A 208,869-nucleotide genomic window follows, 5' to 3' on the forward strand; every position below is an offset into this window, starting at 1 on the left:
CGCTTTCGCTGATCCGTCCCTGTCCGAGGCGCCCCGCCCTCGGCCCGGATCGCTCGGTTCGAGGCCGATTTCGCCGACCGCTGCCGCCGCGCGCCTGGCTGATTGAGACGGGGCTGTTTGTGATCGTCTTCTATGTCACGGCCCTGCTTGGCGACTCCTTCAAGGTCACCCAAGTCACGATGCCGGACGGCGCGCGCGAATGCCGTTGGAGCATCTCGGCCGGCATTCCGCGCCTGACCGAATATGTCGAAAAGACGGTCCCCTTGACTCGGTGGGAGAGCTTCTTCGCCGATATCGCGGGCGTGGTTCTGGCGCTTCGACAAATGGATGCGCCTGCGGCTGAAGACGATCCTCATCGCCTTCATGGCGACGGTGCAGGGCGTGGTCGGCGGGTTCCTTCTGTCCTTCGCGTCGTCGCGGAGCCGCGTCGCGTTCAGCCTGCCCATCTTTCGCTTCGTCGGGGGCGTTGCCTTGCTGATCCTGTGAGGCGCCCTCGCGGGGCGCTTTGCCGGAGCGAAGCCCCGTGTCATCGCACTCGAACAAATCTCGGGCAAGGCGCACCCGAGCATCTTCGGTGAGCCGCGATGAAGACGACCAGCGCTCGACAGGAACCGACCCAAGGGCGGAGCGGCCCGAGCCCTCCCAGAACGCGGATCGGACCGTCCCGACAGCAGGTCGCGCATGACCCGCACGTTCCAAGGCGCGACCGTCTGCCTGCCGGACCAGATCGCCGAGATCGGCGGACCGGCGCAGGGGTCCGCGCAGGGGGAAATCGTCGACGCGAGCGGCCGCATCCTGGCCCCGGCCGTCATCGATCTCCATGGCGATGCGTTCGAGCGGCAGGTCATGCCGCGGCCGGGCACCTATTTCCCGCACGACGTCGCGGCGCTCGACACGGACCGGCAACTTGCGGCCAACGCCATCGCCACCGCATATCTCGCGATTACGCTCGGCTAGGAGGCGGGCCTGCGCGCGGCGTCGCGCGGGCGCGCCCTGATCGAAGCGATGCGGGCGCTGGCGCCGCGCTTCCTGGTGGAGAACCGCGTTCAGCGCCGCTGGGAAAGCATCGCCTATCCGGAAGCGGCGGAGACGATGGCCTGGGCGCTACAAGACCCGCTAACGCCGTGGATCGCCTTCAATGACCACACATCGCTGACGATGCGGGCCTTCGAACGCGGCCCAGACTTCACCGCCGCCGCGCTCGATTACGACCGGCTGCGGCAGCGCAGGGCGGGCCATGCCAAACGCTCCGGCCAGACCGAGGACGAATATCTCGCGCGCCTCCGAACCGTCTGGGACAGGCGCGCCGAGGTGCCGGAGCTCGTCGCGCGGGTCGCCGCCATGGGCAGGGCCCATGGGGCGCCGATGCTGAGCCATGACGACACGAGGGCCGAGACGCGCGCCTGATTCCGCGCCATCGGCGCCCAGACCGCCGAGTTCCCGATGGCCCTTGGAAGCCGACCAGGCCGCGCAGGAAGGGGGGCGACACGATCGTCTTAGGCGCGCCAAACGCGGCGCGCGGGGGCAGCCATATCGGCTCGCTCGCGGCGAGGGGCATGGTCGAGGCGGGGCTCTGCGATGCGTTGGCTTCGGATTACTTCTACCCCGCGATGCTGGCCGCCGTGGCGCGGCTGGATGCGGAGAAGCGGGCGGATCGGCTGGCCCTCTGGTCGCTGATTTCCTCTGGCATGTGCGCGGATTTGGTGCTGCTCGACTGGCCAAGGGGGCAGGGCCGGCGATCCTCTGCGCCTCGCTCCAGGGCCGCACGGCATTCTTGGGCCGACCGCCTGGATGATCGCCATCCCCGATTGGGCCTCCAGGCACACCGAACGATCCCGAGCCCAAGCGACAGACAGAGGCGCGCCGTGACGCTCGGTGCCCGACTGCCGTGTGATCGCCGCGCATCGTGCCTGGCCGATCTTGGCTGACGGCTGCGGCGGGCCGGATGGGCCTGCACGGCCCCCTTACCTCTGGCTCCGGAAAGAGGTGTTCCGTGTTCCGGACGATCCGTCGCGGTGGCTGGACCGCATTCAGATGCCCGCGCGTGTGGGGGAGGCGGAGAGTTGGAGGGTTATCGAGAATGGTCGGCACCTGCGCCGCCAGGGCCCTCGCGAGAGGATCGAGAGCAACCGATCGGGGTCGAGCGCCCGCGGCGTCGCTCCGCATCTAGGGCAGGAGCCCCGGGTGACTGGTGACAGCCCGAAGGGCTCCGGGCCGCCCGCGACGCCGGGCGTGGCAGGCTGAGACCCCGGCGATGTCGCTCCCTAGAAGCCCAGTATGCCGCCAGGCAAGCGGCAAGGGGGACGCTAAAGGCTTCTCCAAAGGGACGATGCGGCGACCCCGCTGTGCGGTCACGACCGAGGCAACGCCTCGCCAATCGCGAGCGAGGCGGGGCCGGGCCTCTCCGGGTCCGGATCAGACGGCCCCCGAGGGCCCCCCACCGTCAGTTGATCTTCGCCGCGGATAGGGCGATGGCCTGTTGATACACCGTCGCCGCGTTCCACTCGTTGAGCACGCGGAAATTGGGCGTCCCCTCCTGGAAGGGCTGTCCCGGCTGCCAGCCCTTTTGCCGCAGGAAGTTGGCGGTGGAGGCCATGGCATCGGCCATGTTGTAGAAATCGACCCGCCCGTCGCCATTCCCGTCGGCCCCATAGCGCATCGCGTTGCCCGGCAGGAACTGCGTATGCCCGAGCTCTCCGTGGGCGGCGCCCGACTGACTGGGTGACAGCATCCCCCGGTCCACCATCCGCAGCGCGGCCAGCGCGTGGGGCGTGAAGAACTCCGAGCGGCGGCAATCATAGGCCACCGTCAGGATCGACGAGACGACGTTCTCCGACCCCATGTTGCGGCCGAAGCCGGTCTCCATCCCGTGGATCGCCAGCAAGATGCCCGCGGGCACCCCATAGCGTTGCTCCAACGAATTGAAGAACGCCCGGTTCTGGTCCAGCCGCCGCGTCGCCTGCGCCGCGAACCCGTCGATGGACCCCAGGCGGATGCGGATGAAGTCGTCCAGCGCATAGCGGACGCCTTTCTGGTTGCGATCGGCGGCGATGGTGCGCCTAGCGTAGCTGGCGCCCGCCAGCGCCTGCAAGCCCGGCTGGCCGATCCCCGCCGCCGCGGCCTCTTGGGCGAATTGCTGCTTCCAGCGCTCCCATCCGCTGGCGTCGTTGCCGCATTGCGCGGCAAGCGCCGGCGTGGCCGCGAGGCCGAGGGCAAAGGCCAAGGATCTGAAAAGGGTCGGTCGCATGGCTGCGGTCTCCGGTCTGTATGACGGTCTGGTCTGTTGGCGATAGGGTAACAGACGGAGATGGCGCGGCAATCGTTATGCGATGACATCGCCCGCGAGGGCGTGGATGCGGTCGCAGTCGAGCGCTCGCGCCAGATGATCCGCCAAATCGTCCAGCGCCGCCTCGACCCCCGCGCCATAGCTCACCTCCCCTGGCGCCGCGCCCAGCCGCGCGAGCGCGGCGGCGCGGAAGGCATCTCCGGCAAAGAGCCCGTGCACGTAGCAGCCGCGCACCCGCCCGTCGGCGCTTTCGGCACCCACACGCACGCCGTTCCGCTCCAGCCAGCCGCGCGCGGTGTCGGGGCCGGTGGTCTCGCCCAGATGGATCTCATAGCCGGACACCTCGGCGCCCGACCCCAGATCCCGCGCCGTGACCCGCGCCAGATGCTTGCGCGGCCGCATCACCGTGTCGACCGCCAGATGCCCCAGCCCCGGCACGGTCCGGGCGGGCCCCTCCAATCCCTCCGGGTCCGCGATACTCCGTCCCAGCATCTGATAGCCGCCGCAGATCCCCAGCACATGCCCGCCCCGCCGGACATGGGCGGCGAGGTCGATATCCCATCCCTCCGCCCGGAACGCGTCCAGATCGGCGATGGTGGTCTTGGAGCCCGGGATCAGCACCAGGTCGCAGACGGGCAGGGGGCGGCCCGGCGCGACGATGTCGAGCGACACGCCCGGCTCCGCCGCAAGCGGGTCGAGATCGTCGAAATTGGCGATCCGGCCCAGCCGGGGCACGGCGATGCGGAAGCCCTCGGCTCTTGGCGTCGAGCGGATGTCGAGAATGTCTTCGGCCGGCAGGCGATGCGCGCCGTCGAACCAGGACACGATACCCAGGGGGGGCCAGCCCGTCCGGTCCGCGATCTGCCGCATGCCCTCGTCGAAAAGGGTCACGTCGCCTCGGAACTTGTTGACCAGGAACCCCACGATCCGCGCCGCGTCGCCAGGGTCCAGGACCGCCTGCGTGCCGACCAGCTGCGCGATGACGCCCCCGCGGTCGATATCCCCCGCGAGGATCACCGGCAGACCGGCCGCCTCGGCGAAGCCCATATTGGCGATGTCGCCGGCGCGCAGATTGATCTCGGCCGGGCTGCCGGCGCCCTCGACGATCACGAGGTCGGCATCCCGCGCCAGGCGCCGGAAACTCTCCAGACAGTCGCCCAGCAGCCGCGGCTTCAACGCCGCGTAGTCCCGCGCCCGCACGGTCGCCACCCGCTGTCCGCGCACCACCACCTGCGATCCCGTTTCCGACTCAGGCTTCAACAGAACCGGGTTCATGTCCACGCGCGGCGCCACCCCGCAGGCCATCGCCTGCAACGCCTGCGCCCGCCCGATCTCGCCCCCGTCTTCGGTGACGGCGGCGTTGTTCGACATGTTCTGCGGCTTGAAGGGCCGCACCCGCAGCCCCGCGCGCGCGAAGTGACGGCAGAGCCCCGCCACCAGCAGCGACTTGCCGACATTGGACCCCGCGCCCTGCATCATGATCGCTCGCGCCATCGCCGCACCTCCTGCGCCGTCTCTCCGGGGCGCGGCGACGCGCGTCAACCACCCCCGTCTTCTGGCCGGAAATACTCCGGGGGAGCGAAGCGGGGGCAGAGCCCCCTCCGCGCTCTCGACCGGATCCGGACTGGTGGACCAGGGCGCCGCGCGCCAGCGCCGCTCGGAGGGGGGCTCGATGCCCCCGTCCGAGCGTGCTCCCGGCCAGGCGCCGCGATGCCTAGCTGACCCGGGCGCCGCTGGGCACGAACACGCTCCGCCGATCGACTTTTCGATCTCGCCGCCTTCGGCCCGCCGCACCGGGAGGCGGACTTGCCCGGACCCTGGCCTCGGGCCAAGCGCCGCTGCGATGGTCCGTGGAGCCGCGCGGCTGCCGATCGCCGCGCGGCTCCCCTCGAAAATCGCCCGGGCCTATTTCTTGCGCGCCGCCGCCCGGGCGGCCTCGACCACCGGATCGCCGTGGAGATGGGGCATCGGCGGCACCGGAAACCCCGCCTCTTCCATCAGCCGGTTGGATCCGCCCTCGATCCGTTGCTCCAACACCGCCATGAAGGTCGCCCGGTCGAGACCGGGTGGGATCGGCTCCAGGAATTCCAGCACGCCCAGGCCGCGGCGGCGGGTCACCCCGCGCTTGGGCCAGAACAGGCCGACATTGGTGGCCACCGGATAGCAGGGCTGTCCGAGCTGTTCGTACATCGCAAAGGTGCCGATCTTGTAGGGCGCGCTCGTTCCGGGCGGGACGCGGGTGCCCTGAGGATAGATCAGCAACTGCCCGTCGGCGCGTTTGCCGGAGCGGATCTCGGCCAGCATCTTCCTGATCGCCTCGCCCCGTTTGCCGCGCTCCACCGGGATGCACCCGGCCCGCAACGCGTATTGGCCCAGCATCGGCGCGAAGCGCAGGATCGACTTCATGACGAAGAACGGCCGGGGCACCGCCGCCCAGAGCACCAGCACGTCGAGGAAGGACTGGTGCTTGGACGCCACGAGCGCACCGCTCTCGGGCGGCGTGCCCCGCACCTCGGTACGCAGGCCCGTCATCACCGCCAGCATCTTTACGGTCGAGCGGGCGTAGAAGCTCATCACCCGCCGGGTCGCGTCGGCGGAGACGGCGAGCGCCGGCAGCCCGGCGAGGCCGACGATGCCCATCCAGACATACATCAGCGCATTGAAGATCAGGGATCGGAGCATTTGCATCGTGGGACGATCCTATTCGAAACGTGCCAGCGCGCGAAGAGCCGCCCGGCGCGTGGCGAGGAAGGCCGCGAGGCCGGCGAAGAGGGGCACGAGGATCGGGGCAAGCCAGCCCGCCCCCGAAAACCCGAGATAGGTGAGAAAGCCGCCCGTCGCGGGCTCGGACGGCAGCAGGGTCACGGCGATCATCCCCAGCACCGTGCCGCCCGCCGCGCCGGCCAGCGCGCGCAGCGTGACGCGGCGCGTGAAGGCGCGGGCGACATAGAAATCCCGCGCGCCGATCAGGCGTAGGACGCGGATGACCTCGGCATTGGCCGCGAGCGCCGCTTGCGCGGCCAGGGACACGACCGCCCCCATCACCCCCGCGATCAGCACCAGCGCCAGCCAGCCCAGCATCCGCAGCCGGTCCGCCGCCGCGACCAGCGGCGCGCGCCAGTCGGTGTGGTCGTCCAGGACGGCGCCGGGCACCTCTCCGGCGAGCCTCAGGCGCAGGCCCTCCACGTCCAGATCCTCGCCGCCCACCAGGTCGATGAGCCGGGGCAGGGGCAGGCGGTCCAGCGGAAGGTCCGGGCCCAGCCAGGGCTCCAGCAGGGCGGCCTGTTCGGCGGGCGTTAGGGCGCGGGCCGAAGCCACGCCAGGCGTCTCGGCCAGGATGGCGAGCACCGCCGCCTGTTGCGCGTCGGCCTCGGCGGCGGGCGCGGCGAGTCGGATCGTCATGGACTGCGCCAGATCCTCGGCCCAGGCATCGGCCAACCGCCCCGTGGCCTGGGTCAGGGCCAGCGCGAAGACCGCGAGGAAGGCCATCGCCGCCGCGCTCAGCACCGTCAGCCAGACGGTATGCCCGGTGGGCGGCACGACCCGGTCCGAGGCGCGGTCGCCCAGGGCGAGTTCGGCCAGATCGGCGAGGCGCTGGCGCAGCGCGTCGAGGAGCGGGCGCAGTCGGGTCACAGCTCGGTTCCCGCCGCTTGCACCCGGCCATCCGCCAGCCGCAGCACCCGCGCCTGCACGAGCGGTTTCGCCGCCCGGATCAGGGCCAGGTCATGGGTGGCCAGCAGGACCGTCTTGCCCAGCCGGTTCAACTCGCCCAGCAGGGTCAGCAGGCGCTGGGACATCTCCCAGTCGACATTGCCGGTGGGCTCGTCCGCGATGATCACGTCCGGGTCCATGATGACGGCGCGGGCCAGGGCGGCACGCTGCCGCTCCCCGCCCGAAAGCGCCGGCGGATAGGCGGTCGCGCGGTGGCTCAGCCCGACCCAGCTCATCAGTTGCGACAGGCTCTCGGTTTCGCGGGCCGGGTCGCGCCCCGCGACCAGCAGGGGCAGGGCGAGGTTCTCTGCGAGGGTCAGGTGGTCCAGAAAGCGGCAATCCTGATGCACGACGCCGATCCGCTGGCGCACCAGGGCCAGCCCGTCGCGGCTGAGCATCCGGCTGTCCTTGCCGAAGAGAGCGACTTGGCCCTCGCTGGGCTTCAACTCCCCGTAGCAGAGCTTCAGCAGCGTCGTCTTGCCCGCGCCGGAGGGGCCGGTGAGGAAGTGGAACGACCCTGCAGGCAGCGACAGGTCGATGCCCGACAGCGCGCCGGCGCTGCCGCCATAGGAATACCCCGCTGCCCTCAGATCGATCACGATCGCCATTCCTTTCGCCGCACCGCCGCGTTCTGCCCGAAGCGGGAATCCGGTGCAATCCATGCATCCGGGTCCGGGCGGCCAGGCTCTTGGGCCGCGCGGGGTTGACAGCAGGTGGACGATCAGGCGCGGTATCCGCTACTCTTTCCTGGATAAAGCCCGAGATTCGCGTCGCCCTTATGCGCCTGACCTGCCCCAATTGCAGCGCCCAATACGACATCCCCGAGGAGATGATCCCTCCGGAGGGGCGCGAGGTGCAGTGCTCCGATTGCGCGACGGTCTGGATGCAGATGCGGCCCGGATCGGAAGCGCCGGCGCAGCCGGAGCCGGGACCGGCGGCGCCCTCGGCCCCACCCGCGCGCCGCGCCTTGGCCGATGAAGCAACCTTGGACATTCTCCGTCAGGAACGGGCGCATGAGGCGCGGGTGCGCGCGGCGGAACGTCGACGCTCCCGCCATGCGTCTTATCTGCGGCCCACGAGTCCGGCCGAAGCGGCTGTAATGACCGCGGAAGACGCCCCGCGAAGCGCCGCCGCGACCGAACGGGCGCGGGTGGCGGCGGCGGCGTCGGTTGCCCGGGCCCGCACCGTGACCGAAGAGGCGCCCGCCGAAGCCCCCGAGGACGATGACGATCGCGCGCCGGTGCCGGTCGTGGAAGACGACGTCAGCGCGGCCATCGCCCGCACCCTGCGGGAGATGGCGAGCGCGCCATCCGAGGCGGGGCAGGCGGACCAGCCAGCGACGCCGAAGCGTCAGAGCGAAGGGGAGCGGCGTCAGGCCCGCCGCGATCTTCTGCCTGATATCGAGGAGATCAATTCCTCCTTGCGGCCCGACGCGCGGGCGCTGGAGACGGCCGAACCCGACGACTCCGAGCCTGTGGGAGAGATCCCCGCGACCCGCCCCGGCGAAGGCAAGTCCGGCTTCAGCCTCGGCTTCACGGCGATCATGATCCTCGTGGGCATCGCGGTGGCGATCTATCTCTTCGCGACTCCATTGGGCGAGGCGGTGCCTCAACTCGACGCGCCTCTGTCGAGCTATGTTGCGACGGTCGATTCCGGCCGTATCGCCCTCGAACAGCGGGTCGACGCTCTGGCGGCGCGCATTCTCCCGGAACAATAGCCCGGGCCGGACCGGTCAGAACCGGTCCAGCAGGCGCCGCAGGTAGTCCAGCTCGATTTCGGGGCGTTCGCGCTCGCCGGAGCGGCGGCGGATCTCGTCGAGCAGCTCGCGCGCACGGCGGGCGGCTTCGGCGCCGCCGAGCATCTGTTCCTCCGTGCCCAGCTGCCCGCCCTCGCCGGAGCGGCGGCCCAGCGGGTCGCGGCGGAAGCCCTGGCCCTCTTCCTGACCGGCCTGGCCCTGCTGCATCTGCTGGCCGTCGGGCCGCGCATCGGCCAGGGCACGCCCCAGCTCCTGCATGCCGTCGCGCAGGGCGTCCATGGCCTGGGCCTGATCGTCGAGCGCGCCGCCCAGATTGCCGTCCGCGAGATCGCGCTCCGCCTCGCGCATAGCGCGCTCGGCCCGTCCCAGCGCATCGCGGGCCGCATCCCCGGCCTCGGTGCCTTGACCCGGCAGGTTGTTCCGCAGGTTCTCGACGCCACGGCGGAGCTGTTCCTGCCGTTCGGCCAGGCTGCGTGCCGCACCCCGGTCGCCGTCGCCCAAGCCCTCCTGCGCATCTCCGCCCTGGCCATCCGCCTGTTCCTGGCCTTGCTGGCTCTGGCCTTGCTGCTGGCCGTTCTGCTGTCCCTGGCCCTGGTTCTGGCCCTGCTGCTGACCCTGCTGACCCTGCTGGCCTTGCTGACCTGGGTTGAATTGCTCCTGGAGGTCGCGGAACGCCTCGTCGGACAGCTCCTGCTGCTCGCGGAGCTGTTCGCGCAGCTCTTCCATAGCCTGCTCACCCTGGCCCGGCTGCCCCTGGCCGCCCTGGCCCGGTTGGCCCTGGGTGACCTGCATGTTCTCCATCATCTCTTGCAGCTGGCGCAGAAGCTCCTGCGCTTCGGCGATGCGGCCTTGCGCCATCAATTCCTCGATGCGCTGCATCATCTGGTCCAGCATGTCCGGCGTGATTTCCTGGGACTGGCCATTGCCGGCCTGTTGCTGCTGTTGGCCCTGCTGCCCTTGCTCGGCCAGCTGCCGGGTGTAGTCGTCCATCGCGCGGCGCATTTCCTCGGTCAGGCGCGCGATCTCGTCGGGGGAGGCGCCCTGGCGGATCGCCTCGGACAGGCGGTCCTGGGCTTGGCGCAGCCGCTCCAGCGCGCTGTCGAGGGAGTTCTCTTCCAGCCGGATCGCCGCCTGCCAGAGCAGTTCCGCCACCTCGTCGCGCGCCTCAGGGGTCAGCGGGCCTTCGTCCAGCCGGCGGATCGCCATGCGGACCAGCAGATAGGCGGACGGATTGTCGAAGATGTCGTCGGCCTTGTAGGTGACGGCCCGCAGGATGCGGGCGACGCGGCTGCGGTTCTCGCGCGACCAGAACAGGTCGCGCCGCTGCTCCACCAGGGCGGCGGCGACGGTGTCGTAGAAGGCGCGGCCGGGCAGGATGAAGGTCTCGACCGTCCGGCCCGTCTGTGCGGCGGCGTCGGTCGCCTCCAGCGTGGCCGTGACCGGCATGCCGGCCAGCGGATGTTCGGTGATGTCGGCGCGGAAGAAATCGGCGATCTGCCCCCGGTTTCCCGAGATGGGCAGCGCCATGTCGAGGGTCAGCGGTTCCATCGGCTCGGGCTCGATCGCGAGGCCATGTCGGCGCTCGGCTCCGTCGGGGTTCAGCGCGAAGGTCACCTGCGCCGCGACGATCCCGTAATCGTCGGTCGCGGCCCAAGGCATCACGACCATGTCGGGATGCTCGAAATCCGGCTCGCCGTTCAGAGCGATACTGGGCGCGGTGTCGGGCGTGGCGGTCAGCGTCCAGAGCGGCGAGACCTGCGCGCCGCCTTCGGAGATCGACAGCGTGCCGGATTGCGTGACGGTGAAATCCTGGATCGGCGCGGATGGGTCGGTCACCTCGCGGCCGGACACGGTCTCGGTCACGGCGAGGGCGCCGACTTCGCCATAGAGCCGCAGGGTCACACGGGTGCCTTCGGGCACCTCCACGGCACCGGGCTCGATCTCGGCAAGGCTGAGCGTGGGCAGGCCGGTATGGCGCGGCGGCTCCAGCCAGCCTTCCCAGATCGGGCCGGAAGCGAGGGCCGGGCCGCCCGGGCCGGGCAGCAACGGCGCCTCGGGCGCGCGCAAAACGGTGCCGAAAAGCACCCCGATCGCGGCCAGCATCAAGGCCATGTAGCGCAGGGCATAGGGGTCGCGGCGGGACACGCGCAGGTCGGGGGCCACGGGTCGCGCCCCGGCGAGCCGGGCGGCCATGCGGCGGCGATGCGCCTGCCAGACCGCTTCGGAGGCGGCGTCGCCCGCGCCGACGGCCTGATGGTCATCCAGCGTCGCCAGAGGGCGGCCGGGCATGGTCGCGTCCAGGCGGTCGCGGGCGTCTTGCGCGGTGGGAGCGCGAAAGGACCGGACCCCGATCCCCAGCGTCACCAGCAGCACCGCGCCCATCGCGATCAGCAAACTGCCCGACCAGAGCGGCGGCACCACCTCCAGCGACCAGATGGCCAGCAGGACGAACGCCACCGTCCAGGCCGGCCAGAAGGCCCGGGTGATCCGCTCGGCCCAGAGACCGGCGCGAGTGAGCGTCAGTTTGCGCCGCAGCGCGGGGTCGGTCTGGTGATCGGTCACGCCTGTCTCCCTGCCGTCACCCCTTTTAGCTAGGGCGTGTTCAACCATTCGGGAATGGTATCGCGGGAAATCATCTCTTCAAAGCTGGGCCGGGCGCGGATCACGGCCATGTCATCGCCGCTCACCAGCACTTCCGGGACGAGGGGCCGGGAGTTGTATTCGCTGGCCATGACGGCGCCGTAAGCCCCGGCGGAGCGGAACGCGATCAGGTCGCCCGCCCCCAGCGGCACCATGTCGCGCCCCTTGGCGAAGGTGTCGCCGCTCTCGCAGACGGGGCCGACGATGTCATAGGGCCGCCGCACGCTGCCGGGCGCGGGCTCCCGCACCGGCTCGATATCGTGATGGGCGCCATACATCGCGGGGCGGATCAGGTCGTTCATCGCCGCGTCCACGATCAGGAAGTCGCGGCCCTCGCCCTCTTTGACGAAGATGGTGCGCGTGAGCAGGATGCCGGCGTTGCCCGCGATCAGCCGGCCCGGCTCGATCTCGATCTCGCAGCCCAGATGGCCGACCTCGTCGCGGATGACCTGCCCGTAATCCATCGGCACCGGCGGGGCGAGGTTGGAGCGGGCATAGGGAATGCCGAGACCTCCGCCCAGGTCCAGCCGCTCGATGGCGTGGCCATCGGCGCGGAGCGCCTCGGTCAGGTCGGCGACCTTGCGGTAGGCGAGGCGGAACGGCTCCAGATCGACCAGTTGCGAGCCGATATGCACGTCGATTCCGACGACGCGCAGGCCGGGCAAGGCGGCGATCTCGCGATAGACCTCGCGGGCCTTGGCGATGGGAATGCCGAACTTGTTCTCGGATTTGCCGGTGGAGATCTTCTCGTGGGTCTTGGCGTCCACGTCCGGATTCACGCGCACGGTGACCGGCACCTCGACGCCCATCTCGGCGGCGATGCGGGAGAGTTGGCGCATCTCCGGCTCGCTCTCCAGGTTGATCTGGCGCACGCCGTCCGCAAGCACGTGGCGCATCTCGGCTTCGGTCTTGCCCACGCCGGAGAACACGATCCGCTCGCCTGGGACGCCCGCCGCCCGGGCGCGGCGATACTCGCCCTCGCTGACCACGTCCATGCCCGCGCCCGCATCGCCCAGCAGCTTGAGGATGGCCACATTGGAGGCGGCCTTGACCGCGTAGCAGACCAGATGCGGCCCCCAGGCCAGCGCCTCGTCGAACAGCCGGTAATGGCGCAGCAGCGTCGCCGCCGAATAGACATAGACCGGCGTGCCGACCTGCGCGGCGATCTCGGTCAGGGGGACGTCCTCGGCGTGGAGTATGCCGTCGCGATACAGGAAATGGTCCATCAGGCGCGCCTCAGCAGAAGATAGAGCGGCAGGCCCAGCGACACGCCGATCATGTAGGTTGCGGGGATGGCCAGCAGGCCGAGCCAGTTGCGGGTGCGCACCGTCTCCCAGACGATCCAGATCGTCAGCGTGACCGCCGCGACCGTCAGATCCCAGACGAGGCCCGACGCCGCGTCGTTGACATGCCAAGCGTCGAGCATGGCGCCCAGATCCCAGTCATTCGCCGAGAGCCAGGGCAGGAAGTAGCGGAACGGCAGGACCACGCCCAAGACGCAGAGCACGATCATCACGATGCGGAACGGGGTCATTCTGGCGCCTCTCGACTGGTCCGGCCCCGCTTATCTGAGCCCGCGCCCCGGGGGAACCCGGGGACGGGACCGCGCGCGGCCTCGGGGGCGGCGTTTCCCGTGTAACTGCGTCGCTTCCGGCGTTGCGGCCCAGGCATGGTCGCGTAACGTCGCGGGGGACGGATGGGAGAATGGAATGAGAGAGATACGGGCAGCAGTCTGCCGCAGCTTCGGCGCGCCCCTGGAAATCGAGACCCTGCGCCTGGCCGATCCCGGCCCAGGAGAAGTGCAGGTCGATATCGAGGCCGTGGCGATCTGTCACTCCGACATCACCTATGCCGATGGCGGCTTTGGCGGCGATCTGCCGGCGGTCTACGGCCATGAGGCGGTGGGCCGGGTGGCGGCGCTGGGCGAGGGCGTGACCGGGCTGGGGGTCGGCTCGCGCGTGCTGGTGACGCTGATCCGCGCCTGCGGCGACTGTCCCGCCTGCGCGGGCGGGCGCGCGACCCAATGCGCCACGCCCGGGGCCACGGCGCCGCTGACCACGCGCGAGGGCGACACCGTGCTGGCGGCGATGAATTGCGGCGCCTTCGCCGAGGCGGTGACGGTCGATGCCAGCCAGCTGGCGCCGCTTGGCGACGAGATCGCGCCAGAGGCGGCCTGCATCCTCTCCTGCGGCGTGGTGACGGGGCTGGGCGCGGCGGTGAACACGGCCAAGGTGCGCCCCGGCGACTGGTGCGTCGTGATCGGCGCAGGCGGCGTGGGGCTGAACACCATCCAGGGCGCACGGCTGGCGGGGGCGGCGCGGATCGTCGCGGTCGATGTCAGCGAAGAAAAGCTCGACTCGGCGCGCGCGTTCGGCGCGACGGACGGGGTTCTCGCTGGCGAGGATGGACATAGCGCGATGATGCGGATCGGGCGGCTCGCCGACCACGTCTTCGTCACCGTCGGCGCCAAGCCGGTGATCGACCGGGCGCTCGACTGGTGCGCGCCGCACGGCACGGCCTATCTGGTCGGCATGCCCCATGTCGGCACGGTCGGGCATTTCGATCCGGTGAACGCTGCCTATTATGGCCAGGGCCTGCGCGGCACGCGGATGGGAGACGTCGTGCTGCGCCGCGACGTGCCATGGCTTCTGGACCTGCACGCGCAGGGGCGGCTGAAGTTGGAAGAGCTGGTCTCGGGCACCTATCCCCTGGAGGCGATCAACGAGGCGATGGCGGCGACCCGCGCGGGGCAGGGACGGCGCAACGTCGTGGTGATGGCGTGAGGCTGGCCGATCTGGAGATCTTCGTCGTCGCGCCGCCCGCGCCGGGCTGGGGCGGGCGCTATTGGATCCTGCCCAAGCTGACGACGGCTTGCGGGATCGTCGGCTATGGCGAGTGCTACGCCTCGGCCGTTGGTCCCGAGGCGATGCGCGCCGTCATCGCCGATGTTTTCGCCCGCCACATGGAGGGCGAAAACCCGGAGAATATCGAGCTGATGGCCCGCCGGGTCTGGGGCTCGGGCTTCACCGGGCGGCCCGATCCGACCGTCTGGGGCGCCTTCGCGGGGCTGGAAATCGCCTGCTGGGACATCCTCGGCAAAGCGCGGGACCGGCCTGTCTGGGCGCTTTTGGGCGGGCGGGTGAACGACCGGCTGCGCGCCTATACCTATCTCTATCCGGAGGGGGGCGCAGGCGATGAATTCTGGACATCCCCCGAGATGCAGGCCCAGATCGCCGCCCGGCGCGCGGCCGAGGGGTGGACGGCGCTGAAATTCGACCCGGCCGGTCCGTATACCATCTTCGGCGGCCACCAGCCGGGGCGGCGGGACATCGCGCTCTCCGTCGCCATGTGCGCCGCGATCCGCGAGGCGGTGGGCGACCGGGCCGATCTCCTTTTCGGCACCCATGGGCAATTCACCCCCTCCGGCGCGATCCGGCTGGGCCGCGCGCTGGAGCCCTTCGACCCGCTTTGGTTCGAGGAGCCGGTGCCGCCCGACGACCCCCATGCCATCGCGGAGGTGGCGCGCGCCGTCCGCATCCCCGTGGCGACAGGCGAACGCCTCTGCGGCGTCTCCGAGTTCGCGCAGCTTCTGAGGCTCGGCGGCGCGTCGATCTGCCAGCCCGCGCTCGGGCGGCTGGGCGGCCTCTGGGAGGGGCGCAAGCTGGCCGCGCTGGCACAGACCTTCGGCGCGCAGATGGCGCCTCATCTCTATTGCGGGCCGGTCGAGTTCGCGGCCTCGGTCGCACTGGGCGCGGCGATCCCGAACCTGCTGCTGGTCGAGGCGATCGAGTCGCCCTTCCACCACGCGCTGGCCTCGGGGCCGCGGGTCGAGGGCGGCTTCGTCACGCCGTCCGACGCGCCGGGGCTGGGGATCTCCTTCGACGAGGATCTGGCGCGGGCGCATGCCTATACGGGTGATCGGCTGCATCTGGAGATGTCGCAGGCGCCCTGCGACTACGCACGGGGCAACGCCTTCACGGGCGGGGCGTCCGACTGAGCGAGATGGGTGGCGCGGAAGCCCTGCGGGTACTTCAACCCGTAGCCGGCCGTTCGGTCGATGCCGATATGCGTGCCCCAGATGTAGGCGAGGGCGAGGGCCAGGTCGATCTGCGACCAGAGCCCGATCGCCGCGAGGAGGACCGGGCCGAGATAAGTATGCGCGGCGTTGTAGAGGCGGGCGCCGGGGCCCGGACCACCTAGATAGCCGATCATGGCGACGTCCGGCAGCAGCAGGCAGGCAGCGAAGAGCCACCAGGGCGCGTCGGAGGTCGCATAGATCGCGACGGAGAGGGCGGCGACCGCCGCGCCCTCCAGCCGGAGGAGACGCGCGGGGGTGCCGGTGACGGCGGGACTGCTGTGCATGGGGAAGCTCCTGCGAGGTGGGTCGCCCCCGATATCTCCGCCAGCGCGCCTGGAAGGAATTGTTCATCTTGCGCTATCCGCCTATCAAGAAGTGATGAGCGGTACGCTGCCTTCCTTGGACGCCATCGTCGCGTTCCTAGCCGTGCTGGAGGAGGGTAGCCTTTCGGCTGCGGCGCGTCGACTGGGGCGCGCCCAGCCGACGGTGCGGCGACAGATCGAGGGACTGGAGGCGGAGATGGGAGTCGCGCTCTTCACCCGCGCCGCCAACGGGTTGGCCCCGACCGAGACGGCACGGGCACTGCTGCCGCGGGCGCGTGCCCTGCGCGCCCAGGGCCACGCGTTCCACCGCGCCGGGACCGAGGATCGCGACGCGCTGTCGGGCCCTGTCCGCATCACCGCGAGTCGGATCGTCGCCACCTATCTTCTGCCCGGAATCCTTGCGCCGCTTTTGGCAGAGGCGCCCGGAATCGGCCTGGAGCTGGCCGCGACCGACCGGGTCGAGAGCGTGTTGCGGCGGGAGGCGGACATCGCGGTCCGGCTCCTTTCCCCGCCCCGCCAGGCGGCGGTGGTGCTGCGCAAGGTGGCGCCGCTGCGCCTGCGGCTGCATGCCGCTCCGAGCCTCGCGGGGAGTCTCGATCCCGAGGCCCCGCTGGCGCACCTGCTGGCCACCGCACCCTTCGTCTGGGAAGATCGGAATGACGGGATGGCTCGGGCGCTCTCAGCCCGCGGCTTGGCGCCGCCCCGGCGGATCGTGCTGCGCACCGACGATCCCGTCGCGCAGCTCGCTCATGTCGCTGCCGGGTTCGGGATCGGCGTCTGTCAGGAGCGGATCGCCCCGGCGCTCGGTCTCCGCCCGCTGGCACCGGACTGGGCGGAGGACATGCCCGCCTGGATCGCGATGCACGAGGACCAGCGTCAAGTCCGACGGGTCCGGGTCGTATTCGACGCGCTGGTGGCGGCCTTGGGTTGAAGCGGTCAGGCCGTTTCGGCCATCCGCTCCTCGAAGGACATCTCGATGAAGCTGGGCACGTGGTCGCCCAGGCCGACGACCCGGGGGCCGCGGTCGTCACGGTCGCGGCCTCGGCCTCCGCGGCGGGGGCGGCGGTCGGCTTCGCGGCTCGGGGCCTGCTCCTCGGCCTGGGGCGGCGCCTCGACCGGGGTCTCCTCGGCGGGCTTCGCCTTGGAGCGGCTGCGGCTGCGGGATTTGCGGGGCTTGTCCTCGGCCTCGGCTTCGGGCGCGGCCTCGTCGGCCTTGCCGCCCGGGGCCTGCCATGGGTTCTCGCCGCGGGGGATCGGCTTTTCGATCAGGCGCTCGATCGCGTCGAGATATTTCTCGTCCGACGGCGTGTAGAGCGTATAGGCCGTGCCCAGCTTGCCCGCGCGGCCCGTGCGGCCAATGCGGTGGACATAGTCCTCGGCATGGGAGGGCACGTCGAAGTTGAACACGTGGCTCACATTCGGAATGTCGAGCCCGCGCGCCGCCACATCGGAGGCGACCAGGAACCGCAAGGAGCCGTCGCGGAACGCGTCCAGCGTGCGCGTGCGCTGCGACTGGTCCAGATCGCCATGGATCGGTTCGGCGTTCAGGCCGTGCTTTTTCATCGACTTCGCGACCACATCGACCTCGGTCTTGCGGTTGCAGAAGATGATCGCGTTGCGGCAGGCCTCGCCGTCCCGCTCGATGATCGAGCGCAGGATCGCGCGCTTGTCCTTGGCGGCGTAGTGCTTGTTCTTCGGCGTATGCTCGATCAGGATCTGGGTGATCGTGTCAGAGGTCGTGTTCTGCCGCGCCACCTCGATCTTCACGGGGTTCGACAGGAAGGTGTTGGTGATCCGCTCGATCTCCGGCGCCATCGTGGCCGAGAAGAACAGGGTCTGGCGGGTGAAGGGTGTCATCTCGAAGATACGCTCGATATCCGGGATGAAGCCCATGTCGAGCATCCGGTCGGCCTCGTCCACGACCATGATCTCGACACCGGTCAGCAAAAGCTTGCCGCGCTCGAAATGGTCGATCAGGCGGCCCGGCGTGGCGATCAACACGTCGACGCCCCGGTCGATCAGCTGGTCCTGCTCCTTGAAGGAGACGCCGCCGATCAGCAGGGCCTTCTTGAGGCGCGAGCCCTTGGCGTATTGGTCGAAATTCTCGGCAACCTGGGCGGCCAGTTCGCGCGTCGGCGCGAGCACCAGCGAACGCGGCATCCGCGCCCGGGCGCGGCCCTTGCCGAGCCGCGTGATCATCGGCAGCGTGAATGCCGCCGTCTTGCCGGTGCCGGTCTGGGCGATGCCCAGCACGTCGCGGCCCTCCAACGCCGGGCGGATCGCGCCCTCCTGGATCGGGGTGGGGGTGGTGTAGCCGGTGGCCTCGATGGCCTTCAGAACCTTCGGATCGAGGTTCAGATCGGAAAAGCTGGTCATGTGCGTCCTGTCTGGAGAGCGGGGCCGCATTGCCCCGACGCTCGGGTGGCGGAACGCGTTAGAACCCAGCGCTCCTCGGAATCCTCTGCCTGCACGATCATTGCGCGCGGGCTTCGCGTATCAAACACCTCGCGCCCGGTCAATCGCAGGGACCTGCGCGGGCATTATCTGGCGCTTATCGGGTTATGTCGTGTCTCCAAGGTCAGTCTTCAAGAGGGGTGACGATATGCCGAAAAGAAACGGACGCGCCCTTTGGGAAGACGGGTTGAAGGAGTGCACGGGGACTGTCTCGATGGGATCCGGCATGCTGGACGCACAGCCCTGCGGCTTCAACACCCGGTTCGAGGAGACGCCAGGCACCAATCCCGAGGAGTTGGTCGCGGCCGCCCCTGCCGCCTGCTTTTCGATGGCGGCTTCGCGGTGACCGTCTCGCATCTGACCGTGTCGGTCTCGGTGCCCGGGGCGGAGGTGGATGCGGTGCGTGCGACCTGTGAGACGGCCAAGACGAATTGCCCGATTTCCAAGCTGTTGACGACCGAAATCACGATGGATGTGACGGTGGCCTGACTGCCTTCGGGTGGGTCGCTGGCCCATAGCCCGCCGCAAGCACGGCGCGCGTCACCGGGTTCGTCAGAATCGTGACGTCATCGGGCGGCAGGCTTTCCGGCGGCCCGTACCCCTCCGGCGCGTAGGGCAGGGCGCCCTGGTGCGTCACCAGATAGGGACGGCCGTCCGAGGCGAAAAAGCTGCCCTCGGGGAGGTCCTTCGCCGCGCCGGTCTCGTGCCGCAATCGGCGCGCGCCGGGCAAAGCCCGCGCCGCGTGTAGTCGGTCGTCCATGACCTGCGCCCCCTCCCGCGCGCCGAACGCCGTGGCCCACGCGGCACACCATGCGTCATAGTCCGCGCGCCTGCATTCGGCGCAGGGACGGTGTCCCGCGGCCAGCGCCACGGCCTCGTCCAGAAAGAACAGTTCGGTGTAGCGGCCCGGCGCGAGGATCGCGCGGCGCCTGCCTTTGAAGGAGAGCACGCAGCACACCCAGTTCTTGCCCACCCACCGCCGATTACCGATCGTGCCGCCGGCGTCGTGCAGCATGCCGCGATTTCCCATCATGGTCCCGCGCGCCTTCGTGGCCAGGAACGTCCCGTCGGGCTGGACGCGGTTCGGATGAGGCATCAGCCGCCGGTGTCGAGCCGGGCCGCGAGGGCGGGATCGTCCTCCGCTGCCGCCTCGATGCGGGCGGCCCAACCCGGACGCGCGCCAAGCTCAGACAGCGGGTCGGCGAGGCGCCCGCCCTCATCCAGCGGCAGCCCGGCGCGGAGCGCGGCGAAGGCGAGTTCCGGATCCTCCGCGATCAGCGCGTCCATGACGGCGCCGGTCCAGGCATCGGGCGTCTCGGTCTGCGGTTCCTCGGTCGCGAGATACGCGACATAGCGCGCGGCGAAGCGGTCCAGCGGCAGGTCGCCGGGGGGCAGGGCGTCGGTGTCCTCGGGCAGGCCAATAGCGCGGGCGACGGTGGCGCGGGGGATCATGGGCGGGGTCTGTCGGTCAAGGGGCAGGGTCAGTCGAGGGTGAACCGATAGGCGTATCTTCGCAAGGCCAGCGCGGGCACCGCGCGGGCGGCCGCTTCCACCGGGGGGTGAGGATCCGCTCCGATCGGATAGCTGCGCACAGCGATCCCTTCCTCTTCCGGCAGGTCGGCCATGTATCCCAGGATCCGAGCCACCGCCTCCGGCCGGGTCGTGCCCGCCTTCAACTCCACCACGACAAGGGGGCCGCCCGCCGTGCGCCCTCCGGGCGGATGAAAGCCGAGAGGGTGGAGGGACTTGGTTAATTTCCGGTTTACGCCAAGGCCCGCGCCCTAGACCATCATCTCCTTGGTCGCGCTGAGGACCACCTTCGGATGGTCGCGCTCGATCCGGTCGATGTCCCATTGCAGCCGGGTCAGGAAGACCGGGGCGCCATCATTGTCATAGGCGATGTGCTGGCTGTTCTTGGCGATGACCGCCTCGACCGCGTCCTTGGGTCCGCTGATCCAGCGGGCCGACTTGAACTGCGACGGGTCGAAGCGGACCGGCAGGCCGTATTCCTGCTCGATGCGGCTGGCCAGCACCTCGAATTGCAGCGCGCCGACCACGCCCACGATGAAGCCCGAGCCGATGGCGGGCTTGAAGACCTTGGCCGCGCCTTCCTCCGCGAATTGCATCAGTGCCTTTTCGAGATGCTTCGCCTTCATCGGGTCGCCCGCCCGCACGCCCTGGAGCAGTTCGGGCGCAAAGCTCGGAATGCCGGTAAAGCGCAGCGCCTCGCCCTCGGTCAGCGCATCGCCGATGCGGAGCTGCCCGTGGTTCGGGATGCCGATGATATCGCCGGCCCAAGCCTCCTCGGCCAGTTCCCGGTCGGCGGCGAGGAACAGCACCGGGTTGGAAATCGTCATCGCCTTCTTCGAGCGCACATGGGTCAGCTTCATCCCGCGCTCGAAATGGCCCGAGGCGAGGCGGACAAAGGCCACCCGGTCCCGGTGCTTGGGGTCCATGTTCGCCTGCACCTTGAAGACGAAGCCGGTGACTTTGGACTCGTCGGCCGAGACCTGCCGGGGCTCGGCGCGTTGCGGCTGCGGCGGCGGGCCGAACTCGGCGATGCCGGCCATCAGCTCCTGCACCCCGAAGCTGTTGATCGCGCTCCCGAACCAGATCGGCGTCAATGTCCCTTCGAGGAACGCCTTACGATCGAAGGCGGGCAGCAACTCCCGCGCCATCTCGATCTCCTCGCGCAGCTGCGCGAGCATGTCGGCAGGCACGTGCTCGGCCAGCTTCGGGTCGTCCAACCCGGTGATCTTGACCGTCTCGGCGACACGGTTGCGGTCGGCCCGGTCCATCAGCTCCAGCCGGTCGTGCAGCAGGTCGTAGCAGCCCAGGAAGTCGCGCCCCATCCCGATCGGCCAGGAGGCGGGGGTCACGTCGATCGCCAGATTCTCCTGGATCTCGTCGATGATCTCGAAGGTGTCCCGGCTCTCCCGGTCCATCTTGTTGCAGAAGGTCAGGATCGGCAGGTCGCGCAGGCGGCAGACCTCAAACAGCTTCTGTGTCTGGCTCTCGACCCCCTTCGCCCCGTCGATCACCATCACGGCCGCGTCCACGGCGGTGATCGTGCGATAGGTGTCCTCGGAGAAATCCGAGTGGCCCGGCGTATCGACCAGGTTGAACCGATAGCTCTGGCCGCCCCGCTCGAAATCGAAGGACATGGCCGAGGCGGAGACGGAGATCCCGCGATCCTGCTCCATCTTCATGAAGTCCGACCGCGTGCGCCGCGCCTCGCCCTTGGCGCGCACCTGCCCCGCCATCTGGATCGCGCCCCCGTAAAGCAGGAACTTCTCGGTCAGCGTCGTCTTGCCCGCATCCGGGTGCGAGATGATCGCGAAGGTTCGGCGGCGGCCGATCTCGGGCGGGAGAATGGGGGCGTTGTCGAGCATGGCGCCCCTATAGGCGCGCGGAGCGGGGCTCGCAATCGGCCGCAGGCGTTAACCAAACGGACAGGCGCGGGCGGTAGCCTCGCCGTCAGGAGGAGCGCCGATGCGTCATTTCCGACATCAGGGCCGCGCGCTCGACTGGGCCGTGCACGCGGCCGTCCGTGTCGTCTCGCGCGGCTACCACATGCTGCGCGCCGCGTGTGCCGGCCATGCTGCGTCATAGGCGGCCCCGTCGAATTCCGCGCGCTGCTCCTGCAAGAGATCGCCGACGCTCGGCAGATCCGGCGCCGGCGTCTCACCCCAGAGCCCCGCGCGCAGAATCGCCCGCGCGCATTGGCTGTAGACTTCACCGATGGTGATGGCCGCGATCAGGGTTGGACGGCGGCCGCGTTCTTCGAACCGGGCGATGAGCTCCGGGTCCGTCGTGAGCCTGGCCGTCCCATTGACGCGGATCACGTTGGCGGATCCGGGAACCATGAACATCAGCGACACGCGCGGGTCGCGCACGATGTTGCGCAAGCTGTCGAGCCGCTGGTTGCCGCGCCAGTCGGGCAGCAGCAGGGTGCGCGCGTCCAGCGCCTGCACGACCGGTCCGTCATCGCCGCGCGGACTGGCATCGGTGCCCTCTGGCCCGACCGTCGAGAGGATGCAGAACCGCGAGGCCAGGATCCAGCGCCGATAGAGCGGCGTCAGCCGATCCGCCACCTTGTCCAAGGCCGCCGCGCCGGGCGTACCATAGAGCGCGTGCAGCGCTTCGAGATCGGTGATGTCGTGACTCACGGCGTCTCTCCTTTGCACCGCTTGGGTCGGGGCACTCCCCACCTCATCACGGGTTCACAAATACTCAATCCAACCATCGACCACTCCGCACCGCCCTCTCGGCCGGCGCGCGGCGCGACAGCGCCCGGACGGGCGGGGGCTCGATGCCCCCGTCCGGCCGCGCCGCCGCTCAATGGGTGGGCTCGACCACCGGGTCGATCAGCGTCCGGCCGCCATCCACGGTCAGGATCTGACCGATCATGAAGCCCGACGCGTCCGAGACCAAGTATTGCACTGTCTCCGCCAGCTCCTGCGGCGCCGCGATGCGGCCCATGGGCGTGGCGTCGATGATGGCCTGGCGCAGGTCGCCCTCTTCGGCGATGCGCTGCATCAGGTTGGCCGACATCACCGACCCCACGGCCAGCCCGTTCACCCGGATCCGGTGGGAGGCGAGCGAGACCGCGAGCGACCGGGTCGCCTGGTCAAGCGCCGCCGCCGAGATCGAATAGGCCAGCAATTCGGGTTGCGTTCGCCGCCCCGCGATGCTGCCGACATTGACGATGGAGCCGATGATCCCGCTGTCCTGCTTGTCCTCCTCGGCTTGGTGGATCATGCGCTTGGCCACGGCCTGGCTCAGGCGCAGCGCGGTCAGCAGGTTCTGCTCCAGCAGGGTCGAGACGCTCTCGTCCTCGGGATCGAGCGGATCGGTGATCATGATCTGGCGCGAGGCGTTCACCAGGATGTCGACCCGGTCGAAGGCGTCGATGGTCGCCGAGAGAAGGTTGGCGATGGTCAGCCGCTCCCGCAGGTCGCCGGCGAAATAGCGCAGGTTTCCGGCTTCCATGGACTGGGCGTCGCCGATCTCGTCCTCCAGCCGGTCCTCGTCACGGTCGGCGAACATGACGTTGGCGCCCTGTTCGACGAAGTGCCGGGCGATGGCGAGGCCGACGCCGTTGGCGGCGCCGGTGACGATGGCGGTCTTACCTTCGATGCTGAGGCTCATGCCTGTCTCCGGATTGGGCGGCGGGCCGCGATCACCTTGTAGCCCTGAGCGTCGTCCAGGACGGTGACCTCTCCGAAGGCCGCGTTCAAGGCTGCCTCGTAGGGCAGATGGCGGTTTGCGACCAGCAAGACGCGGCCGCGCGGGCTTATCAGTCGAGCGGCGGCGGCGATGAAGGCGCGGCCCAGATCCGGGTCCGCCTTGCGCGAGCTGTGGAAGGGCGGGTTTGTGACGATGACGTCGAACGGCCCCCCCTCCCAGCGCGTGGCATCGGCCCAGTGAAACCGCGCGCGCGGATCGGTGATGTTGGCGCGGGCGCAGGCCAACGCGGCGTGCTCGGCCTCGACGAGGTGACATTCCGTCACCTTGGGCTCTGCCAGCACGCGCGCCGAGAGATAGCCCCACCCCGCGCCGAGGTCGCAGACCCGGCCCGCCAGATCGCCTAGATGCTCCGCCAGGAGCGCCGAGCCCGGGTCGATCCCATCGGCGGAAAACACCCCCGGCGCCGTGAGGAACCCGTCGACCGACGCGGGCGGCGCCGCCCAGTCCTCGGGGGTCTCGGCGGGCGCCTCGAAGGCGAAGCATTTGCCATGGGCCTTGGAATAGACCTCGCCCACGGGGGCGGCGGCGCGCACGCGCTTCAGCACCGAGTCGATGCCGTCCGCCTTGGCGCCATCGACGATCACCGGGCCGCCCGGGCCGACCCGCGCGCAGGCCCGGGCCAGCATGTCGAAGGTCAGCGCCTTGGCGCGGGCGGCGAAGACGATGGCGCCTGAGAAGCTGCCCTCCGCCTCGGGCGTCACCGTGACGCCGCGCGCCTCCAACGCCTCGAAGTCGGGGCGGAACCCTTGCTCCGCCACAATCCGGTCGAGCGGTAGCGCCTCGGTCGAGAGCCCCCCCGGCGGCCGCATCAGCAGCACGCGCCCCGTCTCGGGCAGCGCAACGATCCCGCCTGAGAGCGCCAGCGATAGTCGGTCAGTCATGGAGGAGGACTACTCCTCTTTCTCCATTGTGCATTGCAGCGGGTGCTGATGACGCCGGGCGAAATCCATCACCTGCGCCACCTTGGTCTCGGCGATTTCGTGAGAGAAGACGCCGACCACCGCGACCCCCTTCTTGTGGACCGTCAGCATGATCTCGACCGCGTGCGAATGGCCGATGCCGAAGAAGCGCTCCAACACGAGCACCACGAATTCCATCGGGGTATAGTCATCGTTGAGCAGCAGCACCTTGTAGAGCGGCGGCTTGGCCGTCTTGGGCTTGGTTTTGGTGACGACGGAGACGTCGCCATCGCCATCGTCGTCTTTTTCGGCCATGGCCTGGAAGATGTCGTCGCGCATGGGCGCAGCCTCTGGCGTTTGAGTCTGGAACCGATCGGTCCCACGATATAGGCGGCAGAGGCCTAGAGGAAAGAGGCGCGGATGACCAGCCTTACGACGATCGGCTTCGATGCGGATGATACGCTCTGGCATAACGAGACGGTCTTCCGTCTGACGCAGGACCGTTTCGCGGACCTTCTGCGGGACCATGCCGATCCCGATCACCTGATGGAGCGGCTCTTGGCGGCGGAGCGGCGCAATCTGGGGCATTACGGCTTCGGCGTGAAGGGCTTCGTGCTGTCGATGATCGAGACGGCCATCGAGGTGACGGAGGCGCGCGTCCCCGCCTCGACCATCGCGACCCTGCTGGAGGCGGGGCGGGAAATGCTGCGTCACCCGGTCGACCTCTTGCCCGGCGTGGAGCAGACGGTGCGGGCCCTGGCCGCCGACTATACGCTCGTGATGATCACCAAGGGCGACCTGCTCGACCAGGAGCGCAAGCTCGCCGAGAGCGGGCTGGGGGAGCTGTTCGACGGGATCGAAATCGTCAGCGAAAAGACGCGGGAGACCTATCTGCGCGCGTTCTCGCAGCATGGGGAAGGCCCGGAGCGGGCGCTGATGGTGGGGAACTCCATGCGCTCCGACGTGCTGCCCGCGATCGAGGCCGGGGCCTGGGGTGTCTACTGCCCGTCGGAGCTGGAATGGGCGCTGGAGGCGGCCGAGCCGCCCGAGGGCGCCGCGCGCTATCGCCGGATCGAAACCCTGGCCGATCTGCCCGCGCTGGTCGCCGGGCTGCGCTGAGCGGGGCGCGACAAAGCGCTGCGTTACGATTGACGCCCCGTCCCGCGCTCCCCATACCGTCTCCCGACGTAATTCCAGGGAAATCGACATGTCCGAGACCATCGAACGCGAAAGCATGGAATACGATGTCGTGATCGTCGGCGCGGGCCCCGCGGGGCTGTCGGCGGCGATCCGGCTCAAGCAGCTCGACCCCGAGCGCTCCGTGGTCGTGCTCGAAAAGGGCTCTGAGGTGGGCGCGCATATCTTGTCGGGCGCGGTGCTCGACCCGGTGGGCCTCGACGCGCTGATCCCCGACTGGAAGGAGAAGGGCGCGCCGCTGAATGTCCCCGTGACCTCGGACGCGTTCTATGTGCTGGGCGAAGAGGGTAAGATCCGCGTCCCCAACGCGGTCATGCCGCCGCTGATGTCGAACCACGGCAACTACGTGGTCTCGATGGGCAATGTCTGCCGCTGGATGGCCGAACAGGCCGAGGAATTGGGCGTCGAGATCTTCCCGGGCATGTCCTGCTCCGAGTTGGTCTATGACGCCAAAGGCAACGTGAAGGGCGTCGTCGCGGGCGAGTTCGGGATCGAGCCGGATGGCACCAAGGGCGCCGGATACGAGCCGGGGATGGAGCTCCACGGCAAATACGTCTTCCTGGGCGAGGGCGTGCGCGGATCGCTCTCGAAGCAGGTCATCGCGAAATATGGCCTCGATGCCGACGCGGACGTCCAGAAATACGGCCTGGGCATGAAGGAGATCTGGGAGATCGATCCGGCGAAGCACCAGCCCGGCAAGGTCGTCCACACGATGGGCTGGCCGCTGGGCTCCAATGCGGGTGGCGGCTCCTTCATCTATCACCTTGACAACAATCAGGTCTATGTCGGCTTTGTCGTCCACCTGAACTACAAGAACCCCTATCTCTTTCCCTACATGGAATTCCAGCGGTTCAAGCATCACCCCATGGTCGCCGAACTGTTGGAAGGCGGGAAGCGCGTGGCCTATGGCGCCCGCGCGATCACCGAGGGCGGTTGGCAGTCGCTGCCCAAAACGGCCTTCCCGGGCGGCGCGCTGCTGGGCTGTGCCGCAGGCATGGTCAACGTCCCGCGCATCAAGGGCAACCACAACGCCATGCTCTCGGGCAAGGCGGCGGCCGAGGCGGCCCATGCGGCCATCGAGGCCGGGCGCGCCTCCGACACGCTGGAGGCGTATGACGCCGAGGTGCGCACGGGGGCGATCGGCAAGGATCTCAAGAAGGTCCGCAACGTCAAGCCGCTCTGGTCGAATTACGGCCTCGCCGCCTCGCTGACCGTGGGCGGCGCCTCGATGTGGATGAACAACCTGCTGGGCTGGTCGCCCTTTACCGCCAAGCACGGCAAGTCCGACGCGGAGTCCACCGAAGCCCATTTCGGCTATGAGCCGATCAATTACCCCAAGGCCGATGGCGTCCTGTCCTTCGACCGGCTGACCAACGTGGCCTATTCCTTCACCAATCACGAGGAAAGCCAGCCGGCCCATCTCAAGCTGAAGGACCCGAAAGTGCCGGTCGATATCGGTCTGGCCCGCTATGCCGGGCCGTCGCAGCGCTACTGCCCTGCCGGCGTCTACGAGTTCATCGGGGAAGGGCCCTCGGCCAAGTTCCAGATCAACTTCCAGAACTGCGTCCACTGCAAGACCTGCGACATCAAGGATCCGGCGCAGAACATCACCTGGACGGTTCCGCAGGGCGGGGACGGGCCGAATTATCCGAACATGTGAGCTGACGCTTTCGTGATACGGGAGGCGCCGGGCGTCCGGCGCCCCCGCTTGAACCCCCGTGCGGCGCCTCGTAGCGTTGCGCCATCCATCGCACGAGGAATGCGTATGACCTTTCGCCCGCTCCTGCTCGCCGCAGCCCTCGCGGTCTCGTCGCTGACGGGTCAGGCCCCTGTGCAAGCGCAGGGGCTGTCGGGCCCCTATCTCGCCGCGCGGATCGCCGGGTATGGCAACGATTACGACGCCGCGGCGGAGTATTACGTGCGCCTCCTCGATCGCGGCGCGCGGGAGCCGCGGATCCTGGAGAACGCCGTCGTCATCCATTCGGCCCTGGGCCAGGTCGAGGAGGCCGCCGAGGCCGCCCGCCTTTTGGATCAGGAAGGCGCGCAGAGCCAGTTCGCCGATGGCGCGCTGCTGCTGGAGGCGCTGGTCAACGAGGAGTACGAAACGGCCCGCGCCATGATCCTCGACCGGGGCGTTGCGGGGGCGCTGCTGGACGGGCTGCTGCTGGGCTGGATGGCGGTCGCCGAGGGCGATCAGGAGGCGGCCATGACCGCGTTCCAGGATCTGGCCGAGACCGAAGGTTTCGCCCCCATTGCGCATCTGCACCGCGCCTTCGCCCTGGCCATGACCGGCGACTATGCTGCGGCCGACGACATTCTCTCCGGCCGGTCCGATGGGCCGATCGGGGTCTCCGCGCGCGGGGTGGAGGCGCATGCCCAGATCCTGCTCGCCCTTGATCGCCCGGACGACGCGCTGGAATTGCTCACCCAGGCCAATGCCCAAACGAACCGCCCCGCCTTGCAGGACCTCGCCCAGCGGGTCGAGGCCGGGGAGGAAATCGGCTGGAGCTTCGTCACGGAGCCGGCCCATGGCATGGCGGAGGCCTACTTCACGCTGGCGGCGATCTTCGCCGGCGAGACCTCTTCGACCTTCACGCTGCTGGCCGCCCGAGCGGCCAACGCGCTGCGTGCCGATCATGTCGATGCGCTCGTGTTGACCGCGGAGCTTTTGGACGAGCAGCAGCAATACGACCTCGCCGTCGAGGTGCTCAACCGGGTGCCCGGCGACGACCCCGCCTATTTCGGTGCCGAGATCACCCGCGCCGAGGCGCTGCTGGCCGCAGAAAAGGAGGACGCCGCGGTCGAGGTGCTCTCGGCCCTCACCAAGTCGCATCCTGACCGGCAGACCGTCTGGGCCGCCTATGGCGATACGCTCCGCCGCCTGGAACGCTTCCAGGAGAGCGCCGCCGCCTATGACCGCGCGCTGGAGCTGGCGCCTGGCGGTCAGGCCCGCAACTGGTATCTGCACTATGTCCGCGGCATCGCGCTGGAGCGGACGGACCAGTGGGATGCCGCCGAGGCCGATTTCCGCGCCGCGCTGGAGCTGAACCCCGACCAGCCCCAGGTGCTGAACTATCTGGGCTATGGGCTCGTCGAAAAGCGCGTCAAGCTGGCCGAGGCGCTCGACATGATCGAGCGGGCGGTCGCCGCGCGCCCCGAGGACGGCTATATCACCGACTCGCTGGCCTGGGTGCTCTACCGGCTCGGCCGCTTCGAGGAGGCGGTGGAGCCGATGGAGCGCGCTGTCGATCTGGAGCCGCTCGACCCGATCATCAACGACCATCTGGGTGACGTGCTCTGGAAAGTCGGTCGCAAGCGCGAGGCGGAGTTCCAGTGGGAGCGCGCGCTCTCCCTCGACCCCGAGGAGGAGGACGCTGAGCGCATCCGCCGCAAGCTGGAAGTCGGGCTGGACGTCGTGCTGGAGGAAGAGGGCGGCGTCGGCGCGCTGGAGGCCGCCGAAGAGTGACGCCCGATCCGGGTTTCGCCCCCGCCAAGATCAACCTGACGCTGCATGTCACCGGGCGCCGGGCGGATGGCTACCATCTGCTCGACAGCGTCGTGGCCTTCGCGGATCTCGGGGACAGGCTGACGGCCGGTCCGGGGGACGGGCTGACGGTTACGGGCCCCTTCGCCCAGGGCGTGCCGACCGATGACACCAATCTGATTCGCCGCGCTTTGGACATGGCGGGCGCTCCCCGCGCCGTCGTCTTGGAAAAGAACCTGCCCCATCCGGGCGGGATCGGGGGCGGATCGTCGGATGCGGCGGCGGCGTTGCGGCTGGTGGGCGCGGTTTTGCCGACCGAGGCGCTGCTGCGCCTCGGCGCCGATCTGCCGGTCTGCGTGGCCGCCCGCGCCGCCCGGATGCGCGGCATCGGAGAGCGGGTCGACCCGCTCACCTTGCCGCCACTGCCCGCGGTCCTGCTGCATCCGGGGCTGGACTGTCCGACCGGCGCCGTCTTCAGCGCGCTGGCCAGCCCTGACAATCCCGGCCAGGCCGCCGTGCCGGAGCGCAGCGACGCGCCGACATTTCTCCGCTGGCTCGCCGCGCAGCGCAACGACCTGGAGCCGCCCGCCATGTCGGCCGCTCCCGGCATCGCTGCCGCGCTCGATGCGCTCCGCGGCACGGGCGCGGCGCTGGCCCGTATGTCCGGCTCCGGCGCGACCTGTTTCGGCATCTATGACAGCCCGGAGGCCGCCCGCGCCGCCGCCGCGCGGCTCGACCGCCCCGGCTGGTGGGTCCGCGCCACGACCCTCACCTGACCGCGTTCACCCCTCGTTAAGGTTAACGCGCCGCCCCCCCTCATCACGGGTTCAAAAATACTCAAATCCCGACCGCGCCCCGGGGCCCCGACGCCGGAGTTGACGCGCCTATTCCGCCCGCGCGACCACGTAGTCGGCGAGGTCCGAAAGCATGTCGCGCAGGTCCCCCGCCGGCAGCCGGGACAGCGCAGCGACCGCCCGGTCGCGCCAGGCCAGGGCCTCCTGCCGGGCCTCTTCCAGCGTGCCGTGCCGCTCCACGATTGCCCGCGCGCGGTCGAAATCGTCGGATCGGCCCCGCTCCAGTGCCTCGCGCCAGAAGGCGCGCTCCGCCTCGTCGCCGCGCGCCAGGGCACGGATGACCGGCAGGGTCAGCTTCCCCTCGCGGAAATCGTCGCCCAGGTTCTTCCCGATCCCGTCGCCCGCGCCGCCATAATCCAGCCAGTCGTCCACGATCTGGAAGCTCACGCCCAGCGCGTCGCCGAACTCCGACAGTGCGCGTACCTCGTCCTCGGAGGCAGCCGCCACGACGCCGCCCACCTTGGCCGCCGCCTCGAACAGCGCCGCGGTCTTGCCGCGGACGATCTGGAGATAGGTCGCTTCGGTCGTGGCCAGGTTGCGCGCCGCCGTCAGTTGCAGCACCTCGCCCTCGGCGATGGTCGCCGCGGCGCCCGACAGGATGTCGAGCACCCGCAGCGAGCCGGTCTCGACCATCAGCTGGAAGGAACGGGCGAAGAGGTAATCGCCGACCAGCACGCTCGACTGGTTGTCCCAGAGCAGGTTGGCGGTGGGTCGCCCGCGCCGCTGTTCGCTCTCGTCGACGACGTCGTCATGAAGCAGCGTGGCGGTATGGATGAACTCGACCGTCGCCGCCAGTTTGACGTGATCCTCGCCGGAATAGCCGAAGAGCTTGGCGCAGGCGACCGTCAGCAGGGGACGCACCCGCTTGCCGCCCGCCTCGACCAGATGGGCGGTCACCTCCGGGATGCGGGGGGCGTGCTCGCTGGCCATCCGGGTGCGGATCAGCGCGTTCACCGCGTTCATCTCGTCTGCGCAAGCCTCGGCCAGCCGCTCATGCGGCTTTCGCAACTGCGTGATCGTCATGGAATCCCCGTCTCGACAAGGGCCACGCGGCCCCCTAGCTCTTTGCCCATGCGAGAACTCCTGCGGACGAACGACCCCACGATCATCGCCTTCGCCTCGGCCTTGCTGGACGGGGAGGGTATAGACTGCTTCGTCCTGGACGCCAACACATCGATCCTCGAAGGCTCCATCGGCATTTTGCCGCGCCGCCTGATGGTGGCCGATCGGGACCTGTTCCTGGCGCGGGCGGCGCTGGTCGATAACGGGCTCTCCGTGTCGGAATGAGCCGGGACGCCTTTCTGGGTGGGCGTCTGCATCTCGAACAGCTGGACGGGGGATTCCGCGCGGGCTCGGATGCGGTGCTTCTGGCGGCGGCGGTGCCTGCCGTTCCGGGCGACCGCGTGCTCGACCTCGGCTGCGGTGTGGGCGCGGCGATGTATTGCCTGGGCGCCCGGGTGCCCGGGCTCGACCTGACGGGGGTGGAGTGGGACGCGGCCGCGGCGGCTTTGGCCCGGCGAAACGGCGGTGCCGAGGTCGCGGAGGCCGATGTGACCGATCTACCGCCACCGCTGCGCCGCCAATGGACCCATGTGATCGCGAACCCTCCTTATTTCGCCGCGGGCGCCGGATCGCCCGCGCGCGACCCCGCGCGCGAGGCGGCGCTGCGCGAGGCGGGGACGGGGGCGCTGGCCGACTGGGTCCGGGTCGCCTGCCGTCGCGTGGCGCCCAAGGGCACTGTCACGATCATCGCCCGCGCGGACCGTCTGGGCGAGATCTTGCCGGCCATGACATCGCTTGGCGACCTCGCCGTTCGGCCCATCGCGCCGCTGGCCGATGCGCCGGCCGGGCGGGTCGTGGTGCAGGGGCGATTGGGCGCGAAAGGCCCGCTTGAACTGCTTCCACCGCTCGTCCTGCATCGCCAACGCGGCGATGGCGCATATGCCGCCGAGGCGGAGAAGATTCTGCGGGGAATGGAGATGCTGACAATGCGACGAAAGCCGTGCCGCGGCGCAGCTTCGAAAATGCGTGACAGCGGGGCGGGCGGCGTGATCTGATCGGGAGGCTACCAACCAAATAGGAGACTGCCATGTCGCTTGCCTCGCACCTTCAGGAACTGCGAAAGAAGCACGAGACACTCTCCCGACAGGTGGAGGAGGAACAGCGGAGCCCGAGCGTGGACTCGGTGGCGCTGACCGAGATGAAGAAGCGCAAGCTCTCGCTCAAGCAAGAGATCGAACGGCTCAGTTCGGCCCCCGCGCACTGACGCGACCTCCGTCACAGACGGGAAAGGCCCGGTCCGGCGGGCCTTTTTTTGTGGCCCGGCGTCAGGCCTCGAGCGCGCCCGCGTCGATCATCCTCCGCCCGGCGCGGTGGTCGTCCATCCGGCGCACCTCGACCGCGAGCCAATCCAGAAACGCCCGCGTGCCCGGCCGCGTCTGCGCCCCCTCGGGGCAGAGCACGCGGAACCCCGCCCGCGGGACCAGCGCTACGTCATAGGGGGCGACCAGTTGCCCGTGGCGCAGCGCGCTCTCGGCCAGGGAGACGCGGCCCAGCACGACGCCCGCTCCCGACTGCGCTGCGTCGATGGCATGGTCCGCCTGGCTGAAGCGCGGTCCGTGCAGGTCGTCGGCCGCAACCCCGCAGGCGCGAAACCAGTCCTCCCAGCCGACCGAGTTGCGCAGGAAGGCGTGGGAATCGTCGAAGATGATCGGGGCTTCGGTCAGGGAGGCCGGGGTCGGGTAGTGGGCCGCGAGGTCGGGATGCATCATCGGCGTGACCCATTCCTCGATGGTCAGCGCCAGGTGCAGGCCCGCATCCCGCCCCTCATCGCCAGGGCCGAAGCGGATGGCGATGTCGATGTCATCGGTGGCGAAGTCGAGCATCTTCAGCGTCGCGGCAAAGCGCAGTTCGATCTCGGGGTGGCGCTGGGCGAAGTCGAAGAGACGCGGGGCGAGCCATTTGGCGGTGAAGGCCGGCCCCGCCGTGATCGTCAGGAGGCCGCTGTCGAGCGTGCGCTTGGCCGCGCGCCAGCCGGCGGCCAGGGTCTGGAACCCCTCGGATGCGGGGGCGGTCAGCGCCTGTCCCGCTTCGGTCAGCTCCACCCGACGATTGAGGCGGTGAAAGAGCGGTGCGCCGAGATGGGTCTCCAGAGACTTGATCTGAAACGAAAGCGCGGCGGGCGTGACCGAAAGCTCGGCCGCCGCGTCCTGGAATGACAGATGACGGGCAGCGGCCTCGAAGGCGCGCAGGGCGGTGAGGGGCGGAAGTCGGTCGCTCATATCGGACAAGTATATCTTAATCGATGCCTTGGAAAGTCTCGTTTGTTCAGCCCCTCCTCGAGGGCCATATTGGTGTCAGGTAAGAAATCCATGAAATAGAGGAAACCCCGCCATGTTCGAGGTGCATAGCTCCACCACCTATGAAGAAGCTTTTGCCCGCGCCCGGGCGGAGCGGGCCCGCGTCTTCCGCAGCCTGTTCAGCTTCCGTCGCCCCGGTTGGGCGCTGATGTCGGGCGCCCGCACCGCCTGATCCGGCCGGGCCGAACGCATCGCGCTGCGGTCCGACCGAAAAGGCCCGGTCCCCTCGCGGGGCCGGGCCTTCTCTCATGTGCTCATCGAGCCTTTCGGCTCTCTTCGCTTTAGCTCATGTATTGGCCGCCATTGGCCGAGATGGTCGAGCCGGTGATGAAGCCGGCATCGTCCGAGGTCAGGAACGCCACGCAGCGCGCGATCTCTTCGGCCTCGCCGAGACGGCCGACCGGGATGCCGCCGACGATAGCGTCCATCACCTTCTCGGGGATCGTGCTCATCATGTCGGTGTTGATGTAGCCTGGCGCCACCACGTTGACGGTGATGTTGGCACGCGCGCCTTCCTGGGCGAGGGCCTTGCTGAAGCCGATATCGCCGGCCTTGGTCGCGGCATAGTTAGCCTGGGCGAACTGCCCCTTCTGGCCGTTGATCGACGAGATCGTGACGATGCGGCCGAACTTGCGCTCCCGCATGCCGCCCCAGACATTGTGCGTCATGTTGAAGACGCCGGTCAGGTTGGTGTCGATGACCTGGTGCCACTGCTCGGGCGTCATCTTGTGGAAGGGCGCGTCGCGGGTGATGCCGGCGTTGTTGACCAGGATGTCGATGGGGCCGAGATCGGCTTCGATCTGAGCGACGCCGGCCTTGCAGGCGTCGTAATCGGCGACGTCCCACTTGTAGGTCTTGATGCCGGTTTCCTCGGTGAACTGCTTGGCGCGTTCGTCATTGCCGGCATAGGTCGCGGCAACGGTTGCGCCTTGGTCCTGCAGGGCTTTGGAAATGGCGGCGCCGATGCCGCGGCTGCCGCCGGTGACGAGTGCGATGCGGGACATGATAGGTTTCCTCCGGTCTTGGGATGCTCTTCGGCTCTTTCGAGCCTCATGGCCTGGGGGTGGGGCGGGCCCTCTCGAAGAGGCTCGATCGAGCCGATGAGAGGGCCTGCCGGGGGCGATTGCTCAGGGACGCTCGACGCAGAGGGCGACGCCCATGCCGCCGCCGATGCACAGCGTGGCGAGGCCCTTTTTCGCATCGCGGCGCTTCATCTCGAAAAGCAGCGTGTTGAGCACGCGGCAGCCCGAGGCGCCGATCGGGTGGCCGATGGCGATGGCGCCGCCGTTCACGTTCACGATCGACGGATCCCAGCCCATGTCCTTGTTGACTGCGCAGGCCTGGGCCGCGAAGGCCTCATTGGCCTCGACGAGATCCAGGTCGTCCACGGTCCAGCCCGCCTTCTCCAGCGCCTTGCGCGAGGCGTAGATCGGGCCGACACCCATGATCGTCGGGTCGAGGCCGGCGGTGGCGTAGGACGCGATACGGGCCAGGGGCTCGATCCCGCGCTTCTCGGCGTCGTCGGCGCTCATCAGCAGCGTTGCCGCCGCGCCGTCGTTCAAACCGGACGCGTTGGCCGCGGTCACGGTGCCATCCTTGGTGAAGGCCGGGCGCAGGCCCGACATCTTGTCGATGGTGGCGCCGTGGCGGATGTATTCGTCCTTGTCGACGACCGTGTCGCCCTTGCGGCCCTTGACGGTGTAGGCGACGATCTCGTCGTCGAACTTCCCGGCTTTCTGCGCGGCCTCGGCCTTGTTCTGCGAGGCGACCGCGAACTCGTCCTGCTGCTCGCGGGTGATCTGCCACTTCTCGGCGACGTTCTCGGCGGTCTGGCCCATGTGGTAGTTGTTGAAGGCGTCCCAGAGGCCGTCCTTGATCATGGTGTCGACCAGTTTCATGTCGCCCATCTTTTGCCCGGCGCGCATGGCCTGGGCATGGGGGGACATGGACATGCTCTCCTGGCCGCCGGCGACGACAACCGAGGCATCGCCCAGCATGATGTGCTGCGCGCCGAGCGCGACGGCGCGCAAACCGCTCCCGCAGACCTGGTTGATGCCCCAGGCGGCCGATTCCTGTGGCAGGCCGGCGTTGATATGCGCCTGGCGCGCAGGGTTTTGACCTTGGGCGGCGGTCAGAACTTGGCCGAGGATCGTCTCAGAGACCTCGGACTTGTCGACCCCGGCACGGGCGACGACCTCTTCGATGACGGCGCGTCCAAGCTCATGTGCGGGGGTGTTTGCGAAAGAGCCGAGGAAGGAGCCGACCGGCGTCCGGGCGGCGGAGGCAATCACGACATTGGTCATTCGGTGCGTCCTTTCGTGGCGCCCGGAGGGCAGGGCGACGGCCCCGCCTGCGCTCTGCTCCGCGCGCGTCTGTGCGCGGTCCCTAGCGTCTGCGGGCGAAAGGCGCAAATGATCTACGTCAACTGCGGGCCCGCCCTGCGTCCCGTCGCCAATCCGCTTGGCTCAGCCCCTGGGGCCGCGCCGTTGCCGCCGCGGGGCTTGAGGGCGCTCCTCCAACCAGGACGGGCGCAGTTGCGGGGCGCCGAAATGGAAGCCCTGGAGGCAGTCGAACCCCGCTTCGGCGAGAAAGCGCGCCTCCGCCGCGTTCTCGACCCCGACGGCGACGGTGAACATGTCGAACTGCCGCCCGATCGTGACCAGCGCGCCCAGGATACACTGATTGTCCGGGTCGGTGGCGCAGCCCGAGACGAAGCCCGGATCGACCTTGACGATATCGAAGTAGAAGTCGCGCAGCTGGCGGAAGCAGGTCTGCCCCGCGCCGAATTCGTCCAGGGCGAAGGTCAGGCCCTTGTCCTGGTGTTCGGCCATGAAGGCGCGGACGAGGTCGGGCAGCAGCATCGCCGAGGCCTCGGAAATCTCCAGGATCAGCCGCTCTCCCACGGTCTCGTCGCGGGCGAGTCCCCGGCGAAGGGTCCGCGCCCAGCGGGCATAGCCGATGGAGCGGGCGGACATGTTGATCGACAGGCGCAGGGCCGGCCTGGCCGCGAGCGTGTCGAGCCCTTGGCGCAGGGCGGCCACGTCCAACTCCCGACCCAGCCCCATCGTCTCGACGAAGGGAAATACCTGCGCTGCAGGGAGGATGCGGCCGGTCTCGTCCAGCACGCGGACCAGACCTTCGTGGAAGGCCGGGCGCCCATCCGCCGCGCCCACGACCGGCTGGAAGGCTAGCCGCACATCGCCACGCTTCAGCGACCTCTCGACGGTGGAGAGGATGTCGCGATCCCGCTCGGCGATCGCATGGGCCAGCGGGTCGCTGGCCCCATAGTCGTCGTCACGTGCCATCGGCGCTCCCGGACAGCGGGTCCGGGGGCACCCATCGCATGCGGTCCGTAAAGACCCGGTTAAGCGGCCTGGGCAGCGGCGTCCCCTTGCACCGCGGCGACAATGGCCGCGACGAACGCCTCCAGATCGCCAGGATTGCGGCTGGTGATCAGCCCGCCATCGCTGACCGAGGCGCGGTCGACCACGCGGGCGCCGGCATTGCGCAGGTCGGTGTGGATGGACGGATAGGCCGTCACCTCCCGGCCCGAGACGAGCCCCGCCTCGATCAGCAGCCAGGGCGCGTGGCAGATCGCTGCGACCGGCTTGCCGCCGGCGTGGAACGCGGCGACCCGCGCGACCGCGTCGTCATCGACCCGTAGCAGGTCCGGGTTGATTTGCCCGCCCGGCAGCACCAGCGCGTCATAGGCGGCGGGGTCCACGTCGGAGAGCTTCAGGTCGGCCTCGGCCGCGCGGCCCCAGCCGTCGCCGTCCCATCCCTTGATCGCCGCGCCGTCGGGCGTGGCGACATGGACGGTGGCGCCTGTCGCGCGCAGGCTGTCGAGAGGCACTTCCAGTTCGGACTGCTCGAAGCCATGGGTGGCGAGGATCAGGATCTTGGCGTCGGTGATGGCAGGCATGTCGGGCCTCCTGTTCATTTGCGATTTGCACGCCCAACGGGCAGGTTGGCGGCGGAGTTCCGGGGGAGGCGGGGATGCAGCGCTGCGGCTGGGTGAGCGAGGATCCGCTCTATATCGGATATCACGACACGGAATGGGGCGTTCCCCAGCGGGATGGCCGCGCGATGTGGGAGGCGCTGCAGCTGGAGGGATTCCAGGCGGGCCTCTCCTGGATCACCATCCTGCGCAAGCGCGAGGGGTTCCGCGCGGCCTTCGCCGATTTCGCGCCCGAGGTGATCGCCGCCTGGGGCGAGGCGGAGGTCGCGCGCCTGGTGGCCGATCCGGGCATCGTGCGCCACCGGGGCAAGATCGAGGCGGTGATCGGCAATGCCCGCGCCTATCTCGAAATGGAGGATTTCGGCGCCTGGGCCTGGGCGTTCGTCGATGGCGTCCCGCTTCAGCCCGTCCGGGCGGATCTCTCGGAGGTCCCGGGGCAGACGGATCTCTCCCGCCGCATCTCCAAGGAGCTGAAGCGGCGGGGCTTCCGGTTCTGCGGACCGACCACGGTCTATGCCTGGATGCAGGCGACTGGGATGGTGAACGACCATGTCGTCACCTGTCCCCGGCACGCTCCGCTTGCCTGAGCAGAGCCAGGGGAGCGAGGGTCAGGGGCATAAAGGGCTGTCCAGTCTCCGCCCCCGGGCATAGCCATGACCTGCGTAGCAGCAGGGAGGCCCGCCATGACGGACGGACCGGACCCGGAGGCTTTCGCCGCCTCCATGCCAGATACGGTGAAATAATATCTCGGCCGGGCTGGCCGCCTGTTGGAGCGCGTCGGACGCGAGCCGGATCCCGACCGGCTGCTGGCGGTGCGTCTGGCCCCCGACATGTTCGACACCGCCTTTCAGTTCGCCGTCGCGATTCGCTTCGCGGCGCGTGCGCTGATGCCCCAAGCGGGCCTGGCAGTGCCTGACGCGCCGGAGGCGCCGAGCCTGGACGACCTGATGGCCTTCCCGGATGAGGTGCAGGAGGCGATCGACCCGATCCGGGTCAAGGACATGGCCGCCACCGTGACCCACCGCGCGGGCGAGGCGGATCTGGAGCAGGGCGTCGCGGGCTATGTCACCTGCTTTGCCTTGCCGAACATGCTGTTTCACCTGTCAATGGCCTATGCCGGGCTGCGGTATGCGGGCATGGCAGTCGGCAAGGCGGATTTCGACGGCTTCCACGTCTACCGCGCGAGGCCCGGCGGCGGGCGCTGAGGCGCGACGGCCTGGATTGTGCCGCGGGGGTCATTCTCCTTTAGGAATAGCCCCCTACATCTGCGCTGCCGCAAGCCGCCGTTGGAGACGAAGATGGACCGACAGCCGCAGGAGGGCGCCGCACCCCGCCGCACCGGTGTGCCGCCGGTCGGCCTCGTGACCCTGCTCGAGTCGATGGCCGCCGCCGGCGAGGGGGAGCGGGTGGCTCTGGGCGATGTCGCCAAGTCGATGGGCCCGGCGGGGCCCGCGGGCGTGCTACTGATCCCGGCGCTGATTGCGGTTTCTCCGGCTTCGGCCCTGCTCGGCATGGCGACGCTGACCGGCCTGACGATCGCGTTCGTCGCGCTTCAGATCATGGCGGGCGTCCGGCAGCTGTGGCTGCCGGGATGGTTCTACCGGATACGGGTGCCGCGCAGTGCCCTCGCCTGGACGCGGGATCGGCTGTCGCCGCCTCTGGCCTGGATCGAGCGGCGAAGTCGTCCGCGCCTGACCCTGCTGATGCGCTGGCCGCTCGGCCATCTGCCGGGCCTTTCGACCTTTCTGGTCGGGCTCGGCATGCCGTTCCTGGAGTTCGTGCCGATGTCGGCCACGACGGGCGGCGCGGCTGTCGTCCTGATGACGGTGGGCCTGATCCTCGACGACGGGCTGCTGGTCGTGCTCGGTCTCGCGATGGCCGCGATGGTCGGGCTGCTGATCTTCGGCATCGGCTCGGGCGCCGTCGGACTTTTGATCTGAGCGGGCCGCGCCGGACCTTCCGCCGATCATGTTGCGCTGCGCGGGGAGGCCGCCGCTTCTATCCGGCTGGGGAAGCCCGATAGGCGGAACGGCGCGGCCGGGGAATGCGTCTTCCGGGCGCGGCGGCCGGGATATGCGCCGTTGACGTTTGGCCCGTTGCTCTGACGCGGTCCCGGGGCTAGTCCGGAGCGCATGAGCCTGCTCTTCACCGATGCCCGCCTGATCGACCCCGTTTCCGGCACCGAGACCCGCGGCGACCTGCGCGTGGCCGATGGCGTGATTTCCCCGCCCGGCCCGGCGGAGCAGGTGATCGATTGCCGCGGCCGCTGCCTTGCGCCGGGGATCGTGGATTGGGGCGTCAAGGTCGGAGAGCCGGGCGAGCGCCACAAGGAGAGCTTCCGAACCGCCGGGCGGGCGGCGGCGGCGGGCGGCGTGACGACGATGGTCTGCCGGCCCGACACGCGGCCCCCGATCGATGCGCCTGAAAGCCTTGAGCAAGCCCGCTCCCACGCCGCCGAAAGCCTCGTGCGCGTGTTCCATCAGGCCGCGCTGACGCGAGGACGCGCCGGCAAGGAGATGGCCGAGATCGGCTTCCTGCGCGATGCCGGGGCCGTCGCTTTTACCGACGGGGTCCGGGTGACGCGGGACACCAAGGTCCTGTCCCGCTGCCTGACCTATGCGCGCTCGCTCGGGGCGCTGGTCGTGGGCCATCCGCAGGATCCCGGCCTGTCGGCGGGGGCTTGCATCACCTCGGGCAAGTTCGCGTCGCTGCGCGGCCTGCCGGGCGTCTCGCCGCTGGCGGAGCGGATGGGGCTGGAGCGGGACTTGGCCTTGGTCGAAGCGACCGGCGCACGCTGGCATGCCGACCAGATCACCACGGCCGCAGCGCTGCCGGCGCTGGCGCGGGCCCGGGCGGCGGGGCTGGACGTGACGGCGGGGACGTCGATCCACCATCTGACGCTGAACGTGCTGGACGTGGCCGACTACCGCACCTTCTTCAAGCTGACCCCGCCGCTGCGCACCGAGGAGGACCGGCTGTCCATCGTCGCGGCGCTGGCCGAGGGGGCCATCGACGTCATCGGCTCCTTCCATACGCCGCAGGACGAGGAATCCAAGCGTCTCCCCTTCGAGGTCGCGGCGCCCGGCGCCGTGGGGCTGCAAACCCTGCTGCCCGCCGCGATGCGCCTGGTTCATGCGGGGCATCTCACACTGCCGATGCTCTGGCGCGCGCTGAGCCTCAACCCTGCGCGGCGGCTGGGCCTGGAGGGCGGAACGCTCGCCGAGGGCGCGCCCGCCGATCTGGTGCTGTTCGATCCGGACGCGCCGTTCGTGCTGGATCGTTGGACGCTCGAGTCGAAGTCCAAGAACACCCCCTTCGACGGCGCGCGGATGGAGGGGCGGGTGATCGGCACCTGGGTCGGCGGCCGGCGCGTGTTCGACCGGGAGGCGGCGCGGCTGGGCACCTAGATCCCGATGGGATCGCCTGGCTGAAAAATGCGCCTCCGGCGGGGATATTTGGACAGGGAAGAAGACCGGCGGGGCCAGACCCCGATCCGAAGCTTGACCGGCCATTCGGGCCTGCCTAGCGGTGGACGCAAATTTTCGTGGAGCGATCATGCCAGACCTGACCTCGGGCCCTTTCGTCCTGATCCTGGTGGCGGCCCTGGCCTATCTGCTGGGCTCGGTTCCGTTCGGCATCGTGATGGCGCGGGCCTTCGGGCTGGGAGATCTGCGCAAGATCGGGTCGGGGAATATCGGCGCGACCAATGTGTTGCGGACCGGGTCGAAGCCCGCGGCTTTCCTGACGCTGGTCGGAGATGCGGGGAAGGGCGGCGCGGCGGTGCTGATCGCGCGGGCGCTGCTGGGGGAGGACGCCGCGCAGGTGGCGGGGGTATTCGCGTTCCTCGGCCATTGTTTCCCGGTCTATCTCGGGTTCAAGGGCGGCAAAGGGGTGGCGACTTTCCTCGGGACGCTGATCGCGCTGTCCGTGCCGTTGGGCGCGGCGGCTTGCCTGACCTGGCTCGCCGCGGCGGCGGCCTTCCGGATCTCGTCGCTGGCCGCGCTCATCGCGGCGGCGGCCGCGCCGCTCTGGGCGCTCTGGCTGCGGCCCGAGGCCTGGATTTTCGCCGCGGCGCTCGCCGTTCTGATCTTCTGGCGCCATGCGCCGAACATCCGGCGCATCCGCACCGGACAGGAGCCGCGGATCGGCTCCAAATGAGCTTCGAGTTGGCCGTCGTCTCCTGCTTTCGGAAATTCGCGACGTTCCGGGGGCGTGCCGGTCCGGCGGAATATTGGTGGTGGCAGCTTTTCCTTCTGCTTCTGTTGATCTTCATCGGGGTGATGTCGACGCTCTCCCCCTCGGCGGCCGGGTGGCTGGCGCTGCTGTGGATCTTCGGGTTGGCGGTGCCGTCGCTGGCGGTGTCGGTGAGGCGGCTGCACGATGTGGGCTGGTCCGGGTGGTGGATGCTGGCGGGGCTGGTGGGCGTTGGATGGATATTTCTCATCCTGCTCTTCGCTTGGCCGGGGCAGGCGACCGCGAACCGCTTCGGCCCGCGCCCCCGACGCATCGCGACCCCGCGGCTGACGCGCATCCCACGCGTGCGGCGAAAGTGACCTCCGCGCGGGCGGAGGCGGTGGCGGCGGCGCTGGCCCGGCTGCCGCTGGGCGCGTTTCGGGGGCGTAGCCAGGGGCGCGACTGGCTGGTGGTGCGCAGCACCTTCGCCGGGGGCGCCTCCGAAAAGCTGGTGGCGCGAAGCCTCGACGGCACGGGCTATGTCAGCCTCAATCTCTATCGGCTGGAGGCGGGGCCCCGGCTGAAGCCCTGCGAGATGCCCGCGCAGAGGGTGGCGGATTTCCTGGCGGACCTCACCGTCCCGGGGCCGCCGCCGGTCACACGGGACGGCGCGCGATCACCGAGAGGAAGGAGATGAAGCCGAAGAACGCGCCGGCCGCCACCCGCGCCCGGGCCTCGGCTTCCAGCGCGTCGGCGGTCGCCTTCGAGACCAGCCCATCCGCCGCCATGAATGCCGCGCCCCGGCTCACCAGCGTCAGAAAATAGGCCGCCGCCCCGGTGGCGAGATAGGGATGGGCATCCTGACGCAGGATCTCGAACCCCGCGCCGCGCAGCCGGTCCGGCAGCGTGCGGCAGAGCCAGGGATCGTGGATCAGCTGGGTCGCCGCGTGGTCGAGGCAGGTCTGCACCGGATCCGTCGCGCTGCGCGCCGCGGTGATCGTGGCGTAGTCTCCGTCGAACACGGCCAGCGTTCCGCTGGGACGTAGCAGGCGGAAGGCCTCGGACAGCGCCGCCTCGGGCTCTGGGATGTGGCAGAGGGTGGTGTGGAAGATCACCGCGTCGAAGCTGCGATCCGGCAGGTCGCAGGCCCGCGCGTCGCCCGCGACGAAGTCCAAGCCCTCCCGCCCGCCGAACTGCGCGCGGGCCCGGTTCAGGAGCACGGGGCTCGGGTCCAGCCCGACGACCTCGCCTAGAGGCGTTGTCTCAAGCAGGTCGGCGGCGACATGGCCGGTGCCGCTCCCGATCTCCAGCCCGCGCCCGTCCGCGGGCAGATCGAGCCAGCCGAAGTAGCGCCGGCGCATCTCGATCATCTGCGCCTCTTCCGCCCGAACGGTGAGCGCGTCGCCGATCATCTCCTGCGTTTCGGTCGAGGTTTCGGCAATGGTGGCGTATAGATCCGGCATGGCGGGGTCCTCCGTCGATCTGGAAAGGATCGGACGGATGCCCTGTTGACGCAACGTCAATCCATGGCCGGCCTAACTTTTAGTAGCTGTACTCTGCGTAGATCCGGGTCAGATCGCCCTCCCAGGCGCCGTGATACTTGGCGAGAAGCTCGTCGGCGGGAACCTGGCCGCTCTCGACGCTTTCCCGCAGCGTGTTCAGGAAATGGGTCTCGTCTGGGACCAGCCCGCCGGCACCGGCCTCCCCGCGTGCCTTCAGCCCTGCCTCCGCGATGTCGACGCAGGCGCGGGCGAGGTCGTGCATCCGCACGCCATGGGTCTCGGCCTGAAGCCCATCGACGGAGGCGGCCACGCGCAGCGCCTCCCGCGTCTCCTGGTCCCAATCCTTGCAGAGATCCCAGGCGGCATCGAGCGATCCCTGGTCATACATCAGCCCGACCCAGAAGGCGGGCAGGGCGCAGAGCCTGCGCCACGGTCCGCCATCGGCGCCACGCATCTCCATGTATTTCTTGATCCGCGCCTCGGGGAAGAGGGTCGTCAGGTGGTCGGCCCAATCCGAAAGGGTCGGCACCTCGCCCGGCAGGGCGGGCAGCTCGCCGCGCATGAAGTCGCGGAAGGACATGCCCAGCGCGTCGATATACTTGCCGTCGCGGTAGACGAAATACATCGGCACATCGAGCGCGTAGTCGGCCCAGCGCTCGAATCCCATGCCGTCCTCGAAGACGAAGGCCGGGATCCCGGTGCGGTCCGGGTCGAGGTCGCGCCAGACGCGGGAGCGCCAGGATTTGTGGCCGTTGGGCTTGCCCTCGAAGAAGGGCGAGTTGGCGAAGAGGGCGGTGGCGACTGGCTGCAAGGCCAGGGCCACGCGCAGTTTCTTCACCATGTCCGCCTCGGAGGCGAAGTCGAGATTGACCTGCACCGTGCAGGTCCGGCGCATCATCACCTTCCCCATGGTGCCCACCTTGTCCATGTAGGCATCCATCAGCTTGTAGCGCCCCTTGGGCATCAGCGGCATGTCCTCGTGCCGCCAGATCGGGGCCGCGCCGAGGCCGATGAAGCGCACGCCGACATGGTCGGCCACCGATTTCACCTGGCGCAGATGCTCGTTCACCTCGTCGCAGGTCTGGTGGATCGTGCGGACGGCGGCGCCGGACAGCTCCAGCGCGCCGCCGGGCTCAAGCGAGATATTTGCGCCGTCCTTCTCCAGGCCGATCAGCTTGCCGTCTTCCTCGACCGGGGCCCATTGATAGGTGTCGCGCAGGGCGCTCAGGACGGCATGGATCGACCGCTCCCCCTCATAGGGCAGGGGGCGCAGGCTGTCCTCGCAATAGCCGAACTTCTCGTGCTCGGTTCCGATGCGCCAGTCGTCCTTGGGCTTGCAGCCGGCCTCCATGTAGGCGGGCAACTGAGCGGCATCCGTGATCGGGCCGCCGCCGGACTGGGGAATGGACATGGGCGGCCTCCTGACTTGCGCGGGGCACGTCTTGGCATCGTCGCGCGTCAAGTCAAGGCGGCGTGGCCCGGTCGGCTCCATACTGTGATCGTGACGGCTGTGCGCGATCGCACGGCGCGCACCATTGCGCCGCTGTCGAATCCGGGCAGGGGCGCCAGCGCATCCAGCAATTGCTCGGCCCCGCGCGCCGCTTCGGGAATGTAGAGCGTGGCTTCGGGCGAGACGAGCCGCCAGAACGCTTCGCCCGTGCCGGTGCGGCGGAACGTGACCGCCGTCAGGTCGTCCAGCGCGACGGAACCGCCCATGACGGGGCCGAGATAGGTGATGCGGGCCTCGTCGACCTCCACCAGGCCGGGGGCATCGTCTTCGCCGCTGTGGAAGCGGGCATGGCGCAGGCCGGAAAAGGCGAGGACGGTGCCGAGCCCAGCGAGGGCCAGACCGAAGAGAAACAGCAAACCGCCGGACGTGACGAGAAGATAGAGCCCGAGACCGGCGGCGGCGACGCCAAAGGCGGCCTCGCGCCAGCGGATCAGCAGGGCGGCGGCTTCGGGGCGGATCATGGCCGGACACCTCCGTCTAACAGGCTCGAATCATAGGCGCCCGAGGGGCGGAACCCAAGCGCAAGCTCGCCCCCGGAGCGGGGTTGCCGGCGATCGGTGCGGCGGCGATGCCTCATCGCCGATCTGGGGCGGGGCCCGGACGCGGGATAGGGGCCGGACGCGGGGCGAAGACCGGGCCGGTCAGGTCGTGCAGGATCTCGGTCGCGCCGCTCTCCGGGTCGATCAGCCGGGCGATCCGTCCCGCGCTGGCGACCTGGAGCGTCTCGCCCCAGAGATCGGCCCAGCTCCAGGGCATCCGCCGCTCCGTCCCGTCGGGCGCGCGCAGGACGTAGCTGGCCGAAAGCGGCAGGCTTCGGCCAAACCCTTGCAGCAAGGTCCATCCACCGGGAAGCGCGCGCGACAGCCGGGCGTCATAGCCGGTGCTGCTCTCGTGCTGCCAGCCGCGCAGGCGCAGACGCGTCGCATGCGTGTCGCCCATGTGAAATCCATCGGTCGAGCCGGGGAAGGCGTCCGGCGCCGCCGGCCGCAGGGGCGTACCATGCGGCAGATCGGCGCCGGAGAGCCAGATTGCCCCGGTCGCGGTGAAAGCTCCGCCGCCACCCCAGCCATCCGCGTATTCGATCTGCGCCTCCGCGCGCAGCCAGGGCGTCCGAGCGATCACGGTCCGGTATCCGCCGCGCCCGGTATCGGCGTGGTAGACCCAGTGGAGGCCGTCCGGAGCGAGGTCCGACCGGAAGGGGAAGATGCGACCGGCCATGCGCTGGCCCTCGGTCAGCACGCCTGTCTCCCGGTTCCAGCCATAGGTGGCGATCTGGCGCGAGGGGCCGCGCCGCAGGATCACCGTGTCGGGCGCGTTCAGGGCGGTCAGCACATGCAGCCGGGGCGCGGTCACCGCCAGTCGCCGCGCGCCGCCTGCCAGAGCGTCAGCGCCGCCACCGCCGCCGTATCCGCGCGCAGGATGCGCGGGCCCAGCGCGACGGGGGTGGCGAAGGGCAGGGCGCGCAGGCGGGCGCGCTCCTCGGGGGCGAAGCCGCCTTCGGGCCCGATCAGGATCGCGGCGGGGGCGGGCGGCCAGGGGCCCGCCTCGCCCGACTCGGACCAGAGCGGGTCGTCGGACAGCGTCTCGTCGCAGAAGATCAGGGCACGCCCCGCGGGCCAGTCGGCCAGCAGCCGGTCGAGCGGGACGAGCGCCGCGACTTCTGGCACGAAGGTGCCGCCGCATTGCTCGGCCGCCTCGACGGCATGGGCCTGGAGCCGGTCCTGGCGGACGCGCTCGGAATTGGTGAAGCGGGTCGAGACCGGGAGGATGCGGGCCGCGCCCAACTCTGTCGCCTTCTCGACGATGAAGTCGGTCCGGGCCTTTTTGATCGGGGCGAAGCAGAGCCACAGGTCCGGCGGGTCGCGCTGCGGCGCGACCTGCTCCTCGCAGGTCACCGTTCCGCCCCGCTTGCCCAGGGCCTCGATCCGCGCGCGCCACGCCCCGTCGACCCCGTCGAACACGGTGAGCGTGTCGCTGGGCGCCAGCCGCATGACGTTGCCGAGGTAGTGCGCCTGCTCCCGCGGCAGGTCGACCGATTGCCCCGCGCCTACCGGCTGGCCTACATGGAGCCTGACTTTGCTGTCCAAGAGAGCCCCCGCCCATGTCACACGCCTCCGATCAAGGCCAAGTCGCCGACGCGGTCAAGGGTAACTGGGTCGACCGTCTGGCCCCGGCCCCGACCCGACCCTTTCTGCGTCTCAGCCGCGCCGACCGGCCCATCGGGACTTGGCTGCTGCTGATCCCCTGCTGGTGGGGGCTGGCGCTGGCCGTCGCGGCGACGGGATGGGACGCGCGGGCGATCTGGATCGCGCTGGGCTGCGCTATCGGCGCGTTCTTGATGCGCGGGGCGGGCTGCACCTGGAACGATGTGACCGACCGGGAGTTCGACGGCGCGGTCGCGCGCACCCGGTCGCGGCCGATCCCTTCGGGGCAGGTGACGACGCGGGGCGCGCTGATCTGGATGTGCGTCCAGTCGCTGCTGTCCTTCGGCATCCTGCTGACCTTCCACCCGGCCGCCATCGCGCTGGGCGTCTTGGCGCTGCTGCCGGTGGCGGTCTACCCGTTCGCCAAGCGCTTCACCTGGTGGCCGCAGGTCTTTTTGGGCCTCGCCTTCAACTGGGGCGCATTGCTGGCCTGGGCTGCCTTCACCGGCTCGCTCGGCCTCGCGCCCGTGCTGCTCTATCTGGGCGGCATCGCGTGGACGCTCTTCTACGACACCATCTACGCCTATCAGGACGTGGAGGACGACGCGCTGATCGGGGTGAAATCCACCGCCCGCCGCTTTGGCGACCGGCCCAAGCCCTGGCTGCAAGGCTTCCTGATGGCGACGGTGGTGCTGATCTCGGCAGCGGCTCTGGTGGCGTTGCCGCCTGTCCCGGCCGTGGCCGCGATGCTGGGAGCCTGGGCGATGGGATGGCACCTGACCTGGCAACTGGTCCGGCTCGACAGTTCCGACCCGGCGACCTGCCTGGCGCTTTTCCGCTCGAACCGGGATGCCGGTCTGTTGCTCCTGCCGTTTTTCGCTCTCGCCGCCCTCCTCTGATTGTGCCCCCTCCGGAGGGGATGTAAGACGCAGGGTCTGACCACCCGGGATCCCATGAGCCGAGCCAGAACTATTGCGACACTTGTCGTCCTGTCCCTCGCTGCGGGTGGCGCCACTGCCGTGGCATGGACCGCGGCGGGCTATATCGAGCGGACATCGCGCGCCGCCGTCACCGCCCGCATGGGCGTTGCGGGACTGAACTGGGTCGATGTCCAGACCGATGGCCTGCAGCTGATCCTGGCCGGGCGCGCCCCGGATGAGCGCGCGCGATTCCGCGCCATGACCGAGGCTGGCGACGTCGTTGCGCCCTCCCGTCTGGTCGATGCGATGGACGTGGTCGCCCGGGCGCCCGCCGCCCCCCCGCGCTTCGCGCTGGAGATCCTGCGCAACGAGGAGTCCGTCTCTCTGATCGGGCTCACGCCCGAGCGGCTGGAGGACGGGCCGCTGGACCGGCTGCTGGCCCGGGAAGACCTGGAGATCACCGACCTCGTCGAGCAGATCGACCGCGATACCCCCGATGATTGGCTGCCCGCCGTGCGCTTCGCGCTGTCTGTGATGGACCAGTTGCCGCGCACCAAGATTTCGGTCGAGCCGGGCCGCGTGGCGATCACCGCCGTGGCCGATAGCGACGCGGAGCGGCTGCGCCTTGAGAGCGACCTGTCGCGCAGGCGGCCCCAGGGCGTGAGGCTGGTGCTGGACATCCAGGCGCCGCGCCCCGTTATCACGCCCTTCACCCTCCGCTTCGTGATGCCCGAGGGGCGTCCGCCCCGCTTCGAAGCCTGCGCCGTGGACGGGTCCGAGGCGCGGGATCGCATCCTAAAGGCCGCCGCGGAGGCCGGGTTCGCGGACAAGGCGGATTGCGTGATCGGCCTGGGCGTGCCTTCGACCTCCTGGGGGGAGGCGGCGGCGGTCTCCATCGCCGCGCTGGGCGAACTGGGCGAGGGGAGCGTGACGCTCTCGGACGCGGATGTGACGCTGGTCGCGGCGGAGGGCACGGACCAAGCGGTGTTCGACCGGGTCGTGGCCGAGCTCGACACGGCGCTGCCCGATCTCTTCGTGCTCTCCGCCATCCTCCCGCAGCCCGAGGGCGCGGAAGAGACCGGGCCCGAGGGCGTTCCCGAATTCCTCGCCATCCGCTCCCCCGAAGGCCAAGTCCAACTGCGCGGCCGACTCTTCGACGAAGCGCAGGAGCAGGCCGTGCTGGCCTATGGGCGCGCCAAGTTCGGCACTTCCGAGACCTATATCGCGACCCGCGAGGACGAGACCGTGCCCGAAGGCTGGCCCGCCCGCGTGCTCTCGGCCATCGATGTGTTGAGCGAGTTGGAGCAGGGCGCCGTGACGGTGCGGCCCGATCTCGTCTCCGTGCGCGGCGTGACCGGCAATTCCCGTGCCGATGCGGAGATCAGCCGCCTGCTGTCCGAGCGGCTGGGTCCCGAGGCCAGCTACGAGATCGAAGTCGAATACATGGAAGAGCTGGACCCGACGCTCAACATCCCGACGCCCGAGGAATGTGAGACCCAGCTCAACGAGATCCTGGTCACGCAGAAGCTGACCTTCGCCCCCGGCGCGGGCGAGTTGGACGGGACCGGCGACGGACAGCTCGCCGTGCTGGCCGACAAGCTGCGCGACTGCAAACGCGCCTCCTTCGAGATCGGCGGCCACACGGACAGCCAGGGCCGCGAGGTGATGAACCTGGAGCTGTCGCAGGACCGCGCCCAGGCCGTGCGAGAGGCTCTGATCGCCCGCGGCATCCCGCCGGGACAGCTGGTCGCCAAGGGCTATGGCGAGACCGAGCCGATCGCCTCCAACGAAACCGAAGAGGGGCGCGAGGCGAACCGGCGCATCACCTTCACCCTGATCGGCCGCCGCGACCGCGCCACGCTGGAGGCGGAGGCGGCCGCCGCCGATGCGGCGGCCGACGCGGCCGCGGCCGCAGCCCGACGCGGCGACGCCGCGCCGCCCGGCTCGGATGCGTCGGCCCCAGATACAGAGGAGGGCGGCGAGTGAACCGCACCGAATTCGTCGTCGCTATCGCGGTGATCCTGTTCCTGGCCTTCGCCCTCGGCTGGTTCGCCGCCTGGGTGGTCAGCCGCTTCAGCCGCGTGACCCATTCCGACATGGAGGAGTTGGAGACGATGGCCCAGTCGCTCCACACTGCCGAAGAGCAGCGCGATGAGGCCATCACCTATCTGCAATACCGCGAGCAGGAGCTTCAGGCCGCGATCCAGCAGAAGGACGCGGAGTTGCAGGCGGCGATGGATGGTCTGCGTGAAGCCCGCCAGGAGGCGGGCGAGTTGCGCGCCTATATCGAGACGTTGAACGCCTGACCCCGGCGGCGGGCGCGCTCAGACGCTGTCCGAGTTGCCAGCACGTCGGCCATGGGGCATCCTACCCGCGTAATGCACGGCTTTTTTCTCCCTGCGCGCGTGGACCTGCTGCGTGGCTTCGGAGCTGTCAGGAGAGAGTGCGTTCCCCCCCCTGGCACCGGCCTCGAATTCCGTTTCCGAGGGCGACACAAGTCGCTGAATTCGATCTTTAGTCGCGACAGCGCTGCCCGCGCCCCGGGGGACCGCCTTGGTCTCGGTCGAGAACCGTCCTATCTCCGCGGCAACGTCCCCGGCGCAGGCCGCGCCCGATCCAGATGAGGGCTTAGACATGAACCTGATCGAAGTGAGCTTTGACGACGCCCGCCCCTTCGATGGCTATGGACCCGGCTTTTTCCGCGTCGGCGGAGAGGTGGCGGAAGGTCCGATCCTGCTGCATGCCAAGGGTTTGGCGCCCTGGGGCGGCCTGTCGGACGCGGCGGCGCTTGTGGCACTCGCCGATGAGGTCGATGTGATCCTGGTGGGCACCGGGTCCGAGATCGCGCATGCGCCCGCCGATCTGCGCGCCGCCGTGGAGGCCGCCGGGCTCGGCCTGGAATCGATGAACACCCCCGCCGCTTGCCGCACCTATAACGTGCTGGTGGGGGAGGGGCGACGCGTCGCCGCCGCCGTTCTGCCCGTGGGCGGCTGAGGCTCAGCCGTCGGTCAGCCCCTCGGGATCGGGACCGATCCGAACCGTGCTGCCCTCCAGTGCCTCGGTGTCGTAGCCGGGGGCCAGCAGCCCCGCGCGCCGCAGATCTGCATAGGCCAGATCGACCACGATCCGCAGATCGTCGATCCGGCCCGCAAGCTCTTCGGGGCTATGGGCATCGAGATCGGTGGCGAGGGCCCGGGCGAACCCGGGCATCGGCGGGACATCGGCGGCGCGCGTGTCGAACGCTTCGGCGCCATGGGGCACGTCGCGCGCCCCGCCATGCAGACGCATAACCTCCGACGCGCTGTCCGCCGGCGCCTGCGCTGCCGGCGGCCAAAGCCATACGGCCCCCGCGACAGCCAGCGTACCGGCTGTCACGGTCAGGGCCACGCTCCACCTGCGATCGGACATCCCAAACTCCCCCGAATGGTTCCTTTGAGGCTACCAATCACCCATGGCGAGATTGGGGCGCGCGCCTCACCAGTGGCCGGTATTCTCCATCGAGGCCCAGGGCTCCTGCGGCGGCTTCGCCTCGCCCTTCTGCAACAGCTCGATCGAGACGTTGTCGGGCGAGCGGACAAACGCCATGCGCCCGTCGCGCGGCGGCCGGTTGATGGTCACGCCGTTGTCCATCAGCATCTGGCAGGTCTCGTAGATATCGTCGACCGTGTAGGCCAGATGCCCGAAATGGCGGCTGTCGGAGGGCAGGCCCTCGTCGCCATCCCAGTTGTAGGTCAGTTCCACATCCGCATGCCCGTCGGCCTGCTCGGGCGGGCAGAGGAAGACCAGCGTGAACCGTCCCTTCTCGTTCTCCGAGCGGCGGCGCTCCACCAAGCCCAGCAGCTTGTAGAAGGCCAGGCTGGCGTCGAGGTCTTTCACGCGGACCATGGTGTGCAGGTAGGTGATGGGCATTTGCGTCTCCTCTGTCTTGGCGCGCACCCTAGCGCCGGGCGCCCCATGAACAATCCCCTCGGCTGCGATACATATGTGCGGGAATCATCAGGAGCCGCCATGACCCCCGAGCAGAAGGCCGAGATCGAAGCCGCCCGTGCCCAGAGCCACCAGACCCGCCGCGCCACCGCGCCCGGCATGGAGACGCATCTCTACACCGCCTATCCCGTTCTGGATCACGGGTTTATCCGCGTCATCGACTACATGGGCGACGATTCCGCGATCACCCAGGCCGCGCGGGTCAGCTACGGGCGGGGCACCAAGGCCGTCTCCAACGACGAGGGGCTGATCCGCTACCTGATGCGGCACTGGCACTCGACCCCTTTCGAGATGTGCGAGATCAAGCTGCATGTGAAGTTGCCGGTCTTCGTCGCGCGCCAGTGGATCCGGCACCGCACCGCCAATGTGAACGAATACTCCGCCCGCTATTCGATCCTGGATCGGGAGTTCTACATCCCCGCCGCCGACGACCTCGCCGCGCAGTCCACGGTGAACAACCAGGGGCGGGGCGCGGCGCTTTCGGGGGAGGAGGCGGCGCGGGTGCTCGACTGGCTCCGCGACGACGCCACGCGCGCCTACGACCATTACGAGGCGATGATCTCCCAGGACGGCCAGCAGGGCCTCGCGCGGGAGCTGGCGCGGATGAACCTGCCCGCCAACATCTACACGCAATGGTATTGGAAGGTGGACCTGCACAACCTGTTCCACTTCCTGCGGCTGCGCGCGGACGCCCACGCCCAGATGGAGATCCGGGTCTATGCCGAGGCGATCTGCGCCGTGGTCAAGGACTGGGTGCCCTTCGCCTACGCGGCCTTCGAGGACTACCGGCTGGGCGGGGTTTCGTTGTCCGCCCGAGGGGTGGAGTGCCTGCGCCGGATGCTCGCCGGGGAGGAGGTGACCCAGGAGAGCTCGGGGATGTCGAAGGGGGAATGGCGGGAGTTTATGGGGGTGATTAATGGCTGAGAAAGAAGCGGAGTATTTAAGGCTTGCCTACTCGAGTTCATATGATCAGCTTCAATCTCAGAAGGACGATCTTCGAGCAATACGTGGGCAAGCTTCTCTCGCTATTGCCTTCATAACATTTCTGGGAACTTTTGGTGCTACGTTTCTTGGGTCAGATGGCCTACGACATCTTTTCGCTGATGATGGAGAGCTTCATTTTCTCGGGCTATCGGTGTCAGGGGTTGTTTTACTGACGGTGTTGGCAGTCTCTTTGGCGCTTTCTATTCTTGTGGTGGTCAGAGTTGGTATTTGCGTTTTCTCGCTTACCTCAGAGACGTATCTCCATTTTGCGGAGCGTGAAACTGAGGAAATGATTGCATTTCGACACTTCCTCTCTGAAATGGACAAGCACTTCGAAAACAATGAAGCAGTGATCTCATCCGCGAGAGTAAACTTGACACTTGCGCTTGCTTTAGGTTGGGTTCAGCTTTTTCCTTGGATGCTACTTTGGGCAGAGGCGCGACATGGCAACTGAAGACAAGACACCGAAACCGCCTATCGACTCTGGTCGACCGGTCAAGAGAACTGGCGCTGATGAGAGCGGTAAGCCTAGGCCTCAGGGAAAATGAGGTAGGCTGGATAGTTAATAGGAGGACATTTTGAGCGAAAGTGATGACCATAAGAATACGCCTGTAGAAAAAAAGGCTGCGGCAAACCCTCCAGAGCGATCTGGGCGATACGTCATGCGCCTTGAGAAGAAGTATTACGATGGCTTTGACGGGGATCTCCACCTCCACCATCACTTGAAAGGAGGAAGCGGGAAGAACGGGAAATCTTCGGATCGAGAAGACTGATAGAACGTAGCAAGCGTAGGGTGGGTGAAAACCCACCGCCTCGCAACGGTGGGTTTTCACCCACCCTACGCAAGCCGATCCCGCATCGCGCCCCACATCATCCCCGCCTGCGCCGCCCAAGGCCCCAGCACCCGGCCTCCGGGGAGGGCGGGGATGGGCACCGCCGCCTCACGACACTCGGTCCTCTCGTCCAGCACCCCTTGATTGCACGCCCCGAATGCTCGACGGTGACGGGACCACGCAGCGGACATCCAGCCTCCGCACGGGCGCGGAACGGCGCGGCGGCGACCGAAAGCCGACGTGGCCCCCGCACCCGCCATGCCCGACGGACGGTCCGTCCAAGCAAGCGAAAGGGCCGACCCGATGAGATTCGCATTATGGATCGCAGGCGCGCCCCTGCTCGCCGCCAGCGCCGCCTTCGCCGGCGGCCATGCCTCGGGCGATGCGGCAGCGGGCGAAGCCGCGTTCCAGCAATGCGCGTCCTGCCACATGATTGCCGACGGCGACGACGTTCTTGCCGGGCGCGGTCGGACGGGTCCCAATCTCTACGGCCTGCCCGGCGCGCAGCCCGGCACCTATCCGGGATTTGCCTATGGCCAGAGCCTGCTTGCGGCGGGGGATGTCGTGGGCGCCTGGACCGAGGAGCAATTCGTCGAATACGTCGCGGACCCGCGCGGCTGGCTGTAAACCACGCTAGACGATCGCGGTGCCCGGTCCCTGATGAGTTACCGGCTCCGCTCCGCCGACGACGCGTCCAATATCTGGGCCTATATCGCCGCGCTCAGCCCGGAACCGGACAGTTGACCGAAGGTCGGCGCTGGGGCGCGTAGGGCGGGACTCCGTCCCGCCGCCTGCGGCGTCGGCCCGGCGCGCCCGGTCGCACTGGCTGGAATTACGTCATGACCGTCGTCACGACCGAAATCATGACGTCGATCTGGAGGCCAACCGGTCCCGCACCGCCCCCCACATCATCCCCGCCTGCGCCGCCCAGGGGCCGAGGACGCGGCCTCCGGGCAGGGCAGGGGTCGGCAACCGGCGGAGGTGGTCGAAGCGGGTGCGGTCGCCGCGCATGGCCTCGACGCAGACGCGCCCGAACAGCGCCGAGAGCGCCAGCCCGTGGCCGGAATACCCCCCGGCCGAGAACACGCCCGGCGCGACCTCGTCCAGATAGGGCAGCCGCGTCGCCGTCACCGCCAGCGTCCCGCCCCAGGCATGGGTCAGATGCGCCTCCGCCAGATCGGGATAGACCCGCGCCATGTTCGCCCGGACCCGCCGCGCGATGTCGCCCGGAAACCGCTTGCCATAGCTCTCGCCGCCCCCGTAGACGAGCCGCCCGTCCCGCGTCTGCCAGAAGTAGTTCACCACCACCCGGCTGTCCGCCACCGCCACCGGGTCGGCCATGGGCGGCGTCGCCAGCGGTTCCGTCACCGCGATGTAGTTGTTGATCGGCAGCACCCGTCGCGCCGTCCGCTTCGTCAGCCCCGGCGCGTAGCCGTTCGTCGCCTGCAGCACGAAGCGCGCCTTGACCGAGCCGGCCCCGGTCTCCACCCGCTCGCCGATCCGCGTGACCTCGGAGCGCTCGAAGATCACCGCCCCCGCCGCCTCCGCCGCCCTTGCCAGGCCCAGCACATAGGCCAGCGGGTTGCAGTAGCCCGCCGAGCGGTCCAGCACGCCGCCCGCATAGGCCCCGGTCCCGATCCGCGCGCGCAGGGCGTCCCGGTCGAGCACCTCATAGGTGGTCCCGTATTCGCGCCCCATCTGTTCGGCCCAGTCGGCAGAGCCCGCCAGCGCCCGCTCCGTCAGGCAGGCCGAGAGGACGCCCGGCCTGAGATCCGCCTCGGGCGCATGCTCCGCGATGAGGGCGAAGGTGAGCGCCTTCGCCTCCTCCGCCAGATCCCAGAGCGCCCGCGCGTCCGGTCCGGAACTGGCCTCAAGCCGCGACTGATCCCAGTTGAAGCCCGACCCGATCTGTCCGCCATTGCGCCCCGACGCGCCCCAGCCCACGCGCTGCGCCTCCAGCACGATGACCGACAGCCCCGCCCGCGCGGCGTGCAGCGCCGCCGACAGCCCCGTGATCCCCGCGCCAATGACGCAGAGATCCGCCTCCCGCGCGCCGTCGAGGGCCGGATGCGGGTCGGGTAGGGCGACATTCTCGGCATACCAGGTCTTGGGCCAGACCCCGGCATCGCCATTGGCGTGGAGCCAGTCAGACATTCAGCAGCAGATGCTCCCGCTCCCAGGGCGAGATGACCTGGAGGAAGGCGTTATATTCCAGGCGTTTGACCGCGGTGTAGATGCGGACGAAGTCGGGGTGCAGCACCTCGTGGATCGCCGTCGCCTCCTCGAACAGATCCAGCGCCTCGGAGAGATGCGTGGGGATGCCCTCGGCCGAGTCGTAGGCGTCGCCGGTGAATTGCGGCGCCGGCTCGATCTTGTTGACGAGCCCCAGATAGCCGCAGGCCAGCGACGCGGCGATGCCGAGATAGGGGTTGCAGTCCATCCCCGCGATCCGGTTCTCGACGCGCTTGGCCTCGGGCTCCGAGACGGGGACGCGCAGGCCTGTGGTGCGGTTGTCGCGGCCCCATTCCAGGTTGATGGGTGCCGCGAAGTCGCGGACGTAGCGCCGGTAGGAGTTCACATAGGGCGCGAGCAGGGCGATCACCTCGGGCAGATGCGTCTGCATGCCGCCGATGAAGTGGAGGAAGGCGGGCGTCTCCATCCCCTTGTCATCGACGAAGATGTTGCGGCCCGTGGCGGTGTCCACCACCGAGTGGTGGATATGCATCGCGCTGCCCGGCTCGTCCTGGATCGGCTTCGCCATGAAGGTCGCGTAGCAGTCCGAGCGCAGCGCGGCCTCGCGGATCATCCGCTTGAAGTAGAAGATCTCGTCGGCCAGCTTCACCGGGTCGCCATGGCGCAGGTTCAGCTCCACCTGGCCCGAGCCGCCCTCTTGCAGGATGCCGTCGATCTCCAGGCCCATGGCCTCGGCATAGTCGTAGATGTCGTCGATGACGGGGCCATATTCGTCCACGGCGGACATGGAATAGGCCTGCCGCCCGGCGGCGCGGCGGCCCGAGCGGCCCATCGGCGGCTCGACGGGCTTTGACGGGTCGGTGTTGCGGGCGACGAGATAGAACTCCATCTCGGGCGCGACCACGGGCTTCCAGCCCCTTGCGTGGTAGAGATCCACCACCCGTTTCAGGACGTTGCGCGGCGCGGTGGTGACCGGGGCGCCGGTCTGGTCGGCCATGTCGTGGATGATCTGTAGCGTCCAGTCGGCGGTCCAGGGCGCGGCGCAGGCGGTCTCGAAGGCCGGGGTCAGGATCATGTCCGGCTCCAGGAAGGCGGCGTCGCCATTCTCGGCCCAGTCGCCGGTGATCGTCTGCTGGAAGATCGAGTTGGGCAGGTAAAAGCGCGGCTGCTTGGCGAATTTGGCGGCCGGCATGGCCTTGCCGCGGGCGATGCCCGACAGGTCGGCGACGATGCATTCCACCTCGTCCAGGCGGCGACCGTCCAGCCAGGCGCGGGCATGGTCCGGGATACGATCCATCCAGTCAGACATAAGCCACCCGTGTCTTGAAGAAGCGTGCGATCGCGTCGCCGAGCCGCCCGGTATCGAGCGGCAGGGGCGCGTCGCGCGCGGCCTGATCCATCATGTCGTTCGAATAGGTGCCGGTGCCGCGCCGCGCCTCGACATAGGCGGAGATGATCTCACCGGAAAACTCCGGATGGGCCTGAACGGTGAAGGCCCGGTCGCCATAGGCGAGGATGGCGTTCTCGCAGAAGCCGTTGGAGGCGAGCCGCGTCGCCCCTTCGGGGAGCGCGACAACCTGGTCCTGATGCCAGGCGCTGAGCGCGATCTCTCCGCCATCCTCAAGCCGGTAGGTCCGGCGTCCCAAGGCCCAACCGCCCCCGAACTTCTCCACCCGGCCGCCTAGGGCCTGCGCGATGATCTGATGGCCGAAGCAGATGCCGACTAGGGGCACGCCCGCCGCGATCACGTCACGGATGAACTGCTCCAGCGGCGGGATGAAGGCGTGATCCTCATAGGCTGCGTGGCGTGAGCCGGAGACGAGCCAGCCATCGGCGGCGTCCGGGCCGCTGGGAAACTGCATGTTCTCGACATCGTAGACGTCGAAATCGAACCCGCGCCCGCCGAGCAGGCGCGTGAACATGGCGTCGAAATCGCCCTTGTCCCGGCGCACGGGATCGGGCGCATGGCCGGCCATCAGAATACCGATCTTCATTGCTGTCCTCGGGGATTAGCGCGCGCGACCCTATTGCGGCGATCCGCCGAGGTCCAGCGGCAAGCTCGTCATGCGCGTGTGTCGCCGGTAAGGTCCCGTGAAGCATTGGACGATATCATCGGATTCGCGTCATCGTCCGGCGCTTGCGACCGACAGTTGAGGGATATTCGATCATGCGCCTGCTCCTTGCCGTCTGTCTGCTGACGATCCTGCCCGCGCTGGCCATGGCGCAATCCGCCGGGCTGTCTGGCTCGGCCCTGGAACGCGCCAATGCCGAACGGCAGGAACGAGGCCTGCCACCCCTGGGCACCGATCCGAGGCTCGCGCGCGCGGCCGAGGAACAGGCCGCCCACATGGCGCGGGTCGGGCGGATGACCCATCGCGGACCCCGAGGCGAAGACATCATGCGGCGCGTGCGCGGCGCCGGATTCCGCTCCTGCTTCGCCGCCGAGAATGTCGCCTTCGGTCAGCCGGACGGCAACGCGGTGACGACGGCCTGGATGGGGTCCGCCTCGCATCGCCGCAATATCCTGGACAAGCGGGCCTCGGTCGCGGCCGTGGCCGGGGCGCGGCGCGCCGATGGGGTCATCTATTGGGCGATGATCCTGGCCGCTCCCTGCTGATCCGTCAGACCGTGTCGAGATAGAGGTCCATCCGCTCCGCCTCGCTGAGTTCCTCGATGTCGCGCATCTCCTGGCGTTTGGTGCGGATCATGTTTTCGATGAGGACCTGCGGAAACAGGCGGGCGGTCCAGGGGTCGGTCTCGAACCGGTTGATGGCGCCCCCCCAGGTGCCCGGGATGCGGGGCAGCTTCAGGGCATAGGCATTGCCGGTGATCGGATCGGGCGGCGCGGCGCCGTCCTCGATCCCGGCCAAGGCTGCACCGAGAATGGCAGCCAAGAGCAGATAGGGGTTCACGTCGCCGCCCGAGATGCGGTGCTCGATCCGGCGCGCCGGCCCGGGCGAGGCCGGGATGCGCAGGGCCGAGGTGCGGTTCTCATAGGCCCAGGCCAGCCCGGTGGGCGCGTGCGCCCCGGGCACCAGCCGATCGTAGCTGTTGAGATGGGGCGCGAAGATCAGCGTCGAGGCAGGCGCGGCCGCGAGCAGCCCCGCCACGGCATGGCGCAAGGTGTCGGAGCCCGCCTCGGTGCCGTCGTCGAATACATTGCGCCCGTCCTTGTCCAGCACCGAGAAATGCACATGCATCCCGTTGCCCGCATAGTCGGGATAGGGCTTGGCCATGAAACTGGCCGCGAAGCCGTGCCGCCGGGCCAGCCCGCGCAGCGCCAGCTTGAACAGCCAGGCATCATCCGCGGCCTTGAGCGCGTCGGTCTGGTGGGCCAGATCGATCTCGAACTGGCCGATCCCCGCCTCGGAGATGGCGGTATTGGCCGGAATGTCCATCGCCTCGCAGGCGTCGTAGAGCTGAGTGAAGAACACGTCGAACGCGTCGAGCGCCCGCATCGACAGCGTCTCGGCCCCTGGCCTGCGCTTGCCCGACCGCGGCGAGGCGGGGACGCGCAGCTGCCGGGTCGAGTCGTCGACCAGATAGAACTCCATCTCGGTCGCCACGACCGGGGTCAGGCCCCGGGCGGCATAGCCGTCGAGCACGCGGGCCAGAGCGTGGCGGGGGTCGCCGTCGAAGGGCCGCCCGTCCGGGTGAAACATCCACAGCGGCAAGAGCGCCGTGGGCGTGTCGAGCCAGGGCATCGGCAGAAAGCTCCGGCCCGTCGGCTTGAGGATCCCGTCGGCATCGCCGGTATCGAATAGCAGCGGGCTGTCCTCGATATCCTCGCCCCAGATGTCGAGATTCATCACCGAATAGGGAAAGCGCGTGCCCTCGGTTTCCAGCTTATGGGCGAAGCGGCGCGGAAATCGTTTGCCCCGGGCCTGGCCGTTCAGGTCGCAGGCCGCGGCGCGGACCGAATGGATATGGGGATTGTCGTAAAGCCAGCCGGTCGGACCGTCGTCACTCATCTCATGATCTGGGGCAGCAGCCGGGGGCGTTTTCCCGCGGCTTGGGGCAGGTGCCGGTTCAAATGGCGGTTCACCGCTCCCATGATCCCGATGATGACCAGGGTCAAGAGAATGAAATAGCCCGCCAGGATCGGGTAGGGGACGAAGGGGTTGAAGGTCTTGTCCGCGAAATACTGCGCATAATAGAGCGCATCGCCCTGCTGCTGCCGCGCCGGGAAGCCTGTGAAAAAGACCAGCGTCGTGGCGTGGAAGAGAAAGATCGCTTCGTTGGTATAGGCAGGCCAGGCGAGCCGCAGCATCGTGGGCCAGGTAATCCGGCGGAACCGTGTCCAGCCCTCGATTCCATAGGCCGCTGCGGCCTCCGTGTCGCCCTTGGGGACGGAGCGGAGCGCGCCGTAGAAGATCTCGCCCGAATAGGCCGCGGTGTTGAGAAACAGCACCACCAGCGCACCCAGCGCGGCGGTCGATAGCGGCTCGGTCCAGGGCACGACCTGTTTAAGGGAGAGGAACAGGAAATAGGCGAAGAAGAACTGGATGAAGAGCGGCGAGCCACGGAAGACGAAGATGAACCACTCCGCCGGCTTGCGCAGAAGCGGGTTCGTCGCGGCCTTGCCCAGCGCCACAACCGTGGCCAGCACGAAGCCCGACAGCAGGGCCAGCACCCCGAAATAGACGTTCCAGATCAGGCCCGACCCGATCAGCGTGAATTGCTGGCAGAGCGTGAAATCCGTGCGCGGCAAGAGCCGCTCACCGATGCCGACCGAACGGAGCGCGTAATCGGCGATGGTTTGCAGACAGCCCTCCATCACGCGCGCGCCTTCCGCAACGCTTCGCCCGCCGCCGTCGCCTGGCCATGGCTCAGCCTGTCCGAGAGCCGCGCGATCACCACTTCTGAGACGCGGGTGAAGGCGAGGTAGAAGATCAGAAGGGCCAGGAAGTACCACATCCGCCAGTCGGGATGGGGATAGTCCGAAAAGCGCGGCGTCTTCGCCGCGCCGAGCTCCCGCGCCCAATAGACGATGTCCTCCACGCCCAAGAGGAACAGCAGCGGCGTCGCCTTGATCAGCACCATCCAGAGATTGCCGAGGCCGGGCAGGGCATAGACCCACATCTGCGGCACGACGATCCGGCGGAAGGTCTGACGACGGGTCATACCATAGGCCTCCGCTGTCTCGATCTGCGCGCGGGGCACCGCCTGCATCGCACCGAACAGCACGTTGGCCGCGAAGGCGCCGAACACGATCGCGAAGGTCAGCACGGCCAGCGCGAAGCCGTAGCCCTCATGCACCCATTGCGGCGCGCTGCTCAGCGGCAGCTTGGCCTCGGGACAGACGAGGAAATTCGCGCCCTGGCGGATCGGCTCCTCCCAGTTGGGGCAGAGCGTGACATGGCGCAGATATTCGAGCCCCTGGTCCAGCGCGATGACGAAGAACAGGAAGAAGGCGATGTCCGGCACGCCCCGCACGATGGCGATATAGCCCTTGCCCAGCCACCGGAGCGGCGCGAAGCCCGAGCGTGCCGCGCTGGCCCCGGCAAAGCCGAAAGCAAGCGCGCTGGGCGCGGTGATTGCCAGCAGGATCAGCACAGTCCCGAAGGCCGCATAGAAATTCAGATGCCGCCCGGTCGTCAGGTAGCAGGCCAGCCAGCGGCCGGTATCCAGCGTGTCGGGATCGGTGCAGAAAGAGAACATCGGGCGTGGTGAGCTCTGGCTCGAAGGGCGTCACCCCGGGGCGTTCCCGAGGGTCGAGCCGGGCGGCGGCGGGACTGCCGCCGCCCGGCGGCATGTCACTCGTAGGTCGCGGCGCCTTCGCCGAACCACTTCACGATCAGGGCGTTGAGCGTGCCGTCTTCCTTCATCTCGGAGATGATGGCGTCGAAGGTCTCTTTCAGCTCGGTGTCGGACTCGCGCAGGCCCATGCCGACGCCGCCGCCCAGCGGTACGCCCTCGCCGACGAAGACCAGCTCGCCCGCCGATTCCTCGACCGTCGGCACCAGCGCGTCGCGGTCCGCGAAGACGGCGTCGGCCTCGCCATTGCGCACGGCGGCGATGGTCTCGTCATAGGTCGCGTATTCCAGCAGCGTCGCGCCCTGCTCGGCGACATAGCCAGCCTGGATCGTGTTGGTCTGCGCCGCGATCACGCCCATGATGTCGGCGTCCTCCGACAGCCCGACATAGGCGCTGTCGGCGGGCGGGAAGTAGTTCTGGGTGAAGTCGATCACCTCGTCCCGCTCGTCGGTGATGCTCATCCCGGCCATGATGGTGTCGTAGTTGCCGGAGGTGAGGTTCGGGATGATCGAGTCCCACTCGTTCGTCACCCACTCGCAGGTCAGCTCGGCCCGGGCGCAAAGCTCGTTGCCCAGCTCGATCTCGAAGCCGTCCACGTTGCCCGCGTCGTTGATGAAGTTGTAGGGAGGATAGGCGCCCTCGGTCCCCATGCGGATCGTGGTGGCATGGCCGTCCGCCAGGGCGGCGGTGGCGGTCATCGCCAGAATGGTGCTCGCGAGGATCAGTTTCATCGTGGTCTCTCTGTTGTGGTGGCCGCGCTTTCCTGCGCGATCCGGTTGGCGCGTCGGACGAGGGACGGCATCGCAGCGGCCCTGACGGGCGTCGCCCGCGCGGGCCCCTTGCGATCGGTCCGTGATCTCATCTTCGTCAGACGCAGTCAGTGAGCGGTCGCGGAGAGGAACCCCCGGAGCCGCTCGGATTTCGGTTGACCGAAGAGGACGGCGGGCGGACCCTCCTCCTCGATCCGGCCTTGGTGGAGGAAGATGACGTGGTCGCTGACGTCATGGGCCAGCTTCATGTCATGGGTGACGATCACCATGGTCCGCCCCTCGCGCGCCAAGTCTTTGATGACCTTTACGACTTCCTGTTCGAGTTCGGGGTCGAGCGCAGAGGTCGGCTCGTCGAAGAGCAGCGCCTTCGGCTCCATGCAGAGCGCGCGGGCGATGGCGGCGCGCTGCTGCTGGCCACCCGAGAGCTGCGCGGGCCAGGCGTCGCACTTGTCGCCGATCCCGACCTTGTCGAGATAGCCGCGCGCCTTCTCCTCGACCTCGGCTGGGTCGCGCCGCAGTACCTGCACCGGCGCTTCCATGACGTTCTGGAGGATCGTCAGGTGGGACCAGAGATTGAAGCTCTGGAACACCATCGACAGGTTCGTGCGAATCCGCGTGATCTGCTTGTGGTCGGCGGGACGACGATTGTGGCCCGAGCCCTTCCAGATGACCGGTTCCTCGCAGAACAGAATCTCGCCTTCCTGGCTGTCTTCCAGAAGGTTGGCACAGCGGAGCAGGGTCGACTTCCCCGACCCGGACGAGCCGATCAGCGATACGACTTCGCCCTGGCAGGCACGCAGGTCCACGCCTTTCAGAACCTCCAATTCGCCATAGGCCTTATGGAGCGCGCGGATCTCGATGACGGGCGGGGCGTCGGCCACGGAACCTCCCTTTCAAAACACTCCGCGTTTACGCAGCAGAATCGGCGGGAATGCAATGGCCCCGCCGCGTCAGATGGTCAGCGTGGGGTCATGGGCATAGGCGGATGCCGGTTGATCGGTCACTGCGATCAAGCGGGTGGCGATCCGGTCCTCGGCGGGCATCGCGGCGATGGCCGCCTCGAGGGCAGCGCGGACCGGGGCGCGCCATTCGGCCCGCGCGGTGATGAACGGCGTCGAGGCGGTGGGCGGCGTGGTGGCCCGGACGGTCAGGGCGGGGTGCGGCGCCTGGGCCCAGGTAACGGCGTCGATCGCGGCCAGATGGGCATGAGCCTTGGCCACCGCCTCCATCGAGGCGGTATGGGCGCCCGTGACCAGCAGCGGACCGCTCAGCCCGGCCTCCCGCAACACGCCGCGGCCAGATTGACTGTCGAGATTGTTGATGGCGATGCCGGCCGCCGCCGCTTCGGGCAGGGGACGGGCGTCACCCGCGCGCGTGACCAGATGCGAGGCATATGTTCCCGGTGGCAATCCGGGCAGATCCCAGACCGGCGAGCCGACCAGGCTCACTTCGGAGGACAGGCCCAGCCGCATCGGAAAGGAGCAGGTCATCGAGAGGACCAGCCCGGGATCGCGCCAATGCGTCCCCGGGGCTTCGGGCCAGGACAGCCGCTCCGGCCCGAAGCCCAGCCTTGCCCGAATGTCGCGCCAAAGACGCTCCCAGGCGGGGCGGGTCGCGGGATACATGAAAAGGCTGGCGCTCGTCTCGGTCATGCTCGGTTCCGTGCTCGCGTCCGGCGCCACGCCTAGCGGCGGGACCGGGCACGTGCAAACTCAGCCGCCCTGTTCGACGCGGCGGCGGGCGAGGTTGGAGTCCCGGTCGTTCACGCCCAAGAGATTGGCCAAGAGGCGCAGCAGGCCGTTCTCCTCCTCGTCGCGCGTGCCATCGGCCAGAACGACGGACCAGAGCGCTTCGATCACGGCGATGCGATCCTCTAGCGAGACGGACTCCTTGATGGCCTTGGTAAAGCGCACCGTGTCGGGGGCCTCGGCCTCCAGCACCTCGGCCTCCGCCCGCAGCGCGGCGGCCTCGGCGGCGTTCAGCCCGTGGCGCCGCATCAGGATGCGATCGATCCGGGCGATCTCGGCCGCGGCGTAATCGTGGTCGCTGCGGGCGACGCGCACCATCAGCGCGGCCAGGGCCAGCCGCGCGTCGGGGGCGGCCAGCGTTTCGGGGGCGGAGGCCGTCAGGCGGCGAAGCAGGTCTGCAAACATGGTCCAAATATAGGAGCGGGGTGGGGCCGGGGCCAGTCGACGGCCGATCAGCCGTCGTAGCCCTCCACGATGACGAAGTCTTCTTCGCTGATTCCCTGACGCAACTTCAACACCTCCTGATAGCTGTCGGACCGGTAGCAATCGAGCGCGGCCTGATAGCTCGGGAACTCGAGGACCACCGTGCGGGGCTTGGCCTCTCCCTCGACCGTCTCCTGCGCGCCGCCACGCACCAGGAACCGGCCGCCATATTCGGCCAGGGGCGCGGCGTTCGCGGCCCGGTAGAGGTCGTATTTCTCCGGGTCGTCCACCCGCCCATGCACGATCCAGTATCCCTTGGCCATCTAGCCCTCCTCGATCCATGCCGCGACGCGCGCGGCCTCTTCTTCCAGTCCCCACGGTGGGTTCACCACCGCCAGGCCCGATCCGCGCAGCCCATGGCCCGCCCGGGCCCGGGGCACGGCTGTTTCGGCGACCATCAGTCCCGGAATCGCGTCGCGCAAGGCCCGGATCATGGGGGCGTGGCGCCGGTCCTCCAGGATCGGATACCAGAGCATCAGCACGCCGACATTCCACTTGCGGTGCAGCGCCGGGAGCAGTTTCGCCAGCCTGGCATAGTCCGCGCGGATCTCCCACGACGGGTCTATCAGCATCAAACCGCGTCGCGGTTCGGGCGGTGTCAGCGCCCTCGCCATCTCCAGCCCGTCGCGATGATGGATGCGCAGGCCCGGCCGGGGGGGCAGCGCGGCAGTCAGCGCGGCATGCTCCTGCGGGTGCAGCTCCGCCAGGTCCAGCCGGTCGCCGGGCCGCGTCAGATAAGCGGCGATCCAGGGGGATCCGGGGTAGGCCGCCGGCCCATGGGCCGCGCGCGCCGCGGCGATGGCCTGGCGCCAGGGATGGTCTTCGGGAAAGCGCGCCTCCAGCCGGGCCACGCCCGCCGCGGCTTCGCCGGTCTTCCGTGCCTCGGGCGAATCGAGGGAATAGAGCCCCCGGCCGGCATGGGTCTCAATGTAGCTGAGCGGTTTCGGTTTGCGCGTAAGATAAGCGATCGCCGCCGCGAGCAGGGCGTGTTTTTGCACATCCGCCGCGTTTCCGGCGTGGAAGCTGTGTTGATACGACAACATACTGCCCCGGTATCGCCTCATTTGCGGGCTGTCACGGATTCGTGGGAAAATTCGGGATGCCACGAGGGCGGAGCGTGCTAACTACCCTTGGACGCACTCACATCGCACCAGACGACCGGAAATACGATGCTTCGTACGATCGCAGCGCTTGCCTGCCTCGCCCCTGCCGCCGCCCTGGCGCAGTCGACCGATTTCGCCGCCCCTGTCGACGGACCCGCGCTCGGCTTTACCCTGCGCGGCGGCGTCGGGACGGCGCCCACCTATTTTGGCTCCGACTCGAACGAGGCGGTCCCCGATATCGGGTTCGAGTTCGATTACCTGAACCTGGGCGGCTTCACCTTCGGCGACCCCGATCCGCTCTACCGGCCGCAGGGCTTCGGCTTCGGTGGCTCGCTGCGCTATATCGGTGAACGGGACGCGTCCGATTACGACGAACTGACGGGCCTCGACGATGTCGACGCCTCGCTCGAACTGGGCGTCGGCGTCAGCTATTCAGGGGCGAATTACGAGATCTTCGGCAATGTCCGCTATGGCGTCATCGGCCATGAGGGCTTCGTCGGAGAGCTAGGGGCCGATGCGCTGATCTTCCCGACGGATCGGCTGACCCTGCGCGCGGGTCCGCGGGCTTTCTTCGGCGACGATACCTATGCCTCGACCTATTTCGGCGTGACCGGCGCGGAGGCCGCGGCCTCCGGCGGCAACCTCTCCGCGTTCGAGGCCGATGGCGGCTTGCTGTCCACCGGGGTGGAGTTCGGCGCGGGCTACCGGATCAACGATAATTGGGGCATCGACGCGGCCATCACCTATGAGCGCCTGCGCAACTCCGCCGAGGACAGCCCGATCAGCCTGGACGACGACCAGATTTCGGCCCGGATCGGCCTGACCCGGCGTTTCACTCTGGGATTCTGATCCGGCCCTCCGAGACCGGCACGGCCCGTCCGGAGATGCGCACGGCCGTGATGGCTCCGCCCGCGACATCAGCCTCGAAGCCGATCTCAGAGCGCCGTCCCATGTCCTCCCCCTGGACGATGGCGCATTCCGTCCGGCCATCGGCGAGCGCGCCATTGGCCAGCAACTGCGCCGCGAGGATCGCGCTGGCGGATCCCGTCGCCGGGTCCTCCGGGATGCCCGCGCCGGGCGAGAACATCCGCGCGTTGAGATCCGGATCGTAGAGCCAGGCGCTGTCGACCTGCGCCGCCTCCATCAGGGCGGTCCAGCCCGGCTCGCTCGGGCGAGCCTGCGCCAGCGCGGCGCGGTCGCGCACCGGCACATAGGCAAAAGCGGGTCCGCCGGCGAAGGCGCCCGGCCGGTGCGGTCCGATCGCCGCCTCGGGGAGGCCCAACGCCGAGGCGCAGAGCGCGGCGTCGAACGGGCCTCCATGCGGGGCCGGCAGGACCGGCGCGGTGAATTGGGCGCGCCCCGCCGCGATCTCGACGGGGACGAGCCCGGCTTCCTCTTCCAGATAGACGGTCTCCAAACCTGCCCGTCCGGCCAGGAACAGGGCCGCGCCGACGGTCGGGTGCCCGGCGAAGGGAATTTCGGCGGTGGGAAAGAAGATCCGCGCGCGGGCCGTGTGCGCCGGGTCGCGGGGCGGCATCAGAAAGATCGTCTCGGAGAGATTGAACTGCCGGGCGATGGTCTGCATCTGCCCGGTGGTCAGGTCGCCCGGCGTCTCGACGATGGCAAGCGGGTTGCCGGTGAAGGGCGTGTCGGTGAACACGTCCCAGACTTCAAAGGGCAGCATCGGGGTCTCCGGGCGGATGTCGGGTCTGCGCCCGAGTGCAACGCCGTTTCCACGGCCTTGTCCACCGCCCGGAGTGGACGTCAGTCCTTGAACGCCTCTTTCAGCTTTTCCTTCAGGTCGCCGAGGCCCTGCTGAAGCTTGCCTTCGGCCTGCTCGGCCTGGCCTTCGCGCTTGAGGCCCTCGTCGCTCATCAGATCGCCGGCTTCTTCCTTGAGCTTGCCGCCGATATCCTTGGCCTTGCCTTCGGTCTGGTCTTCGTTTGCCATGGGAATGTCCTCTGTTTGCAGGTGACATCACAACCCATGCGGGACCGGTTTGTTCCGGAGGTCACACGAGGCGCGACTGCTCCTTGGCGGCGCGGATGAAGTCGGCGAACAGGGGATGGGGGGCGAAGGGCTTGGATTTCAGCTCGGGGTGGAACTGCACACCGATGAACCAGGGGTGGTCGGTCCATTCGACGATTTCGGGCAGGCGCCCGTCGGGCGACAGCCCCGAAAAGCGCAGCCCCTGCGCCTCCAACTGCTCGCGGAAGGCGATATCGACCTCGTAGCGGTGCCGGTGCCGCTCCTCGATATGGGTGGTGCCGTAGACCTGGGCGACTTTGGAGCCCTCGACCAGTGTGGCGTCATAGGCGCCAAGCCGCATCGTGCCGCCCTTGTCGTCGTCCTTCTTGCGGGTAACCTTGGCGTTGCCCTGCACCCATTCCTTCAGGTGGTAGACGACGGGGGTGAAGCTGCACGGGTCGGCGCCCCCGGCGAATTCCTCCGAGATCGCGTTGCTCAGATCGGCGGTGTTCCGGGCGGCCTCGATCACGGCCATCTGCATGCCGAGACAAATGCCGAGATAGGGCACTTTCTTCTCGCGGGCGAATTGGGCGGCTTTGATCTTGCCCTCGGTGCCCCGGTCGCCGAAGCCGCCGGGCACCAGGATCGCGTGGAATCCCTCCAGATGCCGCGCGGGGTCTTCCCGCTCGAAGATGCCGCTGTCGATCCACTCGGCGCGGACCTTCACCCGGTTCGCCATGCCGCCATGGGTCAGCGCTTCGGCGATGGACTTATAGGCGTCTTCCAGCTGCGTGTATTTTCCGACGATGGCGACGCGCACCTCGCCATCGGTGTTGTGGATGCGGTCGACCACGTCTTCCCAGCGGGCGAGGTTGGGCTTGGGCGCGGGGCTGATCCCGAAGGCGTCCAGCACCGCCTGGTCCAGCCCTTCGCGATGATAGGCCAGCGGCGCCTCGTAGATCGACTTGAGGTCCTGCGCGGCGATGACCGCCTCGGGCCGCACGTTGCAGAACAGCGCGAGCTTCTCCCGCTCCTTCACGGGAATCGGCCCCTCGGAGCGGCAGACCAGAATGTCGGGCGCGATGCCGATGCTGCGCAACTCCTTGACGGAGTGCTGTGTGGGTTTGGTCTTCAGCTCGCCCGAGGCCTTGATGTAGGGCAGCAGCGTCAGATGCATGAAAAGGCACTGCCCGCGCGGCTTCTCCTGGCTGAACTGGCGGATCGCCTCGAAGAAGGGCAGCCCCTCGATATCGCCGACCGTGCCGCCGATTTCGCAGAGCATGAAATCGACCTCGTCCTCGCCGATGCGGATGAAGTCCTTGATCTCGTTGGTGACGTGCGGAATCACCTGGATCGTCTTGCCGAGATAGTCGCCCCGTCGCTCTTTCTCCAGAACGTTGGAATAGACACGGCCCGAGCTGATCGAATCGGTCGCGCGGGCGGCGACGCCGGTGAAGCGCTCGTAATGGCCGAGGTCCAGGTCGGTCTCGGCCCCGTCATCGGTGACGAAGACCTCGCCATGCTCGAACGGGCTCATCGTGCCGGGGTCGACGTTCAGATAGGGGTCTAGCTTGCGCAGGCGCACCGTGTAGCCCCGCGCCTGCAACAGCGCCCCCAGCGCCGCCGAGGCCAGCCCTTTTCCGAGCGAGGAAACCACACCGCCGGTGATGAAAATGAAGCGCGCCATGTCGTGAAACCCCGCAGAACCGATGTGGCCGAACCAGGCCGGATGCCATGCCCACGGGACTCGAGCCTTACAGCCAACGCCCGGCCCCCGCAACCGGGAGCACGGCATCTGGATTAAACTTGGCCCGAGGCCGCTAGATGTGGATCAGTCCGCGCGCGGCGGGGTGAGCGGCGCGTCGCCGGTGGTCGGCGGCAGCAGGCTTTCGCCCGAGGGCAGGACCGGCGCGTCGACACTGCCGGTATCGGGCGGCAGCAGATCGGTCACCGAGCTGCCCGCCGCGTTCTGCGCGGCCAGGATCGTGAGCGCGACGGAGTTTGCGAGGAACAGCACGCCCAGAGCCCAGGTCAGCTTGGTCATGGCCGTCGCCGCCTGACGCCCCGTCATGGCGCCGCCACCGCCCCCCATGCCAAGGCCGCCGCCCTCGGACCGCTGCAGCAGCACGACGCCGATCAGCGCGAGCGTGATGATCAGGTGGATGAGGAGAAGGACGGTTTCCATCGGTGGCCTATCTGCGTCGCTGACCGGGGCTACCTAGAGTCGCGAGGCGCAGGCCGCAAGGCCCGGCCTTGCCGTCTCTCGCCTGCCTGCGCTAGGGGGCCACGGGTTTCTTACGAGAGGACGAGACATGGCCAACGTCGTGGTGGTCGGCGCCCAATGGGGTGACGAAGGCAAGGGCAAGATCGTCGACTGGCTCAGTGAGCGAGCCGATGTCATCGCCCGCTTCCAGGGCGGCCACAATGCGGGCCACACTCTGGTGGTCGATGGCGAGGTCTATAAGCTGTCGCTGCTGCCTTCGGGAATCGTGCGGGGCGGCAAGCTGTCGGTGATCGGCAACGGCGTCGTCCTGGACCCCTGGCATCTCAAGAAGGAGATCGAGGGGCTGCGCGGGCAGGGGGTGGAGATCACCCCCGAGACGCTGATGATCGCCGAGAACACGCCCCTGATCCTGCCCATCCACGGCGAACTGGACCGCGCGCGCGAGGCGCAGAACTCGGTCGCCAAGATCGGCACGACGGGGCGCGGCATCGGCCCGGCCTATGAGGACAAGGTCGGTCGCCGCGCCGTGCGCGTGGCCGATCTGGCCGATCCCGCGACGCTCGAATCGCGGGTCGACCGCGCGCTCGTCCACCATGACGCGCTGCGCCGAGGGCTGGGGCTGGAGCCGGTCGACCGCGCCGCGCTGCTGGACGCCCTGCGGGAGATCGCGCCGACCGTCCTCGAATACGCCGCGCCGGTCTGGAAGGTGCTGGACGAAAAGCGCCGTGCGGGCCGACGCATCCTGTTCGAGGGTGCGCAGGGGTCGCTGCTAGACATCGATTTCGGCACCTATCCCTTCGTGACCTCGTCCAACGTCATCGCGGGCCAGGCGGCGACGGGCACGGGGATGGGCCCCGGCGCCATCGATTTCGTGCTGGGCATCGTCAAGGCCTATACGACCCGCGTGGGGGAGGGGCCGTTCCCGGCCGAGCTTCACGACGCCGACGGCCAGCGCCTGGGCGAGCGGGGGCACGAATTCGGCACCGTGACCGGGCGCAAGCGCCGCTGCGGCTGGTTCGATGCGGTGCTGGTGCGCCAGACCTGCGCGACCTCGGGCGTCAACGGCATCGCCTTCACCAAGCTCGACGTGCTGGACGGGTTCGAGACGCTCAAGATCTGCGTGGCCTATGAGCTCGACGGCCAGCGCATCGACTACCTTCCCACCGCCGCCGACGCGCAGGCGCGCTGCGTGCCCATCTACGAGGAGATGCCCGGCTGGTCGCAATCGACCGAGGGCGCCCGGTCCTGGGGCGACCTGCCCGCGGAGGCGATCAAGTACGTGCGCCGGGTCGAGGAATTGATTCGCTGCCCCGTGGCCCTACTCTCAACCTCGCCCGAGCGGGAGGACACGATCCTCGTGACCGACCCGTTCGAGGACTGACCCGTTCGACGCGTGAGGGAGGCCCCATGGCCCTGTCCTACAAGACCCGAAAGCGGCTCTCGATCCTGATCGTGCTGGTCGGCGTGCCGCTTTACATCATGGTGGCGGTCTCGCTGGTCGCGCTGCTTCCGCCTCTGCCGGTCGCGGTGGAATTCGTGATGTATGCGGTGCTGGGGGTCGCCTGGGTCTTTCCGCTCAAGTCGATCTTCATGGGGGTCAGTCAACCGGACCCCGACGCGCCGCCGCCGGGGCAGGACTGACGGAGACCGTCGGCGCGCCGCGGGCGCGGGGTATCGCCAGAGGGTCTGCTGCCGCCGGGATGGAGGCGTTGGCCGGCCACGGGTCGGTGCGCGCGTCAGGCAGGAGCCGAGGTTGAGGCAGCAGCCGGGGGTGCGGACCGTCCGCCCCCGGCTCGGCGCGGCCTTGACCCCGAACGCGCCAGTGGAGAGCCGCGCGCCCATGCGGTTTGGGAGCGCTCCGCCCGGGGGCAATCGCACAAAGGTCAAGGGCGGCCGAGGCGCGTCTGTGCCGGGCCGCCCGCGATGGGCGTCAGCCGGCGCGGCGTCGGGCGCGGGCCTGGAACCTCGACTCGGTGCCCAAGGTGAACGTGCCGCGGCCGACCTTGCGGATCGTCCCGTCGCGGAGAAGCTGGCCGAAGCCGCGCAATCCGTCCTCCCGGCTGAGATCGTCCACCGCTTCGGCGGCGAGGTGCAGCAGCCTGGGGCGGGAGAACGTCTCCTGACCCATGACGGTGCCGCTGAACACCGCCGCCGCTTCCAGAACGTCGGCGAGATCCACAGCGCCGACCTCCTCGGCGAATTGCTCGAAATCCTCGCCGCTGGCGGGGGCGGGCATCCCGCGGGGCAGCCCCTCCGCGATGTCCTTCTCGGGCTTCGGCGCTTCGGCCGTCTCCACCCGCTGCTCGGAGATCAGCACCAAGGGCGATCCGCGCTCGGCCTTGCCCGCATCGGCCGCGTCGCCGGCCTCGGCGGCGGGGCGGCGTGGACGCACGGTATTGGCTAGGTCCTCCCGGTAGGCGTTCGAATTGTCGGTCTTCGTGGGTTCGATCGTGTCGTCGGCGCGGCGCGCGGCAACGGCGGCTTTCAGATGCGAGATGTTGGCATGGCGCCGCGAGGCATCCTCACCCGAGAGGCGGCTATCGGTCGCGGCGAAGAGCCGCTCCAGATCGCTCGGTTCGTGCGCGGCGGTCCTGGCCTCTTCGATCTCTTCCGCGTCCTCGATCTCTTCCGTGGACCCGGCCGCGTCCTCGTCCGCAACGGCTTCCTCCGACGTGGCGTCGTCCTCCAACAGGGCGGCCGCGATCCGGGCGTCCTCGAGATCGTCTTCGTCGATCAGATTCGCGTCATCCTCGCTCTCGGCGGCTTCGGGCGACGTCTCGGCCTCGGCTGCGGCGGCACGCTCGATATCGGCGAGTTCGGACATCAGGTCGTCGTCCTCGTCGGCGTCGTCCTCGACAGCCGGCAGATCGTCCTCGTCATCCGACAGGTCTGCGCCGGTCGCATCGCGTGCGAGTTCCGCCTCGATCGCGGCCAGTTCCGCCATCAGGTCCGCTTCCTCGTCATCTTCCAGCGAGACGGCGTCAGACATGGCTGGTTCCGCAACGTCCGGGCGGCGGGAGAGGCGATCGCGCCGACGGACCTTCCGCACCGTCACATGCGCTTCGGGCTGCTCGGCCGCATCTTCCTCCGGCTCGACCTCCTCCGCATCGTCCCGCGGCGAGAAGAGCGCGGCGAGATCGGCGGTCAGGGAGGGATCGTCGTCCAGGATCGCGGTCTCGGCTTCGGGCGCGTCGTCCTCGGCCGGGGCGAGCGCCTGCGCCGCGCTCAGAACCAGCGGGTCGATCTGATCGTCGGCCTGCACGGCGGCGATCTCCTGCTGTTCGGCCTCGGCAGCCGTGGCGAGATCCGTCACCTCGGCCTCGCCCTTCTCCGCGGGTTCCGCATCGGGCGTCGCGTCCGTTTCCGCCGATTCGGCAGAGACCGCCGCGCCGATCTGGTCGATCGCGTTCGAGGCGTCCTCTCTATCGGCCGCCTCGGCCGCGGCCGGCTCGACCTCCTCCGATTCGTCTTCGGCCGTCGTCAGCTCGGCCTCCGCCGCGATTTCGTCGCTGTCTTCCCCGTCCTCTGTCTCGTCCGTTGCGTCCACCGTTTCCGGCTCAGCGACGACATCCGGCGCGTCCTCGGGCGCGTCCTCGAATTCGAAGCAGTCAAACCGGGCCGAATCATCGGCGTCGCGCATGCGCGCGAGGCGGGCGGCGACTGTCTCGCCTTCATATGGTTCTTCGGACTGCACCTCGACCGAGACCATATCCTCGGTCGCCTTCGCCTCGGCGGGCGGGGTCACGTCTTCGGGCTCATCCCACTCGGCGGTCTCGTCCGGCGTCTCGGCCTCACTCGGCTCCGCGGCCTCGGGCAGGTTGGCGGCCTCGTCCGCCTCCTCCGCGACCAGGTCCGTGTCGGCTTGGTCGGCCAGCTCTTCCGTGAGGGCCTCGGGCTGATCGGCCTCCTCGACCGGCTCTTCCTCGACAGGCTGCGACTCATCGACCGGGGGCTCCATGTCGGCCGGCTCGGCTTCGGCCTCTGGGGCCGCCTCGGCGGCGGTGTCGGTCTCGAATCCTTCCTCCGTTGCCTCTGTCGGCACGAACGCGGCTGTTTCGGCGGGTTCCGAGGCCGCGCCGGTCGGGCCATCGGGGGCGGAGGCGTAGGCAGGTGCGGCGGCCGCTTCGGGGCGCAAGACAAGGCGGCCCCCGGCATTCTCGGCCTTGACAGGGCTGGTCATGGCGGCAGCGGTGATCTGCTCCAGCCGCTCCATGTCGGGGGTGGGAGGCTCTGCGCCGAAGTAGCGGTCCTTGGCGGCGAGGTCGCGGAAATACTCCGCGATCTCGGTCATGGCGGAAAACGGATCGTCAAACCCCTCCAGCGTGCAGGAGAAGGTTCCGTACGTCACCGTCAGAATCTTGTTTGCAGGTACCATTCAGCCACCCCTTCCTTCCCGGACGGGAAAATTGTTCCACTTCCGACCGAGTAAAACAAAACAAATCCATTCAAAACGTGCCGCATTCGGGGCGTTTTGGCGAATGCTGACGGCGCTATTGCGCCACGATCGGGAAACTTTGGCCACGTGAACCCTATCTCGACCTCACTCTCGCATGAATCCGCCGAAACCATCGTCGGCGGCGCCGATGTTACCATGGCGATCCTCAAGAGGGCCTTAACGCTGGCCCCCCGCCTCGCGGCGGCAGATGGCGGCGCCGACGCCGTGCTGGCGGCGGGTCTGCGACCGGACCGGGTCGTGGGCGACATGGACAGCTTGTCCCCGGAGGCCCGCGCCGCCTTTGCCGACGTGCTGCACCCCATCGCGGAACAGGATAGCACGGATTTCGGCAAGGCGCTGCGGACATCGACGGCGCCCTGGATGCTGGGCGTCGGATTTCTCGGGGCGCGGCTCGACCACACCTTGGCCTGCCTGACGGAACTCGCGGTGAGCCGGGCGCCCTGCGTTCTGCTGAGCGGCTCGGATTGCGTCTGCATCCTGCCGCCGCGCCTGAGGCTGGATCTGCCGTTGGGCAGCCGCGTCTCGCTCTGGCCGCTCGGGCCCGCGCGGGGGCGCAGCATTGGGCTCAACTGGCCGGTGGACGGGCTCGAAATGGCGCCCTACGGCCGGGTCGGCACCTCCAACCGCAGTAACGCCCCCCGCATCGAGATTGCCTTCGAGGGCGCCCCCGTCGCCCTGTTGCTCGACCAGAACGTCCTGGAGTCACTCTTGGTCGGTCTGGGCTTCCACCCTCGCCCCGAGGGGGAGGGGGGCCTATAAACGCGCAAGGGCAGGCGAAAAGGGGCCGGGAATGGCGAAACTCAATCCGATCGACATGGCGAAATACGTCTCTGCGCGCCGGGCGCTGGACTATGTCGAGGACGGAATGCGCGTGGGTTTGGGCACCGGCTCGACCGCGGCCTGGATGGTGCGCTGCCTGGGCGACATGGTGCGCGAGGACGGGCTGCGCGTGACCGGCGTGCCGACCTCCACCCGCACGGCGGAACTCGCGCGCCAGGTCGGCGTGCCGATCGCCGCGCTGGAGGACGTGAAGTGGCTCGACCTGACCATCGACGGCGCGGACGAGTTCGACGACGACCTCAACCTCATCAAGGGCGGGGGCGGCGCGCTGCTCCAGGAGAAGATCGTGGCAACCGCCTCGGACATGATGGTCGTGATCACCGACCCGGCCAAGCATGTCGACACGCTGGGCGCCTTTCCCTTGCCGATCGAGGTGATTCCGTTCGGCTGGCAGACGACCAAGGCGCTGATCGAGGAGAGTTTGGTCGGCATGGATGTGGGCGGCCGTGGCGCGACGCTGCGGTTGAACCGGGACGCGCCGTTCCGCACCGACGAGGGGAACCTGATCCTCGACCTCCATCTGCGCCGCATCGGCAACCCGCGGCAGCTGAGCCTGGTGCTGAACCAGATCCCAGGCGTGGTGGAGAACGGGCTGTTCCTCGATATTTGCGACGTGGTGGTGGTCGGGGCCGCCGACGGCTCGGTGGAACTGCGCGACGTCAATAACGGGACCGTCCGGCAGGAACGGGTGGACCTGGAGGCCGAGGACAACCTGTTCACCGAGATCAGCGACTGATCGGCCGCCTGTGGGGGGCGTGCCCCGCACGCATCGCCCCCGGGCGCGAAAGCTGGTCGCCCTTGGGCCCGTCGCTGATCTCGCGCGCCGCCCGTGCGCGCCCCTGCCGCGCGGCGTTTCGGGCCGGGAGGTGCTCCCCTCTCGGGCGAGGGCGCCGCTCCCGTCGAGCCATCTCGATCCGTCCCGCCCACCGGCGGGGACAGGCCGGATGCGCGCGGTCCCGGCACCCTCATTGGCATCGGCGCGCGGCTCCGGTCTCCTCGAGATCGCCGCCGCCTCACCCGATCCTCACAGGTCATTGACCCGCCCCGACTTGCCGCCGCCCCATCGCCCGCGCTAGTCCCCCCGGGAACAACCCGGAGCGCGCCCCATGGAATTCGACTACGACCTCTTTGTCATCGGCGGCGGTTCTGGCGGGGTTCGCGCGGCGCGGCTCACGGCGCTGGACGGGCACAAGGTCGCCCTGGCCGAAGAGAGCCGGATGGGCGGCACCTGCGTCATCCGCGGCTGCGTGCCCAAGAAGCTGATGGTCTTCGCCTCCGAATATTCCGAGCAGATCCAGCTCGCCCAACAATACGGCTGGTCGGCCAGCGCGGGGGAGTTCGACTGGACCCGCTTCAAGACCAATCTTCACACCGAGCTCGACCGGCTCGAAAACGCCTACCAGACCAATGCCCAGAAGGCCGGGGTCGAGATCTTCAAGCAGCGCGCCAAGATCGCCGACCCGCACACGGTCGAGCTGGCCGATGGGACCAGGAAGACGGCCAAGCACATCCTCGTCGCCGTGGGCGGCCGGCCGGTCGTGCCGGACATGCCGGGCGCGGATCTGGGCCTCGTCTCGGACGATCTGTTTCATCTCAATGCCCTGCCGAAGAAGATGCTGATCGTCGGGGCGGGCTATATCGGCTGCGAGTTCGCGGGCGTTTTCAACGGGCTGAGCACCGAGGTCTCCATGTTCGTGCGCAAGGCGCAGATCCTGCGGGGCTTCGACGACGAGGCGCGGGGGCATATCGCCGACTGCATGCAGGCGCGCGGCATCACCATCCATACCGGCTGCGCCCCGATCGCCATCGAGCGGCGCGATGGCGGCGTCTGGGTCAAGGGTTCCAACGGGCATGAGGAAGTGTTCGATGCGCTTCTCTGGGCCACCGGGCGCCGTCCGAACACCGACGGCATCGGGCTCGAAGAGGTCGGCGTGAAGCTCAACCGCCGCGGCGCCATCGAGGTCGACGACTACTTCCAGACGGCGGTGCCCTCGATCTACGCCATTGGCGACGTCATCAGCCGGGTGGAGTTGACCCCCGTCGCCATCCGGGAGGGCGTGGCCTTCCACAAGACGGTCTTCCAAGGCGAGAAGACCAAGATGGACTACGACTTCATCCCCTCGGCCACCTTCACACAGCCCGAGATGGGCACGGTCGGTTTGACCGAGGAGCAGGCCGAAGCGCAGGAGCCGACGCTGGTCTACGCGACCGCCTTCCGGCCGATGCAGACCGCCTTCGCGGGCGGGGAAGAGCGGGTGCTCTTCAAAATGCTCGTCAGCAAGGAAACGAACAAGGTTCTGGGCGCCCATATCGTCGGGCCCGGCGCCGCTGAGATGATCCAGTTCGTCGCGGTCGCCTTGAAGATGGGCGCGACAAAGGCAGATTTCGACAGGACATGCGCGGTTCACCCTGCAATGGCCGAGGAAATGGTGACTCTGAAGGAACCGGTCCGCGTCCTCGCTTGAACCATGTGATCCACGGGCCAATCTAGAGCCCAACAACTGAGTGACTTACGGAAGGGACATTCCTGATGGCAGGAAATGGCGGCCCCTGGGGGGGTGGTGGAAATTCCGGCGGCGGACGAGGGTCGAATGACGGCCCCGGACGCGGGCCGGACAGGCCCGGCGGCGGACCGCGCCGACCCGGGGAAGGATCGAACATTCCCGAGATCGACGATCTGGTCCGCAAGGGCCAGGACCAACTGCGCGTCCTGATGGGCGGGCGCGGCGGCGGGCCGCGGCGTCCCAATGGCGGTGGTGGCAGCGGCCCGGGTTTCGAGTTCAATCGGACCACCATCGGCATCGGCCTGGTCGCCGCGCTCGGACTTTGGACCTATGCGTCGATCTACACCGTCCGGCCCGAAGAGCGCTCAGTCGAGCTGTTCCTTGGCGATTTCACCGAGACCGTCGGCCAGCCGGGTCTGAACTTCGCCCCATGGCCGGTCGTCACGGCCGAAGTGATCCCGGTCACGACGGAGCGGACCGTCGATATCGGCGTCAACCGCGGCAACCGGCTGGAACAGGGGCTGATGCTGACCGGTGACGAGAACGTGGTCGATATCGACTTCCAGGTCGTCTGGAACATCGCAGACCCGGCGGAATTCCTGTTCAACCTGCGCGACCCCGAGCAATCGATCCGCGCCGTGTCCGAATCGGCCATGCGCGAGATCGTCGCCCGCTCCCAGCTGGCCCCGATCCTCAACCGCGACCGTGGCATCATCGCCGACGAGCTGCGGGAGCTGATCCAGTCGACGCTCAACAGCTACGATGCCGGCGTGAACATCATCCGCGTGAACTTCGACCGCGCCGACCCGCCCGAGCAGGTGATCGACGCCTTCCGCGACGTTCAGGCCGCCGAGCAGCAGCGCGACCGGCTTCAGTCCGAAGCGGATGCCTATGCCAACCGCGTGCTGGCCGCCGCCCGAGGCGAAGCGGCCCAGCTTCTCGAAGAGGCCGAAGGCTACCGCGCCCGCGTCGTCAACGAGGCCGAAGGTGAGGCGTCGCGCTTTACCGCCGTGCTTCAAGAATATTCCCAGGCCCCCGAGGTCACGCGCAAGCGTCTCTATCTCGAGACGATGGAGCAGGTGCTGGGTGATGTGGACAAGATCATCATCGACGAGGGCGTCGGAGGCGGCCAAGGCGGCCAAGGCGTGATTCCGTTCCTGCCACTCAATGAATTGCGCGGCGGCCGCACCAACCAGGGAGGGACCAACTGATGAAACGCTCCGCTTTCCTGCTTCCCGTCGCGGCGGTCGTCCTGGTGGCGATCTTCTCGTCCCTCTTCGTGGTGGACGAACGCCAAAAGGCGCTGGTGCTGCAATTCGGCCGTGTTGTCTCCGTAAAGGAAGATCCCGGTCTCGCGTTCAAGCTGCCGCTGATCCAGGACGTGGTCTTTTACGACGACCGGATCCTCAGCCGCGACGTCGACCCGCTCGAGGTGACGCCGTCGGATGACCGGCGCCTCGTGGTCGACGCCTTCGCGCGCTTCCGCATCGCCGATGTGGAGCGGTTCCGGCAATCGGTCGGTGTCGGCGGCATTCCGGCGGCCGAGTTGCGGCTCGACTCCATCCTTCGATCCGAGTTGCGCGAGGTGCTGGGCTCGGTCTCGTCCAACGAGATCCTGTCCCAGGACCGTGCCGCGCTGATGCTGCGCATCGCCACCGGCGCCCGGGCCGAGGCGCTGGCGCTGGGCCTCGAGATCATCGACGTCCGCCTGAAGCGCACCGACCTGCCGCCGCAGAACCTCGATGCCACCTTCGCCCGGATGCGCGCCGAGCGTGAGCGGGAGGCCGCCGACGAGGTCGCCCGTGGTGAAGAGGCCGCGCAGCGCATCCGCGCCCAGGCCGACCGGACGGTGGTCGAGTTGACTTCCGACGCGGGCCGCGAGGCGGAGATCATTCGCGGTGAGGCCGATGCCCGCCGCAATTCGATCTTCGCCGAGGCGTTCACCGCCGATCCGGAGTTCTTCGAGTTCTACCGCTCGCTGACCGCCTATACCCGCGCGCTGCAAGGCTCGAACTCGACTCTGGTGCTGTCGCCCGACTCGGATTTCTTCAACTATCTGAGAACGGATCGGATCGGCGCGGGCAACATCGCCGCGGCCCCACGGGCCGCCGCCCCGGCCGCCCAAGCGCCGGTGCCTCAGGACGACGCCTCTGTCGCGCCGGAGACGTCGCCGCCCACCGCGCCCGCAAGCAGTGGTGAGGAGACCGGGGCGACCTCCGCCGCGCCCGACAACGCGGAGACGCCGACCGCCCCGATCGGAAACTGATCGCCGGAGATCAACGATGCGAAGACGGCCGCCCCCAAGGGGCGGCCGTTTTCCATTTCACCGGTCTTGGCGAAGCGTTCGCTCGGCCTTACGTTGAGTAACGAGGCGTCTCACATCCATGTGATTATCCGTTCCGTTGTATCCGTCGGACATGGTGCGGATATGTCACGAACCGGTCGCCAGTCCCCGGTGCAGGCCGGATCTTTGAGGAGGGAGCAACTTGTTTATCGACAGAAATCTGCGACAGCCGTTCGGCGCTCTGCGCGCCATGGTCGTCGCCGTCACAGCATCGGGCTTGCTGATCGTCGGCAGTCTGAGCGCCGCGGCCCAGGGCCGCCCCGACACCTTCGCCGACCTCGTCGACAAAGTCGCCAATTCGGTCGTCAACATCACCACCAACACCAGCGTCACCGTCGCCGGTCCCGGCCCCAATAGCGGCAACCCGTTGGAGGACTTCTTCGAGGAATTCCGCGATCGCAACCGCCAGGGTGAGCCGGACCGTCCGCGCCGCCGCGGCTCCGCGCTGGGCTCCGGCTTCGTGATCTCCGAAGACGGCTACATCGTGACGAACAACCACGTCATCGAGAATGCCGACGAGATCATGATCGAATTCTTCTCCGGCGAGGAGCTGGAGGCCGAGCTCGTCGGCACCGACCCCAACACCGATATCGCGCTCCTCAAGGTCGAGAGCGACGGGCCGCTGCCCTTCGTGCCCTTCGGCGACAGCGAGGCGATGCGCGTTGGCGATTGGGTCATGGCCATGGGCAACCCGCTGGGCCAGGGCTTCTCCGTCTCGGCCGGTATCGTCTCGTCGCTCGGACGCGAACTGCAAGGCGCTTATGACGACTACATCCAGACCGACGCGGCCATCAACCGCGGCAACTCAGGCGGCCCGCTCTTCAACCTCGACGGCGAGGTTATCGGCGTGAATACGGCGATCCTGTCGCCCACCGGCGGCTCGATCGGCATCGGCTTCGCGATGTCGTCCAACGTGGTGACCAACGTGGTCGACCAGCTACAGAAATATGGGGAAACCCGTCGCGGCTGGCTGGGCGTGCGCATCCAGGACGTCGACCCCGAATTGGCCGAAGCCTTCGGTCTTGAGGAAGCCCGCGGCGCTCTGGTGACCGACGTGCCCGACGGCCCCGCCAAGGAAGCCGGGATCGAGGCGCAGGACGTCATCCTGACCTTCGACGGCGTCGAGATCGACGATACGCGGGAACTGGTCCGCACGGTCGGCAACGCGCCGGTCGATAAGGCCGTGCGCGTCACCGTCTGGCGCGATGGTCAAACTCAGACGATCCTCGTGACACTTGGCCGCCGCGAAGACGCGGAGCGCGCCGTGCCCGCCTCGGCCGACCAGCCCGCCGAGCCGTCCGAGATCGAGCTGATGGGCATGACCGTCAGCGACCTCACCGAAGAGCTGCGCGCGCAGCTGGGGCTCGACGAAACGGCCACGGGCCTCGTCGTCTCCGATATCGACCCGGATTCGGGCGCCTACGAGAAGGGCCTACGCGCGGGCGATCTGATCGAAGAGGCCGGCCAGGTTCGTGTCGAGAGCGTGACCCAGCTGGAGGAGCGTCTGGAAGAGGCCCGCGAGGCCGGCCAGAAGAGCTTCCTGCTGCTGATCCGTCGCGGCGGCGACCCGCGCTTCGTGGCGCTTTCGCTAGACGAGGATGCGTCGGCGGAGTGATCGACCACCCGGTCTAAAAAAGGAAGGGCGTCCCGCCGGGCGCCCTTTCTTCATTTCCGATCCCGATCGTCAAACCGTCACGTCTGGCGATGCTGGCTTCGCCGTTCGGGCCGGTCCGTCCCGACCGCCCGAACCCGACCGCGACCGGAACATGGGGCGGCGCGCGCATGCCCACGGTGTCAGCGCATCAGCCAGAGCCAGCCCAGGATCCCGCCCATCAGCAGCGGCTGATGCAAGAGATAGATCACCAGCGAGTGTCGCCCCGCCCAGCCGAGCGCCGCCCCGAGCCGTCCGCCCTCGACCCGAGCGAGCCGGGCCCAAAGCCCACGCGCCGTGCCCAGCCGTCCCGCCGCCACGCCCAGCATCATCGGCGCTATCCAGGGGACGACCGGCTCATAGTCGATCATCGGAGCGTGGACCTGCCCCAACCCGGTCCAGACCCAGGCCGCGCCGTCGAAGGCGGGGAAGCTAAGGCCCGGCCCCCAGACCAGGAGCGCGATGGCCGCAGCCGTGGTCAGCCACCAGGGCAGGCGCAGCACCGCGAGGCAGAGCACCGAACAGGCGGCGATGGAATGCAGGATGCCGAACCGGACCCAGGCCTCGGGCACGGCGAGATAGGTGCCGAGGCTGACGGCCCCCGCCGCCGCGGCCAGAATGCCGAGCCGCGTGAGAAACCCGCGCCATCGGATGCCGTCCCCGTGGGCCAGCCACAGGCTGACCCCCGCGAGAAACAGGAAGCTGCCCGCGATGGCCCGGTTCCAGCCATTGTCGAACCAGGGGCCATAGGCGATCCAGCCCGGCGGCACGCCCAGCATCCGCAGATCGAACAGGAAGTGGAAGGCCACCATATGGAGCAGCGCGAACCCGCGCGCGGCATCCAGCAGCGCAACGCGCCCCACGGGCTGGGTCATCCGTCCCGCCGGATCGTGACGAGCCCCAGGGCCCGGGCGGCCTCGGTCGAAAGCTCTCCGCTGGCCAGCCCGAACGGGGCCTGAAACGCCGCGACGGCGGCCTTGGTGGCGGGGTCGTAGGCACCGTTGATCGGACCGCCATAGAGCCCCCGCACCGCCAGCGCGCGCTGCACCTGCATGATGAAATCCGGCTCCCGATCTTGCAGGGCGCAGGGGCTTTCAAACCGTGTGAGCACGCCGGGCGTGGCTTCCGGGTGCTGCGGTCGTGGCGCGGAAACGACGCGCTGCAATTCCGTTCCGTCCGGCAAGGTCATCGCCGGGCGCGCGATGCCCTCTTCGATCCCCCCCGCAGCAGGCAGGACATCCTCCGCAAAGCACAGGCGGGCGCTAAGGGGCATGAGGTCCGGCGGGCCGCTCTGGCGGGTCACCTCCCAAGCCGGCTCTGCCAGGCAGCCGCTCAGAAGAGGCAGGGCGAATAGGGACAAAGGGCGTGCCATGGATCTCGTGCTCGAATCGGCGCCTCTCGCGGGCGCTGTCGCTTTCCAAGCTAGCGCATGGGAGCGGGTGGACGACGACCTGTCGGGGACAAGCCGCGCACTTGTTGCGCCCGGGCCACCGCCTAACTAAGGCTGCGGGCGACATCAGGACGGAGCTATAAATGCCCAAGATCACCTATATCGAACATGGCGGCAAAGAGCATGTGGTCGACGTGCCCGTGGGGCTGACCGTGATGGAAGGCGCGCGCGACAATGGCATTCCGGGCATCGAGGCCGATTGCGGCGGGGCCTGCGCCTGCTCGACCTGTCACGTCTATGTCGATCCGGCCTGGACCGACAAGCTGCCTGCAAAGGACGCGATGGAGGAGGACATGCTGGACTTCGCCTATGAGCCCGACCCGGAACGGTCGCGTCTGACCTGCCAACTCAAGGTCACCGAGGCGCTGGATGGTCTGGTCGTGCAGATGCCCGAAAAGCAGATCTGAGCGTGGGCGCGGTCGCCCCGGGGGCGCCGCGTCTGGCGGCGCGCACGTGGCTCGGTCTCGCGCGCGGCGTGGGGCTGGCGACGGCGCTGGTGGCCGGTGCCGCGGAAGCCTGCCGCCAGGCGCCGGAGGCGGCGGCCGTGCCCGGCTCGCTGATCCAGGCCCCGGGCGACGACCCCGCCGCGATCCACTCGGCCTGGTATGAGGGCTTGAGCGACGTCTACGCCCACGGCGTGCTCGGCGACGCGCTGGAACCGACGCGCCTTCACGCCCTGAGCGCCGAAAGCTCGGCCGCCTGCGGGATGGCGGTCGAGGCGGGCGCGGGCTTTGTCTTCGAGGATATCGCCCCGCGTCTGGCCGATGTGGATGGCGACGGAAGGCCCGAGGTGATCGCGGTGCGCAGCCGCTTCGACGCGGGCGCGCAGCTGATCGTCTACGCCGCGCGGGACGGCGCGCTGATCCCGCTGGCCACCACACCCCATATCGGCCAGCGCAACCGCTGGCTGGCCCCGGCGGCGGCGGCTGATCTGGACGGCGACGGCGCTGTCGAGATCGCCTATGTCGACCGCCCGCACTTGGCCCGGACCCTGCGCGTCTGGCGCTATGGCGCGGGCGCGCTCCGCGAGGTCGGGAGCCTGCCCGGCGTGACCAACCACCGCATCGGCGAGCCGGTCATCTCGGGCGGGCTGCGGGTCTGCGGGGCGGGGCCGGAGATCGTCCTCGCCTCCGCCGACTGGTCGCGCCTCCTGGCGGTCCGCTTCGACGGGAACCGCTTCGCCACGGCCGATCTGGGCCCCTGGTCGGCCGCCGCCGCGCGGGAGGCTTTGTCATGCGCGCGCTAACCCTGGCCCTGATGTTGCTCGCCGCCCCCGCCCTGGCGGAGGAGACGCCGCTGAGCCCGGACGAACTGCTCGACCTGCTGGTCGGAACCACGGCCGTCTTCACCTCCGAGCCCGGCGGGGCGCGGGTGGGGATCGAGTATTTCCCCTCTCGCACGCGCAGCTTCTGGCAGCGGACCGGCGGGCGCTGCGTCAACGGCGATATGACGATCGAGGATGAGTTCCTTTGCTTTCGCTACGAGGACCAGCCGGACGTCGCCCATTGCTGGGCGCCCTTTACCGAGGATGGCGGGCTCTTCGTGCGCTCGGCGCAGTCGGGGCAGGTTCAGCGGGTCCGTCCGGCTGGGGGGGTGCCCTTCGATTGCGTCGACGGCCTGACCTCCTGAGACGGGCGCGCGGGCTTCACCGGGCTGTGGCTTCGCATCGCCGCGCGGCCGACGCCGCCGGCCACGCGGTCATCTGTCCGGCCGCGCCGTAAAGGGGGGCGGCCTCCGCGCCACATGCTTGCGACGGGCCGCGCCTTCGGCCAAAACCGGAGCGGACCAGGGAGGCCCAGATGACACACATTCTCGCCATCGACCAAGGCACCACGTCCAGCCGCGCGATCCTCTTCGACGGCGCTATGAAGATCGTCGGAACCGCGCAGCAGGAGTTTCCCCAGCACTTTCCCGATAGTGGCTGGGTCGAGCATGACGTGGCCGATATCTGGCGCACGGTCGAGGAGACCTGCCGCAAGGTGGTCGCCGACAAGGGGCTGACCGCCGCGGATATCGCGGGGATCGGCATCACCAACCAGCGCGAGACGACCCTCGTCTGGGACCGCAAGACCGGCGATCCGATCCACCGGGCCATCGTCTGGCAGGACCGGCGCACGGCCCGGTTCTGCGAGGGGCTCAAGGCCGAGGGGCATGAGGCCATGGTGACCGAGCGGACGGGCCTGCTGCTCGATCCGTATTTCTCGGGCACCAAGCTCAATTGGCTGCTCGAAAATGTCGATGGCGCGCGCGCCCGGGCCGAGGCGGGCGAGCTGCTCTTCGGGACCGTCGACAGCTATATCATCTGGAAGCTCACCGGCGGCGCGGTCCACGCGACGGATGCCACGAATGCCTGCCGCACGATGCTCTACAACATCCACGAAGGGCGCTGGGATCCGGAGGTCTGCAAGCTGCTCGGCGTGCCGATGGGGATGCTGCCCGAAGTGCGCGACTCCGCGGCCGAGTTCGGGACGACCGATCTGCTCGGCGGAGCGGTGCCGATCCTGGGCGTGGCCGGCGATCAGCAGGCGGCGACGGTGGGGCAGGCCTGCTTCGGCAAGGGGATGCTGAAATCGACCTATGGGACCGGCTGCTTCGCCTTGCTCAATGTGGGCGACGCGCCGGTGGCTTCGACCCACCGGCTGCTCAGCACCGTGGCCTATCAGCTCGACGGCAAGCCCACATACGCGCTAGAGGGTTCGATCTTCGTCGCGGGCGCGGTGGTGCAGTGGCTGCGCGACGGGCTGGGCATCATCGGCAAGGCGGCGGATACCGGGCCGCTGGCCGAAAAGGCGGATCCGCAGCAGCGCCTCTATCTCGTTCCGGCCTTCACCGGGCTTGGCGCGCCCTATTGGGACGCGGATGCGCGGGGGGCGATCTATGGGCTGACCCGCGGCTCCGGCCCGGCGGAATTCGCGCGCGCGGCGCTCGAATCGGTCGGCTACCAGACCCGCGACCTGCTGGAGGCGATGGCCCTCGATGTCGGAGGCCTGGGCGAGACGGTCTTGCGCGTCGATGGCGGGATGAGCGCGTCGGACTGGTCGATGCAGTTCCTGTCCGATGTCCTGGGTGCGCCGGTGGACAGGCCGGCGGTATTGGAGACGACGGCGTTGGGTGCGGCGTGGCTGGCGGGCATGAAGGCTGGCGTCTACCCGGACCAGGACGGCTTTGCCCGGCAATGGGAACTGGAGCGGCGCTTCGAACCGACGATGAGCGAGGAGGAGCGCACCGCCCGCTATGGCGGCTGGCGCGACGCGGTGCGGCGGACATTGACCCAGCGCGACTAGGCGATGGGCCGGGTGGCGCGGCTCGCGCTTCTTCTCCTGGCGTTGTCCGGGCCGGCCTGGGCCGAGGCCTGCCCGGACTTCTTCCGCTTCGTCGAGTTCGGGCAGGACGGCGCCGACGGCGCGCTCCTCTCGGGCGGCACCGTCTTGCGGGGCATCGATGCCGATGGGGAGCCGATCCTGCTTGCCGGGGAGACGGTCTGCCGCGCGGCCCGGAACCTGCGCATCGACGGAAGAGGGCTCTCGATCCCGATCGTCTCAGACGTGGCCTTCGATCCCGAGCGTCTGCCCCTTGAGGTCGAGGCGCTGCGGCTTTCGGCCCATGACGACCTAGCCGCCTTGACCGAGCGCGCGGCCTCCGCGCATCGCGCGGCTCTCGGCGCGGCGGCGCCCGTCACCGGATCGGAGTTCCTCTGCGTGGCCGGGGCGGACGGCGCGAGCTGCCAGCTTGCCGCGCCTTTCCGCCCCGATCTTCCGTTGGTGGTCTATTGCAGCGCGCGCGCCTGCACCCTGCCGGCAATGGGGTTCGACGACCGGGTCGCCGTCTCCGCCCGCTGGCGGCGCGACGCGGCCACGCTCGATGCGCTCGGCCCCGAGATACGCGCCAAGATCGCCGAGCTGGGCGCCTTTTTGGACGCGCATTCGAGCCGCGTGGCGTGGTCGCGGCGACCGCGCCCTCAGGGGCGCTTGGAGGAGATCAGGCGCCCGGGCAGATCGTCGATGGAGGCCGCTCCGATCTGCGTCATGTTCGAGATCATGTCGGATTTCAGGATGTGGACGAGGTGGTCCACACCTTTGCGCCCGAACGCGGCCAGGGCGAAATACCAGGCCTTGCCCAGGAAAACGAAATCCGCGCCCAGCGCCAAGGCTCGGAGGATGTCGAGCCCGCCCTGCACGCCCGAGCAGTAATAGACCGGCACCCGGCCGCCCACGGCCTCGATGACGGGGGGCAGGCAGTCGATGGCGGCGGGGCCGCCCTCAAACTGGCGGCCGGAATGGTTGGAGACCCAGATCGCGTCCACGCCCATCTCGATGAGGCGCGTGGCGTCCTGCGGCTCCGCCACGCCCTTGACGATCAGCGGACCGTCCCATTCCTCGCGGATCGCTTTGATATAGGCGTCGTCCGGAAAGCCGCGGATCAAGCGGCCGGCATGGACGAAGGCGTCCTTGCCCTTGGCCTGGGGGCCGTAGCTGTTGGGGAACTTCATCGTCGGCTGGCCATGCTTGGCGATGCCCAGCGCCCAGGCGGGGCGGGCCGCGATGGAGGCGATGATCTTGGGCGTCATCACCGGCGGCATGGAGACATGGGCGCGGCGCTGCCGCTCCCGGCGGCTTTCGCCGGGCACGTCGACGGTAACGACCAGCACGCGCCAGCCCGCCTCCTTGATGCGGCGGAGCATGTCGCGCCGGATCTCCGGGTCGCGGACGGGATAGTGCTGGAACCAGCCCATCTCGCCCGCGAGACCGCCAGTGTCTTCGGGAGTCGCGGCGGCGACCGTCGACTGGCCGTAGGGGATGCGGTGATCGGCGGCGGCGCGGGCGAGGATCCGCTCCGCGTCGGGCCAGAGCAGGCCGGCCATGCCCACCGGGGCGACGCCGAAGGGCACGCTGTGCTCAACCCCCAGGGTCGTGCGGCGCAGGTCCGGGGTGAAGTCGCCGCGCAGGATGGCGGGCATGAACTGCACCGCGTCCATCCGCTCCCGGTTGCGGGTGACGCCCTTTTCGGTACCGGTGCCGCTGTCGAGATACTCGAAGGCGAAATGCGGCATGCGGGACTTGGCCTTGCGGCGCAGGTCGGACAGGGCGGGGTGGGTGACGTCGAGATCCATCTTCAGGGCCTTCGCTTGCGGGGCGCGCCGGGGGACCAGCCCCCCGGACCCCCCGGGATATTTCAACAGGGAAGAAAGGGCCTAGCGGACCTTCAACGTGATCTTGCCGATATGGTCGCCGGCCTCCATCCGGGCATGGGCCGCGGCGGCTTCGGCCAGGGGGAATGTCTGGTCCATGACCGGCGCGATGGTGCCCGCGTCGAGCAGCGGCCAGACCTCGGCGCGTAGGCGCGCGGCGATGCGGGCCTTGGCGAGGTCGGATTGCGGACGCAGGGTCGAGCCGGTGATCGTCAGGCGCCGCACCATCAGCGGGGCGAAGTTCACGGCGACCTTGGGCCCTTGCAGGAACGCGATCTGCACGAGGCGCCCGTCTTCGGCCAGGGCCTTGAGGTTGCGGGGCAGGTAGTCGCCGCCGACCATGTCGAGGATCACGTCGGCGCCGCCTTCGCCCTGCATCCAGGGGACGAAATCGGCCTCGCGGTAGTTCAGCGCCTCCGCGCCAAGGTCGCGGCAGGTGGCGACCTTCTCCTCCGACCCGGCGGTGGCGAAGACGCGGGCGCCGCGGGCGCGGGCGAGTTGGATCGCCGTCGTGCCGATGCCGCTGGTCCCGCCATGGACGAGGAAGCGCTCTCCGGCCTTCAGCCCGGCGCGGTCGAACACGTTGGTCCAGACGGTGAAGAAGGTCTCGCAGAGCGCCGCGGCCTGGGCCATGGACAAGCCCTTGGGGATCGGCAGGGCATGGTCGGCGGGGGTGACGGCGTATTCTGCATAGCCACCGCCGGGGAGCAGGGCGCAGACCGCGTCACCGACCGCCCAGCGGCTGACGCCCGGACCGATGGCGGCGACTGTGCCCGCGGCCTCCAGGCCGGGCAGGTCCGACGCGCCGGGCGGCGGGTCGTAGGCCCCCGCGCGTTGCAGCGCGTCGGGACGGTTCACGCCCGCATGGTCGATGGCGATCAGGATATGGCCGGGGCCGGGCACCGGCACCGGGCGCGTGGTGGGGACGAGAGCCTCCGGCCCCCCGGGGGTGGCGATCTCGATGGCCTGCATGCTGTCGGACACTCCGAACCCTCCCTGTCGGTCGCGCCGGAGTTTAGGCGGCGCGGACGGGGAGGGCCAGAGGCCGGGTCCGGTCTGGGGTGCCGTTCGGGCGCGAGAATGCGGCTTGGGGGCGCGGGGTCGTGTCGCTTCGCGTTCTTCCGTCCGTCCCAAGCGTTGAGCGGGATGGCGACGGGCATTGCCGGTTGGCGGGCATCTTGGGGCTGCCGCGCGGCGTGGTACCCACCAACCGCTCGACATCACGATCGGACCGCCGCGCCGCGACCCACCTGCCTGACCGAGCCGGTCTTGACCTGGGCTTATCCCCGCGGACCCCAATAGCCCGGCAGATCGATCGGCGGACCGGAGGGCTTGCGGATGCGCGAAAGCACCATGTTCGGCCCGGCCATCAGCCGCGACAGAACCGGCGACTTGTTGATTCGCGCCTTCACCTTTTCGAAGCGCATCACGTCCTCGATCCGGCGGTCGAGGAAGGCCCAGGTCTCGCGGTGCTCCTCGGACTGATCGCCCAGCCAGTAGAGCACGGTCGAGGAATAGACGCCCGACAGGATCGCCCGCTTGGAATACCAGTTCACGTCCTCGGATGTGTCGCCCAGAATCGTCCAGATCGCATCCGCCGTCCCCCAAAGAGCGCGCGTCCCATCGGCCGCGTGGATCGGCAGCGCAAAGAGCGTCATGCCCCGGCGCACCGCTTCCCGGTTCTCGTCGGCCAGCACGATGCGGGTCCGCACGGCATGGGCGACCCGGTCGCGGTAGCGCAGGCCGGCCAGATCCTCGGCGCCCAACTGCTCTCCCATGCGCGCATCGTCGCGGCGGTGAAAGGCGAGTGCCAGATCGACGGCGCCGCGCGGAAAGGCAGCTCGCGCTTCGGCGGGCGGGATGCCCGTATCGGCGATGGCGGCTCGGAAAGCAGTCTCCGACCAGCCGTCGAAGGGCACATGCATGAGCGCGGCGTCGATCAGGCGGTTTTTCAGGTCAGTCATTGCGGTCCTCCGGTCTGTCTCCCGCACGGAACCTATCTATCGGTAAAGGCGCATCGCAAAGGCCCCGAGACGGCGATGCCCGATGGCCCCCGATTTGCGAACTCCGCGCGCGGGCCACTGGACAACCTAGGGGCGCGCGGCTATCAGGCCAACTCCTGCACGGACCGATCCGACACTCTTACTTAGAAAGGTGGTGAAAACCACATGCAGGTCAGCGTTCGCGACAACAACGTCGATCAGGCCCTCCGGGCTCTGAAGAAGAAGTTGCAGCGGGAGGGTGTGTTCCGCGAAATGAAGCTCAAGCAGCATTTCGAGAAGCCCTCCGAGAAGAAGGCGCGCCAGAAGGCCGAGGCCATTCGCCGCGCCCGCAAGCTCGCTCGCAAGAAGGCCCAGCGCGAAGGGATGATGTAAGTCACCCCGGTCCTGGACCGAGACGACCCCCTGGCGCCCGCCGGCGCCGGGGGGTTTTCGTTTGAGGGGGGGGGCGCGGCATTTTTCGGGCCAGCCCCAACGCCATCGCTCTCAACGCCGCGCTGACCCTTTGCCCGGGGTGTCAACGCATGGCCGCGCACCGCGCCGGTGAAGGTGCGGCAATGACGGACGGAGATAGGGGCGAGATCATCGCCGCGCCCGCGCCCTCCAGCGCGCGGGCGGCCATCGGGATGGGCAGTACAGGGCCATGGCGCTGAGGAAGCACGATGCCGATCCGTCAAAAGGTTTCTCTTGGAACAGAGGTTTTGCGTATAGCGTTCCGCCTCGCAGAACGAGCGGCCCAGCGGCAGGAGCTAGTCGTGGGCGATCCATTGCGTGCCGGTCGGACTGGCGCCGAGCGGACAAGCAGCGCGCCAGGGGCCTATCCGCCCGCGCGCTCGAAGCCGGCGTCGGTGACGCGCGTGACCCGGGGCCGCTCGGGCGAATGCGCGTCTACCGTGTCGTCGAAGATCTTGTGCTCGGACACGCCGGGCACGCTGGCGAAATCGCGCATGATCCGATCCGGAAACCAGCTTTGCCCGACCGAGGTAAAGCCGAGTTTCCGCAGCATCCCCGAGACGGTGATCCCGCACATCGCCTTGCCTGCCGGGCCGTGCGCCTTGACCAGGGCCAATGCCTGCTCCGCCGTCTCGGGCGAAACGACCACCTGCTGGACGACCATGTGGTAGGTCGGGCGGGCGTGGTAGTCGGTGTAGAATTCCAGCATCGTCGGGGTGATGCCGAAGAGGACGTCGCCCCGTTCCGGCGCAGTCGGATGGCGCCATGTGCCGGCCGGGTCGAAAATCACCCGCTGGCTTCCGGAGACCATAAGCGCCGAGTGCCCGCCCGCCCCCGAGCGGTTGTTGATCGCCGTCATCAGCGTCAGCGTGGGCGGGCCCGGCTCGGCCCAGGCCCGGGCCTGGACCTCTTCCATGGGCGCATAGATGGCCTCGGCACCGCAACCTGCCAGGAGCGGCAGAGCCAGGGCCAGGGCCAGCGCGCGGATCACGGTGTCAGGTCCGGAAGATCGCCAGGAAGACGAGAACGGCGATGATGACGATCACCGTCCATTTGGTCACCTGCACGAAGCCCGCGAAGGTCTTTTCCTGCTGGGTGATATCCATGCTGCCGTGCTTGTGCTCGTCGGCCATTGGGGTCGCCTCGGTCGTCTGGTTGAATCGCTGGCTCAATAGCGTGGCCTGCCGAGTATGTCACGCGGTCGCGGGTGCGTCACCGCGCCCTAAAGCCTCCGATGGGGCGGAAAGGGCGCGCAGCTCGGCGCCGTCACGGGAACAGGCCGTGAGGGAGCGTGCATCGCGGCGGCCCGATCCGCATGCGTCCAGCCCCGGGAGGCCCCCGACAGGCGCGATCCGGATGGGGCGCGCCCAGATCGCTTGGGGCGGGTCTGTGGCGTGCGAAGTCCTGCGGGGCCGACGGCCGCAAGGGCGTGCTCACTCCCGGATGATGCCCCGATCCGCGGCTTCCTCCCCAATATCGGCGGCGGCGGCGGCCTCCGGGTCCTCGCCGAACCGGGACAGGAGCGCATTTTCCAGCCCCTGGTTCAGCTCGCGTGCCTTGGCCCGGTATTCCGGATTGTCGGCCAGGGACACGCCCGGCTTCCACAGCGCGGCCAATTCGCGCAGGCTTTGACGGTCATGGGCATAGAAGGCCTCGCGCGCCTCGTGGGCCTCCGTTTCCGACCAGCCCAGCCGCTCCAGGGCGTAGCGGCCCGCCCGCAGGCTGCCGTCAAACAACTCGCGCACGATGTCTCGGGCGCCCGCGCGGTAGAGCTCGTAGACATGCACGCGGTCATAGGCCCGCGCGACGATGTGGATATTCGGATTGGCGGCCAACGCGATCTTGGTCAGCTTGACCGCGTCGGCCCGGTCGTCCAGCGCCACCACCAGGACCTTGGCCGAGGACAGTCCCGCCGCCTCCAGCAGTTCGGGCCGGGTCGGGTCGCCCATATAGGTCTTGATCCCGAAGCTGCGCAGAAGCTGGATCGTCTCGAAATCGCGGTCGAGCACGACCGTGCGCACGCCGGAGCCTTGCAGCATCCGGTGCACCACCTGCCCGAAGCGGCCGACCCCCGCGATGATGACCTCCGCCTTCTCGTCGATGGCGTCGTCTTCCATATGCTCGCCGGTCTCGCGCTGGGCCAGCCGTTCATAGGCGACGAAGAGAAGGGGCGTGACCAGCATCGACAGAGCGATCACGAGCAGGATCAGGCTGGACAGCTCGGTGCCGAACACGCCGCCAGTGACCGCGACCGAAGACAGCACGAAGCCGAACTCCCCCGCTTGCGCGAGCGAGAGCGTAAACAGCAGGCGGTCGCGCCCCTTGATCCGGAAGACGAAGGCGAGGGCGAGCAGGATCAGGCCCTTAAGCAGGATCAGGCCGGTCACGAGGCCCAGCACGAGGAACGGCGCGCCCAGGAAGGTGCCGAAATCGATTCCCGCGCCCACCGTGATGAAGAAGAGCCCCAGCAGAAGGCCTTTGAACGGCTCGACACCGGCTTCCAGTTCGTGCCGGAACTCGGAATTGGCCAGCACGACGCCCGCCAGGAAGGTGCCCAGCGCCGGCGACAGGCCGACCAGCATCATCAGCACCGCAACACCGATCACGAAGAGCAGCGAGACGATCGTGTGCATCTCCCGCAGGCGCGCCTGGCCCGCGTAGCGGAAGACGGGGCGCGTCAGATAGATGCCGCCCAGGATCACGCACACGATCGCGCCGACGGTCAGCAGCGTCACGCCCCAGCCCGGCAGCCCGTCCAGCCAGTGGCCGAACTCCGCGACCATGGTCGCGCTCTCGCCATCGCCCATCGCGCCGCCATGGCCGTCGCCATGGGCGCCGCCCCCGCCGATCGCGTGGCCCGCGCCGAGCAGCGGCATCAGCGCCAGCATCGGGATCACGATCACGTCCTGTGCCAGCAGAACCGAAAACCCCGAACGTCCGCCCCGGGTCGAGGTGAGACCCTTTTCCTGCAAGGTCTGGATGACGATCGCGGTGGAGGAGAGCGCCAGGATCATGCCGATGGCCAGCCCGACCTGCCATGTCTGCCCCAAGAGGATCGCCGCCCCCGTGACCGCCGCCATGGTCAGCACCACCTGTCCCAGGCCCAGCCCAAGCAGCCGCGCGCGCATGTCCCAGAGCGCCCTGGGCTCCAGCTCCAGTCCGATGATGAAGAGCATCATCACAACGCCGAATTCGGCGAAATGCTGGAGGTCTGCCGTCTCGGAGCCGACGAGCCCCGTCAGCGGCCCGATCAGCACCCCCGCGACGAGATAGCCCAGCACCGAGCCAAGCCTGAGCCGCACGGCGAGGGGCACGCAGACCGTTGCCGCCGCGAGATAGATCGCGGCCATGAGCAGGAAAGTGTCCATGGCGCGAGCCTAGGCGAGCGGCCTGAGCGGGGCAACGGGCGGTGGCGGGCCAATGCCCGCCCTACGGGCCGCTCGTAGGGCGGGCATTGGCCCGCCGCTCTGGTCCTGCTGTCAAACCGGCAGGGGCGCGTCCCGTTTGGGCTGGTCGAGAACGATTTGCGACTGGACGCGCGCGACGCTCTCATGGGGCAGCAGCACCCGGTGGAGCAGATCGTTCAGCGCCGCGAGATCCGCGCACCAGACGCGGAGCAGATAGTCGGCCTCGCCGGTCATGGTCCAGACCGAGGCGACCCGGGGCTCCGCTTCCAGGAGGCGCAGGAAGGCGCGGGCGCGGTCGGGCGTGTGGGTGGCCATCTGTACCTGCACGAAGGCCTGGACAGTCAGGCCCAGCTTGCCTGGATCCAGCCGGGCGACGGTGGCGCGGATCAGGCCCGCCTGTTCCAGCCGGGCGCGCCGCCGTCCCGCCTGGCTGGGCGAGAGGTTGAGCAGGCGGCCGAGCGCCTCGGCGGTGAGCGTGGCGTCGCGTTGCAGGGCCCGCAACAGCGCGCGATCGAGATCGTCCATGCGACTCTCCATGCGGATATTGCGCATCATGCGTCCGTTTCGCACGCGAAACTTGTAAAGAGAAGGTTAAATTTTGCGAGGATCGCGCGCTCCCCGCAGGCCATTCGCGTTATACGCCCCTGAGCCATTCAGAGGAGAGACCCCATGGGACCCTTCCCCCACGACGCCCCCTATTCCAAGATCAGCGACGCCAACCCCGCCGGAACCGACGGCTTCGAGTTCGTCGAATTCGCCCATCAGGATCCCGCGCAGCTGCGCGACATCTTCACCCGCCAGGGCTATGCCCATGTCGCGACCCACAAGACCAAGGCCATCGAGGTCTGGCAGCAGGGCGACATCACCTATCTGATCAATGCCGAGCCCGGCAGCCACGCGATGGAGTTCGTGGCCGAGCACGGCCCCTGCGCGCCCTCGATGGGTTGGCGCGTGGCCGATGCGCGGCACGCCTACGACCATGCCGTCTCCAAGGGGGCGACGCCCTATGAGGGCCCGGGCAAGGCGCTGGACGTTCCGGCCATCGTCGGGATCGGCGGCTCGCTGATCTATTTCGTCGACCAGTATCGCGACGCCTCGCCCTATAATGCCGAATTCGACTGGATCGCGCCGGCGAACCCCGAGGGCGTGGGCTTCCATTATCTCGACCACCTCACCCACAACGTCCACAAGGGGAACATGGACGTCTGGTTCAAGTTCTACGGCGACCTCTTCAATTTCCGCGAGATCCGGTTCTTCGACATCGAGGGAAAATATACCGGCCTGCTCAGCCGCGCGCTGACCTCACCCTGCGGCCGCATCCGCATCCCGATCAACGAGGACCGGGGCGAGACCGGCCAGATCGTCGAGTATCTCAAGCGCTATAACGGCGAGGGCATCCAGCATATCGCGGTGGGCGCGAAGGACATCTACGCGGCCGTGGACGCCATCGCCGAGAACGGCGTCAAGTTCATGCCCAAGCCGCCCGAGACCTACTACCCACTGTCCAAGGAGCGCGTGACGGGTCACGAGGAACCGCTCGACAAGCTGGAAAAGCACGGCATCCTGATCGACGGCGAAGGCGTCGTCGGCGGGGGCGAGACGCGCATCCTGCTGCAGATCTTCTCCAAGACCTGCATCGGCCCGATCTTCTTCGAGTTCATCCAGCGCAAGGGCGATGACGGCTTTGGCGAGGGCAACTTCAAGGCGCTCTTCGAGGCCATCGAGCAGGATCAGCTGGATCGCGGTGTGCTAAAGGCATCGTGAGGACCGGGCGGAACCAAGCCCGCTCCGACTCGTTTATCCAACGTCACATCCGCGGGCGGGTCTGCACTCCGTCCGCAACCGGCCTCCGGGTGTCCTCCGATGGTTGTGCGGTGACGAGGGCATCCGTCTGAGCGGCGCCCCGGCCAGGAATGGTCGGGGCGTCTGTCGTTTCTGGCGGCGGTCGAGCCTGCGGCCCCGCGAAACGCAACTCCGTCCGCTAAAGTTCCTGCTCAAAACAGAAAAAAAGCCGGAAACCCATCGGGGGCGCGCTCCGTTGTTCAGGCAAGACGCCGCACGGCGCCGTCACAACTGAAGAAAGGAAGCACTGTTATGAAACTCATTCTGACCACCGCTGCAGCCACCTTCGCCCTGGCCAGCTCGGCCGTCGCCTACACGGGCGTTTCGCCGTCGATCCTCTCCTCCGTCGAGTCCATCATCGAGGAGCAGGGCCTGTCGGTCGACGTCACCACGCTCAGCGATGAGCAGGTCCTCGAGATCTACAGCGCCGGCCAGGTCGACGATGCGAACCAGCGGATCACCCTGATCCGTGGTGCGCTCGACGAAGAGAACTACGCCTCGCGCATGATCACCGAACGCCGTGAAGACCTGACGATGGTCGACGAGGCGACGGGTCTGGCCCCGATGGGCGAGAACTCGGTGGTGATCTCGGTCAAGAACTACCTTGAGACCGAAGGCTTCATGGTCGACGCGTCCACGCTGACGGATCGGCAGGTCGCCGAAATCTACTTCCTGGCCTATTCGGACAGCGACGAAGATCATCGGGATGCCATCGAGACCATCCTGAACATGTGATCGCCGTTTCGGTGTGATCGTTGTGGCCGTCCCCTTTGGGGGCGGCCATTTTTCGTTGCGGTCTCGGGGCGCTCTTCTGAGCGATCGCGACCGGCTTAGGGGCTGTCGCGCCTCCGAGTCCGGGTGCGGTCGAGAGGAGCGGCGAGTTCTCCGAGATCCTGTCTTGGAGTCGGATCGATCCGGTCAACTGTCTCGGGACGGCGCCGGTGCCTCTTCTGCCGCAGGCGGGCCGCGGCGCAGGGCAGGGAGACCGAACCGGGCCCAGGCCCAGGCGACAGGAAAAAGGGGCGCCTCTTGGCGCCCCTTCTCGATGGCTCACCCTGTGCGGGCCATCACTCGATCTTCGGCAGAAGCGTATCGAGCGAGGCCTTGGCGTCGCCGTAGAACATCCGCGTGTTGTCCTTGAAGAACAGCGGGTTCTCGATGCCGGAATAGCCGGTGCCCTGGCCGCGCTTGGAGACGAAGACCTGCTTGGCCTTCCAGACTTCCAACACCGGCATCCCCGCGATGGGAGAGTTCGGGTCGTCCTGCGCCGCCGGGTTCACGATGTCGTTGGAGCCGATGACGATGACGACATCCGTGTCCGGGAAGTCGTCGTTGATCTCGTCCATCTCCAGCACGATGTCGTAGGGCACCTTTGCCTCGGCCAGGAGCACGTTCATGTGCCCGGGCAGACGGCCTGCAACGGGGTGGATGGCGAAGCGCACCTCCTTGCCCTTGGCGCGCAGCTTCTTGGTCAGGTCCGCGACAGCCGACTGCGCCTGCGCCACAGCCATGCCGTAGCCCGGGACGATGATGACCGAGTCGGCCTCGTTGAGCGCCGTGGCCACGCCGTCTGCGTCGATGGCGACCTGCTCGCCCTCGACCGCCATCTGCTCTCCGGCCGGGCCGCCGAAGCCGCCCAGGATGACCGAGACGAAGCTGCGGTTCATCGCCTTGCACATGATGTAGGAGAGGATCGCACCCGAAGAGCCGACCAGCGCGCCGACCGTGATCAGCAGGTCGTTGCCCAGGGAGAAGCCGATCGCCGCCGCAGCCCAGCCCGAGTAGCTGTTCAGCATCGAGACGACGACGGGCATGTCCGCGCCGCCGATCCCCATGATCAGGTGGTAGCCGATGAAGAGCGCGGCCAGCGTCATCACCACCAGCGCCAGGGTCGAGCCGCTGCCGATATAGACGAACAGCATCACCAGGCTGAGCAGCGCCGCGCCGGCGTTCAGCGCGTGCCCGCCGGGCAGCTTCTTGGCGGCGGTGTTCACCTTCCCGGCGAGCTTGCCGTAGGCGATCACCGAGCCGGTGAAGGTCACCGCGCCGATGAAGACGCCGAGGAACAGCTCGATCTGAAGGATCGTGATCTCGACCGGGATCTTCTTGGCGACGACCGAGCCGAAGCCGCGGAATTGCTCGACGACGGCGGCGGCGGCCGCGGCCACTTCCGGCGTCTCGTCATAGGCGCGCGGGAAGGGCACGCCGGCCTCGGCGAAGGCCGCGGCCACGCGGCCGATCTCGACATGGGCGTTGATGCCCACGAAGACGGCGGCCAAGCCGACGAGCGAGTGCATCGCCGCGACCAGTTCCGGCATCTGGGTCATTTGGACGCGGGTGGCGAGGACGTAGCCGATCGCGCCGCCCAGGCCGATCAGGATGATCGAGACCGGCCAGAGGCCCGCGCCGGGGCCGACCAGCGTCGCCAAGACCGCGATGGCCATACCGACGATGCCATACCAGATCGCGCGCTTGGCGCTCTCCTGGCTGGAAAGCCCGCCCAGCGACAGGATGAAAAGGACGCCTGCGACCACATAGGCCGCGTTCGTGAATCCGAGTTCCATATGCTTGGCCCCCCTTTACGACTTCTGGAACATGGCGAGCATGCGCCGGGTGACGAGGAAGCCACCGAAGATGTTGATCCCGGCCATGAAGACCGAGGCGGCGGCGAGGATCACGACGAGCATCGAGCCCGACCCGATCTGAAGCAACGCGCCGAGGATGATGATCGAGGAAATCGCGTTGGTCACCGCCATCAGCGGCGTGTGCAGCGAATGCGCCACGCCCCAGATCACCTGGAAGCCGACGAAGCAGGCCAGGGTGAACACGATGAAATGCTGCATGAAGCTCGCGGGCGTGTAGAGACCCGCCAGAAGCAGCAGAACGCCGCCCACGGCGAGAAGCGAGACCTGGAACTTGGTTTCGGCCTTGAAGGCGGCGACCTCCTGGGCGCGCTTCTCCTCGGGGGTCAGCTCCTTGGGCTTCTCTTTCTTCTGGGCGGCGATCGCCTGCACCTTGGGCGGCGGCGGCGGGAAGGTGATCTCTCCGCCATGGGTGATCGTCGCCCCGCGAATGACGTCATCCTCCATGTTGTGCACGACCTGCCCGTCCTTCTCGGGCGTCAGGTCGGCCATCATGTGGCGGATGTTGTTGCCGTAGAGCGTCGAGGATTGCGTGGCCATCCGGCTCGGGAAGTCGGTGTAGCCGACGATGGTGACGCCGTTGTCTGTTACGATCTTCTCGTCCTTGACGGTCAGCTCGCAGTTCCCGCCGCGCTCGGCGGCGAGGTCGACGATGACCGAGCCGGGCTTCATCGCCTCGACCATGTCCTTGGTCCAGAGCACGGGCGCGGGGCGGTTCGGGATCAGCGCCGTGGTGATGACGATGTCCATGTCGGGGGCCAGCTCGCGGAATTTCTCAAGCTGCTTGGCCTGGAACTCCGGCGAGGACGGGGGCGCGTAGCCGCCGGTGGCGGCGCCGTCGGGCAGCTCGCTATCCTCGAATTCCAAGAAGACGAACTCGGCGCCCATGGATTCGATCTGCTCGGCCACCTCGGGGCGGACGTCGAAGGCGTAGGTGATCGCGCCCAACGACGTGCTGGTGCCGATGGCGGCGAGGCCCGCGACGCCGGCGCCGACGACGAGAACCTTGGCCGGCGGAACCTTGCCGGCCGCCGTCACCTGGCCGGTGAAGAAACGGCCGAAATTGTTGCCCGCCTCGATGACGGCGCGGTACCCCGCGATATTCGCCATCGACGACAGCGCGTCCATTTTCTGCGCGCGGGAAATGCGCGGGACCATATCCATCGCGATGACATTGGCGCCCTTGTCCTTGGCCAGCCCCATCAGCGTCTCGTTGGAGGCGGGGTAGAAGAACGAGATGAGCGTCTTGCCATGTTCGAGCCGGGCGACTTCCTCCTCGGTGGGGGGGCGCACCTTGGCGACGATGTCGGCGACTTTCCAAAGTTGATCCGCGCCGCTGACGACCTCGACGCCCGCATCGGCATAGGCGCTGTCCAGGAAGCCCGCTTTCTCGCCAGCGCCTGCCTCAACGATGACATCGTATCCAAGTTTCTGGAGATGTCCCGCGCTCTCTGGGGTGATGGCCACCCGCGCCTCGTCCGCAAGGACCTCTTTCGGTGCGCCGATCTTCATTGCATGGTCTCCGGGCTGATTGCGGTGCCGCCTCATACAGAGGAGGCGCCAAATGAACAAGGCGGGCTATCGGCGGGCGACAGGATCTTGCGTGAAAGGGGATGACGTTGCGGAATCTGGAGGGACGGCACGCGCTTGTCACCGGCGGCGGCACCGGGATCGGCCGCGCCATCGCCGAGGCGCTGCGCGATGCGGGCGCGGCGGTCACCGTGACGGGACGGCGCCGCGAGAAGCTGGCCGAGGTGGCGGGCTGCACCCCCGTGGTGATGGACGTGGCCTCCGAGACGTCGGTGATGGAGGGCGTGGCCGAGGCGCGCGCGGCGAACGGGCCGGTGACGATCTGCGTGGCCAATGCCGGCATCGCCGAGGGCCGCAGCCTGCGCGATACCGATGCCGAGTTCTGGCGGCGGATGATGGCGATCAATCTCGACGGCTGCTTCCACACCTTCCGCGCCTGCATTCCCGACATGCTGTCGGAGGAGTGGGGCCGCGCGATCGCGATCTCGTCCATCGCCGGGCTGAAGGGGCTGAGGGGCGGGGCGGCCTATACTGCCTCCAAGCACGGGATGATCGGACTGGTACGCGGGCTGGCCGCTGATTTCGTGGGCAAGCCCCTGACGATCAACGCGATCTGTCCGGGCTATGTCGAGACCGCCATCGTCGACGAGAACCTGATCCGCATCATGGAGCGCACCGGAAAATCCGAGGCGGAGGCGATGGCGCTGATGCAGGGGGCGAACCCGCATAACCGGCTGATCGCACCGGAGGAGGTCGCGTCGCTAGCGCTCTGGCTCTGTTCAGATGGGGCGGCATCGGTGCATGGACAGGCGCTGCAAATCAGCGGGGGGGAGTTCTGATGGATTGGGAGGCGCTGCGCGGTCAATTTCATCTGCCGAAAGGCGTGATCTATCTGGACGGCAACTCGCTGGGGCCGATGCCGCGGGCGGTGCCCGTCCGCGTCGGCGACGTCATGGAGGAATGGGCCGATCTCCTGATCCGCGGCTGGAACGAGGGCGATGGCGGCGGAGGCTGGATGGGCTGGCCCGGGCGCATCGGCGACCGGATCGCGCGGCTAATTGGCGCAGCCGAGGGCACGGTGACGGTGGGCGACACGCTGTCGATCCGGGTCTATCAGGCGGTGGCCTCCGCGCTGCATCTGGCGGGGCCGGAGCGGGCGGTCGTGCTGTCGGATGAGGGTAACTTCCCGAGCGACCTCTACATGGCCGAGGGGCTGGTGAGCACTTTGGGCCGCGGAGAGCTGCGCGTAGTTCCGCCCGAGGCCGTGATGGATGCACTGACCGAGGAGGTCAGCGTGCTGATGCTGACGCAGGTCGATTATCGCACGGGCCGGATGCACGACATGGCGGCTCTGGACCGGGCGGCGAAGGCCAAGGGCATCGTCACGGTCTGGGACCTCGCCCATTCGGCGGGCGCGCATGAGGTGGACGTGACCGCCGCGGGGGCCGATTTCGCCGTGGGCTGCACCTACAAATATCTCAACGCGGGGCCGGGGGCGCCCGCCTTCATCTATGTCCGGCCGGAGCTTCAGGACCGGGTGCGCCCGGCGCTGGCCGGCTGGCTGGGCCATGCGCGGCCCTTCGCCTTCGAGCTGGGCTATGCGCCCGGCGAGGGAATCGATCGGATGCGGGTGGGCACGCCGCCGGTGCTGCAACTCGCGGCGCTGGATGCGGCGCTCGACGTCTGGGACGCGGTCGATATGGGCCAGCTCCGGGCGCGCTCATTGGCCCTGTCGGGCCGCTTCGCCAGCGCGGTGGCGGCGCGCTGCCCGACCTTGACGCCGGCCCTGGCCCCGGACGTGCCCCGCGGCAGCCAGGTCAGCCTGCGCCATCCCGAGGGCTATGCCATCGTCCAGGCGCTGATCGCCCGCGGCGTGATCGGCGACTTCCGCGCGCCCGACATTCTGCGCTTCGGCTTCACGCCGCTCTTCCTGTCGGAGGCGGATGTGGACGCGGCGGTGGCCCATCTGGCGGAGGTCATGGAGCGCGAGGAATATGCGCAGGATCGCTTCCGCACGCGCCGGGCCGTGACCTAGCGGCCAGAAATACCACTGCATACCGCGATCGTGCTGGGCAGGGGGCGCCGCAGGCGCTAGCTGCTGCCCAAGACCGGAGGCATCCATGTTGCGCGATCATCCCCGCCGCTACGACTTGGCCAACGAATTGCACGCGCGGCCCTTCCCGTCGCTCAAGGCGCCCTGCCGCGCGGCCTTCCTGGCGATCAAGCGCGAGAAGGACGCGGTGGGGCGTGACCGCGCCGCGGATCGCGCCCATCTCGACGCCCTGCTGGAGCGGTTCGGCGGCGACCGGCCCGCCCCCGGCGCGACCCATTTCTTCGGCCAGCTCGGCAAGCACCGGCTGAAATGGGAGAGCCATACGGAATTCGTCACCTACACGCTGTTCTCCGATGGCGTGGCGGAGCGGCCCTTCGATGGCGCGATGTTCGACGTCTTCCCCGCCGACTGGCTGGCCGAGGCGCCGGGTGTGCGGCTGACCTCGGCCTTGATCCGGGTCGAATCCGAGACCCTGGCGGATGCGATCGAGCAGAAGATCCAGGACTGGTTCGTCCCCGAGAGCCTCGCCGCCAGCCGGGTCCTGGACGATAGCGCGCTGATCGCCTCGGATTTCCGCATCGACAGCGCGGGCCATGTCCGTTTCGCGGCATTTGTCGCGGACGATACCGGCGCGCGGCGGGTCGGCCGGATCGTCCAGCGGCTGACCGAGATCGAGACCTACAAGGTGATGGCGATGCTGGCCCTGCCGCGGGCGCGGGCGCTTTCGACCGATGTGGGGCGCATGGATCAGGAATTGTCGGATCTGGTCGGGCGTCTGCGGGCCGGCGAGGCGGGGACGGACGAGACGCTGGAGGGCCTCTTGGAGATCGGCTCGGAGCTGGAGACGATGCTCGCCCGCTCCGCCTTCCGCTTCGGCGCGCAGGAGGCCTATGAGCGGCTGGTCCATCAGCGCATCGAGGTTCTGCGCGAGGAGCGGTTCGGCGGCCGTCAGACCTTTGCGGAATTCATGATGCGCCGCTTCGACCCGGCGATGCGCACCTGCCGCTCGGTCCAGGGCCGGATGGAGGCGCTGGCGGAACGGGCCAAGCGGGCGGGGGACCTGCTTTCGACGCGGGTCAACGTGGACCGGGCGAACCAGAACGCGGCGCTGCTGCGGTCGATGGACGAGCGCGCGGCGGCGCAGCTGCGCTTGCAGAAGACGGTCGAGGGGCTCTCTGTCGTGGCGATCAGCTACTACGCGCTGGGGCTGGTTTCGGCGCTGGTCTATCCGCTGGGGGCCCAGGCGGGGATGCCGAAGGAGATGGTCTCTGCCTTGGTGGTCGTCCCGGTGGTGGCCGCGGTTTGGGTGGTGGTGCGCCGAATCCGGAAGGTCGTCGAGCAGTGAGGACGGGGAGGGGGGCTCTGCCCCCCGTCCGGCAAGCCGGACTCCCCCCGAGGTATTTTAGGCAAGATGAGGCGGAGGGGCGGGCTCAGGCCTGCCGGATGAGGGAGCCCGCGCCGTGGCTGGTGAAGAGTTCCAGCAGCACTGCGTTCGGGACCCGGCCGTCGAGGATGACCACGGCGCGGACCCCGGCCGCCAAGGCGTCGAGCGCGGTTTGGGTCTTGGGGATCATGCCGCCGGCGATGGTGCCGTCTTCGGTCATCGCGCGGACCTGGGCGGCGGAGAGTTCGGTCACCACTTCGCCGCTCGCGTCCTTGACGCCTGTTACATCGGTCAGCAGCAGCAGGCGGTCGGCCTTGAGCGCACCCGCGATGGCGCCCGCGGCCGTGTCGCCGTTGATATTGTAGGTCTCGTCGTTCTCGCCGGTGCCGATGGGCGCGATCACGGGGATCATCTCGTCACGGAAGAGCGAGTGCAGCAGGCGTGGATCGACCTCGGACGGGGCGCCGACGAAGCCCAGTTCCGGGTCGTCGGCGACGCAGGTGATCATGTCGGCATCTTTGCCCGTGAGGCCCACGGCCCGGCCGCCTGCGGTGTTGAGCGCCTGCACGATCCGCTTGTTGATCTCGCCGGCCAGCACCATCTCGACCACCTGCATGGTGGCCGCGTCGGTCACCCGCTTGCCGCGCACGAAGGTGGACTGCACGCCCAGCCGCTCCAGCATGGCGTTGATCATCGGGCCGCCGCCATGGACGATGACCGGGTTGATCCCCACCGTCCGCATCAGCACCACGTCGCGCGCGAAGCTGGCCATCCCCTCGTCGGAGCCCATCGCGTGGCCACCCAGCTTGATGACGACCGTCGCGTCGTCATAGCGGCGCAGATAGGGCAGCGCCTCGTTCAGGGTGCGGGCGATGGCGGCGTTGTCGCGGTTCATGTCGTCTCTGGCTCTCATGGGTCCCTCCGAGGGAGTGCCTAGACGGTCGCGGCGGCGGAGGCCAGCGACGGAAAGCGGGGACCGGCGAAGTCGAGCCCGGTCGCGGCCTCGGCCCGCAAGACGATTTCAGCGGCGGCGCGGGCGTCCTCCTCCCCGTCATGGTGGCGGAAGGTCAGGCCCAGATGGCGCTTGAGGGAGGCGAGGCCGTGGCCGGTGCCGTGGGGGCGCCGGAGCTCCGGCCAGGCGCGGCGGGCGACGCGGACGCTGTCGCGCCAGGTCCAGGCGGGCGGGGGCAGGTCGCTGGCGGCGCAGGCCTGGCCTATGGCGGAGCGGTCGAAGGTGGAGTGCTGGAAGACGAGATGCCCGCCGACGATGGCGTCGAGCAGGGGCAGGATGTCCGCAAAGCGGGGCGCGCCCCGCACCGTCTCGGCGGTGATCCCGTGCACGAAGGCGCAGGACCAGTCGCTTTGGCCTGGATCGACATAGGTGGACCAGGTGGCCGTCGTGCCGTCCGCGCGCGCTCCCGCGATGCCGATCTGGCAGATGGAGCCGCGGCGGCGGTCCGCTGTCTCGACATCGAGTGCGAGGAAGCGGAAGGGGCCGGGCAAGGGAGAACGAAGCATGACCGTGCGTAGCATCCCCGCCGCGGCGGCGGAAGTGGGCGCGGGGGCGGCGCGGCGCCGTCTGCGATCGCTCAGGCGATCTCGGCGATGACAGAGCGGAGCGTCGGGATGCCCCAGCCCTTCTCGCTGCTGGTGACGATCAGCTCGGGGAAGGCGGCGGGGTGTTTGGCCAGCGTCGCGCGGGTGCGGTCGAGGACCTTCTCGCGCTCGGCCTCCTTCACCTTGTCCGCCTTGGTCAGCACCGCCTGGAAGGTGACGGCGGAGGCGTCGAGCAGGGACATGATCTCTTCGTCGACATCCTTCGGCCCGTGGCGGGCGTCGATCAGGACGAAGGCGCGGCGGAGCGAAGGCCGCCCGGCGAGATAGGCCTTGAGCAGGGCCTGCCATTTGGCGACCTCCTTAACCGGGGCATTGGCGAACCCGTAGCCTGGCAGGTCCACCAGGTAATGGCTGTCGGCGAGGGTGAAGAAGTTGATCTCCTGGGTGCGGCCGGGCGTGTTCGAGGCGCGGGCGAGGGCCTTTCGCCCGGTCAGCGCGTTGATCAGGGTCGACTTGCCGACATTGGAGCGACCGGCGAAGCAGACCTCGACCCGGTCGGCCGGGGGCATGCCGGACATTGCGACGACGCCCTTCAGGAACTCGCCCCCGGTGGCGAAGAGCTTGCGCCCGCGCTCCTCCGATTCGGGGCTGGGGGCGTCGGCGACGGGGAACGGCAAGGTCATGTCGCGGACTCCAGCGCGGTAAGATCGGCGCCACGGATGGCGTCGAGGTTTCGGGTGATCTTCGCCGCGTCCCAGTCCCACCAGGCGATGGACAGGAGGCGGGTGACCGTGGCGTCGTCGAACCGCGTCCTGACCACGCGCGCGGGATTGCCCGCGACAATGGCATAGGGCGGCACGTCCCGGGTGACGACGGACATGGCCGCCACGATGGCGCCTGCGCCGATGGTCACGCCGGGCATGATCGTCGCGTGGTCGCCGATCCAGACATCGGGGCCGATCACCGTGTCGCCCTTGTGGGTGGCGGTCCAGCTGGCGGGATCAAAGCCCTCCTCCCAGCCATGGCCGAAGATGTTGAACGGGAAGGTGGAGAACCCGTCCATCGCGTGGGTGCCGCCATTCATGAAGATGCGCACGCCATGGGCGAGGGCGCAGAACGGCCCGATGGTCAGGTGATCGCCGAAGAAGTCGAAATGGTGCAGCACGTTGCGGTCGAAGAAGTCGCGCGTCTCGTCGCGGTCGTCGTAATAGGCATAGGCGCCCACGGTGACGTTGGCGCGGCCCTCGGCCAGGGGGCGCAGGAAGACCGTGCCGGCATAGGTCGGCGCCATCGGGGTCAGGGTATCGGGATCCGGGCCTACCATTCGAGCCGGTCCCCCAGGGCGATCTCGCCGCCTTCGACGACGGTCAGGCCGATGCTGAAATCGCGATGGCCCACCTCGTCGAGGACCGAGAGTACATCCGCATCGCGGCGGCCGGTTTCGGGGTTCGCCTCGGTCGAGCGGCACCGCTCGATTCGGTCGAACGCCTCCAGCACGGCCCCGCCGAGGCGCAGACGCTTGCCGATCAGGTCGAACTCCTCCCACGGCGCGAGGCCGTCGATCCAGAGGTTGCAGCGCCAGCGGTGGATCGAGAGGGGGCGGCCGAGGCGCCCCTCGACCACGCGATGGCTGGCGAGGTTGCCCAGCGTGATCGAGGGGTCGGCGGTATCGGTCATGCCCCGGGACGCGGGCGCGCGGACCAGGCGAACGGGCGCGGCGCGGCCCTCGGGGACCAATGGGGCGAGCCAATCGATCAGCGCGGGCCCCTCCGTCTCCGGGTCGAAGGTCAGGGGCGGGCGCTCCGGGTGGGTCAGCCGGAGGCGGTCGCCCTCCCATCCGGCCTCGATGGCCATCAGGGCCGGGGTCGTGGCGACACGCAGGAAATTGGCGCAGCGGGCCCATTCGCCGTCGACGGCTTTCGACGCGTCATGGGCCACGGCCCAGAGCCGGTCGCCCGGCAGGGTCTGCCCGGCGTTCAGCGCGACCCGGGCCACCTGTTCCCGTCCGACGGACTTGATCGGGTGGCGCCAGATCGCGCTCAGGGTCATCGCCGCTTTTTCCGGGATTTGCGGCTTTTCGAGCCGGAGCGCGGCTTGGTCGTGTCCCCCCCCACAGTGGAGGGCTCCGACGCGTCATCGGGCGCGTCGGGCGAGTTCGCGGGGGCTTCGGCGGCCTCGTTCGCGGGGGCGTCGGCCTTGGCCTCGGTCGGTTTTGCCGGCTTCTTGTCCTTACCCGTGCCGGCTTCGGCGGCGGGCTTCTTGGTGAAGGACGACTTGATGTTGCCGAAGAGGTCGGGCTTCGAGCCGTGGGAGCGCATGATCGCGTATTGCTGCACGAAGGTGATCGTGTTGTTCGCGATCCAGTAGACGATCAGGCCGGAGGCGAAGCCGCCCAGCATGAACATGAACACCCAGGGCAGCCAGGCGAAGATCATCGCCTGGGTCGGGTCGGTGGGGGCCGGGTTCAGCTTCTGTTGAAGCCACATGGAGATGCCCAGCAGGATCGGCAGGATGCCGATGAAGATCAGCGCCAGGATCGAGTTCGGGTCCGGCGCCGCGAAGGGCAGCAGGCCGAACAGGTTCATGATCGAGGTCGGGTCGGGCGCGGACAGGTCCTGGAAGGGGCCGAAGAACGGCGCGTGGCGCAGCTCCAGGGTGACGAAGATCACCTTGTAGAGCGAGAAGAAGATCGGGATCTGGAGCAGGATCGGTAGGCAGCCCGCGGCGGGGTTCACCTTGTTGACCTTGTAGAGCTCCATCATGCCCTGCTGGAGCTTCTGGCGGTCGTCGCCCGCCTTCTCCTTGAGCTTCTCCATCTCGGGCTGGAGTTCCTTCATCCGCGCCATCGAGACGTAGGATTTGTAGGCCAGCGGCAGAAGGATCGCCTTGATGCAGAGGGTCAGCACGATGATCGCGATGCCCATATTGCCGATCATCGCGTTCAGCCAGTGAAGCCCGGCGAAGATCGGCTTGGTCAGGAAATAGAACCAGCCCCAGTCGATCGAGTCGATGAAGCCCGCGACCGGCTGGGTCTCGTCGTTCTGATATTCGCGGATGGTCGCCCATTCCTTGGCCCCCGCGAAGAGCCGGCTCTCGGACACATGGCTCTCGCCCGCGGCGACCTCGCGGATCGGCAGACGGGTCTCGGTCTGGTAGATGTCTGCCGTGTCGACATATTTGACGACCTCGGTGAAGCGCATGCCCGCCGACGGGATCAGCGTCGTCATCCAGTATTTGTCGGTGAAGCCGATCCAGCCATCCTCGGAGGCTTCGGTCATCTGCACCATCCCGCCCTCTGCCGCGATGCGGTCCAGGTCGGTCATGTCGTCGTAGTTGATCTCCATCAGCTCCCCGTCGGAGCGGGCGACGACGCCTTCGTGCAGAATGAAAAAGTTGACCGTATCGGGTTCGCCATGGCGGGCGACCAGGCCGTAGGGGGCCAGCCGCACCGGCGCGCCGGTGTCGTTTCGCACGCCCTGGCTGACGGTGAACATATAGTCGGCGTCCACCGCGATGGTCTTGGTGAAGGTCAGGCCGCTGCCATTGTCCCAAGTCAGCGTCACCGGCGTCTCGTGGGTCAGCACGGCGCCTTCGGGCGCGGTCCATTCGGTGTTGGCCGTGGGCACGTCCTCGAAGCCCAGAGACCCGCCCGGGATCCAGCCATGCAGCGCGTAATAGGCGTCCGGTCCGCCGGCCGGGTTGAGCAGCGTGACGATCGGCGAGTCGTCGTCAATCGTCTCGCGGTAATCCAGCAGCGAGATGTCGTCGATTCGCCCGCCATTGAGCGAGATCGAGCCCGTCAGGCGCGGCGTCTCAACCGGGATGCGTGGGGCGGAGGCCAGCGCGGCGGCCCGGCTCTCGGCCGGGGTGACTGCGACGGATCCGGGCGCGGCAGTGGCACCGGGGGCCATCGGCGGCGTGATCGCGCCGCCCTCGGCATCGAGCACGAGCCCCTCGCCCGCCGCCAGATCGGCTTCGGTCGGCGCGGGCGGTTCCGGTGGGAAGAGGACGAACCAGATCAGCAGGACCACCGCAGAGAGAACGGTGGCGAGGATGAGGTTCTTGTTCTGCTCGTCCATGAGACCTGTCCGGGGCATGTCGGGAATTCCGCGCCGTTCAACAGATGGCGCGCCGGAAGGTCAAGGCGAAACCCGAGCCTCGGCGCGGGAGGTCACCGCCGCAGCACGCTGGAATAGTGTAGCAGGCCCCAGGGGAGGAAGGCGCGCTCCACCTCCGCCCAGACCGGGCCGAATTCCAGCACGCCCAGCCGGGCGCGCCCGGCGATCTCGCGCAGGCTCCGGCGGCCGTCGATCTGTGCGAGCACCGGAGCGGTGGCGCGGGGCAGGGTGAGGCTGACCGTCTCGCCCTCGATCCGGACCGGCAGGGGGCGGCCCTTGGCCACCACCTGCGCCAGCTTGGCGGGGGGCGCGCCGAAATGCGGGATCGCCGCGAGGGAGCGGCCGGTCGCCGGTTCCCGCGCCGCGCCATGGGGGGCGACATAGGCGACATGGACCTTGATCGTGCCGCGCAGCTTTTCGGCCACGGCCATGGCGGTTTCGGGCGGCAGCTCGTGGGGTGTGCCTGTCAGGCGCTCGGGATCATAGAGCCCGGGCTGGCAGAAGGAGACCAGATCCCAGCCCGTCCGTTTCAGAACCGCCAGCAGGTCGGCCACATCATAGGCGCGGTCCTGCCCATGCAGCAGCAGGTCGTAGAAGCCGGCATCGCTGGCGCGGTGATCGACGAGGCGGGGATTGGTCTTGAACGGGTGGCCGTCGGGCAGGCGGTCGAGCCAAGCGCGCGCCTTTGCCAGCCGCTCTTCGGGCGGGAGGCCGTCGAGCAGCGCGCCGAACGCCTCCTGCAAGGGGTAGACGCCGGAGCGGCCGTAAGGCGCGTAGACCATCATGCCCATCCCGCCCTCGGGCGCGCAGGCCCGCGCCAGCGCGGCGAAGCCCGCATCGGGCTCCGGCAGGTGATGCAGCACGCCGCAGCAGTCGATATAGTCGAAGGTGCCGAAATCGGGCGCATCCAGCAGGGAAGCGGTGTGGAAGGTCACGCCGCCCAGCCCCCGCGCGGCGATCCGCGCCTCGGCCACCTCGCGGGCTTTAGCGGAGAGGTCGAGATAGGTGATCTCGTAGGGCCGCCCAGCATCGGTCAGCATTTGCGCCAGCTGCACCGTCCCGTCGCCGGAGCCCCCGCCCGCGACCAGCACCCGCAGCGGCTGCGTCCAGTCCCGGCGTCCGCCCCAGAGGAAATGGTCCATCTCCGCGGGCCGGGACGGAGAGCCGACCACCAGGCGCTTGGCCTCCTCCGCGGGATCCCGGGCGGGGTAGGGATAGGCGTCGTATTGCTCGGTGACGGTGACCATGGGCGCTCCATTTCGGCCGGCGTCGGTCGCCGGCCGCGCCCGGTCTAGCCCGGAGGCGCGCCGATGGCACCCCTTCCCCGCGGCCGCAGGGGGGCGGCGGGGTTAACCCCGCCCTACACATGGCCGCGCGGACGACGTAGGAGGGGGCATGGCCGATATTCGTTCCCTCTTCGTCACCCGTCTCTACCGCGCCGCCCAGTCGGAGCATGGACCTGCCGTGGACTATGACGAACTCGCCGCGACCTGCCTCTCCGTGGCCGAGGACGACGAGGCCGGACAGGACTGGTGCGAGGCGAACGGCTATGCGGGCTATACCTCCTACGCATCGCTGACGGACCTGCCCTGGCGGATGCCGATCTTCGCCGACCTGGTGCGGTCGCTGGATGGCCATGTCGCCGCCTTCGCCGAGGATTTGGCGCTGGATCTCGACGGGCGGGCGCTGGTGCTGGAGGACATCTGGATCAACGTGCTGCCCGAGGGCGGCTTTCATACCAGCCATATCCACCCGCATTCGGTGATTTCGGGGACGACCTATGTGTCGATGCCCGAGGGGACGAGCGCGCTGAAGTTGGAAGACCCGCGGCTGCCCTTCATGATGGCCGCGCCGGTGCGCAAGCGGGACGCGCCGGAGGAGCTGCGGACCTATCATTCGGTCGCGCCCGCCGTGGGGGACGTGCTGCTATGGGAGAGCTTCGTGCGGCATGAGGTGCCGATGAACATGGCCGAAGAGCCGCGCGTGTCGGTGAGCTTCAACTACAAGTGGACGTGAGGGACGTACGGACGTAGTTCCACTCGCGTGAAGATCGACACACCGGAATTCCGCCATGCCCATGCGTGACAAGATCCGGAAGGTCGGGGACTCGTCGGTCGTGACGCTGACGGCGGAGCTGCTGGCGTTGCTCGACGCCAAAGATGGCGACATGCCCTATGTTATGCACGCCGACGATGGGAAGTTGAATATAGAGCTTTATCACCCGGAGGTCGCCGCAACTCTGGAAGCCGCTGAGATCGTGATGGGTCAGAACAGGACGCGCGCCGAGCGTTCGCGGGAATTAGCCTGCGTCGTACCCTGTCCAAGCCGTCTGGACTAAGCTAGACGTCGACCCTAAATAAATTCAATATTTTAGTAGGATGAGCGGATTATAAAACATAACGGGTCGCTCCAAGACTTGCAGCAGATAGTCCAGGGCTGCGGTTACAGTGTCACCGAAGTGAAAGACAATGGCGCAGGGCACCAAGTTCGGACCGCTGACGGGGCGATTATCAACTGGTACCCGTCCACCGGTAAGGTTCAAGTGCAAGGAAAGGCCAGCGCGAAAGCCCAGTTTGAGCAGGCTTGGGCAGACTACACGGGAAATGGGCCGGTGGAGCTGGTCGCAACTTCCAGGCAGCCAATGCCAGAAAGCCCGGAGAACCCAGCGAACGCCAATAAAAGGGTCTTCGTCGTTCATGGTCACGATAATACCGCTCGCGAGCAGCTTGAACTTGTCCTCCATAAGCTCGGCCTCGACCCTTTCGTCCTTGCGAACTCGGGAGGAGGCGGGCTTACGATTATCGAAGCTCTTGAGAAGGAAATTGGGCCAAACGAGGGCAATGCGCGATCTGGCATAGTTCTGATGACGCCTGATGACATCGGGTACGCGAAAGCACACGGCGAAATCGAAGCGCAACCGCGAGCGCGCCAAAACGTGGTGTTAGAAATGGGGATGCTGATCGCAGCAGTTGGACGTGGCAACGTAGCGATACTCAAGAAGGGGCACCTGGAAGTCCCTTCGGACGCTCAGGGCATTCTGTACGTTCCCTTCAACGAGCACGTTAAGGGGGCCGTACCGAAACTTGCTGACCGATTGCGGGCAGCGGGATTCGTGCTCAATCCTGCGAACATCACGAAAGCAAGTTCGTAAGTCCTACCGCCCCCTTGCCAACTCGGCCCGACTCGTCTATGCGGCGCGCTCTACCCACTCCACCGGGCTTTGGGTCACCCCTCGCGGGGCCCTCCGGTGATGTTGAAAGGATCCAGGCGATGAACGCCACCGAGCTCCGGGGCAAGACCCCCGACGAGCTGCGCGAGCAGCTGACCCAACTCAAGAAGGAGGCCTTCAACCTCCGCTTCCAGCAGGCCACCAACCAGCTGGAGAACACTGCGCGGATGCGTGCCGTTCGCCGCGACGTGGCGCGCGTGAACACCATCCTCAACGAGAAGGCCGCGGACGCGGCGCAGGAGGCCTGAGATGCCGAAGCGTATCCTCCAGGGCGTCGTCACCTCGGACCAGAACGCCCAGACCGTCACCGTTTCCGTCGAGCGGCGCTTCAAGCACCCGCTGCTGCAGAAGACCGTGCGGAAGTCCAAGAAATACCGCGCGCATGACGAGCACGACCAGTTCAAGGTCGGCGACACCGTGCGCATCCAGGAATGTGCGCCCAAGTCCAAGACCAAGCGCTGGGAGGTGATCGCCCAATAAAGGGCGGCCACCCACCACATTCGAAACCCTGGGGACAAGGCCACGCATCGGCCCCCCAAAGGTCGGGAGAAACCAATGATCCAGATGCAGACCAACCTGGATGTTGCTGATAATAGCGGCGCGCGCCGCGTTCAGTGCATCAAGGTCTTGGGCGGGTCCAAGCGGAAATATGCCTCCGTCGGCGACATCATCGTGGTGTCGGTGAAGGAAGCCATTCCGCGCGGACGCGTCAAGAAAGGCGACGTGCGCAAGGCCGTCGTCGTGCGCACCGCCAAAGAGGTGTTCCGCGAGGACGGGACCGCGATCCGCTTCGACAGGAACGCCGCCGTCATCCTCAACAACAACAACGAGCCGGTCGGCACCCGTATCTTCGGGCCGGTGGTTCGTGAGCTGCGCGCGAAGAACTTCATGAAGATCATCTCGCTCGCTCCGGAGGTGCTGTGATGGCTGCCAAACTCCGCAAAGGTGACAAGGTCGTCGTGCTTGCCGGTAAGGACAAGGGCAAGACCGGCGAGATCGAGAGCGTCGATCCCAAGGCCGGCCGCGCCGTCGTCGGCGGGATCAACATGGCGATCCGCCACACCCGCCAGTCGCAGGCCAGCCAGGGCGGCCGCCTGCCCAAGGCGCTGCCGATCGACCTGTCGAACCTCGCCATCGTCGATGCCAACGGCAAGGCCTCCCGCGTCGGCTTCCGCATGGAAGACGGCAAGAAGGTCCGATTCGCCAAGACCACGGGAGACGTGATCTGATGCTCGATACCGAAAATTACGTCCCGCGCCTCCGCACCAAGTTCGACGCCGAGATCAAGGCGGCGATGAAGGAGGAGTTCGGGTACTCCAACGACATGATGATCCCGCGGCTCGACAAGATCGTGCTCAACATCGGCGCGGGCGCCGAGGCTGTGCGCGACTCGAAGAAGGCCAAGTCGGCTCAGGACGATCTGACCGCCATCGCCGGTCAAAAGGCCGTCGTGACCAAGGCGAAGAAGTCGATCGCCGGCTTCCGCGTCCGCGAAGGCATGCCGCTGGGCGCCAAGGTGACCCTGCGCGGGGCCCGGATGTATGAATTCCTGGACCGTCTGATCACCATTGCGCTGCCCCGCGTCCGCGACTTCCGCGGTGTGAATGGCAAGAGCTTCGACGGCCGTGGCAACTACGCCATGGGCCTCAAGGAGCACATCGTCTTCCCCGAGATCAACTTCGACAAGGTCGACGAAGTCTGGGGCATGGACATCATCATCTGCACCACCGCGCAGACCGATGCCGAGGCGAAAGCGCTGCTCAAGCATTTCAACATGCCGTTCAATTCGTGAGGACCTGAATCAATGGCAAAAGAATCCATGATCCAGCGCCAGAAGAAGCGTGAGCGGCTGGTCAAGCAATATGCCGGAAAGCGCGCCGCGCTGAAGGAGACGATCCGCGACGAGTCGAAGCCGATGGAGGAGCGCTTCAAGGCGACCCTGAAGCTGGCCGAGCTGCCCCGCAACTCGAGCGCGACCCGTCTCAACAACCGCTGCCAGCTGACGGGGCGCCCGCGCGCCTACTACCGTAAGCTGAAGCTCAGCCGCATCATGCTGCGCGAACTGGCCAGCCAGGGGAAAATCCCCGGCATGGTGAAGTCGAGCTGGTGAGGGAGGAGTTAAGATGAACGATCCCATCGGCGATATGCTGACCCGCATTCGCAACGCGCAGCTGCGCGGCAAGTCCACCGTAACCACGCCGGCCTCCAAGCTGCGTGCCCGGGTGCTCGACGTCCTCGCGGACGAGGGCTACATCCGCGGCTACGAGCAGTCGACCGACCGTCAGGGCCACCCGACGATCGAGATCTCCCTCAAGTATTACGAGGGCGTCCCGGTCATCCGTGAGCTCAAGCGCGTCTCCAAGCCCGGCCGCCGTGTCTATCTCGGCGTCGATAACGTGCCTTCGGTCCGTCAGGGCCTGGGCGTCGCGATCGTCTCGACGTCCAAGGGCGTCATGTCCGATGCCTCGGCCCGCTCCGCCAATGTCGGCGGAGAGGTCCTGTGCACCGTCTTCTGAGGAGGATCTGATGTCTCGTATCGGAAAGAAGCCCGTCGAGCTGCCCTCCGGCGTGGAGGCCTCGGTCTCCGGCCAGACGGTCACGATCAAGGGCCCCAAGGGCACGCGCGAATTCCGCGCGACCGACGATGTCACGCTCGCGGTCGAGGACAATGCCGTCACGGTCACGCCGCGCGGCAAGTCCAAGCGCGCCCGCCAGCAATGGGGCATGTCCCGCACGCAGGTGGCGAACCTCGTGACCGGCGTGACCCAGGGCTTCAAGAAGGAGCTCGAGATCACCGGCGTCGGCTACCGCGCGCAGATGCAGGGCAACACCCTGAAGCTGGCGCTCGGCTACAGCCATGACGTCAACTTCGAGGTGCCCGAGGGCGTGACAGTCACGGCCCCGAAGCAGACCGAAGTCGTGATCGAAGGCATCGACCAGCAGCTGGTCGGCCAGGTCGCCGCCAATATCCGCGAGTGGCGCGCGCCGGAGCCCTATAAGGGCAAGGGCATTCGCTACAAGGGCGAGTATATCTTCCGCAAGGAAGGCAAGAAGAAGTAAGGACCGGACAGATGGCAAACAGCAAACGCGACCTGTTCCTCAAGCGCCGCCTGCGCGTCCGGAACAAGCTCCGCAAGATGGCCGCCGGGCGCCCGCGCTTGTCGGTCCACCGCTCGAACAAGAACATCTCGGTGCAACTCATCGACGACGTGCAGGGCCGGACGCTGGCCTCCGCCTCGACGATGGAGAAGGACCTGGGGCTGGTCGGCAAGAACAACATCGAAGCGGCGACCAAGGTCGGCGCGTTGATCGCCGAGCGCGCCAAGTCGGCCGGTATCGAGAACGTCTATTTCGATCGGGGCGGCTTCCTCTTTCACGGGAAGGTGAAGGCGCTCGCCGATGCCGCCCGCGAAGGCGGTCTGAAGTTCTGAAGCCAGAGGCGGGGAAACCCCCGCCCTACGGCGAAAGGATAGGGTAGGGCGGGGTTTGACCCCGCCCCGCCCTTTGCAGGCGGTACGGCCGCCTCGATGATCCGGGCCGCACGGCACTGGGATCGGCACGAACCGGGCGCAGGCCCGAACGCAAAGGAGACGCCGCATGGCGAGAGACGACAACAGAGGGCGCGGCCGCGGCCGTGACCGCGACGAGACCCCGGAATTCGCCGACCGCCTGGTGGCGATCAACCGCGTGTCGAAGACGGTGAAGGGCGGCAAGCGCTTCGGCTTCGCGGCGCTCGTGGTCGTGGGCGACCAGAAGGGCCGCGTGGGCTTCGGCAAGGGCAAGGCCAAGGAGGTCCCCGAGGCCATCCGCAAGGCCACCGAGCAGGCCAAGCGCCAGATGATCCGCGTGCCGCTGCGCGACGGCCGCACGCTGCACCACGACATGCACGGCCGCCACGGCGCTGGCCGCGTCGTGATGCGCACCGCGCCGGAGGGCACCGGGATCATCGCCGGTGGTCCGATGCGCGCCGTGTTCGAGATGCTGGGCGTCAAGGACGTGGTGTCGAAATCCATCGGCTCGCAGAACCCCTACAACATGATCCGCGCAACCCTGGACGGCCTCACGAAGGAGCAGTCGCCCCGCTCCGTCGCGCAGCGCCGTGGCAAGAAGGTTGCGGATATCCTGCCCAAGCGCGACGAGGCTCCGGCCGAATCGTCGCAGGTCGCCGAGGAGGCCTGATCCATGGCTAAGACGATTGTCGTGAAGCAGATCGGCAGCCCGATCCGTCGCCCCGCCATCCAGCGCCAGACGCTGATCGGTCTCGGGCTCAACAAGATGCACCGCACCCGCGAGTTGGAGGACACCCCCTCGATCCGCGGAATGGTCGCCAAGATCCCGCACCTCGTGGAGATCGTGGAAGAGCGCGGCTGAAGGCCCGGTAGGGCGGGGATATCCCCGCCTTACGACATTGCGCCCCGGTCGGTGACGGCCGGGGCGTTTTTTTTTGGCTGGATCGGTCTGAGCAGTGGCGTCCGAACTCGAAAATTCCTTCCATGCCAGCTGCTCCAACGGCCTTGTCGTCGCAGGTCTCCGGGTGCTCCAGGCCCATTCGAACGTCGCGTGACGAGGCAGCCTCAAGAGCGTGGGAGACAAATCCCCCGCAAGCCTGTGCGGCCTCGGCGATGCACTCCTCGCGTGACTCCGCACGGCTTTGTTCGTCGCGGCGCAAGAGTATCCCAATCCGTGCGGAGATGGCGTCGCGGCTCTCCAAGACTTCAATGCGATTGTCGATCGGCGGGTCTGTCGGCGTCAGTGCTCTGTAGGTTTTCTCGGACCCAGACCCTGGAGCACCGCTGTGAGGGGCGCCCAGCTCCAAATGCTCAATTCGCAGGAGGAGTGATGTCGCGCCTCCTACCGACGGCGTTCCATCCTGGTCCGAACTGTCTCTCAGAGGCAGGGGCCACCTCTGCGGTGACAGGGTTGCTCACGTCACAGCGCGATCCGCTCCACTTGCTTGAAGAACCGCTCGACATCCTCCCGTTGACAGAGCGTCGTGCCTTCCTCCTGCACCGCCGAGGCCGCCGCGGCCGTGCCCCAGCAGCAGGCCGTGACCGGGTCCTCCCCACGTGACAGCGCCAGAGCGAAGGCCCCGACGAAGCTGTCCCCCGCGCCGATCTTCGAATGCGGGATCACCAACGGGGGGCGGGTCAGGCCGACCCAGTCCTCGGTGGCGATCACGTTTCCGGAAGCCTCGGCGGCGACGATCACGATCTCGGCCGCGCCGTCCGCGCGCAACTTCCGCGCCAGATCCGCATGGTCCGAGAGCTGCCGCAAGCGTTGGCCCGTCAGCTCCTCCGCCTCCACCGTATCCATGCGGAGCGCGTAAAGGCCGGAGCGCGCCTGCGCGGCATGGCTCAGCGCCGCGCCGGAGGTGTCGAGGATCATACGCGCACCGCGCTCCGCCAGCGCGGGGGCCAAGTCGGGGAAGAAGGTTGGGGGCAGGCCGGGCGGCAGGGAGCCGGAGGGGATCACCAGCGCGCCTGGGGAGGCGGCGGCCAGGATCGCGGCGCGGGCGGCCTCGGCGTCGTGCTCGGTCCAGGCATGGCCGGGCAGCATGAAGCGGTATTGCAGCCCCGTGGCCGCATCGCGGACGGAGATCGACTGACGGGTCGGGTATGCGACGCCCAGCGATTCGGGCGTCAGCCCCTCCGCCTCGATCAGGTTGACCAGTTCCTGCCCGGTCGGCCCCCCCTGGGCCACGAGAGCGCGGCTGGTCCCGCCCAGATTGTGGATGGCGCGGCTGATATTCACGCCGCCCCCGCCAGGATGCACCAGCGGCGGCGCGCAGCGCAGCTTGCGGTCGGGGATCACGACGGGCGCCTCGGTCGAGAGGTCCAGCGCCGGGTTCGCGGTAACGGTGATAATCTCGGTCATAGGGCAGGAATGCGGGCCGAGGGCGCAGGGTGCAAGCCTCCGATCACGGGGCAGCCGAGTGTCGCTTGCAGCGCGTCGGCCAGTTCGTCGACCGTGTCGGTCGTGGCATAGACCCCGCCGGTGCGATCGGCCAGGCAGCGGGCGGCGATCTCTGCGCCATCCTCCGGGGTCCGGCGGTTCAGGAGAGCGGAGAAGGGGTCCGACTCGACCTTGAACCCCAGAACGTGGATCGTGAGGTCCGCCGAGTCGGGCGCCATCTGCTCGATCAGGGCGCAGGGCGCGCCGCCGCAGCTTTCATTGCCGTCGGTCACCAGCACGATGACGGCCGGATCGCTGCGCCAGGAGAGGGCCGCTGCCGCCAGCGCCACCGCATTGGTCAGCGGGGTCAGGCCGCCGGGGCGGAGCGCGTCGAGTTCTGCCGCCATCCGCGCGGCGGCGCGGGGCTGGGGCGCGAAGCGCAGCCGGCTGCCGTTGCAATCGGCGTCCCGACCATAGGTCACGAGGCCGATGCGGCGCAGATCCTCGACCTGCGGCATGACGCGGGCCATCGCGGCGCGGGCTTCGTCGATGCGCAGGCCGTGGCGGCCGTCGAAGCTCTGGGCTGTCATGGAGGCGGAGGCGTCGAAGACGATCATCGTGTCCGCCGTGCAGGCGGCCATCGCCGGATGGGCGATCAGCGCCGAGAGGGCGAGCGCGCGGATCACTCCTCCAGCCGTCCGACGACTAGGCAGCCGAGCGTGGCTTGCAGGGCCTCGACCAGCTCGTCCACGGTCTCGGTCGATAGGAACAGCCCCCCGGTGCGGTCGGCGAAGCATTTGGCGACGGTATCGCCGCCGAACTCCTGCTGCTCGGGATTGTCCCAGGCGAAGAAGTCGCGGGTCGCGCGGAAGCCGATGACATGGATCGTCAGGTCCGCCGCCACATTCACCATCCGGCGCGACGTGGCGCAGGGGGTGCCGCCGCAGGTCTCGTTGCCGTCCGTCACCAGCACGATGATGGCGGGGCGGCTGCGGTAGTCCATCGCCTCGGCGGCGGTCTCGACGGCGACAGCGAGCGGGGTGAGACCCGCCGGGTTGAGCGTGTCGATGGCCTCGATCACCGGCGCGGCCGCGTTCTCGACGGGGGTGAAGCGCAGGCGGATGCCCTCGCAGCTATTCTCTGGGCCAGGGCCGTAGGTCAGCAAGCCGATGCGGCGATAGGGCTCGACCAGGGGCATGGCGATGCGGATTGCCTCTTGCGCCTCGACCAGCCGCGAGACATCGCCGGTCTCCAGCGACACCTCGGCCATGGAGGCGGAGCCGTCGAAGACGAGCATCGCATCGGTCGAGCAGGCGACGGACTGCGTGGCCAGCGCCGTCGACAGCAGAGTGGCGAGCGCCGCCCTCACGACGTCGGCTCGCAGCCGAGGACCGCGCGCAGGGCGGCGATCAGTTCGGACGTTGTGTCGGTCAGGGTGTAGCTGCCGCCCGTCGCCTCGGCCATGCAACGCGCCTCGACCTCGCCTTTGGGCAGGATGCCGTAAAGCCCGGTGCCCGAGGTCGCGATATCGCCCACCACCTTGAAGCCCAGCACATGGATCGTGAGGTCGGCGGCGGCGGCCTGCATCCGGCCGATCCGGTCGCAGGGACGGCCGCCGCATGTGTCGTTGCCATCCGTGACCAGGACCACGGTGGCCGGGCGGCTGCGGTAGTCCAGCACCTCGGCCGCCCGCTCCACCGACTCGGCCAGGGGGGTCAGACCCTGGGGCGTCATCTCGGCGAGCGCGGTCAGGATCGGCACGGCCGCCAGATCGCGCGGGCCGAAATGCAGCGCGATCCCCTCGCAGGAGCCGCCCAGCCCATAGGTGACGAGGCCGATGCGGCGGTGATGCTCGACCTCCGGCAGGACGCGGGCCATGGCGGCGCGCGCCTCCTCGATGCGAGGGGTCTGGTTCTGAACGAAGCCCGACCCGGCCATGGAGCCGGAGCCGTCGAAGACCAGCATCGCGTCGCTGCGGCAGGCGGCCTGCGCCGGGCCCGCCAGCGCCGCGATCAGGGCCAGAGGCAGGGCCGCGCGCACCGGGCTAACCCAGCCGTCCCAGCACGAGACAGCCCAGCGTCATCTGCAAGGCGCGCACCAGCTCCGCCTCGGAGCGGGTGGCGGCGAAAACGCCGTCGGTGCGGTCGGCGAAGCATTTCGCGGTGCTGTCGCGGGCGAAGCGGGGCGTCGTCGGATCCTGCCAGGAAAAGATCCGCCCCTCGCCGCGAAATCCGATCACGTGGATCGTCAGGTCTTCGGCGTCATTTGCCAGCCGCGCGGCCACGTCGCAGGCGCGCCCGCCGCAGGTCTCGTCCCCGTCGGTGACGACGACGATGATGGCGGGCTCCGTCCGGTAATCGAGCAGTTCGGCCGCGACCTGGATCGCCGCTGAGATCGGCGTCTTGCCTTCGGGCGCCAGCGCGGCGATCTCGGCGATGGTGGCGCCGGCGGCCATCGGTTTGGGCGGGAACTTGATGTCGATGCCCGAGCAGCCGGAGCCGCCGCCGGGGCCGTAGGTCATCAGACCGATGCGGCGGAAGCGCTCCACTTGCGGCATCACGCGCTCCACCGCGGCGCGGGCCTCGACGATGCGGGTCGGGATGCCGGGGTCTTCGCTGATCCGGGCCATGGAGGCGGAGCCGTCGAAGACCAGCATCGCGTCGGTCGCGCAGCTGGCCTGCGCCACCGGAGCGGTGGCGAGGGACGCAGACAGGAGCAAGGCGAGGCGCATCTTGACGATTGTGCGTGTCGGCTGGCTCCTTTCAAGGGCCAAGGCTAGGCTCACGATATGGTGATCATCGACTACGTTTATTCGGCGCATTCCGCCTATGCCTGGCTCGGCTCTGGCCATCTGATGGACATCTGCCGGCGTCATGGCGCCACGCTGGTCCATCGGCCCATCCCGCTGTCGCCGGTGGTGGAGGCGCAGGGGAGCCTGCCGTTCCGGTCGCGCACGCAGGCCCATGTCGATTATTTCTTCGGGCGGGAGATCGAGCGATGGGCGGAATGGCGCGGGGTGGAGGTCGTCCCGTTCCGGCCCACGCATCACGATGCGGATTACAGCCTCGCCAGCGGCATGATCCTGGCGCTGGGGGACCGCGGGCCGCAGGTGGACGCGATGTCGCATGCGCTGCTGGGCGCGCATTGGCGCGACGATGCGGACCTGTCCGACCGGGCGGTGCTGTCGCGGGTGGCGGAGGGCCTGGGGCACGATGCCGCGGCTCTGCTTGCGCGGGCGGCGGCGCCTGAGATCGCCGCGCGCTTCTCGGCCAATGGGGACTGGGCCATCGCGCGCGGCGTGATGGGCTCGCCCACCTATATCGTGGGCGGTGACGCCTTTTACGGGCAGGACCGGCTGGAGATGGTGGAGCGGGCGCTGACCCGCCCCTTTGCGCCGACGCGGTGGCGCAACCCGGCCGTGGACGGCTGACGCTTGCACCGGGGACGCGTGCGGTGTAGGGCCGCGCGGTGGCCCGGCATGGGCCGGGAATCGTAAGCCGCGTGCGCCCCACATTCGCTTCGGGGGCGTCTCCGGCAGAAGGAGAAGCGACATGAAACTCAACGACCTGCGCGACAATCCAGGCGCGACGCACAAGCCCAAGCGGGTGGGCCGCGGCCCCGGCTCGGGCCTCGGCAAGACCGGCGGGCGCGGCATCAAGGGTCAGAAATCCCGCTCCGGCGTGGCCATCAAGGGCTACGAGGGCGGCCAGATGCCGATCTATCAGCGTCTGCCCAAGCGCGGCTTCAACAAGCCCAACCGCAAGTCCTATGCCGTCGTGAACCTGGGCAAGATCCAGCAGTTCATCGACGCGGGCAAGCTGGGCGGCGAGATCACCGAGACGGAGCTGGTCGATAGCGGCCTGGTGCGCCGTAAGCTCGACGGCATCCGCCTGCTCGGCAAGGGCGAGATCACGTCGGCTGCCAAGATCACCGTCACCGGCGCGTCCAAGGGCGCCATCGAGGCGGTCGAGAAGGCGGGCGGTTCGGTCACGGTCACGGCGGCCGCCGCAGAGTGAGCGGTTGTGGGCGGGCGCGCACCCGCCTACATCGACCTTAGGTTTCCGGAACGCCGCCCGCGGGAGCCCGCCGGGCGGCGTTTGCATCAGACGAACGAGAGGGGCCCTTATGGCTTCAGCCGCAGAGCAGATGGCCGCCAACATGAGCTGGGGCGCGTTCGGCAAAGCCAAGGAGCTTCGCCAGCGCATCCTGTTCACGATCGGCCTGCTGATCATCTACCGCTTCGGCACCTACATCCCGGTCCCCGGCATCGACGCCAACGCGCTGCGCGACTTCGTCGAGCAGGCTTCGGCGGGCCTGGGCGGCGTGCTCAACATGTTCACGGGCGGCGCGATCGGCCGGATGGGCGTCTTCGCCCTGGGAATCATGCCCTACATCTCGGCCAGCATCATCGTGCAGCTGATGACGGCCATGGTACCCAAGCTCGAACAGCTGAAGAAAGAGGGCGAGCAGGGCCGCAAGAAGATCAACCAGTATACGCGCTACGGCACCGTGGCGCTGGCGACGCTGCAAGGCTACGGTCTGGCCGTCTCGCTGGAGGCTGGCGGTCTCGCGCACGATCCGGGCATGTTCTTCCGCGCGGCCTGCGTCATCACCCTGGTCGGCGGCACCATGTTCCTGATGTGGCTGGGTGAGCAGATCACCGCGCGCGGCATCGGCAATGGCATCTCGCTCATCATCTTCGTCGGCATCGTGGCCGAGCTTCCTGCCGCGCTCGCGCAATTCTTCGAGCAGGGCCGCACCGGCGCGCTGAACACCGCCGCGATCCTCGGCGTGGTGGCGATGCTGCTGGGCACTCTGGTCTTCGTGGTCTTCATGGAGCGGTCGCTCCGCAAGATTCACATCCAGTATCCACGCCGTCAGGTGGGGATGAAGGTCTATGACGGCGGCTCCAGCCACCTGCCGGTCAAGGTGAACCCGGCTGGCGTCATCCCGGCGATCTTCGCCTCGTCGCTGCTGCTGCTGCCGACGACAATCAGCACCTTCTCGGGCCAGCAGACCGGCCCGATCATGTCGACGCTGCTGGCCTATTTCGGCCCCGGTCAGCCGCTCTACCTGCTGTTCTTCGCGGGCATGATCGTCTTCTTCACCTACTTCTACACGTTCAACGTCTCCTTTAAGCCGGACGACGTGGCCGACAATCTGAAGAACCAGAACGGCTTCATTCCCGGCATCCGGCCGGGCAAGCGGACCGCCGAGTATCTGGAATACGTGGTCAACCGCATCCTGGTGCTGGGCGCCGGTTATCTGGCGCTGGTCTGCCTCATCCCTGAGATGGTGCGCAGCCAGCTGGCGATCACGGCTTATTTCGGTGGCACATCGATCCTGATCATCGTGTCGGTCGGGATGGATACGATCCAGCAGGTGCAGTCTCATCTGCTGGCCCATCAATACGAAGGGCTGATCGAGAAGAGCCAATTGCGCGGGAAGCGCGGGCGAAAGAAGGGGACGGCCAGACGATGAATATCATTCTGCTGGGGCCGCCGGGCGCGGGGAAAGGAACCCAGGCGCGGCGGCTCGTGGAGGAGCGCGGGATGATCCAGCTCTCGACCGGGGACATGCTGCGGGAGGCGCGGTCGTCGGGAACGGAGATGGGCCAGAAGGTCGCGTCCATCATGGATGCCGGTGGTCTTGTCACCGATGAGGTCGTGATCGGCCTGATTTCGGAGAAGCTGGATGCCGGCGGCGGCAACGGCTTCATCTTCGACGGGTTCCCGCGGACGCTGGGCCAGGCGGATGCGCTGGCGGAGCTGCTGGCCGCCAAGGGCCAGACCCTCGACGCGGTGATCGAGCTTCGGGTCGACGACGACATCCTGGTGGATCGTATCGTGGGCCGCGCCCGCGACGCCGCCGCCGCCGGCGAGCCGGTGCGCGCAGACGATAACGCCGAAAGCCTGAAAGTGCGGTTGATGGAGTACTACAAGAAGACGTCTCCCTTGATCGGCTACTATCACGCCAAGGGCCAGCTCCGTTCGATCGACGGTCTGGGCGAGATCGAGGACGTGGCGAAGACCATCTCCGGGCTGCTGGGCTGACCGCATCCGGGGCGCGCGCCCGCGGTCGTCAAGAAAAGCCTTGACAGGCGTGCCGCTGGGCCTTGACCATCATGCGCCCTCCGAATAGATCGCAATCTCCGCCGGGAATCGTGTGTTCCCGGTGGTGTCATTTTGGCCCGGCGCATGCGGCGCGGGGCGTTGTGAAAAAAGGTTCTGGAGCTACGGAACCGCAACACGAAGAAGGAACAGCCATTGGCTCGTATCGCTGGCGTCAACATCCCATCCGGGAAGCGCGTTCCCATCGCGCTCACCTACATCACCGGCATCGGTCCTGCGAAGGCCCGTGAGATCATCGACGCAGTCGGTATCGACGCGGCGCGCCGCGTGAACGAGCTGTCGGATGCCGAAGTCCTCTCGATCCGCGAATTCATCGACGCGAACGTCACCGTCGAGGGCGACCTGCGCCGTGAGACGCAGATGAACATCAAGCGTCTGATGGATCTGGGCTGCTATCGCGGCCTGCGTCACCGCCGCAACCTGCCGGTCCGTGGTCAGCGCACCCACACCAACGCCCGCACGCGCAAAGGCCCCGCGAAGGCCATCGCCGGCAAGAAGAAGTGAGGGACTGACCCATGGCTCGTGATACCCGCCGCGGCGCTCCCCGCCGCAAGGAACGCAAGAACATCGCCGCCGGCGTTGCGCATGTGAACTCCTCGTTCAACAACACCAAGATCCTGATCTCCGACGTGCAGGGCAACGCGATCTCCTGGTCGTCCGCCGGCACGATGGGCTTCAAGGGCTCGCGCAAGTCGACGCCCTATGCCGCGCAGATGGCCGCCGAAGACGCGGGCCGGAAGGCGCAGGAGCATGGGATGAAGACGCTCGAGGTCGAGGTTCAGGGCCCCGGTGGCGGCCGCGAAAGCGCGCTGCGTGCGCTGGCCGCCGTGGGGCTGCAGATCACCGCGATCCGCGACGTGACCCCGATTGCTCATAACGGTGTCCGCCCGCCGAAGCGCCGCCGGGTCTGATCCGGACCGATTGACCTTATCGACGGGGCCGCGCCGCGCGGCCCCGCCGCGCCGTTTGAAAACCTCGGGTGTCCGCGCCGCCCGCCCCAGGCGACGGACGAGAATGGAGGGATGGGACGCATGATTCATAAAAACTGGCAAGAGCTTATCAAGCCGCAGCAGCTGGATGTCCGCCCGGGCAACAACCCGGCCCGCCAGGCCACGGTGGTCGCCGAACCGCTGGAGCGGGGCTTCGGTCTCACCCTCGGCAACGCGCTGCGCCGCGTGCTGATGTCGTCCCTCCAGGGGGCTGCCATCACCTCGGTCCAGATCGATAACGTCCTGCACGAGTTCAGCAGCGTGTCCGGCGTCCGCGAGGACGTCACCGACATCGTGCTGAACCTCAAGGGCGTCTCGATCAAGATGGAGGTCGAGGGCCCCAAGCGCTTGTCGATCTCGGCCAAGGGCCCGATGGTCGTCACCGCCGGGGACATCTCGGAGTCGAACGGCATCGAGGTGCTCAACCGCGATCACGTGATCTGTCACCTCGACGACGGCGCCGACCTCTACATGGAACTGACGGTCAATACCGGCAAAGGCTATGTCTCGGCCGACAAGAACAAGCCCGAGGACGCGCCCATCGGCCTGATCCCGATCGACGCGATCTATTCGCCGGTCAAGCGCGTCTCCTACGAGGTCACGCCGACCCGCGAGGGCCAGGTTCTGGATTATGACAAGCTGACGCTAAAGCTGGAGACGGACGGCTCGCTGGCCCCGGACGACGCGGTCGCCTACGCGGCCCGCATCCTCCAGGACCAGTTGCAGATCTTCGTCAACTTCGACGAGCCCGAGGCCGCGCGCGAGGCGGGCGCCGAGGACGATCTGGAGTTCAACCCGCTTCTCCTGAAGAAGGTCGATGAACTGGAACTGTCGGTCCGCTCGGCCAACTGCCTGAAGAACGACAACATCGTCTATATCGGCGACCTGATCCAGAAGACCGAAGCCGAGATGCTCCGCACCCCGAACTTCGGTCGCAAGTCGCTGAACGAGATCAAGGAAGTGCTGTCCGGCATGGGCCTGCATCTCGGGATGGACATCGTCGATTGGCCGCCCGAGAACATCGAGGACCTGGCCAAGAAGTTCGAGGACAACTTTTGAGTTGTCCTCGACCCCGGACCTGATCCGGGGTCTCGCGCGGCCGGGTGGACCACTCGGCCGACGCACACCAAGCCTCGCGAGGTCCCGGGTCGAGCCCGGGATGCCGCCGGCGATACCTGCGCAATCCCGCGCCAATAAGGAGGGGTCCGCAACGCACGGATCCCAGACAAAGCATAAAACTGGAGACATCCCATGCGCCACGCCCGCGGATACCGCCGCCTCAACCGCACCCATGAGCACCGCAAGTCGCTCTGGAAAAACATGGCCGCCTCGCTGATCGAGCATGAGCAGATCAAGACGACGCTGCCCAAGGCGAAAGAGCTTCGCCCCATCGTCGAGAAGATGGTCACCCTCGCCAAGCGCGGCGACCTGCATGCCCGCCGTCTGCTGGCCTCGCGCCTGCATGACGAGGCTGCCGTCTCGAAGCTGATCGACGTGCTGGCCCCCCGCTATGCCGACCGTCAGGGCGGATATGTCCGCGTGCTGAAGGCGGGCTTCCGCTATGGCGACATGGCGCCGATGGCCTTCATCGAATTCGTCGACCGCGATGTCGACGCCAAGGGCGCCGCCGACCGCGCCCGCGAAGAGGCCGAAGCCGCGGCCGAGTGACCGCGCAGACCTGACCCGTCAGTGGGCCCTGCCGGAGACGGTGGGGCCCGTTTCGTTTGGGCCTCCGCATCTTTCGCGACGGGCTTGCCCCCACTATATCTGGTGTATGGCCGATCTCTTCTCCACCAGCGACCCGGCGCCCGAGCCGGGGCGCGCGCCCGCCGGGCCGCTCGCGGACCGGCTCCGTCCCGCTGCGCTGAACGCGGTGGTGGGGCAAGGGCATCTGCTCGGGCCGGAGGGCTCGCTGACGGCGATGCTGTCAGGGGCGCTGCCTTCGCTGATCCTCTGGGGGCCGCCCGGCGTCGGCAAGACGACCATCGCGCGGTTGCTCGCCGACCATGTCGGGCTGCATTTCGTGCAGATCAGCGCGATCTTCACCGGCGTGGCCGACCTCCGGAAAGTCTTCGAGACCGCGCGTAACCGCCGTGCCAACGGGCGGGGCACGCTGCTCTTCGTCGACGAGATCCATCGTTTCAACAAAGCGCAGCAGGACGGCTTCTTGCCGCATATGGAGGACGGGACGATCACCCTGGTGGGGGCGACGACCGAGAACCCCTCCTTCGAGCTCAACGCCGCTCTGATGTCCCGCGCGCAGGTGCTGGTGCTGCACCGCCTGACGTTGAAGGACATGGAGCTGCTGACCCAGCGCGCCGAGCGGGAGTTGGGCGCGAAGCTGCCGCTCGACGGGCCCGCCCGCGAGGCGTTGCAGGAAATGGCGGATGGGGATGGGCGCGCGCTCTTGAACTTGGTGGAGCAGGTCGCGGCCTGGGGCGCCAAGGGGCTGATCGATGTCGAGACGCTGTCGAAGCGGCTCCAGAAGCGGGCCGCGCAATACGACAAGTCGGGCGACGCGCATTACAACCTCATCTCCGCGCTGCATAAATCCGTGCGCGGCAGCGACCCGGACGCGGCGCTCTACTGGCTGGCCCGGATGCTGAAGGGCGGCGAGGATCCGCGGTACCTTGCGCGCCGCATCACCCGCATGGCGGTGGAGGATATCGGTCTGGCCGACCCGCAGGCGCAGGGGCTGTGTCTTCAGGCCTGGGAGACCTATGAGCGGCTGGGCTCGCCCGAGGGGGAACTCGCCCTGGCCAATGTGGTGGTCTATCTCGCGCTCGCGCCGAAATCGAACGCCGCCTATGCCGCCTTCAAGGCTGCGATGAAGGGCGCCGCGCAGGCCGGGTCGGAGCAGCCGCCCAAACATATCCTCAATGCGCCGACGCAGCTGATGAAGGATCAGGGCTACGCGGCGGGCTATGCTTACGATCACGATCAGGCGGACGGGTTCTCGGGTCAGAACTACTTCCCCGATGGCATGAAGCGGCCCGTCTACTACGTCCCCGTGGAACGCGGCTTCGAGCGGGAGCTGGGCCGCCGGCTGGATTGGTTCGTCGAGCAGCGGGCCAAGCGGGCCAAAGGTTGACACCGGGCCGCGCCGGGACGACATGCCCGCCCATGACATCCGTTCTTTCCGTGGCCCTGGGCGGGGCGCTGGGCGCTTCGCTCCGCTTCCTTCTCGTCAGCGCGCTGATGCGTGACGGGTTTCCCGTCGCGATCCTGTTCTGCAACGTCTTGGGATCGTTTCTGATGGGCCTGCTTGTCGTCCTATTGGGGCATCACGGCTTGCCGCAATTGCAACCCTTCCTGCTGGCGGGCGTGCTGGGTGGCTTCACGACCTTTTCGGCCTTCTCGCTAGAGACGCTGGCCCTGATCGAGCAGGGCGCGTTGGGGCAGGCCTTTCTCTATGTCGCGGCGTCGGTTCTGCTGTCGCTGCTGGCGCTGACCGCGGGCCTTTGGCTCGCCCGGAGTTTCGCATGAGTGGAGTGCAGACCGTGACCGTCGCCGCGGGCGAGGGGGAGCAGCGGCTGGACCGCTGGCTCAAGCGCCGGTTCCCGCAACTCAGCCAGGGGCAAATCGAGAAGATGGCCCGCAAGGGCGAGTTGCGGCTGGATGGCGGGCGCGTGAAGGCCAATACGCGGGTCGAGGAGGGCCAGCAGGTCCGCGTGCCGCCCCTTCCGGAGGAGCGTGGGCCGGCCGCGCCGAAGCGGGTCAAGACGCCCAAGGCGGATGCGGAGATGATCCGCGCCTGTGTGATTTATCGCGACGAGCACATCCTGGCGCTGAACAAGCCGCCGGGCCTCGCCTCGCAGGGCGGCAGCGGTCAGACGCGCCATGTCGACGGGATGGGCGACGCGCTGCGCTTCGACGCCGATGAGCAGCCGCGCCTTGTCCACCGGCTGGACCGCGACACCTCGGGCGTGATGCTGATGGCGCGCAACCGGCTGACCGCCGCCAAGCTCAGCGAAGCCTTCCAGAGCCGCGACACCCGCAAGATCTACTGGGCGGCCATCGCGGGCGTGCCCAAGCTCAAGCGCGGGACGATCCGGTTCGGGCTGGTCAAGGCCGGGGGCGGCGGCGATGGCGGCGAGAAGATGCGCGCCATCCATCCCGACGAGGTCGGGCAGGTGAAGGGCGCGAAGAACGCGACCTCCGATTACGCGATCCTTGACAGCCTGGGGACGCGGGCGGCCTGGGCCGCGCTGGTTCCGGTGACGGGGCGGACGCATCAGCTGCGTGTGCATATGGCCGAGATCGGGCATCCGATCGTGGGCGACGGGAAATATGGCGGATCGGGGCAGGAAAATCTGGGCGACGGCTGGGGCGCGCAGCTCGGCGGCGAGATCAGCCGCAAGCTGCATCTGCACGCCCGTTCGCTGACGCTCACCCACCCGATCACCGGGGCGCGGCTGCACCTGACCGCGCCTCTGCCGCCGCATATGCAGGCAACCTGGGACATGATGGGCTGGCGCGCCGAGGATGTGCCGGTCGACCCCTTTGCGGAGGATGACGATGCGTGATGCGCTGGCGATCTTCGATGTGGATGGAACCCTGATCGACAGCGGCGGTATCGTCGTCGACACGCTGACCGCCGCCTTCGAGGAGGCGGGCGCGTCCCCGCCCGCGCCGGACGCGATCCGGCGGGGGATCGGTCTGTCGCTCTCGCAGATGATCGCCACCCTCGCCGACGATCTCCCCGAGTCCGTGTTCGCCGAGATCGTCGCCGGCTATCGGCTGCGCTTCGCCGCGGCGATGGAGCAGGGCGGCGAGCCGCCGCTTTATCCGGGCGTCGAGGCAGGGCTGGCGCGGTTGGCCCAAGCGGGGCTGCCGCTGGGGATCGCAACGGGCAAGTCGCAGCGCGGGCTGGACCGGCTGATCGAGGCCAAGGGCTGGCAGGCAATGTTCGCGAGCCTGCAATGCGCCGACCACCACCCTTCCAAGCCGCACCCGTCGATGATCCGCCGCGCGCTACTGGAGACGGCGACCGAGGACGGGCGCGCGGTGATGATCGGCGATTCGATCTACGACATGGAGATGGCCCGCGCCGCCGAGGTCCACGCCATCGGTGTAGCCTGGGGCTACCATTCGGCGGAGGCCCTGAGCCGTGCAGGCGCGCAGACGGTATTCGACGATTTCGATGGGTTGGTAGACCACCTGCTGGAGAGGTTCGCATGACCGAATGGAAGGCGAAGCGTTTTTGGAAGGAGGCGCGGGTCGCGCCCGTCGAGGACGGCTATGCGGTGCAGCTCGACGGACGGCCGGTGCGCTCGCCGCTGAAGACTCTGGTCGCGATGCCGAGCCGCGCCCTGGCCGAAGGCGTGGCCCAGGAATGGCAGGCGCAGGAGGATGTGATCGCCCCGCTGACCATGCCCTTGACCCGGGCCGTGAACGCAACGCTCGACAAGGTGATGACCCAGCAGGAGGAGGTCGCCGCTCATCTCGCGGAATATGGCGAGAGCGATCTGCTCTGCTACCGCGCCGCCGGACCCGATGGGCTGGTCGCGCGCCAGCAGGAGGCGTGGGACCCGGTCCTGGACTGGCTGGACCGGACCCATGGGGCGCGGCTGGCCGTCACCCAGGGCGTGATCCCCGTGCCACAGGCCGCGAATGCCGTCACGGCGATGCAGGCCCGCGTCGGGGCGCTGTCGCCCTGGGAGCTGACCGCGTTGAGCGAGTTCGTCACCTTGTCCGGCAGTCTCGTCCTGGGACTGGCCGTCATCGAGGATCACCTCGCGGCCGACGGCGCCTGGGATCTGTCGCGCATCGACGAGGATTGGCAGATCGCCCAATGGGGCGAGGACGAGGAAGAGGCGGCGCGCATCGCCCATAAGCGCAGCGCTTTCCTCCAGGCGCGCACCTATCTGGACCTCTTTCGCGCCGGCTGAGTCCGGACGCGCCGCCGGATCGGGCAAGGACGCCAGAGATGCGCCTGTGTCGCAGGCGTCTGCCCAGTTTTCCGGCATCTCCCCTTGACCTTCCGGAGGTCGCTGGCCAGTTTCGGCGGCAGTGAGGGGAGTGAACATCCTCACGTAAAACCGGCCGTGACCGCGAATGCGGGGCGGCCACGTGTGGGTTCGGCCTGCGCGAAACATCAGGAAGAGGTTTACTCAATGAACAAATCCGTACTTCTCGGCGCGCTTGCCGCGACGGTCGGCACGGCTGGCATCGCCTATGCCCAGGGCAGCACGACCCTGGCTGCGGTGCAGGAGCGTGGCTCGCTGAATTGCGGCGTCACAACCGGCGTTCCCGGCTTTGCGGAGCCCGATGGCGACGGCGTGTGGCAGGGCTTCGACGTGGCCGTGTGCCGTGCCGTGGCCGCGGCGGTTCTGGGCGACCCGACTGCTGTCACCTTCGTTCCCACCACCGGCAAGACGCGCTTCACCGCGCTCGCCTCGGGCGAGATCGACATGCTGGCCCGGAACACGACCTGGACCTTCTCGCGCGACACCGACCTCAAGTTCGACTTCGTCGGCGTGAACTACTACGACGGTCAGGGCTTCATGGTCCCCGCCGATCTGGGCGTCTCCTCGGCGACCGAGCTCGACGGCGCGACGGTCTGCATCCAGACCGGCACCACGACCGAGCTGAACCTGGCGGATTACTTCCGCGTCAACGGCATGTCCTATGAGCCCGTTCCGATCGAGACCGGCGCCGAGGCCGTGCAGCAGTATCTCGCCGGCGCCTGCGACGTCTACACCACCGACCGCTCGGCCCTGGCCGCGCAGCGTGCGGGCTTCGAGACCCCTGGCGATCACGTGATCCTGCCCGAGGTCGTCTCTAAGGAGCCGCTGGGCCCGCTGGTCCGTCACGGCGACAGCGAGTGGGGCGACATCGTCCGCTGGACGCTGAACGCGCTGATTTCGGCCGAAGAGCTGGGCGTGACCCAGAGCAATGTCGAAGAGATGGCCGCTGCTCCGGGTGACAACCCCGAGATCAACCGGATGCTCGGCACCGAGGGTGAGCTGGGCGCGATGGTCGGTTTGTCGGCCGACGCGTTCAAGAACGCCATCGCCGCCGTGGGCAACTACGGTGAGGTGTTCGACCAGAACATCGGCGAATCGACCGCGATCGGTCTCGCCCGTGGCCTGAACGCACAATACTACGACGGTGGCCTGATCTACTCGCCGCCGTTCCGTTAAGCAAATCTGGGGGGGCGCGGGCCGAAAGGTCCGCGCCCCTTCCAATTAACGACACGAATCATAAGCCCATGGGCGGAGCCGGGGTATCCTCCCCGGGGGCGACAGACGGCGAAGCCGCGGCGCCTTGGAACCCAGGGGACACGGGGAAAGAACATGACGACAGCAGCCGATCCGCCGAGCGCGGAGGGATTCCGCCTTGGGCAGCTCATCAACGACACGCGATACCGGTCCTATACGTTCCAGGCCATCGCGCTGCTCGCGCTGATCTTCGGCTTCAGTTGGCTGGCCTATAACGCGTCGCAGAACGAGCAGCTCCAGGCCAACGGCTTCAGCTACGACTTCCTGTTCGCGCCCGCGGGCTATGACATCAACCAGCAGCCCATCCCCTACACGTCCCAGGACACCCATCTGCGGGCCACGGTGATCGGGGCGATCAACACGATCATCGTCGCCTTTCTGGCCTGCGTCACCGCGACGATCTTCGGTGTGATCGCGGGTGTGCTGCGCCTGTCGAACAACTGGATCATCTCCAAGCTGATGGCGATCTATGTGGAGATGTTCCGCAACATCCCCGTTCTCATCTGGATCATCATCATCTTTACCGTGGCGGCGAACACCTTCCCGCCGATCTCCGAATTCCGAATACCGCGCGACGGCTCCGACCCGGAGCGGACGCTTCTCTTCGGCATGTTCGCGGCGACGAACCAGGGCGTGTTCGTTCCGCGTCTCGTCTTCGAAGGGCTCGGCTGGCTGGTCGCGGTGACTTTCCTTGCCTCGATCGCGGGCGTTTTCGGCTGGCGCGCCCATGCTCGCAACAAGCTCTATTCCGAGGGCACGGTCGTGCCGGTGCTCTGGCCGTCCCTGGCGATCCTCTTCGTGCCGACCATCGTGGTCTACTTCGTCCTCGGCATGCCGGTCTCGCTGGAGAGCCCCGAGATGGGTCGCTTCCGCTTCGAGGGCGGGTTCCTGCTGCGGCCGTCGCTGATCGCGCTGTGGTTCGCGCTGTCGATCTATACCGGCGCCTTTATCGCCGAGAACGTCCGCGCGGGCATCCTGGCCATCTCCAAGGGCCAGACCGAGGCGGCCGCCGCGCTGGGTCTGCGCCCGGGCCGGATCATGTCGCTGGTGGTGCTGCCGCAGGCGCTGCGGGTCATCATCCCGCCGCTGATCTCGCAATACCTCAACATCACCAAGAACACCTCGCTGGCCATTGCCGTGGGCTACATGGACCTGACCGGAACGCTGGGCGGCATCACGCTGAACCAGACGGGGCGGGCGCTGGAATGCATCCTGCTCTTGATGCTGTTCTATCTGACGTTCTCGCTGGCGATCTCGGCCATCATGAACGTCTACAACAACTCCGTTAAGCTGAAGGAGCGGTGACATGAGCGACGCACCCGCACATTCCGTCGCCTTCGTCCGCAAGACCGAGATTCCGGCCAAGGCCCCGCCGGTCGCGGAGACCGGAGTGCTGAAATGGATCAAGGAGAACCTGTTCTCCGGACCCTTCAACACGATCATGACGATCCTCGGGCTGCTGGTGATCTACTACCTGCTGTCCGGCCTGATCCCCTGGATCGTGAACGGCACCTGGGAAGGCGCCGACATCCGCGAATGCCGGGAGATCCTGCAAGGCTCGGGCGGGGGCTGCTTCGCGGTCATCTCCGACCGCTGGCCGCAGCTTCTGTTCGGGTTCCAGTATCCCGACTATCTGCGCTGGCGCCCGACCCTGGCCTTCCTGCTGCTGTTCCTGGCGGTGCCGCCGGCGCTCTTTGTGATGTTCCTGCCGCGCTGGACGCTGATCGCCACGGCGATCTACCCGTTCGTGGCCTATTGGCTGATCTGGGGCGGGACGATCCTGGCGCCGCTGATGTCCGCGGTCGCGCTGATCGGCGGCTACATGGTGTTCAAGACCGTGGAAAAGGGTGGATTCGTGAAGGGCCTCGCGGCGGGCATCGTCTCGGCCTTCCTGATCCTCTGGATCGGCGGCTTCATCAGCACGGCCGGGGCGAACGTCCTGGCGCTGGAGCCGGTCGAGAGCCGGGCCATGGGGGGCTTCATGCTCAACATGATCCTGGGCACCGTCTGCGTGTCGCTGTCGATCCCGCTGGGCATCCTGCTGGCGCTGGGCCGTCAGTCCAAGCTGCCCATCGTCAAGGGCTTCTGCGTCGTCTTCATCGAGTTCATCCGCGGCGTGCCGCTGATCACGCTGCTCTTCGTGGCCAACGTGGTCCTGGCCTACTTCCTGCCGCCGCAAGCCAACTTCGACCTGATCATCCGGGTGATCATCATGATCACGATGTTCTCGGCGGCCTATATCGCCGAGGTCATCCGCGGGGGCCTCGCCGCTCTGCCCAAGGGTCAGTATGAGGCGGCGGACAGCCTGGGGCTCGACTACCCGCAGGCGATGCGGCTGATCATCCTGCCGCAGGCGCTGAAGATCTCGATCCCGGGCATCGTCAACGTCGCGGTGGGCCTGTTCAAGGATACGACGCTGGTCTCGGTCATCTCCATGTTCGACCTGGTCGGCATGATCCGGGGCCCGATCCTGTCGTCCACCGACTGGGTCGGCGTCTACTGGGAGCTCTGGGCCGCGGCCTGCATCCTGTTCTTCATCGTCTGCTACGGCATCTCGCAATATTCTCAGTGGCTGGAGAGACAGCTGCGCACCGATCATCGCTAAGGAGGGCTCACCATGGCTGCTTTGGACACCAATACCGGGGGCGACTCCTCCCAGATGAAAGTGAGCGACGAGGTCGCGATCACCATCAAGGGCATGAACAAGTGGTACGGCCAGTTCCACGTTCTGCGCGACATCGACCTGACCGTGCAGCGGGGCGAGCGGATCGTGATCTGCGGGCCCTCGGGCTCCGGCAAATCGACGCTGATCCGCTGCATCAACGCCCTGGAGGAGCATCAGGAAGGCTCGATCGTCGTCGACGGCGTGCCGCTCTCGTCGGATCTGAAGAACATCGACAAGATCCGGTCGGAGGTCGGAATGTGCTTCCAGCACTTCAACCTCTTCCCGCATCTGACGATCCTGGAGAACTGCACGCTGGCGCCGATCTGGGTGCGCAAGACGCCCAAGAAGGAAGCCGAAGAGACGGCGATGTACTTCCTGGAGAAGGTCAAGATCCCGGACCAGGCGAACAAGTATCCCGGCCAGCTCTCGGGCGGGCAGCAGCAGCGGGTCGCCATCGCGCGCTCGCTCTGCATGCGGCCGCGGATCATGCTTTTTGACGAGCCTACCTCGGCGCTCGATCCCGAGATGATCAAGGAGGTGCTGGATACGATGATCCAGCTCGCCGAAGAGGGCATGACCATGCTCTGCGTGACCCACGAGATGGGCTTCGCGCGTCAGGTCGCCAACCGCGTGATCTTCATGGATGCGGGGCAGATCGTCGAGCAGAACGAGCCGGAATCGTTCTTCCTCAATCCGCAGAACGAGCGCACCAAGCTGTTCCTGAGCCAGATCCTGGGGCACTGATCCCGGTCACCTGAACATCGGCCCCCCGGTCGTTGCGGCCGGGGGGCTGTCGCACTCCGGGTCGCCGCAGGGGGAAGGCGCGGTGGATCCGTCGCGGGAGGCACTGGCTGATAGCTTGAGCCTCAAAGCGGGTCGGATAGCCGATAGTCTTTGACGCTCCATCAGAGGCAGTCGGAGGGCGTCTGTCCCGGAGGGAGACCGCCGACAGCCCGCAAAACCACGCCGCTAGGCGTGCGGCTTGATGCGCGGTCTCGTCAGCGCGAAACCTTCATCAGGGCGGCTGCGCGTTCTTCCCGGCTAAGCACCTGGGGCGGTCTCGCCGGGGCGCCGTCCGCGTCGAAAAACGGGGTGTCCCGCCATTCGCCGTTGAGGTTCTTCGCGGCCATTCGCGTGACCATGCGGCCGACCATGCGGCCGAGCCCGCGATTTTTCGTCTTGCCGGGACCGGCCGGGATGAAGGCTTCGGCCGTCACGGGACCCAGCGCGTCGGGGTGCTCCAGCCGATCGGCATTGAGGCCGACATGCACCGCCCGCGCCTTGGTCGGCGTGTAGAAAAGCGGCGTGTCGCAGCAGGTCGCATACCAGCGCAGCGCCCCCCGCGCGGACAGGCGGAACAGGCGCAGCTTTTCGCCGCCTTGGGTGATGCGGATGCGGTCCTGGGTCGTCTGGAGGATGCCGACCTTTTCCGGGTCGGCGATCCCGAGATGGGTATAGGCCGACCGGCAATCGGTGCAGTGACAGACGATATTCGTATAGGCTGCGGGCGAGACGTCTGTGACCTCGCCCCGCAAGGTGCCGCAGCGGCAGGCGAAGCGGAGCGTCTCCGCCACGGATCAGACCGCGACGTTGGGGCCAGGCGCGTCGGTCCGGTCGTCCTCGACCACGTGCAGCTTGGCCGGGCGGGCGGAGCGCGGGCTGCCTGCGTTGGTGTTGGCGTCGATGAACTCCAGCACGAGGGGCCGGATGTTCCGCCGCCAGGAGCCGCCTGCGAAGATGCCGTAATGGCCGGCATCGGGCTCCAGATAGCTAGCTTTCTTTTCTTCGGGCAGGCCGGTCAACAGATCGAGCGCGGCCACGCATTGACCCGGGGCGGAGATGTCGTCCTTGCCGCCTTCGACCGTCTTCACGGCCACGCTGGTGATCTTGCCGATATCGACCTGATGGCCGTCTACCACGAAACGGTTCTGCGCGATCTCGAGCCCCTTGAAGATGCGCTCCACGGTCGAGAGGTAGAATTCCGCCGTCATGTCCATCACGGCGAGATATTCGTCGTAGAAGGTGTTGTGCTTGTCCTGATCAGACGCGGTGCCGCCCGCCACGGCTAGCACCTGGTTCCACATGGCTTTGCCATGGGTTTCGGCATTCATCGACATGAAGGAGCTTAGCTGGAGCAGGCCGGGATAGACCATCCGGCCGACGCCCGCATGTTGGAACCCGACCCGTTGCAGCATGGACTGCTCCAACTGGCCCATAGTCACGCGGCGGCCGAAATCGGTGACGTCGGTAGCGGCGGCGTCAGGGTCGATGGGGCCGCCGATCAGGGTCAGGGTGCGGGGCTGCGCCTCCGGCTCCCGCTCGGCCAGGAGCGCGGTGGCGGCCAGGGTCAGGGGCGCGGGCTGGCAGACGGCGATGACATTGATGTCGGGGCCCAGCGTCTTCATGAAATCGACGAGATAGAGGGTGTAATCCTCGATGTCGAACTTGCCGGCGGAGACGGGGATATCGCGCGCGTTATGCCAATCGGTGACGTAGACATCGGCGTCGGGCAGCAGCGAGACCACCGTGCTGCGCAGCAGTGTGGCGTAGTGGCCCGACATCGGCGCGACCAACAGGATGCGGCGGGCCATCGGCTCCCGCCCCTGGACGGCGAATCGGATCAGATCGCCGAACGGCTTCTCGACCACGGTTTCGACGGTCACGGGATGGTCGCGGCCATCCTCGCCCGAGATGGGGCGGATGTGCCAGTCGGGTTTGACGACCATCCGCTGAAAAGACCGCTCGGTCACCTCGCCCCAGGCGGCCATCAGTTTGAAGACCGGCAGCGGAGCCATCGCAAGGCTGGGATAGGACGCCATCGTTCGCGCCGTGGCGCCCATCCATGCGTATGTGTTTCGCGTGGCTTCCATCGTGTCGTAAGCAACCATGAAACGCATGTAGGCACCTGTCCCTGGGCGGGGTGAGGCCCATTTGGACGCCACCCGGCGTTTGTGTTTGCACCCTCAACCTGATCAGATAGGGGCAGCAGTGTTAGCAGGTGCAGCATTCTCGGGGGAAAATCAAGGAATGACCGCAGAAGACCGACCGACCGCAGCCGAAGACGGGGCCGCTCAAGAGGCGCTGACCAAGCTGAATCAGAACCTCGTCAAGATGGATGAGCTGACCAAACGGCTGGTTCAGGCCCTCTCCCAGAGGCGCAGCGCGGACCACGGTTTGCAGGGGCCGGGGCCGGAGCTCTATGCCAAGGCGATGGCGGCCTACTGGTCTGAACTCGCAAACAATCCCGGCAAGCTGATCGAGAAGCAGGTGGGCTATTGGGGCCAGGCCCTGAAGCATGCGGTCGAGGCCCAGCACGCGCTCGCCTCGGGCAAGCCGGTCGCCCCCAAGGACGAGCAGCCGAAGGACCGGCGCTTTTCCGACCCGCTCTGGACGGAGCATCCCTATTACAACTTCCTCAAGCAGCAATATCAGATCAGCGCCCAGGCGATTGCCGACACGGTGCAGGATCTCGGCGGGCTGGACCGCAACGACAAGCGGCGGGTCGAGTTCTTCAGCCAGCAGATCCTGGATCTCTTCGCGCCGACCAACTTCCTCGCCACTAACCCCGAGGCGATGACCCGCGCCGTGGAGACCGAGGGCGAGAGCCTGGTGCGGGGGCTGGAGAACCTGGTCCGCGACATCGAGGCCAATCGCGGCGACTGGCTGGTGACGCTGTCGGACCCGGACGCCTTCGAGCTGGGTGGCAATATCGCCACGACCGAAGGCTCGGTCGTCTACCGCAACCGCATGTTCGAGCTGATCCAATACGCGCCGACCACGGAAAAGGTGCAGTCGACGCCCATCGTCCTGTTCCCGCCCTGGATCAATAAGTTCTACATTCTGGACCTGAAGCCTCAGAATTCGTTGATCAAATGGATCGTCGAGCAGGGCTATACGCTCTTTGTCGTCTCCTGGGTCAATCCGGATGAGAGCTATTCGGATGTCGATCTGGCCACCTATGTCGAGGAAGGCTATCTGGAGGCGATCGCGCAGGCCAAGGCGATCTGCAACGTCAAGCAGGTCAACGCCATCGGCTATTGCATCGCGGGGACCACTCTGGCGCTGACGCTCGCGCTGATGAAGCGGCGCGGGGACAAGTCGGTGAAATCGGCCACGTTTTTTACCACGCTGGCCGATTTCGAGGATCCCGGCGAGATGGGCGTCTTCCTCGACGACGATTTCGTCCACGGGATCGAGCGGGAGAGCGCCGCCAAGGGTTATCTCGACAAGTTTTTCATGGGGCGTACCTTCAGCTATCTCCGCTCCCGCGACCTAGTCTATGGCCCTGCGATCAAATCCTACATGCTGGGCGAGGCACCTCCGGCCTTCGACCTGCTCTATTGGAACGGGGACGGCACGAACCTGCCTGGGCCGATGGTGACCGAATATCTCCGCGAGCTTTGCATGGGCAACAAGCTGGCCCAGGGCGGATTCGACCTGCTGGATGAGAAAGGGCTGACCCTGGCCGATGTGGAGGTGCCGCTCTGCGCCGTGGCCTGCGAGACCGACCATATCGCGCATTGGAAGGGCGCCTGGCAATCCGTCAAGAAGATGGGGGCCAAGGACAGAACCTTCATCCTGTCGGAGAGCGGGCATATCGCGGGCATCGTGAACCCGCCGTCCAAGGGCAAGTACGGCCATTACACCAACGACGGCAATATGGGGTTCGACACGCCGGAGGCCTGGCACGAAGCGGCGTCCTTCACGCCCGGCTCCTGGTGGCCGCGGTGGGAGGCCTGGATCAAGCCGCGCTCGGGGCGGCAGGTGAACGCACGCGCGCCCGGCGGCCCGGATCATCCGGTGCTATGCCCGGCCCCGGGCACCTATGTCCTGCCCAAGCGACCGATCGCAGCCGAGTGATGCCGCGCCGCGTCGCCCTGCGGCGGCGCGGCGTATTTCCCCTCCCTTGCCCTCTTGTGCTCGGCGGATTTTCGCCGTTCCGGCTTTGAAAATAAGGGGTTTTGCGCCTATTTTCTCAGACTGCGAAAGGCTTGTGCGACGGGGTGAAGTTTAATGCTGCAGTGCAGAAAGCCCCTTGCAATGCCGCGCTGCAGCATGTATGTCTTCTCTCAGCCGCAGAGGAAAAGCGCCGGGAGCCCGGTAGGCCCTGCGCCGAACCGAAAGGATGAAAGAATGACCAAGCAGACCGATTTCACCAAATACATGGCCGACATGATGGCGTCCTTCCCCATGGACACCACCGCCATGCAGGAAGCCTTCAAGACCCAGGCTGCCTATGCCGAGAAGCTCTCGAAGGTTGCCCTGGAGGCCGCCGAGCAGTCCGCCGAGATCTCGCACAAGTGGACCCGTGAGACCCTGACGAAGATGGCCCCCGTCGCCACCGTCAAGGACGAGCCCGCCGATTACGCCAAGTCGATGACCGACTTCGCCTCGGCCTATGCCGAAGTGTCCGCCGAGAACATGGCCGCCTTCGCCGAGATCGCCAAGAAGGTCCAGATGGACACCGTCGAGATCATGATGGCCGCCGGCAAGGAAGCCCAAGAGGACGCCACCGCCGCCGTCAAGAAAGCCACCTCCGAGGCCACCACGGCCACGAAGAAGGCCGCTTCCGCGGCGAAGTGATCCGGGTCTGATCGTCGCCTCCTCCTCTCCCCGGAGGCGGCGCGCCCGAGAGGCGGGATGCGACCGGCATCCCGCCTTTTTTTATGTCCGGGGCTGAGGCCTCAGCCCTGGCGGCGGCGCAGCGCGATCGCGCCGAGTCCGGCGAGCAGCAGCCACGCGGAAGCGGGCAACGGGACCGCGGCGATTTCGTCGTAGCTCAGGGTCACGTCGATGCCGTCCCCTTCGCCGAAGTCGTTCACTTGCGGTCCCATCACGAGGCGGACCAGAGCGGACCCGTCCGCCAAGGCAGTCGCGAGGCCGCCCGCAGAAATCGTGATGTCGAACGAGAATTGACAGTCGATGCCTCCGGACGCGCCGGGGATCAGGGTTCCGCCGTCATTCGCCGTGGAGCATTCGTATCGACCCAGCGACGTGGACGAATCGAAGAAGACGTCGAAGTATTCCAAGGTGCCGTCGAGGTCGATCCCGGGAACCGGACCGTCGCCATTGGTCGCGATCGTAAGGGTTCCAGGTCCGCCATCGGACAAGGGAAGTGCGCTGAATGCGTATTCCAGCGTATCTCCCTTGGTGGTGAGGTTGTCGGTCAATGTGATCGATACGGCCTGCGCCATGGCCGCGGACCCCAAAAGCATGGCCGTGGCCATCGCTGCGAGTTTCTAGAATTTCATAACCTATCCTAGTGGCAACGTCCGGCCCCGAACCGTCGCTTGCGGCGCGCAAGCCTGTCAAGCGGAAGCCCTTCCCGCGGCGCTGCACCTGCGATAGGATTCTCTGCACTGCAACAGGGGGGCTCCATGACCGACGATTCCAGGCCGCTGCTGATCAAACGCTACGCGAGCCGCCGCCTCTACAACACCGAGACCAGCGACTACGTCACGCTGGAGGATATTGCGGGCTTCATCCGCGCGGGCCGAGAGGTGCAGATCGTCGATCTGAAATCGGGGGACGACCTGACCCGATCCTACCTGCTCCAGATCATCGCCGAGCATGAGTCCAAGGGCGAGGCGGTGCTGCCGCTCTCGGTCCTGACCGATCTCGTCCGCTCCTATACCGGCTCCGCCCCCTCGGTCGTGCCGGACTTCCTGGCCTCCAGCTTCGAGATGCTGCGTTCCGGCCAGTCGAAGATGATGGAGAACATGACGGCGATGAATCCCATGTCCCAGATGCCCGGCGTCAAGGCCATGCAGGAGAGCCAGCAGGCCTTCTTCAAGGCGATGACTGGCGGATGGGCGGGCAACACCGCCCCGCGGGAAGAGACCACGGCGGCCGAGGCCGACGGCTCCAAGGAAGAGCTGGACGCGATCCGCAAGCAATTGGCCGACATGCAGGAAATGCTGGCCAAGATGAACAAGTAGGGCAGGGCTCTCGTCGTGCGGGCCGGGCGCGGCGGACAGGCCGCGCCCTCCGGCACGGCGCCTCCACGCACGACCGATCTCCCCGCCATGGGTCATGGGACCGGCAGGTGTGGGCGCGGTTGGCGCCGACACGTCTGCATTGCCCCGAATCATCAATCGGCGCAGGCTCACCCCACCGCCTGATCCTGCGGTATCGGGGGCTAAGGGGGAGACCGAAATGCCACTAGACATCATTGGGGCCGGTTTTGGCCGGACGGGCACGGATGCGCTGCGCCAAGCGCTGACGGAGCTGGGCTTCGGTCCGTGCCATCACATGCATGAACTTCGGGACAATCCCGAGAAGATCGGCCCATGGCACGATCATTTTTGCGGGGGCGCGCCGCTCGATCTGGAGACGCTGTTCGACGGCTACCGATCTCAGGTCGACTGGCCCGGCGCGCATCTTTGGCGCGAGTCGGCGGAGGCCTATCCGGACGCGAAGGTGATCCTGTCCGTGCGTGATCCCGAAGCCTGGTGGGCGTCCTACTCTAAGACAATCAAGGTGTTCCGCGAGACGGAGATGCCGCCCGAGGCGGCGCCGATGCGCAAGATCCAGGAATTCGTGGATGTCTTCCTCGGCGACCGCCTCGATACGAAGGAGCGCGCGATCGCCGATTTCGAAGCGCATATCGCGAAGGTGAAGGAGACGATCCCGGCCGACCGTCTTCTGGTCTATGAGCTGGGTTCGGGGTGGGAGCCGCTCTGCGCCTTCCTCGACGTTCCCGTCCCCGATCGGGACTACCCCCACACCAACGCGACGGCGGCTTTCCAGAAGCGGAACATCAATCTGGAGACCTGAAGGCGCGACGGGCTGCGCCTCGTCTTCGAGGCGCAGCGGCATGACCGTCGGTTTTCAGCCGGCAATCGGCCTTTTGCGCTGGGTGGCGCGGGTTGGGCTTGTGCCGGCCCCGCGAGGCGCTGGCCAACAGCCTGCCTTGCCCATGTCCGCAGAGCCGACGTTGTGCCCAGATTCAGGGGCCGTCCGGCTGCCAGACCGGGCACGACCGAGCCGCGATCTGGTCCGAACGGCGTTGGGCAGGCAGGGGCGAGGCCGCAACCTGGACCGGCTCAGCGGCTCGGACGCCCCGAACGGCGTGCGGCGGCAGCGAAGGCGCCGCGGGCCGCCGTTCACTGAGCCGGGACGAAGCGCTCCAACAGGACTCGGACGGGACCCCGGTCGGTCTCGTCCACGAGGCGGACGGCGACCAGATAATCTCCGGGCAGAAGGCGCAGCGCGAGGAAGCTATCGAGGCCCATGGGACCGTCATCGTTCTCGCCCATCCGGCGGCCGACGCGGTCGAAGACGGTGACGATTGGATCGACCTGCGTCCCGATCGCCTCGGTCACGAGCATCCCGCCCTGGGGCATCGTCACGCGCAGCCAGGTCGCGGTGCCCGAAGCGGTCATATCGTGGATCAGGCTGGTCTTGATCGCGCCCAGCTCGGTCACAGGGACGGAATCCGAGGGGCCGGGTGTGATCTCGGCTCGGCCGATCCGGGCAAGCCGGTCCGCCACCGGGTCGAACGCGGTCAGGGTCACCGCGATGTCGTCCACCCCGTCATTGAGATCGTCGACCTCGATGCAATAGGCGCCGGCTGGCAGCGCCTGGTTCATGTCGATGCGGCTGTTGAGGCCGTCGGCATCGTCGTTCTCGGCCAGGACGGTTCCGGTCGCGTCCAGCAGCCGGATCAGGGGGTCGCCGCCGAAGCTGGTCGCTGTGATGGTGAGGGGCACCGCCTCGGCCAAGGTGAAGGCCCGGCCCGGCACATCGGTCGAGCTGCCGCCCAGGGAGATGCCGCCCGCCAGGGCGGCGGTCGTCAGATCGGTGCCGATCTGCGCGACATTGGGGCTGCCGCAGGTGGCGCCCATGGTGGCGGGCTCCACGGGTTCTTGCGTCGGCATGGTCGGGGGGCTGGCTGCGCCGCCGGTCAGGGGGGCATGGGTTTGCAGCCCCACACGCACGGCCACGTCGGTGACGCCGCTTTCATAGCTGCGCGCGGCCACGCAATAGGTGCCAGCCGGCAGGCTGGCCTCGGCCCGAGCGGCGAAGTCGCCCCCGGAATCGTCGTCGGCGGCGACCTCCTGGCCCGCTGCGTCGTAGACCGAAAGATAGGGGTCGCCCGCCGGGATCGCCTGGGCTTCGACCCGGATGTCGGCGGGCTGCGAGAGGGTGAAGAGCCGCACCAGATGGCCCGCGATGGGCACTATTCCGGTCGCGTCCAGCGGCGCGGTCGCGGTCGCGATGTCCGATCCGGCCTCGGACCCGCCCATCCACTCGCCCACCACGCTGATGCCGCCGCATATCGGCCCATCCTGCGCCTGGGCCTGTCCGGCAAGAAGGGCGAGCGCGGTTGCGGCGAGAAGACGGTACATCGGAAACCTCCCTGGTCTTTGACCGACAGCCTAGGCGAGCCCAGGCGCCATGGGAACCGCTACGTGAGCCCGTCGAAGACCTCCTCCAACGCGGCGCCGAGCTTTTCGAACATCTCGGCCATCTGGGCTTCGGTCATGATGAAGGCCGGGCAGAGCACGACGGCCTGTCCCAGCGGACGGCAGATCAGCCCGTGATCGGTGCAGGTGTTCGCGATCCGCTCTGACACCGACAGGTCGCCGTCCCACGGCGCTTTGGTCTCCTTGTCGCGCACTGCCTCCAGCGCGCCCATCAGCCCGCGAGAGCGCGCCTCGCCGATATGCGGATGCTCGGCCAGCCGCGCGAGCCCCGCCTCGAAGCTGGGGGTCAGGGCGCGGACCCGGTCCAGCAGCTCGGTCTCGACCAGATCGATGGCGGCGAGGGCGATGGCGCAGCCGACCGGGTGGCCGGAGGCGGTGAAGCCGTGGGGGAACTCCTCGACCTCGCGGGTCGCGCGCTGCAACCTGTCTGCCAGCTCCGGCCCCAGGATCACGGCGCCCATCGGGAAATAGCCCGCCGTCAGCGCCTTGGACGAGATGATCGCGTCGGGCACGAAGTCGTAGCTCTCGCAGCCCCACATCTCGCCGGTGCGGCCCAGGCCGGTGATGACCTCATCGGCGATGACCGGGATCTTGTGGCGCCGAAGGATCGGCAGGATCGCGTCGAAATAGCCCGCGGAGGGCGGGATCACCCCGCCTGCGCCCTGGACCGGCTCGGCGAAGAAACCGGCGATGGTGTCGACGCCCTCGCGCGCGATCACCTCTTCCAGCTCCTCGGCGAGGCGCGCGGTGAACTCCGCCTCGCTCTCCCCATCGCGGCCTTCGCGCCAATAATGGGGGCAGGTCAGGTGGATGAAGCCGGGCAGGGGCAGGCCGAAAAGCGAATTATAGGGCTTGCCGGTCATCGAGGCCGTGACCGCCGTCACACCGTGATAGGCGTTGCCGCGGGTCAGGATCTTGCGCCGCTCGGGCTGGCCCTCGGCGCCGGCCAGGAACCACAGCATCTTGACCATGGTGTCGTTCGCCTCGGAGCCCGAGTTGGTATAGAATGTCTTTGCGCTCTCGAAAGGCGAGACTTGGGCGAGCTTCTCCGACAGCATCACCGTCTGGTCCGACATCCGGCCGAAGAAGGCGTGGTAGCCTGGGAAGCGGGCATATTGCTCCTGCGCGGCGCGGATCAGGCCCGGATGGTCGAAGCCCGCGATCATGTTCCAGAGCCCTGAATTGGCGTCCAGGTAGCGGCGGCCTTCGGTGTCGAAGACGTAGGGCCCCTCGCCATGGGTCAGCACTACCGTTCCGCGCGCCTCGATCGAGGGCAGGTCGGTGAAGCCGAAGAAGGAAGAGGACTTGGCGCGGGCATCCCAGGAATTGGGGTGGGTCGTGTCGGGCATCGGAGGTCTCGCGATGAAAGGTCGGCGTCAAGCTACGCCTGGAAGCGAGCGGCGTCCATCGGGCAGGACGAGTCACGCAGCGTAAGTTTAAGCTTACCGCAAAGCGCTCCGCCTCACATCGCTCGGAGGTGATGCGCTTCCGCACGCCTCCGTTTAATGATATGTTAATCAAAGATATTACAGTGGGCCCGATGGCCGCCGGACGCGACTAATCTGCATCACTCGCGGTCGAAACGACAATAGAGACTAACGCGGGCATTTTCTCGGTCCTGTGCGCTGGGCAGGGTGACCTGAGGGGAGGCTCATGGTCATGCAAGGGACATTCTTCGGCGCCATCGCCGACGATTTCACCGGAGCGACGGATTTGGCGGCGATGCTCGCGCGGGCGGGGGTTCCGGTGACGCTGCGCATCGGCGTGCCCGAGCCGCGCGCGGCCGGGGATGTGTTCGAGGTGATCGCCCTCAAGATCCGCACCGTCCCGCCCGAGGATGCCGTGGCCGAGGCGCGGGGGGCCCTGCGTTGGCTGCGGGCCAAGGGGGCGCAGCGGATCTTCTGGAAATATTGCTCGACCTTCGACTCCACGCCGCGCGGCAATATCGGCACCGTCGCCGACGCGCTGATGTCCGACCTTCAGGTCGATGCCACCATCCATTGCCCCGCCTTCCCCGAGAACGGGCGGCGCGTGTTCATGGGCAAGCTCTTCGTTGGCAACGAGCTGCTGGACGAGAGCCCGATGAAGGACCATCCACTGACGCCGATGCGCGACGCCGATCTGGCGCGCCTGCTTCGGCCGCAGGTGACCCGTCCCACCGGGCTCGTCCCGTTTCCGACGGTCAAGGCCGGTCCCGATGCGGTGCGGGACGCGCTGGCGCGGCTGTCGGGCCATGTGGTCGTCGATGCGGTGGAGGATCTCGATCTCGGGGTGATTGCCGAAGCCTGTCGCGACATGCGCCTGATCTGCGGCGGCTCGGCCATCGCGCAGCCGCTCCCGGGCCTCTGGCGCGCGGAGGGGGCGATGGAGGGCGCGGCGTTCGAGCCCTTGCCCGTGCCCCGGCCCGGGCGCGTCGTCCTGTCGGGCAGCTGCTCGGCCATGACGCGGGCGCAGGTGGGCGCCTATCTGGACGCGGGGGCGGTGGGCTACCGGCTCGACCCGCTGGAGCTGGCGCAGGGCGGTCTGGAGGCCGCGCGCACCTGGCTCGCCGCGCAGGATCCCGACGCCGACAAGATCCTGTTCGCCACCGCCCCGCCCAACGCCGTCGCCGCCGCGCAGGAGGCGCTGGGCCCGGCCCGGGCAGGCGCGCTGGTCGAGGATGCGTTGTCGCGGCTGGCGCAGGACGCGGTCGAGGCGGGCATCGGCCGGGTCGTGGTCGCGGGCGGCGAAACCTCCGGCGCCGTGATCCGCGCGCTTGGCACCGACCGTCTGCGCATCGGCCCCGAAATCGCGCCCGGCGTGCCCTGGTGCTTCACCGGCGACAAGGTGGCCGTCGCGCTGAAATCCGGCAATTTCGGCGCCGAGAGCTTCTTCGCGGATGCGTTTGAGATGCTCGATGCGGGGGGTTCCGTCGCCGCCGAGTAGCGTTACTGTGGCGAGGATGACCGAACGCACCTGCCCCAACTGCGGCGCCGCGCTGCCTCCTCTGCTGGCCCATGCCCGCATGGTCAATTGCGAGTTCTGCGGCTCGTCCGTCGTGCTGGAGGACGAGGCGCTGCGGGTTGCGGGCAAGGCGGGCGTGATGGCAGACGCTCCGGAACTCATATCGATCGGCACGCCCGTGCGTCTGGGTGATGCGGGCGTGTTCACCGCGACGGGCCATGTCCGCTACGATTACGGTCGGGGCCATTGGGACGAGTATCACGGCACGCTGGAGGATGGCGCGGCGCTCTGGGTCTCGGTCGACGAGGGCGACGTCGCGATGCAGCGCCCCGTCGATCGGGCCAATTGGCCGCGCATGCAGGGCCCGCCTCGCATCGGGCGGCAGGTCACCTCAGCCGGAATTGATTACACCTGCTCCGAGGTCGACAATGCGACGGCCGTGGCCTTCCGAGGGCAATTGCCCGAGGAAATCGTTTTGGGAGAGGTGCATCTCTACGCCAACTTCTCGGGGCCGCGGGGCGCGATCCTGTCGGCGGAGCTTTGGGGCGACGGGGAGTCGGCTTGGTTTACCGGGGTCTGGATCGACCCCTACGACGTGGAGCCAGAGACGTGACTGGCCATGTCTCCTCGATAAACTGCACCAATTGCGGCGCGGGGCTGGAAGTCCTGGGCGGCGGGCGGGTGACGACGCAGGTCTGCGGCTATTGCGGTGCGCGGTTGGACGCCAACGACGCCTACCGCGTGCTTTCTGTTCATGCCGCGATGTATCGGCCCGACACGCCCTTCAAGCTTGGCATGAAGGGGCTCGTCGATGGCGTCGAGCACACGATCATCGGCATCGCCGGCTATGTCGAACGCTGGCAGGGCAGCGAGTGGTACTGGGTCGATCACATGCTCTACTCGCCGACCCATGGCTATGCCTGGCTCACACTGGAGGACGGGCACACCCTTCTCACTCGCAAGGTGCGCGACTGGCCACGCGGTCCGTTCCTCACCTCCCGCGAGGTCGAGCGCGCCGAGACGCGGCCGACCCGCGAGTGGCGGGGCAAGACCTATGTCTACTACGCCACCTCATCCTGGATCCTCGACTATGTCGAAGGGGAGTTCACCTGGCGGCCCGAGAAGGGCCAGCGCGGCACCGCCGTCAGCCTGATGCCCAAGGGCAAGGCCAGCGACATGCTGACCTTCGCCGATGGCGAGGAGCGGGAGATCGAGGTCACGCGCTACTTCCCCGAGGCCACAGCCATTTTCGGCGCCGCGCCGTCAGCGCCACGCGGCGTCCATCCCCTCCAGCCCTATGTTCCGAAAGAGGGTAAACGCTTCTACGGGCTGTGGTTCGCGGCGATGACGGTGGCCGCGCTCGTGCTCGCCATGCTGGTGGCGGTGACTTCGGGCGAGCGGATCACGCTTTATGAGGGCCAGCCCGAGACCATCCCGCCCGAGATGACGTTCGACGTCTCGCGCGTCTCCCGGCCCGTGCGGCTGGAGCTGTTCCAGAACCTCGCCCAGACCTGGGCCGAATACGAGATGTCGCTGACGGACCCGGTCGGAACGCGCATTGCCGAGACCGGGCGCGGCATCAGCTATTATTACGGCGGCTCGGGCGAGGATGCCTGGTCCGAGGGCAGCCGCTATTCCTCGCTCACCTTCCAGCCCACCGTGCCCGGCACCTATGTCTTGCTGATGGAGCCCGGCGAGGTGCAGCCGCTTGCGGGCCGGGTGCCGCTGCGCCTGACCGTACAGGAAGGGCGGGGCCGCGCGCTCTGGCTGCTGATCGCGGCGGGGGCTTTCGCGATGGCCTTCCTGTGGACGCTGTCCTCGGGCTGGCGCCATCGCTCGGCGCGCTGGAAAGGGTCGGACTGGACCGAAGAGGATGACGACTGATGTTCATGCGGCTTGCGGTGATCGTCGTCTCGCTGAGCCTGCTGGGGGGCTCGGGATACGCATCCTGGTACGGCTGGGGCGCGGTGGACCGCGATACCGGTCCGGGCTCGATGCGAACGGGATCGACGGGCGGCGGCTTCGGCTTCGTCCGGGTGAAATAAGTTAGGAGACAGCCATGGCGGCATTCGAAAACCTCGTCTTTGCGGAGATCGTCGGCACGATCTTCTACACCTTCTTCGGGCTGGTGCTGTTGCTGGCCTGCTGGTGGCTGATCGAGGCGGTGACCCCATTCTCGCTGCGCCGGGAGTTGGAGGAAGATCAGAACATGGCCATCGCGGTGGTCATGGGATCGATGTTCCTGGCGCTGGCGATCATCATCGCGGCGGTGATCCAGACGTGACCGGGCAGGGGGGCTCTGCCCCCCATCGGCCGGAGGCCGATTCCCCCCGGGATATTTCCGCAGGGAAGAAGACCGGGGCGGAGATCTGGCTGCTCGGGACGACGCTGGTCGTCGCCGTGGCCGGGCTGATCTACGAGCTGATCGCCGCGACCGTGTCCAGCTATCTGCTGGGTGACTCGGTGCGGCAGTTCAGCTTCGTGATCGGGGTCTTCCTGTCGGCGATGGGGGTCGGGGCCTGGGCGTCGCGCTATGTGGGCTGCGCGGTGCAGGGCTTTGTGCGGGCGCAGATCGGGCTGGGGCTGATCGGGGGGTTTGCCGCTCTCGTCACCTTTTTCTCCTACGCCGCGGTCGAGGCCGTGGCGCTGCCGCTCTATGGCGCGCTGATCGCGGTGGGGCTGCTCTCGGGGATGGAGATCCCGCTGCTGGCGCGTATCCTCGGAGAAATCGGGGCGGGGCGGTTCCGCTTCGAGAACGTGCTGTCGGTCGACTATCTCGGCGCGCTGGTGGCGTCGCTGGCCTTTCCGCTGCTGATCGTGCCCAACCTGTCGCTGATCTCGGCGGGGCTGGTCTTTGGCCTGCTGAATCTCGCCGTGGCGGGCGGGACGCTGTGGCTGTTTCGCGACCGGCTGGGGCGCGCGGTCTGGCTTGCCTGGGGCGGATCCATGGCCGCCGTGGGCGCGGCGCTGATCTGGTCGGGGCCGGTGGCCGGAGCGCTGGATGCGCGGCTCTATGGCGACGAGATCGTCTGGAGCGAGCGGACGGAGTATCAACAGATCGTCGTGACCCGGCATCGCGGCCGCACACGGCTGTTCCTGGATGGCGCGGTGCAGTTCGATACCCGCGACGAGTATCGCTATCACGAGGCGCTGGTCCATCCGGCCATGGCGGCCGCGCCGCGCCGGACCGAGGTCGTGGTGATGGGCGGCGGCGACGGGATGGCGGTGCGCGAGGTGCTGCGCTGGGCCCCGGCGCGGGTCGTGCTGGTCGATCTGGACCCGGCGGTGACGGCGCTGTTCCGTGACCGGGACGATCTGGCGGCGTTGAATGACTTCGCGCTGCGCGATCCTCGGGTCGAGATCGTCAATGCAGACGCCTTCGCCTGGGCGCGGGACGGCGGGGCGGCCTTCGATGTGGCGGTGCTGGATCTGCCGGACCCGAAGAACCTCTCGCTGTCCCGGCTCTACACCGCCGAGTTCTACCGGCTTCTGCGCGGGCGCCTTTCGGCCCAAGGGGTCGCGGTCACGCAGGCGGGCTCGCCCGTCTTCGCGCCGGACGCGTTCTGGATCGTCGCGCGCACGATGGCCGAGGGCTGGGACGTGACCCCTTATCGCGCCTATGTGCCCAGTTTCGGGATGTGGGGCTTCGTGCTGGCGCGGCCCGAGGGGATGCGGCTCCGGCAGGCGGCCTACCCGGAGGGGCTCCGCTATCTCGACGCTGAGGTCTGGGCCGCGGCGCAGGTCTTCGATGGCGATACGGGGCCGCGGGACGGGCCGGTGAACCGGCTGTCGACGCATCCGCTGCCCCGCGCCTATGAGGCGGGCTGGGACGCCTGGTTCAGGTGAGCGCGCCGGGCGCGCGCTCGCCCCGGGTCAGCAGGCGGCGCGACGTGCGGGTCGGCGCAAGCACCGCGTCGAGATGGTCGGCGGCGGCCTCGATGCGGGCGGTGCCGCACATGAAAAGGTCCAGCGCGGCATAGTCATGCTCGGGCCAGGTGTGGATCGTGATGTGGCTCTCGGCCAGCAGCAGCACGCCGGTCAGGCCGCCGCCCTCGAACGGGTGCAGATGGGCCGACAGCACGGTCGCGCCCGCCGCCCCGGCGGCGCCGTGCAGAGCGGCCTCGATCGTGTCCGCGTCCTGGATGCCGCCCCAGTGCTCCAGCAGGAGATGCCGCCCGATCATCGCTCGATCGGGATCGTGACCGGGCCGTCATTGACCAGATGCACGCCCATGTCGGCGCCGAAGCGGCCTGTCTCGACCGGGACGCCCTCGGCCGCGAGCCGGTCGGCGAAGTGCAGATAGAGGCGCTCCCCCATCTCGGGGGGGGCGGCGGTGGAGAAACCGGGGCGGGTGCCGCGGGAGGTATCGGCGGCCAGGGTGAACTGGCTGACGACCAAGGCACTGCCGCCCACGTCCCGCACGGAGCGATTCATGCGGCCCGCGTCGTCGCGAAAGATGCGCAGCTTGGCGATGCGCGCGGCCAGGGCCTCGGCATTGGTCTCCGTGTCGCCCTGCATGGCGCAGACCAGGATCAAAAGGCCGGGGCCGGTGCGGCCCACGGTCTCGCCCCCCACGTCCACGCGGGCTTCGGTCACGCGTTGGACGATGGCCTTCATCGCGGTCTCACAGCTCGCTGTCCCAGGGCGGGTTTGCCCCCGCCCGGCTGACGGTGATGGCGGCGGCGCGCACGCCGAGTTCCAACGCGGCGCGCAGCACGTCGTCGGAGGGCGCTGCCTTGGCCAGCGCGCCGGCGCGGTGCAGCCCGGCGAGGAAGCCCGCGTTGAACGTGTCGCCCGCGCCGACCGTATCGACGACCTCGACCTTCCGGGCAGGGACGGTGACGCGGCCTTGGGCGGTGATCGCCGTCACGCCCTTGGCTCCTTCGGTCAGGCACAGCACCTTGGGACCGCGCGCCAGCACGTCCTCGGCGGTCAAGCCGACCCAGGCCAAATCCTCGTCCGAGAGTTTCACGAAGTCCGCCACCGCCAGCAGCCGGTCCAGCCGGGCGCGGAACGCGGCCGGGTCGCGGATGAAACCCGGCCGGATATTGGGATCGATCATGATCGGAAGATGGGCGTTGCCGGTGGCGAGCGCCTCATAGGTGGCCGCGCAGGGTTCGACCGCCAGAGAGATGCCGCCGATGAACAGGGCCTGAATGTCGCTCATGTCGGGCAGATCGGCCGGGGCGACGAGGCGGCCCGCCGTGTTCTCGTCGTAGAACGCGTATTCGGCATGGCCGTCGGTCAGGGTGACGAAGGCCAGCGTCGTGGGACGGTCCGAGACGGCGGCGCGGCTCTCTACGTTGGACGCGGCGAGACCGGCGGCGAGGCGCTGGCCGAACAGGTCGGACGAAAGGCCGGTAAAGAACGCGGTCGGCGCGCCCAGGCGACCGAGAGCGATGGCGGTATTGAACACCGCCCCTCCCGTCGCGGGGTAGAAGCCCGCGCCATCGGCGGTTTCTCTTGGCAACATGTCGATCAGGGCTTCGCCGGCGCAAAGTATCATGGACGTCTCCTCAGCCACCGCCTCCCTGCTACCGTGCAGAGTGACGAGGGACCAGTCCAGAGGGGTGTGCGCGGCCAATTCCATGCTATGCTCGGCGTCCGCCTGCAGCCCCAAACACGAGGAGCGCCCGATGCCGCGTCTGCTGAGAGCCCCGGCCCGAGATTACGTCAATGACACTTGGGACAGCGCCCGCTGGCAGGCGTTCACGCCGCGCGCGGACGATATCGTGGTCAACACGCCGCCCAAATCCGGGACGACCTGGACGCAGGGGATCCTGGCCCTGCTGCTCTCGGGGGATCCCGGGGTGAACGCCGATCCCTCCATGCGCTCCCCCTGGATCGACATCGCGGTCCGCCCGGTGGAGGACGTGATGGCGCGGCTGGAGGCCCAGGACCACCGGCGGCACGTCAAGTCGCATACGCCTTTCGACGGCATCCCGATCTGGGAGGGGATGCGCTATGTCGCCGTCTATCGGCATCCGCTGGACGTGCATTTCTCGTATCGAAAGCACAACGCGAACATGGTCTTCGATCTGCCCGAGAAGCGGTTCACGCCGGAGAACGGGGAAGAGGCGTTCCGCCTCTTCGTCGATGGGGACCATGAATTCGCCGCCAGCCTTCTGTCTATCGCCCAGCACTATCTGAGCGTCCGCGCGCTGGACGACGACCCGGCGGTGCTGCGTTTGCATTACGCGGACATGACCCGCGATCTGCCCGGCGCCATGGCCCGGATCGCGGATCATATCGGCGTCGCGCATCCGCCCGAGGTGATGGATCGACTGGTCGAGGCGGCCACCTTCGACAGCATGAAGGCCAATGCGGACCGTTTCACGCCGTCGGCGGGTCAGGGGTTCTGGAAGGAAGACGCGGGGTTTTTCGACAGCGCGACGTCGCGGAAATGGGAGGGGCGGCTGAGCGCCGGGCAGATCGCCCGCTACGAGGCGCGACTGCGGGAGTTGGTCCCGGACCCCGAGGCGCGGGCTTGGCTGGAGTGGGGCGGCGCGGCGGCCTGAGCGCCAGGTTAGGCGGCCGCCGCGCGCCCAGGCCCGCGGCGGCCCGTTTGTAAATATTCTGTTAATTCTTTTCGAGTTTTTTCTCCCTGAGCGCAGACTCGCCGGTTTTCCCGGGCGGCTGCGGTTTGTCGCTTATCGAATTTGAAGGCACGGTTTCTCTTCGGTCCTGGAGGGACTAGCTCCCAAACATCACGTCAGTGTCAGTTCCCGAGCGCTTTGGTTTACCTCATTCTCTCAGGAGACCGGCCGATGATTCAGGACGTTCACTCACCCAAACGGGCGGGGTCAGGCAGGCGGGCGCCGGGGCGGCTGCCGCCCCCGTCGACGGCGGATCTGGCTTCTGTCTTCCTCACACAGGAGACGCGGGTCGAGACGGAGCTCGGTCCGCGCCCGCTGAGCGCGCTCGCCCCGGGGGATCGCGTGTTGACGGGGCGCTGCGACCTCGTCCGGATCGTGTCCAAGCGAGCCTTCTCGCTCGAAGGGGGCCTTTTGCATGCCCATCCGGAGCTGCGGCCTCTCTATATCCCGGCCGGGGCGCTCGGGAACAAGGGGCGGATCGGTCTGTCGCTGCTGCATCCGATCGCGCTGGTCGAACCGGTGGCGTCTGAATTGGGCCTCTCCGTCCAAGCGGGGATCGTCCGTGCCAAGGATCTGATCGGGGCGGTGCCCGGCGTCGCGGTCGCGGACGACCGGAGCCGCTTCGGCTGTGTGTCCCTGACCCTGGAACGGCAGGCCTATGTGCTGGTCGAAGGGATCCCGGTCGAAATGACCGGCCCCGACAGGCTCGGGCCTCGGCCTGTGGTCGTGATCGGGTCGGATGCGGTCGCGCCGGACCTGGCCCCGACCGAGTATGACACGGGGCGGGGTATCCTCGGCCCGCTTCTTCTCGGGGTGGTGAGCTGCCTCGTCAGCGGAGCGGGTCTGATCGTGGCCGGATTTGGTCTCCTGGCCGCCATGGGGATCGCGACGCTGATCGCCAATCTCGTCGTGGTCGCGATGGCCGTCGTAATCGCCTTGCGGTCGCGGGGCTGACGGGCGCGTCGTCGCGCGCCAGGAGCGTCACCCGACTCTGGCGTAAATGGCCAGGGCCACAGCGAGCAGGAGTAATGCCGCCACGACGGCGATGGCGATCTTGACCGCGGAATAGGGCCGCTCTCCCTGGACCCGGCCCGATTGGCCGTTGACGACGAAGCGGTAGGACTGGCCGCGATACTTGTAGGCCGCGACCCAGACCGGCAGCAGGATATGCTTGAAGGTCACGTCCGAGAGCTGGGTCTGCATCCTGTCGATGCGCTGCTGGTCGCCGCCGATATCCATGCGCACGTCGCGGGCGATCACGGCCTCCATGCGCTGTTTGGCCTCCTCCAGTCCCTGCGAGAGATCGACGGAATAGGCCTCGGCCCGGAAGCCGGCGAGATATTGCGGCGCATAGGGCGCGAGCCCCGCCAGATCCCAGGGTTGCAGCGCGTCGGTATGGTGCTTGGGCAGCGAGGTCGAAGCGAGGATCAGCACATCGTCGAAGAAGCGCGCGACGCGGCCCCGCTTGGGCGTCCAGCGGACCTTGGGCACCTGGACCTGGGTCGGCTTGCCGTCCTTCACCACGGTCTGGGTCACGTAGTAGACGTCGCCCCGCTGGCCCTGATAAGCGGTGTCGGTCTGGGCGTCGATCGTCCAGAACGGGACATAGACGCCGTTCATCTTCTGGCCCTTGCGGACATATTTCGTCAGCCCGTTCGGCGCGAACCAGAGACTGCCGAGCCAGCGCTCCATCGCGTCATGAGCCTGTCGCTCCTCCAGGACGAAGGGGCCGACGGCGGCGGGCTTGATGTGGCGGTTGGTGCCGGTGTCGGTGACGACGGGGGTGGCGCAGAACGGGCATTCGGCGGCGTGAACGGCGGGGTCGAACTCCACCTGCGCGGCGCAATTGGGGCAGGAGAGAACCCGCGTCTCCTCCATCTCAGCATCCTGGCTGGCGGCGTCGAGGCCGCGGCGGATGTCGATCTCCCGGATGGCGGTGGGGGCAGAGCGGGCGAGCGTCTCGACATGCCCGCAATGGTCGCAAACCATCCGGTCGTCGCCCGGATCGAAGCGCATATCCGCGCCGCAATTATCGCAGGGGAAACGGTGTTCCTCGGTCTTGGGAGGCGGAGGCGGGGGCGGACGTTTGCGGGAGACGGTCGGTATCTTCATAGGAACCTGTGCAACGGCCGGGGCACCATGATGCGCAACGCATTGTCGCGCAATCGGTAGTGGCGCCAAGCATGGAAGCCCACGTGAAAGACCGCAACGGCGGCCAGCGCATAGAACTCGTAGATATGAAGCGCTCCGGCCCAGTCATTCGCCTGGGGAAGGCCCTGGGGCGGCGCGATGGGCAGGACGGTGCCGGCGAAGAGCGTGCGCGAGGCGGTCAGGCCCAGCAGGAAGCCGGTGAAAGCCACGCCGAAGAGCCCCCAGACGAGCGTGAGATGCAGCGGACGGTGGATCGCCCGCGCGGTCCCGCGCAACTTGGGCCCGGGGCGGGAGGCGAGGCCCCGGGTCGAGACGTCGAAGCTCCAGGTCAGGGCGAGCGCGACGAAGATCAGGCCGAAGACCGAGTGGAGCTCGACCCAGTGCCAGCCCCAGCTTGCGACATGGGACGGCGTGACGAACAGGAACCACAGGAAGAACGGAACGGTCGTCCAGTGAATCAGCTTGAGCCAGCTGCGGCGTGTCAGACGCAGGGCGGTCATCGGAGGGAGAAGCGGGGGGCTCCCGCCCCCCGCACCCCCTGGTCCAAGGGGGCCGTGGGCCCCCTTGGAGAACCCCCCAGAGTATTTCCGGCCAGAAGAAGGACGGACATCAATGCATCGCCTTGGGCAGCATCCGGCGGAGGCTTCCGTCACCCAGGACGCTGCTGCGCCAGAGATTGAAAGTGCCGTGGAGCGCGCCCAGCCCGAGGGTCGCGAGGAGGAGGGGCCGGGCCAGCGCGGCGTCGAGGGCGGCCAGGAGCGCCCCACCCGTGTAGATCGCCAGGAGGACGGGGTGGGTCAGCCAGGCCGCGCGCCGAAGGGTGCCTGTCAGGGCGGGCGAGGGGCCGCCCCGGAGGCCCCAGACCACGCTGGCCCCTGTCCAGGCGAACGCGTGGAGCGCCACCAGCCAGCCCGGCAGGCCGGCGGCGAGCCAAGCGACGATGGCGGGCAGCGTCGCCCAGTGGAGCGCCATCACCGCGGGGCGCAACGCCTCGGGGCCGCGCGCCATCTCAGACGCCGGGCGGCGGGGGCGGGGGCATCACGGTGAAGAGCTGGGCCAGTTCCTGAACGTCCTCTGCCCGCTTCCAGCCGTCCTGGCCCTGGGTCCAGACATAGGTTTCGCGCGTGACCTCGCCGTCGGTCACCATCCGGCCCAGCCGCGCCTTGGAGAAGGGGCCCTTGGTCTGTCCGGCCTCGGCGACGTGCCAGACATGCTCCACCGGCGGGGGGGGAGGCGGCGCGGCGGCGGCCTGCGGCGCGGGGGCCTGCTGCTGTGCGCCCCAGGGGCCGGTCTGGGCCATGGCATTGGCCATCCCCATGCCCATCCCCATGCCGAGCCCCGCGCCCATGCCGGAATTGGTCGTGCCCGCCGCGGTCTGCATCGCCTCGGCGGTGGCGTATTGCTGATATTTCGACAGATCGCCGATCACGCCCATCGAGGTCCGCTTGTCCAGCGCCTCCTCCACCGCGGGCGGGAGAGAGATGTTCTCGATATAGAGCTCCGGCACCGTCATGCCGTATTCGGTGATGGTGGCGCTGATCTGCTCGGCGACGATCTTGCCCAGATCGTCCGTGTTCGCAGCCATGTCGAGCACCGGGATGCGGCTGGCGGCCAGCGCGCGCGAGGCCGCCTGAACGATCATGTTGCGGATCTGATACTGGATCTCGTCGCGGGTGAACTCCCCGTCGGTGCCGACGATCTCGGTCAGGAACTTGGCCGGGTCGCTGACCTTGATCGCGTAGGTGCCGAAGGCGCGCAGGCGGACGGGGCCGAATTCGGGGTCGCGCAGGGTGATCGGGTTCTTGGTGCCCCATTTGAGATTGCCCATCCGGGTGGTCGAGACGAAATAGATCTCGGACTTGAACGGCGATTTGAAGCCGTGATCCCAATGCTGGAGACTGGTCAGGATCGGCATGTTGTTGGTCTCGAGCATATAGAGACCGGGCATGAAAACATCGGCCAACTGCCCTTCATGGACGAAGACGGCGGCCTGGCCCTCCCGGACGGTGAGCTTGGCGCCATACTTGATCTCATGGCCGTAGCGCTCGAAGCGGTAGACGAGCGTGTCGCGGGTGTCGTCCGTCCACTCGATGACGTCGATGAACTGGCCCTTGAGGAAGTCCATAATGGGCATGACGGGTCTCCTGCGATGATATCGGTTCGAATATAGTGGGCGGGTGCGGCTTGCGCCACGAAATCAGCCTGGGCTGGGGACAAGCTCCCGCGCGATGCGGCGGACGATGGGGCGGGCCTGGTCGGCGGACATGCCGGGACGCAGGCGGGGATCGTAGAGGATGCGCAGCATATGCTCGTCCATCGTCGTCAGAAGCGCGAACTCGTCGTCGTCGTTGAAAATGGACGGGCGCGCCTCGTCGCTGTCATTGCCCAGGCCCATGCCCTGGGCGATTTCTTCGTGGTAGCAGGCTTGGCGCGACAGGTCGGGCAGTTCCGTGCGCACGAAAACGACCGTGGTCGCGTTGACGAAATCCTTCTCCCGAGAGGGCCAGCTGAGCACGGCGCAGTAGACCTGCCGGCCGAGCGCGGCCACGGTGACGGCGCGCCGGACCATGTCCGGGCCCAGCACCTCGCGCAGGCGGGGGCCGAGGCGGGGTTGTTCCTCGATATCGGAGACGAAAACGTGGAAATTCCCACGCGACCCCACAATCGTGATCGGATGCCCGGTGAGCCGTCTGAGGCGTGCGGCATAGGCGCTGATGCGGCTACGCTCCTGGGCCCGCATCCGGCCATCGACGCTTTCGCCGAAATGGAGCTGCATGCGGATCGGGCGCTCCCATCTCGTGAGACCAGCCGCGCGCGTGCCGCCATGGGTCGACATGCCGCCTCCGCTGAACGACAGTTCCGAGCGGAAGGCGATCCGTTCGAAGTTGCGCGCGAGATCCTCGGCATCGAAGCGGGCGTCGATCCCTCCGCCGTCTCGGCGCATGAGGCCCTCAGTCAGGCGGCGTTGCTCCAGACGGCGATAGAAGACCCGGGCCGAGTTGCTTTCTTCCGATATCACAGCCGGGCGCGCGGGCATGGCCGTCTGCGGCTGGGGCGGCGCGGGCGCCTCCGGCAGCGGCGTGGGCGGCACGACATCACCCGTGGTCTGGCACGCGGTCAGCAGCAGCATCGCCAGGGCGGCAGCCACGCGCATCAGTTGGAGGGGGCGGCCGCGCCGGAGGTGTCGTTTGCGCCCTCGCGGCGGGCGGAGGCCGCCGCCAGCGTGTTGCGCAACTCGGTCTCCATCCGTTGCAGCTCCTCTTCGGCGGCGGCGCGTCTGGCCTTGCCCTCGTCGGCGATCTGGAGGCTCTCGTTGATCGTGGCCAGCAGATGCTCGTTGGCCTGTTTGACGGCCTCGATGTCGAAAACCCCGCGCTCCATCTCGGAGCGGACCACCTGATTGGCCTCGCGCAGGTTCTTGGCGTTCGAGGTCAGCAACTCGTTGGTCAGGTCGTTGGCATCGCGTACGGCCGAGGCCGCCTCGCGGGAGCGCTGGATCGTGACCGCCTGAGCCAGTTGGGTTTCCCAAAGCGGGACGGTGTTGACCAATGTCGAGTTTATCTTGGTGACGAGGCTCTTGTCGTTCTCCTGCACCAGCCGGATCGAAGGCAGGGACTGCATTGTAACCTGGCGCGTCAGCTTGAGGTCGTGGACCCGCCGCTCCAGGTCGTCGCGGGCCGCGCGCATATCGCGCAACTCCTGGCTGCCGAGCATCTTGTCGCCTTCGGGCAGGGCGGCGAGCGCTTCTTCCTTGGCGGGGATGACGGTCGTGTCGAGTTCCCCCAGCTTCGCGTCGCCCGCGGCGATGTAGAGGCCCAATTCCTCGTAGAAAACCAGCGTCTTCTCATAGAGCTTGTCGAGCGACTTGATGTCCTTGAGCAGCATATGCTCATGGCGCAGCAGATCCTCGGTCACGCGGTCGATCTGATCCTGGACATCCTCGTATTTGGCCACGAATTGCGAGAAGGGCGCGGCGCGGCCGATCAGCTTTTCCCAGAAGGATTGCTTGCGGCGGACGTCCAGTTCGCTGACCGAAAAGCCGCGAATCGTGGAGACGATGGAGCGCAGGCTGTCGCCGGCGGGGCCGACATCCTTGGACTTCACGTCTTGCAACATCGCCTGGCTGATCTGTTGCAGCTCCGCCTGCGCGCCCGAGCCGAAGGAGATGATCGACTGGCTGTCGGCCATGTCGATCTCGTCCATGCGCTTTCGGATGTCGGCCTGCACCGGCTCAGGCGCGGTCTCCAGCGGCACGATCTGGTCTACCGGCTCCGCCAGCGCGGTCGCGGCGAGCTGGTCGATCTCGGCCGTCTCGGCGGCGGCTTTCGTGCGGGTCTCGGTGTTCATCCCTTATTCTCCTACAGGCAGGCCGTCCCGTTTAAGGCGGTCCCGCAAGACCTCGATCTCGACGTCGAGATCGGTGCGGTCGGTAATCAATAGCGTCTCGCGCTTGGCGTCCATGCCGCGCTCGAGATCGTCGAGCAGCGCAAAATATTCTCTCTTGGCCGTGGCATCCCGGGTCTGGGCGTAGAGGTCGGCGAACTTGGCGGTCGCGTCCCGCGCGCCCATCAGATAGACGCCCAGGAATTTGCGCGCGGCCGAGAGGTCGCGGGGGTCTTCCTCCACGGTGCGGAACATCTGGCGGGCGCGGGCCACGACGCGCGCGACGCGGGCCTCTGCCTCGCGGTCCTTGGCGCGGCGCACCGCGTCCTGCATCGCCGCGAGATATTTCTCCGCTTCCTCGATGGAGCGGGCGACGCGGTTGGTCTGGTAGGTGTCGATGCCCTCCATCCCCTTGTCCGACAACGGGTCCAGGCCAAAGGAAGCGAGATGGAGCGCGGCCGCAACCCCGCCATAGACGATGCCCGCGATCAGCCCGCTGAGGCCCGTCATCGTCGCCAGCGCCACGCCCGCGCCGGTCAGCACCGCGCCCAGGATCTTACGCGGGACGGCCGGACGCCGGGCGATCTTGCGGGCGGCCCAGGCGGCTTCGGCCTTCATGCCTTCGCGGGTCAGCCAGGCCCCGCCGAATAGCGCCGCCGCCGCCGCGAGGTTGCCGGCGAGTGCCACGGCCCCGTCTTGAAAGAAGGCCGTGATCGCGGGCAATGCGGCGAGGACCATCAGAACCGAGGTTCGCGCGCGCCCCGGCAAGGGCGACGACATCGGCGGAGGCGGGCTTACCGCCGTCTTGCCGTCAGCCCCGGGGCTGAAGCGGCCTTCGTAGCGTTGCGCCATGGTCAGAGACCTCCGCCGTCCAGCACGCCGAGCCCGGCCAGCGCCACCAGCACGGCCAGCGCGGCGAAGGCGATCTTCTGCATTCCGGTCGACGTCATGGCTTCCCCGCCTTCATGGCTTCCCCGCCCGTTGTCCTGCATACCCTAGGTCAGATGGGGATCGCGGGGCCAGCCCGCAATCGCGCGTCAGTCCCGCTTGCCGAACAGCTGGGCGTCCCTGTCCTTGCCCCGCGTGGTGCCGCGCAACTCGGCATAGAGCGCGCGTCCCGCCTTTACCGCCGGCCGCTCCCCGACCGTCTTGAGCCAGCGGGCGAGGTTGGGCTTGTCGTCCAGCGTCTGCTCCTGGCCCTCCCATAGCGACGCCCAGCCCCAGCAGGCCATGTCCGCGATGGAATAGAAGTCGCCTGCGAGGTATTCGTGCTTGCCCAGCTGCGTGTCCATCACCCGGTAGAGCCGCCCCGTCTCGTTCCTGTAGCGGTCCTTGGCATAGGGGATGTCCACCGGCGCGTATTTCAGGAAGTGATGCGCCTGGCCCGCCATCGGCCCCAGGCCCCCCATTTGCCACATCAGCCATTGGTCGACGGCGATGCGGTCGCGCTCGGTCGGGCCGGTGAAGAGGCCGGTCTTGCGCGCCAGATATTGCAGGATGGCGCCGCTTTCGAAGATCGAGATCGGCGCGCCGTCCGGCCCGTCCGGGTCGGTGATGGCGGGCATCTTGTTGTTGGGAGAGATGGCGAGGAATTCCGGCGTATGCTGATCGCCCGCGCCAATATCGATGAGATGCGTCTTATAGGGCAGGCCCATCTCTTCCAGGGCAATGGAGACTTTCCAGCCATTTGGGGTCGGCCAGAAATAGAGGTCGATCGGGGCGGTCATGGTGGTCTCTCTCAGGCGGTTGCGGCGCGGAGCCTCGTCCCAAGGGGCCGCGTTTGCAAGCCCGCGGGCGCGTTTCGAACGCGACGGCAAAGGGGGCGGGCGGGCTCCGGTCTCGGGCGGCTGCATCGCGGCCACGGCGCGCGTGCGGCGGATCGGCCGGCACCCGCGCGGCCCTCATCCCGCGGCCCCAAGCCCGTGTGACATGCGCGAATGAGGCTCCGCGTCTCCCACCGAACGCCCCGCCGGGGAGGCGCGCGCGCCTCCGATCCGCGACAATCCGCAGTGGTCCGCAGCACCATCTTCGCCCCCCTCGTCGAGCACGGGATCTTGACCGCTGCGGCTCTGCCGGGTAGCGACCCCGTCGAGGGGATTTGTACCAGCTTGCGGCCCTCGTGAAAGAAACCGCTAAAGAGGTTCCGGGCTCCCGCCCGCTTCCCGACAGGTGCGTTGTTCCGGCCCGAAGGAGGCCCGCCATGAAGGACATTCCGTCCCGTCCCCGCTCCCCCCGCACGCTGGCCGTCCATGCCGGCACCCGCCGCTCGCAATATGGCGAGGTGTCCGAGGCGATGTTCCTGACCCAGGGCTTCGTCTACGACAGCGCCGAGCAGGCCGAGGCCCGCTTCCTGGAGGCGGGCCGCGAGGAGTTCATCTACGCCCGCTACGGCAACCCCACCGTCGCCATGTTCGAGGATCGCATCGCCGCGCTGGAGGGCACCGAGGACGCCTTTGCCACCGCCTCGGGCATGGCGGCGGTCAACGGCGCGCTGACCTCGATGCTGAAGGCGGGGGACCATGTGGTGGCCGCGCGCGCGCTGTTCGGCTCCTGCCTCTACATCCTGGACGAGGTGCTGCCCCGCTACGGCGTCGAGGTGACCCTGGTAGACGGCACCGATCTCGCCGCCTGGAAAGCCGCGATCCGCCCCGATACCAAGGCGGTGTTCTTCGAGAGCGTGTCGAACCCCACGTTGGAAGTGATCGACATCGCCGCCGTGTCCAAGCTCGCCCATGACGCGGGCGCGCTCGTGATCTGCGACAACGTCTTCGCCACGCCCGCCTTCTCGCGCGCGGTGGAGCTGGGCGTCGATGTCGTCGTCTATTCCACCACCAAACATGTGGACGGGCAGGGGCGCTGCCTTGGCGGCGTCGTCTGCGGCACCAAGGAATTCGTGCGCAAGGTGGCCGAGCCCTACCTCAAGCATACCGGCGGCGCGATGAGCCCGTTCAACGCCTGGGTGATGCTGAAGGGCCTGGAGACGATGGACCTGCGCGTGCGCGCCCAGGCCGCGACCTGCCTCCAACTGGCAAAGCGGCTGGAGGGGCACGCGAAGCTCGCCCGCGTCATCCATCCCCATCTCGACTCGCATCCGCAAGCGGCGCTGGCCCGCGCGCAGATGGAGCAGGGCGGCACGGTCCTGTCGCTCGACCTGGCCGGCGGCAAGGAGGCCGCGTTCCGCTTCCTCAATGCGCTGGAGATCGTGACGATCTCGAACAACCTAGGCGACGCGAAGTCGATCGTGACCCATCCCGCGACCACCACGCATCAGCGCCTGCCGGACGACCAGAAAGCCGCGCTGGGCATCACGCCCGGCCTCGTCCGCCTGTCGGTCGGGCTGGAGGATGCCGAGGATCTGATCGCGGATGTGCTGGCCGCGCTGGACGCGGCATGATCCTCCGCGAAATTCGGCGCGCCCGCGACGCCGACTGGCCCGAGATCGCCGAGATCTTCTGGCGCGGCGTGCAGGAGGGCGCGGCCCCCCGCTACAGCGAGGCCCAACGCCGCGCGTGGCTGCCCGCCCGCCCCGAGCCCTCGGCCTTCGCCGCGCGGCTCGGGGAGCAGGCGGTCTGGGTCGCGGAGGAGGGCAGGCGCGTCACCGGTTTCTTGACGCTGCGCGCCGATGGCTATCTCGACATGGCCTATGTCCTGCCCGAAATGCGGGGAACCGGCACCGCCGCCGCGCTGCTTGCCGTTCTGGAGAACCACGCCGCCGCGCAGGGCCTGCGGCGCCTGACCGTTCGGGCCTCCGACATGGCGCGGCCGTTCCTGGCCCGCCATGGCTGGACCGTGATCGCGCCCGCGCCGCAAACCCGCGACGGCATCGTGATCCCGGCGACCGACATGGCCCGCGCCCTGGCCTAAATGTCGCAGGTCCGGCAAGGATCCTGAGTGATCCATCCATTCCGCTGCCCCGTAAGTGGGTTTGAACAAAGGGGTGGGGAGAGGCCGGGCGGTGCCCGGTTTCGTATTCCACGCGCGAACCGAAGGGAGGGACGCATGAACGTCCACACACCGGATATTGACCGCGAGCCGACAGAAGCGGAGGCGCAAGCCGCGCTCGACCTGCTCAGAAGGTACGCAGATGCAGGCGGGACGAAGGTCGATCTCTATCCGGACCTGTCCTCAGACTATCCGATCATCCAGACGGGCGAGGCCTACCGCGCCACGCTGCCCGACCTGCAAAACGGCCCCGCCAGCCTGATCCGCGGGTCGAACCGCCGGATCCAGCATGTCGGCATCTCGAACTTCCGCCTGCCGATGCGGATCGCCACCCGGGGCGGTGCGCATCTGGCCGAGGTGTCGGTGACGGGCACCGTCTCCCTGGAGGCGGGGAAGAAGGGCATCAACATGTCCCGCATCATGCGCAGCTTCTACAGCCATGCCGAAACCCTGACGGATTTCGACGTGGTGGAGGCCGCGCTGGACGATTACCTGACGGATCTGGACAGCTTCGATGCGCGCCTGCTGCTGCGCTTTTCCCTGCCGCTGGAGGTCCGATCGCTGCGCTCCGGCCTGACCGGCTGGCAGTATTACGATGTTGCCATGGAGGTCGTGCAGAGCGGAGGGGCCCGCCGTCGCATCCTGCATCTCGACTACGTGTATTCGTCTACCTGCCCCTGCTCGCTGGAACTGTCGGAACATGCCCGCCGCACCCGCGGCCAGCTGGCGACACCGCATTCCCAGCGCTCCGTCGCGCGGCTCTCGGTCGAGGTGACCGGTGACGCCACCATCGAGGACATCATCGACACCTGCCGCGCGCAGGTGCCGACCGAGACGCAGGTCATGGTCAAGCGCGAGGACGAACAGGCCTTCGCCGAACTCAACGCCGCCAACCCGATCTTCGTCGAGGACGCGGCGCGGCTCTTCTCCGAGGGGCTCACGGCGCTGCCGGGCACCGGCGACCACCGTGTCGTCGCCTCCCACCAGGAGAGCCTGCACAGCCATGACGCCGTCTCCGTCCTGACCGCGGGCGCGCTGTTCGAGGCCGAGACGCTCGAACCCCGGCTCTTTGGCACGCTGGTTCATCCGGGCTGAGACTGCCGTTCGCGTGACGGTTCCATGACGCCGGGCGGCAGGCGCTTGACCGTGCCGCCGCCCGCATGATCCAAGCAATGCGTTCCCAGCCAGAGGGCGCCCCCCGTGACCCAAAGCGACAGGCCCTCGACCGCGGAGATGCTCCGCTGCTTCGGCAAGATCGGCCTTCTCAGCTTCGGTGGCCCCGCCGCGCAGATCGGGCTGATGCATTCCGAACTGGTCGAGCGCCGCCAATGGCTGGACGAGGATGGCTTTCTCCGCGGTCTCGGCTTCTGCACCCTGCTGCCGGGACCCGAGGCGATGCAACTCGCCACCTATGCCGGCTGGCGCCTGCGCGGCACGGCGGGGGGGCTGCTCGCCGGTCTGCTCTTCGTGCTGCCGGGGGCGGTGGTGATGATGGCGCTCGCCGCCCTCTACCTGTCCTTCGGCCGCCTCCCCCTGGTCGAAGCCGCGTTCCTTGGCGTCAAGGCGGCGGCGCTCGCCATCGTGGCAGGGGCGCTCTGGAAATTGCGGGAAAAGGCGCTGAAGGGCCGCTTGCCGCTTACCGTCGCCACGCTCGCCTTCCTGGCGCTTTACGTGCTGGACGTGCCGTTCTGGGCCGTGTTGGGCGCCGCGCTGCTGCTGGGTCTTGCCGGTCCGACCGCTCCCGCCGTCGCGCCCCGGACATCCGTCACCGGCACGGGCCGGACCGTCGTCACCTGGCTCGCGATCTGGTGGGCCCCGCTGCTGCTGCTGATCGCCATCGCCCCGGGCTCCGTCCCCGCCGAGGCTGGGCTGTTCTTCAGCTGGCTCGCAATGGTCAGTTTCGGAGGCGCCTATGCCGTGCTGGCCGCGCTGGCGCAGAACGCGGTGGAGGTGCAGGGCTGGCTCACGCCCGATCAGATGATCGACGGCTTGGGCCTCGCCGAGACGACGCCCGGCCCCCTGATCCTGGTGACGGTCTTCACCGGCTGGCTCGGCGGCGCGCAGGTGGGGCTGGCGCTCCTGACCGCGCTCGTGACCCTCTGGGCGACCTTCGCCCCCTGTTTTCTGTGGATTTTCGCCGGCGCCCCCCACCTGGAAAGTCTGACCGCCATGCCCCGCCTGCGCGGCGCGCTCGACCTCGTGTCGGCGGCCGTGGCGGGGGTTATAGCCAACCTGTCGCTCTGGTTCGCGATCCACGTCCTGTTCCGCGAGGTCTCTGACGCCGGCATCGGGCCCCCGATCCCCGCCTGGAGCAGCCTCGACCCGATCGCCGCCGCCCTGGCCGCCTTCGCCTTCCTTTGGCTTCTCGGCCTCAAGCGCGGCCTGTTGGAGACCCTGGCCCTCTCCGCCGCCCTCGGTCTGGCCGCCGCACTGGTCCTCTAGCGCTACCCCTCCTTCTTCCCTGTAGAAATATCCCGGGGGGGCGAAAGCGGGGGGCAGAGCCCCCCTCCACCGAGGTCGGCCGCGCCGCCGTCAGGCCACGTCGCGCACCGCGCCTGCCACGGTGTCGACCACGCGGCGGAGCAGGGCTTCGTCCTCGCATTCCGCCATCACGCGGATCAGCGGCTCGGTGCCTGACTTCCGGATCAGCAATCGCCCGCACCCGCGCAGCGCGGCCTCCGCCTCGGCGATGACCGCCCGGACTTCGGCGGTCTCCAGCGGCGCCGCGCCGCTGGCGAAGCGCACGTTCTCCAGCAGTTGCGGCACCGGCTCGAAGCTCTGCATCAACTCGGCTGCCGGGCGGCCCGTCTGCACCATCTCTGCGAGGAATTGCAGCCCCGCGATCAGGCCGTCGCCGGTCGTGGCGTGATCGGTCATCACGATATGGCCCGATTGCTCGCCGCCCAGATTGTAGCCGCCGCGCCGCATCGCTTCGACGACATGGCGGTCGCCGACCTTGGTGCGGTGCAAGCCGATGCCCAGGCCGCCGAGATAGCGTTCCAGCCCGAGATTCGACATCACCGTCGCGACCAGGGCAGAGCCGCGCAGCCGGTCCTCCGCGGCCCAGCGGGTCGCGAAAAGCGCCATGAGCTGGTCGCCATCGGCGACCCGGCCCTGGGCGTCCAGCACCATGACCCGGTCCGCGTCGCCGTCGAGCGCGATCCCGACATCGGCGCCGAGTGCCACGACCGCCTCGGCCGCCGCCTCCGTATGGGTCGAGCCGCAGGCGTCGTTGATGTTGCGCCCATTGGGCGCCACGCCGATCGGCAGCACCGTCGCGCCCAGTTCGGCCAGGACTTCGGGCGCGGCACGATAGGCCGCGCCATTGGCGCAGTCGATGACCACGCGCAGCCCCTCCAGCGACATGCCAGCCGGGATGGAGCGCTTGGCATGCTCCACATAGCGGCCAAGCCCGTCATCGATCCGCTTGGCGCGGCCGATATTCGGAGCCTCGGCCAGGCGCACGCCCTCGGCGACGAGCCGCTCGATCTCGGCCTCTGCCTCGTCGGACAGCTTGAAGCCGTCGGGGCCGAAGAACTTGATCCCGTTATCGTCGGCCGGGTTGTGACTGGCCGAGATCATCACGCCCAGATCGGCCCGCATCGACCGGGCGAGCATCCCCACGGCGGGGGTCGGCACCGGGCCGAGCAGCAGGACGTTCATCCCGGTGGAGGTGAGCCCCGCCGTCAGCGCGTTCTCCAACATGTAGCCCGATTGCCGGGTGTCCTTGCCGATGACGACCCGATGCGCCACGCCGCCGCCGCCGGGCTCCCGCCGGAAGTAGCGGCCCGCCGCCGCCCCAAGGCGCAGTGCCATCTCGGCGGTCATGTTGCCCTCGTTGGCGCGGCCGCGCACGCCGTCGGTTCCGAACAGGCCCATCGTCACTCCTCCGTCACGGCGCGCCACAGCGCCAAGCCCTGCGCCACCGGGGCGACGTCATGCACGCGGTGGATCTGGACGCCTTGTGCCACGGCGGCCAGCGTGACGGCCAGGGTGCCCGATGCGCGGTCCTCCGCCTGGGGCGCGCCGCCGATGTCACCGATGAAACGTTTGCGCGAGGCGCCCAGCAGGACGGGCAGGCCGAGGTCGTGGAACACCCCGATCCGGCGCAGGAGCGCAAGGTTATGCGCCCGCGTCTTGCCGAAGCCGATGCCCGGGTCCACGACCAGCCGCGCGCGCGGGATCCCGGCGGCCTCGGCCGCGGCGATGCGGGCGGCCAGTGCGTCCATCACGTCATGGATCACATCGTCATAGCGCGGGTCGTCCTGCATCGTCTCCGGGGTCGCGACGCTGTGCATCAGGATCATCGGCGCGCCCGTTTCCGCCACCGTGGAGAACATCGCCGGATCGTACGCGCCCGCCGCGACATCGTTCACGATGTCGCCCCCCGCCGCGAGCGCCGCGCGGGCCACCGCGGCCTTGCGGGTGTCGATGGAGAGGCGACGGTCGCGCAGGGCCTCGACCACGGGGAGGATGCGCGCCGTTTCCTCGGAGGCGGGCACGGCCTGCGCCCCGGGCCGCGTGCTCTCGCCGCCGATATCGAGGATGTCGGCGGCGGCCAGGGCCTCCGCGCGGGCCAGGGCATCCGCGGGATCGAGATGGCGGCCGCCATCGGAAAAACTGTCGGGCGTGATGTTGAGGATGCCCATGATCCGCGGACGGTCGAGGGTCAGGCCCGCGAGCGGCGGGCGCGGGGCGGTCAGGCGGGCGAGGTCCGGCGCGGGGATCTCGGACCAGGGCAAAACCTGCGGCGCGCGCCCCCGCTCAAGCAGCTCGACCCGGTCGAAGCGCAGCCAGCCACCGGCGAGGCGCGGCGCCTCTGCGGCGGCCTCCGGCGAGGGCAGGGGGCGCAGGCGGATCATAGCGCCTCGGGCGTGGCGACCGCCCGCTCATGCGCGCGGCCGGGGCCCGCGCCCACCAGCACCAGTTCCACCGCGTCGAACGCCTCCGCCAGCCAGCGCGTCAGCGCCAACGGATCGGCCCCGCCCGGCCCCTCGGTCGCATCCAGGATCATACGCGAGGGCGCCCAGACCGAGAGGTTGCCTTGGCGCAGCGCCCAGTCGAGCTCGGTCCGGCTGTCGATGACGACGCAGCGCGCGTCCCGCGCCGCAAGTTGCCAGGCCGCTTGTTCCAAGGCCAGCAAATCGATGCGGCGCTGGGCCAGTGGCGCGCCAGCGCGGGGCGGACTGAAATCGGGCGTGACGCAGAGGATCGCCGGGGCGTCGGCCGCGGTCAGCCGGTCGATCATTGCCGGCAGGCCGGGGGCCTCGGCCATGCCGGGCCCGAGCAGCACGACGCGCGGGCGCGGCGCCGCGCCCTCGAGCGCGGCTGTCTGCGGCGCGTCCGTGCGGGAGCGGACGATCTCGATCCCCAGCACATGCGGGCCCCGGTCCAGCTTGTCGATGCGCACGAAGACGCGCGCGGCATGGGGTTGCCACAGGATCCGGGTGGCGATGCGTTCTGCAAGCGTTTCGAGCAGGTTGACCCGCTCGGCCTCCAGTTCCGCCGAGATCGCGTCGATCAGCGTGTCGTAACTCAGGATGCCGTCGACATCGTCATCTGCGACGGCTTCTGCATCGAGCGTAACCTCGCAGACGATGTCGAAGCGGATGCGCTGGGTGACGCCGCGCTCCTGCTGGAAGGCGCCGATCTCCACCTCGCGGATATGCTCGCGCAAGGCGATGCGGTCGCGCGGGGTCGCGGCAGGATCGGCTTCGGCCCGCGTCAGCGGGTCGGCGAAAGCCACGTCCAACGCGGCGCGGTCCGATTGCGTCGTCATATGGGCGGCTCCCCTGATGAACAGGCGCCCCAAAGCACGGACGGGCGGCAGGGGAAAGTCCCCCACCGCCCTTCCGATGCCGATCTGCGACGCGTCAGGCGCCGGGGATGTAGCGATAGAAGAGGTGACGGCCGACGCGCGCCGTCTGCGGATAGACGGCGGCCCAATGGGGCTCGACATAGTCGGCGTGGTAATGGGTCGCGTCGTCGGTCAGCAGGCGGTCATGCCCATCGATCAGAAGGCGTGCGATCTTTCCCGCCCGCTCCCAGGCGCGGGGTTCGTCCACGACCTCGGGCTGGCCGTCGCAGGTATAGCTGAACTGGCAGGCATGCAGCCGGCCGGTGCCCTGATTGACGACGCCGCAAATGGTGCTCGGATAGCGCGGGCTGTCGACGCGGTTCAGGATGACCTCGGCCACGGCGACCTGGCCTTCGACCGACTCGCCCCGCGCTTCGAAATAGATCGCTTCCGTCAGGCAGGTCCACTGCGCCCCGCCAGAGGCCGACGGCATCGCCGCCAGCTTGGCGGCGTCGATCTCATCGTCCTGGCGCGGAGCCCTGCCCCCCAGCAGGGGCGCCGCGCCGCGATCGCCAAAGAGGCTGCGCTTGGACTCGGACAAATCGGCCAGCGGAGCGGTCCGGTTCGAGAGCGCGCCGACGGCCACGGCCCCAGGCGCCGCGAGGCTGGCCAGCGTGGCCTGAGCCTTACTGGCGGTGGGGATGGAAAAAGAGATGAGGAGCGCAGCGGACACCGCACCGATGGCAGACTTGAACATATCGTGATCCGTCCCAACCGTTCCCGTACACGGCCTAGACGATCGGTCTTAGAGAACCATTACGATCGCCCCGGCCCGGGCGGTCGTCTGGCGTGGCATGGCCCGATCTTCAACCGCTAGGGCCGCGCCCGGCTCGGCGCTTCGTGCGAATTTGCGCCGATCTTTGCCCATCAACGTGGCGAATCGGCACTATTTCGCCGTTCTAGTGGCCAAAATGGTACATTGTGCCGCGGCGAGCTTGGCGACTGGCACCCGGAACGGGGAACAACTGACATAGTCGAACCCCGCGAGTCGGCAGAAATTGATCGCCTCCGGGGTGCCTCCATGCTCTCCGCACAGCGCCAGCGTCACATCGGGCCGCGCCTGCCGCCCCCGCGCGGCGCCCAGCAGCAACAGTTCGCCCACGCCGTCGATGTCCAGCGTCTGGAACGGGTCCTCGGGGTAGACCCCCTCGTTGACATAGGTCGACATGAACCGCCCCGCGTCATCGCGCGACAGGCCGTAGGTCATCTGCGTCAGATCGTTCGTGCCGAAGCTCAGGAAGGCCGAGGTCTCGGCGATCTCACCCGCCCGCAAGGCGGCGCGGGGCGTCTCCACCATCACCCCCAGGCGGAAGTTGAAGCGTGTGCCGGTCTCGGCCTGGACGGCGGCGGCGACGGCGTCGATGCGGCGCTTGACCAACTCCACCTCGCGGCGGGCGGTGACGAGGGGGATCATGATCTCGGGCACGACCTCGGCCCCATCGCGCGACGCGGCGACCGTCGCCTCGAAGATGGCGCGGGCCTGCATCTCGTAGATCTCGGGGACGGCGACGCCCAGGCGCACGCCCCGCATCCCCAGCATGGGATTGTATTCGCGCAGCGCGGCGCCCCGTTGCTTGACCTCCGACAGGGGGCGGTCCAGCGCGGCGGCAAGCGCGCGTTCGCCCTCGCCCTCGGATGGGAGGAATTCGTGCAGGGGCGGGTCGAGCAGGCGGATGCAGACCGGCAGGCCGGCCATCAGCGTGAAGAGTTCGGTGAAATCGTCGCGCTGCATCGGCAAGAGGCGCTCCAGCGCGGCGGCGCGGTCCGTCGAACTCTCGGCGAAGATCATCTCGCGCATCACGGTCAGGCGGGCCGGGTCGAAGAACATATGCTCGGTCCGGCACAGGCCGATGCCGTCCACGCCGAAGGTGCGGGCCAGCGTCGCGTCGGCCACCGTGTCGGCATTGGCCCGCACGCCGATGTCGCGCACATCGTCGGACCAGGCCATGAAGTCGCCGAAGGCGCCATCTAGCGCGGGCTCCAGCGTCGGAACCTCGCCGGCCATCACCTCGCCCGAGGAGCCGTCGATCGTAATCATATCCCCCTCGGATAGCACCCGGCCATCCGGCAGGCGCATCTCGCGCTTGCGCCGCGAGATCGTGAGGCCGGTGGCTCCAGTCACGCAAGGCAGGCCCAGACCGCGCGCGATCACCGCGGCATGGGAGGTGGAGCCTCCGCGCTCCGTCAGTACGCCGGTTGCGGCATGCATGCCGCGCACATCGTCAGGCGTCGTCTCGCGCCGGACCAGGATGCAGGCCTCGTCGCGGGCATCGGAGGCCTGAGCGGCGGCCGAGTCGAAGACGATGCGCCCCGCGGCGGCGCCCGGGCTGGCGGCGACGCCGCGGGCCAGCACCTCGCGCTCCGCCGAGGGGGCGATCTGGCGGTGCAGCAGCCGGCTCAGCGTGGCGGGTGGAACGCGCAGCAGCGCCTCGGAGCGCGGAATGATCCCATCCCGGGCGAGCGAGGCCGCGATGGCGACCGAGGCGCGCGATTCGCGCGGGCAGCGCACCGCGTCGAGCACGTAGAGCCGTCCCTGGTCGATGGTGAACTCGACCTGCATTTCTTCGCGCAGACGGCGGCGGCAGGCGTCGCCGATCTCTATAAGCTCCTGATAGACCTCTGGAAGCAGGTCTTGCAGGGACGGGCCGCGCGGGTCTTCGGTGAGGTAGAGCGCCTTGTCCCGGGCCAGCAGCGCGTCGCGGCCCATCGCCTGTCCCATATAGCGCCCGGTGACCTGCGGCTCGCCCGTGGCCGGGTTGACGAATTGCACGACGCCCGCCCCCGACTGTCCGGCGCCCATCCCCTGCGCCATGCGCTGCACCACAAGCCCCAGCCCCGCCTCGGCGGGCGCCCCCTGCGCCTGGCGCAGCAGGCGGGCGGAGGTGCCGTCCCAGGCGCGGGCCATGGCGCGGAGCACGGCGCCGAGTTGATCCGCGATGGCCTGCGGGAAGGGCTCGTCCATCTCGTCTTCATAGGTCGCGCGGGCGGCGGCCGGCGTTGTGATCTCGGCGAAGGGCTCTTCGTCGAGGCGCATCACCTCGATGGCGAAGCTCTTGATGAATCGCAGGTAGAGCGCGTCGGCGGCCTGATGGCCGAGGGTGTTCGACAGCCAGGCATGGGCGGTGTCGTTCATCCCAATATTGAGCACGGCCCCCGGCCCGCCCCAATCCGACATCTCCGAGGAGGACCGCACCGACAGCAAAAGCGGCTGTCCGTCGAAGAGCGAGATCAGCGTATGGAGATCGGGCATGTCGCCGCGCGCGACCTCGCGCACGGTCTCGAAAGGCAGCGCGACGGTCTGCGGGACCGGCAAGTCCATCCGGATCAGCCGTTGCAGACATTTGGCACGAGAGCCGTGGCGCGACGCCCGGATATCCGCAGTCGACGTGATTTCGGTGAACCGGGGTGTGTCGAGCATGGTGGGCGACTCCTTCGCGGGCGAAGCGTAGCACAGTGCTGCGCTGCGGCAACGGTGTCACGTCGACGTTACATGCCCCCAAATTGTATTCCAAATGGTGAATGTCCAGCCCGCTGCGTCGAGACGGCGGGCTGTGGCAGGGATGCATGGAGGGCGCGGCGCGGAGCTCCGCCGGTCGCGCCTCAGGATCCGATGCGGCTCAGATCGGCGATCTTGGCGCAGATCTGCACGATTTCCGACAGTAGATTGAGGCGGTTGCGGCGAAGAATGTCGGAGTCCGCATTGACCTGCACGGCCTCGAAGAACGCGTCGATCGGGGCCCGCAGCGCGGCCAGCGCCTCCATGGCGGCCGGGTAGTTTTCCGCTTGCATCGCGGCGTCGATTCCAGGGCGCGCGGCGGCCAGCGCCTCGAAGAGCGCGCGCTCTTCGTCGGTCTCGGCCAGTTTGGGGTCGGCGCCGAAGCTGTATTCGACCCCGTCCTTCTCCTCGGCCTGGTCGAGAATGTTCTTCGCCCGGCGGTAGCCCTGGATCAGGTTTTCCCCGTGATCCGTGCCGAGGAAGGCGTTCAGCGCCCCGGCCCGTGCGGTCAGATCCGCCAGGTCGTCCGTCCGGTCGCCGGTGAGACAGGCGTCGATCACGTCGTGACGGATGCCCTCGTCGCGGAGATGGACCTTGAGACGGTCGTGGAAGAAGGAGAGGAGGTCGGTGGCATCCGCACTGGCATTGCCCTGACCGATGATGGGGATCAGTCGCAGAGCGAGCGCGTTCTTTTCAACCAAGCGGATCACGCCCAGGGCGGCGCGCCGCAGCGCATAGGGATCCTTCGACCCGGTTGGCTTCTCGTCGATGGCCCAGAAGCCGGCGAGCGTGTCCAGCTTCTCGGCCAGAGCGACGGCGACGGAGACCGGCGCGGTGGGGACCTCGTCGCTCGGGCCCTTCGGGGCCCAGTGCTCCTCGGCGGCGGCGGAGACCTCGGGCGGCTCGCCCGCGGCTTCGGCGTATTTGCGACCCATATAGCCCTGAAGCTCGGGGAACTCGTAGACCATCTCGGAGCTGAGATCGGCCTTGGCCAGCCGCGCGGCGCGCTCCGCCATGTCGGGATCGGCGCCGACCAAGGGCGCGATCTCGCGGGCGAGGGCGGCGATGCGTTCGATGCGCTCGCGTTGACTGCCCAGCTTCGCATGGAACGTGACGTTCGACAGTGCGTCGAGCCAGGGCGCGGCCCAGTCGCCGCCCGCCGTTGCGATCCGCAAATCGTTCTCCCAGAAGAACTTGGCGTCGGCGAGCCTGGCCGAGAGCACGCGGCTGTTGCCGTCGAGGATCGTCGCGCCGTGGTCGGGCGTCTCGCGGTTTGCGACGGTCACGAAATGGGTGATGCGGCCATCCTTGGCGCGGCCCGAGAAGAATTTCTGATGCTCCTTCATCGAGCTGCGCAGCACTTCGGGCGGCAGGTCCAGGAAGTCCTCGCCGATGCGGCCCATCAAGACCACCGGCCATTCGACCAGCCCCGCGACCTCGGCCAGGAGGCCCTCGTCCTGGACGATCTCCAACCCGGCGGCGAAGGCCTGATTGCCCATGTCCTGGCGGATATGCTCGGCGCGTTCCTCGGAGGACAGGACCACGAAAGCGCGCTTCAGCTTGGCTTCGTAATCGTCGAAGGAGGTCACGCGGAAGGGCTCCGGCGCCATGAAACGGTGGCCCTCGGTCACGTCGGAGGCCTGGATGCCGTCGATGTCGAGCCGCACCACCTGCGCCCCTTCCTCGTCGGTCAGGATACAGAGGATGCGGCGCAGCGGGCGGACCCAGCGTAGGCTGCCCGCGCCCCAACGCATCGATTTGGGCCAGGGGAAGTCGCGTATCGTCGCTTCCAGCACCTCGGCCACGATCTGCGCGGCGGGGCGGCCGGGGGTGGTGATCTTGGCCACCAGGAACGTGCCCTTCTTCGACTCCTCCTCGGTCAGGTCCTCGCGGGCGAGGCCGGTGGAGCGGAGAAAGCCCTCGATCGCCTTCTCGGGCGCGTCCACCCGGGGGCCGCGGCGTGTCTCGCTGGTGGTCGGGCTCTCGGCCGTCAGGCCCTGGACCGACAGCGCCAGACGGCGCGGCGTGCAGTGGGCGACGGCGCCCGCATAGGTCAAGCCGGCCTCGACGAGGCCATCGGTCATCCGCTGCTTTAGGTCGGCGGCGGCGCGGCGCTGCATGCGGGCGGGGATCTCTTCGGAGAAGAGCTCGATCAGGAGGTCGGGCATCTAGAGGCTGCCTTCGATGAGCGGTTGGAAGGTGTCACGGTCGGGACAGGCCTCGCCGACGACCGTGCCGTCATAGGCCTTTTCGCCGCAATCGTTGAGCTGGTGCCAGGCCCAGCCGCGATCCGCGGTCAGCGCGACGATCCGGTCGACGCCGTAAGCCACGTTCTCATAGGCCACCGCCGCGCGCGCCTCGCCGGAGGCCAGCAGTGCGGCCACGGCTTCGGCGTCGAAGCAGTCGAACCAGGGCGGCGCGATGGTGGGGGCCGCGGTCTCGGGCACGTCGAAGCGGAGCGCGTCGAGGTCCAGGTCATGGGTGAAGCAGGCGCGAAAGCCCAGCGGCGAGGAGGTGGAGGCCACCGCCTGCACGTCCCGCGCAGGCAGGACCGTCAGATCGCCGCCCGCGGACAGGGTCAGCGTCACCGGCCCCTCCACCGGCGCGTAGAAGGCGCGGGTATTGGTGTACCAGATGCCGGCGCCGGCGAGGACGGCCGAAACGAGCAGCAGAATGGCGACGAGTTTGCCCATAGGGCCTCCGGGGCGAGGAACGGGGGCGGGCTACACCAGGGGTCCGGGCGGGGCAAGCGAGGCTGGCGCCCTGGCGGGGCGCGGCGTAGGCTCGGGACCGCGATATCGGGAGGAGCGGGATGGCGCGGCGGCAAGGCATGGATGTCCTGGAGCGGAGCGAGACGGTCACGGATGCGGAGATGCTCGCCCGGGCCGAGGCCGTGCGCGACCGGCTGCGGACGCGGCGGACCGTGCGGGATTACGCCCCGACGCCCGTGCCGCGCGCGGTGATCGAGGCCTGTGTGGCCGCAGCGGGGACGGCCCCCTCCGGCGCCAACCAGCAGCCCTGGCATTTCGAGGCGATCTCGGACCCCGTGCTGAAGGCCCGCATCCGGGAGGCGGCCGAGGAAGAGGAGAAGCGCTTTTACGGCGGCGGCGCCTCGCAGGAATGGCTGGACGCGCTGGGGCCGCTCGGGACCGACTGGCGCAAGCCGCATCTGACGGATGCGGCCTGGCTGATCGTCGTCTTCGCCCAGCGCTACGGCATCGGACCGGACGGGGCGCGGGTGAAGCATTACTACGTGCCCGAAAGCGTGGGGATCGCGTCGGGTATGCTGATCGCCGCGCTGCACGAAGCGGGACTGGCAACGCTGACCCACACGCCGAACCCCATGGGCTTCCTCCGCGAGTTGCTGGAGCGGCCGGAGAACGAGAAGGCGGTGATGATCGTCGCCTGCGGCCATGCCGCGCCGGAGGCGGAGGTGCCCAAGGCGGCGAAGGTGAAGAAGACGCTCGGTGAGATCCTGGTGGTGCGGGAGTAGGGGGGCGAGGGACTGCCGTCCCTCGCGCTCCCTGCTTCAAGGGGGCCGTGGGCCCCCTTGAAAATCCCCCCAGAGTATTTTCGGCCAGAAGAAGCAGGCGCGGCCGCGCTTCAGTGCCAGAACAGGTTGACGTAAGGGCGGTCGATGGACTCGGCCCAGGCTTGGAGCGCTTGCAGGCGGGGCAGAAGGCGCGGGTAGTCGTGGCGCTCATGGGTCTCGACGAAGAGAGCGTCGATGCGCGCCAGGACGGGGTGGGCACGCAGAGCGTCCAGCAGATCCCACTCGGCGCCCTCGATGTCGATCTTCACCAGGGCGATGTCGCGATCGAGCCCGGCGAGGAAGGTCGGGAAGTCGATCACCTCGACCTCGACGCCGCCGGTCCCGCCGAGATCGTGGACGAGGCTGGCGGATTGGCTGTATTTGCCGGGGTTCTTCGCCAGATGCGGCGAGCGGTTCAGGGTGAGAATTGCGGCCTGCGCGCCCGCGGCCGCTTGATGCGCATGGACGTTGGGCAGGTCGGCGATATTGGCGGCGAGCGTCGCGAACGTCTCCGGGTCGGGCTCGTAGGCGTGGACGGTGGCGCCGGTGGCGGCGAGGCGGCGCGTGACCGCGCCGACATTGGCGCCCAGATCCACCGCCACGTCGCCGGGCCCCATCGTCGCCAGCACCGCGTCGAAGGCGCCAGCGTGGCGGCGGCGCCACCGCTTGCGCAGCTTGCGGTCGAAGAAATGGCCCAGCGCGCCGGGCGCGCCCCGGCCCGCGTCCAGCAAGGTCTCCAGTGCCCCCTCGGGCCGCTGGGGCGGCATGGAGGGCAGGGGGCGCGTCACGCGGCGCTGTCCTCGGACCAGCCGCCCGCCCGTGTCGTCAGGAAGGCATCGGCGCACATCTTGGCGAGCGCGCGGACGCGGCCGATATAGCTCTGCCGTTCGGTGACCGAGATGACGCCGCGCGCGTCGAGCAGGTTGAAGATGTGGCTGGCCTTGATGCACTGGTCATAGGCCGGATGGACCATGACGATGCGCTTGCCGGTCTTCGGGTCCAGCGCCTCTTGGGCGAGGATCTCGGCGCAATGGGCCTCGGCTTCCTCGAAGTGACGCAGCAGGACGGCGGTGTCTGCGGTGTCGAAGTTCCAGCGCGCGTATTCCTCCTCGGTCTGGCGGAACACGTCGCCATAGGTCAGGGGCTGCGGCGCGTCGGGCGCGTTGAAGGGCATGTCCATCACGTGATCGACGCCCAGCACATACATCGCCAGCCGCTCCAGCCCGTAGGTCAGCTCGCCCGAGACCGGGTGGCAATCATGGCCGCCGACCTGCTGGAAATAGGTGAACTGGCTCACCTCCATCCCGTCGCACCAGACCTCCCAGCCGAGGCCCCATGCGCCCAGCGTGGGGCTTTCCCAATCGTCCTCGACGAAGCGGATGTCATGCATCCCGGCATCGATGCCGATCGCCTCCAGCGAGCCGAGATAGAGCTCCTGCAGGTCGGGCGGCGACGGTTTGATGAGTACCTGGAACTGGTAGTAGTGCTGCAAGCGGTTCGGGTTCTCGCCGTAGCGCCCATCGGTCGGGCGGCGCGAGGGCTGGACATAGGCCGCCGCCCAGGCGTTGGGGCCCAGGGCGCGCAGGGTCGTGGCCGGGTGGAAGGTGCCCGCGCCGACCTCCATGTCATAGGGTTGCAGCACAGCACAGCCCTTGGCGGCCCAGTAGGTCTGGAGCCGCAGGATGATCTCCTGGAAGGAGCGGGGGGCGTCTTGCATCGGGGCCTCCGGATCGGTCGGCACCGCGTCTAGGGGGCAACACCTGAGGGGTCAACGGGGCGCAGCGCCCGGCGCCGAAAGAGCCGGGGGTTTCCCCGGCCTGCCTGTTGGGGAATCAATGTTGCCAATTGGTTTTCTCGGAGATTTCCCCGGATGCGCGTCCTGTTTGCCCTTTGCCTCGCCCTCACGCTGCTCTCCGTGCCCGGAGCGCGCGCGCAGGATCGGGAGTTCTTCGTTCAGATCGAAGCGCATCCCGCGACCGATGTGGCCGAGCGCCGGGCCCGGGCCTATAGCGACCTGCTGCCCGACGTGAACGGCTTTCGGTTGGGCGGGGGGTGGCATGCCCTGACGCTCGGCCCCTATCCCGAGAGCGAGGCGCGCGCGATCCTGCGGCGGCTGCTGGGCGAAGGCCTGATCCCGCGGGACAGCTATCTGAGCGACGGGGGGACCTATGGGGAGCGGTTCTGGCCCCAAGGTCCGGTCGCGCCGCGCTTGCCGGTGCCTCCGGTCGCGGTCGCGCCCAGCGAGATCCCGGAGGAGACGATTGGCGAGGCGCGGCGGTCCGAGAGCCTCTTGAGCGGAGAAGAGCGGCGTGACCTGCAACGGGCGCTGGCTTGGTTCGATTACTACTCCGCCGGGATCGACGGCAGCTTCGGGCGCGGCACACGCGGGTCGATGCTGGCCTGGCAGCGCGATGCGGGAGTGGAGCCGACGGGCGTGCTGACCACGCGGCAGCGCGCCCGCCTGCTGGCGGAATGGCGCGCGTCGCAGACCGCGCTGGGCTTGGGGCCGATCGAGAGCGCGGAGGCCGGCATTGCGCTGACCGGGCCGATGGGCCTGGTCAGCTTCGACCGGGTCGAGGCGCCTTTCGTCCACTACGTACCGAAGGACGACAGCGGCGTGCGCCTGTCGCTGATTTCGCAGCCCGGGGACCGGGCGACGCTGGCGGGTCTCTATGAGATCCTGCAGACGCTCGACGTGGTGCCGCCCGAGGGCGAGCGGACCAAGCTCCGCGACGGGTTCTCCATCCGTGGTGAGGCGCCAGGGCGGACCACGCAGGTTTCGGCGCGGCTCGAGGACGGGCACATCTTCGGCTACCTGCTGTCCTGGCCCCCGGCGCAGGACATGGCCGCGCGGCGCGCCTTGGCCGAGATGGAGAGCACGTTGCGCCGGATCGGGCCGCCTCTCAACCCGGACGAGGGTTTCGACCCGGCGGAGCAGAGCCTCGACATGGTCTCGGGCCTGGAGGTGCGGCGGCCGCTGCGCTCCGGCTCGGGGTTCTTCGTCGACGGGGCAGGGCGCGTGGCGACGGCGCAGGCCAATGTCGCGGGCTGCGGTCGGCTGACACTGGACCGGCTGCACGAGGCGCGGGTGGTCCATAGCGAGGCGGGGATCGCCGTGCTGGCCCCCGAGGGCGCGCTCGCCCCGCTGGAGGTGGCGCGGCTGGCGCCCCTGCCGGGGCGGTTGCGCTCGGCCGTGTCCGTGGGCGGCTATCCCTATGGCGGCGTGCTGGGGGCGGCGACGCTCAGCTTCGGGACGCTGGAGGATGTGCGCGGGCTCGACGGCTCTGACGCGGTGCTGCGCCTGTCGATGGAGACGCGGGACGGGGATGTGGGCGGGCCGGTCCTGGACATGTCCGGCCGCGTGACCGGCCTGCTGCTGCCCGCGCCGGTGAGCGATGCGACCGTGCTGCCTGCCGATGTCTCCTTTGCCGCCAAGGCCAGCGAGCTGGCCCGCGTGCTCGACGGCGCGGGCGTGACGCCACGCATCGAGGAGGCGGGCGGCATCCTCCCGCCGGAGGATCTGACGACGCGCGCGACCGGCATCACCGTGTTGGTGAACTGCTGGGAGTGAGCAGCGTAGGGTGGGCATCACCATGCCCACAACGGCGGTGGGCATGGTGATGCCCACCCTACCGGATCGCCCGTGGACGGAAGAGCAGGCCTGGCGCGGCCCGCGCCTCAGCGGATCAGGCGCAACTGGTCGTTCTCGATTTCGATGCGTCCGAACTCCGATAGGTAGGACATGCCCAGCAGGCTCTGCCGCATCTCTCCCCCATTGACGACGGCGCGCACGTTGCGGTCTGTGATCTGGCCCAGCGTGACCTCGTCCAGGCGGATCGAGGCGGTGCTCACCGAGCCGTTCGCAGTCATCGCCTCGCCCGCGAAAACCAGGTCGTCCATGTCCATGCCGATCCGCTCCGCGTCCTGGCGGGTCAGGACCAGGTCGGTGGCGCCGGTGTCCACGATGAACTCGATCTCCACGCCGTTGACGCCCAGCATGACATGATAATGCCCGTCCCGCCCGCGTGGCACGTCGACGACGATGCCATCGGGGCCACTCATCACCGATTGGCGCGGCACGGCGATGTCCTTGACGTCCTCCCAGACGCCATAGGCCAGCACCGCGCCGAGGAAGATGAAAAACCAGATCGCCGCTTGTTGCAGCGTCTTGCCCATCCGCGCGCGCGTCGAGGTAAAGAGGGTGAGCGCGATCACCGATCCAAAAAGGACCAGGTAGATGAGGCGCATCGTCGAGTCGGCATCCATAGTCTGGAGATAGGGCCCCGCCGGGGCATTACCAACCGGTCACGTCCGACAGCCCATCCAGAACGAATTGCACCGACAGCGCGGCCAGCAGCATGCCCAGCAGGCGCGTGGTCACGTTGATGCCGGTGGGACCGAGCAGCCGCTCCATCGGGGCGGCCAACAGGAAGAGCGTCAGGACCACGGCCAGCACCGCGAGCATCACGCCGATGGCCTGCGCCGTGCCGAGGGGGGCGGCCCCGTCGGTCAGTAGGATCATGGTGGCGATGGCCCCGGGGCCGGCCGTCAGCGGCAGGGCCAGCGGGAAGACCGAGGGGTCGGGGGGATGCGTCTCGGCCTGGCCCTCGCGCCGCTGGGTCCGCTTTTCGAACAGCATCTCCAGCGCGGTCAGGAACAGCAGCAGCCCGCCCGCGATGCGGAAGGCGGGCATGGAGATGCCGAGGAAGTTCAATAGCCCCTCGCCCAGCAGGGCGAAGACGATCAGGATCGCGGCGGCCAGCGCGGTGGCGCGGAAGGCGATGGCCCGGCGCTGGCGCGCGGTCATGCCCGCCGTCAGGGCGACGAAGATGGGGGCCAGCCCGATCGGGTCGATCACCACGAAGAGCGCGGCGAAGGCGGTGGCGGCTTCAGCGGTGGTCATGCCTCGGCTTTCTCCAAAGCCTCGGCGGCGGCCATCCACAGCCCCTCGGCCCGGTCGGCCGCCTCCATCACCTCGGCGTATTTCTTGTTCCAAGTCTCCAGTTCGCCCACGCGGCTTTCCTCATAGAGCCCGGGATCGGCGAGTTTCTTCGCCAGCTTGTCGCGCATCTCGTCGATCTTGGACATGCGGGCCTCGGCCTTCCGAACCTCGGCGCGGAGTTCCAGGATGCGGTCGCGGCTGACGGGAGGTTTGGCGGGCTTCTTCTCCGCCTTCGCCTTGGCCGGCTTCTCGTCGCCCTGAAGCAGCATCTTGCGGTAGCTCTCCAGATCGCCGTCATAGGGCTCGACCGTCCCGTCCTTCACCAGCCACAGCCGGTCGGCCACGAGGCTGAGCAGGTGCATGTCGTGGCTGACTAGCACGACGGCACCGTCATATTCCGTCAGCGCGGTGACCAGCGCCTCCCGGCTCTCGATGTCGAGGTGGTTGGTCGGCTCGTCGAGGATCAGCAGATGCGGCGCGTCGAGCGTGGCCAGCAGCAGCGACAGCCGTGCCTTCTGCCCGCCCGAGAGCGCGCCCACCAGCGTGTCGGCCTGATCCGCGCCCAGGCCGAAGGCGGCGAGGCGGGCGCGCAGCTTGGGCGGCGCCTCGTCCGGGCGCTCGCGCCGGATATGGTCGAGCGGCGTTTCGTCGATATGCAGGTCGTCGACCTGATGCTGTGCGAAATAGCCGATCTTGAGCTTGGAGGAGGCGACGCGCGTCCCCTCCATCACTTGAAGTCTGTTCGCCAACAGTTTGGACAGGGTGGATTTTCCCTCACCGTTGCGGCCCAGCAACGCGATGCGGTCGTCTTGGTCCAGCCGCAGGTTCATGCGCGAGAGCACGGGTCTTTCGCCATAGCCGGTCGACGCGCCCTCCAGCCGGACGATGGGGGGGCTGAGCTGCGTGGGCTTCGGGAAGGTGAAGACGACGCGGGCCGCGTCCTCGGGCGGCGTGATCGTCTCCATCCGCTCCAGCATCTTGACGCGGGACTGGGCCTGCTTGGCCTTGCTGGCCTTAGCCTTGAAGCGGTCCACGAAGGCCTGCAGATGTGCGCGTTGCGCCTGTTGTTTGGCGGCGGCGGCGGCTTGGCCCGCGCGGCGCTCGGCCCGCATCTTGACGAACTGGTCGTAGGGGCCCGTGTAGTAGGTCAGCGCCTTGTCCTCCAGGTGGAGGATGCCGCCAACCGAGCGATTGAGCAGCGCGCGGTCGTGGCTGATGATCAGCACGGTATGCGGGTAGCGGACGAGGTAGCTTTCCAGCCACAGCGCGCCTTCCAGGTCGAGATAGTTCGTCGGCTCGTCGAGCAGCAGCAGATCGGGCTGGGCGAACAGGACGCCGGCCAGCGCGATGCGCATCCGCCAGCCGCCGGAATAGGCGGAGCAGGGACGGGATTGCTCGTGAACTTCGAATCCCAACCCCTTGAGAATGCTGGAGGCGCGGGCCTCGCCGGACCAAGCGTCGATGTCCTGGAGCCGCGCCTGCACCTCGGCGATGCGTGTCGGGTCGGTCGCGGTCTCGGCCTCGGCCATCAGCGCTGCGCGCTCTTCGTCGGCGGCCAGCACGGTGTCGAGCACGGAGACCTCGGAGGACGGCACCTCCTGCGCGACGCCGCCGATGCGGGCGCGGGCGGGCAGGGTGATCTCGCCCCCGTCCAGCGGGATCTCGCCGCGGATCAGCTTGAACAGCGTCGTCTTGCCGGTGCCGTTGCGCCCGACCAGCCCGACCTTGTGGCCTTCGGGAATCGTGGCGCTGGCGCCGACCAAAAGAGGCCGGCCCGCGACGGAATGGGAGATGTCCTCGATCTGAAGCATACGCGCCCCATGCGCCGCGTCGGGCCGCGCGTCAACACCGGCAGGCATCCAGACGCGAGCGGTGAGGCGTCCCGGACTTGACCCGGGACCTCGTCCGACGACGTGGTATTCCCTCTGCCACGATGGCGCCCGGCCCCGGTGGAGGTCCCGGGGCAAGCCCGGGACGCGAACGGCCCATGTCCAGCGTGCGGGCGCCGCGCGTCGACACCCGGTTCCCTTCGCTCCCGCCCCCTGTTACAGGCCCCGCGAATTCAACCGACGGAGCCCCTCATGGCCGTGCAACGCACCTTCTCGATCATCAAGCCCGACGCCACCAAGCGCAACCTGACCGGCGCGATCACCGCCAAGCTGGAAGAAGCCGGCCTGCGCGTCGTCGCCTCCAAGCGCATCCGCCTCACGCTGGAGCAGGCGCAGACCTTCTACGCGGTCCACAAGGATCGTCCCTTCTTCGGCGAGCTGACCGAGTACATGACCTCCGAGCCGATCGTCGTGCAGGTTCTGGAGGGCGAGGACGCCATCGCGAAGAACCGCGAAGTGATGGGCGCCACGAACCCCGCCGAAGCGGCCGAGGGCACCATCCGCAAAGAGTTCGCGCTGTCCATCGGCGAGAACTCGGTCCACGGTTCGGACGGGCCGGACACCGCCAAAGAGGAGATCGCCTACTTCTTCTCCGGCCTCGAAATCGTCGGCTGACAATCCGAACGTGCGAATAAGGGGCGCCCCCCGGCGGGGCGCCCCTTTTTGTTGCCGGTGCGCGCGGGGCCGCCCGCACTGGCGGGCGGAGGCTGGTTTCGCTTCGGGGGCTGGGCTAAGCCCCGATCATGTACTCTGCGCCCCGTCTTTCGATCCTGGCCACCCTCGAAGCCGTCCTGCTGACCATCGCGATCGGTTGGCTGCTCTGGGTCGGTCAGGCGATCCTTCTGCCGATCATCGCGGCGCTCATCACGCTCTATATCCTGTCGGCCGCGGCCGGGGGCTTGGCCCGCGTGCCGGGCCTGGGTTGGACGCCGGGCTGGCTGCGCCGGGTGATCGTGCTGCTGCTGTTCTTGGCCGGCACCGTGGCGCTGTCGGCGATGGTCACCTCGAACGTCAATCAGGCGGTGCTGTCGCTGCCGCTCTATGCGGAGAATATCGAAGCGCTCGTGGCCCGCACCGCCGGTCAACTGGGCTTCGCCGAAGAGCCCGCCTGGGAGGCGCTGCGCGCCTGGGTGGCCGAGCGCGTCAATGTCGGTCAGTTCGCGGGCTCGCTTCTGGGGACGTTGTCGTCGCTGGGCGGGCAGGTGGTTCTGGTCGTGCTCTACGCCGCCTTCCTCTTTGTGGAGCGCACCGCCTTCGAACGGAAGCTGACGCTCGCCTTCGGCGATTCCGAGCGCCGCGACCGGGCGCGGGCCTTCCTGGCGGCCGCCAATGACCGGATCGGCAACTATCTCGTCGTCAAGACGGTGGTGAATATCCTGCTCGGGGCGATTTCCCTGGTGATGATGCTGGCGCTCGGGATCGATTTCGCGGTCTTCTGGGCTGTGCTGATCGGGTTGCTGAATTACATCCCCTATATCGGCTCCCTGGTCGGCGTCGCCTTCCCGGTGCTGCTGGCTCTGGCGCAGTTCGGCTCGCTCGGCATCGCCGTCGTCACCTTGGTGCTGCTGACCATCGCGCAGCAGATCATCGGCAGCTGGGTCGAGCCGCGGATGATGAGCCGGGCCTTCAACCTCTCGACCTTCGTCGTGCTGCTGTCGCTGAGCTTCTGGGCGTCGATCTGGGGGCTGGCGGGGGCGATCCTGGCGGTCCCGATGACCTCGATCCTGGTCATCATCCTGGCGGAGATCGAGACGACCCGCCCGGTCGCCGTCATGCTCTCGGCCGACGGGCAGGTTTGAGCGGGGGGCGGGCTGAACCCCGCCCTACGATGTGGCCCCGTAGGGCGGGCATTTGCCCGCCGCCCCTAGTCAAGCGACGAGAGGTGTCGATGCGCGCTCCCAGGCGAAGGGCTTGGCGAAGTCGTCCAGCGGCGTCTGGGCCAAGTGGTTGACGTAGTTCGACATCGTCTTCTGCGCGAGGCCCAGGATCACGTCCAATACGGCGCGGTGGCCATAGCCCGCCTCGAAGAAGGCGGCGAGCTGCTCGGGGCGGATCTCGCCGCGTTGGCGCAGGACTTGCAGGGTAAAGCTCCGGAGGGCCTCCAGCTTCGCGGAAGGCAGGGGCGTCTCGTCCCGCAGCGCTGCCGTGATCGCGTCATCGACCTTCATCATCTTGGCGATGCCGGTATGGGCGGGGACGCAGTAGTGGCAGGCATGCTCGACATTGATCGTCTGCCAGACGACCGTCAGTTCCTCGGCGTCGAAGGCCGTCTCCTGAAACAGGCGGTGCAGGACCTGATAGCCCTCCAGGTGTTGCGGGCTCTCGGCCATCACTTTGTGCAGGCCGGGCAGGCGGCCGAAGGCTTTCTGCGAGGCTTCCAGCAGCGGCCTGGAGGCTTCGGGCGCGGTCGTGAGATCGTGGGAGGGGAAGTCGGTCATGGGATGTCCTTTCTTGGCTGGTTCCGACCTGTCCTTGATTGAGCGATCGTTCAAGAATAAATCCTGAGCGTCCATTCAAGAACGTGTGAGCCATGCCGCGCCCGCCCAGTTTCGACCGAGAGGAGATCATCGCCCGTGCCCGTGACCTGTTCTGGCGCCAGGGCTGGGCGGGCACGTCGATGAAGGATCTGGAGCGGGAGCTTGGGCTGAAGCCCGGCAGCTTCTACGCCGCCTTCGGCTCGAAGGACGCGCTCTTTGCCCTGACGCTGGAGCGCTATGCCGAGGCGGGTGAGGCGGCGCTCGCGGCCCATGCGGCGGCGCTGTCGCCGCTGGAGGCGCTCAAGGCCCATCTGCGCAGCTTCGCCCGTCCCGACCGCCCGGCGCGGGCCTGCATGCTGGTCAAGACGCTGCTGGAGGGGGCGGGGCGCGAGGCGGCGCTGGCCGCCAAGGCGGATGCTCTGCTGGACCGGATGGAAGCCCGGTTCGCGACCCTCTTCGCCGAGGCCCAGGCGGCGGGCGAGATCGCGGCCCATCACGACCCGGCTCGTCTGGCGCGCCGCTACCAAGCCGATATCACCGGCCTGCGCGCCAGCGCGGAGCGCTCGCGCGTGGATGCCGCCGAACTGGCCGAGGAGATGGCCGCGGATCTCGACGCGCTGCGGTGACGGCGGCGCCCCTGTCGGACGGGCGACCGGGGATGTGGACAGGGCGACGCGAGGGGCGTAGCGGGACGGTATGCGCCTCGCCCATGACATCAAACGCACCCTGTTTCTGGGTCTTCCGCTGGTCGGCGGCCAGGTCGTGCAATTCTCCATCGCCATGACCGACACACTGATGCTGGGCTGGTATTCGGTCCCGGCGCTGGCGGCGGGCACGATCGGCGCGTCTTTCCTGTTCTCGATTCTCGTCCTGGGCGCGGGCTTCGCTTTTGCGGTCCTGCCCCTCGCCTCCGAGGCGGCGGGCCGCGAGGACGCCACGGCGATCCGGCGCGCGACCCGGATGGGGCTGTGGCTCTCGGCGATCTACGGCATCGCGACCTTGCCGGTCTTCCTTCTTTCGGAACCCATCCTCCGCGCCCTGGGCCAGCAGCCGCAGGTTGCAAGCGACGCCCGCGCCTATCTCGCCATCGTCGGGCTGAGCGTGTTGCCGGGCCTCGTGACGATGGTGCTCCGCTCCCATCTTTCGGCGCTGGAGCGGACGCGGATCGTGTTCTGGGCCACGGTGGCGGGTGCGGGGCTCAACGTCTTCGTCAACTGGCTGCTGATCTTCGGCAATTGGGGTTTTCCCGAGATGGGCGTGGCGGGGGCCGCCGTCGCCTCCGTCGCGGTGAACCTGCTGATGGCGGGGGTGCTGCTGGTCTATGCCGTGCGCGGGCCGGGGATGGCCGAGTACGCGCTGCTTCAGAACCTGCACCGGCCGGATTGGGAGATCTTCGCCAAGGTCTTCCGCATCGGCTGGCCCATCGGGCTGACGCATCTCTCCGAGTCGGGGCTCTTCGCCGCCTCGGCGGTGATGATGGGCTGGCTGGGCACCGTGCCGCTGGCGGCCCATGGCGTGGCGATCCAGGTCGCGGGGCTGGTCTTCATGCTGCATCTCGGCCTGTCGCAGACGGTGACGGTCCGCGTGGGGCAGGCCTGGGGCCGCAGCGACCGCCCCGGCGTCATCCGCGCCGCCGTCGCGGCCACGATCCTGTCGGGGGCGGCGGTGGTGATGGCGACGGCGCTCTATTTCGGCGCGGGGTCGTGGATCGTGTCGCTCTTCGTCGCGCCCGAAGATCCCGCAGCGCCCCAGATCCTGGCGCTGGGGGCGCATCTTCTGATGCTGGCCGCGCTGTTCCAGTTGGTCGATGCGGGGCAGATCATGGCGCTCGGCATGTTGCGCGGGCTCCAGGACACCCGCGTGCCGATGATCTACGCGATGGTCGGCTATTGGCTGCTCGGCGTGCCGGCCAGCTATCTGCTGGGCTTTCCCCTGGGTCTCGGTCCGGACGGCGTCTGGCTGGGCCTCTGCGTCGGCCTCGCGGCCGTGGCCGGGGCACTGGCCCTGCGCTTCACGCGCATGGTCTCCGTGCCCGAGGCCCCCGTCCCCGGCTGACCGACCTACATCGAAAAGCTGACGCCGCAGCCGCAGCTCGACGCTGCGTTCGGGTTTTCGATGGTGAAGCGCGAGCCGACCAGTTCCTCGGTGAAGTCGATCACCGCGTTCTCCAGGAAGGGCAGGGAGACCTCGTCGACCACGACCTTCTGGCCCTCACCCTCCAGGATCAGGTCGCCCTCGGCGGGCGCGTCCAGGTCGATCTGATACTGAAAGCCCGAACAGCCGCCACCCTCGACCGCGATGCGCAGGGCCTTGCCCTGGTCGGCGGCGCCGATCTCGGCCAGACGCTCGAAGGCGCGGGGGGTGACGCGGGGGGGCAAAGCGAGGTCCATGGGTCCGCTCCGGGGCTGTGCAATCGTTGCACAATCGATATATGGACCCCGGACGCGCCTGCCAAGAGAGCCCCCACGTGACCCCATTCGCCAGCGATCCGGACGCGTCCCGCGGGCGGCTCCACCCCGAAGAGGAGTCGGCCTTCCGCTCCCCCTTCCAGCGCGACCGAGACCGCATCATCCACGCCAGCGCCTTCCGTCGGCTCAAGCACAAGACCCAAGTCTTCATCGAGCATGAGGGCGATTACTACCGCACCCGCCTGACCCATTCGATCGAGGTGGCCCAGGTCGCGCGTACCATCGCCAAGCATTTCGGCCTGAACGTGGAGCTAACCGAGGCCGTGGCCCTCGCCCACGATCTCGGCCACCCGCCTTTCGGCCATACCGGCGAGGAGGCGCTGCAACGCCTGATGGCGCCCTATGGCGGCTTCGACCACAATGCCCAGGCGATCCGAATCGTCACCCGGCTGGAGCGGCACTACGCCGAATGGGACGGCTTGAACCTCACCTGGGAAACCCTTGAGGGCATTGCGAAACATAATGGCCCGGTCCGCGATCCCGTGCCCTACGCCCTGGCCGAATACGACGCCATCCACGACCTGGAACTCGGCAGCCATGCCAGCGCCGAGGCGCAGATCGCGGCGCTCTCGGACGATATCGCGTACAACAACCACGACCTCCATGACGGGCTCCGGGCGGAGCTGTTCTCGACCGACGAACTGGCTGAACTTCCCGTCCTAAGTGACTGTTTTGCCGAGGTGGACCGGATCTATCCCGGCCTCAACTACTACCGCCGCCGCCATGAGGCGCTGCGCCGCTTCTTCGGTGTGCTGGTCGAGGACGTGATCGCGGTCACGACCCGCAACCTCGCCGAACTCGACCCGCTCAGCCCGCAGGAGGTGCGGGATGCCGGCCGGATGACGGCGGCCTTTTCCCGAGGGCTCTGGGCCGACCTGAAAGTGATCCGTCAGTTCCTGTTCGAACGCATGTATCGCGCGCCGGAGGTCGTCGAGGTCCGCCGCCAAGTGACCCAGGTGGTCGACGATCTCTTTCCGCACTTCATGGCCCATCCCGAGGCCCTGCCCAAGCAATGGCGCAAGGACGTGGCCGAGACCCGCTCCGAGACCGAACTGGCCCGCATCGTCTGCGACTATATCGCCGGGATGACCGACCGCTTCGCTTTGCAATGCCATGGCGCCCTGACGGAAAGCTGAGGAAATCCCGCCTTGTCGGCCCGCGCCGATCCGGGCCAGGCTGACGGGACACCACCCGGAGACCGCCCGATGCGCCTGAGCCTGTTCCTCCTCGCCGCCACCGCCCTCCCGGCCGCCGCCGAGATCGTCCCCCGTGACGGCACCTGGACCGTCCGTGCGATGGAGGCGCAGATGGCCGAGGCCTGCCCGCCGATGTTCCAGCCCATGGCCGACGCGATGGTGGCGCAGATGGGCCAGCGCGATGTCTTCGAGGTCGATTGGCCCGACGCCTTCGACCCCAACCGCGCCAGCGGCCTCGACCCCGACGGCCAGCCCGTCGCGTGGGAGCGCGTCGACGACACCACTTGGCGCGCCGCGCTCTCGGGCCCCGGCACCGAGGCGGTGATCGGCACCATGCAGGTTCTCAGCGAGACCGAGATCAGCAATCGCGTCGAGATGGACATCCAGAAGATGATGGAAGAGCAGGGCGGCATGGTGGAGGCCGAGGGCTGCACCCTCTCGATGACCTTCCTCATGGAGTTGAAGGACTGACCGCCCGTCTTCCCTGCTCAAATATCCCCGCCGGAGGCGCAGGGTCTGGCCGGGCGATCCCGGGGGCATCCTGGCGGGCCGTCCGCCGCCTCCGTAGGGCGGGGGCCTCCCCGCCGCTGCTTGAGGCCGGGCCAAGGCGGCGCTAGAGGGGGCGGGCCTCGAACTCCGGACCGATCATGAACCTCTTCGCCGATATCCGCGCCCTGACCGTCGACGCCCTCGCTGCGCTGGCCGCCGAGGGCGTGTTGCCGCCCGATCTCGACACCGCCAACGTCGCCGTCGAGCCGCCGCGCGACCCGGCCCATGGCGATATGGCCACCAACGCCGCCATGGTCCTGGCCAAGCCCGCCCGCATGAAACCCCGCGACATCGCCGAAGCGCTGGCGCCCAAGCTCGCCGCCGATCCCCGCGTGGCCTCCGCCGAGGTGGCGGGTCCGGGCTTCCTCAACATCCGGCTCGCCCCCACCGTCTGGCAGACCGTCGTCGCCGGCGTGCTGGCCCAGGGCGACGGGTTCGGCCGCTCCGAGATGGGGCAGGGGCAGCGGGTGAATGTCGAATACGTGTCGGCCAACCCCACCGGCCCGCTCCATGTCGGGCACACGAGAGGCGCGGTCTTCGGCGACGCGCTGGCGAGCCTGCTTTCCTATGCCGGCTATGACGTGACGCGCGAATATTACATCAACGACGCTGGCGCCCAGGTCGATGTGCTCGCGCGCTCGGTCTACCTCCGCTACCTGGAGGCCCATGGCGAGGCCGTCGAGTTCCCGGACGGCACCTATCCGGGCGACTACCTCGTTGCTGTGGGCCAGGCGCTGAAGGACAAGCTCGGCGACCGCTATGTCGGAAAGGACGAGTCGGTCTGGCTGGCCGATATTCGGGACTTCGCCACCGACGCGATGATGGACCTGATCCGCGCCGACCTCGCGCGGCTGGGCGTGAAGATGGACGTGTTCTCCTCCGAGAAGGCGCTCTATGGCACCGGCCAGATCGAGGCGGCGATCGCGGCGCTCGACGCCAAGGGGCTGATCTATACCGGCACGCTGGCGCCGCCCAAGGGCAAGCTGCCCGACGATTGGGAGGCGCGGGAGCAGACGCTGTTCCGCTCGACCGCTTACGGCGACGACCAGGACCGGCCGATCCGAAAATCCGACGGCTCCTGGACCTATTTCGCGCCCGACATCGCCTATCACTACGACAAGGCGAACCGCGGTTTCGATGCGCTGATCAACGTCTTCGGCGCCGATCACGGAGGCTATGTCAAGCGGATGAAGGCCGCCGTGGCCGCGCTGACCGACGACAAGGTCCCGCTCGACATCAAGCTGACGCAGCTGGTCAAGCTGATGAAGGACGGCGAAGAGTTCAAGATGTCCAAGCGGGCGGGCACCTTCGTCACCCTCGCCGACCTCGTGGAGCTGGTGGGCCCGGACGTCACCCGCTTCATCATGCTGACCCGCAAGAACGACGCCCCGCTCGATTTCGACATCGACAAGGCGCTGGAGCAGTCCAAGGACAACCCGGTCTACTACGTGCAATATGCCCATGCCCGGGTGATGTCGGTGCTGCGCAAGGCGGCCGAGCAGGGGCTCGACGTCTCCGAATCGGCGCTGGCCAGGGCGGATCTGACCAAGCTGGATCACGCCGCCGAGCACAGCCTCGCCGCGAAGCTGGCAGAATGGCCACGGCTGGTCGAGATCGCGGCCCGGACCCATGAGCCACATCGTGTGGCCTTTTATCTCTATGATCTGGCGTCGAATTTCCATGCGCTGTGGAACCGCGGCAACGACGAGTCCACCCTACGCTTCCTGCAGGACGACGCGGCCACATCCTTGGCGAAGATCGGCCTCGCCCGTGCCGTTTCTCTTGTGATCGCCTCCGGGCTGGGTATCCTCGGGGTCGAGCCTGCGCAGGAAATGCGCTGAGGCCCCGCGTCAGACGGGGCCCATATTGGCTTTCAGGCGATGCGATCGGGGTCAACCCCGGCCATCTTGAGCAGTTAACAATAAGCGCCGGACGCGGGCCACGCGATCCGGCCGGAGGGCAGGCAAATGGCAGATCTCGACTACTACGGTGCCGATTACGGTGCTGAGGCTCCGTCGCGTGTCTCTGACGCGCTGCGCAATTTCGGCTTGGCCAACTGGGCGGGTGCGGCGACGTCGCTGGCGCTGGCTGGCGGCATGGCCGTCTGGGCGGTCGATCTGACCATGCGCGACATGTCCCGCGTGCCCGTGATCGCCGCGATGGAGGGCCCCATGCGCGTGGCTCCCGCCGATCCCGGCGGGATGCAGGCCAAGTTCCAGGGCATGGCGCTCTCCGATATCACCTCCGGCGGGCCCGCCGCTCCGGCGCCCGAGGAAATCGTGCTGGCCCCCGCGCCTGTCGACCTCTCGGCCCCGCCCCTGGCCGAGCGGCGCGTGGCGGCGGGTCTGGCGCCCCTGGACCCCGTGCGCGAGGCGCTGACTGCCAGCGCGGCCGAGCCCGCGGCTATCGCCACGCCCACCCCGGCCGACGTCGCCACCCTGGCCGAGCCCCCGGCGCCCGCCCCGGTCCCCGAAGCGGTGGTCGCGGTCATTCCGGAGCCCGAGCCCGAGCCCGAGCCCGAAATCGAGGTCGCCGAGGTCTATACCGGCCCCGGCATCGCCCTCTCCTCGCGCCCGGAGCCGCGCCCCAAGGGCCTCGCCCGGCGCGTGCCGACCGAGGCGCCGTTGCAGCAGCCCACCACTCAGGTCGCCAGCCTCGGCGGCGGCACGCTGGACGTCGACCCCTCGACCCTGGAGGCGGGCACCCGCGTCGTCCAGCTCGGCGCCTACGATTCGCGCGACGCCGCCATGGGCGAATGGGACCGGCTCTCGACCAAGTTTTCCGCCTATATGGGCGACAAGCGCCGTCTGGTGCAGAAGGCCCGCTCCGGCGGCCGCGACTTCTGGCGCCTGCGCGTCGTGGGCTTCGAGGACGGGGCCGACGCGCGCCGCTTCTGCTCGGCGCTGCTGGCGAAGGACGCGGCCTGCATCCCCGTCACGGTGCGCTAACCCTTGGCCGGGGCCTTCATCCTTGGCTGCGAGGGCCCCGACCTGACGCCGGACGAGGCCGCCTTCTTCCGCGAGGCGGATCCCTGGGGCTTCATCCTCTTCGCGCGCAATGTCGAGAGGCCGGACCGGCTGCGCGCCCTCACGGGCGCGCTTCGCGAGTCTGTGGGACGGGACGCGCCGATCCTGATCGACCAGGAGGGCGGCCGGGTGCAGCGCATGGGCCCGCCCCATTGGTCCGAATGGCCGGCCCCGCTCGACCAGATGGACGGGGCCTCGGACCCGGTGCGCGCGATGTTCCTGCGCGCGACCCTGATCGCGCGGGAGTTGCGCGATGTCGGGATCGACGTGAACTGCACGCCCACGGCGGATATCGCCGGCGCGCGGACGCATCCCTTCCTGCTCAACCGCTGTTATGGCCGCACCCTGGAGGAGGTCACCGCCCGCGCCCGCGCCAATGCGGAGGGCTGCCTGCAAGGCGGCGTGCTGCCGGTGGTCAAGCACATGCCCGGCCATGGCCGCGGCGCGGTCGACAGCCATCTGAACCTGCCGGTCGTCGAGGCGCCGCGGGCGGAGCTGGACGCGACGGATTTCGAGGTGTTCCGGCAGCTTTCGGACCTGCCGCTGGGGATGACGGCGCATGTGGTCTATGCGGATATCGACGCCCGCCCCGGCACGATCTCTCCGGTGATCCACGGCCTGATCCGCGAGGAGATCGGCTTCGACGGGCTGCTGATGACCGATGACATTTCCATGGAGGCGCTGGGCGGCGCCATGGGGGCGCGTTGCGCCGCCGCGCTAGAGGCGGGCTGCGACCTGGTTCTGCATTGCAACGGCAAGCGGCTGGAGATGGAGGCGGTAGCGGGGACCTGTCCGCCGCTCACCGGGGCGGCCCGGGCGCGTGCCGACCGGGCGCTCGCCCTGCGCGCCGCGCCGGTCGCGCTTGACATCGAGGCCGCCCGTGCGGAGCTTCACGCCCTGATGAGCTGAGGCGGCCCGATGCCCGAAGACGACTTCCCCGAAGGCCCCGCGCGCGACGCGGTTTCGGTCGCCGACCGGCTGGCTGCCGAGGCGCTGATCGTGGACGTGGACGGATTCGAGGGCCCGCTCGACCTGCTGCTGACCCTGGCGCGCACGCAGAAAGTGGACCTGCGGGAGGTCTCCATCCTGCAACTGGCGCGGCAATACCTGATCTTCGTGGAGCGGGCGCGGGAGTTGCGGCTGGAACTGGCGGCCGACTATCTGGTGATGGCGGCCTGGCTGGCCTTCCTCAAGTCGCGGCTGCTGCTGCCGCCCGACCCGGAGGAGGAGGTCAGCGCCGAAGACCTCGCCGCCCATCTCGCCTTTCAGCTGGAAAGGTTGGAGGCCATGCGCAAGGCCGCCGCCCGGCTGATGGCCCGCGACCAGCTGGGCCGGGACATCTTCGCACGGGGCCAGCCGGAGACGCGGGAGCGGGTGCGCCGCGTGACCTATACCGCGACGCTCCTGGACGTGATGCAGGGCTATGCGCGGCTGCGCACCCGCGACGATTTCCGCCCCTTCGTGATGGACCGGGTCGACGTCTTCACCATGGAGGAGGCCTTGGAGCGGATGCGGCCGCTCATCGGCGCCACGCTGGACTGGACCGACCTCGCCGCCTTCCTGCCCGAGGGCTGGGGAAGCGACCCGAAGCGGCGGCGCTCGGCCACGGCCTCGACCTTCGCCGCGACCCTGGAGCTGGCCAAGGGCGGCGGGCTGGAGCTGCGCCAGGACGACATGTTCGGCCCCATCCGTATCCGGGCGCGCGTATGAGCGAGTCGCTGTTCGAAGCGCCGCCCGAAGGCGAGCAGGAGCGCATGGTCGAGGCGCTGCTCTTCGCCTCGGCCGAGCCGCTGACGGTGGGAGAGCTGCACGCCCGGCTGCCCCATGGCTGCGACGCCCCCCGCGCGCTGGAGCGGCTGGTGCGCCGCTACGAGGGGCGGGGCGTGCGGTTGATGCGCATCGGCGATGCCTGGGCGTTCCGCACGGCGGCCGATCTGGCCTTTCTGATGACGCGGGAGACGGTCGAGACGCGCAAGCTGAGCCGCGCCGCCATCGAGACGCTGGCCATCATTGCCTATCACCAGCCGGTCACGCGCGCGGAGATCGAGGAGATCCGCGGCGTGTCCGTCTCCAAGGGCACGATCGAGCAGTTGATGGAGCTCGACTGGATCAAGCTGGGCCAGCGGCGCCAGACGCCCGGCCGGCCGATCACCTTCACCGTCACGCGCGGGTTCCTTGACCATTTCGGCCTGGAGAGCCCCCGCGACCTGCCCGGCCTCAAGGAGCTGCGCGCCGCGGGCCTGCTGGAAAGCACACCGCCCCCCGCCGCGCCGGAGCCCGAGGCGGAGGAGGAGCAAGAGGACCTCTTCACGCCGTCGCCGCCCGAGGAGTAATCCGCCCGGCGCTGGCCAGCGATCTGTCGGTCGCCCGTCGCCTCGCTGCGGTTCAGTCGGGCGCCCCGAAGCCCGCGGCGCGCAGCTCCCGCGTGGCGACGCGGGTCAGCCAGATGACCATCGCGCCAAAGGCCAGCAGCCCCCCGCCCGCCAGGATCAGCTGCGCGCGCCCCGCATCCGCCGTGGCGAGGCCCCCCATCTCTCCGACCCAGACCATCGCCAGGGTGCCGGGCGCCAGCCCGACCAGCGTCGCATAGATATACGGCCCGATCCGAACGTCCGTCAGGCCAAGCAGCCAGTTCTGCACCGTGAAAGGCAGGATCGGCGTGATCCGCAGGAGCGTCACGAACAACACCGCATTATTCGCGATGGCCCGGTCCGCCGCCGCCACCTTGGGCCCTGGAAACCGCCGCAGCAGAAGCCCTCTGAGCCAGGTGCGCCCGATCAGATAGGGTGGGATCGCTCCCAGCACCGAGCCCAGGAGCGATAGCGGAAAGCCCCACCAGCCGAACGCCAGGCCGCCCACCACCGACATCGCCGCCGCCGGCAAGGGCAGGATCACGACGATGACGTAGACGATCACGAAGACGACCGTGCTCAGCGCCCCGTGGGATCTGACCCAGTCCCGGAGCGCGGGCACCCAATCGTCCCAGGGAAGAAACCACGCGCTCAGCGCCAAGCCCGCCAGCAGCACGGGCCACAGCCAGATTTTCCAGTCGATGGCGATTCGGGACGACATTCTCCGACAGGGAGATACCGGTTAAGTCCCGAAAGAGAAGGGCGGGCGGTCGAATTGTAATCGAAAGCGACCATGTTCAGATAGAGGGCACAGCGCGGCGGAGGGCGATCCATGTTCGGAAAGGGAAAGTCGAACCGGTTCGAACCGGGGCTTCAGACCTTCCCGGAGGTGATGGTCGACAAGCTCGCCTCCGACCTCAAGATCGAGAAGCGCGGCGAGACCGATGGGCGCGCCGGGGTGCCGCCCACCTCCAGCGCGACGCTCTCGGCGGTGGAGCTGGAGGCGGCGGATGCGGTCCGTACCCTGCGCCGCGCGGCGCTCTCCGACTATGAGATGCAACAGCATGCCTTCGCCGACCGGGTGGCCGAAGCCCATTCGGCGCGAGAACGGGTGGAGCTGATGGTGGGAGAGGCGCGCAATACGATCCGCAACCTGACCCTGGACGAAGAGAACCGGCTGGAAAACGCCCGCACCCGCGTCGGCGGGCTGGAGGGCAAGCTGCGCAGTTTCCAGGCGAAGCACCGGCTGGAAGGGCCGCCCCGGCCCGCGCAGAACGGCGTCCTCGTCTTCGGGCTGATCCTGATCGTCGCGCTGCTTGAGGTGCTGCTCAACGGCTATTTCTTCGCCGAGGCGAACGCCCTGGGCTATGTCGGCGGCATGGCCATCGCGGCGGTGATCGCCGTGGTGAATGTGTCGTTCAGCTACGCGCTGGGCGGGCAGGTGCGGTTCATGAACCGGCGCAACCTCCTCTGGTGGCTTTGGGGCGTGCTATCGCTCGTGGCTTTCCTGGCCTTTGCCGCCCTGCTCAACTTCGCAGTGGCGCATTTCCGCGACGCGCTGGAGGTGATGGCCTGGGACGCGGCGCTGGTCGCCTCGGTCGACCGGCTGGTGGCCGGGCCGCTCGACCTGCGCTCCTTCGCGTCCTGGCTGGTGGTTGGCTTTGGGGCGCTGGTCTCGCTGACGGCCTTCTGGAAGGGGCTGACCCGGCTCGATCCGATGCCGGGCTATAACGCGATCTATACGGAGTGGGAGAACGCGGTCGACGACTATGCCGAGGCCTATTCCGACGCGCAGGACGCCTTGGAGGACGCCTTCGCCGAAGCCCGCGACAAGCTTCAGGAGGAGGCGCAGACGCGCCGGCTGGAGCTGCGCGCGGCGGTGGATGCCGTGGCGCAGCGCGGCGCGCTGGCCCGGGCGCTCCATGGCTTTCTGGAGACCTGCGACGAGGCGGCCAACCGGCTGATCCGCATGTATCGCGACGCCAATCTGCGGGCGCGCAGCGACGCGCCGCCCGCCTATTTCAACGAGCCCTTCGCCTTTCCGCCCTATGTCGCGCCCGAGCCGCCCGAGGGCGAACGGGAGGCCGCCGTTGCCGAGATCCGGCGCATCGACGACACCGTCCGTGTGGGCGTCGACCGGCTGCTCGAAGCGCGCGAGACCGCGCTCGACGCCTATCCCACCGTGCGGGAGATCAAGGCCGGCGATGTGGCGCCGCGTCCGCGGGTCGTCGCAGGACACGCGGCCTGATGGCGCGGCGCCGACGCTCCAGGCGCCGCGGGGGCGCGGGCAAGACCGTGGTCGGTGTGCTGTTGATCGCCGTCGCGCTCGCGGGGTTCGGCGGGCTCGGCTGGATGCTCTGGGACCGGGCGCAGGCGCCGGGGCTCGACGCGGCCACGCTTTGCCCGGCGGATGGGCCGGTGGGGCATCTCGCGATCCTGATCGACACGACCGACCCGATCTCACCCACGCAGTTGGCCCGCGCCCGCGCCGAGATCACCCGCGAGATCGCGGCCGCGCCGGACTTCACCCGGGTCTCGCTGGCCACCGTCTCGGGCGCCGCCACGCCGGTCCGATCGCTCTGCAAGCCGCCGCGCGACGCCTCGGCGCTGACGGCCAACCCCCGGCTCGTGGCCGAGCGTTACGAGGCCGAGTTCCTCGCCCCCGTGGCGCAGGCGCTGGACGGGCTGCTGGCGGTGCCGGAGGCGGACAGCTCGCCCATCATCGAGGCGCTACAACGCTTCCTCGCCGCGATCCCCGGCTGGGGCGAAGCCCCCGCCCGCGTGGTGCTGGTCACCGACCTGGTACAGCATTCAGAGGTCTTCAGCTTCTATCGCGGCGGCGATTGGGACAGCTTCCGCGCCTCCGGCGGCGCGGACCGGCTGGCCCGCAACCTGGACGGGGCGGAGGTGGCGATCCTCCGTTTCCCGCGCCCCGCCGCCCCCCGGGCGGCGGTGGAGGATTTCTGGGTCCGCTACCTCGATGCCCAAGGGGCCGCCCGCGTCTCGCCCACCGTTCTGGGGGACCTCTAGGATGGTGGAGCGCCGTCTCGACAGCTTCGGCCTGGACCGCTGGCTGCTGGGTCTGGCTTTCCTGGCCGGGGCCTTGGGGGTCGTGGCGCTCAAGCTGACGGACCTGCCGCAATGGGCGCCCGCGCTCTATGCCGCCTGTGTGATCGTCGCCTATGCCGGGCTTACCTGGGGGCTGCGCTCCGCCCGGCTGGAGCCGGAGCAGATCGGCGACAACGCCTATTACCTGGGCTTCGTCCTGACGCTCTGCTCGTTGGCCTATACGCTCTGGGCCTTGGGCGAGGTGGAGGCCGAGGCCGCCTTCATCGCCGAAGTCGTCTCGGGCTTCGGCGTGGCGCTCACCTCGACCGTGGTGGGCGTCGCCGTGCGCGTTTTCCTGATGCAGTTCCGCCTGGATCTGGTGGCGCGTGAGCGCGAGGCGCAGATGGCGTTGGGCGAGGCGATGTCCGCCTTCCGCGCCGAACTGGCCGAGGTGATCCGCGGCACGCGCTATATGGGCGTCGAGATCCGCCAGACCCTGGCGCAGCACCATGAGGAACTGGCCGCCCAGGACGCCGCCCGCACGCGCGATGCGACCGACCGGATGATGACCGCCTTCGAGGAGGCCATGGCGCGCTTCGCCGACCGCGCTGAGACGCTGGACCGAACGCTGGCGGAGCGGGCCGAGACCACGGTCGCGGAGGCGGCGGGGCGGCTGGCGGGCCTGTCGGATAGCGCGTCCCGCGGGGCCGAGGCCCGCGCCGCCGCCCTGGAGGCGCGGCTGGACGAGGCGTCGGTGCGTGCCGTCACGGCGGCCGAGGCACGGCTGGAGGCAACGCTTGCCCGGTTCGAAGCGGCGGTGAACCGGGCTTCGGCCAGTCTGAGTGGCGCGACCCAGGGGATCGGTCAAGCCGCCCTGGCCGAGCTGCGCGCCCATCGGGCCGAGATCCGCGCCGAGATCGCCGCCGCCATGGCGCTGACCAAGGCGGCCAATGACAGGCCCCACCCCGCGAAGGCCGAAGACCGATGAGACGGGAGGGCCTGGATCGGGCGCGTGGCTATCGACGCGGGACGGTGATGGGCTTGACCGTGGCCGAGGCGTTCATGCTGATCGCCTTCGTGCTTCTGATGCTGCTGGGCGTGTGGATGGCTTCCGCGCGGGAGCGGATCACCGAGTTGGAGGAGCGGGTGCGCGCGGCGGAACCCTTCGCGCAGGCCTTCACGGCCGAGCAGCGGGTGGCCGCGCTGGCCAACCGCGACCAGCTGACCGAGATCGGCAACGACATCGCCAAGCTGGAGGCGTTCCGCAGTCTGGCCGAGCAGGGCGCCTCGCCGACCGAAGCCGCGCTTGCGCTGGAATTTCTGCCGCTTCTGGAGCAGGGGCTCACGCCCGACGAAGCGCTGGAGCGGGTGCGCCTGCTGGACACCGAACCACTGCGCGCCCTGACCGAGATCGCCGCGGCACGCGATCCGGAGGCGCAGGCCGCTTTGGTGGAGCTTGCCCGGCTGGAGGACGTGCCGCGCCTCGCGGACTTGGCGCAGGCCGGGACGCTCGACGCCGATCTGGCCAAGCTGGCGGCCTTCGAGGATCTCCTGTCCGAGGGGCTGACCGCCGAGGAGGCCGCGGAGGCCGCCGAGGCGCTGGCCGCCTATCGCGCGACGGGGCTCGCGCCCGGGGATGTCGCGGCGTTGGCCGCCCAATGGACCGAGGTCGCTCAGGCTCGCCTCGCCGCCGCCGCCAGCCGCGATCGGATCGCCACCGCGCTGGAGGCGCAGGCCGGGGCGGTTGTGGCGGGGATCGGCGGGGAGGTGCGGCCCGACGGCTCCATCGTCTTCAGCGACCGGCTGCTTTTCGACGCGGGCTCCGCGACGCTCCGGCCGGAATTCGAAGCCGCGCTGGCGGAGCTCTGCCGCCCCTGGATCGAGACACTCCATGCCAACCGCGACGCGCTCTCGGCGGTGCGGATCGAGGGGCATGCGTCGTCCGAATGGATCTCGTTGCCGCCGGACCTGGCCTATGAGCGCAATCTGGACCTGAGTCAGGCGCGGGCGGCGGCGGTGTTCAAGCGCTGTCTGTCGTTGGCCGGGCAGGACGCCGTGACCGACTGGGCGCGGACGCGGATGAGCGCGGTGGGGTTTTCCTCCTCCCGCCCGGTCCTGGACGCCGATGGCCGCGAGGACGCGGTCGCGTCGCGCCGTGTGGTCTTCGCCATCGACACGGCGGCCCCGAACGAAACGGGCGGCGAGGCGGTGCGCTGAGCCGCCCCGTCAGCTCCGGGGGCGCAGGGCGGGGACGGGCGGCTCGGACATCTGCATCATGCGCCGCACCGGGTCGTCGAACGTGCCCAGTTCCGCCATCCGTTTCGGGCCGCATTCGGCGATGTAGCGGCGCAGCAGGCCCGCGTAGAATTCGAGCTCCGTCGCATGGGCCTCGATGGAGGCGAGGGCGGTGACCATCTTTCCGGAGCTTCGGGCGGTGTCGGCCGAGTCGGGCCATGTCTGCGCCGTCATCGCCATGTTCAGCAGCGGGACGGCCACATCCTCCAGAGCGCGCATCCCGATTTCCTCCCGATGCTCCAGCGCGGGACGGTCGAAATATGTCTTGGCCGCGAAGGCGTTCTGGACCCCGCCGATGAAGTAACGGAAGCGGACGGTCGCCTGCCACTGCCCGGCGATGGGCTTGCTGATGATGGCGCGCATCCGGCCGAGCATCAGGCCCGGCAGGGCAAGCGTTTCGTCCGGGCGGGCGAGGACGCGGGGACCGTGCTCGATCTCGTCATTGAGCAATGTGTGAATATAAGAGGCGAGTTGGGGTTGCAGGATCGCGGAGAGCCCGTCGTCGCGTCCGAAGGTCAGACGGTGCTTGAATCCAGGGCGCGACAGTTCGGCCGACGCAACGGAAATCGGCCCCCCGCTAACTTGCCTGCGCACCTGCAACGCGAACATCTCGGCCTGGTGGGATCCGTCGTTGTCCAAGGCGTCGTCCTTTCTGGCCGGGTCACCCGGACCATGATCCCACAATCGCTCAACACTCCTAACAAAAGGTTACCAAGTTCACGTCAATTCGCGCCTTAATACGCAGGAAATGGCTGTTGGCCCCTCCGGAGGGTGCGCCAGTCCACGAAACACCCCGACTACTGGACGAACCGTTTGTCCGGGCGCCGGTCTAGGCCGGCCTCGTCGACGAAAAGGAGCGCCCGGCTTCCGCTGCCCGGCGGGCCGGCATGGGGGACCGCGCGCATCCGCCAGACCGAGTCCCCGCTGGGCATCTCGGCCCCTTGCGGTGCGCCGTTCTCAAGCGCCTTGCGCACCATCTCGATCAGCGCCTCGGAGCGGTCCGGGGGCGCGTAGCGCGCCAGGGGCGCCCCGGCGGGCGAAAGGGCGGGCAGGCCGAACAATTCGCGCGCGCGGGGGCTCGCGCCGCGCAGGGTCATATCCCGGTCGATGACGGCGACGGCGAAGGGCAGGGACTCGAGGATGGCATCCATGTCGATCCGCGCCGCGCGCAGCGCGCCCGCCTTGATCTGCATCTCCTCGTTGATCGTGATGAGCTCTTCATTCGTGGAGCGGAGTTCTTCGTTGGCCGTCTCCAACTCCTCGTTGACGGTCTGAATCTCTTCGTTGCTGGATTGCAGCTCTTCGTTGACCGCGTGCAGTTCCTCGATATTGGCCCGCAGCCGTTCGATGGTCTGGCGCAGGACCGAAGGTGTCGCGTCCGATCGCCCATCGGGCCCGTCGGGTCCGCGGAACGGGCCCGCGCCCTCGATCAGGCCAATCCCGTCTTGGAACGGGGCCAGGGCCGGGGCAGGCCGCCGGCGCAGGGCGAAGAGAACCCGGGTCACCGGCCCGTCCCCGTCAGAGATCGGATAGGCGTCGAGCCGGACCTCCTCCACCGCGCCCGCGTCCAACACGTGCCACTGTCCTTCGCGCATCCCCCGCATGCGGATCACGCTCGCGGCGAGGGAGGTGACCTCGGCCCGGAGAGGGGGTCGAAGGATAGAACTGTCCAGCGCAGGCGTCTTCGTCTCGCTAAGCCCGGTGATGCCCGAGATATCGCCCAGCACGCGCAGGATTTCGCCGGTGCGGCTCATCACGAAGCCGTCGGGCGCGACCGCGCGGGCCAGCGGCTCGAAGGCGGCCGGATCGTGGGGGGGATCGGCGGCGCCGCTCTCCAGCGGCATCTGCCCCATGGCCTGCCGCTCCGCCGCGCCCGGCCGCGCATCGAACCCCATCTCCGCAGCGGTCGCGGGATGCGGCCCGGTCTTCACCAAGGCGCCGCCCTCGGTTGCCTCCTCGAAGGAAAACGGCGGCGCGTTGAGCGTCTCGGACGCGCCCAAAGTGAGCAGCCCGCCCTCGCGCAGGGCGAAATGCATGCGCGCCAGCACCTGCTCCTGAAGCGAAGCCTTGAAGTAGATCAGCACGTTGCGCAGCGTCACCAGGTCGAGGTCGAGAAAGGGCGGATCCTGGAAGACGTTGTGGCGGGAAAACCGGACCATCCGGCGCAGGAGCGGTGCGACTTCCAGCCGTCCGCGCCGCGCGAAGAAATACTTTTCTCCAAACCCGGCCGGGACGTCGTCGAGCGCGGAGAGCGGGTAGACCCCGCGCCGGGCCACGGCGAGCGCGCGATCGTCGATATCGGTGGCGAAGATCGCCACTTCGCGCGCTTCGACCGCGTCGGGCCCGCCGAGCGCTTCGGCGACGAGGATGGCGATGGAATAGGCTTCTTCGCCCGTCGCGCAGCCGGCGACCCAGACGCGGACGGGCGCACCCGGGGGCAGCAGGCCGAGCCGCAGTTTCAGCGCATGTCCCAAGGCTTCGAACGCGTCCCGATCCCGGAAGAACCATGTCACCGAGATCAGCAGATCGCGGTGCAGCGCCTCCAGCTCCGCCCCGTTCGTCCGGCAATGGGCGACATAGGTCTCGATGCGGTCCATGGCCCGCGCGGCCATCCGCCGGGCGAGGCGGCGCCGGACGGTGTTGGCCCGGTAGTCGCGGAAATCGACGCCGGTCCGGGCGAGAAGCAGGTCCATCAGCTCGCCCAAAGCGCCGCGCTGGTCCTCTTCGAGCGCCTGCGCGAGGCGGTCGGCCGGGACCCGCGCGAGGCGGTCGAGATGTCGCCCGATCTCTTGTGGGTCGAGAACGAGATCGATGCATCCCATTTCGATCGCCGAGCGCGGCATGTCGTCGTGACGCGCGGTCTCGGGCCTCTGGGCGATGGTAACCCCGCCGACTTCGCGGATGGCCTGCACGCCATAGGTGCCGTCGCTGCCCCGGCCCGAGAGCACGATGCCGGTCGCCGCCGCCCCCCGCTCCCGCGCGAGCGAGCCGAACAGCCTGTCGCCCGAGGGGGCAGGGGTCTCGCGGCCTGGAGCGGGCGCGCGCGGGCTGATCCGGTCGCCCTCGATCACCACGTCCATGCCGGCGGGCGGCACGTAGATCAGCCCAGGCTGCGGGACGGTCGGCTCCGTCAGTTCCAGGATCCCCAGCCCCGTCTCGTCCGCAAGCAGCGTCGGGATCGGGCTGCGGGCGGTCGAGGGCAGCTTCAGCGCCAGCACATAGGCCGCGCCCAGGGCGTGGGGCAGCCCTCGGATGAGGTGAGCCACGGCTTCCAGGCCGCCCGCGGCCGCAGCAATCGCGACGATCGGGGTTGGGGCATGGTCCGGACGTCCGCCCGCACCGGATCCGCCTTCGCCCGGCCGGGACACTGCTGCCAAGCCGCGCGGAGGGTCCGATCCCTCATTCGTGGTCATTTCGTCTCCTGCGCAGTCTGGATGCGTCAGTTCTGGAATTTTTTAAGCTATTTCAAATCGTGCGTCTAGAAAGCCACACAAAAGGCGCTAGACACCGTGCTCCTCGTGCACGACCCAGCGCGACAGCGTTGCGGGGTCGGGTGGCAATGCGGTTGCCAGATCGCCGGTGAATTCCAGCAAAGCGTCCAGATTCAATGCGTTGACACCCAAGAGGACGTCCACGCCCTGCTCAAGTGCGGCGGCGATGACGGGGCGAAAACCGCGGCCCGCGGCCTCCTGTTTGCCGAACTTGTTGACGATCAGAAGGTCCGCACCCGTCGAGAGGCGCGCTTGTGTGGCAGCCACGGCCTGCTCCAGCCCGGCCGCGTCCAATCGGCAGCCCCGCGCCTCGGGGCCGAGCGACTGGCTGATCCGGATCATCGGCCCGTCGGGCAGCACCACCGCGTCCATGTCGCAGCGCGCGCAGCCGGGGCGGTCGCTATTGACCTGGACGATCCCGACCACGCGGCGCCCGGCCGCCATCGCCTCCTGGGCGACGCCATGCAGGAGAGGGTCGAGCGCCCCGCGCCCGCCGGTCATCGTGTAGGCCAGTCTCATCGGCATAGCGTTCCCACGGCCCGGGGGGCGTGACAAGCCTTGACGCTCGCGCGCTGCGCCGCCACCCATGGCGCATGACTGACAGCTTTCCCCGTATCGAGCCCTTGGGCACTGCGGCCCTTCTGGTGCGGTTCGCCGGACGCCTGGACGATGCCGCCAATCGCGCCTGCACGGCGTTCCGCGCCGCCTTGGAGGCGCGGGGCTTGGCCGGCGTTGTCGAAACCGCGTCCTCGCTCGGGTCGGTCCTGGTGCGCTTCGACGGAGACGCCACGGCCCTGCGCGACGCGTTGGAGCGGATGCTGGGGGAGGCCGATTGGGCCGCGCAGCCCGCGCCCCCTCATAAGGTCTGGGACATCCCTTGCAGCTATGGCGGCACGGATGGGCCGCAGCTGGAAGAGACGGCCGAGATGGCGGGGCTGACCCCGGCGCAGGCGGTAGAGGCCCTGTCGGAGACGCGGGTTCGGGTGCTCGCCTTGGGCTTCGCGCCCGGCATGCCCTATCTCGGCATCCTGCCCGAGGAATGGGATCTGCCGCGTCAGACCGGGCTCACGCCGAAGGTGCCGGAGGGCGCGCTGGTGCTGGCGGTCCGGCAGTTCGTCCTGTTCGGGACGGAGGCGCCGACGGGTTGGCGGCAGGTCGGGCGCACGCTGTTCGGCTGTCTCGACGTGGCGCGCCCCACGCCCATCGCGCTGACGCCCGGCGACGAGGTCCGCTTCGTGTCGGTCTCGCCTGAGGTTCTGCGGGAGGGGGCGGCCGCGGACCCGCATCGCCATGGCGGCGCCCGCTGGGAGGAGGTCGCATGAGCGCTGGCATCGAGATCCTGTCCTGCGGCCCACTGGTGACGGTGCAGGATGACGGGCGGCCCGGCTGGCTGTCCCGAGGGCTGGCGCGGGGCGGCGCCGCCGACGCGCGCGCCCGCGCCGAGGCGCGGGCCCTGCTGGGCGGCGATCCGGGCGCCGGGATCGAGAGCCCGGGCAGCCCCCTGCGTCTGCGCCTTCAGATCGAGGCGACGCTGGCCTTCACCGGCGCCGAGATGCGCGTCGAGGCGGAGGGGCGCGCCGTGCCGTGGCATGGCGCCGTGTCCTTTCCGGCCGGAACGGTGCTGACCCTGCGCCCCACCGCCCGCGGCAGCTATGCCTATATCCACGTTGCCGGGGGCATTCAGACGGAACCCGTGCTCGGGGCGCGCGCCGCGCATCTGATCGCCAATCTGGGCCGGCCCCTGGCCGCGGGCGACGTTCTGCCGGTCGCCGCCTCCCGCCATGCCGCGCGCCGCCTCAAGGAGACCCCGGACCGGTTCGAGGGCGGGGTGCTGCGGGTGGTCGACACGCCTCAGACGCGGCTCTTCCCGCAAGAGGAGCGCGCGCGCTTCGCCGAGACCGCCTTTACCCGCGACCCCCGCGGCAACCGGCAGGGCGTGCGGTTGACCTGCGACGGGCCGGGCTTTCAGACCGAGGGCGGGCTAAGCCTGCTGTCGGATTTCGTCCTGCCTGGGGACCTTCAGATGACCGGGGACGGCACCCCCTACATTCTCGGCCCCGAATGCCAGACGACCGGGGGCTATCCACGCATCGCCAGCGTCATCCCCGCCGATCTGCCGCGCGCCTTGCAGGCGCCGCCGGGAGCGGAGCTGCGCTTTCGGTTCATCCCGGTCGAGGAGGCACGCACCCTCGCGGACCCGCTGCCGAAGACCGAACCGTTGGTCCGCGCGCCCGGGGACGATCCGGACCTGCTGATACGGCAACTGATCGGCGGTGTGGTGTCCGCCAGGGGAGAGATGGAATGACGACGGTCGATCTGAACGCGGATATGGGCGAAAGCTTCGGCGACTGGGTCATGGGGGACGACGCGACGCTGCTCGAGATCGTGACCTCGGCCAATGTCGCCTGCGGCGCCCATGCGGGCGACCCGGATGTGATGGCGCGGACCATGGCGCAGGCCCGGGACAAGGGCGTGGGGATCGGCGCGCATCCGGGCTTTGCGGATCTGCAAGGGTTCGGGCGGCGGCGGATGGAGATCAAGGGCGAGAGCCTCGCCAACCTCGTCATCACCCAGTTCGGGGCGGCGCGCGGAATGGCGGCGGCGCTGGGCACCGAGGTGCGGCATTTCAAGCTCCATGGCGCGCTGTCGAACATGACCTGCGAGGATGAGGGGATGGCGCGGACCTGTTACGAGGCCGCTTTGCGCGTCGATCCGGACGTGATCCTGCTGGTGCTGGCCGGCACCGTGCAGGAGAAGGTGGCGCGCGAGATCGGGGCGCGCTGGGCCGGCGAGATCTTCGCCGACCGCGCCTATGAGGACGACGCGACGCTGGTGCGGCGGGGCACGCCCGGAGCGATGGTGCATGACGCCGAGGAAGCGGCGGCGCGGATGGTGCGCTTCGTCCAGGACGGGGCGATCCACGCGCGCTCGGGCAAGGTGATCCCGGCGGCCTGCGATTCGATCTGCCTGCATGGCGATGGGCCGGAAGCGGTCGCCATCGCGCGCTCCGTGCGCGCGGCGCTGGAGGAGGCGGGCGTGTCTCTCAAGCCGATGGAAGGGCGCCGGTAGCGCAGACCGAGACACGGCGGCGCGCTTGGCCGGGGCCGGGCCGGGGGCCAGCCCCCGGGCCCCCGGAGTATTTTTGGCCAGAAGAAGGGGAGGATCGTGCGCGCCGGTCATGGCGCGCGGGGTTCAGGCCAGCTTTCGGGGTAGGTGCCGTTTGCCCGCGGGCCTTGCCTGGGGGGTGGCGGCCTTAAAGCGTCGGATCATAATTCTGGAGCATAGCCTGCGTGTCGGAGGTAGTTGCGGCATTCGTTTGGGGTGAAGGTGCGGCAGATCGTGCCGATGGTATCCGAGGCGTCGTCGATCGTCCTGGCATCGATCCGCCGGAGATGAGCTTTGAGCTTGGCGAAGGCGATCTCGATAGGGTCAGGGCGACCGTGGCCCCAGTGGGGCCGCGAATGCGCCCGAACGGTCGGGGGAGTAGGCAGGCAGGAAGAGGAACCAGCAGCCGGCGCGGCGCAGGGCTTCGGCAGCGGGGGCGACCTTGTGGGTGGAGGGTTTGTCGAGGATCACGACCGTGCCTGGCGCGAGGACGGGAGCGAGTTGCGTCTCGATCCAGTCGGTGAAGAGCGCGCCGTTCATCGCGCCTTCGATCGGCCAGGGCGCGATGATCGCGGCGGCGGTCAGACCGGGCACGAAGGTCTGGGTGC

Annotated in this window: 222 protein-coding genes, 2 pseudogenes and 1 riboswitch; of the genes and pseudogenes, 118 read left to right on the forward strand and 106 right to left on the reverse strand. The window is 68.5% G+C overall.

Annotated elements, in window-relative coordinates; translation table 11 throughout:
- The first annotated feature begins 327 nt into the window (after positions 1-327).
- The 3 genes from DTQ71_RS23500 (at position 328) to DTQ71_RS24315 (ending at position 1,407) form a co-directional block, all read left to right on the forward strand.
- Positions 328-486, forward strand: coding sequence for a hypothetical protein (locus DTQ71_RS23500; RefSeq protein WP_170125420.1), 159 nt, complete (start codon positions 328-330; stop codon positions 484-486).
- A gap of 195 nt (positions 487-681) precedes the next feature.
- Positions 682-957 carry an amidohydrolase family protein gene (locus DTQ71_RS24310; RefSeq protein ID WP_245947479.1) on the forward strand — a complete coding sequence of 92 codons (276 nt, stop codon included), beginning with the start codon at positions 682-684 and terminating at the stop codon, positions 955-957.
- Positions 958-1,005: 48 nt separating this feature from the next.
- Entirely contained in the window at positions 1,006-1,407 is a 402-nt protein-coding gene (locus tag DTQ71_RS24315; protein ID WP_245947481.1) for an amidohydrolase family protein, read from the forward strand.
- Positions 1,408-2,443: 1,036 nt separating this feature from the next.
- On the opposite strand, the gene DTQ71_RS12410 is transcribed toward DTQ71_RS24315, so the two are convergent.
- The 5 genes from DTQ71_RS12410 to DTQ71_RS12430 all read right to left on the reverse strand — a co-directional run bounded on the left by DTQ71_RS12410 (position 2,444) and on the right by DTQ71_RS12430 (position 7,596).
- Positions 2,444-3,247: a lytic murein transglycosylase gene (locus DTQ71_RS12410; protein WP_109564612.1), complete on the reverse strand. Its 804-nt coding sequence runs from the start codon at positions 3,245-3,247 to the stop codon at positions 2,444-2,446.
- 75 nt (positions 3,248-3,322) lie between these two features.
- Positions 3,323-4,780: a cobyric acid synthase gene (locus tag DTQ71_RS12415; RefSeq protein WP_109564613.1), complete on the reverse strand. Its 1,458-nt coding sequence runs from the start codon at positions 4,778-4,780 to the stop codon at positions 3,323-3,325.
- A 411-nt stretch (positions 4,781-5,191) separates the two neighbouring features.
- Positions 5,192-5,968: a lysophospholipid acyltransferase family protein gene (locus DTQ71_RS12420; RefSeq protein WP_342768126.1), complete on the reverse strand. Its 777-nt coding sequence runs from the start codon at positions 5,966-5,968 to the stop codon at positions 5,192-5,194.
- A gap of 18 nt (positions 5,969-5,986) precedes the next feature.
- Positions 5,987-6,910, reverse strand: coding sequence for a cell division protein FtsX (locus DTQ71_RS12425; RefSeq protein WP_245947510.1), 924 nt, complete (start codon positions 6,908-6,910; stop codon positions 5,987-5,989).
- 5 nt (positions 6,911-6,915) lie between these two features.
- Complete coding sequence (locus tag DTQ71_RS12430) at positions 6,916-7,596, reverse strand: cell division ATP-binding protein FtsE (protein ID WP_109564815.1); 681 nt, start codon at positions 7,594-7,596, stop codon at positions 6,916-6,918.
- 179 nt (positions 7,597-7,775) lie between these two features.
- Here DTQ71_RS12430 and DTQ71_RS24915 point away from each other — a divergent pair.
- Both DTQ71_RS24915 and DTQ71_RS12435 read left to right on the forward strand, forming a co-directional pair.
- Positions 7,776-7,874, forward strand: a pseudogene (locus DTQ71_RS24915) (zinc-ribbon domain-containing protein); the annotation flags it as partial.
- 222 nt (positions 7,875-8,096) lie between these two features.
- Positions 8,097-8,714, forward strand: a complete 618-nt coding sequence (locus DTQ71_RS12435; RefSeq protein WP_245947482.1) for a hypothetical protein — start codon at positions 8,097-8,099, stop codon at positions 8,712-8,714.
- Positions 8,715-8,729: 15 nt separating this feature from the next.
- Here the strand turns inward: DTQ71_RS12435 and DTQ71_RS12440 are convergent, their stop codons facing one another.
- Genes DTQ71_RS12440 through DTQ71_RS12450 form a run of 3 tightly spaced genes read right to left on the reverse strand, consistent with a single transcriptional unit; the run spans position 8,730 to position 12,927 of the window.
- Entirely contained in the window at positions 8,730-11,315 is a 2,586-nt protein-coding gene (locus DTQ71_RS12440) for a DUF4175 domain-containing protein (protein WP_245947484.1), read from the reverse strand.
- Between the two features lie 29 nt (positions 11,316-11,344).
- A complete protein-coding gene (gene lysA, locus DTQ71_RS12445; RefSeq protein ID WP_109564617.1) occupies positions 11,345-12,619 on the reverse strand; it encodes a diaminopimelate decarboxylase in 1,275 nt (424 codons plus the stop codon).
- Positions 12,619-12,927: a DUF2834 domain-containing protein gene (locus DTQ71_RS12450; RefSeq protein WP_109564618.1), complete on the reverse strand. Its 309-nt coding sequence runs from the start codon at positions 12,925-12,927 to the stop codon at positions 12,619-12,621. The genes lysA and DTQ71_RS12450 overlap by 1 nt, the downstream gene beginning before the upstream one ends.
- A 175-nt stretch (positions 12,928-13,102) precedes the next feature.
- On the opposite strand from DTQ71_RS12450, the gene DTQ71_RS12455 reads away from it, so the two are divergent.
- On the forward strand, positions 13,103-14,176 hold the full coding sequence (locus tag DTQ71_RS12455) for an alcohol dehydrogenase catalytic domain-containing protein (RefSeq protein WP_109564619.1): 1,074 nt from the start codon (positions 13,103-13,105) through the stop codon (positions 14,174-14,176).
- Positions 14,173-15,390 (forward strand): mandelate racemase/muconate lactonizing enzyme family protein, encoded by a 1,218-nt coding sequence (locus DTQ71_RS12460; protein ID WP_109564620.1) that lies wholly within the window; start codon positions 14,173-14,175, stop codon positions 15,388-15,390. Before DTQ71_RS12455 ends, DTQ71_RS12460 begins: the two co-directional genes overlap by 4 nt.
- Here the strand turns inward: DTQ71_RS12460 and DTQ71_RS12465 are convergent.
- Positions 15,348-15,755, reverse strand: coding sequence for a DUF4260 domain-containing protein (locus tag DTQ71_RS12465; protein ID WP_109564621.1), 408 nt, complete (start codon positions 15,753-15,755; stop codon positions 15,348-15,350). The genes DTQ71_RS12460 and DTQ71_RS12465 overlap by 43 nt on opposite strands.
- A gap of 94 nt (positions 15,756-15,849) precedes the next feature.
- Here DTQ71_RS12465 and DTQ71_RS12470 point away from each other — a divergent pair, with 94 nt between their 5' ends.
- On the forward strand, positions 15,850-16,725 hold the full coding sequence (locus DTQ71_RS12470; protein ID WP_170125421.1) for a LysR family transcriptional regulator: 876 nt from the start codon (positions 15,850-15,852) through the stop codon (positions 16,723-16,725).
- A 5-nt stretch (positions 16,726-16,730) separates the two neighbouring features.
- On the opposite strand, the gene DTQ71_RS12475 is transcribed toward DTQ71_RS12470, so the two are convergent.
- Positions 16,731-18,170 (reverse strand): DEAD/DEAH box helicase, encoded by a 1,440-nt coding sequence (locus DTQ71_RS12475; RefSeq protein WP_109564623.1) that lies wholly within the window; start codon positions 18,168-18,170, stop codon positions 16,731-16,733.
- Positions 18,171-18,396: 226 nt separating this feature from the next.
- Here DTQ71_RS12475 and DTQ71_RS12480 point away from each other — a divergent pair.
- A pseudogene (locus DTQ71_RS12480) lies at positions 18,397-18,737 on the forward strand (OsmC family protein).
- Here DTQ71_RS12480 and DTQ71_RS12485 read toward each other — a convergent pair.
- From DTQ71_RS12485 to clpS, 8 genes are all read right to left on the reverse strand, one after another.
- Complete coding sequence (locus tag DTQ71_RS12485) at positions 18,712-19,263, reverse strand: hypothetical protein (protein WP_245947486.1); 552 nt, start codon at positions 19,261-19,263, stop codon at positions 18,712-18,714. The pseudogene DTQ71_RS12480 and the gene DTQ71_RS12485 sit on opposite strands and share 26 nt — an antisense overlap.
- Positions 19,264-19,343: 80 nt before the next feature.
- Positions 19,344-19,700, reverse strand: a complete 357-nt coding sequence (locus tag DTQ71_RS12490; protein WP_109564625.1) for a hypothetical protein — start codon at positions 19,698-19,700, stop codon at positions 19,344-19,346.
- A gap of 29 nt (positions 19,701-19,729) precedes the next feature.
- Positions 19,730-19,933, reverse strand: a complete 204-nt coding sequence (locus DTQ71_RS12495) for a hypothetical protein (protein ID WP_109564626.1) — start codon at positions 19,931-19,933, stop codon at positions 19,730-19,732.
- A gap of 96 nt (positions 19,934-20,029) precedes the next feature.
- Positions 20,030-21,640 (reverse strand): peptide chain release factor 3, encoded by a 1,611-nt coding sequence (locus tag DTQ71_RS12500; protein WP_109564627.1) that lies wholly within the window; start codon positions 21,638-21,640, stop codon positions 20,030-20,032.
- A 174-nt stretch (positions 21,641-21,814) separates the two neighbouring features.
- Entirely contained in the window at positions 21,815-22,417 is a 603-nt protein-coding gene (locus DTQ71_RS12505; protein WP_109564628.1) for a pyridoxamine 5'-phosphate oxidase family protein, read from the reverse strand.
- A 169-nt stretch (positions 22,418-22,586) separates the two neighbouring features.
- Entirely contained in the window at positions 22,587-23,399 is an 813-nt protein-coding gene (locus DTQ71_RS12510) for an SDR family NAD(P)-dependent oxidoreductase (RefSeq protein ID WP_109564629.1), read from the reverse strand.
- On the reverse strand, positions 23,396-24,379 hold the full coding sequence (locus DTQ71_RS12515; protein ID WP_109564630.1) for a class I SAM-dependent methyltransferase: 984 nt from the start codon (positions 24,377-24,379) through the stop codon (positions 23,396-23,398). Before DTQ71_RS12515 ends, DTQ71_RS12510 begins: the two co-directional genes overlap by 4 nt.
- A 9-nt stretch (positions 24,380-24,388) precedes the next feature.
- Complete coding sequence (clpS, locus tag DTQ71_RS12520) at positions 24,389-24,736, reverse strand: ATP-dependent Clp protease adapter ClpS (RefSeq protein WP_109564631.1); 348 nt, start codon at positions 24,734-24,736, stop codon at positions 24,389-24,391.
- 81 nt (positions 24,737-24,817) lie between these two features.
- On the opposite strand from clpS, the gene DTQ71_RS12525 reads away from it, so the two are divergent.
- The 4 genes from DTQ71_RS12525 to DTQ71_RS12540 all read left to right on the forward strand — a co-directional run bounded on the left by DTQ71_RS12525 (position 24,818) and on the right by DTQ71_RS12540 (position 29,854).
- A complete protein-coding gene (locus tag DTQ71_RS12525; protein ID WP_109564632.1) occupies positions 24,818-25,516 on the forward strand; it encodes an HAD family hydrolase in 699 nt (232 codons plus the stop codon).
- A gap of 88 nt (positions 25,517-25,604) precedes the next feature.
- Positions 25,605-27,254 (forward strand): electron transfer flavoprotein-ubiquinone oxidoreductase, encoded by a 1,650-nt coding sequence (locus DTQ71_RS12530; protein ID WP_109564633.1) that lies wholly within the window; start codon positions 25,605-25,607, stop codon positions 27,252-27,254.
- Between the two features lie 105 nt (positions 27,255-27,359).
- Positions 27,360-29,060 (forward strand): tetratricopeptide repeat protein, encoded by a 1,701-nt coding sequence (locus DTQ71_RS12535; protein WP_170125422.1) that lies wholly within the window; start codon positions 27,360-27,362, stop codon positions 29,058-29,060.
- A complete protein-coding gene (locus DTQ71_RS12540) occupies positions 29,057-29,854 on the forward strand; it encodes a 4-(cytidine 5'-diphospho)-2-C-methyl-D-erythritol kinase (RefSeq protein ID WP_109564635.1) in 798 nt (265 codons plus the stop codon). Before DTQ71_RS12535 ends, DTQ71_RS12540 begins: the two co-directional genes overlap by 4 nt.
- 108 nt (positions 29,855-29,962) lie before the next feature.
- On the opposite strand, the gene DTQ71_RS12545 is transcribed toward DTQ71_RS12540, so the two are convergent.
- Positions 29,963-30,955, reverse strand: a complete 993-nt coding sequence (locus tag DTQ71_RS12545; RefSeq protein WP_109564636.1) for a polyprenyl synthetase family protein — start codon at positions 30,953-30,955, stop codon at positions 29,963-29,965.
- Positions 30,956-31,003: 48 nt separating this feature from the next.
- On the opposite strand from DTQ71_RS12545, the gene DTQ71_RS12550 reads away from it, so the two are divergent.
- From DTQ71_RS12550 to DTQ71_RS12560, 3 genes are read left to right on the forward strand one after another with little or no spacing between them, the layout of a single operon-like run.
- Positions 31,004-31,219 carry a putative signal transducing protein gene (locus DTQ71_RS12550; protein ID WP_109564637.1) on the forward strand — a complete coding sequence of 72 codons (216 nt, stop codon included), beginning with the start codon at positions 31,004-31,006 and terminating at the stop codon, positions 31,217-31,219.
- Positions 31,216-31,989, forward strand: a complete 774-nt coding sequence (locus DTQ71_RS12555) for a tRNA1(Val) (adenine(37)-N6)-methyltransferase (RefSeq protein WP_109564638.1) — start codon at positions 31,216-31,218, stop codon at positions 31,987-31,989. Before DTQ71_RS12550 ends, DTQ71_RS12555 begins: the two co-directional genes overlap by 4 nt.
- A 32-nt stretch (positions 31,990-32,021) precedes the next feature.
- Positions 32,022-32,198: a YdcH family protein gene (locus tag DTQ71_RS12560; RefSeq protein ID WP_109564639.1), complete on the forward strand. Its 177-nt coding sequence runs from the start codon at positions 32,022-32,024 to the stop codon at positions 32,196-32,198.
- Positions 32,199-32,259: 61 nt separating this feature from the next.
- Here the strand turns inward: DTQ71_RS12560 and gcvA are convergent, their stop codons facing one another.
- Entirely contained in the window at positions 32,260-33,213 is a 954-nt protein-coding gene (gene gcvA / locus DTQ71_RS12565; protein WP_109564816.1) for a transcriptional regulator GcvA, read from the reverse strand.
- Positions 33,214-33,325: 112 nt separating this feature from the next.
- Between gcvA and DTQ71_RS23505 the strand changes: the two genes are divergently transcribed.
- Positions 33,326-33,463 (forward strand): hypothetical protein, encoded by a 138-nt coding sequence (locus tag DTQ71_RS23505; protein ID WP_170125423.1) that lies wholly within the window; start codon positions 33,326-33,328, stop codon positions 33,461-33,463.
- Positions 33,464-33,572: 109 nt separating this feature from the next.
- Here DTQ71_RS23505 and phbB read toward each other — a convergent pair whose 3' ends face one another.
- The 4 genes from phbB to DTQ71_RS12585 all read right to left on the reverse strand — a co-directional run bounded on the left by phbB (position 33,573) and on the right by DTQ71_RS12585 (position 37,213).
- Positions 33,573-34,295 carry an acetoacetyl-CoA reductase gene (gene phbB / locus DTQ71_RS12570; protein WP_109564640.1) on the reverse strand — a complete coding sequence of 241 codons (723 nt, stop codon included), beginning with the start codon at positions 34,293-34,295 and terminating at the stop codon, positions 33,573-33,575.
- 123 nt (positions 34,296-34,418) lie between these two features.
- Complete coding sequence (locus DTQ71_RS12575; RefSeq protein WP_109564641.1) at positions 34,419-35,594, reverse strand: acetyl-CoA C-acetyltransferase; 1,176 nt, start codon at positions 35,592-35,594, stop codon at positions 34,419-34,421.
- A gap of 162 nt (positions 35,595-35,756) precedes the next feature.
- Positions 35,757-36,596, reverse strand: coding sequence for an EAL domain-containing protein (locus tag DTQ71_RS12580; protein ID WP_109564642.1), 840 nt, complete (start codon positions 36,594-36,596; stop codon positions 35,757-35,759).
- A gap of 59 nt (positions 36,597-36,655) precedes the next feature.
- Complete coding sequence (locus tag DTQ71_RS12585; RefSeq protein ID WP_109564643.1) at positions 36,656-37,213, reverse strand: type 1 glutamine amidotransferase domain-containing protein; 558 nt, start codon at positions 37,211-37,213, stop codon at positions 36,656-36,658.
- Between the two features lie 74 nt (positions 37,214-37,287).
- Here DTQ71_RS12585 and DTQ71_RS12590 point away from each other — a divergent pair, with 74 nt between their 5' ends.
- From DTQ71_RS12590 to DTQ71_RS12620, 7 genes are all read left to right on the forward strand, one after another.
- On the forward strand, positions 37,288-37,836 hold the full coding sequence (locus DTQ71_RS12590; RefSeq protein ID WP_109564644.1) for a DNA-3-methyladenine glycosylase I: 549 nt from the start codon (positions 37,288-37,290) through the stop codon (positions 37,834-37,836).
- A 180-nt stretch (positions 37,837-38,016) separates the two neighbouring features.
- Positions 38,017-38,454 carry a DUF1993 family protein gene (locus tag DTQ71_RS12595; RefSeq protein ID WP_109564645.1) on the forward strand — a complete coding sequence of 146 codons (438 nt, stop codon included), beginning with the start codon at positions 38,017-38,019 and terminating at the stop codon, positions 38,452-38,454.
- A gap of 93 nt (positions 38,455-38,547) precedes the next feature.
- Positions 38,548-39,189 carry an exopolysaccharide biosynthesis protein gene (locus tag DTQ71_RS12600; RefSeq protein ID WP_109564646.1) on the forward strand — a complete coding sequence of 214 codons (642 nt, stop codon included), beginning with the start codon at positions 38,548-38,550 and terminating at the stop codon, positions 39,187-39,189.
- A 192-nt stretch (positions 39,190-39,381) separates the two neighbouring features.
- A complete protein-coding gene (gene pyrC, locus DTQ71_RS12605; RefSeq protein ID WP_109564647.1) occupies positions 39,382-40,656 on the forward strand; it encodes a dihydroorotase in 1,275 nt (424 codons plus the stop codon).
- 148 nt (positions 40,657-40,804) lie between these two features.
- A complete protein-coding gene (gene plsY / locus DTQ71_RS12610) occupies positions 40,805-41,407 on the forward strand; it encodes a glycerol-3-phosphate 1-O-acyltransferase PlsY (protein ID WP_109564648.1) in 603 nt (200 codons plus the stop codon).
- Positions 41,404-41,802, forward strand: coding sequence for a DUF805 domain-containing protein (locus DTQ71_RS12615; protein WP_109564649.1), 399 nt, complete (start codon positions 41,404-41,406; stop codon positions 41,800-41,802). The genes plsY and DTQ71_RS12615 overlap by 4 nt, the downstream gene beginning before the upstream one ends.
- A complete protein-coding gene (locus tag DTQ71_RS12620; RefSeq protein WP_342768127.1) occupies positions 41,799-42,119 on the forward strand; it encodes a hypothetical protein in 321 nt (106 codons plus the stop codon). Before DTQ71_RS12615 ends, DTQ71_RS12620 begins: the two co-directional genes overlap by 4 nt.
- Here the strand turns inward: DTQ71_RS12620 and DTQ71_RS12625 are convergent.
- The 5 genes from DTQ71_RS12625 to DTQ71_RS12645 all read right to left on the reverse strand — a co-directional run bounded on the left by DTQ71_RS12625 (position 42,079) and on the right by DTQ71_RS12645 (position 46,521).
- On the reverse strand, positions 42,079-42,885 hold the full coding sequence (locus DTQ71_RS12625; RefSeq protein WP_109564650.1) for a methyltransferase domain-containing protein: 807 nt from the start codon (positions 42,883-42,885) through the stop codon (positions 42,079-42,081). The genes DTQ71_RS12620 and DTQ71_RS12625 overlap by 41 nt on opposite strands.
- Before the next feature lie 79 nt (positions 42,886-42,964).
- Positions 42,965-44,335, reverse strand: coding sequence for a glutamate--cysteine ligase (locus tag DTQ71_RS12630; RefSeq protein WP_109564651.1), 1,371 nt, complete (start codon positions 44,333-44,335; stop codon positions 42,965-42,967).
- A gap of 47 nt (positions 44,336-44,382) precedes the next feature.
- Positions 44,383-44,895 (reverse strand): hypothetical protein, encoded by a 513-nt coding sequence (locus DTQ71_RS12635; RefSeq protein WP_109564652.1) that lies wholly within the window; start codon positions 44,893-44,895, stop codon positions 44,383-44,385.
- Between the two features lie 112 nt (positions 44,896-45,007).
- Positions 45,008-45,787 (reverse strand): hypothetical protein, encoded by a 780-nt coding sequence (locus DTQ71_RS12640; protein WP_109564653.1) that lies wholly within the window; start codon positions 45,785-45,787, stop codon positions 45,008-45,010.
- Positions 45,784-46,521, reverse strand: coding sequence for a 16S rRNA (uracil(1498)-N(3))-methyltransferase (locus DTQ71_RS12645; RefSeq protein WP_109564654.1), 738 nt, complete (start codon positions 46,519-46,521; stop codon positions 45,784-45,786). The genes DTQ71_RS12640 and DTQ71_RS12645 overlap by 4 nt, the downstream gene beginning before the upstream one ends.
- A gap of 14 nt (positions 46,522-46,535) precedes the next feature.
- Here DTQ71_RS12645 and ubiA point away from each other — a divergent pair, with 14 nt between their 5' ends.
- The 4 genes from ubiA to DTQ71_RS12665 all read left to right on the forward strand — a co-directional run bounded on the left by ubiA (position 46,536) and on the right by DTQ71_RS12665 (position 50,492).
- Complete coding sequence (gene ubiA, locus DTQ71_RS12650) at positions 46,536-47,477, forward strand: 4-hydroxybenzoate octaprenyltransferase (RefSeq protein ID WP_109564655.1); 942 nt, start codon at positions 46,536-46,538, stop codon at positions 47,475-47,477.
- Positions 47,478-47,531: 54 nt separating this feature from the next.
- Positions 47,532-49,484 (forward strand): OmpA family protein, encoded by a 1,953-nt coding sequence (locus DTQ71_RS12655; RefSeq protein WP_146204855.1) that lies wholly within the window; start codon positions 47,532-47,534, stop codon positions 49,482-49,484.
- Positions 49,481-49,804, forward strand: a complete 324-nt coding sequence (locus DTQ71_RS12660; RefSeq protein ID WP_109564657.1) for a hypothetical protein — start codon at positions 49,481-49,483, stop codon at positions 49,802-49,804. The genes DTQ71_RS12655 and DTQ71_RS12660 overlap by 4 nt, the downstream gene beginning before the upstream one ends.
- Before the next feature lie 328 nt (positions 49,805-50,132).
- Positions 50,133-50,492, forward strand: a complete 360-nt coding sequence (locus tag DTQ71_RS12665; RefSeq protein WP_109564658.1) for an Mth938-like domain-containing protein — start codon at positions 50,133-50,135, stop codon at positions 50,490-50,492.
- 3 nt (positions 50,493-50,495) lie between these two features.
- Here the strand turns inward: DTQ71_RS12665 and DTQ71_RS12670 are convergent, their stop codons facing one another.
- Positions 50,496-50,906, reverse strand: a complete 411-nt coding sequence (locus DTQ71_RS12670) for a hypothetical protein (RefSeq protein ID WP_146204856.1) — start codon at positions 50,904-50,906, stop codon at positions 50,496-50,498.
- A 66-nt stretch (positions 50,907-50,972) separates the two neighbouring features.
- Entirely contained in the window at positions 50,973-51,407 is a 435-nt protein-coding gene (locus tag DTQ71_RS12675) for a VOC family protein (RefSeq protein WP_109564660.1), read from the reverse strand.
- 99 nt (positions 51,408-51,506) lie between these two features.
- On the opposite strand from DTQ71_RS12675, the gene thyX reads away from it, so the two are divergent.
- The 3 genes from thyX to DTQ71_RS12685 all read left to right on the forward strand — a co-directional run bounded on the left by thyX (position 51,507) and on the right by DTQ71_RS12685 (position 53,929).
- Positions 51,507-52,409 carry an FAD-dependent thymidylate synthase gene (gene thyX / locus DTQ71_RS12680; protein WP_109564661.1) on the forward strand — a complete coding sequence of 301 codons (903 nt, stop codon included), beginning with the start codon at positions 51,507-51,509 and terminating at the stop codon, positions 52,407-52,409.
- Entirely contained in the window at positions 52,402-52,923 is a 522-nt protein-coding gene (locus DTQ71_RS23180) for a hypothetical protein (RefSeq protein ID WP_146204857.1), read from the forward strand. Before thyX ends, DTQ71_RS23180 begins: the two co-directional genes overlap by 8 nt.
- 682 nt (positions 52,924-53,605) lie before the next feature.
- The gene (locus tag DTQ71_RS12685) at positions 53,606-53,929 is read left to right on the forward strand and encodes a c-type cytochrome (RefSeq protein ID WP_342768128.1); all 324 of its coding nucleotides are present in this window, start codon (positions 53,606-53,608) and stop codon (positions 53,927-53,929) included.
- 234 nt (positions 53,930-54,163) lie between these two features.
- On the opposite strand, the gene DTQ71_RS12690 is transcribed toward DTQ71_RS12685, so the two are convergent.
- The 3 genes from DTQ71_RS12690 to DTQ71_RS12700 are packed head-to-tail and all read right to left on the reverse strand — an operon-like array spanning position 54,164 to position 57,489.
- Positions 54,164-55,456 (reverse strand): NAD(P)/FAD-dependent oxidoreductase, encoded by a 1,293-nt coding sequence (locus tag DTQ71_RS12690; protein WP_109564662.1) that lies wholly within the window; start codon positions 55,454-55,456, stop codon positions 54,164-54,166.
- The gene (locus tag DTQ71_RS12695) at positions 55,449-56,804 is read right to left on the reverse strand and encodes a glutamine synthetase family protein (RefSeq protein WP_109564663.1); all 1,356 of its coding nucleotides are present in this window, start codon (positions 56,802-56,804) and stop codon (positions 55,449-55,451) included. Before DTQ71_RS12695 ends, DTQ71_RS12690 begins: the two co-directional genes overlap by 8 nt.
- Positions 56,797-57,489: a type 1 glutamine amidotransferase gene (locus DTQ71_RS12700; RefSeq protein ID WP_109564664.1), complete on the reverse strand. Its 693-nt coding sequence runs from the start codon at positions 57,487-57,489 to the stop codon at positions 56,797-56,799. Before DTQ71_RS12700 ends, DTQ71_RS12695 begins: the two co-directional genes overlap by 8 nt.
- Positions 57,490-57,662: 173 nt before the next feature.
- Between DTQ71_RS12700 and DTQ71_RS12705 the strand changes: the two genes are divergently transcribed.
- Entirely contained in the window at positions 57,663-58,112 is a 450-nt protein-coding gene (locus DTQ71_RS12705) for a CAP domain-containing protein (RefSeq protein ID WP_109564665.1), read from the forward strand.
- Positions 58,113-58,116: 4 nt separating this feature from the next.
- On the opposite strand, the gene DTQ71_RS12710 is transcribed toward DTQ71_RS12705, so the two are convergent.
- The 9 genes from DTQ71_RS12710 to rlmJ all read right to left on the reverse strand — a co-directional run bounded on the left by DTQ71_RS12710 (position 58,117) and on the right by rlmJ (position 65,296).
- Positions 58,117-59,466, reverse strand: coding sequence for a glutamine synthetase family protein (locus DTQ71_RS12710; protein ID WP_109564666.1), 1,350 nt, complete (start codon positions 59,464-59,466; stop codon positions 58,117-58,119).
- Entirely contained in the window at positions 59,463-60,272 is an 810-nt protein-coding gene (locus DTQ71_RS12715) for an ABC transporter permease (protein ID WP_109564667.1), read from the reverse strand. Before DTQ71_RS12715 ends, DTQ71_RS12710 begins: the two co-directional genes overlap by 4 nt.
- A complete protein-coding gene (locus tag DTQ71_RS12720; protein ID WP_109564668.1) occupies positions 60,272-61,156 on the reverse strand; it encodes an ABC transporter permease in 885 nt (294 codons plus the stop codon). Before DTQ71_RS12720 ends, DTQ71_RS12715 begins: the two co-directional genes overlap by 1 nt.
- A gap of 95 nt (positions 61,157-61,251) precedes the next feature.
- Positions 61,252-61,983, reverse strand: coding sequence for a transporter substrate-binding domain-containing protein (locus DTQ71_RS12725; protein WP_109564669.1), 732 nt, complete (start codon positions 61,981-61,983; stop codon positions 61,252-61,254).
- Between the two features lie 146 nt (positions 61,984-62,129).
- Entirely contained in the window at positions 62,130-62,903 is a 774-nt protein-coding gene (locus DTQ71_RS12730) for an ABC transporter ATP-binding protein (protein WP_109564670.1), read from the reverse strand.
- A gap of 69 nt (positions 62,904-62,972) precedes the next feature.
- Positions 62,973-63,674 (reverse strand): substrate-binding domain-containing protein, encoded by a 702-nt coding sequence (locus DTQ71_RS12735; protein WP_109564671.1) that lies wholly within the window; start codon positions 63,672-63,674, stop codon positions 62,973-62,975.
- 60 nt (positions 63,675-63,734) lie between these two features.
- The gene (locus DTQ71_RS12740) at positions 63,735-64,175 is read right to left on the reverse strand and encodes a tellurite resistance TerB family protein (protein ID WP_109564672.1); all 441 of its coding nucleotides are present in this window, start codon (positions 64,173-64,175) and stop codon (positions 63,735-63,737) included.
- A 47-nt stretch (positions 64,176-64,222) separates the two neighbouring features.
- Positions 64,223-64,516, reverse strand: a complete 294-nt coding sequence (locus tag DTQ71_RS12745) for a DUF1330 domain-containing protein (protein WP_109564673.1) — start codon at positions 64,514-64,516, stop codon at positions 64,223-64,225.
- Positions 64,517-65,296, reverse strand: a complete 780-nt coding sequence (gene rlmJ, locus DTQ71_RS12750; protein ID WP_109564674.1) for a 23S rRNA (adenine(2030)-N(6))-methyltransferase RlmJ — start codon at positions 65,294-65,296, stop codon at positions 64,517-64,519. It lies immediately after the preceding gene.
- A 126-nt stretch (positions 65,297-65,422) separates the two neighbouring features.
- On the opposite strand from rlmJ, the gene DTQ71_RS12755 reads away from it, so the two are divergent.
- Positions 65,423-66,205, forward strand: a complete 783-nt coding sequence (locus DTQ71_RS12755) for a MipA/OmpV family protein (RefSeq protein WP_109564675.1) — start codon at positions 65,423-65,425, stop codon at positions 66,203-66,205.
- Here the strand turns inward: DTQ71_RS12755 and DTQ71_RS12760 are convergent.
- The 4 genes from DTQ71_RS12760 to secG all read right to left on the reverse strand — a co-directional run bounded on the left by DTQ71_RS12760 (position 66,189) and on the right by secG (position 69,509).
- Entirely contained in the window at positions 66,189-67,040 is an 852-nt protein-coding gene (locus tag DTQ71_RS12760; protein WP_109564676.1) for a PhzF family phenazine biosynthesis protein, read from the reverse strand. The two genes, DTQ71_RS12755 and DTQ71_RS12760, sit on opposite strands and share 17 nt — an antisense overlap.
- Positions 67,041-67,120: 80 nt before the next feature.
- Positions 67,121-67,306, reverse strand: coding sequence for a CsbD family protein (locus DTQ71_RS12765; RefSeq protein ID WP_109564677.1), 186 nt, complete (start codon positions 67,304-67,306; stop codon positions 67,121-67,123).
- Positions 67,307-67,367: 61 nt separating this feature from the next.
- The gene (locus tag DTQ71_RS12770; protein WP_109564678.1) at positions 67,368-69,011 is read right to left on the reverse strand and encodes a CTP synthase; all 1,644 of its coding nucleotides are present in this window, start codon (positions 69,009-69,011) and stop codon (positions 67,368-67,370) included.
- A gap of 144 nt (positions 69,012-69,155) precedes the next feature.
- Positions 69,156-69,509: a preprotein translocase subunit SecG gene (gene secG / locus DTQ71_RS12775; RefSeq protein WP_109564679.1), complete on the reverse strand. Its 354-nt coding sequence runs from the start codon at positions 69,507-69,509 to the stop codon at positions 69,156-69,158.
- A gap of 127 nt (positions 69,510-69,636) precedes the next feature.
- Here secG and DTQ71_RS12780 point away from each other — a divergent pair, with 127 nt between their 5' ends.
- Together DTQ71_RS12780 and DTQ71_RS12785 are read left to right on the forward strand one after the other, a co-directional pair.
- Positions 69,637-70,929, forward strand: a complete 1,293-nt coding sequence (locus DTQ71_RS12780; protein ID WP_109564680.1) for an adenylosuccinate synthase — start codon at positions 69,637-69,639, stop codon at positions 70,927-70,929.
- Positions 70,930-70,955: 26 nt separating this feature from the next.
- Positions 70,956-71,189, forward strand: coding sequence for a DUF2842 domain-containing protein (locus DTQ71_RS12785; protein ID WP_109564681.1), 234 nt, complete (start codon positions 70,956-70,958; stop codon positions 71,187-71,189).
- Between the two features lie 289 nt (positions 71,190-71,478).
- Here the strand turns inward: DTQ71_RS12785 and DTQ71_RS12790 are convergent, their stop codons facing one another.
- Positions 71,479-73,923, reverse strand: a complete 2,445-nt coding sequence (locus tag DTQ71_RS12790; protein ID WP_109564682.1) for a hypothetical protein — start codon at positions 73,921-73,923, stop codon at positions 71,479-71,481.
- 216 nt (positions 73,924-74,139) lie between these two features.
- Here DTQ71_RS12790 and DTQ71_RS12795 point away from each other — a divergent pair, with 216 nt between their 5' ends.
- The 6 genes from DTQ71_RS12795 (at position 74,140) to DTQ71_RS12820 (ending at position 81,307) form a co-directional block, all read left to right on the forward strand.
- A complete protein-coding gene (locus DTQ71_RS12795) occupies positions 74,140-74,763 on the forward strand; it encodes a thiamine diphosphokinase (protein ID WP_109564818.1) in 624 nt (207 codons plus the stop codon).
- 31 nt (positions 74,764-74,794) lie between these two features.
- Positions 74,795-75,580, forward strand: coding sequence for a ribose-5-phosphate isomerase RpiA (rpiA, locus tag DTQ71_RS12800; RefSeq protein WP_109564683.1), 786 nt, complete (start codon positions 74,795-74,797; stop codon positions 75,578-75,580).
- Between the two features lie 370 nt (positions 75,581-75,950).
- Positions 75,951-77,309, forward strand: coding sequence for a glutathione-disulfide reductase (gene gorA / locus DTQ71_RS12805; protein ID WP_109564684.1), 1,359 nt, complete (start codon positions 75,951-75,953; stop codon positions 77,307-77,309).
- A gap of 65 nt (positions 77,310-77,374) precedes the next feature.
- The gene (gene hflK / locus DTQ71_RS12810; protein WP_109564685.1) at positions 77,375-78,559 is read left to right on the forward strand and encodes an FtsH protease activity modulator HflK; all 1,185 of its coding nucleotides are present in this window, start codon (positions 77,375-77,377) and stop codon (positions 78,557-78,559) included.
- Positions 78,559-79,614 (forward strand): protease modulator HflC, encoded by a 1,056-nt coding sequence (gene hflC, locus DTQ71_RS12815; protein ID WP_109564686.1) that lies wholly within the window; start codon positions 78,559-78,561, stop codon positions 79,612-79,614. The genes hflK and hflC overlap by 1 nt, the downstream gene beginning before the upstream one ends.
- Before the next feature lie 268 nt (positions 79,615-79,882).
- Positions 79,883-81,307 carry a Do family serine endopeptidase gene (locus tag DTQ71_RS12820; RefSeq protein WP_109564819.1) on the forward strand — a complete coding sequence of 475 codons (1,425 nt, stop codon included), beginning with the start codon at positions 79,883-79,885 and terminating at the stop codon, positions 81,305-81,307.
- 179 nt (positions 81,308-81,486) lie between these two features.
- Here DTQ71_RS12820 and DTQ71_RS12825 read toward each other — a convergent pair whose 3' ends face one another.
- Together DTQ71_RS12825 and DTQ71_RS12830 are read right to left on the reverse strand one after the other, a co-directional pair.
- Positions 81,487-82,218, reverse strand: coding sequence for a heparan-alpha-glucosaminide N-acetyltransferase (locus tag DTQ71_RS12825; RefSeq protein ID WP_109564687.1), 732 nt, complete (start codon positions 82,216-82,218; stop codon positions 81,487-81,489).
- On the reverse strand, positions 82,215-82,715 hold the full coding sequence (locus DTQ71_RS12830; RefSeq protein ID WP_109564688.1) for a peptidoglycan-binding domain-containing protein: 501 nt from the start codon (positions 82,713-82,715) through the stop codon (positions 82,215-82,217). The genes DTQ71_RS12825 and DTQ71_RS12830 overlap by 4 nt, the downstream gene beginning before the upstream one ends.
- A gap of 161 nt (positions 82,716-82,876) precedes the next feature.
- Between DTQ71_RS12830 and DTQ71_RS12835 the strand changes: the two genes are divergently transcribed.
- The 4 genes from DTQ71_RS12835 to glpK all read left to right on the forward strand — a co-directional run bounded on the left by DTQ71_RS12835 (position 82,877) and on the right by glpK (position 86,077).
- A complete protein-coding gene (locus tag DTQ71_RS12835) occupies positions 82,877-83,200 on the forward strand; it encodes a 2Fe-2S iron-sulfur cluster-binding protein (protein ID WP_109564689.1) in 324 nt (107 codons plus the stop codon).
- 2 nt (positions 83,201-83,202) lie between these two features.
- Complete coding sequence (locus tag DTQ71_RS24320) at positions 83,203-84,039, forward strand: FG-GAP-like repeat-containing protein (RefSeq protein WP_245947488.1); 837 nt, start codon at positions 83,203-83,205, stop codon at positions 84,037-84,039.
- Positions 84,027-84,422 carry a hypothetical protein gene (locus DTQ71_RS12845; RefSeq protein ID WP_109564690.1) on the forward strand — a complete coding sequence of 132 codons (396 nt, stop codon included), beginning with the start codon at positions 84,027-84,029 and terminating at the stop codon, positions 84,420-84,422. Before DTQ71_RS24320 ends, DTQ71_RS12845 begins: the two co-directional genes overlap by 13 nt.
- Positions 84,423-84,592: 170 nt before the next feature.
- Positions 84,593-86,077 carry a glycerol kinase GlpK gene (gene glpK, locus DTQ71_RS12850; RefSeq protein WP_109564691.1) on the forward strand — a complete coding sequence of 495 codons (1,485 nt, stop codon included), beginning with the start codon at positions 84,593-84,595 and terminating at the stop codon, positions 86,075-86,077.
- Positions 86,078-86,751: 674 nt separating this feature from the next.
- Here glpK and DTQ71_RS12855 read toward each other — a convergent pair.
- The 3 genes from DTQ71_RS12855 to DTQ71_RS12865 all read right to left on the reverse strand — a co-directional run bounded on the left by DTQ71_RS12855 (position 86,752) and on the right by DTQ71_RS12865 (position 89,945).
- Positions 86,752-87,903 (reverse strand): alpha-hydroxy acid oxidase, encoded by a 1,152-nt coding sequence (locus tag DTQ71_RS12855; protein ID WP_109564692.1) that lies wholly within the window; start codon positions 87,901-87,903, stop codon positions 86,752-86,754.
- An 81-nt stretch (positions 87,904-87,984) separates the two neighbouring features.
- Entirely contained in the window at positions 87,985-88,953 is a 969-nt protein-coding gene (locus tag DTQ71_RS12860; protein ID WP_172500057.1) for an NAD(P)H-quinone oxidoreductase, read from the reverse strand.
- A gap of 308 nt (positions 88,954-89,261) precedes the next feature.
- Positions 89,262-89,945, reverse strand: coding sequence for a COQ9 family protein (locus DTQ71_RS12865; protein WP_109564694.1), 684 nt, complete (start codon positions 89,943-89,945; stop codon positions 89,262-89,264).
- Positions 89,946-90,149: 204 nt separating this feature from the next.
- On the opposite strand from DTQ71_RS12865, the gene rpsU reads away from it, so the two are divergent.
- On the forward strand, positions 90,150-90,356 hold the full coding sequence (gene rpsU / locus DTQ71_RS12870) for a 30S ribosomal protein S21 (protein WP_109564695.1): 207 nt from the start codon (positions 90,150-90,152) through the stop codon (positions 90,354-90,356).
- 442 nt (positions 90,357-90,798) lie between these two features.
- Here rpsU and DTQ71_RS12875 read toward each other — a convergent pair whose 3' ends face one another.
- From DTQ71_RS12875 to DTQ71_RS12890, 4 genes are all read right to left on the reverse strand, one after another.
- Positions 90,799-91,425 carry a hypothetical protein gene (locus DTQ71_RS12875; protein ID WP_174900360.1) on the reverse strand — a complete coding sequence of 209 codons (627 nt, stop codon included), beginning with the start codon at positions 91,423-91,425 and terminating at the stop codon, positions 90,799-90,801.
- Positions 91,426-91,429: 4 nt separating this feature from the next.
- Positions 91,430-91,567, reverse strand: coding sequence for an aa3-type cytochrome c oxidase subunit IV (locus DTQ71_RS12880; RefSeq protein ID WP_109564696.1), 138 nt, complete (start codon positions 91,565-91,567; stop codon positions 91,430-91,432).
- A gap of 300 nt (positions 91,568-91,867) precedes the next feature.
- Positions 91,868-93,802 carry a cation:proton antiporter domain-containing protein gene (locus DTQ71_RS12885; protein WP_109564697.1) on the reverse strand — a complete coding sequence of 645 codons (1,935 nt, stop codon included), beginning with the start codon at positions 93,800-93,802 and terminating at the stop codon, positions 91,868-91,870.
- 111 nt (positions 93,803-93,913) lie between these two features.
- Positions 93,914-94,366, reverse strand: a complete 453-nt coding sequence (locus DTQ71_RS12890; protein ID WP_109564821.1) for an Lrp/AsnC family transcriptional regulator — start codon at positions 94,364-94,366, stop codon at positions 93,914-93,916.
- Between the two features lie 144 nt (positions 94,367-94,510).
- Here DTQ71_RS12890 and hppD point away from each other — a divergent pair, with 144 nt between their 5' ends.
- Both hppD and DTQ71_RS12900 read left to right on the forward strand, forming a co-directional pair.
- Positions 94,511-95,605: a 4-hydroxyphenylpyruvate dioxygenase gene (hppD, locus tag DTQ71_RS12895; RefSeq protein ID WP_109564698.1), complete on the forward strand. Its 1,095-nt coding sequence runs from the start codon at positions 94,511-94,513 to the stop codon at positions 95,603-95,605.
- A 330-nt stretch (positions 95,606-95,935) separates the two neighbouring features.
- Positions 95,936-96,418: a hypothetical protein gene (locus DTQ71_RS12900; RefSeq protein ID WP_109564699.1), complete on the forward strand. Its 483-nt coding sequence runs from the start codon at positions 95,936-95,938 to the stop codon at positions 96,416-96,418.
- Between the two features lie 332 nt (positions 96,419-96,750).
- On the opposite strand, the gene DTQ71_RS12905 is transcribed toward DTQ71_RS12900, so the two are convergent.
- Positions 96,751-98,247, reverse strand: a complete 1,497-nt coding sequence (locus DTQ71_RS12905) for an NAD(P)(+) transhydrogenase (Re/Si-specific) subunit beta (RefSeq protein WP_109564700.1) — start codon at positions 98,245-98,247, stop codon at positions 96,751-96,753.
- Between the two features lie 15 nt (positions 98,248-98,262).
- Positions 98,263-99,837, reverse strand: coding sequence for a Re/Si-specific NAD(P)(+) transhydrogenase subunit alpha (locus DTQ71_RS12910; RefSeq protein ID WP_109564701.1), 1,575 nt, complete (start codon positions 99,835-99,837; stop codon positions 98,263-98,265).
- A 101-nt stretch (positions 99,838-99,938) separates the two neighbouring features.
- Between DTQ71_RS12910 and DTQ71_RS12915 the strand changes: the two genes are divergently transcribed.
- The 3 genes from DTQ71_RS12915 (at position 99,939) to DTQ71_RS12925 (ending at position 103,253) form a co-directional block, all read left to right on the forward strand.
- Positions 99,939-100,694: an SDR family NAD(P)-dependent oxidoreductase gene (locus DTQ71_RS12915; protein ID WP_109564702.1), complete on the forward strand. Its 756-nt coding sequence runs from the start codon at positions 99,939-99,941 to the stop codon at positions 100,692-100,694.
- A complete protein-coding gene (kynU, locus tag DTQ71_RS12920) occupies positions 100,691-101,890 on the forward strand; it encodes a kynureninase (protein ID WP_407066405.1) in 1,200 nt (399 codons plus the stop codon). The genes DTQ71_RS12915 and kynU overlap by 4 nt, the downstream gene beginning before the upstream one ends.
- A gap of 85 nt (positions 101,891-101,975) precedes the next feature.
- Positions 101,976-103,253 carry a DUF3422 family protein gene (locus tag DTQ71_RS12925; RefSeq protein ID WP_109564704.1) on the forward strand — a complete coding sequence of 426 codons (1,278 nt, stop codon included), beginning with the start codon at positions 101,976-101,978 and terminating at the stop codon, positions 103,251-103,253.
- Between the two features lie 85 nt (positions 103,254-103,338).
- Here the strand turns inward: DTQ71_RS12925 and argB are convergent, their stop codons facing one another.
- From argB to DTQ71_RS12960, 7 genes are all read right to left on the reverse strand, one after another.
- Positions 103,339-104,205 carry an acetylglutamate kinase gene (gene argB / locus DTQ71_RS12930; protein ID WP_245947490.1) on the reverse strand — a complete coding sequence of 289 codons (867 nt, stop codon included), beginning with the start codon at positions 104,203-104,205 and terminating at the stop codon, positions 103,339-103,341.
- A gap of 20 nt (positions 104,206-104,225) precedes the next feature.
- A complete protein-coding gene (locus tag DTQ71_RS12935) occupies positions 104,226-104,810 on the reverse strand; it encodes an exonuclease domain-containing protein (protein WP_245947492.1) in 585 nt (194 codons plus the stop codon).
- 71 nt (positions 104,811-104,881) lie between these two features.
- Complete coding sequence (gene yihA / locus DTQ71_RS12940; protein WP_109564707.1) at positions 104,882-105,532, reverse strand: ribosome biogenesis GTP-binding protein YihA/YsxC; 651 nt, start codon at positions 105,530-105,532, stop codon at positions 104,882-104,884.
- Complete coding sequence (locus tag DTQ71_RS24635) at positions 105,529-106,140, reverse strand: CatB-related O-acetyltransferase (RefSeq protein WP_407066406.1); 612 nt, start codon at positions 106,138-106,140, stop codon at positions 105,529-105,531. The genes yihA and DTQ71_RS24635 overlap by 4 nt, the downstream gene beginning before the upstream one ends.
- Before the next feature lie 26 nt (positions 106,141-106,166).
- Positions 106,167-106,898, reverse strand: coding sequence for an MOSC domain-containing protein (locus DTQ71_RS12950; protein WP_109564709.1), 732 nt, complete (start codon positions 106,896-106,898; stop codon positions 106,167-106,169).
- A complete protein-coding gene (gene yidC, locus DTQ71_RS12955; protein WP_109564710.1) occupies positions 106,895-108,928 on the reverse strand; it encodes a membrane protein insertase YidC in 2,034 nt (677 codons plus the stop codon). The genes DTQ71_RS12950 and yidC overlap by 4 nt, the downstream gene beginning before the upstream one ends.
- 92 nt (positions 108,929-109,020) lie before the next feature.
- The gene (locus DTQ71_RS12960; protein WP_109564711.1) at positions 109,021-110,214 is read right to left on the reverse strand and encodes a class I SAM-dependent methyltransferase; all 1,194 of its coding nucleotides are present in this window, start codon (positions 110,212-110,214) and stop codon (positions 109,021-109,023) included.
- A gap of 148 nt (positions 110,215-110,362) precedes the next feature.
- Here DTQ71_RS12960 and DTQ71_RS12965 point away from each other — a divergent pair, with 148 nt between their 5' ends.
- The 14 genes from DTQ71_RS12965 to rpmD all read left to right on the forward strand — a co-directional run bounded on the left by DTQ71_RS12965 (position 110,363) and on the right by rpmD (position 116,567).
- Positions 110,363-110,983 carry a TIGR02466 family protein gene (locus DTQ71_RS12965; protein ID WP_109564712.1) on the forward strand — a complete coding sequence of 207 codons (621 nt, stop codon included), beginning with the start codon at positions 110,363-110,365 and terminating at the stop codon, positions 110,981-110,983.
- Positions 110,984-111,044: 61 nt separating this feature from the next.
- Positions 111,045-111,305 carry a transcriptional regulator/antitoxin MazE gene (locus tag DTQ71_RS12970; RefSeq protein ID WP_109564822.1) on the forward strand — a complete coding sequence of 87 codons (261 nt, stop codon included), beginning with the start codon at positions 111,045-111,047 and terminating at the stop codon, positions 111,303-111,305.
- A gap of 78 nt (positions 111,306-111,383) precedes the next feature.
- Positions 111,384-112,118 carry a TIR domain-containing protein gene (locus tag DTQ71_RS12975; RefSeq protein ID WP_211317136.1) on the forward strand — a complete coding sequence of 245 codons (735 nt, stop codon included), beginning with the start codon at positions 111,384-111,386 and terminating at the stop codon, positions 112,116-112,118.
- Positions 112,119-112,237: 119 nt separating this feature from the next.
- Entirely contained in the window at positions 112,238-112,444 is a 207-nt protein-coding gene (gene rpmC, locus DTQ71_RS12980) for a 50S ribosomal protein L29 (protein ID WP_109564713.1), read from the forward strand.
- A gap of 1 nt (position 112,445) precedes the next feature.
- Entirely contained in the window at positions 112,446-112,676 is a 231-nt protein-coding gene (gene rpsQ, locus DTQ71_RS12985) for a 30S ribosomal protein S17 (protein WP_109564714.1), read from the forward strand.
- Between the two features lie 75 nt (positions 112,677-112,751).
- Positions 112,752-113,120: a 50S ribosomal protein L14 gene (gene rplN, locus DTQ71_RS12990; RefSeq protein WP_109564715.1), complete on the forward strand. Its 369-nt coding sequence runs from the start codon at positions 112,752-112,754 to the stop codon at positions 113,118-113,120.
- Positions 113,120-113,425 carry a 50S ribosomal protein L24 gene (gene rplX, locus DTQ71_RS12995; RefSeq protein ID WP_109564716.1) on the forward strand — a complete coding sequence of 102 codons (306 nt, stop codon included), beginning with the start codon at positions 113,120-113,122 and terminating at the stop codon, positions 113,423-113,425. Before rplN ends, rplX begins: the two co-directional genes overlap by 1 nt.
- Positions 113,425-113,988, forward strand: coding sequence for a 50S ribosomal protein L5 (gene rplE, locus DTQ71_RS13000; RefSeq protein ID WP_109564717.1), 564 nt, complete (start codon positions 113,425-113,427; stop codon positions 113,986-113,988). The genes rplX and rplE overlap by 1 nt, the downstream gene beginning before the upstream one ends.
- Before the next feature lie 12 nt (positions 113,989-114,000).
- On the forward strand, positions 114,001-114,306 hold the full coding sequence (rpsN, locus tag DTQ71_RS13005; RefSeq protein ID WP_109564718.1) for a 30S ribosomal protein S14: 306 nt from the start codon (positions 114,001-114,003) through the stop codon (positions 114,304-114,306).
- A 13-nt stretch (positions 114,307-114,319) separates the two neighbouring features.
- Positions 114,320-114,712, forward strand: a complete 393-nt coding sequence (gene rpsH, locus DTQ71_RS13010; protein ID WP_109564719.1) for a 30S ribosomal protein S8 — start codon at positions 114,320-114,322, stop codon at positions 114,710-114,712.
- Positions 114,713-114,722: 10 nt separating this feature from the next.
- The gene (rplF, locus tag DTQ71_RS13015; RefSeq protein WP_109564720.1) at positions 114,723-115,256 is read left to right on the forward strand and encodes a 50S ribosomal protein L6; all 534 of its coding nucleotides are present in this window, start codon (positions 114,723-114,725) and stop codon (positions 115,254-115,256) included.
- A gap of 11 nt (positions 115,257-115,267) precedes the next feature.
- Entirely contained in the window at positions 115,268-115,627 is a 360-nt protein-coding gene (rplR, locus tag DTQ71_RS13020; RefSeq protein WP_109564721.1) for a 50S ribosomal protein L18, read from the forward strand.
- Positions 115,628-115,793: 166 nt separating this feature from the next.
- A complete protein-coding gene (gene rpsE, locus DTQ71_RS13025; protein ID WP_109564722.1) occupies positions 115,794-116,375 on the forward strand; it encodes a 30S ribosomal protein S5 in 582 nt (193 codons plus the stop codon).
- Positions 116,376-116,378: 3 nt separating this feature from the next.
- Entirely contained in the window at positions 116,379-116,567 is a 189-nt protein-coding gene (gene rpmD, locus DTQ71_RS13030; protein ID WP_109564723.1) for a 50S ribosomal protein L30, read from the forward strand.
- A 558-nt stretch (positions 116,568-117,125) separates the two neighbouring features.
- Here the strand turns inward: rpmD and DTQ71_RS13035 are convergent.
- The 5 genes from DTQ71_RS13035 to DTQ71_RS13055 are packed head-to-tail and all read right to left on the reverse strand — an operon-like array spanning position 117,126 to position 120,819.
- Positions 117,126-118,070: a 1-phosphofructokinase family hexose kinase gene (locus DTQ71_RS13035; RefSeq protein ID WP_109564724.1), complete on the reverse strand. Its 945-nt coding sequence runs from the start codon at positions 118,068-118,070 to the stop codon at positions 117,126-117,128.
- Entirely contained in the window at positions 118,067-118,774 is a 708-nt protein-coding gene (locus DTQ71_RS13040; protein ID WP_245947493.1) for a vWA domain-containing protein, read from the reverse strand. Before DTQ71_RS13040 ends, DTQ71_RS13035 begins: the two co-directional genes overlap by 4 nt.
- Positions 118,771-119,457 (reverse strand): vWA domain-containing protein, encoded by a 687-nt coding sequence (locus DTQ71_RS13045; RefSeq protein WP_245947495.1) that lies wholly within the window; start codon positions 119,455-119,457, stop codon positions 118,771-118,773. Before DTQ71_RS13045 ends, DTQ71_RS13040 begins: the two co-directional genes overlap by 4 nt.
- A complete protein-coding gene (locus DTQ71_RS13050; protein WP_245947497.1) occupies positions 119,454-120,128 on the reverse strand; it encodes a vWA domain-containing protein in 675 nt (224 codons plus the stop codon). The genes DTQ71_RS13045 and DTQ71_RS13050 overlap by 4 nt, the downstream gene beginning before the upstream one ends.
- A 4-nt stretch (positions 120,129-120,132) precedes the next feature.
- The gene (locus DTQ71_RS13055; protein WP_245947499.1) at positions 120,133-120,819 is read right to left on the reverse strand and encodes a vWA domain-containing protein; all 687 of its coding nucleotides are present in this window, start codon (positions 120,817-120,819) and stop codon (positions 120,133-120,135) included.
- A 57-nt stretch (positions 120,820-120,876) separates the two neighbouring features.
- On the opposite strand from DTQ71_RS13055, the gene DTQ71_RS13060 reads away from it, so the two are divergent.
- From DTQ71_RS13060 to DTQ71_RS13140, 17 genes are all read left to right on the forward strand, one after another.
- A complete protein-coding gene (locus DTQ71_RS13060) occupies positions 120,877-121,518 on the forward strand; it encodes a 2-hydroxychromene-2-carboxylate isomerase (RefSeq protein WP_109564725.1) in 642 nt (213 codons plus the stop codon).
- A 121-nt stretch (positions 121,519-121,639) separates the two neighbouring features.
- Complete coding sequence (rplO, locus tag DTQ71_RS13065; protein WP_109564726.1) at positions 121,640-122,104, forward strand: 50S ribosomal protein L15; 465 nt, start codon at positions 121,640-121,642, stop codon at positions 122,102-122,104.
- A 109-nt stretch (positions 122,105-122,213) separates the two neighbouring features.
- On the forward strand, positions 122,214-123,569 hold the full coding sequence (gene secY / locus DTQ71_RS13070; RefSeq protein WP_109564727.1) for a preprotein translocase subunit SecY: 1,356 nt from the start codon (positions 122,214-122,216) through the stop codon (positions 123,567-123,569).
- A complete protein-coding gene (locus DTQ71_RS13075; RefSeq protein ID WP_109564728.1) occupies positions 123,566-124,141 on the forward strand; it encodes an adenylate kinase in 576 nt (191 codons plus the stop codon). Before secY ends, DTQ71_RS13075 begins: the two co-directional genes overlap by 4 nt.
- Before the next feature lie 213 nt (positions 124,142-124,354).
- Positions 124,355-124,723, forward strand: coding sequence for a 30S ribosomal protein S13 (gene rpsM / locus DTQ71_RS13080; protein WP_109564729.1), 369 nt, complete (start codon positions 124,355-124,357; stop codon positions 124,721-124,723).
- Between the two features lie 11 nt (positions 124,724-124,734).
- A complete protein-coding gene (gene rpsK, locus DTQ71_RS13085) occupies positions 124,735-125,130 on the forward strand; it encodes a 30S ribosomal protein S11 (RefSeq protein WP_109564730.1) in 396 nt (131 codons plus the stop codon).
- Positions 125,131-125,250: 120 nt separating this feature from the next.
- Positions 125,251-126,267: a DNA-directed RNA polymerase subunit alpha gene (locus DTQ71_RS13090; protein WP_109564828.1), complete on the forward strand. Its 1,017-nt coding sequence runs from the start codon at positions 125,251-125,253 to the stop codon at positions 126,265-126,267.
- A gap of 192 nt (positions 126,268-126,459) precedes the next feature.
- Positions 126,460-126,876 carry a 50S ribosomal protein L17 gene (gene rplQ, locus DTQ71_RS13095; protein WP_109564731.1) on the forward strand — a complete coding sequence of 139 codons (417 nt, stop codon included), beginning with the start codon at positions 126,460-126,462 and terminating at the stop codon, positions 126,874-126,876.
- A gap of 106 nt (positions 126,877-126,982) precedes the next feature.
- On the forward strand, positions 126,983-128,299 hold the full coding sequence (locus DTQ71_RS13100; protein ID WP_109564732.1) for a replication-associated recombination protein A: 1,317 nt from the start codon (positions 126,983-126,985) through the stop codon (positions 128,297-128,299).
- Positions 128,300-128,331: 32 nt separating this feature from the next.
- Entirely contained in the window at positions 128,332-128,694 is a 363-nt protein-coding gene (crcB, locus tag DTQ71_RS13105; protein ID WP_109564733.1) for a fluoride efflux transporter CrcB, read from the forward strand.
- A complete protein-coding gene (locus tag DTQ71_RS13110; RefSeq protein ID WP_109564734.1) occupies positions 128,691-129,734 on the forward strand; it encodes an RluA family pseudouridine synthase in 1,044 nt (347 codons plus the stop codon). Before crcB ends, DTQ71_RS13110 begins: the two co-directional genes overlap by 4 nt.
- A complete protein-coding gene (locus tag DTQ71_RS13115) occupies positions 129,727-130,389 on the forward strand; it encodes an HAD-IA family hydrolase (protein ID WP_245947501.1) in 663 nt (220 codons plus the stop codon). The genes DTQ71_RS13110 and DTQ71_RS13115 overlap by 8 nt, the downstream gene beginning before the upstream one ends.
- Positions 130,386-131,099 carry an ATP12 family chaperone protein gene (locus tag DTQ71_RS13120; RefSeq protein ID WP_109564736.1) on the forward strand — a complete coding sequence of 238 codons (714 nt, stop codon included), beginning with the start codon at positions 130,386-130,388 and terminating at the stop codon, positions 131,097-131,099. Before DTQ71_RS13115 ends, DTQ71_RS13120 begins: the two co-directional genes overlap by 4 nt.
- 225 nt (positions 131,100-131,324) lie before the next feature.
- Entirely contained in the window at positions 131,325-132,353 is a 1,029-nt protein-coding gene (locus tag DTQ71_RS13125; RefSeq protein WP_109564737.1) for an amino acid ABC transporter substrate-binding protein, read from the forward strand.
- Between the two features lie 153 nt (positions 132,354-132,506).
- Positions 132,507-133,736, forward strand: coding sequence for an amino acid ABC transporter permease (locus DTQ71_RS13130; protein ID WP_109564738.1), 1,230 nt, complete (start codon positions 132,507-132,509; stop codon positions 133,734-133,736).
- A 1-nt stretch (position 133,737) separates the two neighbouring features.
- Positions 133,738-135,036, forward strand: a complete 1,299-nt coding sequence (locus tag DTQ71_RS13135) for an amino acid ABC transporter permease (RefSeq protein WP_109564739.1) — start codon at positions 133,738-133,740, stop codon at positions 135,034-135,036.
- A gap of 12 nt (positions 135,037-135,048) precedes the next feature.
- Complete coding sequence (locus tag DTQ71_RS13140) at positions 135,049-135,840, forward strand: amino acid ABC transporter ATP-binding protein (RefSeq protein WP_109564740.1); 792 nt, start codon at positions 135,049-135,051, stop codon at positions 135,838-135,840.
- 254 nt (positions 135,841-136,094) lie between these two features.
- On the opposite strand, the gene DTQ71_RS13145 is transcribed toward DTQ71_RS13140, so the two are convergent.
- Both DTQ71_RS13145 and phaZ read right to left on the reverse strand, forming a co-directional pair.
- Positions 136,095-136,670 (reverse strand): DUF6151 family protein, encoded by a 576-nt coding sequence (locus tag DTQ71_RS13145; protein WP_109564741.1) that lies wholly within the window; start codon positions 136,668-136,670, stop codon positions 136,095-136,097.
- A gap of 3 nt (positions 136,671-136,673) precedes the next feature.
- On the reverse strand, positions 136,674-137,993 hold the full coding sequence (phaZ, locus tag DTQ71_RS13150; RefSeq protein WP_109564742.1) for a polyhydroxyalkanoate depolymerase: 1,320 nt from the start codon (positions 137,991-137,993) through the stop codon (positions 136,674-136,676).
- A gap of 130 nt (positions 137,994-138,123) precedes the next feature.
- Here phaZ and DTQ71_RS13155 point away from each other — a divergent pair, with 130 nt between their 5' ends.
- Positions 138,124-139,956, forward strand: a complete 1,833-nt coding sequence (locus DTQ71_RS13155) for a PHA/PHB synthase family protein (protein ID WP_109564743.1) — start codon at positions 138,124-138,126, stop codon at positions 139,954-139,956.
- Between the two features lie 273 nt (positions 139,957-140,229).
- On the forward strand, positions 140,230-140,679 hold the full coding sequence (locus DTQ71_RS13160; RefSeq protein WP_109564744.1) for a Phasin: 450 nt from the start codon (positions 140,230-140,232) through the stop codon (positions 140,677-140,679).
- Positions 140,680-140,780: 101 nt separating this feature from the next.
- On the opposite strand, the gene DTQ71_RS13165 is transcribed toward DTQ71_RS13160, so the two are convergent.
- Positions 140,781-141,323, reverse strand: coding sequence for a VPLPA-CTERM sorting domain-containing protein (locus DTQ71_RS13165; RefSeq protein ID WP_109564745.1), 543 nt, complete (start codon positions 141,321-141,323; stop codon positions 140,781-140,783).
- Between the two features lie 150 nt (positions 141,324-141,473).
- Between DTQ71_RS13165 and phaR the strand changes: the two genes are divergently transcribed.
- Together phaR and DTQ71_RS13175 are read left to right on the forward strand one after the other, a co-directional pair.
- Positions 141,474-142,034 carry a polyhydroxyalkanoate synthesis repressor PhaR gene (phaR, locus tag DTQ71_RS13170; protein WP_109564746.1) on the forward strand — a complete coding sequence of 187 codons (561 nt, stop codon included), beginning with the start codon at positions 141,474-141,476 and terminating at the stop codon, positions 142,032-142,034.
- Positions 142,035-142,251: 217 nt separating this feature from the next.
- On the forward strand, positions 142,252-142,872 hold the full coding sequence (locus DTQ71_RS13175; RefSeq protein WP_109564747.1) for a sulfotransferase family protein: 621 nt from the start codon (positions 142,252-142,254) through the stop codon (positions 142,870-142,872).
- A gap of 329 nt (positions 142,873-143,201) precedes the next feature.
- Here DTQ71_RS13175 and DTQ71_RS13180 read toward each other — a convergent pair whose 3' ends face one another.
- Both DTQ71_RS13180 and DTQ71_RS13185 read right to left on the reverse strand, forming a co-directional pair.
- Positions 143,202-144,446: an ABC transporter substrate-binding protein gene (locus DTQ71_RS13180; protein ID WP_109564748.1), complete on the reverse strand. Its 1,245-nt coding sequence runs from the start codon at positions 144,444-144,446 to the stop codon at positions 143,202-143,204.
- A gap of 59 nt (positions 144,447-144,505) precedes the next feature.
- Positions 144,506-145,873, reverse strand: a complete 1,368-nt coding sequence (locus DTQ71_RS13185; RefSeq protein ID WP_109564749.1) for an aminotransferase — start codon at positions 145,871-145,873, stop codon at positions 144,506-144,508.
- A gap of 310 nt (positions 145,874-146,183) precedes the next feature.
- Here DTQ71_RS13185 and otnK point away from each other — a divergent pair, with 310 nt between their 5' ends.
- The 6 genes from otnK to DTQ71_RS13210 are packed head-to-tail and all read left to right on the forward strand — an operon-like array spanning position 146,184 to position 151,313.
- Positions 146,184-147,449, forward strand: a complete 1,266-nt coding sequence (otnK, locus tag DTQ71_RS13190) for a 3-oxo-tetronate kinase (protein ID WP_211317137.1) — start codon at positions 146,184-146,186, stop codon at positions 147,447-147,449.
- A 16-nt stretch (positions 147,450-147,465) separates the two neighbouring features.
- Positions 147,466-148,080: a DUF4178 domain-containing protein gene (locus DTQ71_RS13195; protein ID WP_170125424.1), complete on the forward strand. Its 615-nt coding sequence runs from the start codon at positions 147,466-147,468 to the stop codon at positions 148,078-148,080.
- Positions 148,077-149,351 carry a DUF4178 domain-containing protein gene (locus DTQ71_RS13200; protein WP_109564751.1) on the forward strand — a complete coding sequence of 425 codons (1,275 nt, stop codon included), beginning with the start codon at positions 148,077-148,079 and terminating at the stop codon, positions 149,349-149,351. The genes DTQ71_RS13195 and DTQ71_RS13200 overlap by 4 nt, the downstream gene beginning before the upstream one ends.
- A complete protein-coding gene (locus DTQ71_RS23510; protein WP_170125425.1) occupies positions 149,351-149,512 on the forward strand; it encodes a hypothetical protein in 162 nt (53 codons plus the stop codon). The genes DTQ71_RS13200 and DTQ71_RS23510 overlap by 1 nt, the downstream gene beginning before the upstream one ends.
- A gap of 14 nt (positions 149,513-149,526) precedes the next feature.
- A complete protein-coding gene (locus DTQ71_RS13205; RefSeq protein WP_109564752.1) occupies positions 149,527-149,751 on the forward strand; it encodes a DUF350 domain-containing protein in 225 nt (74 codons plus the stop codon).
- Positions 149,748-151,313, forward strand: a complete 1,566-nt coding sequence (locus tag DTQ71_RS13210) for a polyamine aminopropyltransferase (protein ID WP_245947502.1) — start codon at positions 149,748-149,750, stop codon at positions 151,311-151,313. Before DTQ71_RS13205 ends, DTQ71_RS13210 begins: the two co-directional genes overlap by 4 nt.
- Here DTQ71_RS13210 and speD read toward each other — a convergent pair.
- The 3 genes from speD to DTQ71_RS13225 are packed head-to-tail and all read right to left on the reverse strand — an operon-like array spanning position 151,306 to position 152,973.
- The gene (gene speD, locus DTQ71_RS13215) at positions 151,306-151,650 is read right to left on the reverse strand and encodes an adenosylmethionine decarboxylase (RefSeq protein WP_109564753.1); all 345 of its coding nucleotides are present in this window, start codon (positions 151,648-151,650) and stop codon (positions 151,306-151,308) included. The genes DTQ71_RS13210 and speD overlap by 8 nt on opposite strands.
- Positions 151,647-152,084: a D-aminoacyl-tRNA deacylase gene (gene dtd / locus DTQ71_RS13220; protein WP_109564754.1), complete on the reverse strand. Its 438-nt coding sequence runs from the start codon at positions 152,082-152,084 to the stop codon at positions 151,647-151,649. The genes speD and dtd overlap by 4 nt, the downstream gene beginning before the upstream one ends.
- 7 nt (positions 152,085-152,091) lie before the next feature.
- Complete coding sequence (locus DTQ71_RS13225) at positions 152,092-152,973, reverse strand: carbohydrate kinase family protein (RefSeq protein WP_109564755.1); 882 nt, start codon at positions 152,971-152,973, stop codon at positions 152,092-152,094.
- Between the two features lie 130 nt (positions 152,974-153,103).
- On the opposite strand from DTQ71_RS13225, the gene DTQ71_RS13230 reads away from it, so the two are divergent.
- Entirely contained in the window at positions 153,104-153,985 is an 882-nt protein-coding gene (locus DTQ71_RS13230) for a sulfotransferase domain-containing protein (RefSeq protein ID WP_170125426.1), read from the forward strand.
- A gap of 249 nt (positions 153,986-154,234) precedes the next feature.
- Complete coding sequence (locus DTQ71_RS13235; RefSeq protein WP_109564756.1) at positions 154,235-155,017, forward strand: Hint domain-containing protein; 783 nt, start codon at positions 154,235-154,237, stop codon at positions 155,015-155,017.
- Positions 155,018-155,044: 27 nt separating this feature from the next.
- Here DTQ71_RS13235 and DTQ71_RS13240 read toward each other — a convergent pair whose 3' ends face one another.
- From DTQ71_RS13240 to DTQ71_RS13275, 8 genes are all read right to left on the reverse strand, one after another.
- Entirely contained in the window at positions 155,045-156,175 is a 1,131-nt protein-coding gene (locus DTQ71_RS13240; RefSeq protein WP_109564757.1) for a TFIIB-type zinc ribbon-containing protein, read from the reverse strand.
- Positions 156,172-156,714 (reverse strand): cytochrome b/b6 domain-containing protein, encoded by a 543-nt coding sequence (locus DTQ71_RS13245; RefSeq protein WP_109564758.1) that lies wholly within the window; start codon positions 156,712-156,714, stop codon positions 156,172-156,174. The genes DTQ71_RS13240 and DTQ71_RS13245 overlap by 4 nt, the downstream gene beginning before the upstream one ends.
- 109 nt (positions 156,715-156,823) lie before the next feature.
- Entirely contained in the window at positions 156,824-157,222 is a 399-nt protein-coding gene (locus tag DTQ71_RS13250) for a hypothetical protein (protein WP_109564759.1), read from the reverse strand.
- 1 nt (position 157,223) lies between these two features.
- Positions 157,224-158,348: an SPFH domain-containing protein gene (locus tag DTQ71_RS13255; RefSeq protein WP_109564760.1), complete on the reverse strand. Its 1,125-nt coding sequence runs from the start codon at positions 158,346-158,348 to the stop codon at positions 157,224-157,226.
- A 63-nt stretch (positions 158,349-158,411) separates the two neighbouring features.
- On the reverse strand, positions 158,412-159,368 hold the full coding sequence (locus DTQ71_RS13260; RefSeq protein ID WP_109564761.1) for a DUF2927 domain-containing protein: 957 nt from the start codon (positions 159,366-159,368) through the stop codon (positions 158,412-158,414).
- Entirely contained in the window at positions 159,368-160,561 is a 1,194-nt protein-coding gene (locus DTQ71_RS13265) for a toxic anion resistance protein (RefSeq protein ID WP_109564762.1), read from the reverse strand. The genes DTQ71_RS13260 and DTQ71_RS13265 overlap by 1 nt, the downstream gene beginning before the upstream one ends.
- A gap of 3 nt (positions 160,562-160,564) precedes the next feature.
- Positions 160,565-161,449: a 5-bromo-4-chloroindolyl phosphate hydrolysis family protein gene (locus tag DTQ71_RS13270; RefSeq protein WP_109564763.1), complete on the reverse strand. Its 885-nt coding sequence runs from the start codon at positions 161,447-161,449 to the stop codon at positions 160,565-160,567.
- Positions 161,450-161,634: 185 nt separating this feature from the next.
- Positions 161,635-162,324: a glutathione S-transferase N-terminal domain-containing protein gene (locus tag DTQ71_RS13275; protein ID WP_109564764.1), complete on the reverse strand. Its 690-nt coding sequence runs from the start codon at positions 162,322-162,324 to the stop codon at positions 161,635-161,637.
- A gap of 353 nt (positions 162,325-162,677) precedes the next feature.
- Positions 162,678-162,754: riboswitch (SAM riboswitch) on the forward strand.
- Positions 162,755-162,797: 43 nt separating this feature from the next.
- On the opposite strand from DTQ71_RS13275, the gene metZ reads away from it, so the two are divergent.
- The 4 genes from metZ to chrA all read left to right on the forward strand — a co-directional run bounded on the left by metZ (position 162,798) and on the right by chrA (position 166,981).
- A complete protein-coding gene (metZ, locus tag DTQ71_RS13280; RefSeq protein WP_109564765.1) occupies positions 162,798-163,991 on the forward strand; it encodes an O-succinylhomoserine sulfhydrylase in 1,194 nt (397 codons plus the stop codon).
- The gene (locus DTQ71_RS13285) at positions 163,988-164,461 is read left to right on the forward strand and encodes a GNAT family N-acetyltransferase (RefSeq protein WP_109564766.1); all 474 of its coding nucleotides are present in this window, start codon (positions 163,988-163,990) and stop codon (positions 164,459-164,461) included. The genes metZ and DTQ71_RS13285 overlap by 4 nt, the downstream gene beginning before the upstream one ends.
- Positions 164,462-164,596: 135 nt before the next feature.
- On the forward strand, positions 164,597-165,634 hold the full coding sequence (folE2, locus tag DTQ71_RS13290) for a GTP cyclohydrolase FolE2 (protein ID WP_109564767.1): 1,038 nt from the start codon (positions 164,597-164,599) through the stop codon (positions 165,632-165,634).
- 138 nt (positions 165,635-165,772) lie between these two features.
- Complete coding sequence (gene chrA, locus DTQ71_RS13295) at positions 165,773-166,981, forward strand: chromate efflux transporter (RefSeq protein ID WP_109564832.1); 1,209 nt, start codon at positions 165,773-165,775, stop codon at positions 166,979-166,981.
- A 90-nt stretch (positions 166,982-167,071) separates the two neighbouring features.
- Here chrA and glmM read toward each other — a convergent pair whose 3' ends face one another.
- The 7 genes from glmM to DTQ71_RS13330 form a co-directional block, all read right to left on the reverse strand.
- Positions 167,072-168,424 (reverse strand): phosphoglucosamine mutase, encoded by a 1,353-nt coding sequence (glmM, locus tag DTQ71_RS13300; protein ID WP_109564768.1) that lies wholly within the window; start codon positions 168,422-168,424, stop codon positions 167,072-167,074.
- Positions 168,421-169,401 carry a dihydropteroate synthase gene (gene folP, locus DTQ71_RS13305; protein ID WP_109564769.1) on the reverse strand — a complete coding sequence of 327 codons (981 nt, stop codon included), beginning with the start codon at positions 169,399-169,401 and terminating at the stop codon, positions 168,421-168,423. The genes glmM and folP overlap by 4 nt, the downstream gene beginning before the upstream one ends.
- Entirely contained in the window at positions 169,398-170,318 is a 921-nt protein-coding gene (locus tag DTQ71_RS13310) for a dihydroneopterin aldolase (protein ID WP_109564770.1), read from the reverse strand. The genes folP and DTQ71_RS13310 overlap by 4 nt, the downstream gene beginning before the upstream one ends.
- Positions 170,319-170,412: 94 nt before the next feature.
- Positions 170,413-171,093 carry a cell wall hydrolase gene (locus DTQ71_RS13315; RefSeq protein WP_109564771.1) on the reverse strand — a complete coding sequence of 227 codons (681 nt, stop codon included), beginning with the start codon at positions 171,091-171,093 and terminating at the stop codon, positions 170,413-170,415.
- 189 nt (positions 171,094-171,282) lie between these two features.
- On the reverse strand, positions 171,283-173,814 hold the full coding sequence (locus DTQ71_RS13320; RefSeq protein WP_109564772.1) for a putative PEP-binding protein: 2,532 nt from the start codon (positions 173,812-173,814) through the stop codon (positions 171,283-171,285).
- A gap of 182 nt (positions 173,815-173,996) precedes the next feature.
- The gene (glyS, locus tag DTQ71_RS13325; RefSeq protein ID WP_109564773.1) at positions 173,997-176,060 is read right to left on the reverse strand and encodes a glycine--tRNA ligase subunit beta; all 2,064 of its coding nucleotides are present in this window, start codon (positions 176,058-176,060) and stop codon (positions 173,997-173,999) included.
- Positions 176,061-176,585 (reverse strand): DUF6446 family protein, encoded by a 525-nt coding sequence (locus DTQ71_RS13330; RefSeq protein WP_109564774.1) that lies wholly within the window; start codon positions 176,583-176,585, stop codon positions 176,061-176,063.
- 119 nt (positions 176,586-176,704) lie between these two features.
- On the opposite strand from DTQ71_RS13330, the gene DTQ71_RS13335 reads away from it, so the two are divergent.
- The gene (locus DTQ71_RS13335) at positions 176,705-177,385 is read left to right on the forward strand and encodes a nitroreductase family protein (RefSeq protein WP_109564775.1); all 681 of its coding nucleotides are present in this window, start codon (positions 176,705-176,707) and stop codon (positions 177,383-177,385) included.
- Positions 177,386-177,495: 110 nt separating this feature from the next.
- Here DTQ71_RS13335 and DTQ71_RS13340 read toward each other — a convergent pair whose 3' ends face one another.
- Both DTQ71_RS13340 and DTQ71_RS13345 read right to left on the reverse strand, forming a co-directional pair.
- Positions 177,496-178,212 (reverse strand): FkbM family methyltransferase, encoded by a 717-nt coding sequence (locus tag DTQ71_RS13340; protein ID WP_146204858.1) that lies wholly within the window; start codon positions 178,210-178,212, stop codon positions 177,496-177,498.
- The gene (locus DTQ71_RS13345; RefSeq protein ID WP_109564777.1) at positions 178,209-179,141 is read right to left on the reverse strand and encodes a glycine--tRNA ligase subunit alpha; all 933 of its coding nucleotides are present in this window, start codon (positions 179,139-179,141) and stop codon (positions 178,209-178,211) included. Before DTQ71_RS13345 ends, DTQ71_RS13340 begins: the two co-directional genes overlap by 4 nt.
- Before the next feature lie 153 nt (positions 179,142-179,294).
- Between DTQ71_RS13345 and DTQ71_RS13350 the strand changes: the two genes are divergently transcribed.
- Positions 179,295-180,995, forward strand: coding sequence for a serine protease (locus DTQ71_RS13350; RefSeq protein ID WP_109564778.1), 1,701 nt, complete (start codon positions 179,295-179,297; stop codon positions 180,993-180,995).
- A gap of 107 nt (positions 180,996-181,102) precedes the next feature.
- Here DTQ71_RS13350 and DTQ71_RS13355 read toward each other — a convergent pair whose 3' ends face one another.
- From DTQ71_RS13355 to DTQ71_RS13365, 3 genes are read right to left on the reverse strand one after another with little or no spacing between them, the layout of a single operon-like run.
- Complete coding sequence (locus DTQ71_RS13355; RefSeq protein WP_245947505.1) at positions 181,103-181,672, reverse strand: retropepsin-like aspartic protease family protein; 570 nt, start codon at positions 181,670-181,672, stop codon at positions 181,103-181,105.
- A gap of 46 nt (positions 181,673-181,718) precedes the next feature.
- Positions 181,719-182,327: a MarC family protein gene (locus DTQ71_RS13360; protein ID WP_109564780.1), complete on the reverse strand. Its 609-nt coding sequence runs from the start codon at positions 182,325-182,327 to the stop codon at positions 181,719-181,721.
- On the reverse strand, positions 182,324-184,177 hold the full coding sequence (locus DTQ71_RS13365; RefSeq protein WP_109564781.1) for an ABC-F family ATP-binding cassette domain-containing protein: 1,854 nt from the start codon (positions 184,175-184,177) through the stop codon (positions 182,324-182,326). The genes DTQ71_RS13360 and DTQ71_RS13365 overlap by 4 nt, the downstream gene beginning before the upstream one ends.
- A 270-nt stretch (positions 184,178-184,447) precedes the next feature.
- Between DTQ71_RS13365 and ndk the strand changes: the two genes are divergently transcribed.
- Positions 184,448-184,870 carry a nucleoside-diphosphate kinase gene (gene ndk / locus DTQ71_RS13370; RefSeq protein ID WP_109564782.1) on the forward strand — a complete coding sequence of 141 codons (423 nt, stop codon included), beginning with the start codon at positions 184,448-184,450 and terminating at the stop codon, positions 184,868-184,870.
- Positions 184,871-184,998: 128 nt separating this feature from the next.
- The gene (locus DTQ71_RS13375) at positions 184,999-186,054 is read left to right on the forward strand and encodes an AI-2E family transporter (RefSeq protein ID WP_109564783.1); all 1,056 of its coding nucleotides are present in this window, start codon (positions 184,999-185,001) and stop codon (positions 186,052-186,054) included.
- Between the two features lie 69 nt (positions 186,055-186,123).
- On the opposite strand, the gene DTQ71_RS13380 is transcribed toward DTQ71_RS13375, so the two are convergent.
- Positions 186,124-186,693, reverse strand: a complete 570-nt coding sequence (locus tag DTQ71_RS13380; protein WP_109564784.1) for a carboxymuconolactone decarboxylase family protein — start codon at positions 186,691-186,693, stop codon at positions 186,124-186,126.
- Positions 186,694-186,785: 92 nt separating this feature from the next.
- On the opposite strand from DTQ71_RS13380, the gene DTQ71_RS13385 reads away from it, so the two are divergent.
- Positions 186,786-187,358: a TetR/AcrR family transcriptional regulator gene (locus DTQ71_RS13385; protein WP_109564785.1), complete on the forward strand. Its 573-nt coding sequence runs from the start codon at positions 186,786-186,788 to the stop codon at positions 187,356-187,358.
- A 70-nt stretch (positions 187,359-187,428) separates the two neighbouring features.
- Complete coding sequence (locus DTQ71_RS13390; RefSeq protein ID WP_109564786.1) at positions 187,429-188,787, forward strand: MATE family efflux transporter; 1,359 nt, start codon at positions 187,429-187,431, stop codon at positions 188,785-188,787.
- Between the two features lie 5 nt (positions 188,788-188,792).
- Here the strand turns inward: DTQ71_RS13390 and DTQ71_RS13395 are convergent, their stop codons facing one another.
- Positions 188,793-189,122 (reverse strand): HesB/IscA family protein, encoded by a 330-nt coding sequence (locus tag DTQ71_RS13395; protein ID WP_109564787.1) that lies wholly within the window; start codon positions 189,120-189,122, stop codon positions 188,793-188,795.
- 41 nt (positions 189,123-189,163) lie between these two features.
- On the opposite strand from DTQ71_RS13395, the gene DTQ71_RS13400 reads away from it, so the two are divergent.
- From DTQ71_RS13400 to scpB, 7 genes are all read left to right on the forward strand, one after another.
- A complete protein-coding gene (locus DTQ71_RS13400) occupies positions 189,164-190,336 on the forward strand; it encodes a deoxyguanosinetriphosphate triphosphohydrolase (protein WP_109564788.1) in 1,173 nt (390 codons plus the stop codon).
- A gap of 69 nt (positions 190,337-190,405) precedes the next feature.
- Positions 190,406-190,867, forward strand: coding sequence for a hypothetical protein (locus DTQ71_RS13405; protein WP_109564789.1), 462 nt, complete (start codon positions 190,406-190,408; stop codon positions 190,865-190,867).
- Between the two features lie 176 nt (positions 190,868-191,043).
- Positions 191,044-192,786 (forward strand): arginine--tRNA ligase, encoded by a 1,743-nt coding sequence (gene argS / locus DTQ71_RS13410; protein ID WP_109564790.1) that lies wholly within the window; start codon positions 191,044-191,046, stop codon positions 192,784-192,786.
- Between the two features lie 126 nt (positions 192,787-192,912).
- Positions 192,913-193,893 carry an SPOR domain-containing protein gene (locus tag DTQ71_RS13415; protein WP_109564791.1) on the forward strand — a complete coding sequence of 327 codons (981 nt, stop codon included), beginning with the start codon at positions 192,913-192,915 and terminating at the stop codon, positions 193,891-193,893.
- A gap of 3 nt (positions 193,894-193,896) precedes the next feature.
- A complete protein-coding gene (locus tag DTQ71_RS13420; protein ID WP_109564792.1) occupies positions 193,897-194,880 on the forward strand; it encodes a glycoside hydrolase family 3 N-terminal domain-containing protein in 984 nt (327 codons plus the stop codon).
- 9 nt (positions 194,881-194,889) lie between these two features.
- Positions 194,890-195,681: a segregation and condensation protein A gene (locus DTQ71_RS13425; protein WP_109564793.1), complete on the forward strand. Its 792-nt coding sequence runs from the start codon at positions 194,890-194,892 to the stop codon at positions 195,679-195,681.
- On the forward strand, positions 195,678-196,304 hold the full coding sequence (gene scpB / locus DTQ71_RS13430; RefSeq protein WP_109564794.1) for an SMC-Scp complex subunit ScpB: 627 nt from the start codon (positions 195,678-195,680) through the stop codon (positions 196,302-196,304). The genes DTQ71_RS13425 and scpB overlap by 4 nt, the downstream gene beginning before the upstream one ends.
- A 52-nt stretch (positions 196,305-196,356) precedes the next feature.
- Here scpB and DTQ71_RS13435 read toward each other — a convergent pair whose 3' ends face one another.
- On the reverse strand, positions 196,357-197,043 hold the full coding sequence (locus DTQ71_RS13435; protein WP_109564795.1) for a TVP38/TMEM64 family protein: 687 nt from the start codon (positions 197,041-197,043) through the stop codon (positions 196,357-196,359).
- 111 nt (positions 197,044-197,154) lie between these two features.
- On the opposite strand from DTQ71_RS13435, the gene DTQ71_RS13440 reads away from it, so the two are divergent.
- Genes DTQ71_RS13440 through DTQ71_RS13455 form a run of 4 tightly spaced genes read left to right on the forward strand, consistent with a single transcriptional unit; the run spans position 197,155 to position 201,587 of the window.
- Positions 197,155-198,570 carry a hypothetical protein gene (locus DTQ71_RS13440; protein WP_109564796.1) on the forward strand — a complete coding sequence of 472 codons (1,416 nt, stop codon included), beginning with the start codon at positions 197,155-197,157 and terminating at the stop codon, positions 198,568-198,570.
- Entirely contained in the window at positions 198,570-199,352 is a 783-nt protein-coding gene (locus DTQ71_RS13445) for a hypothetical protein (protein ID WP_109564797.1), read from the forward strand. Before DTQ71_RS13440 ends, DTQ71_RS13445 begins: the two co-directional genes overlap by 1 nt.
- A gap of 1 nt (position 199,353) precedes the next feature.
- A complete protein-coding gene (locus tag DTQ71_RS13450) occupies positions 199,354-200,358 on the forward strand; it encodes a hypothetical protein (protein ID WP_109564798.1) in 1,005 nt (334 codons plus the stop codon).
- A gap of 47 nt (positions 200,359-200,405) precedes the next feature.
- A complete protein-coding gene (locus tag DTQ71_RS13455) occupies positions 200,406-201,587 on the forward strand; it encodes an OmpA family protein (RefSeq protein ID WP_170125427.1) in 1,182 nt (393 codons plus the stop codon).
- Between the two features lie 9 nt (positions 201,588-201,596).
- Here the strand turns inward: DTQ71_RS13455 and DTQ71_RS13460 are convergent, their stop codons facing one another.
- The 3 genes from DTQ71_RS13460 to DTQ71_RS13470 form a co-directional block, all read right to left on the reverse strand.
- Positions 201,597-202,304, reverse strand: coding sequence for a hypothetical protein (locus DTQ71_RS13460; RefSeq protein WP_109564800.1), 708 nt, complete (start codon positions 202,302-202,304; stop codon positions 201,597-201,599).
- Positions 202,305-202,462: 158 nt separating this feature from the next.
- Entirely contained in the window at positions 202,463-205,078 is a 2,616-nt protein-coding gene (locus DTQ71_RS13465; RefSeq protein WP_109564801.1) for a CheR family methyltransferase, read from the reverse strand.
- Between the two features lie 87 nt (positions 205,079-205,165).
- Positions 205,166-205,675 (reverse strand): DUF2478 domain-containing protein, encoded by a 510-nt coding sequence (locus DTQ71_RS13470; RefSeq protein ID WP_109564802.1) that lies wholly within the window; start codon positions 205,673-205,675, stop codon positions 205,166-205,168.
- A 74-nt stretch (positions 205,676-205,749) separates the two neighbouring features.
- On the opposite strand from DTQ71_RS13470, the gene DTQ71_RS13475 reads away from it, so the two are divergent.
- The 3 genes from DTQ71_RS13475 to DTQ71_RS13485 are packed head-to-tail and all read left to right on the forward strand — an operon-like array spanning position 205,750 to position 208,225.
- Positions 205,750-206,478: a 5-oxoprolinase subunit B family protein gene (locus tag DTQ71_RS13475; RefSeq protein ID WP_109564803.1), complete on the forward strand. Its 729-nt coding sequence runs from the start codon at positions 205,750-205,752 to the stop codon at positions 206,476-206,478.
- A complete protein-coding gene (locus DTQ71_RS13480) occupies positions 206,475-207,461 on the forward strand; it encodes a 5-oxoprolinase subunit C family protein (protein WP_109564804.1) in 987 nt (328 codons plus the stop codon). The genes DTQ71_RS13475 and DTQ71_RS13480 overlap by 4 nt, the downstream gene beginning before the upstream one ends.
- Positions 207,458-208,225: a LamB/YcsF family protein gene (locus DTQ71_RS13485; protein ID WP_109564805.1), complete on the forward strand. Its 768-nt coding sequence runs from the start codon at positions 207,458-207,460 to the stop codon at positions 208,223-208,225. The genes DTQ71_RS13480 and DTQ71_RS13485 overlap by 4 nt, the downstream gene beginning before the upstream one ends.
- Positions 208,226-208,585: 360 nt before the next feature.
- Here DTQ71_RS13485 and DTQ71_RS13490 read toward each other — a convergent pair.
- The coding region (locus DTQ71_RS13490) for a transposase (RefSeq protein WP_172500056.1) at positions 208,586-208,869 on the reverse strand (284 nt) is incomplete at its 5' end.

The sequence above is a fragment of the Jannaschia seohaensis genome, assembly GCF_900116765.1.
Taxonomy (GTDB): domain Bacteria; phylum Pseudomonadota; class Alphaproteobacteria; order Rhodobacterales; family Rhodobacteraceae; genus Jannaschia; species Jannaschia seohaensis.

Excerpts from the sequence above, each read along its gene's own strand:
- DTQ71_RS13120 (WP_109564736.1), top strand. The coding sequence starts at position 130,386 with ATGACCGAATGGAAGGCGAAGCGTTTTTGGAAGGAGGCGCGGGTCGCG.
- DTQ71_RS13320 (WP_109564772.1), bottom strand. The coding sequence starts at position 173,814 with ATGCTCGACACACCCCGGTTCACCGAAATCACGTCGACTGCGGATATC.
- DTQ71_RS13195 (WP_170125424.1), top strand. The coding sequence starts at position 147,466 with ATGACCGAACGCACCTGCCCCAACTGCGGCGCCGCGCTGCCTCCTCTG.
- DTQ71_RS12655 (WP_146204855.1), top strand. The coding sequence starts at position 47,532 with ATGAGCCGAGCCAGAACTATTGCGACACTTGTCGTCCTGTCCCTCGCT.
- lysA (WP_109564617.1), bottom strand. The coding sequence starts at position 12,619 with ATGGACCATTTCCTGTATCGCGACGGCATACTCCACGCCGAGGACGTC.
- DTQ71_RS12690 (WP_109564662.1), bottom strand. The coding sequence starts at position 55,456 with ATGTCTGACTGGCTCCACGCCAATGGCGATGCCGGGGTCTGGCCCAAG.
- DTQ71_RS13130 (WP_109564738.1), top strand. The coding sequence starts at position 132,507 with ATGACGACAGCAGCCGATCCGCCGAGCGCGGAGGGATTCCGCCTTGGG.
- DTQ71_RS12675 (WP_109564660.1), bottom strand. The coding sequence starts at position 51,407 with ATGCCCATCACCTACCTGCACACCATGGTCCGCGTGAAAGACCTCGAC.
- rplR (WP_109564721.1), top strand. The coding sequence starts at position 115,268 with ATGGCAAACAGCAAACGCGACCTGTTCCTCAAGCGCCGCCTGCGCGTC.
- DTQ71_RS12735 (WP_109564671.1), bottom strand. The coding sequence starts at position 63,674 with ATGACCGAGACGAGCGCCAGCCTTTTCATGTATCCCGCGACCCGCCCC.
- DTQ71_RS13365 (WP_109564781.1), bottom strand. The coding sequence starts at position 184,177 with ATGCTTCAGATCGAGGACATCTCCCATTCCGTCGCGGGCCGGCCTCTT.
- DTQ71_RS12960 (WP_109564711.1), bottom strand. The coding sequence starts at position 110,214 with ATGGTCACCGTCACCGAGCAATACGACGCCTATCCCTACCCCGCCCGG.
- metZ (WP_109564765.1), top strand. The coding sequence starts at position 162,798 with ATGAAGGACATTCCGTCCCGTCCCCGCTCCCCCCGCACGCTGGCCGTC.
- DTQ71_RS12670 (WP_146204856.1), bottom strand. The coding sequence starts at position 50,906 with ATGTCCGATCGCAGGTGGAGCGTGGCCCTGACCGTGACAGCCGGTACG.
- hflK (WP_109564685.1), top strand. The coding sequence starts at position 77,375 with ATGGCAGGAAATGGCGGCCCCTGGGGGGGTGGTGGAAATTCCGGCGGC.
- DTQ71_RS13230 (WP_170125426.1), top strand. The coding sequence starts at position 153,104 with ATGCCGCGTCTGCTGAGAGCCCCGGCCCGAGATTACGTCAATGACACT.
- DTQ71_RS13435 (WP_109564795.1), bottom strand. The coding sequence starts at position 197,043 with ATGTCGTCCCGAATCGCCATCGACTGGAAAATCTGGCTGTGGCCCGTG.
- DTQ71_RS12970 (WP_109564822.1), top strand. The coding sequence starts at position 111,045 with ATGCGTGACAAGATCCGGAAGGTCGGGGACTCGTCGGTCGTGACGCTG.
- DTQ71_RS13445 (WP_109564797.1), top strand. The coding sequence starts at position 198,570 with ATGGCGCGGCGCCGACGCTCCAGGCGCCGCGGGGGCGCGGGCAAGACC.
- DTQ71_RS12530 (WP_109564633.1), top strand. The coding sequence starts at position 25,605 with ATGTCCGAGACCATCGAACGCGAAAGCATGGAATACGATGTCGTGATC.
- rpsE (WP_109564722.1), top strand. The coding sequence starts at position 115,794 with ATGGCGAGAGACGACAACAGAGGGCGCGGCCGCGGCCGTGACCGCGAC.
- DTQ71_RS12900 (WP_109564699.1), top strand. The coding sequence starts at position 95,936 with ATGAAACTCATTCTGACCACCGCTGCAGCCACCTTCGCCCTGGCCAGC.
- DTQ71_RS24310 (WP_245947479.1), top strand. The coding sequence starts at position 682 with ATGACCCGCACGTTCCAAGGCGCGACCGTCTGCCTGCCGGACCAGATC.
- DTQ71_RS13090 (WP_109564828.1), top strand. The coding sequence starts at position 125,251 with ATGATTCATAAAAACTGGCAAGAGCTTATCAAGCCGCAGCAGCTGGAT.
- DTQ71_RS13165 (WP_109564745.1), bottom strand. The coding sequence starts at position 141,323 with ATGGCCACGGCCATGCTTTTGGGGTCCGCGGCCATGGCGCAGGCCGTA.
- DTQ71_RS13315 (WP_109564771.1), bottom strand. The coding sequence starts at position 171,093 with ATGTTCAAGTCTGCCATCGGTGCGGTGTCCGCTGCGCTCCTCATCTCT.
- DTQ71_RS12950 (WP_109564709.1), bottom strand. The coding sequence starts at position 106,898 with ATGACCCTGAGCGCGATCTGGCGCCACCCGATCAAGTCCGTCGGACGG.
- DTQ71_RS12535 (WP_170125422.1), top strand. The coding sequence starts at position 27,360 with ATGACCTTTCGCCCGCTCCTGCTCGCCGCAGCCCTCGCGGTCTCGTCG.
- DTQ71_RS13285 (WP_109564766.1), top strand. The coding sequence starts at position 163,988 with ATGATCCTCCGCGAAATTCGGCGCGCCCGCGACGCCGACTGGCCCGAG.
- secY (WP_109564727.1), top strand. The coding sequence starts at position 122,214 with ATGGCTTCAGCCGCAGAGCAGATGGCCGCCAACATGAGCTGGGGCGCG.
- DTQ71_RS13380 (WP_109564784.1), bottom strand. The coding sequence starts at position 186,693 with ATGACCGACTTCCCCTCCCACGATCTCACGACCGCGCCCGAAGCCTCC.
- dtd (WP_109564754.1), bottom strand. The coding sequence starts at position 152,084 with ATGAAGGCCATCGTCCAACGCGTGACCGAAGCCCGCGTGGACGTGGGG.
- rplX (WP_109564716.1), top strand. The coding sequence starts at position 113,120 with ATGGCTGCCAAACTCCGCAAAGGTGACAAGGTCGTCGTGCTTGCCGGT.
- glyS (WP_109564773.1), bottom strand. The coding sequence starts at position 176,060 with ATGCCCGACCTCCTGATCGAGCTCTTCTCCGAAGAGATCCCCGCCCGC.
- rpsH (WP_109564719.1), top strand. The coding sequence starts at position 114,320 with ATGAACGATCCCATCGGCGATATGCTGACCCGCATTCGCAACGCGCAG.
- DTQ71_RS12455 (WP_109564619.1), top strand. The coding sequence starts at position 13,103 with ATGAGAGAGATACGGGCAGCAGTCTGCCGCAGCTTCGGCGCGCCCCTG.
- DTQ71_RS13440 (WP_109564796.1), top strand. The coding sequence starts at position 197,155 with ATGTTCGGAAAGGGAAAGTCGAACCGGTTCGAACCGGGGCTTCAGACC.
- DTQ71_RS12475 (WP_109564623.1), bottom strand. The coding sequence starts at position 18,170 with ATGACCAGCTTTTCCGATCTGAACCTCGATCCGAAGGTTCTGAAGGCC.
- rplN (WP_109564715.1), top strand. The coding sequence starts at position 112,752 with ATGATCCAGATGCAGACCAACCTGGATGTTGCTGATAATAGCGGCGCG.
- DTQ71_RS12710 (WP_109564666.1), bottom strand. The coding sequence starts at position 59,466 with ATGAGTGACGACGGTCCGACCGGCTGGCTTTACGACAATCCCCATATC.
- DTQ71_RS12525 (WP_109564632.1), top strand. The coding sequence starts at position 24,818 with ATGACCAGCCTTACGACGATCGGCTTCGATGCGGATGATACGCTCTGG.
- DTQ71_RS13425 (WP_109564793.1), top strand. The coding sequence starts at position 194,890 with ATGCCCGAAGACGACTTCCCCGAAGGCCCCGCGCGCGACGCGGTTTCG.
- DTQ71_RS12590 (WP_109564644.1), top strand. The coding sequence starts at position 37,288 with ATGCAGCGCTGCGGCTGGGTGAGCGAGGATCCGCTCTATATCGGATAT.
- DTQ71_RS12715 (WP_109564667.1), bottom strand. The coding sequence starts at position 60,272 with ATGGAGGGCTGTCTGCAAACCATCGCCGATTACGCGCTCCGTTCGGTC.
- glpK (WP_109564691.1), top strand. The coding sequence starts at position 84,593 with ATGACACACATTCTCGCCATCGACCAAGGCACCACGTCCAGCCGCGCG.
- DTQ71_RS13480 (WP_109564804.1), top strand. The coding sequence starts at position 206,475 with ATGAGCGCTGGCATCGAGATCCTGTCCTGCGGCCCACTGGTGACGGTG.
- gorA (WP_109564684.1), top strand. The coding sequence starts at position 75,951 with ATGGAATTCGACTACGACCTCTTTGTCATCGGCGGCGGTTCTGGCGGG.
- DTQ71_RS24315 (WP_245947481.1), top strand. The coding sequence starts at position 1,006 with ATGCGGGCGCTGGCGCCGCGCTTCCTGGTGGAGAACCGCGTTCAGCGC.
- DTQ71_RS13100 (WP_109564732.1), top strand. The coding sequence starts at position 126,983 with ATGGCCGATCTCTTCTCCACCAGCGACCCGGCGCCCGAGCCGGGGCGC.
- rpsK (WP_109564730.1), top strand. The coding sequence starts at position 124,735 with ATGGCTCGTGATACCCGCCGCGGCGCTCCCCGCCGCAAGGAACGCAAG.
- DTQ71_RS12725 (WP_109564669.1), bottom strand. The coding sequence starts at position 61,983 with ATGAAACTGATCCTCGCGAGCACCATTCTGGCGATGACCGCCACCGCC.
- DTQ71_RS13350 (WP_109564778.1), top strand. The coding sequence starts at position 179,295 with ATGCGCGTCCTGTTTGCCCTTTGCCTCGCCCTCACGCTGCTCTCCGTG.
- DTQ71_RS13310 (WP_109564770.1), bottom strand. The coding sequence starts at position 170,318 with ATGACGACGCAATCGGACCGCGCCGCGTTGGACGTGGCTTTCGCCGAC.
- pyrC (WP_109564647.1), top strand. The coding sequence starts at position 39,382 with ATGAGCCTGCTCTTCACCGATGCCCGCCTGATCGACCCCGTTTCCGGC.
- DTQ71_RS12435 (WP_245947482.1), top strand. The coding sequence starts at position 8,097 with ATGACCGCGGAAGACGCCCCGCGAAGCGCCGCCGCGACCGAACGGGCG.
- DTQ71_RS13485 (WP_109564805.1), top strand. The coding sequence starts at position 207,458 with ATGACGACGGTCGATCTGAACGCGGATATGGGCGAAAGCTTCGGCGAC.
- DTQ71_RS12465 (WP_109564621.1), bottom strand. The coding sequence starts at position 15,755 with ATGCACAGCAGTCCCGCCGTCACCGGCACCCCCGCGCGTCTCCTCCGG.
- rlmJ (WP_109564674.1), bottom strand. The coding sequence starts at position 65,296 with ATGTTGTCGTATCAACACAGCTTCCACGCCGGAAACGCGGCGGATGTG.
- folE2 (WP_109564767.1), top strand. The coding sequence starts at position 164,597 with ATGAACGTCCACACACCGGATATTGACCGCGAGCCGACAGAAGCGGAG.
- DTQ71_RS13180 (WP_109564748.1), bottom strand. The coding sequence starts at position 144,446 with ATGTACCGTCTTCTCGCCGCAACCGCGCTCGCCCTTCTTGCCGGACAG.
- phbB (WP_109564640.1), bottom strand. The coding sequence starts at position 34,295 with ATGTCCCGCATCGCACTCGTCACCGGCGGCAGCCGCGGCATCGGCGCC.
- DTQ71_RS12935 (WP_245947492.1), bottom strand. The coding sequence starts at position 104,810 with ATGCTTCGTTCTCCCTTGCCCGGCCCCTTCCGCTTCCTCGCACTCGAT.
- DTQ71_RS12700 (WP_109564664.1), bottom strand. The coding sequence starts at position 57,489 with ATGAAGATCGGTATTCTGATGGCCGGCCATGCGCCCGATCCCGTGCGC.
- DTQ71_RS13405 (WP_109564789.1), top strand. The coding sequence starts at position 190,406 with ATGCGCCTGAGCCTGTTCCTCCTCGCCGCCACCGCCCTCCCGGCCGCC.
- DTQ71_RS13375 (WP_109564783.1), top strand. The coding sequence starts at position 184,999 with ATGTACTCTGCGCCCCGTCTTTCGATCCTGGCCACCCTCGAAGCCGTC.
- rpsU (WP_109564695.1), top strand. The coding sequence starts at position 90,150 with ATGCAGGTCAGCGTTCGCGACAACAACGTCGATCAGGCCCTCCGGGCT.
- rpsN (WP_109564718.1), top strand. The coding sequence starts at position 114,001 with ATGGCAAAAGAATCCATGATCCAGCGCCAGAAGAAGCGTGAGCGGCTG.
- DTQ71_RS13110 (WP_109564734.1), top strand. The coding sequence starts at position 128,691 with ATGAGTGGAGTGCAGACCGTGACCGTCGCCGCGGGCGAGGGGGAGCAG.
- DTQ71_RS12560 (WP_109564639.1), top strand. The coding sequence starts at position 32,022 with ATGTCGCTTGCCTCGCACCTTCAGGAACTGCGAAAGAAGCACGAGACA.
- plsY (WP_109564648.1), top strand. The coding sequence starts at position 40,805 with ATGCCAGACCTGACCTCGGGCCCTTTCGTCCTGATCCTGGTGGCGGCC.
- DTQ71_RS13400 (WP_109564788.1), top strand. The coding sequence starts at position 189,164 with ATGGACCCCGGACGCGCCTGCCAAGAGAGCCCCCACGTGACCCCATTC.
- DTQ71_RS12485 (WP_245947486.1), bottom strand. The coding sequence starts at position 19,263 with ATGCTGCACGACGCCGGCGGCACGATCGGTAATCGGCGGTGGGTGGGC.
- DTQ71_RS12695 (WP_109564663.1), bottom strand. The coding sequence starts at position 56,804 with ATGTCTGACTGGATGGATCGTATCCCGGACCATGCCCGCGCCTGGCTG.
- DTQ71_RS12450 (WP_109564618.1), bottom strand. The coding sequence starts at position 12,927 with ATGACCCCGTTCCGCATCGTGATGATCGTGCTCTGCGTCTTGGGCGTG.
- DTQ71_RS12795 (WP_109564818.1), top strand. The coding sequence starts at position 74,140 with ATGGCGATCCTCAAGAGGGCCTTAACGCTGGCCCCCCGCCTCGCGGCG.
- DTQ71_RS12880 (WP_109564696.1), bottom strand. The coding sequence starts at position 91,567 with ATGGCCGACGAGCACAAGCACGGCAGCATGGATATCACCCAGCAGGAA.
- DTQ71_RS12615 (WP_109564649.1), top strand. The coding sequence starts at position 41,404 with ATGAGCTTCGAGTTGGCCGTCGTCTCCTGCTTTCGGAAATTCGCGACG.
- DTQ71_RS13355 (WP_245947505.1), bottom strand. The coding sequence starts at position 181,672 with ATGCGCCTCATCTACCTGGTCCTTTTTGGATCGGTGATCGCGCTCACC.
- DTQ71_RS13235 (WP_109564756.1), top strand. The coding sequence starts at position 154,235 with ATGATTCAGGACGTTCACTCACCCAAACGGGCGGGGTCAGGCAGGCGG.
- DTQ71_RS12685 (WP_342768128.1), top strand. The coding sequence starts at position 53,606 with ATGAGATTCGCATTATGGATCGCAGGCGCGCCCCTGCTCGCCGCCAGC.
- DTQ71_RS12630 (WP_109564651.1), bottom strand. The coding sequence starts at position 44,335 with ATGTCCATTCCCCAGTCCGGCGGCGGCCCGATCACGGATGCCGCTCAG.
- DTQ71_RS12905 (WP_109564700.1), bottom strand. The coding sequence starts at position 98,247 with ATGGAACTCGGATTCACGAACGCGGCCTATGTGGTCGCAGGCGTCCTT.
- DTQ71_RS13260 (WP_109564761.1), bottom strand. The coding sequence starts at position 159,368 with ATGCGCGTGGCTGCCGCCCTGGCGATGCTGCTGCTGACCGCGTGCCAG.
- DTQ71_RS13035 (WP_109564724.1), bottom strand. The coding sequence starts at position 118,070 with ATGACCGAGATTATCACCGTTACCGCGAACCCGGCGCTGGACCTCTCG.
- clpS (WP_109564631.1), bottom strand. The coding sequence starts at position 24,736 with ATGCGCGACGACATCTTCCAGGCCATGGCCGAAAAAGACGACGATGGC.
- DTQ71_RS12665 (WP_109564658.1), top strand. The coding sequence starts at position 50,133 with ATGAACCTGATCGAAGTGAGCTTTGACGACGCCCGCCCCTTCGATGGC.
- DTQ71_RS23510 (WP_170125425.1), top strand. The coding sequence starts at position 149,351 with ATGTTCATGCGGCTTGCGGTGATCGTCGTCTCGCTGAGCCTGCTGGGG.
- DTQ71_RS23180 (WP_146204857.1), top strand. The coding sequence starts at position 52,402 with ATGGCTGAGAAAGAAGCGGAGTATTTAAGGCTTGCCTACTCGAGTTCA.
- DTQ71_RS12820 (WP_109564819.1), top strand. The coding sequence starts at position 79,883 with ATGGTCGTCGCCGTCACAGCATCGGGCTTGCTGATCGTCGGCAGTCTG.
- secG (WP_109564679.1), bottom strand. The coding sequence starts at position 69,509 with ATGGAAACCGTCCTTCTCCTCATCCACCTGATCATCACGCTCGCGCTG.
- rpmC (WP_109564713.1), top strand. The coding sequence starts at position 112,238 with ATGAACGCCACCGAGCTCCGGGGCAAGACCCCCGACGAGCTGCGCGAG.
- DTQ71_RS23505 (WP_170125423.1), top strand. The coding sequence starts at position 33,326 with ATGTTCGAGGTGCATAGCTCCACCACCTATGAAGAAGCTTTTGCCCGC.
- rplE (WP_109564717.1), top strand. The coding sequence starts at position 113,425 with ATGCTCGATACCGAAAATTACGTCCCGCGCCTCCGCACCAAGTTCGAC.
- gcvA (WP_109564816.1), bottom strand. The coding sequence starts at position 33,213 with ATGAGCGACCGACTTCCGCCCCTCACCGCCCTGCGCGCCTTCGAGGCC.
- rpiA (WP_109564683.1), top strand. The coding sequence starts at position 74,795 with ATGGCGAAACTCAATCCGATCGACATGGCGAAATACGTCTCTGCGCGC.
- DTQ71_RS13125 (WP_109564737.1), top strand. The coding sequence starts at position 131,325 with ATGAACAAATCCGTACTTCTCGGCGCGCTTGCCGCGACGGTCGGCACG.
- chrA (WP_109564832.1), top strand. The coding sequence starts at position 165,773 with ATGCTCCGCTGCTTCGGCAAGATCGGCCTTCTCAGCTTCGGTGGCCCC.
- DTQ71_RS12925 (WP_109564704.1), top strand. The coding sequence starts at position 101,976 with ATGTTGCGCGATCATCCCCGCCGCTACGACTTGGCCAACGAATTGCAC.
- DTQ71_RS13060 (WP_109564725.1), top strand. The coding sequence starts at position 120,877 with ATGGTGATCATCGACTACGTTTATTCGGCGCATTCCGCCTATGCCTGG.
- DTQ71_RS13270 (WP_109564763.1), bottom strand. The coding sequence starts at position 161,449 with ATGGCGCAACGCTACGAAGGCCGCTTCAGCCCCGGGGCTGACGGCAAG.
- scpB (WP_109564794.1), top strand. The coding sequence starts at position 195,678 with ATGAGCGAGTCGCTGTTCGAAGCGCCGCCCGAAGGCGAGCAGGAGCGC.
- DTQ71_RS12635 (WP_109564652.1), bottom strand. The coding sequence starts at position 44,895 with ATGATCCGCCCCGAAGCCGCCGCCCTGCTGATCCGCTGGCGCGAGGCC.
- DTQ71_RS13240 (WP_109564757.1), bottom strand. The coding sequence starts at position 156,175 with ATGAAGATACCGACCGTCTCCCGCAAACGTCCGCCCCCGCCTCCGCCT.
- DTQ71_RS12855 (WP_109564692.1), bottom strand. The coding sequence starts at position 87,903 with ATGGATCTCGACGTCACCCACCCCGCCCTGTCCGACCTGCGCCGCAAG.
- DTQ71_RS12410 (WP_109564612.1), bottom strand. The coding sequence starts at position 3,247 with ATGCGACCGACCCTTTTCAGATCCTTGGCCTTTGCCCTCGGCCTCGCG.
- DTQ71_RS12545 (WP_109564636.1), bottom strand. The coding sequence starts at position 30,955 with ATGACGATCACGCAGTTGCGAAAGCCGCATGAGCGGCTGGCCGAGGCT.
- DTQ71_RS13475 (WP_109564803.1), top strand. The coding sequence starts at position 205,750 with ATGACTGACAGCTTTCCCCGTATCGAGCCCTTGGGCACTGCGGCCCTT.
- otnK (WP_211317137.1), top strand. The coding sequence starts at position 146,184 with ATGCAAGGGACATTCTTCGGCGCCATCGCCGACGATTTCACCGGAGCG.
- DTQ71_RS12415 (WP_109564613.1), bottom strand. The coding sequence starts at position 4,780 with ATGGCGCGAGCGATCATGATGCAGGGCGCGGGGTCCAATGTCGGCAAG.
- DTQ71_RS12705 (WP_109564665.1), top strand. The coding sequence starts at position 57,663 with ATGCGCCTGCTCCTTGCCGTCTGTCTGCTGACGATCCTGCCCGCGCTG.
- DTQ71_RS13115 (WP_245947501.1), top strand. The coding sequence starts at position 129,727 with ATGCGTGATGCGCTGGCGATCTTCGATGTGGATGGAACCCTGATCGAC.
- DTQ71_RS12915 (WP_109564702.1), top strand. The coding sequence starts at position 99,939 with ATGACGTTGCGGAATCTGGAGGGACGGCACGCGCTTGTCACCGGCGGC.
- DTQ71_RS12740 (WP_109564672.1), bottom strand. The coding sequence starts at position 64,175 with ATGTTTGCAGACCTGCTTCGCCGCCTGACGGCCTCCGCCCCCGAAACG.
- hppD (WP_109564698.1), top strand. The coding sequence starts at position 94,511 with ATGGGACCCTTCCCCCACGACGCCCCCTATTCCAAGATCAGCGACGCC.
- DTQ71_RS12470 (WP_170125421.1), top strand. The coding sequence starts at position 15,850 with ATGAGCGGTACGCTGCCTTCCTTGGACGCCATCGTCGCGTTCCTAGCC.
- DTQ71_RS13245 (WP_109564758.1), bottom strand. The coding sequence starts at position 156,714 with ATGACCGCCCTGCGTCTGACACGCCGCAGCTGGCTCAAGCTGATTCAC.
- DTQ71_RS13335 (WP_109564775.1), top strand. The coding sequence starts at position 176,705 with ATGGCGCGGCGGCAAGGCATGGATGTCCTGGAGCGGAGCGAGACGGTC.
- DTQ71_RS12755 (WP_109564675.1), top strand. The coding sequence starts at position 65,423 with ATGCTTCGTACGATCGCAGCGCTTGCCTGCCTCGCCCCTGCCGCCGCC.
- DTQ71_RS12420 (WP_342768126.1), bottom strand. The coding sequence starts at position 5,968 with ATGCTCCGATCCCTGATCTTCAATGCGCTGATGTATGTCTGGATGGGC.
- DTQ71_RS13470 (WP_109564802.1), bottom strand. The coding sequence starts at position 205,675 with ATGAGACTGGCCTACACGATGACCGGCGGGCGCGGGGCGCTCGACCCT.
- DTQ71_RS13345 (WP_109564777.1), bottom strand. The coding sequence starts at position 179,141 with ATGCAAGACGCCCCCCGCTCCTTCCAGGAGATCATCCTGCGGCTCCAG.
- DTQ71_RS12500 (WP_109564627.1), bottom strand. The coding sequence starts at position 21,640 with ATGCTCGACAACGCCCCCATTCTCCCGCCCGAGATCGGCCGCCGCCGA.
- DTQ71_RS12845 (WP_109564690.1), top strand. The coding sequence starts at position 84,027 with ATGCGCGCGCTAACCCTGGCCCTGATGTTGCTCGCCGCCCCCGCCCTG.
- DTQ71_RS13075 (WP_109564728.1), top strand. The coding sequence starts at position 123,566 with ATGAATATCATTCTGCTGGGGCCGCCGGGCGCGGGGAAAGGAACCCAG.
- DTQ71_RS12745 (WP_109564673.1), bottom strand. The coding sequence starts at position 64,516 with ATGGCCAAGGGATACTGGATCGTGCATGGGCGGGTGGACGACCCGGAG.
- speD (WP_109564753.1), bottom strand. The coding sequence starts at position 151,650 with ATGATCGGGCGGCATCTCCTGCTGGAGCACTGGGGCGGCATCCAGGAC.
- DTQ71_RS12765 (WP_109564677.1), bottom strand. The coding sequence starts at position 67,306 with ATGGCAAACGAAGACCAGACCGAAGGCAAGGCCAAGGATATCGGCGGC.
- ndk (WP_109564782.1), top strand. The coding sequence starts at position 184,448 with ATGGCCGTGCAACGCACCTTCTCGATCATCAAGCCCGACGCCACCAAG.
- DTQ71_RS13330 (WP_109564774.1), bottom strand. The coding sequence starts at position 176,585 with ATGGGCAAACTCGTCGCCATTCTGCTGCTCGTTTCGGCCGTCCTCGCC.
- DTQ71_RS12860 (WP_172500057.1), bottom strand. The coding sequence starts at position 88,953 with ATGCAGGCCATCGAGATCGCCACCCCCGGGGGGCCGGAGGCTCTCGTC.
- DTQ71_RS12825 (WP_109564687.1), bottom strand. The coding sequence starts at position 82,218 with ATGACCCAGCCCGTGGGGCGCGTTGCGCTGCTGGATGCCGCGCGCGGG.
- DTQ71_RS13450 (WP_109564798.1), top strand. The coding sequence starts at position 199,354 with ATGGTGGAGCGCCGTCTCGACAGCTTCGGCCTGGACCGCTGGCTGCTG.
- DTQ71_RS24635 (WP_407066406.1), bottom strand. The coding sequence starts at position 106,140 with ATGGCGCCGACCTATGCCGGCACGGTCTTCCTGCGCCCCCTGGCCGAG.
- DTQ71_RS13275 (WP_109564764.1), bottom strand. The coding sequence starts at position 162,324 with ATGACCGCCCCGATCGACCTCTATTTCTGGCCGACCCCAAATGGCTGG.
- DTQ71_RS12600 (WP_109564646.1), top strand. The coding sequence starts at position 38,548 with ATGGACCGACAGCCGCAGGAGGGCGCCGCACCCCGCCGCACCGGTGTG.
- DTQ71_RS12515 (WP_109564630.1), bottom strand. The coding sequence starts at position 24,379 with ATGACTGACCGACTATCGCTGGCGCTCTCAGGCGGGATCGTTGCGCTG.
- thyX (WP_109564661.1), top strand. The coding sequence starts at position 51,507 with ATGACCCCCGAGCAGAAGGCCGAGATCGAAGCCGCCCGTGCCCAGAGC.
- rplF (WP_109564720.1), top strand. The coding sequence starts at position 114,723 with ATGTCTCGTATCGGAAAGAAGCCCGTCGAGCTGCCCTCCGGCGTGGAG.
- DTQ71_RS13265 (WP_109564762.1), bottom strand. The coding sequence starts at position 160,561 with ATGAACACCGAGACCCGCACGAAAGCCGCCGCCGAGACGGCCGAGATC.
- DTQ71_RS12625 (WP_109564650.1), bottom strand. The coding sequence starts at position 42,885 with ATGCCGGATCTATACGCCACCATTGCCGAAACCTCGACCGAAACGCAG.
- DTQ71_RS13360 (WP_109564780.1), bottom strand. The coding sequence starts at position 182,327 with ATGACCACCGCTGAAGCCGCCACCGCCTTCGCCGCGCTCTTCGTGGTG.
- DTQ71_RS12510 (WP_109564629.1), bottom strand. The coding sequence starts at position 23,399 with ATGAGCCTCAGCATCGAAGGTAAGACCGCCATCGTCACCGGCGCCGCC.
- crcB (WP_109564733.1), top strand. The coding sequence starts at position 128,332 with ATGACATCCGTTCTTTCCGTGGCCCTGGGCGGGGCGCTGGGCGCTTCG.
- DTQ71_RS13140 (WP_109564740.1), top strand. The coding sequence starts at position 135,049 with ATGGCTGCTTTGGACACCAATACCGGGGGCGACTCCTCCCAGATGAAA.
- DTQ71_RS12830 (WP_109564688.1), bottom strand. The coding sequence starts at position 82,715 with ATGGCACGCCCTTTGTCCCTATTCGCCCTGCCTCTTCTGAGCGGCTGC.
- DTQ71_RS13390 (WP_109564786.1), top strand. The coding sequence starts at position 187,429 with ATGCGCCTCGCCCATGACATCAAACGCACCCTGTTTCTGGGTCTTCCG.
- DTQ71_RS12720 (WP_109564668.1), bottom strand. The coding sequence starts at position 61,156 with ATGTTCTCTTTCTGCACCGATCCCGACACGCTGGATACCGGCCGCTGG.
- DTQ71_RS13135 (WP_109564739.1), top strand. The coding sequence starts at position 133,738 with ATGAGCGACGCACCCGCACATTCCGTCGCCTTCGTCCGCAAGACCGAG.
- argB (WP_245947490.1), bottom strand. The coding sequence starts at position 104,205 with ATGAGAGCCAGAGACGACATGAACCGCGACAACGCCGCCATCGCCCGC.
- DTQ71_RS12885 (WP_109564697.1), bottom strand. The coding sequence starts at position 93,802 with ATGGACACTTTCCTGCTCATGGCCGCGATCTATCTCGCGGCGGCAACG.
- DTQ71_RS23500 (WP_170125420.1), top strand. The coding sequence starts at position 328 with ATGCGCCTGCGGCTGAAGACGATCCTCATCGCCTTCATGGCGACGGTG.
- DTQ71_RS12585 (WP_109564643.1), bottom strand. The coding sequence starts at position 37,213 with ATGCCTGCCATCACCGACGCCAAGATCCTGATCCTCGCCACCCATGGC.
- DTQ71_RS13415 (WP_109564791.1), top strand. The coding sequence starts at position 192,913 with ATGGCAGATCTCGACTACTACGGTGCCGATTACGGTGCTGAGGCTCCG.
- DTQ71_RS13455 (WP_170125427.1), top strand. The coding sequence starts at position 200,406 with ATGGGCTTGACCGTGGCCGAGGCGTTCATGCTGATCGCCTTCGTGCTT.
- DTQ71_RS13185 (WP_109564749.1), bottom strand. The coding sequence starts at position 145,873 with ATGCCCGACACGACCCACCCCAATTCCTGGGATGCCCGCGCCAAGTCC.
- DTQ71_RS13395 (WP_109564787.1), bottom strand. The coding sequence starts at position 189,122 with ATGGACCTCGCTTTGCCCCCCCGCGTCACCCCCCGCGCCTTCGAGCGT.
- DTQ71_RS12835 (WP_109564689.1), top strand. The coding sequence starts at position 82,877 with ATGCCCAAGATCACCTATATCGAACATGGCGGCAAAGAGCATGTGGTC.
- DTQ71_RS12770 (WP_109564678.1), bottom strand. The coding sequence starts at position 69,011 with ATGGCGCGCTTCATTTTCATCACCGGCGGTGTGGTTTCCTCGCTCGGA.
- DTQ71_RS12780 (WP_109564680.1), top strand. The coding sequence starts at position 69,637 with ATGGCCAACGTCGTGGTGGTCGGCGCCCAATGGGGTGACGAAGGCAAG.
- rplO (WP_109564726.1), top strand. The coding sequence starts at position 121,640 with ATGAAACTCAACGACCTGCGCGACAATCCAGGCGCGACGCACAAGCCC.
- rpmD (WP_109564723.1), top strand. The coding sequence starts at position 116,379 with ATGGCTAAGACGATTGTCGTGAAGCAGATCGGCAGCCCGATCCGTCGC.
- DTQ71_RS12550 (WP_109564637.1), top strand. The coding sequence starts at position 31,004 with ATGCGAGAACTCCTGCGGACGAACGACCCCACGATCATCGCCTTCGCC.
- phaR (WP_109564746.1), top strand. The coding sequence starts at position 141,474 with ATGACCGACGATTCCAGGCCGCTGCTGATCAAACGCTACGCGAGCCGC.
- DTQ71_RS12580 (WP_109564642.1), bottom strand. The coding sequence starts at position 36,596 with ATGGCACGTGACGACGACTATGGGGCCAGCGACCCGCTGGCCCATGCG.
- DTQ71_RS13055 (WP_245947499.1), bottom strand. The coding sequence starts at position 120,819 with ATGCGCCTCGCCTTGCTCCTGTCTGCGTCCCTCGCCACCGCTCCGGTG.
- DTQ71_RS13155 (WP_109564743.1), top strand. The coding sequence starts at position 138,124 with ATGACCGCAGAAGACCGACCGACCGCAGCCGAAGACGGGGCCGCTCAA.
- folP (WP_109564769.1), bottom strand. The coding sequence starts at position 169,401 with ATGATCCGCCTGCGCCCCCTGCCCTCGCCGGAGGCCGCCGCAGAGGCG.
- yihA (WP_109564707.1), bottom strand. The coding sequence starts at position 105,532 with ATGACCTTGCCGTTCCCCGTCGCCGACGCCCCCAGCCCCGAATCGGAG.
- DTQ71_RS12490 (WP_109564625.1), bottom strand. The coding sequence starts at position 19,700 with ATGATCCCCCGCGCCACCGTCGCCCGCGCTATTGGCCTGCCCGAGGAC.
- ubiA (WP_109564655.1), top strand. The coding sequence starts at position 46,536 with ATGTCACACGCCTCCGATCAAGGCCAAGTCGCCGACGCGGTCAAGGGT.
- hflC (WP_109564686.1), top strand. The coding sequence starts at position 78,559 with ATGAAACGCTCCGCTTTCCTGCTTCCCGTCGCGGCGGTCGTCCTGGTG.
- argS (WP_109564790.1), top strand. The coding sequence starts at position 191,044 with ATGAACCTCTTCGCCGATATCCGCGCCCTGACCGTCGACGCCCTCGCT.
- DTQ71_RS13250 (WP_109564759.1), bottom strand. The coding sequence starts at position 157,222 with ATGGCGCGCGGCCCCGAGGCGTTGCGCCCCGCGGTGATGGCGCTCCAC.
- DTQ71_RS13465 (WP_109564801.1), bottom strand. The coding sequence starts at position 205,078 with ATGACCACGAATGAGGGATCGGACCCTCCGCGCGGCTTGGCAGCAGTG.
- DTQ71_RS13175 (WP_109564747.1), top strand. The coding sequence starts at position 142,252 with ATGCCACTAGACATCATTGGGGCCGGTTTTGGCCGGACGGGCACGGAT.
- DTQ71_RS12785 (WP_109564681.1), top strand. The coding sequence starts at position 70,956 with ATGGCCCTGTCCTACAAGACCCGAAAGCGGCTCTCGATCCTGATCGTG.
- DTQ71_RS12965 (WP_109564712.1), top strand. The coding sequence starts at position 110,363 with ATGGCCGATATTCGTTCCCTCTTCGTCACCCGTCTCTACCGCGCCGCC.
- DTQ71_RS12865 (WP_109564694.1), bottom strand. The coding sequence starts at position 89,945 with ATGACTGACCTGAAAAACCGCCTGATCGACGCCGCGCTCATGCATGTG.
- DTQ71_RS12910 (WP_109564701.1), bottom strand. The coding sequence starts at position 99,837 with ATGAAGATCGGCGCACCGAAAGAGGTCCTTGCGGACGAGGCGCGGGTG.
- DTQ71_RS13385 (WP_109564785.1), top strand. The coding sequence starts at position 186,786 with ATGCCGCGCCCGCCCAGTTTCGACCGAGAGGAGATCATCGCCCGTGCC.
- DTQ71_RS13255 (WP_109564760.1), bottom strand. The coding sequence starts at position 158,348 with ATGCCCATTATGGACTTCCTCAAGGGCCAGTTCATCGACGTCATCGAG.
- rpsQ (WP_109564714.1), top strand. The coding sequence starts at position 112,446 with ATGCCGAAGCGTATCCTCCAGGGCGTCGTCACCTCGGACCAGAACGCC.
- phaZ (WP_109564742.1), bottom strand. The coding sequence starts at position 137,993 with ATGCGTTTCATGGTTGCTTACGACACGATGGAAGCCACGCGAAACACA.
- DTQ71_RS12575 (WP_109564641.1), bottom strand. The coding sequence starts at position 35,594 with ATGACCAATGTCGTGATTGCCTCCGCCGCCCGGACGCCGGTCGGCTCC.
- DTQ71_RS12555 (WP_109564638.1), top strand. The coding sequence starts at position 31,216 with ATGAGCCGGGACGCCTTTCTGGGTGGGCGTCTGCATCTCGAACAGCTG.
- DTQ71_RS12760 (WP_109564676.1), bottom strand. The coding sequence starts at position 67,040 with ATGCTGCCCTTTGAAGTCTGGGACGTGTTCACCGACACGCCCTTCACC.
- DTQ71_RS13205 (WP_109564752.1), top strand. The coding sequence starts at position 149,527 with ATGGCGGCATTCGAAAACCTCGTCTTTGCGGAGATCGTCGGCACGATC.
- DTQ71_RS12790 (WP_109564682.1), bottom strand. The coding sequence starts at position 73,923 with ATGGTACCTGCAAACAAGATTCTGACGGTGACGTACGGAACCTTCTCC.
- DTQ71_RS13160 (WP_109564744.1), top strand. The coding sequence starts at position 140,230 with ATGACCAAGCAGACCGATTTCACCAAATACATGGCCGACATGATGGCG.
- DTQ71_RS13225 (WP_109564755.1), bottom strand. The coding sequence starts at position 152,973 with ATGATACTTTGCGCCGGCGAAGCCCTGATCGACATGTTGCCAAGAGAA.
- yidC (WP_109564710.1), bottom strand. The coding sequence starts at position 108,928 with ATGGACGAGCAGAACAAGAACCTCATCCTCGCCACCGTTCTCTCTGCG.
- rplQ (WP_109564731.1), top strand. The coding sequence starts at position 126,460 with ATGCGCCACGCCCGCGGATACCGCCGCCTCAACCGCACCCATGAGCAC.
- DTQ71_RS12890 (WP_109564821.1), bottom strand. The coding sequence starts at position 94,366 with ATGGACGATCTCGATCGCGCGCTGTTGCGGGCCCTGCAACGCGACGCC.